Origin of the sequence: Aliiroseovarius sp. S2029 (assembly GCF_023195575.1) — a bacterium.
Taxonomy (GTDB): Bacteria; Pseudomonadota; Alphaproteobacteria; order Rhodobacterales; family Rhodobacteraceae; genus Aliiroseovarius; species Aliiroseovarius zhejiangensis.
Genome location: NZ_JALPQE010000002.1, coordinates 55253 through 282254, shown reverse-complemented (window position 1 = coordinate 282254; position 227002 = coordinate 55253). Strand labels below are relative to the sequence as shown.

The window sequence follows — 227002 nt, the reverse complement described above, 5'->3', positions numbered from 1 at the left end:
CTTGGATGCGGGCGCCTTTTCGAAGGCAGTGCTGTACAGATGTGGGACAGCCTGTCGCGCCTTGCGGCACTGCCGCCCGACACGCTGGTATGTTCCGGTCATGAATACACCGCCGCAAATGCTGCATTCGCAGCCACGATCGAACCCGAAAACAAGGTGCTGCAACAGCGGACCGAGACCATCGCCGCCTTGCGAAAGAAGAACCAGCCCACGGTGCCCTCACGCCTGTCCGACGAGTTGGAAACCAACCCGTTTTTGCGTGCCCACTTGTCAGAGGTCAAAGCCGCCCTACATATGGATGCCGCCCCAGACGCCGAGGTCTTCGCCGAAATCCGGCGCCGCAAAGACAGTTTCTGACCCCCAAAAACAGCCAATCACGCCTGCGAGAGCGAAAATTGACAAGAAAAGGCTTGAAGAGGCGGTCGGAAAACCGAACCTTAAACATATGAGGCGACAGTCAAGGCGGACGAACCGCCGCGCGGCAGAAGCCGCACCAGATACGAGGAGTGTTCAACGTGCCATCCTTTTCAAAACCGCTCGAAGAAGCCATTCACCACGCGCTGGCGCTGGCGAATGAGCGAAAGCATGAGCTGGCGACGCTGGAACACTTGCTTCTTGCGCTGCTGGACGAACCCGATGCCGCCCGCGTGATGCAGGCCTGTTCGGTCGATCTGGACGTTCTGCGCAAGGTTCTGATCGAATTTGTTGACGAAGAGCTGACGACGCTGATCACTGATGTCGAAGGCAGCGAAGCGGTGCCGACCGCCGCTTTCCAGCGGGTGATCCAGCGTGCCGCGATCCATGTGCAAAGTTCGGGCCGCACCGAAGTGACCGGCGCCAATGTGCTGGTGGCCATTTTTGCCGAACGCGAATCGAATGCCGCATTCTTTCTGCAAGAACAGGACATGACCCGCTATGACGCGGTGAACTATATCGCGCATGGGGTGGCTAAGGATGCCAGTTTCGGCGAAGCGCGGCCCGTGTCCGGCACGCCCGACTTCGAAGAAGACGTGCAAGACGCCCAACCTGCCGAAGAAAGCGACAGCGCGCTGGCCAAGTATTGCGTCGATCTGAACGCCAAAGCCCGCGAAGGCGACATCGACCCGCTGATCGGGCGCGAACACGAGGTTGAACGCTGCATCCAGGTTCTGTGCCGCCGCCGCAAGAACAACCCGCTTCTGGTGGGTGATCCCGGCGTGGGCAAGACGGCCATCGCCGAAGGGCTGGCCGCCAAGATCGTCGGCGGCGACACGCCCGAGATCCTGTCTGAAACCACGATCTATTCGCTCGACATGGGCGCGCTTCTGGCGGGCACCCGCTATCGCGGTGATTTCGAGGAACGGCTGAAAGCGGTGATGAAAGAGCTGGAAGATCACCCTGATGCCGTCCTGTTCATCGACGAGATTCACACGGTGATCGGTGCGGGTGCCACGTCTGGCGGGGCGATGGATGCCTCGAACCTGCTGAAGCCCGCGCTTCAGGGTGGCAAGCTGCGCTGCATGGGCTCGACCACATATAAAGAGTTCCGTCAGCATTTCGAAAAAGACCGCGCCCTGTCGCGCCGGTTTCAGAAAATCGACGTGAACGAACCGACGGTCGAAGATGCGGTGAAGATCCTGAAAGGCCTGAAACCCTATTTCGAGGAACATCACGGCGTCAAATACACCGCCGATGCCATCAAATCCGCGGTCGAGCTGTCGGATCGGTATGTCAACGACCGCAAACTGCCGGACAAGGCGATCGACGTGATCGACGAAGCCGGTGCTGCCCAGCACCTGCTGGTTCAAAGCAAGCGCAAAAAGACCATTGGTGTGAAGGAAATCGAAGCCGTCGTGGCCAAGATCGCCCGCATTCCGCCGAAAAGTGTCTCGAAGGACGACGCAGAAACGCTGCGCGACCTTGAAAAGGCTTTGAAACGCGTCGTGTTCGGGCAGGATCAGGCAATCGAATCTCTGGCCTCTGCCATCAAACTAGCCCGCGCGGGTCTGCGCGAGCCCGAAAAACCCATCGGCAACTATCTGTTCGCCGGTCCCACGGGTGTCGGCAAAACCGAAGTTGCCAAGCAACTGGCCGACAATCTGGGAGTCGAGCTACTGCGCTTTGACATGTCCGAGTACATGGAAAAACACGCCGTCAGCCGCCTGATCGGCGCGCCTCCGGGCTATGTCGGTTTTGATCAGGGTGGCTTGCTGACCGATGGCGTCGATCAGCACCCGCATTGCGTGCTGCTGCTGGACGAGATCGAGAAGGCGCACCCGGATGTCTATAACATCCTGCTGCAGGTGATGGATAATGGCGAGTTGACCGACCATAACGGGCGCACCGTCAGCTTCCGCAACGTGGTCTTGATCATGACCTCGAACGCGGGTGCGGCCGAACTGGCCAAATCCGCTATTGGCTTCGGGCGTGATCGCCGCGAGGGCGAAGACACCGCCGCCATTGAACGCACCTTTACGCCGGAGTTCCGCAACCGTCTGGACGCGGTGATCAGCTTCGCGCCGTTGGGCAAAGAAGTGATCCTGCAGGTGGTCGAGAAATTCGTGCTGCAACTGGAAGCGCAGCTTCTGGACCGGGGTGTCAGCATCGAACTGACCCGCGCCGCCGCTGAATGGATCGCCGACAAAGGGTATGACGACCGTATGGGCGCGCGCCCGCTGGGCCGTGTCATTCAGGAGCACATCAAGAAACCCCTGGCCGAAGAGCTTCTGTTTGGCAAACTGGCCAAAGGCGGACTGGTTCAGGTCGGCGTCAAGAACGGTGCGTTGGAACTGCGATACGAGAAGCCGAAGAACCGGCAGCTTGGGTCACGCAAGCGTCCGCCGCTTCTGACCGCGGACTGATCCACGCCCACTGGAAAATGACAAAGGCCGCACATCGTTGCGGCCTTTGTTCGTTTCTGGATGTATGAAACCGGCTTACCGTTCGGTCAGCTTCAACTCGATCCGCCGGTTTTGTGCCCGAGCTTCGGGCGTGTTGGCCGTGTTCACCGGGCGATATTCGCCAAATCCCGTGGCGGCCAGCCGGTCCGGCGGGAAGCCCAGATCGTTGATCATGTATTCCACCACGGACAAGGCGCGCGCCTGACTTAGTTCCCAGTTGTTGCGGTAACGTCCGTTGCCGGACAGGGGCACATTGTCGGTATGGCCGTCGACCCGGATGATCCAGTCGACCTCGTCCGGGATCTCATCCGCCACGTCAGACAGAAGCGCGGCCACATTGGCCACCTGCGCCTTGCCTTGGGGCTGCAAGGTGGCCTCGGCGCTGGTGAACAACACTTCGGATGAAAACACGAACCGGTCGCCGACGATCTGCACCCCTTCACGATCGGCCAGAACCTGTTTCAACTTGCCAAAGAACTCCGACCGATAGGCGGCAAGCTCTTTGGCTTCTTCTTCCAGCCGTTTGCGTTCGGCTTCCTCAAGCGCCGCCCGCTTGCGTTCTTCTGCGGCAACCCGCGCCAGCGCCGCGTTCAATTCGGAGCCCAGCTTCTGGATCTGCACCTGTGCCTCGTCATCCCGCGCATTGCCTTCGTCAAGAATGGCCTGAAGGCTACTCAGTTGCGTGCGCAGGGCGGCAACCTGTTCGTTCAACAGTGCAATTTTGCGTTGGCTTTCGGCGCTTTCAGCCTCTTTTTCAGCCAGTTCGAGATTTGCGGCCGCCAGCAGGCGCGCGCGCTCCTCGGCGGTACTCAGAGTTTCGTCAACTTCGCTTTCGGCCGCCAGACGCGCAGCCAACGCGGCCTGCAACTGCGCGCGCAGCTCAGGCAGCTCTGCCAGATCCTCATTTTGCTCGTCCAGTTCGGTCAGAGCCGTCGCCAGGCGCGTTTCCAGATCAACACCCGCTGCCCTGGCCGCCGCCAGAAGGGTCAGAGTTTCTTCCGCCCTTTTGCGTTCGGCCTCAAGCGCCAGCGTCATGGCGGTGAGCTCTTCATCCGCCGTTTTCAACCGTTCACGCAAGGCCGCCGCAGCCGCCGCTTCGGCCAGTCGACTGGCCTCTTCCTCGTTCAATGCGGCAGCCTGTTCATCAGCTTTGGCTTCCAGATCCGCAACCAAAGCCTCCAGCGCCTCGCGCTTTGCCGCAGCAAGGCGGGCAGCTTCCGCGCTCGCGTCGACTTCGTCCCGCGCCTTGGCCAAGGCCAGTGTCAACGCCTCCTGTTCGGACAAGATGCGAGCCTGTGCGGCTTCCAACTCCTCCACCGTCGCGCTCAACGCCGCGCCTTCGGACAGTGCCTGATCCCGCTCGGCCAGCAAAGTCGCGACCTGCGCTTCAAAACTGGTGATCCTGGCGGCCTGTGCAGCCAACTCACCAGCCTGCGCCTCGGTCTGTGCCGTCAATCGCGCAATCAGGGCTGCCTGCGCCTCGGATTCAGACCGGGCTTCGGCCAGGGTGGCATTCAAACTGCCCAGTTCGCCTTCCAACTCTGCGGTGCGCGTCCGTTCCAAACCCAGTGCATCTGCCAGCCCGGCCACCTGACTGGACAGTTCATCCAGCTCATCCGCCTGTCCGGAGATGGTTTCACGAAGTATAAACTGCACGATCATGAAGATCGTCAGAACAAACATCAGCACCAGCAAAAGCGCCGTCATCGCGTCAACGAAACCCGGCCAGATCGAGCCGCTCATCCGTTGCACAGATCGACGCGTCAGAGCCATGTGCTAGGCCTCGTCCTGGCCCGAAGCGACGCGGATGGCATGGATCAGCGTTGCCATGTCACCGCGCAGATCAGACAGGCTTTCTTGCCGCCCCGCCTGCATTTCTTCCAGAATGCGCAGCAATTGCACGTCGATCGACCGAAGCCGCATCCGGCTTTCGGCGTCTGTCCGCGCTTCGGCTTCCTCGTGCTGGGCCTGCAAGGTGACGATCAACCGTTCCTGCCCCTCGGCCAACCGGGTCAGGGCTTCGGCCTGACCATTGTCCTGCCTCAGATGCGTCGACAAACCCTCCAGTTTCTCGGCCAATTGTCCCAACCGCTCGTCCAGCAGGGTGCGCTGCACATCGCTATGGGTGAACAGGGATTGCATCGCCTCGATCTGTTCGGCGAGAACACCCAGATAGGCGCCTGCATCCGTGTCGTCTGCTTCACCTTCTCCGGGGGCAAAACTGATCCTTGTGATGGTGGACAGCCATTCCTCAAGCTCACGGTAAAAGCGGTTCTGACCGTGACCTGCAAACAGTTCCAATAGCCCTACCACCAAAGACCCGGCCAGCCCCAGAAGCGAGGACGAGAACGCCGTGCCCATGCCGCCCAACTGCTCTTCCAGCCCGGTCATCAGGCGGTTGAACACCTCGACCCCGCCTTCCCCTTCACCGGGCGCGAGCGAACGGATGGTTTCGACAACGGCGGGCACCGTCGTCGCCAGCCCGTAAAATGTGCCCAGAAGGCCAAGGAAAATCAGCAGGTTGACGATATAGCGCGTGATATCGCGCGCCTCGTCGATCCGCGTTGCAATGCTATCAAGGATCGACCGGGCCGACGAGGCGCCGATCTGCAACTGCGATCCGCGGTTCGATCGCAACAGGGCGGCCAGCGAGGCCAACAGGCGCGGCGCACGGTCCGGGTCATGCCCATCACGTTCCCGCACATAGCTTTCGATCCACCCGACAGATGAAAACACCTGCCAGACCTGCCAGAAACAGGCCAGCAACCCGATGATGAACACGAACAGGATAAAGCCGTTCAGATACAGGTTTGCCTGAAACACGGGCAGCACGCGCGGCAGCGCGATGAATACGCCAAATCCAACCAGCCCAAGCACCACCAGCATCACAAGAATCTGGCGGATCGGTTGGGTGAAAGACGGCTCGGCCCCTCGTTTTTTGGGCGCAGTCAGCGTCCCGCGATCCAGCTGATCCATGCGGGATATTCCTTGTCGCCATTGTTGTTGCGCTCAGGATAGGCGCAACGGTTGCAGGTGCCAAGCCTTGTCTGTGCGCTAGGGGTCCGCCAGGGTGCGCACGGTTCGCGACAGCCAACTCAGGTCGTGATCCTCGATGCCCAGATCGGCCAGATGTGCCGCCGTGTTATAAAGGTATTCCGTGTTCGGACCCCGCCCCCCAACGGCGCGCGCAATGATCTGCGCCTGTTCGTCAAGCGCGATCTGGCAGTACTGCACATGGTCGGGGTCGATCACATAGGTGACGGCGTCGACCTCACGCCCGTCTTGCAGATGGATCGTTAGTCGTTTTTCCAGATAAGCGGACGAGACAAGCTCGCGCGCGCGCAGTTCCGCCAGTGTTTTGTCATGGCTTTCGGGACAGGCCCGAAAGGCCAAACCCTGACAATGCGCCCCGTCCATCTCGTCCAGAGCCAGAACAAGCCCCGGTGCATCCTCGGTGCCACGATGATGGATCGACCGCATGCAAAAACTGCGGTGATATCCCGGAAGCGTGGCGACGACAGCCTCGGTATGGTCGAAACCGGGGTTCCACATCAACGAGCCATATCCAAAAACCCAAAGATCCTGTGTGCTCATTTCACTCGCTCTTTACCACCTGTGGCTTTACATACGCCAATATGCACGCAGAGCGGCAAGAGGAAAGAGTGATGCGGAAATTGATCGTGATTGCCCTGGTGTTGGCAGGACTGTGGGCGGGATACTGGTATATTGGCGCCCGCGCCACGGAACGTGCCTTTTCGACATGGGTGGCCGACCGGCAGACCGACGGATGGGTCGCCGAGGCAGGCGACATCTCGACCCGTGGTTTTCCCAACCGGTTCGATACGATCTTCACGGATCTGGAGCTGTCCGACCCCAAAACGGGCCTGTCCTGGGTCGCACCGGAGTTTCAGATCCTCGCTCTGTCTTACAAACCCCATCACGTGATCGCCGTCTGGCCCGGTATCCATACAATCGCCACCCCCGAGCAACGGATCGAAATCTCAGGCAGCGACCTGAAAGGGTCGATCATGGTGGCCCCGACACCCGACCTGACGCTGGAGCGCAGTTCCATCGTATTGGCGGACGTCACGATGAACTCGACCGCTGGCTGGACTTCGGCGCTTGAACGGGGGCAACTGGCGACACGGCAGTTGGACAGCGGCACTCATCGGCACGAAATTCACTTCGAAGCGGTCAACCTGATCCCGGCCTCGTCCTTTGTGCAATCGCTGGATGCCGATGACCTTCTGCCCCCCGTCTTTGAGGGCGTCACCCTGAAAGCCAATCTGGACTTCTCTGCCCCGTGGGACCGCACCGCGATTGAAAAGGAACGTCCGCAAATCACTCATATCAACCTGAACGAGCTAAAAGCGAAATGGGGCGAGTTGGAGCTTTGGCTGGCGGGCGAGGTCGAGGTGGACACCGAAGGCACCCCGACTGGCACCGTGACCGTCAAGGCTCGCAACTGGCGTCAGATGATCGAGATTGCCCAAACCTCCGGCGCGTTGGCACCCGAACTCGCCTCGACCGTGACCGGCGCCTTGCAATTCGTGGCGGGATTGTCAGGCGACGACACCACACTGGACGTGCCCCTGCGCCTCTCTGGTGGACGGATGTTCCTGGGCCCGATCACGATCGGCACCACGCCAGTGATCCGCATCCGTTGAGCATATGTCGCTTCCCCACGCTTCTTCTGGCAAGAAATATCCTGGGGTGAATGCACGACTGCGCAGGGAGGCAACGCCCCCTGAAATCAAAGGCGGGAGCGCCCTGATCAGGCCACCGTCACCGGCAATACGACCCGCTGCGATAGCGCGCCGTATCCAGATGCAAATGGTCCTTGTGGAACCGGTCCGAATTGGGGCCAAGCACTGTGCCGAACGGACCGCAAGCCGCCTTGTGCATGCGCTTCAACACCTTGCCTTTCACCGGATCGCGCCAACCTTTCAGGACCGTAATCGTCGCCCCGTTCTTCAGCGTGACACCCGATATGTCGATGGCCCGTCCGCGCCCATGTTCGCTGACCTTTGCGCCCGGTTGGTTGTTGCGCGTCCGACAGGCGTAATGGGCCGCGACCCGCAAAGTGGCTGGCCCACCGCCCAGCCGCCCCACTGACGGAAACACCCCGTCCCGCACCCATTTGTTCAGGGCTTTCGCCGTGGTGCAGTCCATCACCGCCGGCTGGCTCAGCTTCACGCCCGACACCTCGGTCACGCGCACAGGGTCTGACACGCCACAGCCGCGAATCCTGCCGGGGATCGCTGATATGGCCTGCCCCTTGATCTCGTTCACACCGCATATCCGCCCGCGTCGCCCTGAATTGACAGGTTTGGGGGTCAAGGCTGCGATTTTCCGGGCAAGACCCTTGGGGCGCAGATTGGGGCGCAACGAGCGACGCACGGCGAAAGCGGTCGGCTCGGCCACAGCTCGCGTGGCCGACGCGTGTGTCTGGACCCGGCGGCGAACCTGTGGCCGCTCAATCTTATCTGACGCTGCGCTGCCCGAGGAGCGGATCACCGTCACGGTCACGGTATCCGGACGCGGCTCGGGTCGTTGAGATGTCTCTGGCGCAGACGCGATGGCGGGCATTCCGAAGCTGCATCCCAGCAACATCCCCATAAGCCATCCGCGCCACAGTCCCTGCCCCGGCCATCCTTTGGTCATTCCCGCTCCTTCCCCCGCCCCGCGCCACACGACTCGCGGGTTCAATCGTGCTTGCCTATCCGGCCGAAATCGGGCGCATCCGTGTCCTGCCCGGCTTCGATAATACCACGACGGATCGCCCGGGTTCGAGTGAAATAGTCGAACAAGACCTCTCCGTCCCCGGTTCGGATGGCGCGCTGCAAGGCAAACAGCTCTTCCGTGAACCGGCCAAGGATCTCCAACGTCGCGTCTTTATTGGCCAAAAACACGTCGCGCCACATGGTCGGGTCCGACGCCGCAATCCGCGTAAAGTCGCGAAAACCCGCCGCAGAATACTTGATGACTTCGCTATCAGTGACGCGGGACAGATCGTCGGCCACCCCTACCATCGTATAGGCGATCAAGTGCGGCGTGTGGCTGGTGACGGACAGCACAAGATCGTGGTGATCCGCGTCCATCACCTCGACATTTGATCCCATCCCCTTCCAAAGCGCGATCAGCCGCTCGGTTGCTGGCGTGTCGGTGCCGTTCGGGACAAGAATGCACCACCGATTGTCAAACAGTTCGGCAAAGCCGGACCGCGGACCACTATGTTCGGTCCCGGCCAAGGGATGGCCCGGGATGAAATGCACATGATCCGGCAGATGCGGGGCCACCGCCTCGATCACCGCGCGCTTCACCGACCCCACATCCGTCACCGTCGCGCCGGGTTGCAAATGCGGTCCGATTTCCGACGCGACCGCGCCCATGGCGCCTACGGGCACGGCCAGAACGACCAGATCAGCACCGTCGATTGCGTCTCTGGCGGTGTCAACGATCCGGTCACAGAACCCCAGGTCGCGGGCAATCTCGCGTGTCTCGGCGGATCTGGCGGTGCCGACGATTTCACCCGCCAGCCCGGCCCGTCGCATCGCATGCGCCATGGACGAAGCGATCAGCCCAAGCCCGATCAGGGCCACGCGGTTGTAAAGCACGGTCATGCGGCACCTCCGTCGTCAAAACGATCCTCTTCCAGCAGCATCAGCTTGGATCCCGGCACGCCACCTTTGAACCGCCCGATCATGTGCGCCACCCGGCGGCAGGATGCTTCGTCGCCAATGGTGATGCGCAGACAATGCGGCAGGCCGTAGCCTGCGACCATGCGCACGATGATCCCCTGGTCCTGCAGGAAAGCGTAGCAGTCGGCGGCCTCGTCCGCGCTGGCAAGCCGGGCAAGGATGAAATTGGTGCAAGAGGTATCCGACGGCACCCCGAGTTCAGCGAGGGCTTCGGCAAGCCAGGCGCGCAGGCGGGTGTTTTCCGCAAGACAGCGTGCCACGTGCTCACGGTCCTGCAAGGCGGCCTCGGCGGCGGCTTGCTGCGCCATGGACAGGTTGAACGGGCCGCGCACCCGGTTTAAGACGTCGATCACTTCGGCCGCGCCATAACCCCAGCCGATCCGCAACCCGCCCAGCCCGTACATCTTCGAAAACGTCCGGGTCATGAAGACATTGTCATATTTGTCGACCAGCCGCGCCCCGCCATCGAACCCGTCGACATATTCGGCATAGGCTCCGTCAAGCACCAACAGGACCGTGTCGGGCAATTCACGTGCCAACCGCGCCAGTTCGGCCTGGCTGACCATGGTGCCCGTCGGATTGCCGGGATTGGTGACGAAAACAAGGCTGGTGCGCTCTGTGACCGCCTTCAGAATCTCGTCGACATCGACCATCCGTTCACGTTCCGGCACCATCACCGGGTCGGCGCCCGCGGCAAGCGCCGATATCTTGTACATCGAGAACCCGTGTTCGGTGTAAATCACTTCCGTACCGGGCCCAGAGTAACACTGGCACAGAAAGGTTATCACCTCGTCCGAACCGACACCGCAGATGATCCGGTCCGGGTCAAGTTTGTGCAGCGACCCGATCGCCGCCCGCAGCGACGCATGATCGGTGTTGGGATAGCGGTGCAGCTCGCGCCCGGCCCTCTGGAACGCCTCGATGGCAAGCGGGCTCGGGCCGAACGGGTTTTCGTTCGAGCTGAGCTTGATCACGTTGGCCACGCCATCGACGCTGGACGCGCCACCCACATAGGGCTTGATCTGCATGATCCCCGGTTGCGGTTCGATCTTGGTCATGGTCGCCCCCCCTTACGAGGTGATTTACAGGGGTCGGCGCATCCACGAAAGAGCGAAAGCGCCGGGTTTGGAAATGTGCCGCGGGCTGCGGCTTCGCTGCATCTGCAGCACAGACGAAAAAACCCGCCCAAAAACCTGGGCGGGTTCCAAAACTTGGCGAGACTGCAAGCGGTGCTTAGTTCTTCGCGTAGAATTCGACGACCAGGTTCGGTTCCATCACGACCGGATACGGCACGTCCGACAGGCCGGGTGTCCGGGTGAAGGTGGCGGTCAGTTTCGAATGGTCAACGTCCAGGTAATCCGGCACGTCACGCTCGGGCAGCTGGATGGCTTCCAGAACGGCTGCCATTTGCTTCGAACGGTCACGCACTTCGATCACGTCGCCCTCTTGCACGCGATAGGACGGAATGTTCACTTTCTTGCCGTTCACGCGCACGTGGCCGTGGTTCACGAACTGACGTGCAGCAAACACGGTGGGCACGAACTTGGCGCGGTAAACAACGGCGTCCAGGCGGCGTTCCAGAAGACCGATCAGGTTTTCACCGGTGTCGCCTTTGACACGCTCGGCTTCACCATAGATGCGGCGGAATTGTTTCTCGGTCAGGTCGCCATAGTAGCCTTTCAGCTTCTGCTTGGCGCGCAGTTGCAGACCGAAATCCGACAGCTTGCCCTTGCGGCGCTGGCCGTGCTGGCCGGGGCCGTATTCACGGCGGTTCACCGGCGATTTCGGGCGACCCCAGATGTTTTCGCCCATGCGGCGATCAATTTTGTACTTGGCAGCGGTGCGTTTGGTCACGGCTGATCTCCTTCATAAAACTATCGAAGGGCGTTGTCCTTTGGCCGAAGCCCGACAGGCATCCCCTTGCGGGGGCCACCAACACCAATGAAAACCGGCCCCTTGCGGGACCGGATTTGGGGCTTATAGCGCCGTGAGTGGTGGTGTCAACGCCCCGAACGCCGTGTCAGGCGATTTCTCCGCGCATTATCGCCGCCTCACCCCGGTTCAGGCTGCGACGGGCAAATCCGCCATAGGCCATGGGGTCGAAGTTCAGTTGCGGGAACATTTCGAACAGGCGGCGGCGCTGCATCGAATCCAGCGTGTCCAGATCGGCATTCGCGGGATGGAAGCTTTCTGCCGGAACGCCGTTGGCCCATACGACCTCGTGATGTTCCAGAAGCACGTGGTAATAGGTGATCTCGCGGATGGTGTAATCGACGACCACGCGCCGCTCATCCACCAGATCCCGCGCCGAGATCAGAACCTCGTCTTCGTTGAACAGCTCTTGCGCCCGTTTTCCGTTCAGCAGGATTTGGTGCTGCCCTGAAACAATCAGGTCGGCATCTGGCTGCCCCGACCGGATGGCCCCGGCCCTGAGCCGGATTGGCCGCAGTTCAGGCATCGCGAACATGCGCGCCCCGGTGATGCGTTTTGTGCCGATCCACAGCACCTTCTGGGTGCCATTGTCGCGGGTTTGAAGCTCGTCGCCCTCGCGCAGATCCTCGACGCAAATCTCGCCGTCATGGGTGCGCAGCCTTGTGCTGGGGGCAAAACAGATCACCCCTGCCGGCTGTTGGGTCAACTGGTTCTGCCGCGTCGGCGTCATACTGGCCCGCACCACCCAGAAGTCCGTGTTTGCCGGAGGCGTTTCGCCAACAAACATCAACAACACCTGGTCGTCGGCACCGTTGATCAAGGTCGCGACATAGCTGGCATGCCCGTCCGTGACCTCGAAACCCATATTCAGATGATGACTGTCGACCGAATGTGACCCAAGGGGTCGTGAGGGGTCGATCGCTGCCCCGACCAGTTTGTACACTCCGTGCGCCGCACGCCGACGCTGGTCCTGCTCTCCGCTTGCGCTCTCAAGATCGCGAAGTTCACGCGGCCCGTCGACGCGCAACGGGCTTCCCGTCCAGCGCCAATTCGACCCAACGCCAAGTGACGTCACCGGTGCCCCCGGCATTCCGTCCACTTCCGTCTGCGACCATGAGATGACAAACGTGCCATTAAAGCCCGTTTTCATGCCCGATAACCTGCCATTCTTATTTTTTATTGCCGTCAGGCTAGCATGGGTGATTCGCTTTGTTAAGAAGTTTGTCCATGCATTTCTGCGACGTTCCGGGGCGCGGTGAAATCGCAACAGTTGGGGACTGGCCGGGCGGAGCCGTGCGTGATCCCAGCATCGGGCGATTGCAATGATCCACGACAACTGGTAATAAAATCTTACCAATTTTACCGGAGCGCGCCATGCCAGTCATCACCGAGATCGAAGACCTTCGCCGCATCTATGCCCGAAGGGTGCCAAAGATGTTCTATGACTATGCCGAAAGCGGCAGCTGGTCGGAACAGACCTTTCGCGAAAACAGCTCGGATTTCGACAAGCTCTATTTCCGCCAACGTGTGGCGGTGGACATGGACAACCGCTCCACCCGCACCAAGATGATTGGCCAGGACGTGGCGATGCCGGTGGCACTGGCGCCGGTCGGGCTGACCGGGATGCAATGTGCCGACGGCGAAATCAAGGCGGCCCGCGCCGCCGAGGCATTCGGGGTGCCGTTTACTCTGTCGACCATGTCCATCTGCTCGATCGAGGATGTGGCGGAACACACCAGCGCGCCCTTCTGGTTTCAGGTCTATACCTTGAAAGATGATGATTACATGCAGCGCCTGTTCGACCGCGCCCGCGCAGCCAACTGCCCGGCCATCGTCATCACGGTGGATTTGCAGGTTCTGGGGCAGCGCCACAAGGATCTGAAAAACGGCTTGTCGGCCCCGCCCAAACTGACCGCCGCATCCATCGCCAACATGATGACCAAAGTGCAGTGGGGGCTGGGTATGCTGGGCACCAAGCGGCGGTTCTTCGGCAACATCGTGGGACATGCCAAGGGTGTCACGGATCCGTCCTCGCTCAGCACGTGGACTGCCGAAGCCTTCGACCCTTCACTGAATTGGGACCGTATCCGACAGTTCAAGAAGATGTGGGGCGGCCCAATGATCATCAAGGGCATCATCGAACCTGAAGACGCGCTGCAGGCTCTGAATGTCGGTGCCGATGCGATCATCGTGTCCAACCACGGCGGGCGGCAGTTGGATGGAGCCCTGAGCTCGATCCGCGCGCTGCCTGCGGTGCTGGACGCCGTTGGGGACAAGATCGAGGTGCATCTGGACAGCGGCATCCGCTCGGGCCAGGACGCGCTCAAGGCCATCGCGATGGGGGCGAAAGGCACCTATATCGGCAGGGCGTTCACCTATGGTTTGGGCGCGATGGGCGAACAGGGCGTAACCAAGGCGCTTGAAGTGATCCACAAGGAAATGGACATCTCGATGGCGTTCTGCGGGCATACCGATATCAACACGGTCGACCGGTCGATTTTGCATATCCCGAAAGGGTTTTCCGGCGACTGGGAAACCTGAACCGAAAGGGTCGGCGTCAGAAATAGCTGCGCACCAACGCGCCGGAAACCAGCGTCCAGCCATCCGCGACCACGAAGAACGCCAGCTTGAACGGCAGGGATACGATCGCGGGCGGCACCATCATCATGCCCATCGACATCAGGATGGCGGCGACCACCAGATCGATCACCAGAAACGGCAGAAACACAAGGAAGCCGATCTGGAACGCCCGCTCGATCTCGGACAGCAGGAATGACGGCACCAGAAGGGACAGCGGGGCATCCCTGCCGATGGCAATCTCCGCCGTTTGCGCACGCAGATCGGCCAGATGCGCGAAGGTTTCCGGGTCGATCCGGGCCGCCATGAACACGCGAAACGGGTCAATCGCGGCCAGAAAGGCCGGCTCAAGCTCCAGCGCACCGTCCGAAAACGGCTTGCCACCTTGCGCCCAGGCCTCGACGAAAACCGGCTCCATGATGAAATAGGTCAGAAACAGCGCAAGGCTGACGATCAGCATGTTCGGGGGCGATTGCTGCAAGCCGATGGCCTGACGTAAAATGGACAGCACCGTCACGATGAACGGAAAGCAGGTTACCATGATGGCAAGCCCCGGCACCAGGCTCAACAATGTGACAAGTACGAACACCTGAATGGTGCGGGTCGCCAGCGAGCCGTCTTCGCCAAACGACAGGGTGATGTCCTGCGCCATGGCCGTACCGGTCGTGCCGATCCACAAGATCGCCACCGTTACAAGGATGGCGAAACCTCCTCTGAGGATGTTGACACCAGTTCGTGACATTTCCGGGGTCACAGGCCGGATTTCAGATCGGCGACTTCGGTCAGGCGGACGGCCAGACGCCCTTGCGGGTCGCCTTCCATCTCTTCCAGCTCACCGCGCGCGATCAGCTTGTCGCCGACATACAGCTCGACCGGGTCTTCGATGCGCTTGTCCAGCGGCAAGACGGTGTCCTGCGTCAGTTGCAAAAGCTCTTTCACGGTGGGACGTGCGCGTCCGACCGAGATCGTGATCTCGATCGGAACCTGCACGAACGGGTTGGCAGGGGCGTCGGTGTCGGTCGGGGTCGGAGCGTCAGCCATGTTCAAATGCCTTCTCGTTGATGTCATACAGCGCGGTCACCGCATTTTTGATCCGTGCCAGCGCCGAGGTCAGGTCAATGCACCGCTCGGAGGAAGACGATCGCAGGAACACCTGACCTTCGGGCAGAGTGTCGTCTTCAAACACCTGCAACGGGGTCGTGTTTACGCGGTCCATCAGTTGATCCAGCACCTTGCGGCTGCCTGAAGAAACGCGCAGTTCGATCGGGGTGTCCGCGGCCTGCGCGGCCAGCGGCATGATTTCATCGTTGATCACCTGCCCCAACGCATCCCGCATCACTTCGGGCAACAAGGTGTCGACCATGGCGTGCAACAGGGGCTCAAGCGACCCCAGAACATGGCTGCGCGCCTCGTGAAACGTGAAACCAAGATCTTCCAGATTGCGCGCAAATTCTGCTTCGATGCGATCCTTGTCGCCATCGGCTTCCTTGACGGCATCGTCCCAACCTGCGCTGTACCCGGCCTCATAGGCGGTCAGGCGGATCCGTTCCAACTCTTCGTCGGCAACGGGGCGTGGACCCGCGTGGTTGGCGGAATTGGCGGGTTGCGTGAAATCCTCAAGGGCAAGTGGCTTGTTCATCGCACCACCTCTTCATCGTCTTCCATCCATCCGCGCAGGATTTCGACGGTGTCGGACTGCCGCTCTGCAATCAGGTTGCGAAGCCGTTGGACCGGGTCAGGCTCTGCCCCATCCGCGGAGTCCGACAACATGATCTCGCCCGCCGCGGGGGGGTCGACCACCGCAGGCAGGGCGGGCGCATCAGCGGCCACCTGTGTCGAGGCCTGCGGCGGCACAAGGGCGGTGGCACCCGATGTTTCGGTCGCCTCTGCCGCAGAATCATCGCCGCGAGCCGCCAGGATCGGACGCAGCACAAACAACCCGAGTACCAGTGTCACGACCGCAAGCACCGCAATCTTCACCAGCGACATCACATCGACGGCCAGGCCGGACAAAAACCCGCCCGACGGCGCACTGCCCACCGGCAGGACGGGTTCAAACTCCAGCGACTTGATGGTGATCTGATCGCCGCGCGCTTCGTTGAAGCCGACAGCGCCTGCAACCAGTTCGCGCAAGCTGCTTATCTCCTCGTCGCTCCGGGCGGTCCAGACCTCGTTCCCGGCATCGTCTGTTGTCCGAATCCCGTCGATCAGGACCGCGACCGTCAGCCGCTTGACAGCACCCGGGGCAGTGACGATTTCCCGTGTGGTTTCTGACACTTCATAGTTGACACGTTCGCGTGTCTCGGACGTGTTGGAAGACGAGTTACCCCCTGCCGCCGCATCCCCATCGGGCAGGTTCGACGCCACGGTCACACCAGCGCCTTCGCTATCCTTGGCCGTGTTGGATGTTTCAAGCGTATCGGTTGAAACGGCAACCCGCGCCTCGGGATCAAACCGTCGTTCACGCAGCATTTCCTGTTCCGTCACCGTCTCGAGGTTCAGCTCGACCACCGCATTGCCGAAGCCCACACGCGCCTCAAGCAGCCGTTCCACATTCTGTTTCAGGGTCAGCGCGCGATCTGACGCATGACCGGGCATATCCCGCAACTCGTCCCCGCCGGCGATCAATCCGCCCCGGCTGTCGATGATCGACACACGTTCCGGCAGCAGACCCGGCACCGCCGAAGCCACCAGGAACTTCAGCGCCTTTGCCTGCGCGCCGGGAAGTGCGCCACTGGCGGTCGTCACCGTGACCGAAGCCGACGGCTCGTTGCGTTGACGAAACATCTGGGTCGAGGTGTTGGCGATATGAACGCGGGCGTTCTGAATCAGCGGACTGGCCACGATCGTGCGCGCCAGTTCGCCCTCTTTCGCACGCCAATAGGCCGCATCGAACATTTGCGATGTGGTGCCAAATCCGCTCAGACCATCCAGAAGCTCATACCCCTTGCCGCCGTTGGCGGGCAGCCCTTCGCTGGCCAGCGTCATGCGCAAACTGTCACGCTGCGTGGTGTCGACAAAAATCGAACCTCCACGGATTTCATAAGCCACGCCGCGCGCCTCAAGCGCCTTGACGACATCCCCTGCCGCGCCGCTTTCCAGTCCGGCATAAAGCAGCGTCATCTGGGTCGACGTTGCCATCCGCGACAAACCGATGACCGCAATGAACATCGCAAGGGTCGACGCCACCACAATGATGCGTTTCCGCATATCCAGGCTGGCCCATATCGAGGCGATCTGCTGCAAGACGCAACTCCTATTACCGAGCGGGCTTCTGCCCCGTCACGTTCTGCAGTCTTCCCCGATCGCCCTTAACAATTGGTTAGTGCGCAACGGCTTATAACGAATCGAACAGAATTTTTTGGATGGCCAGATGACGGACACAGACATGACATCCGGGGCGCCTGATGCACCGGCAGAACAGAAATCCAGAAAAGGCTTGTTGTTTGGCGTTGTTCTGGCAGCGACACTGGGGGGCGGTGGCTTTTTCGCCACCTATTCCGGTTTGATTGGCGGGACGGTCCCCAAAACCCCGCCGGAAGAGCCGGCCGCCGTCATAGCCGACCTGCCCGCAGTGGCCTTTGTCGAACTGGACCCCTTGGTCATTTCGCTGGGCGGTTCGGGCAATAGCCGCCACCTACGGTTTCGCGGCTCGCTTGAAGTGGTGCCAGGTCATGAAACGGATGTCAGCCATCTGGTGCCCCGCGTGATTGACGTGCTGAACGGGTATCTTCGCGCGGTCGACGTCAAGGTGCTCGAAGATCCCACTGCGTTGATTGAACTTCGGGCACAAATGCTGCGGCGCATTCAACTGGTCACTGGCGAAGGTCGGGTGCGTGACCTTCTGATTCTCGAATTCGTCCTCAACTGACAAGGAGGCATGAGCATGGACTTTCTGGCTGACATCATGCTGGGCATCGGTGCCATTGGCGCTGCAATCTATTGCATGGTGCTCTCGCGGCGGCTGCGTCGTTTCAACAATCTGCAAAACGGAATGGGCGGCGCAGTTGCGGTGCTGTCGGCGCAAGTCGACGACATGACCACCATGCTGAACAGCGCGCGCGATGCCGCAGGCTCAAGCGCCGAAGTGCTGACGGATCTGACCGAACGGGCCGAAGCATCCGCGCAAAAACTGGAACTGATGATGGCTAGCCTGCATGATCTTCCGGATCATCCCCACCCGGATATGCCGGACCGGGTTGAACGAGCGGACACCGGGTCGCTGCATTTGGATGAGGACGCACATCCCCCGGCAGCGCAAACCCGCGACGCGGCCCCTGTCTTTGTAAGCCATCGCATGATGAGGGCAGCAGAATGAAGCGGGCTCAGGCTAACCGAAAATCTCGCCGCCGTGCAACCAGCCGGCATATCCTGTTGACGCTGGCGCTTCTACTGGGCGTATCAGGGTTAATGCGGCTGGGGGGGTTCGGCATGGCGATTGCCGATGATGTGACGAAGCTGTTGCGCGGCACATCGGCCAGCCCGGGCGACCGTGCTGCCTGCACAACAGAAGCAGATATCGAAGCGGTGCTGACGGCCTTGCGAACCCGCGAAGCTACACTTGTCGAAAACGAAAACGCATTGGAAGAACGGTTGAGAACCCTCGCTGATGCCGAAGGCAAGCTCGACGCGCAAATGCAGGCTTTGGTGGCGGCGGAAACCGCGCTGGCGTCAACCATGTCCGCGGCCCGGACCGCCGCTTCGGATGATCTGGCGCGCCTCACCGCTCTGTATGAAAACATGAAGCCCAAACAGGCAATCCCCCTGTTCGAAACGATGGATCCGGAATTTGCCGCTGGTCTCCTGTCACGCATGAAACCACCCATCGCCGCGCAGATCATGGCGGGTCTCGATCCGCAAACGGCCTATGCCATCAGTGTCGTTTTTGCGGGCCGCAATTCGGACGCGCCGACAAATTAGGGAATGTCGGTGGTTTGTTAACCCATGTCTGCGATGAAGACATGACCCGCAATGTGACCAGTGCAAGAGGCTCAGGATGATCGGATTTGTTGGTATCGCGTTGATCTTCGTGATGGTGTTCGGCGGCTATCTGGCCGCCGGCGGCAAGATGGGCATCATCCTGAAATCCCTGCCCTTCGAATTTACCATGATCGGCGGCGCGGCTGCGGGTGCGTTCGTGATCTCGAACGACATGGCGGCGATCAAGCATACGATGAAGGACATCGGCAAGGTCTTCAAAGGGCCGAAATGGCAGCCAGGCGATTACCGCGACTTGCTTTGCCTTCTGTTCGAACTGATCCGCCAGGCCCGGCAAAACGCCGTCGCTCTGGAAGAGCATGTGGAAAACCCGCAAGACAGCCCCATCTTCGGGCGCTACCCCAAAATCCTCGCAGATCGCGAGGCGGTTGACCTGATTTGCGACACTTTGCGATCGGCCAGCATGAACTATGACGACCCCCACCAGGTCGAAGAGGTTCTGGAAAAACGGATGGAGGCCAACCTGCACCATGCGCTCCATTCCAGCCACGCGCTGCAAACGGTGGCCGACGGCTTGCCTGCATTGGGCATTGTGGCTGCGGTTCTGGGTGTGATCAAGACTATGGGCTCAATTGATCAACCCCCAGAAATTCTTGGCAAAATGATTGGCGGCGCCTTGGTCGGTACATTTCTGGGCGTGTTTCTGGCCTATGGTTTGGTGGGCCCTTTTTCGGCCAAGGTCAAAACCGTGGTGGAAGAAGATGCCCATTTCTATCAGCTGATCCGCGAGGTGCTGGTGGCCAATCTCTACAATCACTCGGTTAACATTTGCATTGAGGTCGGCCGTCAGAATACACCCGGACACCATCGTCCCACTTTTACCGAGCTTGAAGAGGCCTTGAAAGAGGTCAAGCAGGTGGCCTGATGCGGTTATGGACGGTCATATGTTTCCTGCTGATCTGTTGCCCCGCCAGCTTGTCCGCACGTGACATCACCGTCAAAGCCGGAGAGCACGACCGGTTCTCGCGACTTGTGGTCTATACAACCCCGGCCGACCGTCCGGTTTTAACGCGTCATGCGGACGGGTTTCGGTTTACATCGGGAGACAGGGCAGACCGGTTTGCGACGCAGGGCGTGTTCGACATGATCCCGCGCGATCGCATCCAGAATTTGACGTCGCCCGGGGAAGGTGTTCTGAACATCGTCGTCGCCTGTCCTTGCGATGTCGTCACCCAAACCCTGCCCACCGGGCAGTTTGTGATTGATATTGTTGATGCGCCCGCGCGTCCTGAAACGCGCTCTGCCCAGACCGGAAAATCGGATGCGGAACGCCCCTATCCGGGCAGTGTCACCACCGCACGTGACGCCAGGCGCGGGCTTCCGATTGCGGTCCGAACCGGGGCAGACAATCCTCTGCTCCTACCCGAGCCCGAGACACAAGAGGCTACCAAAGCTACCGTTAGCCTCACTGTGTCCGAGACCACCAGCCCCCTTCCGCTGAACGAAAAAGACTTGCTGACGCAGCTTGCCCGCGCGGCCTCGCAAGGGCTTGTCGATGCCACGTCGCCGCTTTCGCCGGCCGAGGTTGAGGCGGCATCACAGACGCACAAGACAGAGCCCGACACACCCCCCCCGCCGACAGCGCGGACCAAACCGCCCACCCCAGCCGACCACATCCGCGTTCAGACATCCGTCGACCGCGACCGCGTGCATGCAGCCACTTCACCCGAGACTTTCGGCAATGGCGCGGCGTGCATGGCGTCCTCCACGTTTGCCATCGGCGACTGGGGCCGCGGCGACGAAGGACCGCTCGATTTCGCTGTCTATCGCGCCAGTTTGATGACAGAGCTGGATAGGTTGGACCCGGACCGGTTCCGCGCCTATATCCAGCATCAGCTCCACCTGACGTTGGGAGCCGAAGTCTTGTCCTATCTGGATCGGTACCGAGGCATTCTGACCGATGATGCCGATTTCCGGTTGATGGCCGAGATCATTGAAACCGGCGTCACGGCAGATCACGCGCGCATGTCGACGCAACTGGCCTGCGATGGTTCGGTGGCCCTCTGGGCCGTCCTGGCTCAGCCTCGCCTGCCCCGCGACCACCCCATCAACACCGCCGCAGTGATCGCCGCCTTCTCGTCACTGCCGCGTCACCTGCGCCTTCATCTGGGTCCGATGGTGATGCGCAAATTTCTGGCCATCGGGGACACTGATACGTCAATGGAGCTAAATCGCATCACGCAGCGCGGATCGGACCAAACGGCCAACGCGGTTACGCTGGCCGATGCCCAGTTGAAGCTCGAAACCGGGCAAGACCCGCAGGGCCGCAACCAGCTGGCAGAGATCGTCGAAGCCGACAATCACGATGCCATCGACGCCATCCTTTTGTTGATTGACAACCACATCGCAACGCAATCCGGCATACCAGAGCGGACGCTGGAACTGCTTAGCTCTCTTGCCCACGAACACGGGGCCGCAGGCCGGGGCCGCGACCTGGCCATCGCCGAGGTGCGGGCGCTGATCCATATGTCCCGCTTCACCGACGCCCGCGTGAAACTGCGCAATTTCGACCCGTTTCCGGATCGTGGCGACGACCGACATGTGCTGATCGTGAACGAGTTTGGCAGGGCTTTGGCCAAATCCGCCGCCGACGGCACATTTTTACGTCATGTCATGGGGCAACCGTTTTGGCCGGATGCCAGCGAAGACACCCGGATCCTGATCGCGACTCGCTTGCTTGATCTGGGTTTTGCGTCGGCAGCCAAAGACATGCTGACCAACCAGCCCGCCCCTCCCGGCCGGGCAGCCCGCGTTCTGATTGCGCGCGCGGCCCTGCAAAACGGGCAGGCGAAGGTCGCGCTGGGTTATCTGAGCGGCCTGAACGATGAAACCTCGCAAAGCCTGCGAAACGCTGCCTTGCGGACGACGGGGCAGATGACCGAACCAGATGCTGCGACAGCCCCCCCGGCACCTGTTCTTTCCGATGGTTCAGGGAATGAAATCTCGCTTGAGGCTTATGACAAACTGATCGAGGGCAGCAAGGCGATCCGTGCAAACATCGACCTCGTCCTGAACCCCGCGCCGACCTCCTAAAAGACCAGATGGTTACGGCTTGTTAAGCATGGCCCGATAGGTTGAGGGGCAGAGCAATCCAGGATCTGCCCCCCAATGCGCACGTCGAATCTACCTTTGCCAAAGCCACAGATCAGCCCGTGCGGTTCGTTGTGCCAATGGTCGCCAGATGGCGCACCTGCCATGAATAAGCACACCTGTGTCGTATTTCATCAAGTGGACTGCACGCTGCGATTCCACAGTAATCCAACCCCGAAGAACAGAGGCGCACGATCCTTGTCAACGCGACGCCACATGCACTCCACTATCGTTGATAGCCACATCCAATGCCGCCGATAAAAGACATCTTTCGCCCCACCATCCTGTTGGCGCTGGCCCTGATGGCGATCATCGTCATGATGATCCTGCCAATGCCCGCCTGGGTGCTGGACGTCGGACTTGCCGCCTCATTCGCACTGGCGATCCTGATGTTCACGGTCACCCTGTTCATCGAACGACCGTTGGATTTTTCGGCCTTCCCGACGGTGCTTCTGGCGTCGCTGATGTTGCGCTTGTCGCTGAATGTTTCCTCCACCAAGCTGATCATCGGGCAGGGGCACACTGGCACCTCGGCAGCGGGCAGCGTGATCGAAGGGTTTGCCAGTTTCGTGATGGGCGGCAGCATCCTGCTGGGCCTGGTGGTGTTCTGCGTGTTGTTGATCGTCAATTTCATCGTCATCACCAAGGGCGCGGCACGTATGGCCGAGGTCGGCGCGCGTTTTGCGCTGGACGGGATGCCGGGCAAGCAATTGGCCATCGACAGCGATATGTCGGCAGGCGCCATCGACCACGCCGAAGCCAAGGCCCGGCGCGAACGGGAACAGGCCGAAACCACGTTCTTCGGCTCGCTCGATGGCGCATCGAAATTCGTGAAAGGTGACGCGGTCGCCGGGCTGCTGATCACATTCTTGAACCTGGTCATGGGGCTGGTGATCGGCGTGGTGGTGCATGATATGCAGATTTCCCACGCCTTTCAGACCTATGCAATCCTGACCGTTGGCGACGGGTTGGTCACGCAAATTCCAGCCGTGGTCATCTCGATCGCATCTGCGCTGCTTCTGGCGCGTGGCGGGACATCAGGTTCGACGGATCTTGCCCTGTTCTCGCAACTGGGGAAATACCCATCCGCCCTGATCACGGTGGCGGTTCTGATGGCGCTGTTCGGACTTGTGCCGGGTCTGCCCTTCGTGCCGTTCATCCTGGGTTCGATTGCCCTTGGTGCGGCGGGTTGGAAAGGACATCAAATACAGCTTGAGAACGCGCGCAAAGCCACATCCCCTGCCCCCGAAGCTGACACCCCCGCGCAGACCGAAAGCCTGGGCGACATCCTTGACCTTGATGACATTCATGTCGAATTTGCGCCCGACCTGGTTTCGATGGTTCTGGACCCGGCGACGGGGCTGGACGCGCGCATCGCGAGCATACGAAACCATATTGCCAGCAGCTTCGGATTGATCCTGCCGGAGATCCGGCTGACCGACAACAGCGCCCTTGCCCCGGGCACCTACGCGATCCGCATTCAGGGCGTCGAGCAGGCGCGCAACAAGGTGCAACCGCACCGCGCTCTGGTCATCCTGTCGGGTCCGGATGACCAACTGCCCGAAGGCGAAGACGTGAAAGAGCCTGTTTATGGCGCCCCCGCCCGCTGGATCAGCACTGATGACCAAGAGGACGCCGCCTTGTCGGGTTGCGCGGTCATCGCACCGACCGAGGTTCTGGCCACCCATCTTCTTGAGGTGATGAAACGCAACTTCCCGCGGCTTCTTGGGTTCAAGGCTTTGCGACGGCTGCTGGACGAGTTTGTCAATCTGTCGGATGCGACCCGCGCAGACGCCAATCGCCGTTTGCTGGAAGAAATGGTCCCGGAAAAGGTGCCGCTTGACCTGCTTCACGCGGTGTTGCGTCTGCTTCTGGAAGAGCGGGTTTCCATCCGCAACCTGCCCTTGATCATCGAGAGCATTGCCGAAGCTCGCCCGGTCTTCGGCACGCCGGACGCCATCTGTGAATATGTGCGCCAGCGTTTGGGGTTTCAGTTGATTGCGGATCTGAAGCGTGATGACGGAACGGTGCCTCTGGTTCAACTTGCGCCGGAATGGGAAAGCACATTTCAGTCGCACCAGCTTGACGGAGAAACCGGGGGCGACGTGGCCTTGCCTCCGGAAGAGTTCAACCGGCTTGCCAACTCGGTTGCCGACAAGATCGCGCGGGCGGGCGAAAACGGCATCTATCCTGCGGTTGTAACCTCGTCCCGGCGGCGGCGGTTCCTGAAAACCGTGTTGTCGGCCAAGGGCATCGCCAACCCCGTCCTCTCATTTGAAGAGATCGGCACCGACGCCAAGCCGTCGCTGGTCGGGATGATCCCGGCATGATTGCGGCGCTGGACCAGATATCGGCCCTGGCCGTTTTGGCATTGCAGGGCGGCCTTGTGGTTTTTCTGAGGGTCGGTGCGGCGATGGCCGTTCTGCCCGCCTTCGGCGAAAAATCTGTGCCCGCGCGGGTGCGTCTGTTCCTGGCTTTCGCGTTCACCTTGATCGTCGCGCCCGGTGTCAGCGCAGATCTGGGGGCCACGACACCGCTGACCTATGTGTCCGAGCCGGTGATCGGGCTGGGCTTCGGCATCGCCATTCGCCTGATGATCATGGCGCTTCAGATCGCCGGCAGCATCGCGGCGCAGTCGACCTCTCTGGCCCAGTTGATGGGCGGGGCAAATGCCGATCCGCAACCGGCCATCGGACATGTCCTGGTGGTGGCGGGTCTTGCGCTTGCGGTGATGCTGGGGCTGCATGTCAAACTGGCGGCCGGCCTGATCATGACCTATCGCGTCTTTCCGGTCGGACAGCTTCCTGATCCGCAGCTGTTTGCGGATTGGGGCATCACGCAGATCGCGCAGGCGTTTTCGCTGGCGTTTTCGCTGGCCGCGCCCTTTGTCATTGCGTCCTTGCTCTATAATGTGGCGCTGGGGGTCATCAACCGCGCGATGCCACAACTGATGGTGGCCTTTGTCGGCGCCCCGGCCATCACCGCAGGCGGTCTGATCCTGTTGCTTCTGACCGCGCCACTTCTGTTGCCAGTCTGGCAAGCGGCGCTTGAGGCAACCCTTGCCAACCCGTTCGGAGGCCGGTGATGTCAGGAACGGAGGACGACGACAGCAAACAACACGAACCAACGCAAAAAAAGCTGGACGATGCGCGCAAGCGGGGCGAGGTCGCGCGATCTGCGGATCTGAACACCGCCACCTCTTATCTTGCACTTCTGCTGATCGCTGTCTCGCTGGGGGCGGCCAGCCTAAAGGGGGTCGGTGCGCTTCTGTCTGGGCTGCTGGCGCGGCCCGATCAGATTGCCGAGCAGGTCTTTCGTGGCGGCGCCCCGTTTTCCGCGTCGCTGCTGGTCGGGCTGGGCCAATATCTTGCCCCCTGGTTCGTCGCGCCGGCCGCGGCGGTCCTGTTGCTTGTCATTGCGACACGCAGTTTCGTCGTCGCGCCGGAAAAGCTCCAGCCAAAGCTGAGCCGCTTGTCGCTTGTGTCGAATGCGAAGAACAAGTTCGGACGCTCCGGCTTGTTCGAATTTGCCAAGAGCTTCGCAAAACTGACAATCTATGCCCTTGTTCTGGGCATCTTCCTTTGGGTGAAGCTGCCCGAGATCTTGTCCACCCTGACGCTGAGTGCAGGGATGGCCACCGTTGTCCTGCTGGAGCTCAGCGTCACGTTTTTCGCGCTCGTCCTGCTGATCGCCTTCATTATCGGCGGCATTGATTATGTCTGGCAGTATCATGAACATTTGCGAAAGAACCGCATGTCCCACAAGGATCTGATGGACGAAATCAAGCAGAATGAAGGCGATCCTCACATGAAAGGGCAGAGGCGGCAAAAAGGATATGCCATCGCGATGAACCAGATGCTGGCGGATGTGCCCGACGCAGATGTCGTCGTCGTCAACCCCACCCACTATGCCGTGGCGCTGAAATGGTCGCGCATGCCCGGGGCCGCGCCGATCTGCGTGGCCAAAGGGGTCGACGAGGTCGCAGCGCGCATCCGCGAACTGGCCAGTGAGAACGGGGTTCCCATTCACAGCGACCCTCCAACAGCGCGGGCGCTTCATGCGACCGTCGAGATCGGCGAAGAAATCCCGCCGGATCATTACAAGGCCGTGGCCGCCGCGATCCGCTTTGCCGAAAAGATGCGCAGCCGGGCGCGCGGCGCGTTCAGGACGGGCGCATGACCAGCCCACTGAACCAACTGGGGGCGTTGGCCGCGCTTCAACACGACGCCGCGATGGCCGAGCTTGCCCGCCACAATCGCGCCCTTCAGATATTGGAACACCGCATTTCCGACTTGCGCCAGCGGCGGCATACATGCCCACCCGCCGGGTCAGAAGACGCGGTGCTCTTGACTCTGACCAGCGGGCATTATGACAGATGGCAACGGTGGGTTGACCAGGAGCTGACGAAGCTGAACGCCGAGCTTGCCCGCGCCCGCGCCAAGCGCGATCCACTGGTGCAGGCTGCGCGTCTGGCCTTCGGGCGCAAGTCCGCGACCGAGACCCTGATCCGGCAGGAAAAGCAGGAAATGCGTGAAAAGGCGCAAAAACGCCTCGAACAGTCCATTTTGCAAGACCAAATGGCCAAGAATCCTCTTTCCTTTTGACCTTCGCCGTTCTATAGGCACGGCTTCAACCGCGGGACTTACACCCTTGGAGGAATCCCGCTTCAACAAACTGGAGAATTTCCATGGCAAAACAGATTCCTGATCTTGAGGCCACGGTACGGACGGGGACAGGCAAGGGGGCCGCTCGTCAAGCTCGCCGCGAAGGCTTGGTACCGGGTATCGTGTATGGTGGCAGTGAAGACCCGCTGCCGATCAACATTCCCTTCAACGAGCTGCTGAAAAAGCTGAAAGCCGGCCGTTTCCTTTCGACACTTTGGAACCTGAAGGTCGATGGACATGATGACGTGCGCGTCATCTGCCGCAACGTGCAGCGCGACGTTGTGAAAGACCTGCCGACCCATCTTGACCTGATGCGTCTGCACCGCAACACCCGAATCAGCCTGTTCATTCACGTTGAGTTCACAAACGAAGAAGAGGCCCCTGGCCTGAAAAAAGGCGGCGTTCTGACCGTTGTGCGCCCGGAAGTCGAGCTGAACGTTCTGGCGGGTGAAATCCCTGAGCAGATCGTTGTCGATCTGACCGGCCGCGAAGTTGGCGACGTGATCCACATTTCGGACGTTGATCTGCCCAAAGGCGCAAAGGTCACCGTTGACCGTGACTTCGTGATCGCCAACATCTCGGCACCCAGCTCGCTGCGCTCGGCTGACGAGGAAGAAGAAACCGAAGAGGTTGCAGCCGACGAAGTCGAAGCAACCGAAATGAAGTCGGAAGAATAAGACAGTCCCTGTGGACAACGAAAAAGCGGGTCCGTGTGGCCCGCTTTTTTTGTTCTGGCGCTTGCGGCCGTCAGTCGGGCAGGCGCTGAAACACCACAAGATTGCCGCGTGACCCCCAAGGCATATAGGCAAAATCCGCAATCGACATTGCATCGAAGATCTCTCGAATGCCCGTTGGCGGATAAAGCTGCGGATGAATTTCCATGATTACGGTCTTCACCATCTCGGGCCAGTCTTGCCGGGCCATATCCCGTTCAGCCCCTTCCACATCCATGATCACCAGGTTGGGCTCAAACGCCTGCATCAGATCGCTGAGCCTGAGCGCGGGCACCTGCATTCGCCGGACAGCCCCTTGTCGCGGCCCGGACGCAATCGCCGAGGACCAGAAGGCGGGCTTGACGTCAAATGTAACCGTGTCGCCAGAGAACGCATCCGCCACCACGGCCCCGTGCAATACGCGCACCTGATCGACATGGTTCAGTACCAGGTTCTGCTCGATAACCTTCACCATGTCGGCATTGGCTTCGACGGTGGCGACATTTGCAGCCCCCGCGATGCGCGCGGCCTGAATGGCGATATACCCAGCCCCGCCACCCAGATCGAGCACCCGATCCCCCTGTTTCAGGTGCCGCTTCAGCCCGTTCACCTCTTTCCATTCGTAAACGCCCTGCTGCAACTGTTGGTCCAGACCGTCATTCAGGCAATGACGGGGGATCCGAAGGTCGATGTCATCTATCGAATACCGGGGCAAGGATATCTCCGATCGCGATGCGTTGCGGTGATTGCAACCCCGTTTGGGGGGCTTTAGTTTGACAGGGCCACACCATGTCAAAGGCGCAGGCGACATGTCCAGCAGGAAAGGTTCAGAATGAAAATGTTCGTGGGGTTGGGAAACCCCGGCCCCAAATACGCAGGCAACCGACACAACATCGGCTTCATGGCGCTGGATCACATCGCCGCGGATCACGGGTTCGCTCCGTGGCGTGGCAAGTTTCAGGGTGCCGTATCCGAGGGTCGGTTGGGTCGCGAGAAGGTGCTGCTCTTGAAGCCCGAAACCTTCATGAACCTGTCGGGCCAATCCGTGGGCGAGGCGATGCGGTTCTACAAGCTGACGACGGATGATATCATCGTGTTCCATGACGAACTGGATCTGGCCCCCGGCAAGGTGCGCGTGAAAAAAGGAGGCGGTCATGCCGGGCATAATGGCTTGCGGTCAATCCACGCTCATATCGGCCCGGACTATACCCGCGTGCGCATGGGCATCGGGCATCCGGGGAACAAGAACGCTGTGTCGTCTTATGTGCTGCGCGATTTCGCCAAGGCGGATGAGGGCTGGCTGGACGATGTGCTGCGCGGCTGCGCTGACGGGGCGGTTGATCTGGCGGAAGGCGACAGCGGCAAGTTCATGAATGCCATCGGGCGGCGGATCAATCCACCGCGATCGTCCTCGTCGCAAGCGAAATCCGAAGGGGTCAAGATTGACCCCGCACCCAGCCAGAAACCCAAACCTGAACCCAAGGACAGCCGAAGCCCTCTGCAACGGCTGATGGACAAGTTTTCATGAGCCTGCGCGACGCGCTGCGTCATCAGGCCGGCAGCAACAGGCAACTCGGATCCCCCTTCACCGCGCGTGTTCTGGACCTGCTTGCCGAGAACATCCAGCCCGGCACGTCATTGACGGACCGGATGTTCGACTGGCCGGGTGACATTGGACCGCGCGGGCATTCGGTGCCTCTGCGCCTTTTGGCGGGGCTGCACGCGCTGGTCCTGACCGGCGCCTGCCCTGCATTGCAGGCGGTGTATCCGCCCAACCCAGCGCCGGACGATTCCCGCCTGTGGGCTGCGATCCAAGCGGCGCTGACCGATCACGCCGCGCTTCTGAACCAATGGCTCGACAACCCGCCGCAAACCAATGAAGTGCGCCGGGCCGCCGTGCTGATCGCTGCCGGACATTGGCTGGCCGCGCAGTATGACCTGCCGATCCGCATGTATGAACTGGGCGCGAGTGCCGGGCTGAACCTGATGTGGGACCGATTTGCGCTGGCGTTACCGGGTGGCCAGATTGGCCCGCCCGAACCCGTGATCACCCTGACACCCGACTGGCGGGGCGATCTGCCAACCGGCAAGGTGCCAACGATCCTGTCGCGCCGGGGCGTCGACCTGATGCCAATGAACGCCCGCGACCCGGAAGATGCCTTGCGCCTGATCTCGTATCTTTGGGCGGACCAGCCCGAGCGATTGCAGCGCACCCGTGCGGTCATTGATACGCTCGACGCACGGGTGGATGCCGGCGACGCCGCCGACTGGTTGGAGCCGCAGCTGAAGGGCGCAGCCCCCGATCACCTGACGCTGGTCTATCACACCATCGCGTGGCAATACTTCCCGCGCGAGACACAGACGCGATGTCGTGACGCCATCAAAACCGCCGCGCAACGTGGCCCCATCGCGCATTTTTCGATGGAAGCAGACCAGCATCTGGACAGGGGCGCGCTCCTGACCCTGACGCTGTGGCCCGAGGGTCGGAAGTTGACGTTTGGTCGTGTCGATTTCCATGGACGCTGGGTCGATTGGACGGCACCCTGATCAAAAATTTCGGGGGACACATGCACACCGTCTTCAAACGCCTGTTGCAGACCTTTCTTGTCGTTGCTGTTCTGGCCGCCGCGATGGCGATCTGGAAGCGGGAAGAAATAAGCCGACTTCTTGCCGTTAACTCATTGTTTTCCGTAGAGAAAATCGTTCACAACTTTTCCAACATGGATCAGGCGTTTCTGACCCGCACCATGTCGCGCGGCGATGGTGAACCTGTGGCTCTTCCTGAAGGCACGCCGATGACCCTTCCAGACGGGGCCGAGGCATGGATCAAGGATCGGTCCGTGACCGCCCTTGTCGTTCTGAAAGATGGCGACGTGCGGCATGAAAGCTATCACCTTGGCACCGGGCCGGAGGATCGCCGGATCAGTTGGTCGGTCGCCAAAAGCTTTCTGTCCGCACTGACCGGGATCATCGCCGCCGAAGGCGCGATTGCCTCAATTGACGACCCCGTCGATCTTAATGCGCCCGAACTGAAGGGCAGCGCTTATGAAGGCGCGACGATCCGCAATGTGCTGAACATGGCCTCGGGCGTCGTCTTCAACGAGGATTATCAGGACTTCAATTCAGACATCAACCGGATGGGTCGTGTGCTGGCATTGGGGCAGTCCATGGACGATTTCGCCGCCGGTCTGACCGAAACCTTCGCACCGCCGGGTGAGACCTGGCAATATGTCTCGATCGACACGCATGTGATTGGGATGGTGATCCGGGGGGCGACCGGGCAATCCATTCCTGAGTTGCTTGAGCGTCACATCGTGCAGAAAATGGGGTTCGAGGCCGATCCATACTATATCACCGATGGCTACGGAGTGGCCTTCGTGCTGGGCGGTCTGAACCTGCGCACACGCGACTATGCGCGGTTCGGGCAGATGTTCTTGCAGGGCGGGCGCTGGAACGGGCAGCAGATCGTGCCGGCGGACTGGGTGGTGGCGTCGACCGTCCCCTCTGCCCCGACGGCGGCAGGTGAACGGGGGTACGGGTTTCAGTGGTGGGTGGCCCCCGACGCGCCCGGGGGCGAATACTACGCGCGGGGGGTTTACGGTCAGTACATCTTCATCGACACAACACGCAATGTGGTGATCACGCTGAGCAGCGCCGATCGCGGATTTCGTGGCGACGGGGTAAACGATGCCAACATCGCCATGTTCCGTAAGATTGCCGCGGCGCTGGACTGACCGGGGTCAGTTGGCGTCGCGGCCTTCCGTGTCGGACATGTCGAAGCCCAGATACTTGGCGACGGTATAGATATCCTTGTCGCCCCGGCCGCACATGTTCATGCAGATGATGTGATCGTCCGGCAGATCCGGCGCGATCTTCATCACATGGGCCAGCGCGTGGCAGGGTTCCAGCGCGGGGATGATCCCTTCGGTCTGGCAGCACAGCTGGAACGCGTCCAACGCTTCCTTGTCGGTGATCGCCACATATTCGGCACGGCCGATGTCGTGCAGCCAACTGTGTTCCGGCCCGATGCCCGGGTAATCCAGCCCCGCCGAGATTGAGTAGCCGTCAAGAATCTGCCCATCCTCGTCCTGCAACAGGAAAGTGCGGTTGCCGTGCAGCACGCCGGGTCGCCCGCCGGTCAGCGAGGCACAGTGCTGCATCTCGTCATTGACGCCTTTGCCGCCCGCTTCGACCCCGATAATCCGCACGCTGTCATCATCAAGGAACGGATAGAACAGGCCGATGGCGTTCGATCCGCCCCCAATGGCGGCGATCACCGTGTCGGGCAGGCGCCCCTCGGCGGCTTGCATCTGCTCCTTGGCTTCCTTGCCGATGATCGACTGAAAATCGCGCACCATGGCGGGATAGGGATGCGGCCCTGCGGCGGTGCCGATGCAGTAAAACGTGTCAGCCACATTTGTCACCCAGTCGCGCAGTGCATCGTTCATCGCGTCTTTCAGCGTGCCGCGACCCGAACTGACGGGAATGACCTCGGCCCCCAACAGGCGCATACGGAACACGTTCGGCGCCTGTCGCTGCACGTCATGCGCGCCCATGTATACAATGCATTTCAAGCCAAACTTGGCGCAGACCGTGGCCGTCGCGACACCATGCTGCCCGGCCCCGGTTTCGGCAATAATGCGGGTCTTGCCCATGCGACGCGCCAGAAGGATCTGCCCCAGCACGTTGTTGATCTTGTGCGCGCCGGTGTGGTTCAGCTCGTCCCGCTTCATGTAAACCTTGGCGCCGCCCAGATGCTGGGTCAGCCCTTCGGCAAAGTAAAGCGGGCTGGGGCGACCGACATAGTGGGTCCAGAGGTGCTGCATCTCGGCCCAGAAACTGTCATCGGTCTTTGCGTTCTCATATTCGGCCTCGAGATCAAGGATCAGGGGCATCAGCGTTTCAGACACAAAGCGCCCGCCGAAATCGCCGAACCGACCCTTTTCGTCAGGACCGTTCATGAAGCTGTTGAATAGGTCGTTGGGCATGGGTGTGGTTCCCTCAGTTCGCAGCGTGGGCAGCGGCGCAGAAGGCCGCGATCAGCCTGTCATCCTTGATCCCCGGCGCAGATTCAACCCCTGACGAGACATCGACTTGCTTCGCCCCGGTCAGCCGGATCGCCTCGGCGACATTGTCGGGCGTCAGACCGCCTGCCAGCATCCATGGACAGGGCCAGTATTTGCGCTGCACCAGCCGCCAGTCGAAGGCGATGCCGTTGCCGCCCGGAAGATCGGCCCCTTTGGGCGCTTTTGCGTCGATCAACAACTGGTCCGCCACCCCGGCGTAACGTTCGATCTGCGCGACATCCTCCGGCCCGGCAATGCCGATGGCCTTCATCACCGGCAGACCATAGCGCGCCTTGACCTGAGCCACCCGTTCGGGGTTTTCCGACCCGTGCAGTTGTAACATATCGACGAGTGTCTCGGACGTGATCCGATCCAGCAACGCATCATTGGCGTTCACGACCAGCGCCACCTTGGCAACGCCGACCGGCACATCTGTCATCAGCTTTGCCGCGCGTTCTATCGACACGTTGCGCGGACTTTTCGGGAAGAAAACAAACCCCAGATTCCGCGCCCCTGCCGACACAGCAGCCTTGACATGCTGCGCGTCCGACAGGCCGCAGATTTTGACAGTGGCACCCATGGTCGTCAGATCACTTGGCGTCGTCAATCAGGGCCAGCACATCATCGCCCGTGCGGGCCTTGGGTTCGCGCAGGGTCTTCACCTCGCGGGCCAGACGATCACGTTCTTTCCGGTGGCGCGCGCCTTCCGCGCGGATCTTGTGTTCGCGAAGCCATTCCCACACGAAGCCGATCAGGACACCGGCGATCACGCTGGCAAAAATGACCACGAACAGCGGCAAGGTCATCGACCAACTGTACCCCAGGAACCCCGCAAGCTCCTGCGGCAACAGGTTCAGGGTCACAGTCTCACGATTGGCCAGTGCAACTGTAATCAGGACGACCGCAAGGGTCGCCAGAAATAGGTAACGGATGTATCGCATAGATACCTCTTATTTGCCGTTCAAACGATCCCTGAGCAGCTTGCCGGTTTTGAAGAACGGGACGTGTTTTTCCTCGACCTCGACCGACTCGCCCGTCCGGGGATTGCGCCCGATACGAGCATCCCGTTTCTTGACGGAAAATGCGCCAAAGCCGCGCAGTTCAACCCGGTCTCCTTTCGCCATCGCTTCGATAATCTCTTCAAAGATCGTGTTGACGATACGTTCGACATCGCGCTGATAAAGGTGCGGGTTTTCATCCGCGATCTTCTGGATCAATTCCGACCGGATCATTCTGGTCCCCCCAACTGGCTATGTAATGGATTTTGCATCCTTATTCTGTCACGGATTATAGGAGCAAACCACCGCGCGTGATACAAGCATTGCCTCGTCGAACCGGCAATTTTGGCGGGAAACAGGCAGTTTTTTCGGGATTTTCGGGCCGATGCCGCAGCGGCAAATCACCATCGGCCGTTTGGTGCCGAATTGTTGCAGCGCAGCATAACCCTTTGATTCGACGCGAAACAGCCCCGCGCGCGGCACGGGGCTGTTCAAGGTTCTTTCAGGCTGGACTTAGTTGTCCTGCTTCAGGGCTGCGCCCAGGATGTCGCCCAGCGATGCACCCGAATCCGACGATCCGTATTGTGCGACGGCCTCTTTTTCTTCGGCGATTTCGCGGGCCTTGATCGACAGACCCAGACGGCGCGATTTCGAGTCCACGTTGGTCACGCGAACGTCGATCTTGTCACCGACCTGGAACCGCTCGGGGCGCTGTTCGGCACGGTCACGCGACAGGTCCGAGCGGCGGATGAAGGATTTCATGCCTTCATATTCCACTTCGATACCGCCATCCTCGATCGAGGTTACTTCAACGGTGATGATCGACCCACGCTTCACGCCGCCAATGGCGTCTGCGAAGGGATCGCCGTCCAGGGCTTTGATCGACAGCGAGATACGCTCTTTGTCCGTGTCCACTTCGGACACGACCGCTTTGACAACATCGCCCTTCTTGAAGTTCTGGATCGCGTCTTCGCCACGTTCGTCCCACGAAATGTCGGACAGGTGAACCATGCCGTCGATTTCGCCGTCGAGGCCGATGAACAGACCAAACTCGGTGATGTTCTTGACTTCGCCTTCGACCTCGGTGCCCTCGGGGTGGGTTTCTGCAAACACTTCCCACGGGTTGCGCATGGTCTGCTTCAGGCCAAGCGACACACGGCGTTTCGCCTGGTCGATTTCCAGCACCATGACTTCGACTTCCTGGCTGGTCGACACGATCTTGCCGGGGTGGACGTTCTTCTTGGTCCACGACATTTCCGACACGTGCACCAGACCTTCGACGCCCGGCTCCAGCTCAACAAACGCACCGTAATCGGTGATGTTGGTCACGCGGCCCGTGTGCACCGATTCCAGCGGGTATTTGCCGGCAACCAGATCCCACGGATCGTCTTGCAGCTGCTTCATGCCCAGCGAGATGCGGTGGGTTTCCTTGTTGATCTTGATGACCTGAACCTTGATGGTCTCGCCGATCGACAGGATTTCCGACGGGTGGTTCACACGACGCCATGCCATGTCGGTGACGTGCAGCAGGCCGTCTACGCCGCCCAGATCAACGAACGCACCGTATTCGGTGATGTTCTTGACCACGCCGTCAACAGCCTGACCTTCGGTCAGGTTGCCGATGACTTCAGCACGCTGTTCGGCACGCGATTCTTCCAGAATGGCACGACGCGACACAACGATGTTGCCACGGCGGCGGTCCATTTTCAGGATCTGGAAAGGCTGCTTCAGACCCATCAGAGGGCCTGCGTCGCGCACGGGGCGCACGTCAACCTGGCTGCCGGGCAGGAAGGCCACGGCGCCGCCCAGATCGACGGTGAAGCCGCCTTTGACACGACCGAAGATTGCACCTTCGACGCGTGCGTCGTCGGCATATGCTTTTTCCAGGCGGTCCCATGCTTCTTCGCGGCGGGCCATCTCGCGCGAGATGACGGCTTCGCCGCGGGCGTTCTCAGCCGCGCGCAGGTAAACTTCGACCTCGTCGCCGACGGCGATTTCGGGGGCTTCACCGGGGTTTGCGAATTCTTTGACGTCGACGCGGCCTTCCATCTTGTAGCCTACGTCGATGATGGCCTGGCCTGCCTCGATGGCGATGACCTTGCCTTTGACAACCGACCCTTCTTCGGGCGTGTCCATTTCGAAGCTTTCGTTCAGGAGGGCTTCGAATTCCTCCATGGTTGCTTTAGCGCACATATGCGTTTTGTTCCTTTACAAGTGCTATTCGGGCCGTGCGGTTGGCTCCGCAGGTCTTGGATTGTCCAATTTGGTCAACAGGTTAGCTACAAAACAAAGAGGGCCGGTAGCTCCGACCCTGCTCGTATCCCTGCTATCGCGGCGTTTTCACCTTGTCGACAGGGGCGGGGAATACGGGGATTCTGCCAATAAAGCAAGGGGAAAGCTGGATTGACAGGGAATGCCTGCGCCTTGTTACTGATGCACAGTTTACAACCAAACACGACGTCCGAACTGAAAGTCAACGGCATCACATGAACGACCGATCAGCACATACCCATCCATGGAAGATCAGCGATTTGGTTATGTTCCCTGCCCTCGCGATCGCCATTCTGGCGGAATATCTGATCCCGAACCGTATCGTGCCGCTGACCTTTTGGTTGCTGATCCCGGTTGGACTGGCCGTTGTCATCGCGGGGTTGAAACTGATCTCGGCCTCGAAAACTGCGCTGGAGGCGCAGGATCAACCGTCATTGCCGGGTGAACCGACGACACAGCTTGTCACGGACGGACCATACCGCTTTTCGCGCAATCCGAACTATCTTGGGGCGATCCTGATGGCCTTCGGGATGGCGATAGCCGCGAATAGTCTGTGGTTCCTGCTTGTCGCTTCCTGCGCGATGCTGGTACTTGATCGCTGGATGATCCGACCAGAAGAACGGTATTTGCACGAGACGTTCGGCCAGGAATATCGTGACTATACACAGCGGACGCGCCGCTGGTTATAGACCTTCCTCAAAACAGCGGGGTTCGGGGTCAGGTCTGGCCAAACGCCTTCTGCACCTGCGCGACGGCGGCGGCTACGGCATCCTCGATGCTCATGTCACTGGTGTCGATCGTCACCGCATCGTCGGCAGGCTTCAAGGGCGCTTCGGCGCGTTCCCGGTCGCGTTTGTCGCGGGCGATGACATCGGCAAGTACCGTGTCGCGGCTGGTTGCCGGGTGTTGTTCGACCAGTTCCAGATACCGCCGCTCGGCGCGCACTTCGGCAGAGGCTGTGACAAACAACTTCACTTGCGCGTCCGGGCAGATCACCGTGCCGATGTCGCGCCCGTCCAGCACCGCCCCACCATCGCGGGCGGCGAAGTCGCGTTGAAAATCGACCAGTGCCGCGCGCACATCCGGCAGAACCGCAACGCGGCTGGCGGCCTGTGCCACCTCGGGCGTGCGCAGATCACCGTCCAGATCCTGTGGTGTCAGCGCCTTCGCAGCCTGAACCGGATCCCCCCCGGCCAACACCTTCGCCCCCACCGCGCGGTAAAGGAGCCCGGTATCAAGATGGGCAAAACCGAAATGCGCCGCCACGGCCTTCGAGATCGTGCCTTTGCCGGCGGCGGCCGGACCGTCAATCGCGACCGTAAACCGGGTCATGTGTTCGTCCTGACGAGTTGCGCTCCCAGAGCCGCCATAAGCGGTTCGAACACCGGGAAGCTGGTGGCGATGGGGCTTCCATCGTCCAGATGAATGGGCTTCTGCGACGCCATGCCAAGACAGGCAAAGCTCATCGCGATGCGGTGATCGAGCACGGTGGCAACGGTCGCCCCACCCCGCACGCCCTCTGGCCCCAACCCACCGACCGCCCACCAATCATCGCCTTCGACGACCACGACACCAGCCGCGCGCAGGCCCGAGGCCATGGCGTCGATCCGGTCGCTTTCCTTGACGCGCAATTCATGCACGCCGGGCATGTTGGTGGTGCCTGTGGCGAAGGCCGCGACAACGGACAGGATCGGGTATTCGTCGATCATGCTGGCCGCCCGCTCTGGTGGCACCACGATGCCTTTCATATCGGGCGAATAACGCGCGCGCAGGTCGGCCACGGGTTCGCCCCCTTCGGTCCGTTCGTTTTCAAACGTCAGGTCTGCGCCCATCTCTTGCAGTGTATAGAACAGCCCCGCACGGGTCGGGTTCAGGCCGATATTCGGCACCAGCACATCCGATCCCGGCACGATCAGCGCCGCGCAGACCGGAAAGGCGGCCGAGCTTGGATCGCGCGGCACCACGATGGTTTGTGGTTGCAGCTCAGGTTGTCCGGTCAGGGTGATCACGCGGCCCTCCTCGGTCTGTTCAACCGAGATTTCGGCGCCGAAGCCGGTCAGCATACGCTCGGTATGATCGCGGGTGGCTTCCTTTTCGATCACCACGGTCTTGCCGGGCACGTTGAGACCGGCCAGCAGCACGGCCGATTTCACCTGAGCAGACGCCATGGGGGTGGTGTAACGCACCGCAACCGGTTCGCGCGCGCCGACGATGGTCATCGGCAAGCGACCCCCATCGCGCCCATAGCTTTGCGCCCCGAACAGGGCGAGCGGATCGGTGACGCGCCCCATCGGGCGCGCACGCAAGGAGGCATCGCCGGTAAAGGTCGCCGTGATCGGCTGGGTCGCCATGGCCCCCATGATCAGGCGCACGCCGGTGCCGGCGTTGCCGCAGTCGATCACGTCTTCGGGTTCGGCAAAGCCGCCGACACCCACGCCGTTCACCCGCCATTCGCCGTCGCCCAGCCGCTCCACCTCGGCCCCGAACGCCCGCATCGCGTCTGCGGTGCCCAGCACGTCCTCGCCTTCCAGCAACCCTGTGATGTGGGTTTCGCCCACCGCCATGGCGCCCAGGATCAGCGATCGGTGGCTGATCGACTTGTCACCAGGCACACGGGCCTCGCCTTTCAGCGGGCCACATTTGCGCGAAGTCATGGGGATGGCGGGGCCGTGTGCGGACATGCGTCTTCTCCTGTCGTCTTGAAAAGCTGATAGCGCAGACATCTGGGTGAGGCCAGAGCGAAAGGGGCGTTGCCCCTCGGCCTGCGGCCTCACCCCAGGATATTTTTGGCCAGAAGAAACCGGCGGGGCGCGTCAGAGGCGCCGGAAGGTCAGGTAATGGGGGATGCGGCCTTCGCGCAGGGCTTTCTGTTCATAACGGGTCGAGATCCAGTCGTCCCATGCTGTGCGCCAATCGGCGGGACGTTCCCCCAACCACTCAAAGCCCGCGCGCGGGACTTCTTCGAGGGTCTGGCGCACGTAGTCGGGTATGTCGGTGGCGACGCGAAACTCGGCCCCCGGCTTCAGGACGCGGTGGAACGGGGTCAGATATTCGGGCGTGACGAAGCGGCGTCTGTGATGTCGTTTCTTGGGCCAGGGATCGGGGTAGAGCAGGAAAGCCTTGTCGATGCTTTCATCCGGCAGCACGTCAAACAAATCGCGCACATCGCCGGGATGCACCGCGATGTTCTGGCATCCTGCCTTGCGGATCTTGCCCAGGAGCATGGCGACGCCGTTGATGTAAGGTTCGCATCCCATGATACCGACTTGCGGGTTCTGTGCGGCTTGGTGGACCATGTGTTCGCCGCCACCAAAGCCGGTTTCCAGCCAGACCGGTTTGCCACCGAACAGGGCGTTCAGGTCAAGCGGAATGCGGTCGGGATTCGCGTCCCAATCGATCGCACCGGGGCTGAGTGCCTTGAGGTCTTCATCCAGGTATTCCTGCTGGCTACTGCGCAGTCCCTTGCCCTTCAGCCGGCCATAAAAATTGCGCCACGGTGCGCCTGATTGGTGCTTGGATTTGGTTGGATCATCTTGTGTCATGGCCGCGCCTATGCCTTGCAAAGGGCGGCCGCGTCAAGTGACAGGCCGCCCTTTGTTGGTCATAACCTTTTGTCACCGCGTCAGAGCGCGTTCTGCAGCGCGTCGACCAGATCGGTTTTTTCCCAGCTGAACCCGCCATCTGCATCCGGGGCGCGGCCGAAATGGCCATAGGCGGCGGTGCGTTCATAGATGGGTTTGTTCAGCCCCAGATGTTCGCGGATGCCGCGCGGCGTCAGGTCCATCACCTTGCCGATGGCGGTTTCGATTGCTGTTTCGTCGACCTCTCCGGTGCGGTGGGTGTCGACGAGGATGGACAACGGGTGCGCCACACCGATGGCATAAGACAGTTGCAGCGTGCAGCGTTTCGCCATACCGGCGGCGACGATGTTCTTGGCCAGGTAGCGCGCGGCATAGGCGGCCGAGCGGTCCACCTTGGTCGGATCCTTGCCGGAAAACGCGCCACCGCCATGCGGAGCCGCCCCGCCATAAGTGTCGACGATGATCTTGCGCCCGGTCAGGCCGGCATCGCCATCGGGTCCGCCGATCACGAATTTGCCCGTCGGATTCACGTGCCAGACGGTTTCATCGGTCAGCCAGCCATCGGGCAGCACGTCGCGGATATAGGGTGCCACACGTTCGCGCACGTCATCCGGCGTCATCGAGGCATCCAGATGCTGGGTTGACAGAACCAGCGACGTCACCTCGACCGGCAGGTCGTTTTCATAACGCACGGACAGTTGGGATTTGGCATCCGGGCCCATCCAGCCTTCGGTGCCGTCCTTGCGCAGTTCGGCCAGGCGCCGCAGGATTGCGTGGCTGTATTGCAGGGGCGCGGGCATCAGCGCCTCGGTCTCGATGGTGGCATAGCCGAACATGATCCCCTGGTCGCCAGCCCCTTCGTCCTTGTTCTGGGCCGCATCGACGCCCTGGGCGATGTCGGCTGATTGCGCGTGCAGGAAGCTGTCGACATTCAGATTGGCCCAGTGGAACCCTTCCTGTTCATAGCCGATATCGCGCACACATTCGCGGGCGATGTCTTCGACACGCTGGATGACGGTGGCCGGGCCGCGCACCTCGCCGCCGATCACAACACGGTCGGTTGTGGCGAAGGTTTCGCAGGCGACGCGGGCCTGCGGGTCTTCGGCCAGGAATGCGTCGAGGATGGCGTCCGAGATACGGTCGCAGACCTTGTCAGGATGCCCTTCGGAAACGGATTCCGAGGTGAATACGTGGGTCTCGCGTGTCATTCGTGTCATGAAAAGTGCTCCGATGGTTAAGCCCACGCCACGTCAGGAAGCCGTTGTGGCGGGATTTGTCTTGGCGTTACATGGCAATCCGACCGTGGTCAACGCGCTTTTGTGACGCGTCGGGCCAACAGGCCGAACAGGGCAACAGTGATCAGCACGGCCAATGGCAGGTCTCCGTGGCGGGAATAAGGCGTGGGCGGGGCTGCACCGGGCAAGGGCGCATCCAGAAAGCCCGCGTGGCCCAGCGCCAGAGCATCGCGCAGTTGGCCACTTACATCAATCACCGCCGAAATGCCCGTATTGGCGACCCGGATCACGGGCAAGCCGAACTCGATCGCGCGAAACCGCGCCTGGGCGAGGTGCTGATAGGGCATCGAATAATCGCCGAACCACGCATCGTTTGTAGCATGCAGGATCCAGTCCGCACGGCGGGGTGCGGCGCGAATGTCGCGCGGAAAGATCGCCTCGTAACAGATCAGGGGAAGGACGTTGCCCGCCACCCCTGTGTCCATGAGCCGCGCACCCGGACCGGCGGAATAGCCATTTCCGGCGCGCGCGGCGAAGGCACTGATCCCGAACTCGTCCAGCCAATCGCCGAGCGGTATGTACTCGCCGAAGGGCACCAGATGGTGCTTGTCATAGCTCGCTTGCACCGCTCCGTCGGGGCCAATCAGGGCAAGACTGTTATAATACTGCATCGCGTCGCCGCGCTGCACGCCGAACAGAACCGGGGCGCCCTGTGCGGCCTCGGCCATGGTAGGGCGCAGGTCATCGGTCCAGTCCAGCAAGGTTGGCACGGCGGTTTCCGGCCAGATCACAAGGTCCGGGCGGGGCTGACCGGGGTTTGGGGCGGCAGCGGTCAGGTCGATCTGGCGGCGCACGAAATCATAGGCGTGGTCGGGATGCCATTTCAGGTGCTGCGGCGCGTTGGGTTGCACGAGGCGCAATGTGACGTCCCGATCATCCGGCAGGGGTGCGTTTTCCAATGCCTGCCCCGCAACGAACCCGCCAACCGCGCTGACCACGCCCAGCGCCACAAGCGACAGGCGCACGCGCGCGAACTGCCCCGGCACTGCGATCTGCGCCATCAGAGCGGCCATCAGGAAGGTCAACGCCCCCAATCCGCTGGCGCCAATGTAGGCGGCAAGCTGTGCATAGGGTGTGTCGATCCAGACATGCCCCGGATTGCCCCACGGAAACCCGGTGAAAACCCAGCCGCGGATCGCCTCGGCCCCGGTCAGGGCGAAGGCCACGGATAGCCAGCGAAGCGAGGGGGCGGATATGCGATGCGTCAGGGCCACCGCTGCTCCCCACAGCAGCGCAAGGCCGGCTGCCATGAAGAACAGCGCAAAGGGCGCCATCCAGCCATGCCGCGCGGCATCAATGAAGAACGGCTCGACCAACCAGGACAGCGTGACGCCAAAATAACCGGCCGCTAGCCCCCAGGCACGCCAACCCGCTTGCAACGGGGACAAGCTGCGCAGGATCAGGAATATCCCTGCCGCCAGTCCGATCAGAGTGAAGACAGGCCAGCCGAGGGGCGCGTGACCAAGGGACGCCACAGCCCCAAGGACTGCCGAAGCCAGCACCGCCCGAACACCTGCCAGACGGGGGCGATCAGTCATCAGGTTTTGACGGCACCCGCACCCGCAGACGTTTGATCCGGCGCGGATCGGCGTCGACGACTTCGATCTCGGGCCCGGCGGGATGGGCGATCACTTCGCCACGCGCGGGCACATGCCCGGACAACACAAAGACCAGACCACCCAGCGTGTCGACTTCTTCGTCGTCGATGTCGTCGCCACACAGGCCTATGCCGATCTCGGCCTCGAACTCGTCCAGCGGCGTCTTGGCTTCCGCCAGATAACAGCCGGGCTTTTCCTCGATCCACAAGGCGCCCTCTTCAAGGTCGTGTTCGTCCTCGATCTCGCCCAGCACCTGTTCGATCAGGTCTTCGATGGTCACAAGTCCGTCCACACCGCCATATTCATCAATGACCAGCGCCATGTGGATACGGTCGGTCTGCATCTTCTGCAAAAGCACCCCGATGGGCATCGACGGCGGCGCGTACAGCAGCGGGCGCAACAGCTTGTGCAGCGAAAAGGCGGGCATCTTGACGCCCGTCTGCCCGTTGAAGCCGTAATTCAGCGCAAGGTCTTTCAGGTGTACCAGTCCGATGGGCGTGTCCAGCGTGCCGTCAAACACCGGCACCCGGGTCAGGCCGCTTTCGCGAAACAACGCGACCAGTTCGTCCTTTTCGATATCGACAGGGGCCGACACGATTTCGGCCTTGGGCACCATGACATCTTCGACCCGCATACGGCGCAGGTTCATCATGCCCGGCGTGACAAACGGGGTCACGCCGTTGGTGACGGTCTGAGTGTTCTGAGGGGGTTCGCTTTCTGTATCCGTCGGGCTGAGTGCCCCGACGATACGACCGAAAAACCCGGTCTTGCTGCTTTCGGTTTCACTTGGCGCGCCTTGCGCTGCGTCAGAAGAACCGTCTTCGGTGTCGCCCATCTTTCCTTTTCCACAATCGCGCTCAATTGCGCCGCTTAGACTTTATATGGGTCTGAAATGCTCATCTTGCCAAGAATTTCAACCTCCAGCCCCTCCATCAGGGCTGCATCTTTGTCGTCTATGTGATCATAACCCAACAGATGCAATATGCCATGTACCAATAAATGGGTCACATGGGCGGGGAATTGCTTGCTCTGCGCGGCCGCTTCCTGCGTGCAGGTTTCATAGGCGATAGCAATATCGCCCAGTTCCGGATCCACGGGCGGATGGGGCACGGCGCCCGGTTGTCCGGCGGCGCGATCTTCGGACGGCCATGACAGCACGTTGGTCGGCATCGGCTTGTCACGAAAATCTCCGTTCAGCGCCGCGATCCGTGCATCATCGCACGCCAGCAGGCTGACCTCGAACGGGGTCTCATCGGGCGGGGTCAGGGACAGGTGATCTGCCACAGCCTGCGCCGCCTGTTCTGCCAGAGCTTCAAGCCCCACGGCCTCCCAGCGGTCATCTTCGACGATCACCTCCACAATCATGTCACGGGTCGCGCCGGTCGCGCTCTGCCTTTCGAACCATCGCCTTTTGTGCCGCGTCGTCATACGCCTCGATGATCCTGGCCACCAGCGGGTGGCGCACCACGTCTTTCGAGGTGAAATAGTTGAATGCGATCTGGTCGATCCCCTTCAGCAACCCTTCGGCATCGCGCAATCCGCTGTCCACGCCACGCGGCAGGTCGACCTGTGACCGGTCGCCCGTGACCACCATGCGCGAGCCTTCGCCCAGGCGTGTCAGGAACATCTTCATCTGCATTGTGGTGGCGTTCTGGGCTTCGTCCAGCACGACAAATGCATTGGCCAGGGTACGCCCGCGCATGAAGGCCAGAGGCGCGATCTCGATCCGCTTTTCCTCGATCAGCTTGGCGACCTGCTTGCCGGGCAGAAAATCATTCAGCGCGTCGTAAAGCGGCTGCATGTAGGGATCGACCTTGTCCTTCATGTCGCCGGGCAGATAGCCCAGCTTCTCGCCCGCCTCGACCGCCGGGCGGCTGAGGATCAGGCGATCCACATGCCCGCCCAGAAACATGTTCACACCCACCGCGACCGCCAGATAGGTCTTGCCGGTGCCCGCCGGGCCAATGCCGAAGGCCAGTTCGTTCTGAAACAGGTTCTGCACATAGCTCTTCTGCGCTTCGGTGCGGGGTTCGATGGTTTTTTTACGGGTCTTGATCTCGACCGCGCCGCCCTTGAACATCTCCATCTGGTCGCCGTCGCGGGTGCCGGTCCCTTCGTCGGTTCCGCCCATGCGAATCTCGGCGTCGATATCGCCCGCTTCGATTCCCTTGCCGCTTTCCAGACGCTGATACAGGGCCTGCAAGACTTCGACCGCCTTGGTGCGTGCGCTCGCCTCGCCGAACACCGCAAGCTGGTTGCCGCGCCGCACGATCTGCACGCCCAGATGGCTTTCGATATGGGTCAGGTTCTTGTCAAACTCACCGCACAGGTCGATCAACAGGCGGTTGTCGGGAAATTCAAGCAGCGCCTCTTCTGCGGATGACGCGTCGGGCGCAGCGGTCAGGTTTTCAAATCCCAATACGGGGTCTCCTGGTCAGATCCTATGATGTGATGGTGCCAAGTGCAGAGGGCGGGCGCAAGCCCCCATCGGAAATCTTCACAAATTCGACATGACGGGGCCGCGCCCTACCCGACCAACTCGCCCGCCAGCGAGTTCGGGGCACTGTCCACAATGCGCACCCGCCGCAGATCGCCCACCTGACCGTCCGGGGCATGGACGTGCACGGCATGCAGATGATCGGATTTGCCAACCATCTGCCCCTCAAGCCGACCCGTCTTTTCAAATAGGACGCCGACCTCTTTTCCGACCATGCTTTGCTGGATCGCACGCTGCTGTTCGGTGATCAGGGCTTGCAGGCGATGCAGACGGTCGGTCGCGACCGCGTCATCCACCAGCGCGCGTTCGGCGGCTGGCGTGCCGGGACGGGTCGAATACTTGAAGCTGTAGGCCTGCCCATACTTCACCTCACGGATCAGGGCCATCGTGTCTTCGAAATCCTGATCGTCCTCTTCCGGGAAGCCCACGATAAAGTCGCCTGACAACAGGATATCGGGACGCGCTTCGCGGATGCGTTCGATCAGGCGCAGATAGCTGTCCGCCGTGTGGCTGCGGTTCATCCGCTTCAGGATCTTGTCCGACCCGGATTGCACCGGCAGATGCAGATACGGCATCAGCTTCGCGCAGGTCCCGTGCGCCTCGATCAGATCGTCGGTCATGTCGTTGGGGTGCGAGGTGGTGAAGCGGATACGCTCCAACCCGTCGATCTTGTCCAGCGCCCAGATCAGTCGCGCAAGTGACCAATCGCCCCCTTCGCCCGCGCCGTGATAGGCATTGACGTTCTGGCCCAAGAGCGTGATTTCCCGCACGCCCCGTTCCACAAGATCACGGGCCTCATTCAGGATGCGGTCGACCGGGCGGCTGACCTCGGCCCCGCGGGTATAGGGCACGACGCAGAAGGCGCAGAACTTGTCGCAGCCTTCCTGCACGGTCAGAAACGCCGACGGGTTGCGCGCCGCCTTTTTCGCCCCATGCCGCACGGGCAGGTGTTCAAACTTGTCTTCTTCCGGGAAATCGGTGTCCAGCGCCTTTTCACCCTTCGCCACCTGCTCCATCATCTGCGGCAGACGGTGATAGGTCTGCGGGCCGACCACCAGATCGACCAGCGGTTGGCGGCGCATGATTTCCTCGCCCTCGGCCTGCGCGACACAGCCTGCCACACCGATTTTCAGATCGGGGTTGCCCGCCTTCAGACCTTTGAAGCGCCCAAGCTCGGAATACACTTTCTCGGCGGCTTTCTCGCGAATATGGCAGGTGTTCAGCAGGATCATGTCCGCATCATCAGGCGTGTCCGTTGCCACGTAACCGTCCGCGCCCAGCGCCTCGGCCATGCGTTCGCTGTCATAGACATTCATCTGGCAACCATATGTGCGAATGAAGAGCTTTTTCGGGTCGGACATGACGCGCAGTTCCTGCTGGATAGGGCGGTGGATCAGGCCCCGTTTCCTATAGCAAAGCCACGCCCCCCGCAACGCTTGCAAAACACCTTGATTTCATAGCATTTTAACCCGGATGCCACAGAATCCTGCGGCAAGAGAAAGGGACCGATGCGGTATCAAGGGCTGACAGATTTCCTGCGCACCGGGGACAAGGCGCTGGCCAAAGGGCCGGTGGCGATGATCTTTGCCGAAGATCTGGTCGAGGTGGAAAGCACCATCGCCCACCACCAGAAGGCCGGCTTTGCCGAGGTTCTGGTGTTTGCGCCCGACATGCTGGATCTGCCCGAAGCCGTCGAAGATACGATCCATCGGATTCCTTATGCCGTCGCCCGTGATGGGGCGGTGGAACATGCGGTCAACAAGATCATCGACGCCGCGCCCGGCACCTGGCTTTATTACTGCTTCAACGCCGAATACCTGTTCCATCCGTTCTGCGAAACCCGGTCGATCGGAGAGTTGCTGGCCTTTCACACCGAAGAACGGCGCGACGCGGTGCTGAGCTACGTCGTGGACCTGTATGCGGATGATTTATCGCAGCACCCAAACGCCGTGGCGTTGGATCATGCGTTTCTGGACAAGTCGGGCTATTACGCGCTGGGCCGACCGGACGACGACGGAAACCCAAGCGAGCGGCAATTGGATTTCTTCGGCGGGCTGCGGTGGCGGTTCGAAGAGCACATTCCCCCGGCCCGGCGCAAAATCGACCGAATCTCGATCTTCCGCGCGAAGAAGGGGTTGAAGCTGCGCCCTGACCACACATTCAGCGATGAAGAATACAATACCTATGCCTGTCCCTGGCACAACAACATCACGGTTGCGATTGCCAGTTTCCGCATCGCCAAGGCATTGAAATCAAACGCCGGGTCCACCTTCGACATCCCGACGTTCAAGTGGCATAACTCGACCCGCTTCGACTGGAACTCGCAACAATTGCTGGACCTTGGCCTGATGGAGCCCGGGCAGTGGTTCTAGGCCATCCGGGGCCGTCCCTTTACATTCCGACATGAACCTTTAGGGTCGGGGCATCATACAAGCACCCGCTGAGCCAGCGGCCTTGTCCATCAATCCCCTTACATCACGAGGCATTCATGACCGAAGTCACATCCGGCGCAACCGTGCGCATTCATTACACCGGCACCCTGGAGGACGGCACCGTGTTCGACAGCTCGCAAGGGCGCGATCCGTTGGAGTTCACTGTGGGGTCCGGCATGATTATTCCGGGTCTGGACAAAGCCCTGCCCGGTATGAGCGTCGGCGAAAAGAAACAAGTCACCATCGCCCCGGAAGAAGCCTATGGCCCGCGTCAGGACGAGGCGCTTCTGGAGGTGCCACGGGGCGACATTCCGGCCGAGATCCCTCTTGAAGTGGGTCTGCAGCTTCAGATGACCGGCCAGCAGGGCCAGCCCATCCCGGTGACGGTGACCGAACTGACCGACGACAGTGTGACACTGGACGCCAACCACGCGCTGGCGGGCAAGACGTTGATCTTTGATTTTGAAGTGGTCAGCGTTGCTTAAGCTGTTTTGAACGATGCGGGCGCGCGGGCTGCGCGCGTCCAGGGGGGCGTTGCCCCCGTGCGAAAGCCGGGCGGCTTTCGCCCTCCCCCAGGATATTTTTGGCCAGAAGAAACGAGGGGGCGTTATTTGCGGCGCAGCCGGATCACCACGTCGACTTTTGCGATTTCAGTGCCTGCAGGGGCTTTGGGAAGCTGTGCAATTTTCAGGTCTTCGTCCGGAGCGTCCATCAGCTCTTCGGTGTCTTCCCAGAAGAAATGCGGGTGGTTGGTGACGTTGGTGTCAAAATAGCTGCGCGCGCCGTTGACGGTGATTTCTCGCAGAAGCCCCGCGTCTGAAAACACCCGCAGCGTGTTGTAGACGGTGGCCAGCGACACCCGTTCATCGCTGTCGCGCGATGCTTCGTACAGGCTTTCTGCCGTCACATGGCGGTGCTGGCCATCGCCGATCAGAAGATGTGCCAGGGCGAGCCGTTGGCGCGTCGGACGCAACCCCGCGCTTGCCAGCCATGTTGCTTCTGTCGTGTCGCTGTCGTGGTCCATCGGTCGGGTGTCTTGTCCGCTGTGATCGTAGGTCGTTATCAAATATAAGGGCTGATATGCCAAAGTGCCAATAATTTCTGGTCGGAACCGTGAGGGGGCCGTTGGCCCGGACTGTTGCCCTGCGGTCGCGCATCAGCATGTGCGGGTGTGTACCCGCCCTTGCGTCCGGCTTGGGCCGGGTGATAGAGGGTGAAGGGAAGGCATACACAAGATATGGGGCGCGGGGAATGGCGGATTATCCGACGAGTTTCGACAAGGACGATCTTTTGAAATGTGCGCGGGGCGAGTTGTTCGGCCCCGGCAACGCGCAGCTTCCCGCCCCGCCCATGCTGATGATGGACCGCATCACGGATATTTCCGGCGATGGCGGGGCGCATGGCAAGGGTCATGTTCTGGCCGAGTTCGACATCACCCCCGATCTTTGGTTCTTTGACTGCCATTTTCCCGGCAACCCGATCATGCCCGGCTGTCTGGGTCTGGACGGTTTGTGGCAGTTGACCGGGTTCAATCTGGGCTGGCGCGGCTGGCAAGGGCGCGGGTATGCGTTGGGTGTGGGCGAGGTCAAGCTGACCGGCATGGTGCGCCCGGATCGCAAGATGCTGACCTACAAGATCGACTTCACCAAGGCGATCCAGACCCGGCGGCTGACCATGGGGGTTGCCGACGGGATTGTGGAAGCGGATGGCGAAGTGATCTATCAGGTCAAGGACATGAAGGTGGCCCTGTCCGAAAGCTGACAGGACAAAAGGATTTCCGGTGTCGGGCGCGACCCGTCACCGACACGTGAAGGAGTGCGCATATGCGTCGTGTGGTCGTTACCGGTCTGGGCATTGTCTCGGCCATCGGGAACAACAAGAACGAGGTTCTGGCCTCGCTCAAGGCTGGCAGATCCGGCATCACCGCGAACGCGGACATGGTCGAGCATGGCTTCCGCAGTCAGATCGCCGGCATGCCCGATATCGACATCACCGAACATGTGGACAAGCGCACGCTGCGTTTCATGGGGCCAGGTGCGGCCTATGCCCATATCGCGATGACCCAGGCGATTGCCGATGCCGGGTTATGCGAAGATGATGTGGTGAACCCGCGCACCGGGTTGGTGGCCGGCTCCGGCGGGCCGTCGACCAGCGCGATGTTTGCCGCCCACCAGACCGCGCTGAAAACCGGCGGGACCAAGCGGATTGGCCCGTTTGCGGTGCCGAAATGCATGGGATCGACGATTTCCGCGAACCTTGCGACCGCGTTCAAGATCAAGGGCATCAACTATTCGATCACGTCAGCCTGTTCGACCAGCTTGCATTGCATCGGCAACGCGGCCGAGCAGATCATGATGGGCAAGCAGGACGTGATGTTTGCCGGTGGTGGTGAAGAGCTGGACTGGACGTTGTCCTGCCTGTTCGACGCGATGGGCGCGATGTCGTCGAAATACAATGACACGCCCGAAAAAGCCTCGCGTGCGTTTGACGCGGATCGAGACGGGTTCGTGATCGGCGGCGGCGGAGCCATTCTGGTGCTTGAGGACCTCGACCACGCCAAGGCGCGCGGGGCGAAAATCTATGCCGAAGTCACCGGTTATGGCGCGACCTCGGACGGTCACGACATGGTGGCCCCGTCGGGTGAAGGTGGCGAGCGTGCGATGCGACTGGCGCTGGATACGCTGCCAGATGTTCGAAAAGTGGGGTATATCAACGCGCATGGCACCTCGACGCCCGTTGGCGATGTCGGAGAAGTGGAAGCCGTGCGCCGTGTGTTTGGCGAAGGCTCGACCCCGCCGATCAGTTCGACCAAGTCGATGACGGGGCACAGCCAGGGCGCGACCGGCGCGCAGGAGGCTGTCTATTGCCTCTTGATGCTGGAGCACGACTTCATCACCCCCTCGATCAACATCGAGACGCTGGACCCGGCCATCAATCCCGGCGAGATCGCCACCGAACTGGTTGAAAACGCGGGGCTTGATACGGTGATGACCAACAGTTTCGGGTTCGGCGGGACCAATGGCTCGATGCTTCTGAGCAAATACCGCGACTGATGTTTGAAACAAGACCGAGGAACTGACATGGCAGGGCTGATGCAAGGAAAACGTGGCCTCATCATGGGGGTTGCCAACAACCGGTCCATCGCATGGGGCATTGCGCAGGCAATGGCGAACGAAGGGGCGGAGCTCGCGTTTTCCTATCAGGGCGAAGCCTTTGGGCAACGGGTGCAACCGCTTGCCGCGTCGGTCGGGTCGGACCTTCTGGTGGATATGGACGTGACGAACGATGATGCGCTGGACAAGGGCTTTGACGCGCTTTGGTCCAACTGGGACAGCATCGACTTTCTGGTCCACGCCATTGCCTATTCCGACAAGAACGAACTGACGGGTCGGTTTGTCGACACCAGTCGCGCGAACTTCAAAAACTCGATGGATATCAGTTGCTATTCGCTGATCGAGGTGGCCCGCCGCGTCGCGCCCAAGATGACGGATGGTGGCACGATCCTGACCATGACCTATGGCGGGTCGAACCGGGTGACGCCGTTTTACAACGTGATGGGCGTGGCCAAGGCGGCGCTTGAGGCGTCGGTGCGGTATCTGGCGAACGACCTTGGTCCCGATGGTATCCGCGTGAACGCGATTTCGCCCGGCCCGATGAAAACGCTGGCAGGCGCGGCGATTGGCGGGGCGCGCAAGACTTTCCGCCATACCGAGGCAAACGCCCCCCTGCGCCAGAACGCGACACTGGAAAGCATCGGCGGCACAGCGGTCTATCTGGCGTCGGAATATGGCGCCTGCACCACGGGCGAGATCATCACCGTCGATTGCGGCTTCCACGTGCTTGGGATGCCGCAACCGGAAAACCTCTGACAAAGACGCTGATTACCGGTCTGCAGAACACCCGCCATCTTCGGCGGGTGTTCTGGATTGATGGCCCCCATGCCTTCTGCTTGCACCCCTTCCCCAACCGGTGCTTACTGGCAAAAACAGGTAGCGACGGGGAACGGGAATGGAGAACTTTATCGCGCGCGATGGCCTGACGCTGGCCTATCGGGATGAAGGCGAAGGCCTGCCGGTTCTGGCTCTGGCCGGACTGACCCGCAATTCGGACGATTTCAACTTCGTGGCGCCGCATTTGTCGGGGGTGCGCCTGATCCGCATGGATTATCGCGGGCGCGGCGCATCGGATTGGGGGCCGCATCAGACCTATACCGTACCGCAAGAGGCTGATGACGCGCTTATGCTGCTGGATCATCTGGGAATCGATCAGGCCGCGATCCTTGGCACCTCGCGCGGCGGATTGATTGCGATGGGGATCGCCGCCACCGCGAAAGACCGGCTGCTGGGCGCATGTCTGAACGATATCGGCCCCGTGATCGACCCGCGGGGGCTGGACTACATAAAGGGGTTCGTGGGACGCAAGCCATCGGCAAGGTTCTACAAGGATGCTGCCGCGATCCGGGCCGAGATCATGGCAGAGTTGGGTTTTCGCAATGTCACCATGGAGCGGTGGGAGGCCGAAGTGCGCCATCTGTATTCGCAAACGGAAACCGGGTTGAAGAACCGCTATGACCCGGCCCTGCGCGACGCTTTGCTGGAGGCTGGGGCGCAACCTGCACCGGACTTGTGGCCGTTTTTTGATGCGTTGCAGGGCCTGCCCGTGGCGCTGATCCACGGTGAGAACTCGGATATTCTGACCGATGACACGGTCGCCGAGATGCGGCGCCGTATTCCCGACATGCGCTATGCCCGCGTGACAGATCGTGGGCATGTTCCGTTTCTGGACGAACCCGAAGCACTTGAGACGATCCACGATTGGTTGGAGGATCTTCGTTGAATATCGACGACATCCGCGCGGCAGACTCCTGCCTTGACGGCCATGTGCGTCGCACACCTTTGCTTTCTTCGTCATTTTTGGACGAGATCGCCGGCAAGCGGGTCATCGTGAAACCCGAATGTCTGCAGCACACCGGGAGTTTCAAGTTTCGTGGCGCTTGGAATGCAGTCTCGAAACTGAGCGCAGCGCAGCGCAAACAGGGTGTCATTGCTTTTTCATCCGGGAACCATGCTCAAGGGGTTGCGATGGCGGCCAAGGCAATCGGTGCGCCGTCGGTGATTGTCATGCCCTCAGACGCCCCGCGCCAGAAAATCGACAACACCCGCGCGCTGGGGGGTGAGGTGATCCTCTATGATCGCGCGACCGAGGATCGGGACAAGATCGGCGCGCGGCTGGCCAATGATCGTAAGCTGACCCTGATCAAACCGTTCGACAATCCCGACGTGATCGCCGGGCAAGGCACGGTTGGGCTTGAGATTGCCGAACAAGCCCGCGCAATGGGGATCGCGGACGCTAGGGTTCTGGTTCCCTGCGGCGGAGGCGGGTTGACTTCGGGCATCGCGCTGGCGCTGGAGGCTGACGCACCCGACTTTCACGTGCACCCGGTCGAGCCGGAGGGGTTTGACGATGTGGCCCGCTCTCTCGTCTCGGGGCAGATTGAACGCAACCCGCGCTTGTCGGGGTCGATTTGCGATGCCATCATCACCCCATCACCGGGTGAACTGACCTTTCCCATTCTGAAGCGCCTTTGCGGGCCGGGTTTGTCGGTGCCAGACGACGATTGCCTGCGCGCCATGACCGCTGCCTTCAACCACCTGAAAATCGTCGTTGAACCCGGTGGTGCGGTGGCGCTGGCCGCTGCCCTGTATCACGCTGACCAGATCGACGGTGACAGTGTGATTGTCGTCGTGTCCGGCGGCAATGTCGACTCGCCGGTCTTTGCCGACGCCCTGACCCGCTTCCCCTGACCGGAGGACCATATGACAGATTTCACGATCGCCTCGTTCAACGTAAAGAACCTGATCGGACCCAATCAGGAATATTACGAGTTTCAAAGCTACACACCCGAGGAATATGCGTGGAAACGCGACTGGATGGCTGATCAACTGATGGCGCTGGACGCCGACATCATCGGGTTTCAGGAGATCTTTGAAGAAGACGCCCTTCGCGATGTGATCGGCGAGGCGAACAAGCGCGTCGCGGCCCTGAATGCCGCGACCATCCCTGACAAGTCCAAGGGCTATCACCGCAAGGCGATCTTCCGCAAACTGGCCGTTCGGCCATGGGACATGGACCATCTGGCCTTTGCGCCCAACGCCGCAGACGAAGGCCCCGGTCAGCGCCGTCCGGGTGTCGCGATCCTGTCGCGCTTCGGCTTCACCGAGCCCCCACAGGTCATTCAGGATATGCCCGAACCGCTGACCATCCCCTTTACCGCGCTGCGGGGGCTGGATGATGACGCGGGGCATTATACGCTGCGACGTCTGTCGCGCCCGATCCTGCGCGCCCGCATTCCTGTCGGCGATCAGGTCATCACCGTATTCAACTGCCACCTGAAATCGAAACTGGGCGAATACATCCGCCCCCCCGGCGCGGAGTTCGCCCCTGAAGAGGATTTGACCAACTATGACCCGGTCGGGCGTGCGCTCGGGTCAGCCCGCGCCGCCATGCGCCGGATGGCCGAAGCCTGGGTCTTGCGCAGTTTCATCATCGAGGAGTTGCGCCAGAACAATCCGGTCGTCGTGATGGGCGATTTCAACGATGGTGAACATGCGGTCAGTTCGGAAATCATCTCAGGCGAAGTGCCGTTCAAAAATTATGCGTGGATGCTGCGCCATGATGCCAAGTCAGACCGCGACCGTTATTCGAAAGAGGAAAGCATCCAGATCACGCGCGCAGTCGAAGCCGTGCGCCTGCACTCTGCCGAAAAGCTCTTTGTGCGGAAATCCTTGCGCGACATGGTCTATACTTCGGCCTTTGCAGGGGTGTTTGAAAGCATCGACCAGATCTATCTCAGCCGTCATTTCCACCCGGAGAACGCCAACCGCATCGCCGACATGACCTATTTCAGCGTGCTGAATGACCATATCACCGATGGCTCGCACCCCGAAGCGCCCTATAACAAGCTGGCGTCGGATCACGGGCAGATCATGGCCTATCTGACCATGCTTGGTGACAAGGACGAGCCGCGCCGGTGATCATCATTCCCGATCAGGGCGGCGTGGTGCTGCATGTGGCCGAAAGCGGCGCGCCGGACGGCCCGGCCGTGGCGTTCGCCCATGCGCTGGGGTCTGATCTGACGATGTGGGACGCTGTGGTGGCGCGATTGCCGCAAAGCCTGCGTCTGATCCGCATGGATATGCGCGGTCATGGCAACAGCCCCTGCCCCGATGGCCCCTATCCGATGGGTGACTTGGTGGGCGATGCGGCGCGCAGCCTGGATCGGCTCGGCGTGAGGGACTGCGTCTTTGTCGGCCTGTCCATCGGCGGCATCATTGCGCAAGGATTGGCGGCGGAACGGCTGGACCTTGTGCGGGGGCTGGTGATTGCCAACACCGCCGCCAAGATCGGCACACCGGCCATCTGGGCCGACCGCATCAAGGCCGTGCGCGAAGGCGGGATCGAGGCAGAGCTTGACGCCACCATGCACCGCTGGTTTTCCCGCGCAACCCAACGCGACCATCCCGATATCGTCAACGCCGCCCGCACCCGGATGCGCACCACGCCTTTGACGGGCTATCTGGGCTGCATTGAGGCGATTGCAGACACCGATCTTTACGAAAGCACCGCAAGGCTGCGCCTGCCCACACTGGCCGTCGCAGGGTCCGAGGATGGCTCGACCCCCGCCGATCTTGTGCGCGAAACCGCCGGGCTGATCCCCGGCGCCCGGTTCGAGCTGATCCGGGGCGTAGGCCACATGCCCCCGGTCGAAAAGCCGGATATGTTTGCAACCCTGTTGACCGATTTCCTGACCAGCATCGGGCATCTCTGACCGCTGCCCCGGCCCGCCACATGTTGCATTCGCGCTTGGCATTTGCCCCTCACCTGCGCCACCATGCCTGAAATTATGCCGAGGGGACACTGATGGACACTATCAAAGCCGCCGTTTGCCACAGCTTTGGCGCACCTCTGGTCATCGAGGACATAGCGATCCGGGCGCCCGAAGGACGCGAGGTCGAAGTCACGCTGGATGCGGTCGCGATATGTCACAGCGACATCTCGTATCTGGATGGCGATTGGGGCGGCTCTCTGCCCGCTGTTTATGGCCACGAGGCCGCAGGGCGCGTCACAGGACTGGGCGATCAGGTGCGGGGGCTGTCGGTTGGCGATCCGGTGGTGGTCACCCTGATCCGCGCCTGCCAGACCTGTCCAAGCTGCGCGTCGGGGTCGCCCGTCACCTGCGAAACGCCCTATGACGGCGATCAGGGGCCGATCAGGACGGCAGAGGGTGGCAGGCTGCACCAGGCCATGGCGACAGGCGGGTTTGCGGAACGGGTGGTGGTGGACCACAGCCAGGTGGTGCGCATCCCCGATGACATGGCGATGGATGTTGCCTCGCTTTTGGCCTGTGGCGTGATCACCGGGGTCGGGGCGGCGGTCAATGCCGCCCATATCCGCCCCGGTCAGGTCGTTGTGGTGATCGGCGCAGGTGGTGTCGGGCTGAACGCCATCCAAGGCGCGCGCATCGCCGGGGCGTCCCGCATCATCGCCATCGACATGAACGAAGGCAAACTGGACACTGCCATCGAATTTGGCGCCACACACGGGGTGCTGGCCACCGACGATGCCCCCTGGAAAGCCGCACGCCGCGCGGCCGGGCGTGGCGCCGATGCCGTGCTTGTCACTGTCGGGGCGTTGCCCGCCTATGACGCCGCCCCGCGCTACCTTGCCCCCGGCGGCAAGGTTGTGATGGTGGGCATGCCCCACTCTGGCGGGATGTCACGATACGAACCGGTGATCCTCGCCGCACTGGGTCAGGGCATGGTCGGCAGCAAGATGGGCGATGTGGTGATCCAGCGCGACATTCCCTGGATGATCGACCTGTACCAGCAGGGGCGGCTGAAACTGGACGAGTTGATCTCGGGCCGCTGGCGACTGGACCAGATCAACGAGGCGATTGCCGATACACGCGCAGGCGCGGCTCGTCGCAACGTTATCCTGTTCGACCGTAACTAGGAGGCTTTGATGCGCCTGCAGGATCTGGAAATTTTCGTGGTCGCGCCGCCTGCCCCCGGCTGGGGTGGACGCTATTGGATCTTTGTAAAACTGACAACGGATGATGGCATCACCGGCTGGGGCGAAGTCTATGCCGCCGCCGTTGGACCCGATGCCATGCGCGCCGTGATCGAAGACGTGTTCGCCCGCCACATGCAGGGCGAAAATCCCGAGAATGTCGAACTGATGTTCCGCCGCGCCTATTCCGCCGGGTTCACCCAACGACCGGACCCCACGGTCATGGGCGCGTTTTCGGGCCTTGAAATCGCGTGCTGGGACATTCTGGGCAAGGCGCGCGGGCGGCCTGTCTGGGCTTTGCTGGGTGGCAAGATGAACGACCGTTTGCGTAGTTACACCTATCTCTATCCCGATCCCGGCCATCCGCTGCCCGCGTTCTGGACCTCGCCCGAGATGGCCGCCGAAGCCGCGGCGACCCGCGTGGCGCAGGGCTTCACCGCGCTGAAATTCGACCCTGCAGGGCCCTATACGATCCGTTCAGGCCATATGCCCGCGATGCGTGACATATCGCGGTCGGTCGCGTTTTGCGCCGCCATCCGCGAAGCCGTAGGTGACAAGGCCGACCTGTTGTTCGGCACACATGGCCAGTTCACCACCGGGGGCGCGATCCGCCTTGCCCAGGCCATCGCGCCCTATGACCCGCTGTGGTACGAGGAACCGATCCCGCCGGACAACATTGCCGAAATGGCGAAAGTCGCCCGCGCCAGCCCCGTCCCGGTGGCGACCGGAGAGCGTCTGACCACAAAGACCGAATTTGCCGAAGTTCTGCGGCAAGGCGCGGCGTCCATCCTGCAACCTGCCCTTGGGCGCGTCGGTGGTATATGGGAAGCCAGGAAAATCGCCGCCATCGCCGAAGTGCACAATGCCCTGATCGCCCCACATCTTTACGCAGGCCCCATCGAATGGGCTGCCAACATCCATCTGGGCGCGTCCATCCCGAACCTTCTGATGGTTGAAACCATCGAGCGGGGAGGCGACTTCCACCTTGCCCTGATCGGCCAGACACTACGCTGGGACGCGGGTTATATCCTGCCACCCGACACACCTGGGTTGGGCATTACCCCGGATGAAGCCCTGATGCGCGCCCATCCCTACACCGGCGCCGGCCTGCATCTGGAACCGCAGGAAGCGCCGTGTCGTTATACCGACGAAAACTGTTTCGAGGGCGGGGCACCGGGGCAAAAGGTGTGAGCGTCTAGCGCCATACAAGCAGTTTGAGTCTAGTAGAGTTTTATGTCTGGCGATCCCTGAAGGACTCGAACCCTCAACCTGCTGATTAGAAGTCAGCTGCTCTATCCAGTTGAGCTAAGGGACCGCACGACGAAGCCTTACCCCCGCCGCGCGTCCCGTTTCAACCGAAAACCGGCGGATCAGCCCTTGATTTGCTTGGCAACCACCCACGAGACGGGCAGCGCCACGACAAAGCCGGCCACGGCGGCATAGATGATGGGCTGTGCTGTATCCATGCCGACGGTCAGGGCGGCGATGATGAAGATCCCGGCCAGCGTTGCGCCAAGCAGGATATAGATGACAGCGGCGAGACGGAACATGGCATACTCCTTGCAGATATTCGCGAATACGCACGTGTTGTGGACCCGGCGCGACTGCATCTCTTTGATCTGGATCAGTCGCCGATCATTGCCTTTGCGACAAAGTAGCTCACCGGCAGACCGATGACGAACCCGACCGACGCCGCGCCCAGCAAAGGCCACAGGCCAGAGACACCGTTGACCAGCGCGACCACCACAAGCACCGATGCCAGCGTGGACCCGATGATCCCGTAAAATGTCATGACGATCTTAAAAAGCGGTGAACGCATGTGGGGCCTCCTGTCCGGCGGCATATCCGACCGGCACCGCCCTGCCTACTTCTTCTTCACAAACTGCGTCAGTATGACAATGCGCTGCCCTTCCACGCGGCCCTCGATATGCTCGGGATTGTCCGCCACAAGGCTGATCCCGCGCACCGCCGTGCCGCGCTTCGCGGTGAACCCCGCGCCCTTCACGGGCAGGTCCTTGATCAACACCACATTGTCGCCCTGCTCAAGCGTCGCCCCATTGGCATCCTTGTGCTGGGACGCGGCGGCCTGATTGTCGACCCACGCCTGCGTGTCCTCGTCCAGATACAACTGGTCCAGCAAATCCTGCGCCCACGGCGTGCCCAGTCGCTTCAACATCCGCGCTGACAACACCTGAACCGCCCGATCCTCGGACCACATCGAGGACGCAAGCCCCCGCCAATGGGTCTCTTCCGGCGTGCCGTCGATCTGGGCGGCACAGGTGGTGCAGATTTCAACCGAGGCGTCAGCGGGTCCGCCGGGGACGGGGAAACTGGATAGAGGCGCGTCTGAGGCGCAGAGGGGGCAGGTCATGAGGGTGGCTCCGGGGTTGGGTGGTGTCCGTATACGGAGCTATGGGGAAGAGGGGAAGGGGAGTGGGCTTCACATTGGAGCATCAAAGACGCGCTGCAACTGAAAGACATCAGCCTTAGTCAGCATTTTGATCAACATTGGAACGGAGCCAGTCGGGAAGGTCGTCTCTTGGACCGGGAAGCGCACTGTTGAAATCCTTATGCGCAAGAAAACGCTGTTTGAACTCTTCAAGTCGAGCCGCCTGTGATTGCTTTCCCAAGTATAGCAATTCCAAAAAACCCCTTTCATCTGGCAATGGCCGTACAACATCGCGACATATGTGAGTGTCTAAAACATCCGCGTGGAATGAGAACAAGAACGCCCAGATCCCATCAATCGCATCGGTGGTTTGACCTCTTGTAATCGTCACCGTCGTCGGATCTAGTTTGGTTCTCAAATCAAAATGCGCGATGTGCTTTGACGCGAATCTGCGCGATCCTTCACAATTTCTTTGAAGCATCTCGAACTTACTTTGATACGCCTTTCGGTCATTGGGTTCACAAAAATCAACAAGACATCCAACTGAGAGATTAGTGTTCCCGCGCCGCTTGGGTTGGTCAGTAAGCGCGCGAATTCTCGTGAGCGTGGCGTCCCAAAGCAAATTGCCAAGCAATACAGAAACAGCAGGTGATGTTTCACTAAGAAACCTCGCCCTTTCCTGTGATGAGCCGAAAAAGTACAAAAAAGAACGCCAAGCGATGTCCATTGTGTAAACGGCTTCGCAGACATTCTTCAGGATTTCACTTTGTTCTTCACTCAAACTAATCTTGCTCATCAAGCAACTCAACCCAACCAAACTATTTTTGGGTAGAATATGCGTTCCGAGTGTTCATGCAAGGACATCGCCTGACCCTGGGTGGGCGGAACGCCCTCCCGTGGGGAGGGTCGGGCGTTGTCCGGTCTATCGACCGGACGTGCGGCTAGCGTTGGGGAGGCCCGACGGGTTAGCGGTCCTGATGAGAGTATAGGATGTTTGGGAACTGGGCAACGGCAGCGAAAGAGCCGCCACGGGGTGCGCACGCGATTTGCTTCGCAATTCGCTGCCGCGCACTGAACGAAAAGGCCGCTTGCGCGACCTTTTCATTCTCAATCATCCATCTTAAGCGCTGAAATAAACGCCTCTTGAGGAATATCCACTTTCCCGAACTGGCGCATTTTCTTTTTCCCGGCCTTCTGCTTCTCCAGCAGTTTTTTCTTCCGGGTGGCGTCGCCGCCATAGCATTTCGCGGTCACGTCTTTGCGTAGGGCGGAAAGAGTCTCGCGCGCAATCACCTTGCCGCCAATCGCCGCTTGGATCGGGATTTTGAACATGTGGCGGGGGATCAGGTCTTTCAGCTTTTCGCACATCGCCCGGCCACGCAGTTGCGCGCGGTCGCGGTGGACCATGGTGGACAGCGCGTCAACCGGTTCGTCGTTTACCAGGATCTGCATTTTCACAAGGAAATCCTCGCGATAGCCCAGCATCTGGTAATCAAACGACGCGTAACCTTTTGTTACGGATTTCAGGCGATCATAGAAGTCGAACACAACTTCATTCAGAGGGAGGTCATAGACAACCATCGCCCGCGACCCGGCATAGGTCAGGTCCATCTGGATGCCACGCCGATCCTGGCACAGTTTCAGCACGTCGCCCAGATAATCGTCGGGCACAAGGATCGTCGCTTTGATGCGCGGCTCCTCGATATGGTCGACGGTCGATGGGTCGGGCATGTCGGCAGGGTTGTGCAGCTCGATCATCGAGCCGTCTTTCAGAAAGACGTGATAGATCACGCTGGGCGCGGTGGTGATCAGTTCGATGTCATATTCACGTTCGATCCGGTCGCGGATCACTTCAAGGTGCAGAAGACCAAGGAAGCCGCAGCGGAAGCCAAAGCCCAGCGCGGCTGAGGTCTCCATCTCATAGCTGAACGACGCGTCGTTCAGCGCCAGTTTCTCAATCGATTCGCGCAGGTCTTCGAACTCGGCGGTATCAACGGGGAACAGACCACAGAACACCACGGGCTGCGACGGCTTGAAGCCCGGCAGCGCCTCTGTCGTGCCCTTCTTCTCGTGCGTAATGGTGTCCCCCACGCGCGTGTCACGCACCTGTTTGATGGACGCGGTCAGGAACCCGATTTCGCCCGGGCCCAACTCGTCCACGGGCTTCATTGCAGGGGTAAAGACGCCAACCCGATCCACGGGGTAAACCGCGTTGGTCGACATCATCCGGATGCGCTCGCCCTTTTTCAGCTTGCCGTCGATCACGCGGATCAGGACGATCACACCCAGATAGGCGTCATACCAGCTGTCCACCAGCATCGCCTTCAAAGGCGCGTCAGCGTCACCTGTCGGCGCGGGCAGATGGGCGACGATGGCCTCAAGAGTCTCGTGGATGCCCTGCCCGGTCTTCGCCGACACCTGAATGGCGCCCGAGGCGTCGATGCCGATCACGTCCTCGATCTGCTCGGCCACGCGATCACAGTCGGACGCGGGCAGGTCGATCTTGTTCAGAATCGGCACGATCTCGTGATCCGCGTCGATGGCCTGATAGACATTGGCCAGCGTCTGCGCCTCGACCCCTTGGGTCGAATCCACCACCAACAGCGAGCCCTCGACCGCACGCATCGAGCGGCTGACCTCATATGCGAAATCGACGTGGCCCGGGGTGTCGATCAGGTTCAGCACATAGGTCTCGCCGTCATCCGCCCTGTATTCGATGCGAACGGTGTTCGCCTTGATGGTGATCCCGCGCTCGCGCTCGATATCCATACTGTCAAGCATCTGTTCCTTCATGTCCCGCAAGGACACGGTGTTCGTCTCTTGAATCAGACGGTCGGCAAGCGTGGATTTCCCATGGTCGATATGGGCCACGATCGAGAAATTGCGGATGTGTTTCAGGTCGGTCATAGTGCAGCGTATTATAGGGATTTTGGGGGCGGTCAAGCACCGTTGATCTGATTGGGGTCTGACCATAGGCTCACTGACATTGAATCGAAGAAACTGCGGGCAGGTTTTAACGATGGAAAGCTTTGAAGAGTTTGAAGAATGGTTCCAGCGTCAAGGCAAAGACGTCCGTAACTTGATTTCTGTTCGCGCCCTGATACGTGAATTTCCGTTGTTGGACGCAGCCGAGATCAAACTGGCATTCGACCAGAAAACTAAGACCAGATTTGTATTGGCCGCTCTGCGGTGCCTCACGGCTGCGGGGTCCGTGATAGTGTATCCGTCTTCCGAGACCCGACAAGCCGCGCGGGCCGCAGCGCAAGCCGCCGACCACATAGTTGCGGACACCCTCGCGGCGGGCGACACCGGCGATGAACACGCGAACCTAAACCATGATGCGATCTATCCGTATGCTGAGATTGTGCGGCGCGCGATGAGGCTTGCGATGGATGTGATGTCGGAGATGGGCGTGAAGAAAGCGATCCGCCTCAAGTTAGAAATGCAAAACGCAATGATAGCGGACAGTGAAATAGAGTTCGACAAGCTGATGGCAACGCCTTTGTGGGGGATCGCTGGGGAGCCTTAATGGTTGTCGACTGACGCGCCGCACGCTCATCGATTGACCGCATCTAGCGATCAGTGGCGATTCTGGCGCGACTGGCTTCAAGGCTTTCTCGATGGCAAGCCGCTCGATTGGGAACTTCAGCGCCGCGTGGCAGAAATCCCTGATGCCGATTGGGAAAAGGGGCCGGAGCATATCGCAGAGAAGATCGAGGAAATTCGCAATGAGTTTGGCGCCCCAAATCTCGACCCAGGTCAGGTATTGGGACAAGCGAAACGGCTCGCCGCCACGCCCAAGACTACCTATTTGATAGCAAGCCAAACCGCATCAGCTATTGAAGTATCAATCCACGATTTTCTGAACACGCAAGAAATAAACCAACTCCCGGACTGCCTCACTCCATTACACAATCTGCCCCCGCTGTTGCGATCCATGGCGCAGCACGCGCAAGATGCGGAGCGGATCAAGGTGCTGGAAACAGAAATCGAAAACCTAGTGAGTGAAGTCGCGCGACTAACCAAAGCACTAGAAGAAGCTAAATCAAAGCCATTGAGGCAACGAGCCGCAGAGACTGCGGTTCTTACTACAGTTGCAATTGCGACTACCGGGTTCTGGTCATCGGTTATCGCTGGGATTAGCTATATGACCGGCGTCGAAGACATTGCAACTCTCCTCGAACGGTTCAGCGCCATTGGACAGGAGCCTCCTAGTATTGAGCAACTGGCTCCACAACAATTCCCGAAAACCACTGACATATAACCGCGCCTGAGCCTGGGTGGACGTAACGCCCTCCCGTGGGTAGGGTCGGGCGATGTCCGGCCTAACGACCGGACGGAACTTCGCAAGTGCCCCCTACCCCACCGGCAGCACATTCCTTCGCACCATCGTCCTCAGCGTAAAACTCGACCGCATCCGCCTTATCCCCTCGACCCGCATCAGGCGGTGTTCCATGAACTCATCGAAGGCGGTCAGGTTGGCGACGACGACGCGCAGGATGATGTCGCGGTTGCCGCTCATCAGATGACATTCCATCACCTCTTCCATGCGTGACACGGCGCGCTCGAACTGGGTCAGGGCGTCGCGGTTCTGACTTTCCAACTCGACCGAGATAAAGACCGATACCGGCAGCCCCAGCTTCGCCTGATCGACCCGTGCGCCATAGCCGGTGATCACGCCCGCCTCTTCCAAAGCCGCGATGCGGCGGGCACAGGGGGTTGGGGACAGGCCGACGGAATCGGCAAGCTCGCCCAGCTTCTGGCGGCCGTTTTCCTGCAAGGCGGCGATAATGCGGCGGTCGATGGCGTCCATCAGAAAAATCCCGTCTTTCTGCGTCATTTCAGATGATATCACCAAAATTCAAATCCCACACGCCGATTTTTAGTGATTTTCACCGGCTGACTTTGGGTAAATTCACGACAAATGCGGGAGGATCTCATGAACATTACACAAGTGGCCTCGGCCACCCATGAAGAAGTTTATCGTGTCGAAGACGCAAGCTGCGGTCTTGTCGGGTTCATTGCCATTCATTCAACGGTTCTGGGGCCGGCGGCGGGTGGGCTGCGGATGCGCCCCTATGCCAGCGAGGACGCCGCGCTGACCGATGTGCTGCGCCTGTCGGAAGGCATGACCTACAAGAATGCGGCGGCTGGATTGCGGTTGGGCGGCGGCAAGGCCGTGATCATTGGCGACCCCGCGACGCTGAAGACACCCGAGTTGCTGCACGCCTTCGGGCGCGCGGTCGAAGCCTGCGAAGGTCGTTACTGGACGGCCGAGGACATGGGTATGAGCCCCGCGGACATGGCCGAACTGGCCAAGGAAACCGGTTTTGTCGCCGGTCTGTCGGATGGGGCGTTTGCGTCGGGCGATCCGTCGCCGATCACCGCGCGCGGAATCTTCAACGCCGTGCGCCGCGTGGCGTTGCACCAGTTTGGTGATGCCGATCTGACCGGGCGGACCGTGTCCGTGCAGGGTCTGGGCAATGTCGGCTGGAACCTGTGCGAATTGCTGACCGATGCGGGCGCCAAGCTGATCGTCACCGATATTGATACCGGGCGCGTTGACGAAGCCACCAAGGCGTTCGGTGCGCAACCGGTGGGTCTGGATGACATCTATGCGGTTGAAGCGGACATTTTCGCACCCTGCGCCATCGGGGGCATCCTGAACGCCGACACGATTCCGCAGTTGAAGGTCAGGGCCGTGGCTGGTGGCGCCAACAACCAGTTGGCCACGCCTGAGGATGCGGAACGGCTGGTAGAGCGCGGCATCCTTTATGCCCCGGATTTCGTTGCCAATGGCGGCGGCATCATCAACGTTGCGACCGAGGTTCTGAAAATCGAAGGCCGGGTCGACTGGGTGGCCAGGAAACTGGACGCGCTGGACGACACGATGGAGGCGATCCTGTCGGAAGCCGCCAAGCAGGGCGTCAGCCCCGCCGCCGTCGCACAGGACGTGGTGGCCAAGACCATCAAGGCCCGCGCGGCCTGACCCCTTGCGGGGAAGGCGTTGCCGCGCCTTCCCCGACCGCTTAGGCTGGCGTCGATGCTTGTTGTGAATCGGACGCCATGGCCCACCCTCCTTCCGACATTCTGACGATTACACTGAATCCGGCCATGGATATGTCCACCGGCGTGGATGCGGTCCGCGCTGATGAAAAGCTGCGATGCGATGCACCGGTGCTGGACCCGGGCGGCGGCGGGATCAATGTGGCCCGCGTGATCTGCCGCATGGGCGGGCGGGCCACCGCGCTCGTGGCGCTGGCCGGGTATCGCGGGCAGGAACTGGCCGCGCTTCTGACGCGCGAGGGTGTGCCGACCGAAGTGTTTGAATTGAACGGTGAAACCCGGCTCTCGCTTGCCGTCACTGACCGGCAGGCGGGCAATCAATACCGTTTCGTCATGCCCGGCCCGGTCTGGACCCAGACCGACGTCGACGCCCTGTGCGACCGACTGCAAACCGCCATCCAGCCCAGCATGCAGGTCGTTCTGTCCGGCTCGCAACCGCCGGGCGTGCCGGATGGCTTTCCCCGGATGCTGGCCGGGATCACCCGCGCCCAGGGCGCCATTCTGACACTGGACACCTCGGGGGCGGCGCTGGCCGTGCAGGCCTCGGACCTGGGCGCGGCCCCCGACATCCTGCGACTGGACGGCGCGGAAAGCGAGGCGCTGGCCGGGCGACGCCTTGGGTCGCTGCACGATGTGGCCGGGTTCGCCCGCGAACTGGTCGGCAAAGGTTACGCACGCGCGGTGGTTCTGGCGTTGGGGGCCGAGGGATCGGTGCTGGCCACGGCCGGGACGCTGCTGCATGCCGTCACCCCACCCGTGCCGGTGGCAAGCAAGGTCGGCGCGGGAGACAGCTTCGTCGGGGCCTTCACCCTGACCCGCGCACAGGGGGGCGATTGGTCCGACGCCCTGCGCCACGGCACCGCCGCCGCCAGCGCCGCGGTGATGAGCCCGGCGACCGAATTGTGCCGGGATCACGACCTGCGCGCCTTACTGCCGCAGGTGAAAATCACGCAGCTGTGATGCGCGTGTCAAATTGCATCGAACCCTTTTAACGTGTATGATCTGTCCCATCAGTCAGGCATCCAAGACCTGAAACAGGAAGCAGATTTCGACGAGGGCAGCCATGAAACGGGTTCTTCTTTCCATCGCGTTACTTTCCGTCATCCTTCCCAGCCAGGCGGCATTCGCCGGCGGGTCGATCGAACGGGCATGTCTCAACGCCAATCGCGCCGCCGCATCGCGCACGCTGTGCGGCTGTATCCAGAAGGTCGCCAATTCCATGCTCACCAATACCGAGCGTGCCAAGGTGGCAAAATTTTTCAAGGATCCGCACCGCAGTCAGGCGCTCCGCCAATCCGATCGCAGCTCGGATGAGCGGTTCTGGAAGAAATACAAGCAATTCGGTCAAACGGTGACATCTTACTGCCGCTAACCGCGACTTAGGTCAAAGCCGCAATCAAACCCCGTGCGGCGGCCTCGACGATGTCCAGAGTCTGATCGAAATCCCGTGTGTAATAGGGGTCCGGCACGTGGTCCTGTCCCAATTCCGGTGCGAAATCGGTGAACAGAACCACCCGGGCGTGTTCTCCGTCTGGCCGCATCTGCTCCAGAGCGGCCTTGTTGTTGTCATCCATCGCCACAATCAGATCGAACCGGGTGAAATCCGCACCACACACCTGACGGGCGCGCAAAGCTGACAGGTCATAGCCGCGCTTTTGCGCAGCCTTCTGCATCGGACCATAGGGTGGATCACCCACATGCCAATCAGACGTGCCTGCGCTGTCAATCTGCAACACCAATGACGGATGATCACCCGCCAATTCACGCAACACGGCCTCTGCGGTGGGCGACCGGCAGATATTGCCCAGACAGACGAACAGAATGCGATGGGTCACGGCATCGACCTTGAGGCGCGGTCGCGGTCCGTCACGCTTGCCCTTTCCGCCACTGCATTTTCATGTAAAGCCGCCCACCCGCCAGTTCCTCAAGCATTTGCGCCACCCGCTTTTCACGGGTTTCGGGCCGTTTCGCACGGGCAATCCACGCCAGGTAGTCGTTGCGCTGGTAAGGCGGGCGCGCCTCGTAAGCATCGCGCAGCCCACCTGCGCGCAATCGCGCGTCAATATCAGACGGCATGGGTTGGATCGGTCGCTGTAATGCCATGCCATATCGTTTCATCTGCACGGGGATCACGTCAAGCCCACCCGGCCCCGCGCATACGGGCATGGCTTTGCCCATTCGCCGCACGGCCCCTTGCAAACACCTGACAAGGTCGTCACAAGCGCGCCATGTCGCGTGTAAAACCCTATTCCATGTCCTGCCCGATCTCGCGGTCCCTTGACTTGTTGGGCAATCGCTGGGCGGTTCACGTGCTGCGCGAACTTCACGCGGGCCCGGCCAGCTTCGCACAGATCAGGGCAGGCCTGCCCGGCATCGCTTCCAACATGCTGTCCGTGCGCCTGTCCGAACTCTGCGCCGCCGGGTTGATTGCCAAATCCCACCGACTTTACACGCTGACCGAACGCGGCCTGTCCACCCGAGCCATCCTGTTCGAACTGGCCCGCTTTGGCCGCCACCAGCCGGTTCCGGACGCTCCGGCGGACCCGGAAAACGGCGCACATCGCGCGGTCATTCTGGCCGGTGCCATTGAACGCGCCGCCGGACCACTTGACGACATCCGCGCGGAGATCCTGCTGGACGGCGAGCCATTTTCGCTGACCGTCACCGGTGGGCGCGCCGCGCTTCAGTCCGGCACCATGCCACTGGCCCCGGTGCAGATCGCCTTTGACTGGGCAGATGTCGAAGCCGTGGCCCGTGGCGACCTGCGCGTCGCCAATTTCGCCGCCGAACGCGAGATCACCGCCGAAGACCCGCTCCAGGTCGCCGCATTGCTGGATCTGCTGCAAAAGGCAATGGACATCTATGGGGGCTTCAAGTGAGCCATATCGTCATCCTGACCGGTGCTGGCATTTCAGCCGAAAGCGGGCTGGGGACGTTTCGCGACAAGGATGGGCTGTGGACGAAATACGACCTGAACGAGGTCGCCACACCAGAAGGCTTTGTCCGCAATCCCGATCTTGTCCACGCGTTCTATAACGCGCGCCGGGCGAACTGCCGAAATGCACAGCCGAACGCGGCACATGCGGCCTTGGCCCAACTTCAAAATGAACACGGCGGTCGCGTGACCATCGTAACGCAAAATGTCGACGATCTGCACGAGCGCGCCGGCGCCACCGATGTGATCCATATGCATGGCACGCTGTCCGGTGCGCTTTGTGCGGACTGCGATCATCGTTGGGCTGCGCCACTGGCCATGTCCACCGATGACCCCTGCCCCACTTGCAAGGAAACGGCCACCCGACCCGACATCGTCTGGTTTGGCGAAATGCCGTATCACATGGACGAGATCTACCATCATCTGACAGGCGCTGATTTGTTTGTCGCCATCGGCACTTCCGGCAATGTCTATCCGGCCGCGGGCTTCGCCGCCGAGGCCCAGTCGGCCGGTGTCGAAACGATCGAGCTTAATCTGGAGCCGTCTGCCACCGCCAACAGCTTCGACACCGCGCGGTTCGGACCAGCCACCAGGATCGTGCCGCTCTGGGTTGCCGAGATTCTCGGCAGAACATAGAAAAGGGCCGCACCCGGAAAGGTGCGGCCCTTCAGGCGCAAAAAAACTGCTGCCCGATCAGTTCGTGGACGTGGTGTCCTGCTTCATCTGGCCACCCTTCATCTTGCCCTGACCCATTTTTCCATGCTGCATCCCGCCCCCCATGGGGTTGCGTTTCAGGTCAACGGGGATCTCGACCGTCATTTCACCGGCTTTTTCAAACACGAGCGTGACGCTGATGGTCGATCCATCCTCGAAGGGTTGGTTCAACCCCATGAACATCACGTGGTCACCGCCGCGTTGAAGCGCGTGCATGCCACCTGCGGCAACAGGAAAGCCCTCTTCGACCTCCATCATCTGCATCACGCCCTCGGCGGTTTCCTTGTGGGTGTGCAGCTCGACCCGTTTTGCCACGTCTGACTTTGCGGCAATCAGGCGGTCATCCTGGTCGCCATGGTTCATGATCTGAAAAAACGCCGCGCCCGCCATCGCGTTCATACCCGAGGCACGGGCATAGGCATCTTCGATCTTGATGTCGCCTTCGGCAAACGCAGGCAGGGCAAGCAGCGCAGCCGTGGTGGCGGCAAGAATGGTTTTCATAGGGGACATGGTTTCGTTCCTTTGGTCCGTCATTGCATAAATCTGAGGTATAAAGTCAGATCTGCGCCGGAGGGCCACGGGCAGACGGGGTCAGCGTGGCGCGCCCCTGATACGAGGCGCTGCGCAAGGGCGTTATACGGGCGACAATCCGCGCTTCGGGGCTGTGAACAACCGGAACAGCGAAAGCGGCTGCGAAAATCTGCGCCCCATCCGGGCAAAGATGCACCGATTCGATGGGTTCACCATCCGGGCCGACCACGACGGTCACCATGCCGACACCGGTGCAAATCACCATGTCCATGGCCTTGCCCAAATCCGGACTGCTGCCGCGCGCATGGGCCAGCATGAAACTGGCCGCGACCAGCATCAGAACCAGGACATATGCAGAAACGGCACGGATCATGGGAACAGAGCTAAGCCGTCTTTTCCCCGGGCACAAGCGACAAAAGGTATCAGTCCCGAACATGGAAAAACCGCCCAAAGCGGCAAGGCCAGGGCGGTTCAGGTCCGGTTGTTCCGGGTCGCACGCGGGCTTAGGCGGATGCCAGCGCCTTGGCGACTTCTTTCTTGATCTTCAGCGCGTTGGCCGACAGCTCATCATCCTTAGCTTTCGCCAGATACGCATCCAGACCACCACGATGATCGACCGAACGCAGCGCGGCGGCCGAAATGCGCAACTTGACCCCACGGCCCAGCGCTTCGGACTGCAACGTCACATCGTTCAGGTTTGGCAGAAACCGGCGGCGGGTTCTGTTCTTGGCGTGGCTGACATTGTTGCCAGTCATCGGGCCTTTTCCGGTCAATTCGCAAACGCGCGACATGGCTCTTTCCTTGCTTTCTCGGGCCAGATTGGTGATCTTTCCGGTGCGCCCTCGCGCCGTTCACGTCCAGCCGGTCAATACAAACGGGCGCCGCACTGGCAGCGCCCCAAATTCCGTTCGCGGTAATTAGACGCCTTCCATAGGCGCGTCAAGTGAGTCTTGCCCCTTCGGACATGATTTTCCCCTGCTCGCCCATACCCGGCTAGATGGCTTCTTCTGGCCAGAAATATCCTGGGGTGAATGCGCGCACGCGCAGAGGGGCAAGGCCCCTTCCAGGCTCACATCGTGAGCTACCGAATGCCATGGCGTCATTCCTCTCCCAGAAAGCCACCCGATTGCCGATCCCAAAGCCCGGCATAGGTGCCGCCCCGGGCCAGCAACGCGTCGTGGCTGCCGCTTTCGATGATCCGGCCCTGGTCCAGGACGACGATCCGGTCCATCTGGGCAATGGTTGACAGACGGTGCGCGATGGCAATCACGGTCTTGCCCTCCATCATTCCGTAAAGCGTCTTCTGAATGGCGGCCTCGACCTCGCTGTCCAGCGCCGATGTCGCCTCGTCCAGCACAAGGATCGGGGCATCTTTCAGCATCACCCGCGCTATCGCAATCCGCTGGCGCTGCCCGCCCGAAAGTTTCACACCGCGCTCGCCCACATGGGCGTCATAGCCGCGCCGCCCTTGCGGGTCCTCCAGCGACTGGATGAACTCATGCGCTTCGGCCCGTTCGGCCGCGGCAATCATCTGCGCTTCGGAGGCCTCCGGACGCCCATAAAGGATGTTGGCCCGCACCGAGCGGTGCAACAGGCTGCTGTCCTGCGTGACCATACCGATTTGCGCGCGCAGGCTGTCCTGTGTCACGGCGGACACGTCCTGCCCGTCAATCAGGATCCGCCCACCTTCGGGGTCGCGAAAGCGCATCAGAAGGTTCACAAGGCTGGACTTGCCCGCGCCCGACCGACCCACAAGCCCGACCTTTTCCCCCGGCTGCACGGTCAGGGACACATTGTCCAATCCGCCCGATCCCTTGCCATAGTGATGCGTCAGCTTGTCGAACGTAATCTCGCCCCGGTCGATAACCAGATCCCGCGCGTCCTTGGCGTCCTGCAACTCGTGCGCCACGGCGATAGACCGCAGGCCCTCACGGATCACGCCCATATGCTCGAACAGGCGGATCGTCACCCACATGATCCAGCCCGACATCCCGTTCAGCCGCACCACCAGCGCCGAGGCGGCGGCAACCTCGCCCACCGACACCTCGCCCTGCGTCCACAGCCAGACCGCCGCGCCCAACACGCCCACGATCAGCAGGCCGTTCAACAGGTTCAGCCCAAAGCTGAGCTCGGTCATCAGGCGCAGGAACCGCTGGAACCTGAGCCGCAACCGTTTGAGCGACGACAACGCATAGCGTTCTTCACCCGCCCCTTGCGAGAACAGTTTGACGCTTTCGATATTGGCATAAGCGTCGACGATCCGCCCCGTCACCAGCGACCTTGCATCGGACCATTTCTCGGACGCCACCGACACGCGCTTGGCGATATAGCGCACGTAAAGCACATAGAAGACCAGCCAGACGCCCAGCGGCAGCGCAAGTCGGATGTCGACCTGCCCCAGAATGACCATCGCGCTCAGCACATATGTGGTGGCATAGAAGATGCCTTCGAAGAACATATAGGTGCTGTCCTCGACCGCCGGGCCAAGCTGCATCACGCGGTTCGACAGGCGCCCGGCAAAGTCGTTCTGGAAAAAGCTCAAGGACTGCCCCAGAAGGTGCCGGTGTGCCCGCCAGCGCACCTGTTCCTGCATGTTGCCGGCCAGGGTTTGTTCAAGAAAGAAACGGTTCAGCGTGATCGCCAGCGGTCTGAGGAAGATGATGAACACCGCCGCGATCAGAAGTTCGACCCCGTGTTCCCCCCAGAAACCTTGCGGCGTCGACAAGTTCATCAGATCGACCACCCGACCGGTATAGAAGATCAACCCGGTTTCAATCAGGGCGACCAGTACGCCGGTCAGCGCCATCCAGATCATCCATTTTCGAAACGGGCCAAAGTGCGATTTGAAGAACGCCCACAGGGTCTTGGGCGGCGTGCCTGTGTCATGCGGGGCAAACGGGTCGACAAGATTTTCGAAAAAACGGTACATGAAGGCGCTCCGTGCGCTTGGTGTAAAGATGTTTGGATGGGGCTGGCAACAGCCCATCAGGACCGCAGCTTACGCTTGATATGGGGTCCTGAAATTTCGCATCCGGCATCTCTCCTTCATGTTATTCTGGGACGCTACCCCAGTTGTTAGCGCCGATCAAGTCCGGCCAGGGGCTGTGGCAATGTAGATGAAAGGGGCGTTGCCCCTCGCGGCAGGGCCGCTCACCCCAGGATATTTGTTGGCCAGAAGAAACGGGCAGCGGTCAGGTGTCGGTGGGCAGGCGAAGCTGGGCAAGTATGTCCTCGGCGGCGCGACTGGCCGAGATTTCGCCGGCCGCCACCTGAGTGCCCAACGCGTCGATCCGGGCGCGCGTGTCTTTCTGGTTGAGCACGGACAGCAGCCCCAGGCGCACATCTTCTTCAAACCAGTGCCGTGCTTGCTGGGCGCGCCGTTTGGCCCAATGGCCGTGTTCGCGTCGCCAGTCGATCAGTGTTTGCATCTCCTCCCATGCGTCCGCCAAACCGTCTTGCGTGACCGCAGAGACCGTCATCGCCTTGGGAAACCCGTCCGGATCATAGGCCCGTTTGCGCAGCAGCCGCAGCGCGCCCGCGTAATCGGCGCAGGTGCGCATCGCGGTTTTTTTCAGGTCACCATCGGCCTTGTTGACCAGGATCAGGTCCGCGATCTCCATGATGCCGCGCTTGACGCCCTGCAACTCGTCGCCCCCCGCCGGCGCGAGCAGCAGAAGGAACAGATCGGACATTTCCGCGACCATGGTTTCCGATTGTCCCACGCCCACGGTTTCGACCAGCACGACGTCAAAGCCTGCCGCCTCACACAGCGCCACGGCCTCGCGGGTGCGGCGTGCCACACCGCCCAGTTGCGATTGCGACGGCGAAGGGCGGATAAAGGCGTTTTTCTCGCGGCTCAGTTGCTCCATCCGCGTCTTGTCACCCAGGATGGACCCGCCCGACCGGGCCGAACTGGGATCGACCGCCAGCACGGCCACTTTAAGCCCCTGCTCGATCAGGAACATGCCGAACGCCTCGATAAACGTCGACTTTCCCACGCCTGGTGTGCCCGACAGGCCGATGCGCAGGGCCTGGCGGCCCAGGGGTGCCAGTTGGTCCAGCAGCGCCCCGGCCTGCGCGCGGTGGTCGGCACGACCGCTTTCAACCAGGGTGATGGCCCGGGCCAGCGCCCGCCGTTCACCCGATTGCACCCGCCGTGCCAGATCTTGAATGTCCATGCTGCCTCCGACTTTCCGACTTCATGCCGCGTGGGACGCGGACTGTCCAGAGGGTGCAGCCCGCATCTGGACGATCAGGGCGCGAGGCCCGATAAGGGGGCATGACCCAGACCCTGCCGATCCACGACGTTTTGCCCGATCTGATACGGGCCATTGGGGATGCGGGGCGTGCCGTGCTGATGGCACCGCCGGGCGCCGGGAAAACCACCGTGGTGCCGCTGGCATTGCTGGACGCCGGCTGCTTCGACGGCAAGCTGGTGATGCTGGAGCCACGCCGACTGGCCGCCCGCGCCGCTGCCGAACGCATGGCGCAAACGTTGGGCGAGCCGGTGGGCGGCACCGTCGGCTATCGCATCCGGGGCGAAGCAAAGGTCAGCACCGCCACCCGGATCGAGGTCGTGACCGAAGGCATCCTGACAAGGATGCTGCAGTCGGACCCTTCGCTCGCCGGGATCGGCGCGGTGATCTTTGACGAATTTCACGAACGCTCCTTGAATGCCGATCTGGGTCTGGCGCTGACCTGGGAGGCGATGCAGGCCTTGCGCGACGACCTGAAACTGGTCGTGATGTCGGCGACGCTGGATGCCGAACCGGTTGCCCGGCTGCTGGATGATGCCCCCATCCTGCGCTCGGATGGGCGCGCCTTTCCGGTCGAAACCCGCCACCTGTCCGCCCCTTTGCCCAAAACCGCGCGCCTGCCCGACGCCACCGCCACCCTGGTGCGCGAGGCGCTGGCCCGAACCGAGGGCGGCGTTTTGGTGTTTCTGCCCGGCGAGGGCGAGATCCGTCGCACCGAAGCCGCGCTGCGCCCGCATTTGCGTGACGACTGTCATCTGCACCCGTTGTTCGGCGCGATGCCGTTTGCCGCCCAGCGCGCCGCGATCGCTCCTGCCGCATCGGGCCGCAAGGTCGTGCTGGCCACCGCGATCGCCGAGACATCCCTGACCATTCAGGATATCCGCGTGGTGGTCGATGCAGGCTGGTCCCGCCGCGCGCGCTTCGATGCCGGGTCCGGCATGTCACGGCTGGTGACAGAGCGCGTATCGAAAGCCGAAGCCGAACAGCGGCGCGGGCGTGCGGGTCGCGTCGCGCCGGGCGTCTGCTATCGGCTTTGGACCAGGGGGGAAGAAGGCGCGTTGCCCCCCTTTCCACCGGCCGAGATCGAAACCGCCGACCTGGCGCCCTTGGCGTTGGAGCTTGCGGCATGGGGGGCGCCGGACGGCGCGGGGCTTGCCTTTCTGACACCGCCGAACGCAGGCGTGTTGACCGAGGCGCAGGCGTTGCTGCGGTCTCTGGGTGCGCTGGATGCGACGGCGCGGATCACCACGCATGGGCGCAGACTGGTCCGCTTGCCCCTGCATCCGCGTCTGGGACATATGCTCGCCACTGCCGGACCTGACGCCGCCCCCTTGGCTGCGCTGTGGGGCGACCGCGATCCCCTGCCCCGCTCTGCCCCGGTCGATCTGTCACTCCGGCTGGAGGCGATCCGCGACCCGAAAGGATTTACCGCAAACCGGGGAATGACACCCAATCGCGGCACCATCGAACGAATTCGCACCGAGGCCAAACGCTTGCGTCGGTTGATTGACCCCACCTCGGGCGACCTGAGCGACGCCCAGATGGCCGCGCTGGCCTATCCCGATCGCATCGGGTTGCGTCGACCGGGTGATGCGCCGCGCTTCGTTCTGTCCGGCGGAAAAGGGGCGGTGATCGAAGACAGTGACCCCTTGGCCGCGGCGCGACTGATCGTCGTCACCGACACCGATGGCAACCCGCGCGAGGCCCGAATCCGTCAGGCGATCCAGATCAGCGAGGGTGAGTTGCGTGCGACTTTCGGGGACGAGATCATCTGGGTTGATCACGTCGCCTGGTCCAAACGCGAAGGCCGCGTGGTGGCGCGGCGTCAGGAACGGCTGGGTGCCCTTGTCTTGGATGACCGTCAGTGGAAGGACGCCCCAGCCGATGCCATGGCCCGCGCCATGCTGGACGGGGTGCGGGATCTGGGCTTGCGCCCCACGGATGCGGCGCGCCGGTTCATCGCACGGGTCGAGCTTCTGCGTTTGGGCGGGGCGGATCTGCCTGACATGACCGACGACGCCCTGATGAACCACCTCGACGAATGGTTGCTGCCACATCTTGAGGGCGTGCGGTCTGCCGCCGACTGGAAGCGGTTCGATCCGCTGGACGCGTTGCGCGCCCGGCTTGACTGGGCACAGATATCCCTTGTCGACCGCGAGGCGCCTGCCCATTTCACCACGCCGATGGGACGCCGGATCCCCATCGATTATGGCGGCGAGGTCCCGGAAATTAGCCTGCGCCTGCAAGAAATGTTCGGCACCACCCGCCACCCGATGATCGGCACGACGCCGCTGCGTGTGACCCTTCTGTCACCCGCCGGACGCCCGGTGCAAACCACCACGGACATCCCGAACTTCTGGGCGAACAGCTATCAGGATGTGCGCAAGGACATGCGCGGGCGCTATCCCAAACACCCCTGGCCCGAAGACCCGACCCAGGCCGATCCGACCCTGCGCGCCAAGCCCCGCAAGGGTTGAAACCGGTCAGATTGCGCCCAAAATCAGTGGTTCTGGCGGTCAAACTTGCAATTTAACTTACAATTACCATATCTTAACATCTACGATAAAAACTGAGCAAAGCTCCGAGAGCGCAGGTACGAAAATGTCATCATTGCTGAAACAGGCCTGGGAAGAGGTCGTCGCCCCCATGTTCCAACGCCCCAACCGGGTGCAGGTCGCCGCATTGTGCTATCGCGGGACAGGCGACGACAAAGAAGTGTTGTTGGTGACGTCGCGCGGCACTGGCCGCTGGATCCTGCCCAAAGGCTGGCCGATGGATGGCAAAAACGCCGCAGAAGCCGCCCGGCAGGAAGCATGGGAAGAAGCCGGCGTCGCCAAGGGCCAGCTGGATCATGCCCCGATCGGCGCATTCGAATCTGAAAAAGAAATGGATTTTGGTGGGATCGCCCGTTGCACGACCACCGTCTTCCCGCTGAAGGTGGAAAAACTGGCCGATGATTTTCCCGAAGCCGACGAACGCACCCGCACCTGGGTTCCGGCGGATCAGGCGGCCGATATGGTCAAGGAAAGGGAACTGCAAAAGATCTTGCAGAAATTCTGACCGCTCCCTTTGCATCGCTACCCCTGCCCCTGCGGGCATGGCCTGACCACCGGGTCAGCTGGCCGGAGCGGTCGGATCACACTACCCCGTTTCGCACCACGCAACGGCCCGAATCTGTTGCAATCGTGGTCCTGACAGTCTAGCGCAGGCGCTGAACTGCAACGGTTGTAATCCGGCCGTGTCAGAACACAGAGCCAGGGGGCCAAGGATGGGCGCAGAAAAACGCGGCAGCCAGTGGAAGACGCTGGACAAGGATCTGAACCGGATCAGCCAGGTTGAATACGCCACACAATATGTTTCGCGCCCGCTGGTCGGCATGGGGATCGCCCTTGCATTTATTGTTATTGCCGCACTGGGCGCTGCCGTGTTTTTCGGCCAATCCCCAACCTCTCTGGTCGTCGTGACCGCCGCTGCTTTCGGTGCCTATATGGCGCTGAACATCGGGGCCAATGACGTGGCCAACAACATGGGGCCGGCAGTCGGTGCGAATGCGCTGACCATGGGGGGCGCCATCATCATCGCAATCATCTGTGAAAGCGCGGGCGCGCTTCTGGCAGGGGGGGACGTGGTCTCGACCATCTCGAAAGGGATCATCGACCCCACGGGCTTTGACCAAAACCGTGTCTTTGTCTGGGCCATGATGGCGGCGCTGATCTCGTCGGCGCTGTGGGTGAACCTTGCCACATGGATCGGCGCGCCAGTGTCCACCACCCATTCGGTCGTGGGTGGCGTGATGGGGGCAGGCATTGCCGCTGCGGGGTTTTCGGCGGTCAGTTGGGGCACGATGGGCAAAATCGCCGCCTCCTGGGTCATCTCGCCCGTGTTGGGCGGGGTCATTGCCGCGCTGTTCCTGGCGTTGATCAAGCACAAGATCATCTATCGGGAAGACAAGATCGCCGCCGCCAAACGATGGGTGCCAGTGCTGATCGGGATCATGGCCGCCGCCTTCGGGGCCTATCTGTCGATCAAGGGCCTTAAGAAAATCGTTGATATCGACCTGGGAACAGCCCTGTTGATCGGCGCCGCCATTGGGGTTGTCTGCTACTTCATCACCGTCCCCCTGATCGCCCGCCAAGCCCGGGGGCTCGAGAACCGAACCAAGTCCCTGAAGGCGCTGTTTGCCCTGCCGCTGATCTTCTCGGCGGCTCTGCTTTCCTTTGCCCATGGCGCCAATGACGTGGCCAACGCGGTCGGCCCGCTCGCCGCCATCGTGCATGTGGAAAGCGTGGGCGACTTTGCCGACAAGGTCTCGATCCCGACCTGGGTCATGGTGATCGGAGCGTTCGGCATCAGCTTCGGCCTGATGCTGTTTGGCCCGAAACTGATCCGCATGGTGGGCAGCCAGATCACCAAGCTGAACCCGATGCGCGCCTATTGCGTAGCCCTGTCGGCGGCCATCACCGTGATCGTGGCAAGCTGGCTGGGCCTGCCTGTCAGCTCGACCCATATCGCGGTGGGCGGCGTCTTCGGCGTCGGCTTTTATCGCGAATACCACATGGAGCGCCGCCTGCGCCGCTCATCCGCCGCCCGCCCCCAGGTCAAACGCATCGCGCCCGAGGAACGCCGCCGCCGCAAACTGGTACGCCGCTCGCATTTCATGACCATCGTGGCGGCCTGGGTAATTACCGTCCCCGCTGCAGCTCTGATGTCGGGGGTGATCTTCTACGTGCTGAACGCCATCGTCTCCTGAGACGGTCCCACGCCGCCCGGCTTCTTCTGGCCCCAAAATATCCTGGGGTAGGTGCCACGCGCCCCCGCGTGGCACCGCAGGGGCAACGCCCCTGATCACGCCCCCAGACACCAGCGCATGATTGCCTTCTGCGCGTGAAGCCGGTTTTCAGCCTCGTCAAAGATCACCGATTGCGGACCGTCCATCACGGTGTTCGTGACTTCCTCGTCCCGGTGGGCAGGCAGGCAATGCATGAACAAGGCGTCCGGCTTGGCATGGGCCATCAATTCGTCATTGATCTGATAGGGGCGCAACAGGTTGTGCCGCCGCTCGCGCGCCGAGGGCGCATCATGCATCGACACCCACGTATCGGCCACGATCAGGTCGGCGCCCTCGACCGCCTGCACCGGATCGCGCACAATCTCGATCTTCGCCCCCTTGGCACGCGCCTCGTCGACGAATTTCTGCTCCGGGTCCAGCACTTCCGGCCCGGTGAAGGTCACGTCAAAACCAAACTGCCCGGCCGCGTGCAGGAAGGACGCACAGACATTATTGCCATCCCCCGCCCAGACCACCTTCCTGCCGGCAATCGACCCGCGATGCTCTTCAAAGGTCAGGATATCGGCCATGATCTGGCAGGGGTGCGAGCGGTTGGTCAGCCCGTTGATCACCGGCACATCGGCATATTCCGCCATCTCAAGCAGCGTCGCTTCCTCGAACGTCCGGATCATGATCATGTCGACATAGCGGCTCAGCACGCGGGCCGTATCGGCCACCGTCTCGCCATGGCCCAACTGCATCTCGGAGCCGGACAGAACCATCGTCTGCCCGCCCATCTGGCGCACGCCTACATCAAAGCTGACGCGCGTCCGGGTCGACGGCTTCTCGAAGATCAGCGCAACCATATGGTCCTTGAGGGGCTGTTCTTCGTCCAGCGCACCTTTCGGTTTGCCCGCGCGGGCCTGTTTGATCCGGGTGGCCTCTGCGATCATGCCGGTCAGATCGGCGGTGTCGGTCGTGTTGATATCCAGGAAATGTCTCATTGGCTCTGGCCCTCCACAGCCTTTGCAGCGGTTTCAAGGCGCGTGACGGCCTCGGAAATGTCTTCGTCTTCGATGGTCAGGGCGGGCAGGATGCGCAACACGTTGTCGCCCGCCGGCACGCATAACAGCCCGGCGTCATAGCATTTGGCCAACACGTCCGTGTTCAGCGCCCTGCATTTCAGGCCCAGCATCAGCCCCGATCCACGCACCGCTTCGAACACGTCCGGGTGGGCGGCAACCAACCCTTCCAGCTTTTGGCGCAGACGTCCGGCCTTGCGGCTGACCGCGTCCAGGAACGCGGGGTCGGATACAACCTCGACAACCTTGGCCCCGATGGCACAGGCCAGCGGGTTGCCGCCATAGGTCGAGCCATGCGTGCCCGCCCCCATGCCGGAGGCCGCGTCTTCCGTCGCCAGAACCGCGCCCAGCGGGAACCCCCCGCCGATCCCTTTGGCGACCATCATGATGTCGGGGGTGACGCCGGAATACTCATGCGCAAACAGCTTGCCCGTCCGGCCCATGCCGCATTGAACTTCATCAAAGATCAGAAGGGCGCCGGCTTCGTCACAGGCTGCGCGGATCGCTTTCAACTCGTCATCCGGCACAGGGCGGATGCCACCCTCGCCTTGTACGGGTTCGATGATCACGGCCGCCACGTCGCCTTCGGACAGGGCATCCGTAAGCCCGTCCAGATCACCAAACGGCAGATGCGTGAAACCGGGCAGAAGCGGGCCGAACCCCTTGGTCAGTTTCTCGCCCCCAGCCGCCGCGATCCCGGCGGACGAGCGGCCATGAAACGACCCATCGAAGCCGATGATGCGCGTCCGCTCCGGCTGGCCTTTGTCGTGCCAGTACTTGCGTGCCATCTTTACCGCCAGCTCGCAGGCCTCGGTCCCCGAATTGGTGAAGAATGCAGTGTCGGCAAAGGTCAGATCGACCAGCATATCCGCCAGCTTCTGTTGTTCGGGAATGGTATAGAGGTTGGACACATGCCAGAGCTTTTGCGCCTGCCGCGTCAGCACATCAACCAGCGCCGGGTGCGCATGGCCCAAAGCGTTCACTGCAATTCCCGCGCCCAGGTCCAGATATCGCTCTCCCCTGTCGGTCACAAGCCAGCTGCCCTGGCCGTGCTCGAACGCAAGATCAACACGGTTATAGGTCGGAAGAAGCGACGGGATCATGTCGGTATCCTTTATAAAAGAAGCCCTTGGGTGCCGTATGGCGGGCCTCGAGTCAACATTTTCGGAACGGGTGCGCGTCAGGGCGCAGGATCAAACGAAACAGGGACGTCAGGCGCGGATGCGTCGGCGTCGGGTGTCAGCGATATGCGTGCGTTTGATCATGGGGCGGGCTTACGCGAAGGAAACCCGCCTGTCCACCCTTTTCAGAGTGCGGACAAACCCTTAAGCGGAAGAGATGGAAACGCGTCTTGCCCCTGCCCCGCACCCCCCGTTGGCCGCCGCAGGTTTCATGCTGCTGGCCGCCGCGCTGATTGCCGGCACCACGCTAATGGCCAAGCTGGTCGGGCGCTCGGCACTGGGCGAACCGCTGCACCCCTTGCAGATCAGCCACGGGCGGTTTCTGTTTGCGTTTCTGTCGATAAGCCTTGTGGTGGCGTTCAAACGCCCCATGCTGCACAGCCGCAACCTGCCCCTGCATATTGCGCGGTCGGTGTCCGGCTGGGCCGGCATTTCGCTGATGTTCGCGGCGGTGGCCTTTATTCCGCTGGCCGATGCAACAGCGATCAGCTTTCTGAACCCGGTCTTTGCAATGCTTCTGGCGATCCCGCTCCTGGGCGAGCGGGTCGGGCCATGGCGTTGGATCGCAGCGGCGATCGCACTGGTCGGTGCGGTGGTGCTGATCCGCCCCGGCGCGGGCAGCTTCCACCCCGCCGCGCTTCTGGCGCTGGCGGCGGCAATGGTCATGGGGTTCGAGATCACACTGATCAAACGCCTGACCGGACGCGAGGCGCCGCTGCAGATCCTGTGGATCAACAACGGCATCGGGCTGGCGGTGGCAACTTTGGCCGTGGTCTGGGTCTGGGCGCCTCCGACCGCTGCACAATGGGCTGCCCTGGCGGCATTGGGTGGCATGATGGCGCTGGCGCAAACCTGCTTCATTCAGGCCATGAAGCGCGCGGATGCAAGTTTCGCCGTTCCCTTTTCCTATGCCACGCTGGTCTTTGCGGGGTTCTATGATTTCGGCGCATTCGGGGTCATCCCGGCCCCCACAAGCCTTGCCGGTGCGGCGATCATCATTGCAGGCGGTGTGCTTCTGATCTGGCGCGAAGGGCGTCAGGCCCGATGAAACCGCTTCTGCGCTTGTATCCCCCGGCACTATGACTAAAATAGCCGCTTGTGAATTTACGGGCCGCCCAGTCGATATCGGGCGCCCACCCCAAACACGGGAAGAACTATGTCCTGGACCGACGAGCGCGTTGAAATCCTGAAAAAGATGTGGGGCGAGGGGCAATCAGCCTCGGTCATCGCAAAAGAACTGGGTGGCGTCACCCGAAATGCGGTGATCGGCAAGGTGCATCGCCTTGGATTGTCGAACCGGTCCGGCGGCGGGTCGAAAGCCCCGGCCAAAGACAAAGCCGCGCCGAAAGCGGCGGCCAAGCCCAAGCCCGCACCGAAAAAAGCGGCCCCGAAGAAAGAGCCGGAGCCAGCCGCCAAACCCGCTGCCGAAGCCAAGCCGATCCCGGCACGCAAGCAGATCATCCCGGCGGGCCAGCCCCTGCCCCCGCAGCCCTCGGCCAACGAAATCAGCCCCGAGGCGCTGGCCTCGGTGCGCGAGGTTGAAAAGGGCGCGAAGAAACTGAACCTGATGGAACTGACCGAGCGGACCTGCAAATGGCCCATCGGCGACCCGGCCACGGATGATTTCTGGTTCTGCGGCTTGCCTGTTCAACAAGGCAAACCCTATTGCGAGGCCCATGTGGGCGTGGCGTTCCAGCCGATGTCCTCGCGGCGTGACCGGAAGCGGTAAGGCAACTCGGATCAAGCCTCTGAAAGCGCGCCTTGATCGGCGCGCTTTTTCTTTACAGCTCGCCTGCCCTTCCCATGGTGGCGACAGCAAGCTATATGCCCGCCATGACAAATCCAGTGAACCCGCCCAACCTGCGGCCTGACCTTGCCCCGAAAGCCCGGTTTTCCGAACCAAAGCGCGATGGCCAGCCGACCATCGGCATGGTTAGCCTTGGCTGCCCCAAGGCCCTGGTCGACAGCGAACGCATCCTGACGCGGCTGCGCGCCGAAGGCTATGCGATCAGCCCGGATTACACCGGCGCAGACGCAGTGATCGTGAACACCTGCGGGTTTCTGGACAGTGCCAAAGCCGAAAGCCTTGAAGCCATTGGCGAGGCGTTGACTGAAAACGGTCGCGTGATCGTCACCGGCTGTCTGGGCGCGGAAGAGGATTATATCCGTGGCACCCATCCCAGCGTTCTGGCCGTCACCGGGCCGCATCAATATGAACAGGTGCTGGACGCGGTGCACGGTGCCGTGCCGCCCAGCCCCGATCCGTTCGTGGACCTGCTGCCGGCCTCGGGCGTGAAACTGACCCCGCGCCATTACAGCTATCTGAAAATTTCCGAGGGCTGCAACCACAAGTGCAAATTCTGCATCATCCCTGACATGCGCGGAAAACTCGCCAGCCGCCCGGCCCATGCGGTGATCCGCGAGGCGGAAAAACTGGTCGAGGCGGGCGTGAAAGAGCTTCTGGTGATTTCGCAGGACACGTCGGCCTATGGTGTCGACATCAAACATGCCGAAGACTGGGGCCACCGCGCCCATATCACCGACCTTGCCCGTGACCTTGGATCCTTGGGGGCGTGGGTGCGGCTGCACTATGTCTATCCCTATCCGCATGTGCGCCAGTTGATCCCGTTGATGGCCGAAGGCCTGATCCTGCCCTATCTGGACATTCCGTTCCAACACGCCCACCCGAACACTTTGAAACGCATGGCCCGCCCGGCAGCGGCATCGAAAACCCTGGACGAGATCGCGGCGTGGCGCACCGACTGCCCCGACATCACCCTGCGATCGACCTTCATCGTGGGCTATCCCGGCGAAACCGAGGCCGAGTTCCAAACCCTGCTGGACTGGATGGACGAGGCACAATTGGATCGCGTCGGCTGCTTCCAATACGAAAATGTCGAGGGCGCGCGATCAAACGACCTGCCCGATCACGTCCCCGCCGAGGTCAAACAAGAGCGCTGGGAGCGGTTCATGGAGAAAGCTCAGGCGATCTCGGAAGCCAAACTGGCGGCAAAGGTGGGTCAGGTGATGGACGTGATCGTGGACGACATCGACGCAGACGGCATCGCCACCTGCCGCACGATGGCCGACGCGCCCGAAATCGACGGGAACCTGTTTATCGACGAGGGGACTGAGGGGCTGGCCGTCGGGCAGATCGTGTCCGTCGAGGTTGATGAAGCAGGGGAGTATGATTTGTGGGGGCGGTTGCGGTAAGTCGTGATCGACCTCACGCATCGGCCAGTTCGTCATAGAAATGTCTTACTTGAGCCTACAGGCTGCTTTAAACAGAAACTTAATATCCGCCGAGATACACTTCCCCAATTGGTTGAAATCACGAGGATATGATGAGATTTCTGAAAATTGCGAGCGTGGCCTTGATTCTGACCGCGTGTGCTGAATCGACCACCATCGACTTGGCTAAAAACCAGTTCATCTTGCAGACTTCGGCTGAAGCGGCCTGCGGACGGATCGCGACGACAAAGGTGGCCAACAAAATGGCAGCAGTCGAGACTCTGCGCAGAGGCTACGACCGCTTTGTGATTCTGGGGGCGGCATCTGCCAACAATACGCAGACGGTGGTCACTGGGCCAACCTATGCCACCACCTACGCCAATGCGTCCGCTTACGGCAATCGCGCCTATGGAACATCCAACACCTATTATGGTGGCCAGAGTGTTCTGTTCACTGGCACACATGATCAAGACTTGAATGTGCTGATGCTCAGAAAAGGCGAACGTGGCTACAATTCCGCCATTCAGGCTAAGCAGGTCTTGGGCGAGAATTGGAAAGAGATCTCTGAGAAGGGCATCAACACTTGCACCTAGCGGACGGCACTCTACCCCTCCCTACTCACACTGAACAACACCCAACCCTCAATCCGGGCGACCTCAACCCCTCCGGTATCAGCCTGGAACACGCCGAGCCCTTCGTAGTCTTCCGGGCAGGCCACGAGGTCAGCGGTGTGGTCAAGATATTCCACCGTGGCCGCGCTTTCGCCGACGCGGCGGCATTGGTCGCCATCGGCGCGGTAGCCATCGCCAAAAAGGGGCAGCGTGGTTGTGGTTTGGGTGGTGGTCGTCTTGGTGTCGCAGGCCGTCAGCAGGCCAAGGGCGATCAGGGGCAGAATCTGTTTCATCGGGGGCTCCTTCTGGATTTCCCCGATTATATCACAGGCTGAGCCAAGGGGCGGCGATTCCTTACCGCCCCTGGCTTTGACGACTCACGCGCTTTGCAGCGGCCTGACCTCTATCTCGCGTTCGGTGCGAGCCTGCATGGCGCGAACGGCGACATGGCTGGCAGCCAGCGTGGTGAAATACGGGATCTTGTCCATCAGCGCGACTTTGCGCATTTCACGGGAGTCGTTCACCGACTGGGTGCCCTCGGTCGTGTTCAGAACCAGTTGAACCTCGCCATCCTTCATCCGGTCGATGATGTTGCGGCCCGGTTCATAGTTCTTGTTGACGGTCTCGGTCTCGACCCCGTTTTCTGACAGGAACGCCGCCGTGCCACGGGTGGCAAGGATATTAAAGCCCTGTTCTATCAACAGCTTGGCTGTTTCGACCAACTGATTGCCCTTGTCGCCATTCTTGATCGACAAAAACACATTGCCTTCGGTGGGCAACATGGTGCCTGCCCCAAGCTGGGCTTTCAGAAACGCCATGGCAAAGCTCTTGTCCGCTCCCATCACCTCGCCCGTCGATCGCATTTCCGGGCCAAGGATCGTGTCGACACCGGGGAAGCGGGCGAAAGGCAGCACGGCTTCCTTGACGGCGAAGCTGTCGATTGCGGGATCGACCAGATCGAAAGCATCCAGCTTTTCGCCCGCCATGACACGTGCCGCGATCGAGGCGATCGGCGACAGGACAGCCTTGGCGACGAAGGGCACGGTGCGGGAGGCGCGGGGGTTCACCTCGATCAGGTAAATCTCGTCCTCCTTCACGGCGAACTGCACGTTCATCAGGCCCACCACGTTCAGCGCCAATGCCAGTTCGCGCGATTGGCGACGCAGTTCGGCAATGATTGCGTCAGACAACGAATAGGGCGGCAGAGAACAGGCGCTGTCGCCCGAATGAACGCCGGCCTCTTCGATATGCTGCATGATGCCGGCGACATGGACGTTTTCTCCGTCTGACAGCGCGTCCACATCCACTTCGACCGCGCCGGACAGGTAACTGTCGAGCAGAACCGGGCTGTCGCCCGACACAACCACGGCCTCGGCGATATAGCGTTCCAACTGCGCCATATCACGCACGATTTCCATTGCACGGCCGCCTAAAACATAAGACGGACGGATCACGAGGGGGAATCCGATTTCTTCCGCAATTGCAAGGGCTTCCGCGTCAGTTGAAGCAATGCCGTTCTTCGGCTGCTTCAGCCCCAACTGGTTGACCAGCGCCTGGAACCGCTCGCGATCTTCTGCAAGGTCGATGGCGTCGGGCGTGGTGCCAAGGATTGGAATGCCCTCGGCTTCAAGCGCATTGGCGAGTTTCAGGGGCGTCTGACCGCCGAATTGGACGATCACCCCGTGCAGCGTGCCGTTTTCCTGTTCCTTGGTCAGGATTTCCATCACATGCTCGAACGTCAGCGGTTCGAAATACAACCGGTCCGACGTGTCATAATCGGTTGAGACCGTTTCCGGGTTGCAGTTGATCATGATGGTTTCATAGCCCGCATCGGTCAGCGCGAAACAGGCGTGGCAACAGCAGTAATCAAACTCGATCCCCTGCCCGATCCGGTTCGGGCCACCGCCCAGAATGACGACCTTCTTGCGGTCGCTGGGCCGCGCTTCGCATTCAACCTCGCCCATCATCGGGGCTTCATAAGTGGAATACATATAGGGCGTTTGGGCTTCAAACTCGGCGGCACACGTGTCGATGCGTTTGAACACGGCGTCCACACCCACCTTGCGGCGCGCGCCCCGCACATCGCTTTCCTTGAATCCGGTCAGCTTGGCCAGCCGCGCATCGGTAAAGCCCATCATCTTGAGCTTGCGCAGACCAGCCTCGTCCGACGGCAGGCCGTTTTCGCGGACATTGGTTTCAGCATCGATGATTTCGCGGATGCGGGCCAGGAACCACGGATCATAGGCGGTGCAGGCCTGAATATCCGCGTCCGACATGCCAAAGCGCATCGCCTGCGCGATTTTCAGGATGCGATCTGGGCGCTGCTCGGAAATCGCCTTGATGATCGCGGCCTGATCGGGCGCACCGGGGATGTCGATCTCGTCAAAACCGGTCAGCCCGGTTTCCATCGACGCCAGCGCCTTTTGCAGGCTTTCGTGAATGGTGCGACCGATCGACATGATCTCGCCCACCGATTTCATTGCAGTGGTCAGTTCAGGCTTGGCGCCGGGAAATTTCTCGAACGCAAAGCGCGGGATCTTGGTCACGACATAGTCGATGGTCGGCTCGAACGAGGCGGGCGTCACCTTGGTGATGTCGTTGTCCAACTCGTCCAGCGTATAGCCAACGGCCAGTTTCGCAGCGATCTTGGCAATCGGGAAGCCGGTCGCCTTGGACGCCAACGCGGACGAGCGGCTGACGCGCGGGTTCATCTCGATCACCACCATGCGACCATCTTCGGGGTTTACCGCCCATTGCACGTTCGACCCGCCGGTTTCCACGCCAATCTCGCGCAGCACGTTGATCGAATGGGTGCGCATCAGCTGGTACTCTTTGTCCGTCAATGTCAGCGCAGGCGCTACGGTGATGCTGTCGCCCGTATGCACCCCCATCGGGTCTACGTTTTCAATCGAACAGACGATGATCGCATTGTCGGCGGTGTCGCGCACCACCTCCATCTCGAACTCTTTCCAGCCCAACAGGCTTTCGTCGATCAGGATCTGGCTGACCGGCGAGGCATCCAGCCCGGTGCGGCAGTAATGTTCGTATTCTTCGCGGTTATAGGCGACGCCACCGCCGGTGCCGCCCAAGGTGAAGGCGGGGCGAATGATCGCTGGCAGGCCAATTTCCGGCAGCGCCTTCATGCATTCTTCCATCGTATTGGCGATGGTAGCCTTGGGGTTCTCGATCCCCAGCCGGTCCATCGCTTCGCGGAATAGCTTGCGGTCCTCGGCCATCTCGATGGCGTCGCGTTTGGCGCCGATCAGCTCGACATTGAACTTGTCCAGCACGCCCATGTCATCCAGCTTCAGCGCCGTGTTTAACCCGGTCTGCCCGCCCATGGTGGGCAAAAGCGCGTCAGGACGCTCTTTCTCGATGATCTTGGCGACAACATCTGCGGTGATCGGCTCGATATAGGTGGCGTCGGCCATGTCCGGGTCGGTCATGATCGTGGCGGGGTTCGAGTTGACCAGGATCACCCGATACCCTTCTTCGCGCAGCGCCTTGCAGGCTTGCGCGCCGGAATAGTCAAATTCGCATGCCTGCCCGATAATGATCGGCCCTGCCCCGATAATCATGATTGAGTTGATATCGGTTCTTTTCGGCATGATGACCCCCATCGGCAGACTGGACCACGTTCGGGATTCTCACCCGCGCGCAAATTGTCGTGGGTTATAGAGATAGAACGGGAAGGCGCAAGTGCCACATCGGTACACTGGCCAAGAAAATGGACCATATCCGGGCTGAACGGGCATTTCCCGTTTGCCAAAAAAACGGGTAGGCGATAGAAATTCCATTCCTGAAAGCCCTGTTGTCGCGTGAATGAACCAGTTTCTGAAAATCAGTTTAAGCTATTTCGCGATTGCAAGCCTGGTTGCCTTCATTTTTCGCGACAATGCGGCCCAGGCGGTCAGCGGAGCGATGGAGCTGATGGGGGGCGCCTCGGCCCTGCTGTTCTTCATGACATTCACATTTGTCTGTCTTGGATTGATCGGCAATGCGATCCTGCAAACCAAGGCCCCGCGCGACACGGTCGTTGACGCATTCAAAGCCACCATTGCCACAGCGTTCTTTCAGGCGGCTTTCATGATCTCGAAGACCACGATGCCGTATATCATCCCGTTCTATGCCGATCCGTTCTTTGCACGCATTGACGAATTTCTGCATCTGGGAACAGCGCCGTGGGTCATCGCCCATGATTGGGGCAGGTTCCTGCCGACCGACAAACTGGCCGGAGTCTATCTTTATGGGTGGATGTGGCCAGCGATTTTGCTGCCCATCACACTTGCCACCCTGGACAGCAACCCGGATCGTGTCCGCCGTATGATGTTGCTTTACGTCTCGGCCTGGATCGTCGTGGGCAACATTATGGCGCTGTCGGGTATGTCCGCCGGCCCGATCTTCTATGATCGCCTGTACGGGGGCGATCAATTCGCGCTGCTTCCCGCGTCTTTCGCACCCATCGGCCCCAACATGGAGGCCATCCGGTCGACCCAGGAAAGCCTCTGGATCACATATGTCGACCTGGATCAGGTGAACGGCACCGGCATTTCCGCGTTCCCAAGCGTGCACCTGTCCGTTGCCACGCTGACGGCGATCTATGTGTATGAACGCTGGCGATACACCCTGCCCATCGTTTTGGTCGGGGTCGCTGCGATCCTGTATATGTCCGTTTACACCGGCTATCACTATGCGGTGGATGGCTATGTCTCGATCGCGTTCATATTGGGTTTGTGGCTGTATTTGCGCCGCCGGGACCAGTCGGCGGTGCAATACGCGTGAAACTGCCTGCGCGCCCTTGACTTTAGCCGCCAAGGCAGGTGTATCGGCGCGATACATATGAACCGCTCGACGGGGGCACCCATGCACGCTTTTCGCAGCCACACCTGCGCTGAACTGAAAAAATCGAATGTAGGCGACACGGTTCGCCTGTCTGGTTGGGTCCATCGGGTCCGTGACCACGGCGGCATCCTGTTCATCGACCTGCGCGACCATTATGGCATCACGCAAGTGCTGTGCGACCCCGACAGCCCCGTCTTTGCCGAGATGGAGAAGGTGCGGTCCGAATGGTGCATCCGCATCGACGGGAATGTGAAAGCCCGCGACGCCGATCTGGTGAACGACAAGATCCCCACCGGCGAAATCGAGGTGTTCGTGCGCGATCTTGAGGTTCTGGGCGCCTCGGACGAACTGCCGTTGATGGTGTTCGGCGATCAGGAATACCCGGAAGAAACGCGTCTGAAGTATCGGTTCCTGGATCTGCGACGCGAGGTGATGCAGGAGAACATGAAACTGCGCTCAGACGTTGTCGCGTCAATGCGCAAGCGGATGTGGGATCAGGGGTTCCGCGAATATCAGACGCCGATCATCACGGCCTCCAGCCCTGAAGGTGCGCGGGATTTTTTGGTGCCGTCGCGTCTGCATCCGGGCAAGTTCTATGCGCTGCCCCAAGCCCCGCAGCAGTTCAAACAGCTGATGATGGTGGCGGGCTTTGACAAGTATTTTCAGATCGCGCCGTGCTTCCGCGACGAAGACCCGCGCGCAGATCGGTCGCCCACCGACTTCTATCAGTTGGATATGGAGATGTCCTTCGTCACCCAGCAAGACGTGTTCGACACGATTGAACCGGTGCTGAAAGGCGTGTTCGAAGAGTTTGGCGGCGGGCGCAAGGTCGATCAGGACTGGCCGCATATCTCCTACAAAGACGCGGCGCTGTGGTATGGCACCGACAAGCCGGACCTGCGCAACCCGATCAAGATGCAGGTGGTTTCGGATCATTTCCGCGGCTCGGGCTTTGCGATCTTTGCGAAGCTGTTGGAACAGGACGGCACCGAAATCCGCGCTATTCCTGCCCCCACCGGCGGCAGCCGCAAGTTCTGCGACCGGATGAACAAGTTTGCGCAGCAAGAAGGCCTGCCCGGCATGGGCTATATCTTCTGGCGCGAGAAGACGGCGGACTCGGTCGCGCAGGAACTGGGGATCAGCGTCAAGGAGGCTCAGGCCAAGCTGAAAGCCGGCGAAGTCGAAGGCGGCATGGAAGCGGCCGGCCCGCTGGCCAAGAACATCGGCCCGGAACGGACAGAGGCGATCCGCCAGCAACTGGGTTTGGACGTCGGTGATGCCGCTTTCTTCCTGGGCGGTAAGCCCAAGGCGTTTGAGGCCGTCGCAGGACGTGCCCGCACCGTCATCGGCGACGAGTTGGGCCTGACCGACAAAGACCGGTTCGCCTTTGCCTGGATCGTGGACTTCCCGATCTTCCAGATGGACGACGAAACCGGCAAGCTGGATTTCGACCACAACCCGTTTTCCATGCCGCAAGGCGGGATGGCGGCGCTGGAGGGCGACCCCTTGGCTGTGCGTGGCTTCCAGTATGACCTGGCCTGCAACGGCTATGAACTGGTGTCGGGCGCAATCCGGAACCACAAGCCCGAAATCATGTTCAAGGCCTTTGAGCTGGCGGGCTATGGCGAGGATGAGGTGCGCAAGCGGTTCGGCGGCATGGTCAACGCCTTCCAATACGGCGCGCCCCCGCACGGCGGCTGTGCAGCCGGTGTGGACCGTATCGTGATGTTGCTGGCAGACGAGGAAAACATCCGCGAAGTGATGATGTTCCCGATGAACCAGCGCGCCGAAGACCTGATGATGAACGCGCCCAGCGAACCGCAGAACGAGCAATTGCGCGAGCTGCACCTGCGCGTAATCCCACAGGAATAAGCGCGCGGGCACCCGGTGCCGGTCACGTCAGGGGCCGTAATGCGCGCCCGGAATTTGCCAATGAAAACAAGAAAGGGTGCGTGTAGTTCTACACGCACCCTTGTTTTCAGCAGCAGCTCGCTGAAACAGCACTCTTCTCAAATCACCCTTTACCGGACGGGTCTTGATCATATCACCTGCCGTGTCGACCCATGACCGGAAAAGTCAGGCGACGGTCATCACCAACGCTGTGACCAACATGGCCGCGCCGGAAATCAGAACCGTCCAGTCGATCACGGCATTGCCGAACTCTTCATCCGCGAAACGTTTAATCAGGCTTTTCATAATACAACCCTCGTCTTAACACTTCGTTCACCCCGTCTGATGCTTTTCTGTCATCAGATTTGGGCGGAAATGAGGTCTTGCCCGGCCCATTTCATGGACGAGCGGGGTATTTTCGCGGCAGGGTCAGGGAATGTCGCATCCCCCGCCGGGTCGATTACATAAGCCCCGGACCGGTGATCACAGAACGTGACGGTCGGACAGCCGGTCTTGCAGCAGCCCCTGCACACGGGCCAGATCAGCCCCGGTACCGCGCCCGGCGGCACGGGCTTGCGCCAGGTCTGTTGCAGCAGCCTCCAGCGGATTGTCATGCGCGCTGCGCGCCACGCCCCCCAGAAACTGGGCAAGATAATCCTGCATCGGCCCGTCCACCCCGTCGCGCATCAGGGCGGCGGCGTGGCACAGATCATCCTGAAATGCGATCGCGTCAGGTTCGATGACCTCTTGCGGCAGGGCGCGCGGGGCAACGGGGCCTTCGGCGGGGGGCAGAACGGACAGAATGCTTTGTTGGAACACCGCAAGGCTTTCAACGGGTTTTGCCAGAAATCCATCCGCCCCGGCCTGCATGGCCTGATCCCTGTTCGTCGCGTCCCCGCTCATCCCCAGAAGCACCGGAACGCGCAGCGGATCTGCGGCCAGCTGTGCGATCAGATCGGCACCGCAGCCATCTGGCAGCCCCATATCCACAATCACGATCGAGGGGCGATAGACCCGCAGGTGCCGATGTGCGGCCCCCAGGCTGTCGGCCCGCCGGATACGCGCGCCCGATCGCAGGCTCAGAAGCCGGATCGCTTCGGATGCGAAACGGCTGTCCTCGACCACAAGAACGGTCAGCCCCTGCAACGGACGGTCGGCGGTTGGGGGTTGGCCCATCATCAGTTTTTCCAGATCATCGCTCATCGGCGTTCTCCTTTCATCGTGAGCCTGCGCGAAAATTGCCTAACATCCGGTTAAACTCGCAAACGCGGCGTCGCTATCGCGCGATGCGGCACCGCAGCACTTGCCCGACGGCCGCAACCCCGGCATAACCAAGCCATGATTTCCGAGGGAGACAAGACATGATCGGACGCCTGAACCACGTGGCCATCGCCGTGCCGGACCTTGAGGCCGCCGCGGCACAGTATCGCGACACGCTGGGGGCCGATGTGGGCGCCCCGCAGGACGAACCGGATCATGGCGTCACGGTCGTGTTCATCACCCTGCCCAACACCAAGATCGAGCTTCTGTATCCGCTGGGGGACAATTCGCCCATCGCGGGCTTTCTGGAAAAGAACCCGGCAGGCGGCATCCACCACATCTGTTACGAGGTCGACGACATCATCGCTGCACGTGACAAGCTGCAAGCCGCGGGCGCCCGCGTGCTGGGCACGGGCGAACCGAAGATCGGCGCCCATGGCAAACCCGTCCTGTTCCTGCATCCAAAGGACTTCAACGGCACGCTGGTCGAGCTGGAACAAGTCTGATGTCGATCACCGCCGCCATTGTCCTGTATGTCGTGATCTGGTTTGTGACCATGTTCGTGGTCCTGCCCATCGGCCTGCGCACCCAAGGCGATGAAGGCGAGGTGGTGCGCGGCACCCATGCCGGTGCGCCTGCGAATTTCAAGCTGGCGCGCACCATGATCATCGTCACAATAATCGGCACTGTGGTCTGGGCCATCGTGGCCGGGATCATCGTATCGGGCTGGATCACCATCGAGGATATTGACTGGTTCGACCGGCTGGACGACGCCGGCTAGCGCGCTCAGCCGCGCGACACGGGCTGGCGCCCCTCGGGGGTCAGCAACCAGACATCACGCCCCTCGATCACCACGGCGGACAATGCTTTGCCGTGCCCGGCGCCGGTGTCGATATTCACCCGGTTGCCGTAATGCGTCACTTTATCCACCGGCGTGTGACCGTGGATGATCAGCGCCCCGTGATCGGCGGTCGAGGCATGAAACTCGCCGCGAATCCAGCACAGGTCATCCTCGGACTGGGCGTCGAGTGGCACGCCGGGGCGGATGCCCGCATGGACAAAGCACAGATCGCCAAGGCGGAACATCGCAGGCAGGTCAGCCAGAAAACGGCGATGCGCCTTTGGAACGGCGGCGCGCGCCTTCGGGTGAAGCTGATAGGTGCGAATGCCGTCCGGCACCTCGACCCCATAGCTGCCCAGCGTCCTGACCCCGCCGATGCCCGGATGCAGCCAGTTATACCCGACCAGCAGTTGCATATCGACCATCGGATAGGGGCGCAGGAACATCTCCATCATCCGGTCATGATTGCCCTTGAGCACCACCCAGTTGCGCCCCTGCGCCACGCCGTCCAGCAGATGGGCGATGACACCCGCACTGTCGGGACCACGATCCACAAGGTCCCCGATATGGACGACGGGGGCGTCGCCGTCCCCCACCTGCGCGCGGTCCGCTTCGATCAAGGCGTGCGCGTTGTGCAGCAGATCAAGCTGGCCGTGAATGTCTCCGATCGCATAGGCGCGCATGGGTCCCTCCTGTCAGCGCCGACAGTAACGGGCAGGTCGGAAATGAAAAGCCCCGGCACATGGTCGGGGCTTTCATTGTTCACCGCTTTCAGATGTCGAATGCCAGCGGCTTGACCGATTGGAACATGCCAGTTTCCAACAGGCTTTTCAGCGCCGGTTGCGGGATGGCTTCGTCCAGATACAGAAGCGCAATCGCATCGCCTCCCGTGTCTTTCCGGCCCAGGGTGAAGTTGGCAATATTCACCCCCTGCTCGCCCATCGTGTTGCCCAACGTCCCGATGATGCCCGGCTGGTCGTTGTTGGTGGTGTAGAGCATATGCGCCCCAATCTCGGCGTCGATGTTGATGCCCTTGATCTGGATGAAACGCGGCTTGCCATCCGAAAACACCGTCCCCGCAATGGATCGTTCGCGTTTTTCCGTCACGACCGTCAGCTTGATATAGCCGTCAAACGACCCGCCCTTGGCCTGCGTGGTGGTCGAGGTCTTGATACCCCGATCCGCCGCCACGACCGGCGCGGATACCATGTTTACATCCGGCAGGATCGGCTTCATCAGCCCCGACAGAACCGCGCAATCCAGTGCCTTCAGGTTCATTTCGGCCGCCACACCGTCATACAGGATGTTCACTGCCTTGATCGGCCCCTCGGTCAACTGCCCGACGAAGGCGCCCAGATGCTCGGCCAGCTTGATCCACGGCCCCATGACCTTGGCTTCTTCGGCGGTGACGGACGGCATGTTCAGCGCGTTCTGAACCGCCCCGGTCAACAGATAATCCGACATCTGTTCCGCCACCTGAAGCGCCACATTTTCCTGCGCTTCGGTTGTCGCAGCGCCCAGATGCGGGGTGCAGACCACGTTGGGCAGCCCGAACAAAGGGTTCTCGGTCGCGGGTTCCTCGGCAAACACGTCGAACGCCGCCCCGGCGACATGGCCGGACTTCAGCAGGTCGGCCAACGCTTTTTCATCCACCAGACCCCCACGGGCGCAGTTGATGATGCGAACGCCTTTCTTGGTCTTCTCAAGGTTTTCGCGGCTCAGGATATTGCGGGTCTGATCGATCAAGGGCACGTGCAGGGTGATGAAATCCGAGCGTTTCAGAAGCTCGTCCAACTCAACCTTTTCCACACCCATATGATCCGCCTTGTCTTCCGACAGGAAGGGGTCATAAGCGATGACCTTCATCTTCAAGCCCAGCGCACGATCGCAGACGATGCCGCCGATATTGCCAGCCCCGATCACGCCCAGCGTCTTGTTGGTCAGTTCGACCCCCATAAACTTGGATTTCTCCCACTTGCCCGCATGGGTCGAGGCGGAGGCTTCAGGGATCTGGCGGGCCACGGCGAACATCATCGCGATTGCGTGTTCAGCGGTGGTGATCATGTTGCCGAACGGCGTGTTCATCACGATCACGCCCTTCTTGGACGCCGCGATCTTGTCGACATTGTCGGTCCCAATCCCGGCGCGACCGACGACTTTCAGGTTGGTTGCGGCCTCAAGGATCTTGTCTGTCACCTTGGTGGCCGAGCGGATGGCAAGGCCGTCATAATCGCCAATGCGTGCCAGCAGAGCATCCTTGTCCTTGCCAAGGTTGGGTTCGAAATCAACGTCAATGCCGCGATCACGGAAAATCTGAACGGCGGTTTCCGACAGTTTATCGGATACGAGGACTTTGGGGGCCATGTGTCTGGTCCTTTTCACAAAGATTTGGGGGGAAGCCCCGCGCAAAATCGCACAGGGCGCAAACTTATTGCGCTGCTATCTCGGCGTTGAACGCCCAATCAAGCCACGGCATCAGGGCCTCGACATCAGACGTCTCGACCGTGCCGCCACACCAGATCCGCAGACCCGCAGGGGCATCGCGATAGGCACCGATATCCAGCGCCACACCCTCGGCTTCCAACCGCTTGGCCACCGCTTTCGCAAAGGCCGCGCCGTCCTTGATCCGATCATCGGTGAATTTCAGACAGACCGAGGTGTTCGACAGCGTCGCCGGGTCGTGCGCCAGAAAGTCGATCCAGTCGCGCATCTCGACAAAATCGGCGATGACCTTGGTGTTTGCATCCGCGCGGTGGATGAGTCCTTCAAGCCCGCCCACAGAGCGCGCCCAATCGAGCGCAAACAGGTAATCCTCGACCGCCAGCATGGACGGCGTGTTGATCGTTGCGCCGGTGAAGATGCCTTCGATCAGCTTGCCACCTTTGGTCAGGCGGAAGATTTTCGGCAATGGCCAAGCGGGGGTGTAGCTTTCCAGACGCTCAACTGCGCGCGGCGACAGGATCAGGACGCCATGCGCCGCTTCTCCGCCCAGCACCTTCTGCCAGCTGAATGTGGTCACATCCAGCTTGTCCCAGGGCAGGTCCATCGCAAACGCCGCGGACGTGGCGTCGCAAATCGTAAGCCCCTCGCGGTCGTCAGCGATCCAATCGCCATTCGGAACCCGCACACCCGAGGTGGTGCCGTTCCATGTGAACACAACGTCATTGGTGAAATCGACCGAGGCGAGATCAGGCAATTCGCCATAGTCTGCAGTCTTGGCCACTGCATCCAGCTTCAACTGTTTGGTCACATCCGTGACCCAACCCGCACCGAAGCTTTCCCAGGCCAGCACCTGAACTCCGCGCGCACCCAACAGCGACCACATCGCCATTTCAACCGCACCGGTGTCCGAGGCGGGCACAATGCCAATCTTGTAATCCGCCGGGATGCCCAGCACCTCGCGGGTGCCTTCAATGGCGGCCTTCAGTTTGTCTTTGCCGACAGCGGCCCGATGCGAACGGCCAAGGGCGGCGTCCGACAAAACATCCAATGTCCATGTGGGGGGTTTGGCACAGGGGCCAGAAGAAAAGCGCGGATTGGCCGGCCGCGTCGCCGGTTGAGCAATATCAGTCATGATACCCTTCCAGATATAAGCCCCTCGTTGGGGAGGGGTGTCCCACGGACCGAAGTAAGGAGCAGATGCGTCTGGCACAAGATCAAAAATGTCGCTATAGCCGCGCCGAGCGTCGGAATGTGGCGCCGAATGTCTACGATCGGAAACTTTCGCATGTTCATTGCCACCCTGCTGACCAACCCCTCGACCCCCAAACTTGACGCGGCTCTTGTGGAAAGCCTGCGCAACGCCTGGGGTGGTGGCGAAGCCGTCTGGCTGTCGCCGGACGAAGCCGCCGAGTTTCCCGTGCGCCAGATGCCCCCAAACCTCTGGGACGTCTGGGAGGATCTGCAAGCCCTGGGCGTCGATCTTGTCGTTCAACCGATGGAGGGGCGGCGCAAGCGCATGCTTTTGGCGGACATGGATTCAACCATGATCCAGCAGGAATGCATCGACGAACTGGCAGACGAGGCCGGTGTCGGCGATCGAGTGAAGGACATCACCGCCCGCGCCATGAACGGCGAATTGGACTTCGAAGGTGCCCTGACCGAGCGGGTCGGGCTGCTGAAGGGATTGCCCGAAACGGTCATCGGCAAAGTGCTGGACACGCGCATCACCCTGATGCCCGGCGGGCGTGAGCTTCTGGCCACGATGAAGGCTGCCGGGGCCTATGCCGCGCTGGTGTCGGGTGGCTTCACCGCGTTCACAAAACACGTCGCCGAAACGCTGGGGTTTGACGAGAACCGCGCCAACACGTTGATGGTCGAGGATGGAAAACTGACCGGCAAGGTCGCCCACCCGATCCTGGGGCGCGACGCCAAGGTTGCGGCCCTGCAAGAAATCTCAACCCGCTTGCATCTGGACCATGACGAGGTGATGGCGGTAGGCGACGGCGCCAATGACCTTGGGATGCTGGAACTGGCAGGCGCTGGTGTGGCCCTGCACGCCAAACCCTCGGTCGCCGCGCAATGTGAAATCCGGATCAATCACGGCGACCTGACCGCGCTGTTGTATATTCAGGGCTACACCAAGGCCGAATTCGAAGGTGTTTGACCTTACAACGGAAATCTTGCTGCTCTTGCTGGCCGCCGCTTTCGTTGCGGGCTTCATAGACAGCATCGCGGGCGGAGGCGGGCTGATCACGGTGCCGGCCTTGCTGCTGGCGGGCGTTCCGCCGGTCACGGCGCTGGCCACCAACAAGGTGCAAGGGCTTTTCGGCGCCGGGATGGCCGCCGTCACCTATGCGCGTGCAGGACATGTGAACCTGCGGCGGCAGATCAAACCCGCCTTGATCTCGTTCCTCGCAGCGGTTCTTGGGGCGGTATCGGTCAATGCGATGCCCACCGACCTGATCCGCTGGATCCTGCCCGTACTTCTGGTCGCCATTGCATTGTTCTTTGCCTTGAAACCGGGTCTTGATGACCTCGATCGTCACCAACGGCTCTCTCCTGCCCTGTTTTCGCTGACGTTTGTGCCGGTGATCGGTTTTTACGACGGGCTGCTTGGTCCCGGCACCGGGGCTTTCTTCATGCTCGCCTTTGTCACCATGGCTGGCCAGGGGATCTTGAAGGCCACCGCCCACACGAAGCTTTTGAACTTCGCCTCGAATGTCGGAGGGCTGGCCGGTTTCGTGATCGTGGTTTCGCCCCTCTGGGCACTGGGCCTTGCCATGGGAGCTGCCCAGATCGCCGGGGCTTATCTCGGCTCCAGCCTTGCCGCCCGGATCGGCGCGAAACTCATCAAACCGCTGCTGGTCATCGCCTCGACCGCCATGGCGCTGAAACTGATCACCGACCTGCTCTAGGCGGCTTCTTCTGGCTAAAAATATCCTGGGGTGAATGCGCGGATGCGCAGAGGGGCAACGCCCCTTACCCCCACCCCCGCATGAGCGCGGCACTCGGCCGAATCTCACCTGTATCCAGCCCCGCGAAGTTTTTCACTACCGGGTTCATCCGCTTCTTCACCATCGGATCATCCGCCGTCAGAACACCCAGTTTCACCAGGATCGTCGCAATCGCGCATTCCGATGCGCGCGTTGCCCCATCGGTGATCTTCAGCGCAACGCCAAGTTCCTGCTCTGGCAGGATGGCGACAAAAAACGCTTCTGCGCCGGTTTTCAGGGCAACCTTGCCCGTTGCGGCACGCATCAACTCGGTGCAGGCGCGGGTTTCACCGGCCACCAGTTCCGGGTGCAGCATCATCGCCTCGCGCAGACGCACGGCGGCGTCCTGACGTTTGTCCGCTGCCGGTTTGGCCCCGGCAAACGCCCCCATCGCGCGACCCATGCCAGAGAGGGTCGAGGCGAAATTCGGCGCCGAACAGCCATCAATTCCGAAACCGGCGCTGGTCTCATCCGTGATCTCTTCAAAAGCGGTCTTAACCGCCTTCTGCACAGGATGGTCCAGATCGACATAATCCGCACCGGCCCCAAGATGGCGGCTGAGTGTCAGGAACCCTGCATGTTTGCCCGAGCAATTGTTGTGAATCCGGCAAGGGCTTTGGTCCGTCTTGATCAGCCCGGTCTTGGCCTCGCGATCATCGGGCATCTGTGGCCCGCACAACAGATCGTCATTGCCCAACCCCATCTCCGCAAGCCAGCGGGTCACGCGGGTGGTGTGAATCGCAGCCCCCTGATGACTGGCGCAAGCCAGCGCCAGTTGCTCGGTGGTCAGCCCTGCAGCATCGGCCGCCCCGCTTTCCACCAGCGGCAACGCCTGCAACATCTTCGCCGACGAACGCGGCAGGATCACTTGATCGGGATCGCCCCAGCCGTCAACGATTTCACCCCTGGCGTTGCATATGACCGCATGGCCATGGTGTTGGCTTTCAAGGATATCTCCGCGCCAAACCTCGACAAGACGCTCTGACTGGCCCATTGGTTGATCCTTTCCAAATGAAACATGCGAAAAACCGCCACGGGGGCTTTTATTACGCCCACATTTCGCGCTAAACTCCCTGCACAGACTTGGAAACGACCCAAGCGCAACAGTCAAGGGCCGCGTCAGACGGTGGGGACGCGCATGGGCTTGAGGCAGAGGCAGCTGGAGGCTGTGTTAGACATGAAACGAACGATTTCAGGCGCGATTTGCGCACTGGGCCTGTCGCTGGCAGCGACGGGCGTTTTCGCTCAGGAAAGCTCGAACCGGGTCGCCGCAAACACCGATTGGAGCGTGTTTGTCGAGGACAACCCGAAAGAATGCTGGAGCGTTTCCAGCCCGAAAGAGACCGTGAACACCAGAAACGGGCGTTCCGTGGCGGTGAAGCGCGGCGATATCCTGCTGTTTGTCAGCTATCGCCCCGGCGCCGATGTGAAAGGCGAGGTCTCGTTTACCGGCGGCTATCCGTTTGCTGATGGCTCGACCGTCGAGCTGAAAATCGGCGACAGCACCTTCCAGTTGTTCACCGACGGTGAATGGGCCTGGTCGGCTTCGAAAGACGACGATGCCAAGATCATCGCGGCCATGAAACGCGGCGCAAGTGCGATCGCCACGGCAAGCAGCTCTCGCGGCACCAAGACGCAGGACACATTCAGCCTTCTGGGCTTCACCGCGGCTGTGGACGAGGCCGGCAAACGCTGCGGCGGCTGATCCGGTATCACATCACGACATTCTGAAACGTCACGGTGCAATCCGTGGCGTGACAAGCTGTGTTTGGTGGTTTATAGACTGCGGCCTTGCACAGACAGGAACGCACCATGGAACCGACCGCCCCGATCACTCAGGATGTCATGACCATCCCCCGCAAGACCGACGACGGTGGCAAACGCAACCTCGTGGGTCTGACACGTGATCAGTTGCGCGAGGCGCTGATCTCGGTCGGCACGCCCGAGAAGCAGGCCAAGATGCGCACCGGGCAGGTCTGGCAGTGGATTTACCAATGGGGCGTGCGTGATTTCGACACCATGACGAACCTGGCCAAGACCTATCGTGCGTTGTTGGCCGAGCATTTCGTGATCGAGATCCCCGAAGTGGTCAGCCGCCTTGTGTCCGAGGACGGCACCCGTAAATACCTGGTTCGTATCGCTGGCGGTCACGAGGTCGAAGTTGTCTATATCCCCGAGGAGGATCGCGGCACGCTCTGCGTGTCGTCGCAGGTGGGCTGCACGCTGACTTGTTCCTTCTGCCACACCGGCACCCAGAAACTGGTCCGCAACCTGTCCGCCGCCGAGATTGTCGGACAGATCATGATGGCGCGCGACGATCTTGAGGAATGGCCCGAACCCGGTGCACCCAAGGACGAAACCCGCCTTCTGTCCAACATCGTGCTGATGGGCATGGGCGAACCCTTGTACAATTTCGACAATGTGCGCGACGCGATGAAAATCGCCATGGACCCGGAAGGGATCAGCCTCAGCCGCCGCCGGATCACCTTGTCGACCTCGGGCGTGGTGCCGGAAATTGCCCGCACGGCGCAGGAAATCGGCTGCCTTCTTGCAATCAGTTTCCACGCCACCACGGACGACGTGCGCGACAAGCTGGTGCCGATCAACAAGCGCTGGAATATCGAAGAGCTGCTGGGGGCGCTTGCCGCCTATCCCAAGGCATCAAACAGCGAACGCATCACCTTTGAATACGTGATGCTGGACGGCGTGAATGACTCGGACGAAGATGCGCACCGGCTGATCGAACATATCAAGCGCCACAACATTCCAGCCAAGATCAACCTGATCCCGTTCAACGAATGGCCCGGCGCGCCCTATAAGCGGTCGTCCAACAACCGTATCCGGGCGTTCGCAAACATCATCTATCAGGCCGGGTACGCCAGCCCGATCCGCAAGACGCGGGGCGAAGACATCATGGCCGCCTGCGGGCAGCTCAAGTCCGCCACCGAACGCGCGCGCAAATCCAAACGGCAGATCGAAGCCGAGGCCGGGCTGGGTCAATAGACCGCCCTGCCATTTCGCGCTATGCTTCCGGTTCGGGCAGGCGCTCGGAAACGTGGTGCCTGCCTCTGGATGGGAGGCCACACAATGAGCTATGTTCAAGGGTTCCTGATCCCGGTGCCGGTCAAGAACAAGGACGCCTATCGCGACCTTGCCGCCAAATCTGCACCGCTGTTTCAGGAATATGGCGCGACACGCATCGTCGAGACGTGGAGCGAAACCACACCGGACGGCAAGGTCACGGATTTCAAACGCGCGGTAAAGGCCGAGGACGGCGAGGCCGTGGTGTTTTCGTGGATCGAATGGCCGGACAAACAGACCTGCGATGCTGCCGCAAAAAGCATGGAGACAGACCCACGCTGGAAAGAGATGGGTGAGATGCCGTTTGACGGCAAGCGGATGATCTGGGCCGGGTTCGACCCGATCTTTGACGACAAAGGGTGACAGGGCTGACCTTGCGCGCGCGGACCGGGCGGCAGGTCACCGCCCCGGAATGTCCTTGCGCTTGCCGGGCTGGCCCCAGTTGTCGATCACGTCAATCGCCTCCTGCGCCGTTTCGACAAAACGGAACAGGTCCAGATCCTCGGGGCTGATTGTGCCAGCGTCGGCCAGAGCCTCCCAATTCACGATGCGGGTCCAGAAATCGCGGCCGAACAGCAGGAACGGCACGCGTTTCATCCGTCCGGTCTGTATAAGCGTCAGGCTTTCAAACATCTCGTCCAGCGTGCCGAAACCGCCGGGGAAAATCGCGATGGCCTCGGCGCGCATCAGGAAGTGCATTTTGCGGATCGCGAAATAGTGGAAATTGAAGCACAGGTCGGGCGTCACATATTCGTTGGGCGCCTGTTCATGTGGCAAGACGATGTTCAACCCGACGGACACGCCGCCGGCATCCACGGCTCCGCGGTTTCCGGCCTCCATCACGCCCGGTCCGCCGCCGGTGACGATCACGTTCTCGCGGTGCCCGTTGGCGTTGGATCGCAAGGTCATCAGGCGGGCAAACTCGCGTGCTTCGTCATAGAAACGGGACAGGTCTGCCAGCGTTTCAGTGCGCGCCGTGTCCTTTTTCGCAGGCTCCGGGATCCGGGCGCCACCAAACAGGACGACGGTGCTGTCCACCCCGTATTCCTGCATCAGAAGCTCGGGTTTCATCAGTTCCAACTGCCAGCGCACCGGTCGCAACTCGTCCCGGCACAGAAACTCCTGATCGTCATAGGCCAGCTTGTAGGCCTGCGCGCGCGTCTGGGGCGTATCGGGCGTATGTTTTGCGGCTTTGCGGTCTTGCGCGCTGTCGCGGAACGGATGGTTGCGTTCGTCTTTCATGCTCACTGATCCTGTCACTTGTGCGTTCCGTTCATGGCTAACGCCTTTGAGGGTGAAGAACCAGTGCCACGTTCCATTGCACAAATACGGGATGCAGCTTAAAGACCAATGCAACAAAACCTTGCCCAATCCCGTTGAAGGAGCCATTTGCATGTCGAACGCCCAACTCGAAGCCGCCATTGAAGCCGCCTGGGAGGCGCGCGACACCATCACCCCCGCCACGACCGGCGAAACCCGCGAGGCGATCGAGGATACGCTGAATGCGCTGGATGGCGGCGGGCTGCGCGTGGCCGAACGTCAGGAAAATGGCGACTGGCATGTGAACCAATGGGCGAAAAAGGCCGTGCTGCTGGGCTTTCGCCTGAAGGACATGGAACAACAGGATGGCGGTCCGCAAGGCGGCGGCTGGTGGGATAAGGTTGACTCGAAGTTCAAGGGTTGGGGCGACAACCAGTGGAAAGCGGCCGGGTTCCGCGCCGTGCCGAACTGCATTGTCCGCAAATCCGCCTTCATCGCCCCTGGCGTCGTGTTGATGCCCAGCTTCGTGAACCTTGGTGCCTATGTGGACGAAGGCACGATGGTCGACACTTGGGCCACCGTCGGATCCTGCGCGCAGATCGGCAAGAACGTGCATCTGTCGGGCGGCGTGGGCATTGGTGGGGTGCTGGAACCCATGCAGGCCGGCCCCACGATCATCGAAGACAACTGCTTCATCGGTGCCCGCTCGGAAGTCGTGGAAGGCTGTATCGTGCGTGAAGGCTCGGTGCTGGGCATGGGCGTGTTCATCGGCCAGTCGACCAAGATCGTTGACCGCGAAACCGGCGAGGTCATGTATGGCGAAGTGCCCCCCTATTCGGTCGTGGTCGCAGGCTCGATGCCGTCGAAAAATGGCGTCAACCTGTACTGCGCGGTGATCGTGAAACGGGTGGATGCCAAGACCCGCTCGAAAACCGGGATCAACGAGCTTTTGCGCGACTGAACGCCAACGCTGTAGGGAAAGACAAGGCGCGCCGCATCCGACCGGCGCGCTTTTTTTGCGTTTTCACAGGAAAAAGTGACGTAAAAGCCGGGCTGGTCCGTATCACCCTCATACCAAGGGAGGTCATAATGATACGTCTTGTTCTGCTCAGCAGCCTGATCGCCATCGGTTTTGCCGCCGAGGCCGCACAATCGCGCGACGCACAGCATCCTGCCGCGTGCACATACACGGTCTGAACCGGCAAGGCTTGATCCCGGCCCGGAAGCGGCCTAAGCCCGGCGCATGAGCAAAGAGAAAAAACCGAAGAAACCGCATCAGGTTTATACGCTACTGGTCGAGGTCGGTCGCAAGGACGGCGATGGCCTGCCTGACGGAGCAACGGGTGCCGCGCTGGTGTGCTATGCCTCGGGCGTGGACGAGTCCGAAGCGGTGCGTGAAACCGTTGCAATCCTGAAACAGGCCGACCTGGCACCGCTTGACGTGAACGGCTATGGCAGTCTGGATGAACGGCTGGCCGAGGGGCATGAGATTCCCGGTGAAGAACGCAAGCTGATGGGCCGCGCGCTTAAGGAAAACAGCGTGATCGTCGCCCAGATGACCCCCTTCTTTGACGAGGATACCTGATGGGCACCGTTTTTTGGGACCTTGATGGTACACTGACCGACCCGAAGCCCGGCATCACCGGCAGCGTCGTGAAGGCCTTGCAGGATCTGGGGCTGGACGCTCCCGCGCCGGACGATCTGGAATGGGTAATCGGCCCCGCGCTTCTGTGGAGCTTCGAAAAGCTGGGCACCCCGGACCCGGCGCAGGCTCTGGCCCTGTATCGCAGGTATTACGAGGACCACGGCGGCATGTATGACTGCACCGTCTTCGACGGCATTCCCGCCGCGCTGACCGCCATCGGTGCGCGGCATGTCATGCACCTTGCCACTGCCAAGCCGCATGTCTATGCGCGCAAGATCACCGCGCATTTCGGATTGGCGAAACACATGACCCACGAGTTTGGCCCCGAACTTGATGGCACCCGCAATGATAAGGGCGAATTGCTGGCCCATGCGCTGACCCGGACCGGCGATGATCCGGCGCGTTGCGTCATGGTTGGGGATCGCCACCACGATCTTGATGCCGCGCGCGCGGTGGGCATGCGCTTCATCGCTGTTGGCTGGGGTTATGGCGGCGGTGATGATCTGTCGGGGGCAGACGCACAGGTGAAAACACCCGACGAATTGCCGGGTGTCGTGGATCGTTTCCTGCCATAGCCGGCTTGCCTATTCGGTCCGCACCACGGTGACGAACTGGTCCGGCAGGCTGGGATCCGGTTCGATCAGCGCCCGAAGCGGTATCGTGATCTCGGCGGTGCGGCCATCCGCGGACAACAGGCCGTTGGTTTCGACGATGTCCTTGCCGGTGATGGTCATGTGGATGCGATGCCCCTGAAAGGCTTGTTGCAGCATCCCCATCATCGACGGGTCCGCGCCGCTTTCAGCCGCCACCCTTTTCAGCTCGGCCAGGTCAAACACCAGCCGGACAAAGGGACCTTCCATCCGTTCAAGGCTGACACCCTGGTTGGGGTTCACGCCACCTTGCGCGGCGTTTTTCTGGCCGTTCTCGATTTCGGCGATCAGGTTGTCGATCGTGTCGGTTTCTTCGACGCGGCAACTGAAGGTGCCATCGGCATTCGTGGTGCCGACCCCCTCTTCACAAGGATCCTGCCCGCTTTGCGCGATCATCCCGTACATTTCCGGCCCCAGCAGCATATGCGCCGACATGGTGGCCGTTTCATCGTCATGCACGACGAAATCCAGATCGGCATCAAAACAGGCTGACAGCGGCATGAGCAGCAGAAGATACAGAAGTTTTTTCATGAAGGGCTCCGAAGCGGGCAGTCTGGGTTCGCGCGCAGGTTAGACACCCCCCGGCGCAAGGTCCAGCCTGCGCATCGGCCATGGGCGGAGGACCTCCACCGATTGCCCTGCCCCCGTCAACCGACTACAGATATCAGAAAGGAGCGCACGAACATGTCCGACACCCCTCACACACCGGTTGATCCGGTGGCTTTGACGCAACAACTGGTGCGATGCCCGTCGGTCACGCCAGAGGAAGGTGGTGCGCTGGTCCTGCTGGAAAGCCTGCTTACAGATGCGGGCTTTGCCTGCACCCGGATCGACCGGGGGGGCGTGTCGAACCTGTTTGCCCGCTGGGGGTCGCGGAATGCACGCACGCTGGGGTTCAACGGCCATACCGACGTGGTGCCGGTGGGCGACGCGGATGCCTGGACGGTGGATCCGTTCGGGGCCGAGATACGTGACGGTTATCTTTATGGCCGGGGTGCCACCGATATGAAGTCCGGCGTGGCCGCCTGGGTCGCTGCCGCGATTGATTTCGTGGCGGACGCGCCTGCGGATGCCTCGCTTGTCATCACCATAACCGGCGACGAAGAAGGCGATGCCACCGACGGCACCACCGCCATTCTGGACTGGATGGCCGAGGCGGGTGAAACCATGGATGATTGCATCGTTGGCGAACCCACCAGCCCGAACGAAATGGGCGAGATGATGAAGATCGGACGGCGTGGGTCCATGACGGCCTATTTCACCGCGCGCGGGGTGCAGGGCCATTCCGCCTATCCCCACCGCGCGCTGAACCCCGTGCCCGCACTGGTCCGGCTGATTGCCGACCTTGCGGTGCACGATCTGGACAAGGGCACCGACCATTTCGACGCTTCGACCCTTGCCGTAACGACCTTTGACACGGGCAACCCCGCCACCAACGTGATCCCCGCCGAATGCCGCGCCACGGTCAACATCCGCTTCAACGACGCGCACAGTTCGTCTGACCTGATCCGATGGCTGAACACCGAAGCCGCCCGCGTCGGCAAAGCCACCGGTGTGGATATCGAGATGACGGCGACCGTGTCGGGGGAAAGTTTCGTGACCCCCCCCGGCCCGCTGTCTGATCTTGTTGCCACGGCGGTCGAGGCCGAAACCGGCCGCCGCCCCGAGGCGTCGACCTCGGGCGGGACATCGGATGCGCGTTTCGTCAAGGCCATCTGCCCCGTGGTTGAGTTCGGTCTTGTGGGCAAAACCATGCATCAGGTGGATGAACGGGTGAAAGTCGATCAAATCGTCCAGTTGAAAACCATTTATTCACGCCTTATCCGGGATTATTTCGCATGAGCCAAATTCCCAGCAAGCAAGAGATTCTGGACTGGATCTCGGAAAACCCGACCCAGACGGGCAAGCGCGACATCGCGCGGGCCTTCGGGATCAAGGGCGCGGCGCGGATCGACCTGAAGCGCCTGTTGAAAGAGCTTGAGGCCGACGGGCACCTTGCCAAACGCGGCAAGACCTATCGCGACCCGGACAAGCTGCCGCCGGTCGCCGTGCTGCGGATCGACGCCCCCGATGCCGATGGCGATCTGTATGCCAGCCCGATGGAATGGGCAGGCGAAGCTGCTGCGCCGCGTGCGCTTGTCGTCCTCAAAGCCTCGGACCCGGCGCTTGAACCGGGCGAGCGCATTCTGGCCCGCATGACTGAGGTGAAAGATGAGCCTTATGCCTATGAGGCACGGTTGATCCGCCGCATCGGCACCAATCCGATCCGTATTCTGGGAATCTATCGCAAGGGGTCCGAAGGCGGGCGGATCGTGCCTGTCGACAAGGGGGCAGACAAGGAATGGCGGGTTGATCCCGGAGCGGACGAAGGCGCGAAAGACGGCGAGTTGGTCGAGGCGCAGCAATCCGGGCCGAAATCCCGCATGGGGCTGCCGCGCGCGCGGATCGTGGCCCGGCTGGGCGACCCGACCGCGCCCAAGGCCGTCAGCCTGATCGCCATCCATCAGCACGGCATTCCGGATGCCTTTCCGGACAGCGTGATCGAAGAAGCCGACGCGATGAAACCCGCGGGCCTGAAGGGGCGCGAGGATCTGCGCCACCTGCCCCTTGTCACCATCGACCCGGCGGATGCGCGCGATCATGACGATGCGTGCTATGCTCATGCGGACGACAACCTGAAGAACCCCGGCGGCCATGTGGTATGGGTCGCCATCGCCGATGTGGCCCATTACGTGACACCCGGTTCGGATCTGGATCACGAGGCGCGGCGGCGGGGTAATTCGACCTATTTTCCCGACCGTGTGGTGCCGATGCTGCCCGACCGGTTGTCGGGCGATTTGTGCAGCCTGCACGAAGGTGTGCCGCGCGCCTGTATCGCCGTGCGCATGGTGCTGGACGTGCAGGGCCGCAAACTCAGCCACAGTTTCATTCGCGGGTTGATGAAATCCCATGCCTCGCTGAACTACGCCGAGGTGCAGGCGGCGCAGGACGGTCAACCCAACGAAAAATGTGCGCCCCTTATGGACGAGGTGATCGCGCCGCTGTTTGCCGCCTATCACGCGACGAAACAGGCCCGCGCCTCGCGCCAGCCGCTGGATCTGGACCTGCCGGAACGCAAGATCATCCTGGACGACGATGGAAAGGTCGCCTCGGTCGCCTTTGCCGAACGCTTCGACGCGCATCGGCTGATCGAAGAATTCATGATTCTCGCCAATGTCGCTGCCGCCGAGGAACTGACCCGCCTCAGACGCCCGCTTTTGTTTCGGGTCCACGAAGAACCCAGCCCCGAGAAGCTGGAAGCCTTGCGTGAGGTCGCGCAGGCGTCTGGTTTCACGCTGGCCAAGGGGCAGGTGCTGAAAACCCGGCACCTGAACAATCTGCTGGCCCAGTCCGAGGACACGGAGTTTGACGAACTGATCAACCTGACGACGCTCAGGTCAATGTCGCAGGCCTACTATTTCCCGGAAAACTTCGGACATTTCGGACTGGCATTGCAATCCTATGCGCATTTCACCTCGCCCATCCGGCGCTATTCAGACCTGATCGTGCACCGGGCGCTGATCTCGGGGCATGGATGGGGCAAGGACGGGCTCAGCCCGGAAGACATCGAAAAGCTGGAAGCGACGGCGCAACATATCTCGGAAACCGAACGGCGGTCGATGGCGGCTGAGCGGGACACGACAGACCGGTATCTGGCCGCGTTTCTGGCCGAACGTGTCGGCAACGAGTTCACAGGGCGGGTATCGGGCATCGCGCGGTTCGGCCTGTTCGTGAAACTGGACGAAACCGGCGCCGACGGGCTTGTGCCCATCAGTTCGCTGGGCAACGAGTATTTTCGCCACGACCGAGACGAACAGGTGCTGGTCGGCGAACGATCCGGGCTGGTGATCGGTCTTGGGCAACGTGTCACCGTGCGACTTGCCGAAGCCATCCCCACCACCGGCGGGCTGACGCTTGAGCTTCTGAACATCGAAGGGCGCAAACTGGCGCCAGCAAAAACGCGAAAGACGGGGAAATCTTCGCCCCGGAAACCCATGAGGTCAAAGCGGAAAACCGCAAAGACAAAAAAGAAAGTGAAGCGTTCCCGAAAGTAGTTGGTAATGTCCAATCGGGACAATAGGTATGAGTTGGTGTTGAACAGTATGATGTTGGAAGACGATTTTCAGGCATGGTGTGATGCCTTTCGCAAACGTGCCGGTCAGGCGGGCGTCTCGGCCCAAACGCTTGAGCTGTGCGCGAGCCATCTGCGCCCCGATCCCAGGGTGTTGGAAAAGCAATCGAACCAGGCTGAATTTACCCTGACCATCTCGCAATACCTGGAACGCGCGGTGACGGACAAACGCATCCGCAAGGGGCGGGCACGGTTTCGGGATAATCGCGCCCTTCTGAATGGCATATCCGAGAAATTTGGCGTCGATCCGCAGATCATCCTGGCGATTTGGGGGTTGGAGACCGATTACGGCGCCACACGTGGCGACTGGCCGGTTCTGACGGCGCTGGCGACACTGGCGCAATCGGGACATCGCGCCAGTTTTTTTGAAGACGAACTGATCGCTGCGCTGACGATCATCGACGCAGGCGACATCGCGCCCGCCGCGATGCTGGGATCCTGGGCCGGGGCGATGGGGCATGGACAGTTCATGCCGACCAGCGTTCTGCGGTTTGCAGTCGACCATGACGGGGATGGGCGGCGCGATATCTGGGGCAACGATCCGCAGGACGGGTTGGCCTCGATCGCAAATTACCTGTCCGCGCATGGCTGGCGGATGAGCCGCCCCTGCCGGGTCGAGGTCGTCTTGCCACAGGAGTTCGACCATGCGCTGGCGGGACGCCAGGTCAAACGCGCGGTTGCCGATTGGGCGGGCATGGGGGTGCAACTGGCCGATGGCAGCCCGGTCCCGGATTATGGGGAAGCCTCGATCGTGCTGCCGTCAGGCGCCAGCGGCCCGGCCTTCATGACCTTTGGAAATTTCGACGCGTTGCTGACCTATAACCGGGCCGATGCCTATGCGATCGCAGTCGGGCTTCTGGCCGACCGGGTGCAGGGCGGGCGTCCGATCAGAACGCGCTGCCCCGATGACCTGATCGTGCTGTCCCGCGACCAGATGCGCGAATTACAGGAACGCCTGACGGCGGCGGGCTATGACACATTGGGCGCGGATGGGTTCCCCGGCCCGAACACCGCCGCCGCGCTGCGCAACTATCAGCGCGACAACGGATTGGTGGCAGACGGGTTCGGGTCCGGTGCAATGCTGGATCATCTGCGCAACCGGGACTGAGGGTGTCGGTTACTCAAACTCCATCTCGGTGAAGACCTGACCGGCATTCTTGGTGGCCAGTTCCTCGAACGTGTCGTGGTGGGCATAGGGGGATTGGTCAACGTAATAGGCGTCCTCCAGCGTGCCGCCTTCGTCAAGCAGCTTGCCCACTTCGCCGCGCAGATGTTTGAGGTAGCCGATGGTGTGATCCTCAACCTGTGCCATGTTGGTCGGGTATCCGTGACCGGGGATCACATAGGTTGCGCCGATGGGGGCAAAGACGGTTTCCCAGGTCTCGATCCAGCAGCTGGTGCAGGTGTCCTCAAAAATCGGCGGGATGCGATTATGAAAGGCCATGTCGCCCGCAATCATCAGCCCCTCTTCCGGCAGCCAGACCTGGATGTCGCCGGGGCTGTGGGCCGGGCCGGAATAGAGCACTTCGATGGTTTTGCCCCCCATGGTGATAACCTCCTTGTCCTCGAAGGTGCGGGTCGGCCCCATCGGCACGGTGCCCTCGGCGTTCTCGCGCGCGTATCGCGTCATGCCGTCATAGATCTGGGCCGAGTATTCCTCGAATTCATGGGCGGCATCGACATGGGCCAGCACCTCGACCCCCTGGTCGATCCAGTAACTGTTGCCCAGCATCGCGTGGCCCTGGCCGTTTTCGTTGATGACGAGTTTCACGGGCTGGTCGGTGATGGCCTTGATCTCGTCATGCAGGGCCTGCGCCAGCTTGGCGTTGGCACCCGCGTTGACCACGATCACGCCATCGCCCGTGACGATGAAGCTGAGATTGTTGTTGTGGCCTGCGTTTTCATAGGTCGGCGGGGCGGTGGCGCCGATGGCGGACCAGACATCCGGGATCACCTCGACCGGTTTTTCATAAAGCACCGAGCCGGGATACTGGTCGGCGATGTCTTCATCCGCAAAGGCAGGCATGGTGGCAAAGGCGACAAGGGTGGCAAAGGCTGTGGTGATGCGAAACATGGTGTCCTCCGGCGATTTGTTCGCATCAGATTGTCACATTCGAATGTGACAATCCAGCCTTGTGTCAGGGGCGCTGCCCCTACGGTCCAATCGGTCGATTGGACCTACCCCGGGATATTTCGGGCCAGAAGAAACCCTAGCTGCGCGCGGCTTCAGCGGCGGCGCGGATGGCGCGGATGTTGTCTCCATAGAAGTCTGGATTGTCGACCGAACCGCCTTTGAAGACGGCGGATCCGGCCACCAGCACATCGGCACCAGCTTCGGCCACCAGTGGCGCGGTTTCGGTTGTGACACCGCCGTCGATCTGGATGTGGATCGGGCGGTCGCCGATCATCCGGCGCAGGCGGCGGGTTTTGTCGACGCCTGAGTGGATGAACTTCTGCCCGCCGAAGCCCGGGTTCACGGTCATGATCAACACCATGTCCACGAGGTCGAGCACATGTTCGATGCTGTCCAGTGGTGTGCCCGGGTTCAGGCTGACGCCGGCTTTTACGCCCTGCGCCTTGATGGCCTGCAACGTGCGGTGGATATGGGGTCCGGCTTCGACATGGGCGGTGATCATATCGGCGCCGGCTTCGGCATAGGCTTCGATATAGGGATCGACCGGCGCGATCATCAGATGCACGTCCATGAAGGTCTTCACATGGGGGCGAAAGGCTTTCACCGCGGGCGGGCCGAAGGTCAGGTTGGGCACGAAATGGCCGTCCATGACATCGACATGCACCCAGTCGGCGCCCTGCGCTTCGATGGCCTGGATTTCCTGACCGAAATTGGCGAAATCGGCGGACAGGATGGAGGGGGCGATCTTGATCGAACGGTCAAAGGACATGGGCGTGGCTCCGGCAGCGATGTTTGCCGCCCTTATAGCGGGATTGTGGCGATTGCGAAGGGTGAAATGCCTCAGCGGCGCGGCAATTCGGGATCGCAGGCCTGACCGCGCATGCAGGACCGGACCTTGTCCAGGGTGGCCGGATCGGGCGTGGCGAACGCGTATCCGCCACAGGGATCGGCCACGAGAAGGTAGCGCCCGTCTGTCCGTTCCAGATACACCAGATGTTCCTGCCCGCTGCGAAGCCGGGCACACCACGGCCCCATGCATTTCAGATTGATGTCAATTGCGCGGTCAAACGGCGCGTCAAAGCCTGACTGGGTCAGGCTGTGCCCGCTGATCCGACCGCTGAGGAAATTGTCGGGTTTGGGCAATCGTTGGCGGGACTGGTCTGGTTTGGGGATTTTGCTGGCATCAAAGCTGAGCCGGCCCAACACGGCAATATAGGAATTGTTGGATCGGGCGGTGTCCAGGAAGGCCGAGATCGCGTTGTGGGGCAAGCACGAAAGTGCCATGGCGGACTGAGGCATCACGAGCCAGATGACAAGCAGCAGGCCGCGCATCACAGATACCTCCGAAATCCCTTGAGCACAGCGGCATAGATGTCGCGTTTGAAGGGCACGATATGGGCCACGACCTCGTCCGGGTCCATCCAGGCCCATTGGCTGAATTCCGGGTGGTCCGTTTCGATATTCACCGCGCTGTCGTCGCCCTTGAACCGCATCAGGAACCACCGCTGTTGTTGTCCCTTGAAGCGGCCTTTCCAGATCCGTGGCACGATGTCGTGGGGCAGGTCATAGGGCAGCCAGTCAGGCAGTTCCGCTTCGATCGTCACTAGATCGCTTGTCACGCCGGTTTCTTCCCACAGCTCGCGCAGTGCTGCCTCGCGCGGGTCTTCGCCGTCATCCACCCCGCCCTGAGGCATCTGCCAGGCGGTTTCGGTGCCCAGTTTCGGCGCGTCCAGCCTTTGGCCCACGAACACCTTGCCATCGTCATTCACCAGCATGATCCCGACGCAGGGTCGATAGGGCAGTTTTTCGATATCGGCAGGTGTCATCATGACCTCATCAGCTTGGCGGTGTGACAGCGTGTTACAGGCATCTGTGACAGGAATGCAAAAGGGCCATCCCTGAGAATGGCCCCTTGATCGTCTTGCAACCTGCTCACTGCGCCAGGGCGATGGTCGACAGACCCTTGATCAGGTCGACCGCGTAAGACAGTTGGAAATCATCGTCGCGCAGTTTGGCGGCTTCTTCCGCGGCTTCGCGTTCTTCTTCGATCTGGCGCTGTTCATCCTCGCTCAGGCTGTCATTGTTCAGGCTGCCGCGCAGGTCGGCTTCGGTGCGTTGCGGGCGGCCTTCGTCCTCGTTCTCGGCCGTGGGGACGCGAGGGGGCTGCTCGACCACGATGTCGGGCGACACGCCCAGCGCCTGAATCGAACGGCCCGACGGTGTATAATACCGTGCGGTGGTCAGGCGCATGGCCCCGTCCGAGGCCAGCGGCATCACCGTCTGGACCGAGCCTTTGCCGAAGCTCTTGGTGCCAACGACAATGGCGCGATGGTGGTCCTGAAGCGCGCCTGCGACGATTTCCGACGCAGAGGCCGAGCCGCCATTGATCAGAACGACCATCGGTTTGCCTTCGGCCAAGTCGCCTGCTTCGGCGTTGACCCGTTCGCTTTCACCGGGGTTGCGGCCTCGGGTCGATACGATTTCGCCGCTTTCAAGGAAGGCGTCGGACACTTCGATCGCCTGGTTCAGAAGCCCGCCGGGGTTGTTGCGCAGATCCAGAACAATGCCTGCGACATTCTCCATCCCGCCCAGGGCCTTAACCTCGCGGGTCAAGCCTTCGGTCATGTTGGCATAGGTCTGGTCGTTGAAGGTCGTCACCCTGAGAACGATGGTATTGCCGACCGAGCGCGCGGTGGCGGCGGTCAGCTTGATCGTGTCGCGGATGATCGACACATCGAAGGGTTCATCCACGCCTTCGCGCACAACGGTGATGATGATCTCGGACCCCACCGGGCCGCGTAGCATGTTCACCGCCTCGTCCAATGTCAGCCCCATCAGGGCTTCGCCATCCACGTGGGTGATATAGTCGCCCGATTCCATGCCTGCATCTGCTGCGGGTGTTCCGTCCATCGGAGACACGACACGCACGAAGCCTTCTTCCTGCGTCACTTCGATGCCCAGCCCCCCGAACGACCCGCGCGTCTGCACCCGCATGTCGGCGGCGTCCTTGGGCGACAGGTAACTGGAATGCGGGTCGAGCGAGGTCAGCATCCCGTCAATGGCCGCCTCGATCAGGTCGGCAGCGTCGACCTCTTCCACATATTGCGCGCGGATACGTTCAAAAATGTCGCCAAACAGGTCAAGTTGCTCATAGACGCTTGCGTTGCGGGCGGCATCCTGTGCAAGAAGCGGCCCGGCCACCTGCGTGGTCAGCACCGCGCCTGCCAATGTGCCCCCAAGGGCGGCCATCACGAATTTCCTCATCAGTTCATTCCTTGCCTGCCGCGAACCAGTCGCCGGGGTCCACGGGTGTTCCGTTCTCTCTTAGCTCTATATAAAGCGTTTCCGACGCGTCTGCGCCAGTTCCTTCCTCCGCTGCGATCAAAAACGCTTGATCACCGCTGGCCGACGCCCCGCCCATCAGGCCGATCGGGGCGTCTTTTGGCAGCACCTCGCCCACTTCGCCGAACAGCTGGCCCAACCCGGCAAGCACCATCAGATAACCATCGCCCGGCTCGATGATGGCGACGTTGCCATAGTCCAGAAGCGGCCCCAGGTATCGGATCGTCGCAGGCCAGGGTGTGGTGACGATGGCCAAGGGCCGCGTGGCGATGACATAACCGGGGCGGCGCACCCCGGCGGCGTCCACCTCATCAAAGCGGCGCAACACCTTGCCCAGCGCGGGCATGGGCAGCCGCCCTTTCACGCTTGAAAAGTCCCGTGTATCGGCAGCGTTGCCCTGCGGCACGGGTTCCGACATCAGCCCGTCGGCAAAGCTGGTCAAAGTATCCGCGCTTTCAAGCAGCGTTTTCATCCGGGCCTCATCAGCGACGAAACGGCGGGGCAGTTCGGTGCGCCGCGCGATGGCCAGGCTAAGCTCGAACCGCGCGTCCTGTGCGCCTTCGAGCCCTGATTTCAGCGTCTCGACCGCGTTTTCCTGCAAGGTCTGCAGGGTTTGCAACTCTTCAAGGTCGCGGCGCAGCGCGTCGGCTTTCAATTGCAGGGCGGGGGCCACATCGGACAGGATCATCCCGGACCGGGCGGTGCCAATCGGTCCGGCAGGATGGACCAGCAAGGCCGGTTCCGGCGCGCGTTGGATGGTTTGCAGGACGCCCAGAAGTTGGGACAACTGGTCGCTTTCCGCCTGCAAGGCACCCTTTAGGGTTGCCTCGCGCAGGCTGGCCCGGCGCAACCCATCGCGCAACGCGGCCAGCCCTTCTTCATAGGCCTGCACGGTTTGCGTCAGGGCGGAAATCCGGTCGGTGGACTTCTCTGCCTCGGCCAGTGCAAGCGTCGCCTTGTCCAGCGCCAGCATCGCGGCACGGGCGGCGTCGGTCGGGTCGGTCTGCGCACGGGCCGCAAGTGTCGGCGCGAGCACCAACAGGACCGCCCCCGTCAAACGGGGCAAGAGACGCCCGACCCTTCTCACCGGCGGATCAGACTTTCGCCGGTCATCTCGGCGGGTTGCGCCAGCCCCATAAGCTCCAGCACGGTCGGGGCCAGATCGGCCAGTCGTCCGTCTGCCAGTTGGGCGCCCTCGGGTCCGCCAAACAGAATGACCGGCACAAGGTTGGTCGTATGCGCCGTGTGGGGGCCGTTGGTTTCGTCGTCCCACATGGTTTCGCAGTTGCCATGATCGGCGGTCACGATCATCGCGCCGCCCACCTCTTTCAGCGCCGCCAGCACCTGTCCAAGTCCGGCGTCCACGGCTTCACAGGCCGCGATGGCCGCATCCAGATCGCCGGTATGCCCCACCATGTCGGGATTGGCATAGTTTGTGACAATCAGGTCAAAGCGGTCACGGATGGCCCCGACGAAATGTTCGGTGACTTCAGCGGCGGACATTTCCGGTTGCAGGTCATAGGTGGCGACTTTGGGGCTGTCGGCCATATATCGCACCTCGCCTTCGACCGGGGCTTCCTTGCCGCCGTTCAGGAAAAACGTGACATGGGGATATTTCTCGGTCTCGGCGGTGTGAAACTGGCTTTTGCCGTGTTTCGCGACCCATTCGGCCAGCGTGTTCACGATGTCGCGCTTGGGAAAACAGGTGGTCATATAGGCGTTGTGATCATCGGAATATTCCACCATGCCCAGAAGCGCCGACAAGGTTGGGCGCGGGCCGGTGTTAAACTCGGCAAAGCCCGGTTCGCCGATGGCGCACAGGATTTCGCGGGCGCGGTCGGCGCGGAAGTTGATGAAGAACAGGCCGTCCCCGTCTTTCATGCCCGCAAAACCGTCGATCACCGCAGGTTGGATGAACTCGTCTGTTTCGCCCTTGTCATAGGCGGCCGCGATGGCGGAACCGGCGCTGGATGTCGCGTCGCCCTGCCCCTTGACCATGGCGTCGAAGGCGCGGCTGACCCGGTCCCAGCGGTTATCGCGATCCATCGCGAAATAGCGGCCCATCACGGTGACCACGCGCGCGCCGTTTGGAAGTGCCGCCTCAAACGCTGCCACCTGATCGCGCGCGGATTGCGGGGGAACGTCGCGCCCATCGGTGATTGCATGAATGGCCACGCTCAGCCCCGCATCGGTCAGCGCCTTGGCCGCGGCGACAAGGTGATCCTGATGGCTGTGAACGCCACCGGGGCTGACCAATCCGGCGATATGGGCGATGCCGCCTGCCGCCTTGACCTTGGTCGCGAACGCGCGCAGAGCTTCGTTCTCGAAAAACGAACCATCCTCGATCGCCAGATCAATCTGACCAAGGTCCATCGCCACCACGCGACCTGCGCCGATATTGGTGTGCCCCACTTCTGAATTGCCCATCTGTCCCGTCGGCAGCCCCACATCCGGGCCATGGGTAATCAGTGTGCCGTGCGGGCAGTTTTCCATCAACCAATCGAAATTGGGAGTGTTGGCCAACGCGGGGGCGTTGTAGTCGCGTTGCGCGCGCAACCCCCAGCCATCGAGAATACACAGAACGACGGGCTTGGGCGTGGTCATATGATCGGATCCTCTGGCTGCTTAAGGACTGTCTATTGCGCGAACAGACCGGGTGCAAGGCAGGCAGGCACTGCGGCGCCGGTCAGACCCGATGATACGGGCTGCCCGCCAGGATCGAGGCCGCACGGTAAAGCTGTTCGGACAGCATCACCCGCACCAGCATATGCGGCCAGACCATCTTGCCAAATGACAGACTGGCATCGGCTTGGGTGCGCAAGCCGGGGTCAAGCCCGTCCGCCCCGCCGATCGCGAAAGCCACATCGCTGCGTCCGTCATCACGCCAACGGGCCAGCACGTTGGCAAAATCGGGCGAGGACATGACCTTGCCACGTTCGTCCAGCGTGCACAGCAGCGCGCCCTGCGGAATGGCTCGTTCCAGCAAGGCGGCTTCGGCGGACATGCCGCCGCCCTTCTTGTCTTCAACTTCGTGGATATTGGCAGGCCCAAGCCCCAACGCACGGCCCGTGCGATCAAACCGGGTCAGATAATCGTCGATCAGGTCACGCTCGGCCCCGCCGCGCAGGCGGCCAACGGCGCAGATATGCACCTTCATGACGTCGTGCCCTTGAAGATCAGGTGGCCGCGCCGGCCGTGCCCGGCTCCAACCACATCTTCTCAAGCTGATAGAACTCGCGCACTTCGGGGCGGAAGACATGGACGATCACGTCGCCCGCGTCGATCAGAACCCAATCGCCCTGATCCTTGCCTTCGATCTTCGAAAAGACCCCCATATCCTGTTTGAGCTTCTCGGTCAGCTTTTCCGAGATCGCGGCGACCTGTCGGGTCGAACGACCGGAGCACACGACCATATGATCGGCCATCTCGGATTTACCGCGCAAATCGATGATCACCACATCTTCGGCTTTGTCATCTTCAAGTGAGCTAAGTACGAGCGACAGGATTGTGTCGCTGACATTGGTTTGAGGGGCCGCCGTCATTGCGGATTTCCCTGCAGTCGCATCTTCTGCGACCTCTGTTTGACGATACAGGACATTGTCCTCCTATCAATACACGCCGATCCGCCCCGACGCTGGGCATATTGGAATCGTAGCATCACATGGGGGCGATCTCAACGCTCGTCAAGCAACCAGGCTGAATCAGACGTGTAAATGGGTCACGCTGGCGGTTTTTGGCCGGACGCGTCACCGACTTCATCTTCGTCAAGCAGCCGCACTTCGCGTTGCGGGAAGGGGTGGGTGATCCCGTTTTCCTTGAACGCATCCCACAAGGCCAGATAGACATTGCCGCGGATATTGGTCAGCCCGCCGGTCGGATCGTCGATCCAGAAGCGCAGAATGTAATCGACCGAACTGTCGCCAAATCCGACGATGTGGCAGACGGGGGGACGAAAGCTCAGAACCCGCGTCACTTCGCTGGCGGCTGCGATTGCAACCTTGCGCACCTTGTGCGGATCGTCGCCATAGGCGGTGCCGAAATAGATATCCAGCCGCACGAACGAGTTCGTATGCGACCAGTTCACCACCTGCCCGGTGATCAGGTCTTCGTTCGGGATCAGGTATTCGCGCCCGTCGCGGGTGACGACGGACACGTAGCGCGCGCCAAGCTGCTGGATCCAGCCGAATGTCTCGCCCAGACTGATCACATCGCCGGGTTTGATCGACTTGTCCAAAAGGATGATCACGCCCGATACAAGGTTCGACACGACCTTTTGCAGACCGAAACCAAGACCAACACCGATGGCACCGGACAGGACCGCCAGACCGGTCAAGTCGACACCAATGACTTTCAGGCCCAGAAAGAACGCCGCGCCATACAGAAGAAGCTGGATGAACTTGACCGCCAACACCTGCATGGACGGCGAAATGTCATCGTTGTTCTTGATCTTTTCTGCCGATCCCCGGCTGAACATGCGCGCCAGCGCAAACAATGCAGCTGTAACCACCACGGCCCGCAAAACGTCCAAAAGCGAGATATGGAAATCCCCTGCCGAGATCGCCAGATTGTCCAGCACCTCGCCGATTTCGTCGGTGACACCCAGGTAATACAGGGTGACATAGATCCACAGCCCCCATTTCGTCGTGCGCCGCAGAACGCGGTTCTCAACGATCACCGAGGCAAAGCCCACCAGCACCCAGGCCAGCGCCAGCGTGCCAATCGCCGCGATCAGATAGGACCGTGACGGCCACGTCACCTCGCGCATCACCGACACAACCATCCATGACAACACCACGAACATCATCATGGGCACACGGCGCTTTGTGTGGATGGCAAAGCGCAACCGGCGTTTCGACCACCCCTCGCGCGACCGCAGCCATTCATCGATCCGGGGGGCCAGCACCTTGCCGACCGCCCAGGAAATCACCGCCAGCAGAACCACGATGGCCACCTGGTACAAACGCCAGGTCTGTCCAAGGCTGGTCACGAAGTTGGTGCCTTCGATCCACAGCGGCATCAGTTCGTCCCGCAGCGTGTCGAATGTGCTGGTTGCAAGCTCTGGCAGGTCGTCCGCGCCGCTGCTTTCTCTGGGTGATGTGCCGGGGTGCGGCGTTGCTTCTGGCTCCATAGCGATGAGTTTTACACGCGGCATTCCCGGCGTCCAGTGGGCGGACACACCATCACCACCAACCGCTCTTGCGACATGGACGGCAAAAGAGTATCCCAGCAGCATGACTCGGGTTTTCGATATGGATGATCGCGCGCGCCTGCCCTGGCGGTTTTTCGGTGCGACGCGGACGGTGCAGGCCTACCTGTAAGGTGGCGCCCCCGACCTATTGCAACCTGACACACATCCACGCCCATCCACGGAGAGCGATATGACCGCCCCGAAGACACTCTATGACAAAATCTGGGACGCCCATGTGGCCCATGAAGCCGAAGACGGCACCTGCCTTCTGTATATCGACCGCCATCTGGTGCACGAAGTGACCAGCCCGCAGGCCTTCGAAGGGCTGCGCATGGCGGGACGCAAGGTCCACGCGCCCGACAAGACCATCGCGGTGCCGGATCACAACGTCCCCACCACGCTGGACCGCGCCAAGGGGATCGAAAACGAAGAAAGCCGCATTCAGGTCGAGGCGCTGGACAAGAACGCCAAGGATTTCGGCATTCACTATTACCCCGTGGATGATGTGCGCCAGGGGATCGTGCACATCGTCGGCCCTGAACAGGGCTGGACCCTGCCCGGCATGACGGTCGTGTGCGGCGACAGCCACACCGCGACGCACGGTGCGTTCGGCGCGCTGGCGCACGGCATCGGCACCTCGGAAGTTGAACACGTTCTGGCGACGCAAACGCTGATCCAGAAGAAGTCGAAAAACATGAAGGTCGAAATCACCGGCAAGCTGAAACCGGGTGTGACCGCCAAGGACATCACGCTGGCCGTGATCGGCAAGACCGGCACCGCCGGCGGCACCGGCTATGTCATCGAATATTGCGGCGAAGCGATCCGCGATCTGTCGATGGAAGGGCGCATGACCGTCTGTAACATGGCCATCGAAGGCGGCGCCCGCGCGGGTCTGATCGCGCCGGACGAGACCACCTTTGAATATGTCAAAGGCCGCCCCCACGCACCGAAAGCCGGGCAATGGGAACAGGCGCTGGAATACTGGAAAACGCTTTACACCGACGAAGGCGCGCATTTCGACAAAGTGATCACGCTCAAGGGTGAAGAGATCGAGCCGGTCGTGACCTGGGGCACCTCGCCCGAGGACGTTCTGCCTATATCCGCCACTGTGCCCAGCCCCGAGGATTTCACCGGCGGCAAGGTCGAGGCAGCCAAGCGCGCCCTTGAATATATGGGCCTGACCCCCGGCCAGAAGCTGACCGACATTGAAATTGATACTGTGTTCATCGGTTCTTGCACCAACGGGCGCATCGAAGATCTGCGCGCCGTGGCCGACGTGGTGAAAGGCAAGAAGATCAAGGACGGTCTGCGGGCCATGATCGTGCCGGGATCCGGCCTTGTGCGCGCGCAGGCGGAAGAAGAAGGTCTGGCCGAGATCTTTCAGGAGGCCGGGTTCGAATGGCGGCTGGCGGGCTGCTCCATGTGCCTTGCCATGAACCCTGACCAACTGTCCGAGAAAGAGCGCTGCGCCTCGACCTCGAACCGGAACTTCGAGGGGCGTCAGGGCTACAAAGGACGCACCCATCTGGTGTCGCCCGCCATGGCGGCAGCCGCCGCACTGACCGGAAAACTGACCGATGTTCGCGATCTGATGTGATTCGTGTGCCAGGGGCGGCACACCGAAACAACTGGAAACGATGCGATTGTGCGCAACTGGGAAACAGTTGCGCATTTTTTTACACTCCCCCCGCGCACCACACACCACTTAAAATTGATACGGTCACAATTCTGACGAATTTCTTTGAGCCGGACACGATGCACCGCTAGAATCACGTCTATTCCAGCACCGTTCCGGGGATGCGGTGGAAATATATTACTGGGTTACAAGTATCGAAGGGGTGAAAATGAAAAAACTACTATCAGCGGCCATCATTGCCGCGGGTTTCGCAACCACATCCGACGCCGCCGTCTTACGGCTGGATGGCTATACGTCCACGGTTCAGTCCGTATCGGTCAATTCTTCTCCGGTGGCGAACACGCCCGGAACCGTTGGCGCCACGGGCTTCAACCTGACCGACACATCGGGGGACATGGGCAGTTTCGTCGGCTGGTGTCTGGACATCGCGCATTATCTGATGAGCACGGGGTCCAGTCAGAACTATACGCCGACCAACGATCCGTTCTCGAACAGCTTTGGCCTGTCCAACGTAGCGCGCGACCGGGTTCAGTCGGTGTTTGATGCCAACTACGCCTCGCTTGACGCGTCGAACGGCGATCAGGCCGCCGCCTTCCAGATGGCGCTGTGGGAAGCCGCATACGAAGATGACAACACCGCGCTCAGCGTGTCGAACGGCCTGTTCCAGGCCAGCAGCACCGGCAGCACGACGCTTGCCAACCAGTTCCTTCTGGCGGCGACGAACTACACCGGCGCGGGTCTGTGGAACCTGTCGTTCCTGCAAGTGGACGGCGACGCAAATCGTGGCCGCTATACCGGGCAGAACCTTGTCACGGTGTCGCCGGTTCCGGTGCCCGCCGCGGGGCTGCTTCTGATCACCGGGCTGTTTGGCATGGGCGCACTCACGCGCCGCCGCCGCAAAGCCTGATCCGGATCAATCTGAACACCAACCCGGCGCTTTGCCCAAAGTGCCGGGTTTTTCATGCGCGGTTGACTTGGATTCGCCGCCAAAACCTGCATAAAGCAAGGGACTGAACGACGCAGCCACGGCCCATCCGGCGTGGCGGATGCAGAAAGGTGCGTGCAATGGACAAGTTCCAAAAACTTCATGGGATCGCGGCACCAATGCCGCTGGTGAATATCGACACCGATATGATCATCCCCAAGGTCTTTCTGAAGACCATCAAGCGGTCGGGCCTTGGCGTGAACCTGTTTGACGAAATGCGCTATGATCGCCAGGGCAACGAGATCCCGGATTTCGTCCTGAACAAGCCGCAATACCGCAACGCCGAGATCTTGGTGGCCGGCGACAATTTCGGTTGCGGGTCGTCGCGCGAACACGCACCCTGGGCGATTGCCGATTTCGGCATCAAATGCGTGATCTCGACCAGCTTTGCCGATATCTTCTTCAACAACTGCTTCAAGAACGGGATTCTGCCGATTGTGCTTCCGCAGGAACAGGTCGACATTCTGATGGCCGACGCCGAGAAAGGCGCCAATGCCCGGATGACCGTCGACCTCGAATCACAGGAGATCACGACCTCGGATGGCGTGGTGATTCCCTTCGAAGTTGACGCCTTCAAGAAGCATTGCTTGCTGAATGGACTGGATGACATCGGCCTGACTCTGGAAAAACAAGCATCAATTGAGTCTTTTGAGGCCAAGGCCACCACCCAACGTCCGTGGGTCTAAACATCTGAAAAACTGCATGAATCATGGGGTCATTCGTCGGAATGGCCCCATTTTCTCCTTATTTTGGTGCAAAGTCGCACCAGTTTCCCCTTAAAACGACCACATTTGGCAACGCATTTTAGGCTCAACTTGCAGTGGGACTAAGATGCGACGCAGTATGTTGCAATAAGAAGCAGTGACCCGCTGAGTGAGGAAACGCTGACATGGATTAAGGGTGCGGCAGGTAACAGCACCCGTCCTGGTGGAAGGAAAAGGTAGTGGTTAGTCGAATGATTGGCGCAATTGCGCGAGCATTCCTGATGGTGATCTTGATTGCAACGCCGTCCATTCTGGTGCCGGGGGTCAGTCAGGAATCCGGCCAGATCGTGACCATCGTCGCGCTGTTCGCCGCCGCGTTGACGATTTTTGAATATGCCTCGACCTATCCCGGCCTTGTCGAATTTCGCGATGCCCCGCCCTTCAACCGGATCCGCTTTGCCGCCCTGTTTGCAACCGTGTTCTGCCTGTCGGTGATCGTGCGCGGTCAGACCGACCATTCCACGGCGACCCAGTTCATGACCTCGGTCGGGATGCTGATAGGTCAGGCCATCGACTTCCCCTACAGCCCGGTGCGCTTCGTGGTGTCAATGCTGCCTGATACCGCCAGCTTCAACGACATGGTGCTGCTGCGCGCGGCCGCTGGCATGAGCTATCTGATCTCGCTTTTGTCGATGGCCGTGTTCCTGATGGCGCTGCGCTTTACCGAATGGCCGTCGAAATCGTCGGGTGCGTTCAACGTCTGGGTCAATCTGCCGACATTCGACCCGACCACAGGCGGCGATGTTGTCCGTCGCCTGGTGCGCGACGCCCGGTTCAACATTGCGCTTGGCTTCCTGTTGCCGTTTGCCACGCCCATCATCATCTCTGCCGCCGTATCGCTGTTCGGTTCGGTGTCGGTGGAAAACCATCAAACCATGATCTGGACAGTTGCCGCATGGGCCTTTCTTCCCGCCAGCCTATTCATGCGCGGCATCGCCATGCTGCGTGTCGCCGTGATGATCAGCAGCGAACGCAAGCGCAACAAACGCCGGGCGACCAAGTCCGGTCTGGCAACGGCCTGACCGACGCCGCGCGCAGTCTTGCCCATCCCCTGAAGCAATTCGCCATCCTGGCGCTGGCTATGGTGGTCAGCGCCATGCCTGTCACCTCGACCGCGATGGATGTGCGGGTTGCAACGTTCAATGCTGAATTGGATCGCAAGGGCCCCGGCCTTTTGTTGCGCGACATCCTGTCCGGGACGGATCCGCAGATTGCTGCGGTTCTAACGGTAATTGCCACAACCAAACCTGACATCCTGACGCTTCAGGGCTTTGACCACGACGTCGAACGCCACGCCCTGACGGCCTTTCAAGCCGCACTGGCAGATCGGGGGCATGCCCTGCCCCACGCCTTTGCGGCGATGCCCAATGCGGGCCTGTTCACCGGGCTGGACATGGATGGCAACGGCCGCACAGGCGAGCCGCGCGACGCCCAGGGCTATGGCCGCTTCACCGGGCAAGGCGGCATGGCCGTCCTGTCGCGCTTTCCGCTGGGCAAGGTGCGCGACTTCACGGGCTTTCTGTGGGCCGACCTGCCGGGCGCCATTCCACCAACCCGAAACGGCGCGCCCTTCCCATCGGCCGAGGCGTTTGCGATCCAACGGCTCAGCAGCGTCGCTCATTGGGATGTGCCGGTGCGCCTGCCGAACGGGCCGGTTCTGCACCTGTTGACCTTTCATGCCACAACTCCTGTGTTTGACGGGGACGAAGACCGAAACGGGCGGCGCAACCATGATGAGATCGCGTTCTGGCAACGCTATCTGGACGGCACGCTTTTCCCCCCTGCCCCAGACGGACCGGTGATCATTGCCGGGGTTGCGAACCTTGATCCGACAAAGGGCGATGGTCGCCGGGACGCGATCACCCGGTTGCTGGCTGATCCCAGATTCAACGACCCCGAACCGCGCCGCACCGGCACAACTGCAACAGGGAATGCATCCTTGCACACGGTGGATTGGCCCGAGCCTGCGCCGGGGGATATGCGCGTCAGCTATGTCTTGCCCGCGCGCACGCTTGAGGTGACGGGCGCAGGGGTGTTCTGGCCCGCCGAAGGCGACCCGATGCTGGACACGGTCAACACCGCGTCGCGGCACCGCCCTGTCTGGGTGGATCTGCGCTTCTGACCCTTCATTTCTTGACGCTACGCCCCCGACAGGCTAGGCCATCGGCGACGTATTTCTTATGAAGGACAAGCCGATGACCAACCCCTCCCTCCTTATCCTGCCCGGTGATGGCATCGGCCCCGAAGTCATGGCCGAAGTGCGCAAGATCATCGACTGGATCGGCGACAAGCGCGGCGTGACCTTCGACGTGAGCGAGGATCTGGTGGGTGGTGCCGCCTATGACAAGCACGGCGTTCCGCTGGCCGATGAAACCATGGCAAAAGCGCAAGAGGTTGACGCCGTTCTTCTGGGTGCCGTTGGTGGGCCGAAATACGACGATCTGGATTTCTCGGTCAAACCCGAACGCGGCCTTCTGCGGCTGCGCAAGGAAATGGACCTGTATTCAAACCTGCGCCCGGCACAATGTTTCGACGCACTGGCCGATTTCTCGTCCCTGAAACGCGACATCGTGTCGGGGCTGGATATCATGATCGTGCGCGAGCTGACCTCGGGCGTCTATTTCGGCGAACCGCGTGGTATTTTCGAAGAGAACGGAGAACGCGTGGGGATCAACACCCAACGCTACACCGAGACCGAGATCGAGCGCGGCGCCCGGTCGGCGTTTGAACTGGCGATGAAGCGCAACAAGCGCCTGTGCTCGATGGAAAAGGCCAACGTGATGGAATCGGGTATCCTGTGGCGCGAGGTCGTGACCCGTGTCGGCAAGGACTATCCCGAGGTCGAGCTGTCGCATATGTATGCCGACAATGGGGCCATGCAGCTGGTGCGTGCGCCCAAGCAGTTTGATGTGATCTATACCGACAACCTGTTTGGCGACATCCTGTCCGATTGCGCCGCGATGCTGACCGGATCTTTGGGGATGCTGCCGTCGGCCTCACTGGGTGCCCCGATGGCCAATGGTCGGCCCAAGGCACTTTACGAACCCGTGCACGGCTCGGCCCCCGACATTGCAGGCGAAAGCAAGGCCAACCCCTGCGCCTGTATCCTCAGCTTCGCCATGGCACTGCGCTACAGCTTCGACATGGGCGACGAGGCAGATCGGCTGGAGGCCGCCGTCGAAAAGGTGCTGGCGGATGGTGTGCGCACTGGCGATCTGTTGAACGAAGAAGGGGTGAAACCGGTCAGCACATCGGAAATGGGCGACGCGGTGATCGCCGCTCTGAACGCGAGCCACTGATCGGACGCTGCATTGAAACAGGCGGCCCGGCTTCTGCGCGGGCCGCTTTTCATTTGCTCGCACCACCCCCATATCCCTTGTATGTCAGACTTGGTTTTACACAATCAATTGCCGCGCGGACTCGAAGCAGATGCTGCCGCGCTTTACTGGGAGGCCTTTGGCGGCAAACTTGGGAAGCTGCTTGGACCAGATAACAAGGGACGCCGGTTCTTTGCCAAGACGGTCAACCCCAAGGCCGTTATCGCGGCCACGGACAACGCCGGTCAACTTTTGGGTATCGCGGCGCACAAAGCCGGGACCAAAGGATTCTCAACAGCAACAACAGCCGACCTGTTTCGCCACTATGGCGTAGGCGCGATTTGGCGGCTCATCCCCCTTGCGATGCTGGAACGGGACGCCCCGAAAGGGACATTGCAGATGGATGGCATCTGCGTCGCCGAAACCGCCCGTGGCCAGGGAGTTGGATCGGCGCTGTTTGATGCCCTTTTTGAATACGCGCGTAGCAACGGGTTCACACATGTCACTCTTGACGTAATCGACACCAACCCTCGCGCCAAAGCGCTGTATGAGCGTCTTGGTTTCACCGCAACAGGCGAGGAAACGACCGGACCGCTGAAACCACTTCTGGGCTTCTCCAGCGCCACCAAAATGGTGCTGACCCTTTAGATACGGCATTTCTGGGCTTGCCTCTGGCCGCAACTCGGTTTATCCCGCCCGTCACGGTCGGGCTGTAGCGCAGCCTGGTAGCGCACCTGCTTCGGGAGCAGGGGGTCGGAGGTTCGAATCCTCTCAGCCCGACCAGTTTCCTTCACCATGGTTTTCTGTAACCGGCTGGATCAGACCGGCCCCCGCCGCCGTTCTGCAGGTTCTTTCCACTGAGAAGCGCAAATGTTGGAATAGGCTAAATCATCCTGCGATCTCCGCTGAAACCCTTCACCTGTATTTGTGTTTTCGCGCAACAGTCCACCGCTAGAACAGGCTGCAACGACGGCCGGTAACGCGCCAATATTGACAAGCCATGCGACCGGGCGCTTGATCGTGAAGGCCAGATTTCATCAGAACGCAGGTTGGAATTATGAAAGGAACAAGATCGTATCGACTGGCATTGTCCGTTCTATCGGTCCTGTTCATCGTTGGCGGGCTGTTCCTGTCCGTCGCCATCTATGCCGCGAAACGGGTTTGGCCAGATCCCTATGCGATCACCCGCGACATCGCGCCGGACGAGGTGTTGACGGTGCCCATCGAGACCGCGCAAGGTCCCGAGAAAACGGCACCAACAGCGCATTTGCCCGAACTTGCCACCCATCTCGACCAACCCCGGACGCCACAATCCGAGGCCGGTCACCTGGCGATCCTAACGGCGGGTCATGTTCTGGCCGCGCCCCCCGCGCCACTCGCCTTGGTCGATCCGGATGGTCTTGGCCCCTCGCTGAAACCTGCCAATGACATGACCGACCTGCCCCCCGCACCTGTTCTTCACGCAACCGCGCGCGCCGACGGGCTTGGTGCCGGCGACACGGCTCTGATCTATTCGCTCGGATCGCCGGTGCAGGACATAGCAGCCCCGGACCAGTCCATCCGGTCGGACGACGACGCGCAGTATCAGTTGGACATGCTGGTCGCCGCGCTGGCCGAACCGGTTGATATATCCGTTCCGCCGCCGCCCCCGGCCGATGTGTTCGCACTCGCCAGTGACATTCCCCGCCCTTCACCCGATACCGTGTTTGCCATGGCCGAGCCGGACACTTGGCCGCAACGGGTGGATCATGCGGTTGTGCTTGATGTGTCTCAATCACTCGCCGCGCTGGATTTCGTCGCAGCGCCAGCCGCCTCACCCGCTCCTCTTTCTGTTGATACGCAGCGCCTGGAACCGCCGACACCGATCACGGCCCTTGCCCTGCATCTGGCGGACGGCTCCGAAAACCTGCGCCAGCCACCACCTGCCCCAGTCATCGCTAACAAAAGCGACGACGACCTGATCCACCAGATCGCGAAGGTCTTGGCCGCCACCCCGCTGCCCTTGCCCCAGCCCAAGGCGGAAGATGATGTCCTGAAACCCGATTTGGCGTCTGCGCCCACCGCCTCCCCACGTCCGCTAAAACGGCGCAGTCCCGAACCCAGGTTGCCACCTGAGCCCGAGCGGATCGCCGAGCCGTCCCCCCGCCCCCCCGAACCGGCTGCGGGCGTGGACAATCTGGCAACCGCTCCAACCCCCGTGGCTGCTTCCATCCAACCAAATGACGGTCGAAACCGAATGTCGGTGATCGGTATCTATCAAACCAACGCCGCTGCCTGGGCGCTGCTTGAGTTCAGCGACGGGCGGATCATCAAGGCCACCAAAGGCACAAGTTTCAACGGCCTGCGCGTGGCCCGCATCGGCGGCGACCGGGTCTGGCTACGCGACGGCGGCTCCGAAAAGGGTATCGCAACCGGACAGGTTGTCGTGCTGGACTAGGTCGGTCCGGATGTCATTCGCCAGTGTTTCGAAGATAGTATTCAAACCAGTCGGTTGTTTTGACCAGAGTATAATTAGCCATCGCTTCTTCGAACCGCGGGTCGCCTTGCAGGACAGTTATCCAGCCGGACGGCCCTGACATCTGGACCGGGACAGACCGGGCCGACACGATCAGGTCTGGTTCGTGGTTGATGATGTCATCCACATTGTCGGTTCGGTTGCGGTGAATGATCGCCTGCAGCGTGGCGCAAAGATCGGGCTCTTTGGAGCAATCGGTCCGTCCCAGCTTCTCTATCGCGCCCGGATACAGCCAGTTGGCCGGATAGCGGCTGGCCCAGTCTATTCCCAGACGCAGCGCAACAGGGGCGCCCGGATCCAGAAGGACGGATCCGGTCATCATGCTTTCAATCGCGCCGAATTCTTGCGAGCGATAGAAGACCTCGTCAGTGATCTGGCTGTGATATCGGCCACGATCGTACAAGCCGAACAACAGCACCGCCCCGGCCAGCGATGTCAGCACGTGCCCCAGTGTCGGTTTGCGGCAGGTCGCGAGCCACCACGCCCCCGCCAGCAGAGCATAAATCAAAAACGGAACGAGCTGATAGTTGAACCCCGTGCTTTGAACGACAAAGCCAATCAGGCCCGCGACCGCGGCAACGGCAAAGGTCGTATCCGCGCCATTCCTATTGTGCCTGCGCACAAGGGGCAGCATGACGACCAAGCCCAGAATGATCGGCAGGGCCGATCCCATAAGGGCGTCCCACATACGGGTTTTGTATGCTCCATAGACATGGCTGGCCATCGGGACGATCTCGCTCAGGTATTCCGGGTGCCAGGCCATGACAAGCATGACATAGGCCACGCCGATGGCGAGCATCAGCAGATAGCGGGCATAAAATACGGGTGCGAAGGATCGCCGCCGCCAGATATCGCGGACCAGAAACGCAACCGGGAACGCAAGAAAGAACGGTTTGATGCATATCCCGATGGCCGCGAAGGCGCTGCTGGCCAGGGACGGTCCCTGCACGGGGCGCACAAGATACCATGTCAGCCAAGGTGACAGAAACAACACCAAAAGATGTTCCCGCTGGGCAATGTTGTAAAGCGCGCCCAGCACATAGATCAGCGCCATGAAGGCGAAAAACGCAAGGCGACGCAGCGGACCGAGGGCAACGGCGCGGCGCAGGATTGCCCCGGTCCACAGCAGGCTCGCGCCATAAAGAAGCACCAGAAACAGGTATTGACCATTCGTGTCACTGATATGGACGGCATCCGCAATCAGGATGGCCGGGATGGTCAGATAGAAATTCAGGGGGGGATTGACTTCGACCAGATCGACGTAAAGCCGTGCACCATCCAGCATCTTGCGCGTGGCCACCAGATACCATGCGGTGTCGTGATTGATCGGCCAGCTCCAAAAAGTCCACATGAACAGCACCATCGCTCCCATCACGATCAGAACCATCGGCCAGGTCGGCAAAAATGGGGTACCGCGATGTGAAAACACCCAGAACCTGAGCGCCAGAAAAGTCGCCAGTGGCACGATCATCGCCACAAGCGCCATTGCCAGATAGAAACCTCCGTCCGTGAAGGTGCTGATCAGCCAGACGATGAAACTGCTGGCGGCCAATCCCGTCAGCGATACGAAGACAAATCGCGGCAGGTGCTGCTTGTGGTTCCGCTCAGTGGCAAAGGTGAAACGGGAATGGCCCAGATACGAGATCAAGACCGAGGCACAGAAGCCGCTGAAATTCGACCACAGATCCGGCGCGGCAAACAGCGCGTGGACGATGCTGGCCACCAGCACATGGGTGAGTGTTGCCAGACCCCCGACCCCAGTGAAACGAAGCAGTTGCGCGATCACAGGTCAGGCCTTTTCCAGCACGGCGCCAAGCGATAGGCCAACCGGCAGCGGAATCCGCCCCAAGACAAACCGCTCGGCCCCGAATATGTGCCGCATCGCACTGTTCAGCCACCCCGGCGGCATGGTGTCATCGGGGGCGTCACTTCCGGTCAGCGTCTTGACTGCACGCGCGGTGATCGCCAGAGGAAACAGCAAGGTGTTGAAATAGGTGCCATAGGTCATTTTCAACCCGGCCTCTGCGGCCACACGGGACAGGCTGGCGCGGGTGTAACGCCGGAAATGATGGTGTGCTTCGTCATGCTTGGACCACAGGAATGGAAAAGCAGGAACCGTCACCAACAGTTTGCCGCCGGGGCGCAGCCGTGCGGCAAGCGCGCGCAGCGATGCGGCGTCCGGCTCGACATGTTCCAGCACATCGAACAGGCCGATCAGATCATACGTCTGCCCCTCGAACGGAACCTGATCCGGCAGCGCGCCAAAGGCGATATCCAGCCCGGATTTCCGGATCGCGTCGGCGCGGGCTGTGTCATCGTATTCGAACCCATCGACCTGGCCGAACATTTGCAGAAGTGCCAGGTTGCCACCGCTGCCACATCCGGCTTCAAGGATCCTTGCATCGGCAGGCAATTGGACGCGCCGGCGGATCAGAGCCTCGATCATGTCGCGGCGGGCAACGAACCACCAATGGCGCGCCTCAAGCGTGTTCATCCGGTCATAAACATCACGATCCATGCTATGACCTTTCGCTGCTGCCGCGCGAAAGGTACGACCGCACGATATACAGCGGGCGCTGGCGCACTTCGGTATAGATCCGGCCAACATATTCCCCGATAATGCCCAGCGCGAACATGTTCATGCCGCCAAAGGTCAGGATCAGGATCGCGGTCGAGGCATAGCCGGGCGTGTCGACCCCCAAGAGGAGGGTTCGAAAAAACAGGAAGGCAGAGTAAAACAGGGACGCGACCGCCATGGACAGGCCAACATAGGTCCAGATTCTGAGCGGTGTGGTGGACGAGGCGAAGATACCGTCCAGCGCCAGTTTCCACAGCTTCCAGTATGACCATTGGCTGTCGCCCTCGGCGCGGGCTGGGCGGTCATATTCGACCTCGGTGGTTTCGAACCCCACCCAACTGAAGATCGCCTTGTTGAAACGCGATCGTTCGCCCATTGCACAGATGGCGTCCACGACCTCGCGATCCAGCAGACGAAAATCGCCGACACCGGTGGGAATGGGGTGATCGGCCAGCACGTTGAACAATCGATAAAACAACCCGGCACTGGCCCGCTTGGCCCATGTGTCGGCGTCGCGTCGCGCGCGGCGGGCGTTGACCACCTTGGCGCCGTCCTGCCATTTCCGGACCATTTGCAAGATCACCTCGGGCGGGTCTTGCAGGTCCACGTCGATGGGAATGGCGGCGTCGCCGCGTGCATGGGTCAATCCGGCGGACAGGGCGGCCTCTTTCCCGAAATTGCGCGACAGGTTCACCAGCGAGATTTCGGGCCGATCCTCGCGGCAGGCCAGAATGGCCCGCTCGGTCGCATCACGGCTGCCGTCATTCACGAACAGGTATTCGACGTCAAATCGCCCGCGCAACGGTTCCAATGCCGCGGTGGTGCGGTCCAGAAAGACAGGAATGCTTTGTTCTTCGTTGAACACGGGAATGATCAACGTGATCAAGGGCCGGTCCCGGTGCACCGGGCTGCTGTCATCCAGCAGCGTGTCGCGGCTTGATCCTGCCATTTGCTCTGTGCCCCAAATCCTGTTCCGCCGCCGCGAGGGGGCAGATCTGTTCTGTTTCGGGCAGATTATGATGTGGCAAAGACACGAGGCAAGCAGCGACCCGGAAGTTCCGGAAATAACTGGGCAAGCGCGGCGCGGACGCTACGATTGCCGGAAGGTGCGCATACGCGATGAACTGCCGTTAACCCAACGCCGCGCGCCCATGCGGTTCGTCAAGGTCAAGATCCGGCCCGGTCGGCACCACCCCGCTGGGGTTGATGGTGTCATGACTGCCGTAATAGTGGTGCTTGATATGGGTCATGTTGACGGTCGCTGCCACGCCCGGTTGTTGATACAGGTCGCGCAGATACCCCCACAGGTTCGGATAATCGACGATCCGGCGCAAGTTGCATTTGAAATGCCCCACATAGACGGGATCAAAGCGCACAAGAGTGGTGAACAGGCGCCAGTCAGCCTCGGTGATCGATGATCCGGTCAGATATCGCTGCGTGGCCAGTCGTTGTTCCAGAAAGCCCAGCGTATCGAACAATGGCACGACCGCTTCTTCATAGGCGTCTTGCGACGTGGCAAAGCCCGCTTTGTAAACCCCATTGTTCACGGTGTCATATATCCGGTTATTCAGTGCGTCGATCTCATCACGCAGTGGCGCGGGATAGTAATCCCCGTCCTTCGCCCCGATGCCGTCGAAAGCCGTGTTGAGCATGCGGATGATTTCCGAGCTTTCATTGGACACGATGGTCTTGTTCTTCTTGTCCCACAGAACCGGCACCGTCACCCGGCCCGAGTAGTGGGGGTCTGCGGTGGTATAGATCTGATGCATGAACTCGGCCCCGTTCACCGTGTCAGGCACACCGCCCTCGACCGGGTGGAAGGTCCAGCCATTCTCGGCCATATGCCAATGCACGACCGAGATCGGGATCATCTGCTCCAGCCCTTTCAGCGTGCGAAAGATCAATGTGCGATGCGCCCACGGGCATGCCAGCGAGACATAAAGATGGTAACGATCCGGTTCCGCCTTGAACCCGGCTTCCCCGCTGGGGCCTGCCGATCCATCCGCAGTGATCCAGTTGCGAAACTGTGCGTCCTTGCGCTTGAACCGTCCGCCAGTGGACTTCGTGTCATACCATCTGTCGACCCATTTGCCGTCTTGCAGCAATCCCATGATCTGCTCCTTCGTCTTGCGGGACGTTTGGACCTTAATACGGGAAAGGCGCGCGGGTTGGATCAAAAACCGACGCGCATTACAACACAAGACCGTGTGGATCAGCCTGCCAACACCCGCCCAAGCGCGGCATCCGCGATAGGTTTCTGCATTGCCACCGCATCGCGCTTGACCGGCCCATAGCCACGCATCTCAAGCGGGGCGAACAGAAAGGTCATCGCGTCGTCATGATTGTCCTTGGTGATCTTTCCGGTGAGCTGCGCAAGGCCATCCTCGTACCAACCGATCAACGCCACTTCTTCACGCCGCTCGGCAGTATAGCCGAACGGGTCGAACATCGTGCCACGCAGGGTTTTGAGACGTGCAAGCCGGGTCAGAACCGGCGTCATCCATGGGCCGAAGGCGCGTTTGCGCGGTCGTCCCCGCGCGTCCTTGCCCAAGGGCAGAAGCGGCGGCGCGAAATGGTATTTGACTGAAAAACCGGGTTCAAATTCTTGCTTCAACCGCGCGTCGAACCCTGTTTGCGTGTGCAGCCGCGCGACTTCGTATTCATCCTTATAGGACATGAGCTTGAACAGGCTTTTCGCCGCAACGGTCAACACCTCGTCCCGCATCTCTTCGGGCAAACCCGCCCCGAACCGGTTCAGTGTGTCACGGTAACGGTCGGCATAGGCGGCGTCCTGATAATCCGTCAGGAAGGCGGCGCGTTTCTCGATCAGATCGGCAGGTGTCTCGGGTGTGTCGGGTTTCGGGTCGGTCAGTGGCACGCGGTCGGGCGCGGCGGCCAGCACACGACCCAGATCGAAGGCGCGGGCATTCTCGGCAATCTTCACGCCGTTCAGCTCAATGGCCTGTTTCAGCGCGGTTTCGGACACCGGCACCAGCCCCTTTTGCCACGCATAGCCCAGCATGATCACGTTGGCATAGACGGCATCGCCCAACAGCGTTTCCGCCGCAAGGTTCGCATCAAGACCCGACACGTTGTCCGTCCCCACCACCGCGCGGATCGAGGCTTCGCGCGTGTCCATCCGCAGGCTCGCGTCACGCGACAGGACAAGGTCGCCGGTCGGCATCTCGGCCCGGTTCAGCACCACCTTACTGCCGGGGCGATAGTGCATCGATGCTTTGGGCGAGGACGACACGACCATATCGCAGCCAATCACGGCATCCGCCGATCCGGTGTCGATCCGCACCTGATGTACCTTGTCTGGGGCCGCACCCAGCCGGATATAGCTGAGCACCGTGCCGAATTTTTGCGCAAACCCGGTGAAGTCCAGCACGCTGGAGCCTTTGCCTTCCAGATGAGCTGCCATGGTGATCAGGGCGCCCACCGTGACGACACCCGTGCCGCCAACGCCCGTGACCAACAGGTCATAGGGCTCGGCGATGGTCGGCAAATCAGGTTGCCCCACATCCTCCAGCATCGCCGCCACATCCAGTCTGGATGTATCCCGCTTGCGCCGCGTCGCCCCTTCAATGGTCACGAAACTGGGGCAGAACCCGTTCAGGCAGGACATATCCTTGTTGCAACTGGACTGGTTGATCTTGCGCTTGCGCCCAAACTCGGTTTCCAACGGCTCAACACTCAGACAGTTGCTTTCAACCGAACAGTCGCCACAGCCTTCGCAGACCAGCGGGTTGATGTAGGGCATGGTTTTCGGGTCATCCATCGTGCCGCGCTTGCGGCGGCGGCGTTTTTCCGTGGCGCAGGTCTGTTCATAAACCAGCACCGTGACGCCGGGGATCTCGCGCAGTTCGCGCTGCACCTGATCCATTTCGGACCGGTCATGGAAGGTGACGCCACTGGGAAACTCGGACCGGGTGAACTTGCCAATATTGTCGGACACAAGCGCGATCCGCTGCACCCCTTCGGCGCGGCAGGTCTGTATGATCCCCGCCACGCTGACCGGTCCATCCACCGGCTGTCCACCGGTCATCGCCACCGCGTCATTATAGAGGATCTTGTAGGTGATGTTGGTGCCAGCAGCAATCGCTTGCCGGATCGCCAGGGACCCCGAATGATACCACGTGCCCTCGCCCAGGTTCTGGAAGATGTGTTTGCCGCCATTGAAGCGCGATCGCGCAACCCACGGCACACCCTCGCCCCCCATCTGCGCATAGCCGGTGGTGTTGCGGTCCATCCAACTTGCCATCACATGACAGCCGATGCCAGACGCCGCGACGCTGCCCTCGGGCACCTTGGTCGAGGTGTTGTGCGGGCAACCTGAACAGAAATAGGGGGTGCGCGTGGCCCCATCGGTTTTCAGGATGCAGGGCGGTTCAGCCGTCAACGCCTTGGCCCTTGCTGTGAAGGCTTCACCGGGAAAGACCTTGTCCAGACGGGCCGCCACGATGGGCACCAGCAACAGCGGGCTCAACTCGCCCGTCCAAGGGATCAAGGGTTCACCTTGGCTGTCATACTTCCCGACCATCCGGTTCGGTTTCTCGCCGGGCCAGTCATAGAAGTACTCCTTGAACTGGCTTTCGATGATGCCGCGTTTTTCTTCAACCACCAGCACCTCGGTCTTGCCGCGCACGAAGTCCAGCGCGTCGCGGCGATCCAACGGCCAGACCATGCCGATCTTGTAGATGTCGATGCCCAGCGCGCGGCATTTGGCCTCGTCCACGCCCAGCAGGCGCAAGGCCTCCATCAGATCCAGATGCCCCTTGCCGGTGGTGACGAAGCCGAAGGTCGCGTCGGTGATGCTGTAGACTGCCTTGTCAATCGGGTTGGCTTCGACAAAGGCGCGTACGGCGGCCAGCTTGTGACCGATCCGTGTCTCGATTTCAGGGCTGGGCAGGTCGGCCAAGCGCACATGCAACCCACCGGGGGGCACCTCGATCTCGGGATAGATGAACTGGCGATCTGGCAGCAACTCAACCGATTGACCGGACTCGACCGTTTCCGAAATGGCCTTGAACCCGACCCAGGTGCCGCTGAACCGCGACAGCGCAATGCCGTATTCACCAAAGGCCAGATACTCTGCCACTGATGCCGGGTTCAGCGTTGGCATAAACCACGACATGAAGGCCACGTCCGACTGGTGCGGCATGGAGGACGACACACAGCCGTGGTCATCGCCCGCCACCACCAGCACCCCGCCTTTCGGGGCCGAGCCATAGGCGTTGCCGTGCTTCAGCGCGTCGCCCGACCGGTCCACTCCCGGCCCTTTGCCATACCACATGGAAAATACGCCTTCGACCTCGCAATCGGGGTCAAGGCTGGCCTGTTGGGCGCCCAGAACCGCGGTGGCGCCAAGGTCTTCGTTCACGGCTGGCAGGAATGTGATGTTGTGCTCGGCCACGCGCTGCTTCTCGCGCCACAACTCAAGGTCCAGCCCACCCAATGGCGACCCGCGATAGCCGGATATGAACCCCGCCGTGTTCAGCCCCGCCGCCCGGTCGCGTCGCGCCTGATCCAGCATGATACGCACCAGCGCCTGCGTGCCGGTCAGAAAGACGCGGCCCGATTGGCGCGCGTATCGGTCAGAAAGCTGATAGGTCGAAAATTCAGGGTCTTGGCGTGTCATGGCTTGCTCCACAGATTCCCTGCAAGGATATTTCAAGTGACTTGGTTGATCATACCTTTCGGGGCCGTGTAGGATGCTGATTGTGAGAGATCATACCACTTTTTGAATTGTACCAGGATATTTCTACCATGAACCTTGACGCCAAGGATCGCCGTATTCTGGAGCTTTTGCAACGCGACAGCACGATCTCGAACGCCGATCTGGCGCAGGCGGTGGGGATGTCGACCTCGGCCTGCTGGCGCAAGGTGCGTGCGCTGGAGGATGCGAAGATCATCGAGCGATACGGGGCCTATCTGAACCCCGCCCGCGCCGGGCTGAGTTTTCAGGCCATTGTGCATGTGCAACTGACCCGCCACGACCCCGACAAGGTCGAGGAGTTCATTCAGGCCGTGAACCGCCGCCCGGATGTGGTGGAATGTTTCGCCACCACCGGACAGGCCGATTACCACCTGCGGGTGCTGTGTCGCGACCTTGCCGCTTACAACGCGTTTCTGGAAGGGTTCCTGTTCCAACAAACCGCCGTTGAAAGCGCGCAGACCAACGTGGTGCTGCGCGACATCAAGAAACACTCGCCCATTCCGGTGTGACCCAGGTGTCAGGCTGCCTTGGCGCCAGACACCGCACGCCAGCCCAACAGGAAAATGCCAAGGGCCGCAATCCCGATCACTGGCCAATTCTGCGATGGCCAGTTGGCAGCAATCACGCCCGACAAGGCCCAGATGATCGCGGCGGGATAGGCCCATACACCCGGTCGCAGTGCCTGCACGGAAAGCGAGGCGATCAGCACCACGACCAGCATCACCAAGGCAGCGGCCTGATGGGACAGAACCTCATACCCGCCCAGCACGACCCCGGTGCCCACACCCGTTGCCGCCGTCAGCCACCCGGCATAAAGCGCCACCGGACGCAACTGCCACCACGGATCCTGATCGCCCGCGCGCAGCATCGCCATGATGGCCGTCACAGCCATGACAAGGATCATCACCGTTGCCCAAACCGGCGAGGCATTGGCCGCTGCGATCCAGAAACAACCCAGAAACAGGCTGATCGCCAGAGGGCGGCGCATCTTTTGCCAATGCGGGTCATGCGGTGCCTTCCACAGCCCCCAAGCAGCCCCTACAATCAGCCACAGATAGATCAGCCCCCATATGCCAAAGGCCCAACCGGCGGGTTGCACGGGCCAGAACGTCTCTGTGCTGGGGAACTGGTCAGGAGAGTAGCCGGCGAAATTGCTGCTGAACCACGGGGACACCGCGAAGATGATCGACAGAAGCAAAACGGCGACGGCCAGATAGGGGACGGGACGGGACATGGGATTCTTTCTGTTAAGACTGTTCTTCTACGTACTTCAACGCCCCTGTCAGGGCTTTGTTCCTTCGACGGGACGCATCGTGGCGATCAGTTCGGCCACTTTCAGACCGTATTTACGCATCTCGGATTTGTTCATGATGACGCCGTCTTCGGTCAGATAAAGCCAGTCCGTCGCGGAAAGCGTGTGGCCACCTGCCTCGGGCGGCAAAACGATCTGATAGCGGATCGAAACGGTCGACCCGGACACAATGCCCTTCGCCTCGCCCACGATATCATCAGCGGTGGCGGTAAAGGCATTGCCCTCGCCCAGTTTCAGGAACCATTTACGGTTCTGGGTGCGACCGTTGGAATAGGTGAAATGCTCGGTCAGGGTGCCGGTGTCACCATCCCATTTGCCCTCCATCTCGGCGACGAAGCTGTTGGCAAGTTTGCCGGTGGGTCCAAAGATTAGACCTTCCGAGGCGAACTTGCCGGAAAGGTGATCTTTCAACGAAAACGCGGGTCCGGTATCGGCATAGTCATCCGGGCTTTGCGAGCGGAAACTGAACAGGACGGTCTTGGCAAAGGTTGCCGCCAGAACCAGAAGAAGGAATGCAGTCAGAAGTTTCATGGGGAAGCCTTCTCGGATGGAAGCGCCAGCACAAGGGCGAAGGCACCAAGTTTCAGGATGCAGGGCACGATGGCATAGGCGATGTTCAGGGTGGTCAGCGCGCCCTTGCTGTTCACCTGTCCGGGCTGGAAACCCTGGCTTTCCAGAAGCGGCAGGACGGCGAAAGCGGCCAATGCCAAGCCCAGCTTGCCCGCGAACGACCAGATGCCAAACGCGGCGGACGCGTTCAGGCCGGCCTGCGTCAGCACGACCGAGAACATCGCGGGCAAAACCACCATATCCGCCCCCAGCGCCGCCCCGGACGCAACACAGATGATCGCAAAGCCGACAAGATTGCCGGGGGCAAGTATAGCGGCCCCGACAAAGCCAAGAATCGCCAGCGGCATCGAGATGACAAGCGTCATTTTCGTGCCGATATGGCGGCTGAGCCGGGTCCAGAGCGGCACGCTCATCCCCGCGCTGAGGAAGAACAGGATCAGAAGCGGACCCGCTTTGCCGGGCAATTGCAGGCGGTCTTCGACAAAGAACAGAAACAGGGTTGATGTGACCGCGACAGGCAGGCTGTTGACCAGCGCCAACACCAGCAAGCGCAAGGCCCCGGCGCTTGCCAACCCCTGCAGGCTCAGGCCGTCGCCGCAGATTGGCGTGCGTTTCCAGATCGGGTGGCTGACCAGAGCGACCGTGACGGCCACGGTGCCCAGAAACCACCCGAATGCCGGATAGCCCTGCCCACTGGCGCCAAGCCCCATGAACAGCGCAGGGGCGATGGCGGCCAGAATGACCCCGGCCAACATCCCGCTTTCGCGAAAGGCGGCAAGTGTCATCAGGTCGTGCGCATCGGTTGACCGCGCCAGCGTCGCACTGCGCCCGTACAGCAGGATCATCCCCAAACTGTATGACGAAAACAAAAGAACCAGAACCGCCACCAGCCTGAGCGTCACAGCCCCGCCCGGCTCGAGCGAAAACAGGATGGGAAACCCGATGGCCAACCCGGCGGCGGCGATCATGGCAAAAGGCAGTTGCGCGCTTGGCCAGCGGTCGATTGCCCAGCCCAACAGCGGATCCTGCACAAGATCGACCAGCCGGATGATCAAGAGGATCACCCCGATCACCCCCAGCCCGATCCCAAGGTTGATCGAGGCAAACCGCGGCAGGTGGATATACAAGGGGATGCCCGCCGCAGCCAGCATCAAGGCATAGAGGCTGACGCGCGGATAAACCATTCATGACCCCGTAAGCTGTCGGGTGAAGGATTTCGACCTTGTGTTCTTGCCCACGAAAATGCCCATGAAGCGGCGTTTGATCTGAGGATGGCTCAGGGTGCAGCTGCGCGCACCATTGCGCCAGAAGCCGATCTTGTCATCGCCATCCGTGATCGCAAGATACCGGTCGCCCTTAGCCACTGCCTTGAAACAGGCGTTCAACTGCGCCTCAAGCGGCAGGGCATCCCCGGTGCGCTTGAACTCGCGCAGGGTGGCCTCGACCAGATCATATTGCGTGAGGGTCCGCAGATAGGTCAGCTCGATCCCGAAATCCTGACCCCAGTCCAGCGGGGCAGCCCCCGGCGTGAACAGTCGCGCCTGATACAGCGGCAGGCCAAGGAAACGCAACGTCGCCGTGCCGCGCAGCTCGGCCCCCGGCAGGACGGACGCCACCACCTTGCTTTGCGCCGCGATGGGCGTCGCCGCAGCGATCCACAGGGCCAGAGCCGTGATGATGTCACGCGCGCGCATGGGCCAGTTCCACTTGCACCACATTGGTGTGTCCAATCGCGAAGGATGCGGCACAGATCTCAAGATAATACTGCCAGTTGCGCTGGAAAGCCTCGCCATAGCCCATCTCGAATATCCTGCGCTTCTGTGCGGCGAATCGTTCGGCCCAGATTCGACAGGTCTTGGCGTAATCCTGACCAAAGTGGAAATTGTCTTGAACCTGCAACCCAGCCTTCTGGGCCTGATCGGAAATCACATTGTCTGACAGCAGCATCCCGCCGGGAAAGACATATTGGCGAATGTAATCCGACGAGGTCTTGTAGGTGTCAAAGAAACTGTCCTTGACGGTGATCGCCTGCAACAGCACCCGCCCGCCTTCGGCCAGCGTGTTCTTGAGCACCCCGAAATAACTGGGCCAGTAGCGCGCGCCGACCGCCTCGATCATCTCGATCGAGACGATGTTGTCATATTTGCCATCAATGTCGCGATAATCGCGCAGTTGGATGTCCGCCCGCCCATCCAGACGGCAATCCGCATAGCTGTGCTGGTTGCGCGAGATGGTGACGCCGGTCACATCGCGCCCCTGGCGCGTGGCATGTTCGGCAAACCCGCCCCACCCGCACCCGATTTCCAGCACCCGATCGCCCGCCCCAAGGCGAGACAGGGCGCGGGCGTTCTTGCGGGTCTGTGCTTCGCCCAGATCTTCGCTGCCGTCAGCAAAAAGACCCGAGGAGTAGGTCATCCCCTCGTCCAGCCATAGCTGATAGAACTCATTGCCCACGTCATAATGCGACCGGATGTTCTTGCGCGACCCGCGACGGGAATTGGCGCGCAACATGGTGTCGACCAACCGAAACTTGGCCCGGTTGAATACGCTTGCCTGATCATAGCTGCCAAGGTGGTCACGGTTCTGCATGGCGACGGTCATCAGGTCCTCGATCGACGGGGTGTCCCACATGCCCTGCACATATGTCTCGCCCAACCCGACCTGCCCATGCGCGGCCATCGCCGACACGGCGGCCCAGTCGTTGATCTGCATTTCCGCGGCACGCCCGCCGGTCCCGAAATGATGGGTCTCGCCCTCGGGTGTGCGCAGGGTCAGTTGCCCGTTCCGCAACCGTTCACAGGTGGACAGGAATTCCGACTTCAGGGCTTTGTTCGTCAAACGCAATGTCCGTTCCTTTCGGTGAATGTTGGTCGTTGATCATCTGCACAACGCGCAGCGCGCTGGCGATGCCGTCCTCGTGAAAACCGTGGCGGTGATAGGCACCGGCGAACCATGTCCGGTTCATCCCCTGCATCGCGCGCAATTCCTCCTGCGCGCGCAAGGCGCCCCTGTCGAAGACCGGATGGGAAAATTCCACCTCGTCGTAAATCTTATCCGCCGCGATCGGGCGCGAGGGGTTCAAGGTCACAAACAGCGGATCATCTTCGGGGATATCTTGCAGCTTGTTCATCCAATAGGTGACGCCAATGGCCCCATCCTGCGAACGATAAGCCCAGCTGGACCATGCCGCGCGGCGCCGGGGCATCTGACCGGGGTCGCAATGAAGGACCGCCTTGTTGGGTTGATAGCGAATGCGCGCCAGCGCCGCAGCCTCGGGCTCGGTCGCCCCATCGCCCAGCATGGCCAAGGCCTGATCGGAATGGCAGGCCAGGATGATGTCGTCATACCCCTTGTCCTCGCCATGCGCGGTTTGAACGGTGACGCCATAGGGCATCCGGGCCACACGTGTAACCGGTGCGCCCAGCCGGATCGACACCCCGCGCGCGCGCAACGCGGCCTTAAGCCGGGTTACATATTCGATGCTGCCACCCTTGACGGTCCACCACTGGTGTTCGCCCAGACCCGCCAGCAGGGCATGATTGCGAAAGAAACGCACCAGCGACCGGGCCGGGAACTGGTCGATCTCGGCCACAGGGGTCGACCAGATCGCGCCGCACATCGGCATCAGGTAATTGTTGCGAAACCACTGCCCCAGGCGCAGCTCGTCCACCAGATCGGCGATGGTCTTGTCGTCATCGACCGCTGCAGCTTCGGCATGTTTTCCGAAACGCAGGATGTCGGCGATCATCTTGTAGAACTGCGGCCTGAGCAGGTTGCGCTTCTGCGCCGCGATACATTTCAGGTTGCTCAAGCCGTATTCCAGCCAGCCGTCGTCGATACTGGCCCCGAAGCTCATTTCACTTTTCGTAACCGGCACGTCCAGGTCGCGGAACAGACGGGTCAGATAGGGGTAGGTGACGTAGTTGAACACGATGAACCCGGTATCCACCGGCTGATCGCCGTTTTTGCCCGCCATCACGGTGCGGGCATGGCCTCCCAGCCGGGTCGCAGCTTCGTAGATCGTGACATCATGGCGTTGCGAAAGGTAATAGGCCGCCGACAGGCCGGATATCCCCCCTCCGACGATTGCAATCTTCCTACGCGGGCCGAGCTGTTGATCGAGCATTGACGCCTCTTTTTTGCAATTCACATGAAGGGATTACGGCGTGCAGAACGTCTTGGATCAGTCAAACCACCAGAAAATCGCGTTTTTTCCGAAAGGTCCGGCATAATTCGTGATCCAGAACCCAAAATGGTGCGTAATCAGTCCAAATGGTTGACCATGTCCAAGCCCACACGCTGCACGCACGGCGCGGCAAGCTGAAAAACGCCTTCACCTATGGCGTCGATTTTGTGCTGAGCGATCTTGAGGAGGACCGGCTCCCTGCGTTGCTGTCGCGCAATCGGTTCAATCTGTGGTCCCTGTGGGACAAGCACCATGGTGGCCCGTGCGGCGACGGGCGCGGCATGGCGTGGTTTCGTGAAGAACTCGCGGCACGCGGCCTGCCGACAGACGATCTGCAGCTTTGGCTGCTGACCCAACCCAGCTTTCTGGGATTCCACTTCAATCCCGTGAGCTTCTGGATCGCCACCAAAGACGGCACACCGCGCGCATTCATCGCCGAGGTGAACAACACATTTGGACACCGACATTGCTATTTCTGCGCCCACGACGACCTGCGCCCGATTGAAAAGCGCGATGTGATCGTGGCCGAAAAGCTGATGCATGTCTCGCCGTTCCAGAAAGTCGAGGGGCAGTATCGGTTCTACTTCGGCATGACCGATGAAAAATTCGACATCCGCATCCTCTATGAAAACGGGGATCAGGGTGTGCTGGCCACGCTGGTCGGCGACCGGTTCCCCGCCACCAACCGCTCGCTGGCATGGGCCGCGCTGCGCCGTCCGTTCGGGGCGCTGCGCGTCGTGGCGCTGATCTATTGGCAGGCTCTGATCCTGTATCTGAAACGCGCACCCTTCCTGCGCAAGCCGCCCCCGCCCGAGCCACTGATATCGGACAGCGAAACGTTTCGGGGGATGGACGGATGATTGACTTCAATGGCAAAACCTATTGGCTGATTGGCGCGAGCGAAGGTCTGGGCCGCGCCATGGCGCATGATCTGGACAAGGCCGGCGCAAGGTTGATCCTGTCGGCCCGCAGCCAGGATCGCCTGCAAGAACTGGCCGATGAGCTTTCCGACGCCCGTGTCGTTCCGGTCGATGTGACCGACCCCGACATTGTGCAGGACGCGGCCTCGCAAGCCGGCGATGTTGATGGCATCGTCTATATCGCTGGGGCCTATGACCCGATGCAGGCGGCAGACTGGGACCAGGATGCGGCCATGCTGATGTGCAACGTCAACTTCATTGGCGCGATGCATGTGATGGGTCATGTCGTGCCAGCCATGGTCGCCAAAGGCCTGGGGGACATCACCCTGATCGGGTCTCTTGCAGGCTATCGCGGCTTGCCCAAATCCATCGGATACAGCGCCAGCAAAGCCGCCATCGTCAGCCTGGCCGAGACCTTGCGGTTCGACCTGAAAGACACAGGCGTGGTGGTCAGGATTGTCAATCCGGGCTTCATCAAGACCCGGCTGACCCAGAAAAACTCGTTCAAGATGCCGATGCTGATGTCGCCGGAAGACGCGGCGAAACACGTTGTGAAGGCGATGCGCAAAACACGGTTCCGCACCGACTTTCCCGCCCCGTTTTCGTGGGGCATTCGCCTGTTGGACTATCTGCCCGACCTGCTGGTCTATCGCGGAAAATAGGGATCTGTCCTGCCGCTGTTGCAACAAAAAATGCCGCCCGGCAGGGGCGGCAATTTCGTTGGCTTGGAGACCCCGAGAGGTATCAGTGGCAGGCGGGACGCGCGCCCGGCAAAAGCACCTTGTCGATCACGTGAATCACACCGTTATCCGCCATGATGTCGGCAATGATGACATTGGCCATGTCCCCGGTGCTGTCGGCGATCTTCACCCCATCTGCACCAGCCGTGAGGCACAGGCGCGCACTGGTCAGCGCGGGTTTGAAATAGTTTGACCCTTTCGGGATCATCCCGGCGGTCAGCTTGCGATCATCCACATGATACAGAAGCACATCGGTCAGTTTTCCCTTGTTCTCGGGCTTCAGAAGGGTCTCGACCGTGCCATCGGGCAAAGCGTCGAACGCATCGTTCACCGGCGCGTAAACAGTGAACGGGCCGGGGCCGGACAGCGTTTCGACCAAACCGGCAGCCGTCACGGCCGCAACCAGGGTCGAGAAACGATCATCGGCAGCCGCGATCTCGACGATATTGTCGGCTTGCGCGGCATTCGCGGCGACGGTCAGGGCAAGCGCGGCAGCGGTGGTCTTGAACAACGATTTCATAAGGTCTTCTCCTTGTTGGCGGGCTAAATGCCTCTTGGTCAACTCGTACTTATGAAAGGGATACGGGCGCAATTTGCCTGCGGTTCACCGTGTTTCAAAAGGTCACGCGAACGTGAGTCTTGATACAATCAAGCATTTGATAAAAATGGGAAAACCGACGCCGCAGCGCCGGTTTTCACTATCTCTGTACGGGGATTTTCAGGGGTACCTAGATCCGGAACAGCGGCTGCAACAGACGCGGCACGAGCGCATTGAACCGCAACGGTGCATCGGTGGCGGCCAGGCAGATACAGGGATCACCCGGGTCGGCAATGGGTGTATGTTCAAGATCCTCATTCGCGATCTCGATGTCACCGACACCGAAGCGCCCGGTTTCATCGCTGAAACTGCCCTGAAGGACCAGGGTCATTTCAAGCCCGTTATGCCCATGATCGGGCACGGCCTGACCGCCCGGAATATACAGCAACCGCACTGAGCCGTGCTTGTCCTGCGACAGGATCGACTGGCGCACACCCATGCCCAACGATTTCCACGTCGGATCCTGCCCTTTCAGCGCCGCGACCACCGGACCGGGATAGATGCCCCGGCGGGAATAGACAGGCTCGGGTTTCGCCGGCGCATCAAGCTGGGCCAGCAGGTCGGCTTTCATGTTGCCTGACACAGCCACGGCTTCGGCTGTCTCCAGCAATGCACCGCCCATCGTCTGGTGGGCTTCCAGCGACGCGCGGCACTGAATGCACAGCGATACGTGGCTGGCCACCGCAACGGCATAGTGATGTGGAAGACTGCCCGCAGCATAGGCCGCCAGAATGTCGTCCGGGATATGATGGGTGATTGCGGTCATTCTCGCAGTCCCTTCAACTCGTGTCTCAACCGCTCCAACCCAAGTCGGATGCGGGATTTGATGGTTCCAAGTGGCAGGCCGGTCTGGTCGCTGATCTCCTGATGGGTCAATTCGCCCAGATAGGCCTTTTCAATCATGTCTCGTTGCTCAGGCCGCAAGGACGAGAGCGCGGCTTTCAGTTTTCCGGCTTCCTGCTCGACAGCAAGAATTTGGCTGGCATCTGGCTCGGCTCCCGGATCCTCGGCCAGTTCCTCGGGCACCGGGCGGTTTTCCTTGCGCACAATGTCGATGTGCCGGTTGCGGGCGATCTGATATATCCAGGCCGACACCTGCGCACGGTGCGGATCGAACATCGACGCCTTGCGCCACACGGTCAGCATCACGTCCTGCACGATTTCTTCGGCTTGCGGGGCCGAACAGCCCGTGCGCATGATGAACCCCTTCAACCGTGGCGCGAAGTGATCGAACAGCGCACCAAATGCCTCCCGATCCTGTCTGTCCCGAACAGCGATCATCCAGACCGTCTGTTCAGAAATCTCGGACTTGTTATGCGACACCGGTTTTCCTTCAAGACAACGCACAGGTGGCGCAGCAGGCCGGGTGCTCGGGTGATCAAGGGTCAGGGTCAACATAACCTCAATACGAGGCACTTTGTAAACCGGATCACTTCAGCAGCAAAAAATGTCGCTGCGCCGCCACCCCTATCGCGCGGACACCCGATGGAACAGGTGAGTGAATGTCGCCGCGCCCAGAATGGGGATCAGCAAATTGACCAAGGGAACGGACAGCGGGATCGCCATCAGTGTGCCTGCCAGCCAGATTTGCAGGTTGTTGCGCGTCCGAAGGCGACCCGCTTCCACCCGACCCACGCGGCGCATGGCGGCCAACTGGAAGTACTCGCGCCCCAGAAGATAGCCGTTGACCACCCAGAACAGGATCGGTGCCAGCGGGCCGACAAAGAAGAACAGGATCAACGCGATCAGGTTGACCCCGACAATGACGCCCAGAAACCCAAGGCTGTCGCGCACAGTCTCGATCATCGGCACATCCGGCGCCGGGGGCAGGTTCGGATAATGCCGCGCCTCGACCGCATCGGCCACGTCGTCCAGGAATATTCCGGTGAAGGCTCCCGCCACCGGCACCATCAGCACCACCGACAGGACGATCATTACCAGAAACGCGGCCCACCAGGCCAGCCCGTCCACCCACGACACCTCGCCTATGAACGGCAGTGACAGTGTGTCAGGGACCAGAAAGCCCACCAGCCAGGTCATGGCAACCGTCACCGCAATCAGAAGCCCGACAGTCAGCGCCAGCCCTTTCAACAGCACGCTGCGAAAACGCGGGTCGGCCATTTGCGCGACCGATCGGAAGAAATCATCAAGGATCATGTGTCCATCCATGTGGTCAGGGCCGCCAGGTCGGGGCGGGGGCGTTCGGGCGGGGCGCTTGTTTCGGTGCCGATATGGATGATCCCGGCCACGGTTTCGTGATCCGCCAGCCCCAATCCGTCGCGCAAGAAATCGCGGTCATAGGTGGCCCATCCGGTCAACCAGTTCGCCCCCCAGCCCGAGGCAAGTGCGGCGTTCAGAAGCGCAAGGCATACCGCGCCCGCGGAATAGAGTTGTTCGACCTGCGGCACCTTGGGCGAATCCACGGGGGCCGAGACCACGACAACCGCAAGCGGGCTATCGGCAAAGGCGGACCGCATCTTGGCAACCTGCTCGGGTGCTTCGCCCAGATCCGCCCCACGCACATCGACCAAATCCGCCAACCGGTCCAGCGCGCCGCGCTCCAACACGATAAACCGCCACGGTTCCAGCTTGCCGTGGTCGGGGCTGCGGGCCGCGGCGGTCAGGATCGGTTCAAGCGCCGCACGATCCGGGGCGGGTCCGGTCAGGGTCTTGGCCGGGCGCGAACGGCGGGTCAGCAGAAAATCAAGCGCAGCTTGGTTGCGGTCAGGCATGGTTTTGTCCCTTGTCTGGCAAAATTCAGGCTTGGCCGCTCAATGCGGCTGGCTTGGTGCACATGTCGGGTGTCAGGGGACCCGCGTCAAGATGTTACATCACTTAACATCGAAAAAACCCTGCATTTCCGTGATCAGATCGGAAAAAGCACCAACCATCCGCGCGTTCGGCTGACGCGCGGCGAAGGTTTCGGCCAGAGGGTCAGGGGCATGGATTTCCACGCCCGACATTTCCTCAAGCACCGCATGGCCGCAGAAGGGCACATAGACTTCGGAATAGCCGCCTTCATGCGTCATCATCAGGCGTCCGTCGCACAGATCGGCGGCCAGCCCCATCACCATGCGGGTCATCTGTCGGAATGTGTCGGCAGTCGCGAGCATACAGGAAAGTGGGTCAATCAGCGCCGCGTCATAGCCACAGGCGATCACGATGACCTCCGGCTCATGGGCGCGTATGGTGGGCAGCACCAGACGCTCCATCGCTTCAAGATATGTGGCATGACCTGCCCCCGGTGGCAGCGGGACGTTCATGTTCGCCCCCTGCCCTGCACCTTCGCCGCGCACATCCGTATCGCCCGTATCGGTCGGATAGTTGCGTTCCTGATGCAAAGAAATCGTCAGGACATCGGGGTCTTCGATAAAAATCGCCTCGGTCCCGTTGCCGTGATGCACGTCCCAATCCAGCACGACAAACCGCTTGGCCAACCCGTTGGCTTGCGCATTGCGGATCGCGATGGCGAGGTTGGCCAGCAGGCAGAACCCATTGGGAAAGTCAGGCAAGCAATGATGGCCGGGCGGGCGCGACAGGGCATAGGCGTTGTCGACCGTGCCACGCAAAACGGCCTCCAGCGCGGCAACGGACAGACCCGCCGACAGGGCCGCAATCTCATATCCCCCCTGACCAAACGGCGTGCGCAAACCCAGCTCACCCCCACCCGCGTCGGATACGCGCTGGAACTCGTCCAGAAAGCTGGCCGGATGCACCCGTGCCAGCATCTCGCGCGTCGCTTCAGGGGCGGATTGGGCGTGAAGCGCGCCGGTCAACCCGGTCACATCCATGAGGTTTTTCAACCGCCGCTTGGTTTCGGGATTTTCGGGCAGTCCACCCGCCGCCAAGGGCTGCACCAGCCCACCCACCGGCAGGTTGCCCGCATAATTGCCGCCGGAATGCCAAAAGCACTTCTCGTCCCAGAAGAAACCCGTTTTCGTCATGTCCGCCTCCGTTCTCCCGTGCAGAGTGGCCCACAGGGCTTGCACCGTCCACCCCCGCCCGACAGGATGGCGCCATGAAGAAAGGCGAACTTTCCCATTTGGCCAGATCGGGCGCGCTTCTATCGGTGCGTGTCACGCCCAAGGCGGCGCGCAATCAGGTTGAAGAACGGGATGGCCAGTTGCGCGTCTCAGTGACAACGGTGCCGGAAGATGGCAAGGCGACGAAGGCCGTGATCAAGCTTTTGGCGCAGGCGCTGGGGATCGCGAAATCGCGCCTTGTGCTGACACAGGGCGCGACATCGCGGGACAAGGTGTTTCGGGTGGATTAACCCTGATCGCCCGTGCGCGGGATCGAGGAGGCGGCATAGGTTCCGTCGTTCGGATCAAAATAATCGCCACCACCGCCAAGCGGGTCAGGCCCATACTGGTTGGGTCCATCCGTGCCTTTGCTGGCATACCAGACAATCAGGATGATGATCCCGATCAGCGGGATCAACGCCAGCCAATACCACCAGCCGCTGCGGCCCGTGTCGTGCAGACGGCGCACCGTGACCGATATTCCCGGAAGCAAGGTCGCTAGGCTGAACAGGCCGGACAGGACGGGCGTGTTCGTCTGCGCTTCGAACCCGCCCCCGCCTTCGATGGTCGTCACTGTGCCGAACAGGGCGCTGTCGATCATGCCAAGAACAAACTGCCCGGCAAGAATGAACAGCACAAACCACCAGAATTCCGACCGCTGCGCGCGGCCCTGAAAGGTCACGTATTTCGAAAAACACGTTCTGATCGATTCCATGAAACTCATATTCTGTCCCCTGCTGAGGTTATTTTTTGCGGCCGATGCGGGGTTCCTGCCCGGCGATCAGCCGTTCAATGTTCGCGCGGTGACGCAGGAAAATCAACAATGCAAGCGCGATGGACAGAATCACATAGGCAGGCAACCCCAGTAAGAGAGCCCATAGCGGCGACAATGCCGCTGCCGCCAATGCCGCCAGCGAAGAAACGCGGAAGACCACCGCCACCACAAGCCACGTGACACAGGCGGCCAGCCCGATCGGCCAGGCCAAGGCGAGCATGGTGCCCAGCCATGTGGCAACCCCTTTGCCACCCTTAAAGCCCAGAAACACCGGGAAGCAGTGACCCAGAAACGCCGCGAACCCCGCGACTTGCGCGGCGTCTTCCCCGACCAGCGCCCGCGCAAGCAGGACCGCCGCGCCCCCCTTGCCAGCGTCGCCCAGCAGGGTCAGAAGTGCTGCGGGTTTGTTCCCAGTGCGCAAAACGTTGGTGGCGCCGATATTTCCCGACCCGATCTGGCGCAGATCGCCCAGCCCGAACAGGCGCGCCATGACGATACCGAATGGCACGGACCCAAGCAGATAGCCAGCCACGGCGACCAGAGCCAGCACGGGCAGCGCGGTGATCAGCTCAGGCATCGTCACCCCCGAAGACACGTTCGCCACCGACCCAGGTGCCCAGCACGCGCCCCTCCATCCGTGCCCCGTCGAAGGGCGTGTTCTTGGATTTCGAGTTCAGCTTGAACCGATCCAACACGAAGGGTGCGTTGGGGTCGAACAGAACCAGATCGGCGGGGGCCCCCTGCACCAACTCCCCCCCCGGCAGGCCAAACCGCCGGGCGGGGTTCAGCGACAGCGCGCGCCACAGAGTCGGCAGGTCGATCAACCCGGCATGGACCAGCCGCATCGCCGCAGGCAGCAGCGTTTCCAACGCAACCGCGCCGGACGCGGCTTCCTCAAACGGCAGGCGTTTGCTTTCTTCGTCCTGCGGCGTGTGCATCGAGGAAATGATATCAATCACCCCACGCGCCACCGCATCGGCCATCGCAAGCCGATCATCCTCGGACCGAAGCGGCGGTTTCAGCTTGAAGAAAGTGCGATAGTCGCCCACGTCCAGTTCGTTTAGCGTCAGGTGGTGGATATTCACACCGGCGGTCACGTCAAGCCCGGCGGTCTTGGCACGCTCCAGCGCGGGCAGAGCGTGGGCGGTGGACAGATTGTCGGCGTGATAGGCGACACCTGTCATCTCGACCAAGGCCAGATCGCGTTCCAGCCCCATCCGCTCAGCCATTGGGCTGACGGCAGGCAATCCGCGCAGGCTGGCAAACTTGCCCGAGGTCACAGCGGCCCCTTTGGACATGTTCGGGTCTTGCGGGTGGCCGATGATCAACGCGCCAAGGCTGCGCGCATAGGTCATGGCTCGGGAATACACTTTGTTATTGGTGACAACATGGTCGCAATCGGTGAACGCCACCGCGCCTGCGTCCAGCAGGAACCCCATCTCGACCATTTCGCGCCCTTCGCGACCTTTGGTCAGCGCGGCCATGGAATGCACATTGACGGGGGCAGCCTGGCTTGCCCGGCGTGCGACAAAAGCCAGCGTTTCCGGCGTATCGACCGAAGGCGTCGTGTCGGGGCGAATGATCATCGTGGTGACGCCACCCGCCGCCGCAGCCAACCCTGCGCTGCGGAAACTTTCCTTGTGACGTTCACCGGGTTCACCGATCTTCACGCCAATATCAACGATGCCGGGTGCCAGGCATTTGCCACCGCAGTCGATGATATCGCCCTGCTCGTCCGCATTGACGCCGATGATCACCCCGTCTTCGATGGTCAGGCTGCCGGTCTCGTCCGTCCCGGCCTCGGGGTCGATCAGGCGGGCATTGGTGAAAGTCGTTGTCATGCAGTGTCCCCCGTCACCCCGCGCGCGCGATCAATCGCGGCCTGTGTGGCCTTGGTGTCGGCCTGATATTTCATCATGTATTTGTCACCCGTCCGCGACACCACCTGCGCGGCGGAAAAGATCACGTTCACCTTCTCGATGTTTTCCAGAAGGATGGTCCGACCCCCCGGCCCGATCAGGCGGCGATTGGTCAGATACCAAGTGAAGCCCAACTGCTCGCGCGCAACATAGACGCCCCGCACGGCAATGGCCGCCACCGACCCCACGACACCCGCCCAGGCATGGGGATTGCCCATATAGATCAGGATGCCGGACATCAGCACGGACCCAAGAGCTGCCAGCAGGACGTGTTCTTTCACATAGGTGGTCAGATTGCCCGAGAAGCTGTCAATCAGCCGCTCGCCCGGCTCAAGATCGGGGTCGGTCTGGCTTTCCAAACGGGGTTCCAGTTCGAACTCTTGCTCAGACATAGACACCCTCGGGCTCAGCGGCACGGGTGGCGCGCAGGTTGCGGGCCAGAAGGTCCATCGCGGCCATGCGCACGGCGACGCCCATTTCCACCTGCTCCTGAATGACCGATCGGTTGATGTCGTCAGCGATGGTGCCATCAATTTCGACCCCCCGGTTCATCGGGCCGGGGTGCATGACAATGGCGTCGGGCTTGGCATGGGCCAGCTTTTCGGCATCCAGCCCGAAGCGGTGGTAATATTCGCGTTCCGAGGGGATAAAGCCGCCATCCATCCGCTCGCGTTGAAGGCGCAGCATCATGACCACATCGGCGTCTTTCAGACCTTCCTCCATGTCGTCGTAGACCTCGACCCCGAACTGGTCGATCTGGCTGGGCATCAGGGTCGGCGGGCCAACAAGGCGCACGCGATTTTCCATCTTGCCCAACAGGATCAGGTTCGACCGCGCCACGCGACTGTGCGCGATATCGCCGCAGATCGCCACGGTCAAACGGTGCAGCCGCCCTTTCTCGCGCCGGATGGTCAACGCATCCAGCAATGCCTGCGTGGGGTGTTCGTGCTTGCCATCGCCCGCGTTCAGAACCGCGCAATTCACCTTCTCGGCCAGAAGGTTCACCGCCCCCGAATGCGGATGACGCACCACCAGCAAATCCGGGTGCATGGCATTCAACGTCAACGCCGTGTCGATCAGCGTTTCGCCCTTTTTGATCGACGACGCCTGCATCGCCATATTCATCACATCCGCGCCCAGACGCTTGCCCGCGATCTCGAACGACGCCTGTGTGCGGGTCGAGTTTTCGAAGAACATATTGACCTGGGTCAGCCCCGCGAGGACATCCGACCGTTTTTGCGCGGAACGGTTCAGATCAACATAGCTGTCGGCAAGGTCCAGAACGGTTTTGATCTCTTCCGGGTGAAGCTGTTCGATCCCCAGAAGATGGCGCTGGCGGAATGTCATACGGGCCTCCGTCCTGTTTGATCCGCTTATAGGATCGGGCGTGGGGTTCGTCCATCCCCACCGCGCCTGAAAACCCAACAGATCGTTTACCTTCCCTGCCCGCGCAACTAGGCTGTGCGGCATGGAATCGGCACAAGACTGGCATGGCGCGAAGGCGCTTCTGGAATGGTATATCGAACTCGGCGCGGTGGACGCGATCGGGGACGCGCCCGTTGACCGTTACGCGCTGGAACCGACCCCGCCGAAATCCGCGAAATCGCCACCGGCGTCAACGCTCGCGCCTGCTGCGAAAGCGCCTGTCACTGCAGCGCCGCAGCAGGATTTTGTCGCACTGGCCAAACAGGCCGCAGCCGCCGCCAAGGATCTGGACGCGTTGCGCGCAGCCATTGAGGCCTTCGAAGGCTGCGAAATGAAGCGCGGCGCGCGCAACACGGTGATCGCCGATGGCAACCCCGCCGCCCGTGTGATGATCATCGGCGAGGCACCGGGCCGGGACGAGGACATTGCCGGCAAACCTTTCGTCGGGCGCGCCGGGCAGCTGCTGGACAAGATGTTCGCAGCCATCGGCATGGGGCGCGGCGCGCCGCTGTCGAAGGACGCGATCTATATCACCAATGTTATGCCATGGCGCCCGCCCAACAACCGAGATCCCAGCGCCGATGAGATCGCGATGATGGTGCCGTTTCTGGAACGCCACGTGCAACTTGTTGCCCCTGATCTGATCGTCCTGATGGGAAACACGCCATGTCAGGCGGTGTTGGGGCGCAAAGGCATCATGCGGATGCGTGGCAATTGGGACGAGGCATGGGGCAAACCCGTCCTGCCCATGACTCACCCTGCCTATCTTCTGCGCACGCCCGCCGCCAAACGCGAGGCTTGGGCAGACCTTTTGTCGATACAGGAAAAACTGCGGGATCTGACATGAAAATTCTGGCCTTTTCCGACCTGCATCTCAGCAAGGTCGCAGCGCGAAAGCTGCTTGATGCGGCGCGACACGCGGACCTGATTCTGGGCGTGGGCGACTACGCGCATCGCCGTGAAGGGCTTGCAGACTTTCTGGCCCCTTTCACGACGCTGGGCGTGCCGACCGTTATGGTGCCCGGCAACAACGAGACCGAAGGCGAGCTGCGCGCGGCCGTCGCGGGAACAGATGTCATCGTGTTACATGGCGAAACCATCGTGATCGACGGCCTGACCATCGCCGGGATCGGCGCCGCCATCCCGCCACCGCCCGCCATTCCGTGGACCTCTTTCGACCTGACCGAGGGTGAAGCACAGGCGATGCTGGCGGACATCGACCGGGCCGACATCCTGATTTCGCATTCGCCGCCCAAGGGGATCGCAGATCAGCATGGCGAGCTGGGGTCGCTTGGGTCGCAGGCCGTGCTGGATGCGGCGCGACGTCTGTCGCCCCAATGGCTGCTATGCGGTCATATCCACGATGCGTGGGGCGAAACCGGGCTCATCGGCGACACGCAGGTTCTGAACCTCGGCCCGACCCCCAACTGGATCACGCTTACCTAGGAACGGAACATGTCCCACATCACCGCACAAGACGCCGCCAAACGAGAGTTCATTCCGGTGCGTATCGCCATCCTGACAGTCTCGGACACGCGCAGGATGGACGACGACCGGTCCGGCGACGCCCTGGTGACCCGACTGGAACAGGCCGGGCACATCCTGGCCGACCGCACCATCTGCCCGGATGAGCGTGACCAGATTGCCGATCAGTTGCGGGCATGGTCGCTGGATCCTGAGATTGATGTGGTCATATCGACCGGCGGCACTGGCCTGACGGGGCGTGACGTGACGGTCGAGGCACATCGCGATGTCTATGAGAAAGAGATCGAAGCCTTCGGCACCGTCTTTACCATCATCTCGATGAACAAGATCGGCACTTCAGCGGTGCAAAGCCGCGCCACGGGCGGCGTGGCAAATGGCACCTATCTGTTCGCCCTGCCCGGCAGCCCCGGTGCGTGCAAGGATGCGTGGGACGACATTCTGGTGCATCAGCTTGATTATCGCCACATGCCCTGCAACTTCGTCGAGATCTTTCCGCGTCTGGATGAACACAAGCGACGGAAATGATCTGCCCGCGCGTGTGAAGCGTAACAGGTATACCAACCGTCGACATGCCGAAGCTGTGACCATGCGCCGCTTGCCTGCACCGGCTAAGCAATACAGGATGTTACGGCATAAAGTGGAGTTGTGACATGCGCTTTCTGGGCCGCAGCCTGACCGGGCTTTTCCTTCTGGCGGCAACGCTTGGCTTGCTGGCGATGGCAGGCAGCATGATCAATTCGGCCATAAAGGCGCGGGCCGAACGCGACAGCGCGGCCCCCGGCGCAAGCGAGCGCATCTTTTCAGCCAACGTGATGACGGTCACGGCCGGGACCCTGACCCCGGTCATGACCGCCTATGGCGAGCTGTCATCGCGGCGCGCGCTGGACGTGCGGGCGCTGACCGGCGGCACCGTGACCGAAATGGCCGAAAATTTCCAAACCGGCGGTGTGGTGCAGCAGGGCGACAAGCTTTTGCGCATCGACCCGACGGATTTCGAATTCTCACTGGAACTCGCCAAGACCGACCTGTCGCAAGCCAAGGCCGAGCTGCGGGACGCACGCGCCGCGCTGGAACTGGCACGGGATGATCTGAACAACGCCACAAGGCAAGCAGACCTGCGCGAAGCGGCCCTGACCCGACAACGCGATCTGGTCACTCGTGGCGTCGGCACCGAAGCGGCGGTGGAAACAGCCGCCCTTGCAGCCTCGGCGGCGCAACAGGCGGTGCTGGGCAAACGGCAGTCCGTGATCACCGCGCAGGCGCGCGTCTCGACCGCCGAAGCAGCCTTGCGTCGCAGCCAGATTCAACTGGACGAAGCGCAGCGCAGGCTGGACGAAACGCTGATTCATGCCGAAATCGGGGGCATTCTGACCGATGTGTCCGTGTTGCGCGGTGGCGTGGTTGCGGCGAATGAAAAGATTGGCCGGATCATCGACCCATCGGCGCTTGAGGTGCGGTTCCGGGTGTCCGCCGCGCAATATGCGCGTCTCTTGGACGATCAGGGCCGACTGTCGAACACGGATATCACCGTCCGGCTGGACGCTGCGGGACTTGACCTGATCGCGACCGGGCGGATCGACCGCGAAAGCGCGGATGTGGGCGAAGGGCAGACCGGGCGGCAGATCTTTGCCACGCTCGACCCGTCGCCGGGAATGCGTCCTGGTGATTTTGTGACCGTTACAGTCGATGAACCGCAACTGGACGGTACCGTCCTTTTGCCCGCCTCGGCGCTGAACGCGCAGAACGAGGTGCTGGTGCTTGGCCCCGAAGACCGCCTGAGCAGCGCACGGGTCGAGCTTCTGCGCCGTCAGGGCAATGACGTGATCGTGCGCGCCACCGCGCTTGAGGGGCGGGAAATCGTGACCGAACGCACCCCGGCCCTGGGCGCGGGCATCCGCATCCGCCCGGTGCGCACCGGACAGCCCCCCGCACCCGAGCCACAGGCAGAAATGGTCACGTTGGAACCCGAACGCCTGGCCCGTCTGCGCAGTTTCGTGGAAGGCAATGACCGTATGCCGGAGGCCGCGCGCGAACGCATTCTGGCCCAGTTGGATACCGGCGCCCTGCCCGCCGATACTCTGGCACGGCTGGAACAGCGGATGGGGAACTAGCGCATGGGACGCGGCTTGAACCTTCTGTCCTATTTCACCCGCCATGCCACGTTGGCGAACCTTCTGCTGGTGGTGCTGATCGCCCTGGGTCTGTTTGCCTATCCCAAGATGCGGGCGCAGTTCTTTCCAGATGTGGTGATCGAAAGCGTCTCGGTCCAGACCACATGGCAAGGCGCCGGCGCCGAGGACGTGGACGAGGCCATCGTGCAGGTCATGGAACCCGCCCTGTTGGCCGTCGAGGGTGTGGAAAGCGTCAGCTCCCGGTCGTTTGAAGGCAGCGCCAGCATCACGCTGGAATTTGAACCGGGCTGGGATGTCGCCCGCGCCGCCGACGATGTGCAAACTGCCGTGGACGAGATGTCGGACTTGCCCGAAGACGCCGACACACCGCAGGTCAGGCGCGGGGCCTGGCGCGACAGCGTGACCGACGTCGTGATCTCGGGCCCGGTCGGGATCGAACAGCTTGGCCGCTTCGCGGATGAAATGATCATTCGCCTGTTTGAACGCGGCGTGACACGCACCGGCATCCGGGGCTTTGAGGCACCACGCACGGTGGTCGAGGTCACATCGCTGTCGCTGATCGAACATGACGTCACCATGGCCCAGATCGCCGAGGCCATCGCCGGCGAAGTGGCCGCGGACCCGGCGGGCGAGGTCGCATCGGGTGCCACCCGCGTACGCACAGGGGTGGCCAAACGCAGCGCCGACCAGATCGAAGCGATTGTCCTGCGCTCGAACCCGGACGGGTCGAAGCTGACCGTGGGCGATGTGGCACAGGTGAGTGTCGAAGGGGTCGATCGCAACCGCTCCTATTTCGTCGGCGACGATGCAGCGATTGCACTGAATGTGTCACGTTCGGCGCAAGGGGATGCGATCCGGATGCAGGAAATCGTCGAAGAGGTGCGCGCCGAATTGCTGCCGACACTGCCAGACGGGGTCAAGATCTCGCTCGTACGCACCCGGTCCGACCTGATCACCGCGCGGATCAACATGCTGATGGAAAACGGATTGCAGGGCCTGACGCTGGTGCTGTTGCTGCTGTTTCTGTTTCTGAACGCCCGCACAGCCCTGTGGGTCGCGGCGGGTATTCCGGTGGCGATGACCACCGCCATCTTCCTGATGTATATGTCGGGGCTGACCCTGAACATGATCTCGCTCTTTGCGCTGATCATCACGCTCGGGATCGTGGTCGATGACGCCATCGTGGTGGGCGAACACGCCGATTTTCGCGCCCGCAGGTTGGGGGAATCCCCGGTCGAAGCCGCCGAGAACGCCGCCAAACGCATGTTCCCCCCGGTGTTTTCCGCCACTCTGACCACGGTGATCGCCTTCTTTGGCCTAACCGCCATCGGCGGACGGTTTGGCGATATGATCGCGGATATACCCTTTACCGTGATTGTGGTTTTGGCGGCATCGCTAGTCGAATGCTTCCTGATCTTGCCGCACCACATGGCGCACGCGTTGACCCATACGGCGAAAGAACACTGGTATGACTGGCCGTCGCGGCAGGTCAACCGTGGGTTTCGTTGGGTGCGCGACCACGCGTTTCGCCCGGCGATGGGCTGGGTGATCAAGGCCCGGTATCCGGTGATCGCCCTGACCGTGCTGATTCTGGCCAGCCAGGCGTCCATTTTCATTCGCGGCGATCTGGCCTTTCGGTTTTTCAACGCGCCAGAACGATCCTCGGTCACAGGAAATTTCGCCATGGTCTCGGGCGCCACCCGCGACGATACCCTTGAAATGATGCGTCTTGTGCAGCAAGCGGTGGAACAAACCGCCGCCGAGTTCGAGCAGAAGCACGGCCGCAATCCGGTCGTGCACGCCTTGTCGCAGATCGGGGGCAACGCGGGTCGCGGGCTGTCGGGTGTCGACGGCAAAGACAACGACCTGCTTGGGTCGGTGTCGGTCGAACTGATCGACGCGGACCTGCGCCCCTACAGCGCCTTTGCCTTTGTCGGCGCGCTTCAGGACGCAGTCGACAGCCACCCGCTGCTAGAGGTGCTGTCGTTCCGCGGCAACAGGTATGGCCCCGGCGGCGACAGTCTGGATGTGGACCTGTACGGGGCCACCTCGGAACAGTTGAAAGCGGCTTCGGAAGCCTTCAAAGGCCGCCTGTCGGCGTATCCCGAAGTCTCGGCGCTTGAGGACAGCCTGTCCTATGACAAAGAGGAGCTGATCCTTGACCTGACCGCCCAGGGCAAGGCTCTTGGTTTCACCATCGACGGGCTGGGGCGCGTGCTGCGCAACCGCCTGAACGGGATCGAAGCCGCGAGCTATCCCGATGGCACGCGCTCGGCCGAAATCCGGGTACAACTGCCCGAGGCTGAACAGACCTCGGATTTTCTGGAACGCACGCAGTTGCGCACCGAAACCGGCACCTATGTCAATCTTGCCGATCTGGTCTCGGTCCGGTCCCGCACCGGGTTTGCCAGTGTGCAGCGTGAAAACGGTATCCGCCTGGTCAATGTCTCCGGTGACATCGACGAAAACAACGCCGCCCGCGCCGAGGAAATCCAGCGCACCATCGCCACAGAAATCCTGCCCGACCTGGCCGAGGAGTTCGGCATCGCCTTCCGGCTTGGCGGATTGGCTGAACAGCAAAGCGAGTTTCTGGAAGACGCCCGAACCGGTCTGATCCTTGTGCTGCTCGGAATCTTCCTGACTTTGGCCTGGATCTTTTCAAGCTGGACGCGCCCGTTGGTGGTGATGGCGATCATCCCCTTCGGACTGGTTGGCGCGATCTTCGGCCATGTGCAATGGGGGGTGCCCTTGTCGATGTTTTCGGTTGTCGGGCTGATCGGCATGACCGGGATCATCATTAACGATTCAATCGTTCTGGTCACAACCATCGACGAATACGCCCGCGAACGCGGGTTGGTGCCCGCGATCATCGACGGGTCGGCGGACCGTCTGCGCCCGGTGATGCTGACCACGATGACGACGGTGCTGGGGCTTGGGCCGCTCTTGTATGAAACATCGCGTCAGGCACAATTCCTGAAACCCACGGTGATCACGCTGACCTATGGGCTGGGCTTCGGCATGGTGCTGGTGCTGCTGGTCGTGCCCGCTTTGGTGGCCATTCAGGCGGATATGGGTCGCATGGTGCATGCCCTGAAACGGGTCTGGCGCGGGCGTGGGCGCGCGGGGCTGAAACCCGCGACGCTGCTGGTCACCGGTGCGGCCATGGCGATGTTGGCCGCCTTCGGCCTTTCGCTTGGTCTTTGGGGTCTGACCCCGCAGGCGGTGGCCCGTTTCGTGCTGATCAGCGCCGCAATATCCTTACTCGTCTATCTGGCCGGAGCCATCGCCTTGCATCGGAGCAAGGCTTAATCAAACGTCCCGGTCACGCGCCCCAGCAGCATGAAAGCCCGCGCCGTCCGGGTGTCGGCCAGCGCCGCAATATCGGCGTCCGAGGCGTTCTTTTCAAACCCCGCAAAGGTCTGATCGAACCGACGCAGGAAATGGTGGGCAGCATCGCGAAAGATCGGGTCCTGCTTCATCCGCCCCGCCGTCAGGGCCAGCGACGAACGATCCCGCACCCCACCCAGGGCAGCCACTCCGCGCCCGCGCTCACCCGCGGCAAACTTGCGCCAGATTTCCGGGCGCGCCCGGTCGGGGCGCAGATCGTCCATATAGATGCCATCCTGCGACAGCAGCGTCAGGACATCTTGCGAGGCTTGCACCAGACCCGCGACCTGACGGTCATCCAGTGCCCGGCGCAGCGCGCGGAACCCGTCGGCATCATCGGCGGTTTCCGGAAAATGCAGAGCGCGGATGAAATCCTCGATCGACAGGGGCGGGTTCAGGTCTTCGACCGGGGTGCCCAGCGCAAGGCTTGTCTGATCGGCAGTGGTCTGTTCCGCGCTATCGGACACGATCGCAGGGCTGGGGTTGGTAGGCGTTGGGTTGGCCAGCGTCGGCATGCCCGGCCGGATCGAGGTGAAGGTCGCCAGCGCGCTTTCGGTCTTGCGGCTGACCTGCGCGATCTCTTCCAGCTTCTGTTCCACCTTCGACGCCTGAGCGGGCGTGCCGGTGAACCCCTGCTGCTGCTGGATATAAGCCGACCGCATCGCATCAATCGCAGCACTGAGCCGCACGCTTTCCTCGCGCATGATGCGCGCTGATCGCAGCGCGGCCACCGCCACCCAGATCACGGCCACCGGCATGATCACCGCCACAAGTGTCATCAGGAATTGCAACGGTTGGGACAAGCCTTCGCCATCGCTGCTGCCAAAGCCCAGAACCAGAAAAAAGAGGATGCAGCCCGCCAGCCAGAGACCAGAGAGAAGAAGCCCGATGACCTCGCCCCCGCTCAGTGACGGCACCTGTGCGTTCAGACCGCTCATGCGCCCTGTGCCCAGGCTTGCAGATCCGCTTTTCGTCTTGTCGTTCATCCTGTTCCTCGTGTCCGCTGCGCGCGGCGTCAGATCCATTCGATCTTCAGGATCTCGTAAGCCTTTTCACCGCCCGGTGTGCGCACTTCAACGCTGTCGCCTTCTTCCTTGCCGATCAGCCCGCGCGCCAGCGGGGATTTGATGTTCAGCTTGCCGTTTTCAATATCGGCCTCGGGCTCGCCCACGATCTGATAGGTCTTTTCCTCGTCCGTATCTTCATCGACAATCGTCACCGTCGCGGAAAACTTCACCGCACCCGACAGGGTGGCTGGGTCGATCACCTCGGCCAGCGACAACACGCCTTCCAACTCCTTGATCCGGCCTTCGATGAAGCTCTGCTTTTCGCGGGCCGAGTGGTATTCCGCATTCTCGGACAAATCGCCATGCTCGCGCGCTTCTGCAATCGCGCGGATAATGGCCGGACGTTCTTCGGTCTTCAGCAGTTTCAGTTCGTCGTTCAACGCAGTGTGTCCCGCGCGCGTCAGAGGTATCTTATCCATGAGACCTATTCGTTCTTCCGTGGCCCATGCGCAACCGGCGCATCGGCGAAGTTGTTACCGTTTTATTGTGATCATGTCATGGGGCAAACGCCCCGGTTACCAAGAACGTCTAACAATCCCACACGATTTGCAACGGCAATGTTGGGTCGGGGGGGGCATGTACGGCACGACATCGCCGAATGGCCATGTCAGCGCAAACACCCGAAAAAACCAGCCAATTCCCCGGTGGATCGCCGTTGTAACGCAGTGTCCCGATTGACCCGCCGGGTGGGTCAAGCTAACGATCTTGCGAAACGGACCATCCGGGGAAAAGAAAATGAGCGACATTGAACGCGAAAGCATGGAATACGATGTGGTCATCGTGGGCGCTGGCCCGGCTGGCCTGTCGGCCGCCATCCGACTGAAGCAACAGAACGCCGATCTGAATGTCGTCGTGCTGGAAAAAGGGTCCGAGGTGGGCGCGCATATCCTGTCCGGCGCCGTGTTGGACACCTGCGGTCTGGACAAGCTGATCCCTGACTGGAAAGACAAGGGCGCACCGATCAACGTCCCGGTCAAGAAAGACAACTTCCTTGTGCTTGGCCCGGCGGGCCATCTGCGGGTGCCGAACTGGCCGATGCCGCCCCTGATGAACAACCACGGCAAATACATCGTCTCGATGGCGAATGTGTGCCGCTGGATGGCCGAACAGGCAGAAGCACTGGGCGTCGAAATCTTCCCCGGCATGGCGTGTTCGGAACTGGTCTATGGCGACAAAGGTGAAGTCAAAGGCGTGGTGGCTGGCGTCTTCGGGCTTGAGGAAGACGGAAGCATCGGCCCCAACACCGAACCGGGGATGGAGCTGCACGGCAAATACGTCTTCATCTCGGAAGGCGTGCGCGGGTCGCTGGCCAAGGAAATCATCGCGAAATACGATCTGCAAGCCGGGCGCGACGTCCAGAAATTCGGCCTTGGTATGAAAGAGATCTGGGAAATCGACCCGGAAAAGCACAGCGAAGGCACCGTGACCCACACGATGGGCTGGCCCTTGGGCAAGAACGCGGGCGGCGGTTCGTTCATCTATCACCTTGAAAACAATCAGGTGTTTGTCGGCTTCGTGGTTCACTTGAACTACAAGAACCCGCATCTGTATCCGTACATGGAGTTCCAGCGGTTCAAGCATCACCCCGAGATCGCATCGCTGCTGGAAGGCGGCAAACGCGTGGCCTATGGCGCGCGGGCGATTTCAGAGGGCGGGTATCAGTCGATGCCGAAAGCCTCGTTCCCCGGTGGGGCACTGTTGGGCTGCTCGGTCGGATTGGTGAACGTGCCGCGCATCAAGGGCAATCACAATGCCATGCTGTCGGGCATTGCCGCCGCGGATGCGGCGGTCAAAGCCATCGCTGCCGATCGCTCGGGCGATGAGCTTGCCGATTACGAGGAAGAACTGCGCACCGGCGACGTTGCCAAGGATCTGAAAAAGGTGCGCAATGTGAAACCGCTCTGGTCGAAGTTTGGCCTGACCGCATCGCTGATGCTGGGTGGCTTCGACATGTGGGTGCAATCGCTTCTGGGCTTTTCGCCGTTCGGCACGGTCAAACACGGCAAGACTGATGCGCAGGCTACGGGCAAGGCGGCGGACTTCCCGGTCATCGACTATCCGAAACCCGATGGCAAACTGTCCTTTGACCGTCTGACCAACGTGTCCTTTTCGGCCACCAACCACGAGGAAAGTCAGCCCTGCCACCTGAAGCTGATCGACCCGACCGTGCCGATCAATGTGAACCTGCCGGAATATGCCGAACCCGCGCAGCGATATTGCCCGGCTGGCGTCTACGAAGTGGTCGAGGAAGACGGCAAAGACCCGCGATTTGTCATCAACTTCCAGAACTGCGTGCACTGCAAAACCTGCGACATCAAGGACCCCAGCCAGAACATCACCTGGACCGTGCCGCAAGGCGGTGACGGGCCAAACTATCCCAATATGTGACGCCGGTTCGAAAAAACGCAAATGTGAGGGGTGGCCACGTGCCGCCCCTCATTGTTTTCACCGGACGAGCCGATTAGGTTCCTGTTCAACGCTTCGGCAGTCGAAGCCATCCAACAAGAAAGCCGTCCGTGGTGCCCCTTAGATTCTCAACCCCTCGCCAACTTGCCCTGGCCTTTGCGACAGCAGCCAGTCTTGCCGCTGTCACCCCCCTCCAGGCGCAGGCCAATGCAGCTGGCCCCTATCTGGCCGCGCGACAGGCTGATTTGTCCGGCGATTTCGCAAGTGTGGTCGAATACGGCACGCGGGCCTTGGTCGACAACCCGGACCGTGCAGACATTCTGGAAGGACTGGTCGTCGCACACACCGCTTTGGGCGAGGTCGACAAAGCCCTGCCATTTGCACAGCGCCTGACCTCCATCAGCCCCGACAACCAACTGGCGGGCCTTGTCCTGCTGGGCGATGCGCTGGTCAGCAATGACTGGGATGGGGCCATTGCGCTGCTTGAAGGGGGTGTTTCGGTGGCCGGGATGGTCGATCAGATGATCACCGCATGGGCCAGCCTTGGTCAGGGCCGCATGTCGCAGGCGCTTGAGATTTTCGATGCCCTGTCGGCCGATGAAAACACCCGCGCCTTCGCCCAGTTCCAAAAGGCACTGGCGCTGGCGCATGTGGGCGATTTCGAAGGCGCGGCCAGTATTCTGAGCGGCGACGAGGGCGAGATGCAGCTGAACCGCGGCGGCATTCTGGCCTATGCGCAGGTGCTCAGCCAGCTTGATCGCCACGCCGACGCGCTGGAATTGATGAACGCAAATGCCTCGCCCCGTGTCGATCCAGAGGTCGATGATATCATCGCGCGGCTGGAAGCGGGTGAGGTGTTGCCCTTTACCGGCATCACCTCTCCGAATGATGGCGTGGCCGAGCTGTTCTATGCCGTGGCTGAAAGCCGCAGCGTCGACACGGACCCGACAATTGCATTGATCTTCAGCCGTCTCGCCGAATATCTGAACCCGAAAAGTGCCACCGCAATCCTGCTGTCCGCCCGGCTGCTGGAGCGGTTGAAGCAACACGATCTGGCGGTTGAGGCCTATGGCCGTGTGCCAGATGACAGCCTGTTGTATCAGGACGCTGCGCTGGGTCGCACCGATGTGCTGCGCCGGTCCGACAGGTTCGATGACGCCATCGCGGAACTGACCGCGCTGGCCGACGCCTATCCCGACACGTTGCGGTTCCGGGTCGCGCTGGGGGATACGTTGATGCAGGTCGACCGCTTCAAGGAAGCGCGCGCGGCCTATGATCAGGCCATCGCAGGTTTTACCGAAGACCTGCCCGGCCAGTGGGCCACCTATTTCCAGCGTGCGATTGCACTGACCAAGCTGGACGAATGGCCTGCTGCCGAAGCCGATTTCCGCAAGGCACTGGAACTGAGCCCGGATGAACCGAATGTCCTGAACTATCTGGGCTATACCTATGTCGAGCGGCAGGAAAATCTGGACGAGGCGCTGGACATGATCGAACGCGCGGTCGCCGTTCGCCCTGACAGCGGCTATATCGTTGACAGCCTTGGTTGGGTGTTTTTCCGCCTGGGGCGCTATGACGAAGCCGTCGAAACCATGGAACGTGCCGTCGAGCTTGTTCCGGTGGACCCGATCCTGAACGATCACCTGGGTGACACCTATTGGGCCGTGGGACGAAAGCGCGAAGCCAGGTTCCAGTGGAGCCGCGCCCTGAGCTTCATTTCGGACGAGACCGACCTGACCGAAATCGACCCGGATCGCATTCGGCGCAAGATTGAGGTCGGGCTGGATGTGGTGCTGGAAGAAGAAGGGGACCCGCCCCTGCACCCGGCCGAATGAGCATCATCAAGGTCTTCGCCCCTGCAAAGGTGAACCTGACGCTGCATGTCACCGGGCAGCGCAAGGACGGGTATCACCTGCTGGACAGCCTTGTAGCCTTTGCCGATGTCGGTGATCGGGTGACAGTCATGCCCGCGCCAGCCCCCCGGTTCGAGGTCACGGGGCCGCGCGCCGACGGCGTGCCGACCGATGACGCGAACCTTGTTGCACGCGCCGCCGCACTGTTCGACATTCCGGTTCACATCCTGCTGTCCAAACACCTGCCCGCCTCGGCCGGGATTGGCGGGGGCAGTTCAGATGCCGCCGCCACGCTTTTGGCGCTATCGGATCTGACGGGCGATACAAAACTGCCCGAAGGCGCAACCGAGCTGGGGGCTGACGTGCGGGTCTGCCTGATGCGACAGGCCGCCCGGATGCGTGGTATTGGCGAGGATGTGACCCCCTATCATGACCTTCCGCCGCTGTTTGCGGTTCTGGCCAATCCTGGCATTGCCGTCTCGACCCCCGCTGTCTTTGCGGCGCTTGCAACGAAAACCAATCCAACCATGCCCAAGAAGCTGCCGAAGGGGTTGAAAACACGGGGCTTTATCGACTGGCTGGCGACTCAGCGCAACGATCTGGAAGCCCCGGCCATCGACGCCGCGCCGGTGATCGCATCGGTGCTGCAGGCATTGTCATCCCTGCCGGGTGCCCGGTTGGCCCGTATGTCGGGGTCCGGCGCCACGTGTTTTGCCCTGTTTGACACGGAAAAGGCGGCGCAGGATGCGGCGCGGGGGCTTTCAGCCCGACAGCCGGATTGGTGGGTTGAACCCGTCCGCCTCAGCTGATCCGCGCCACCACATAATCCGCGATGTCGTGCAGCATGTCGCGAATGGGATCATCCGGCAGCGCCTCCAGCGCCGCCTTTGCCTTCCCGGCCCAGACCAAGGCATCAGCGCGCGTGTCTTCCAACGCGCCGTGGCGGTGCATCAACGCCAGCGCGTGATCCAGATCGCCATCCTGCTGGCGGCCTTTTTCGATGGTGCGGGTCCAGAATGCGCGCTCTTCGGCATCTGCCTTGGCAACGGCCTTGATCAAGGGCAGCGTCAGCTTGCGCTCGCGAAAATCATCGCCGATGTTCTTGCCAATCGCGTCCCCGCCGGTGAAATCCAACAGATCATCGACAATCTGGAACGACACACCCAGCGCATCGCCATAGTCGAACAGCGCCCTGACCTGCGCCTCGGAAGCGCCGGCAATCACGCCACCCACTTCGGTGGCCGCTGAAAACAGCGCGGCGGTCTTGCCGCGCACGACTTGCAGATACACGGCCTCGTCCGTTGCCAGATCCTGCGCGGCGGTCAGTTGCAACACTTCGCCCTCGGCAATCGTGGCCGAAGCGTTGGCCAGAATGTCCAGCACCCGCAGGTTGCCGGTTTCGACCATCAACTGGAAACTGCGCGAAAACAGGTAATCGCCGACCAGAACGCTGGATTTGTTGTCCCACAACAGGTTGGCGGTGGGTCGCCCGCGCCGCTGCGCGCTTTCGTCCACCACATCATCATGCAACAGGGTGGCGGTGTGAATGAACTCGACCGTTGCGGCCAGATGAATGTGATACGGACCCGAATAGCCACACAGCCGCGCCACCGCAAGCGTCAGCATCGGGCGCAGGCGCTTGCCACCGGCCTCGACCAGATGCGCTGTCACCTCGGGGATGCGCGGGGCGTTCTTCGATGCCATCCGCTCGGCAATCAGCGCGTTCACCGCCGCCATCTCGTCCTTGAGGTGTGCGCCCAAACGTTCGTGCGGTTTATGTGCAGCTTCGATCAGCATGATCACCTTCCCGTCAACTTGCCCGACATCCGGCTCGACAAAGCCGCGGCCCTGCCCTTAAGTCCATATCTATGAGAGAGCTTCTTCGGACAACAGACCCAACCCTGATCCCATTTGTCACAGCCCTGCTTGATGGCGAGGATATAGACTGCTTTGCGATGGACGTCCATATGAGTGCGCTGGAAGGTTCGATCGGAATCCTGCCGCGCCGCCTGATGGTTCTTGAACGCGATCTGTTTCGTGCGCGCGCCATCCTGCGCGACAACGGCGTCGAATACGAAGGCTGACGGATGCACACCACGGACCCCGCACCTGACTTGACGAATGACGCGTTTCTGGGCGGTCAACTGACCTTGACGCAGCCTGCATCCGGCTATCGCGCCGGGGTCGATCCGGTGTTTCTGGCCGCCGCCGTTCCAGCACAATCAGGGCAAGCGGTGCTGGATCTGGGGTGCGGGGCGGGCGCCGCCATCCTGTGCCTTGGTCGGCGCGTTCGCGGTTTGCGCCTGGTGGGGCTGGAGCGTCAGAGCTTTTATGCCGATCTGGCCCGCCAAAACGCCCGCAAGAATGCCTTGGCCGTGACGGTTCACCATGGCGATCTGGAACAGATGCCTGCCGCGCTAAGACAGGATCGGTTCGATCACGTCATCATGAACCCCCCTTACTATCGGCGTGATCGCGGCACCCCGTCGCCCGACACCATCCGCGAGGGCGCCTTGGGCGAGGACACGCCCCTGACCGCGTGGCTGGACCAGGCCACAAGGCGGCTAATGCCCGGTGGCCACATGACCATGATCCAGAACGCCGAACGCCTGCCCGAAGTGCTGCGTGCGATGGATGCGCGGCTGGGATCGGTTGTGGTCAAACCCCTTTGCCCTCGGGTTGGACGGGCCGCTTCCCTGGTGATCGTTCAGGCACGCAAAGGGGGGCGTGGGGCGTTCCGGCTGGCTGCCCCGCTGGTGCTGCACGAAGGGGATACGCACCGGACCGATTGCGACCATTACCGGCCCGAAATCACCGCGATCTTGCGCGACGCTGCGGCCTTGGCGATCGCGTGAGCCAGTCTGTCGCTGTACGGAAGTGAAGCTTTTTTCGCACCGCCCCTTCACACTTAGTGACAAGCCCCCAAATATATGATGCACTAAACCAGTCCATAACATCAGAGGAGGAACGCCATGAGCATGAGTTCGCATCTTGAAGAGCTGCGGAGAAAACACGAGGTTCTCTCTGAAAAAGTCGAGGCGATCCAACGGGCGCCCAGCAGCAGCGACCACGAAATTTCGGAACTGAAGAAGCAGAAACTCCTGCTCAAGGAAGAGATCGAACGCCTCGCAAGCGCCTGAGACCCGTCAAGGCGGGTCAGCGCGCTGCACTGGCCCGCGCTGCCATCACAGCGCCCAAGGTGATCAGCAATCCCGCAAGGATCAGCGACGGGCGCGGGGCAGCCACATCGGCCAGGATCAGGATGATCGTCGACAACAAGGGGGCGCCATAGCTGGCGACCCCTAGAAGCTGTATGTCGCCCTGCTTGACTCCGATATCCCAGACGTAAAACGCCAAGCCGACCGGTCCCAGGCCAAGCCCCAGCACGGCTGCCCAGCCCAGCGCGTCCATCGGCCAGACGGTCGTTTCCCACAGCAAATGCGCCCCTGCCGACAAGATCGCCGTCAGCAGGCAGAATACCGCGACCGATGCGGTCGGCGTGCTGCCAAGGCGGCGTGACAGGACGGAATAGCCCGACCAGGTCAGCGCGCACAGAAAGGCCAGCCCGAAGCCCGGAAGCGCCTCGGCCCCAAAGCCGGTTGCACCCCCCATCACGATGATCGCCGCCCCGGCAAACGACACCAATGCGCCGATGATATGCAGCGGCCGGAGCCGTTCGCCCGGCAGCAGACCCGAGAACAGCACGATCATCAAAGGCCAAAGATAGGCGATCAGTCCCGCCTCGGCCGCAGGCGCCATGCGCAATGCCGAGAAATAAAGCGCATGATACCCGAACAAGCCCAGTGTCCCGAACAGATAGACGCGCCACCCAACCTGCATCAGCACGCCAAAACTTCGGGCAAAGCCGATCCAGACCAGCCCGACCGCTCCGCCCACCGTGAAAGCCATTGCTGCCAGTTGAAAGGGTGGCACCGGGGCCGTGCCAACCGTGAACAACGCCAGAAGCGACCAAAGCAGAACGGCCCCGAACCCCACCGCCGTGGCTTTGCCCCGTGTCACGCCAAACCCCCGGCCGGAACCACTTTCATATCCGTGGGACAGGACGCGGTTTTGACCATTTCGGCGGAAATCCAATCGCGAAACGCGGCGATGTCGGGTCGGTCTTCCTGCCCCAATCGGCACAGAAACCGAAACTTGGCGGCTGTCCCCAAGGCAATCTTGAATGGTGCGACCAGACGACCATCAGAAAGGTATTTCACCACAAATGTGCGCCGCCCCAACGCCACACCCGCACCGGACAGCGCGGCATCAAGCGCATGATCGGACTGCGAGAAGCTGGCGGACACACGCGGTGCGCCGTCGACGCCTGCCGCCCGGAACCACGCTGCCCAGTCGCAAGGCGGGTCCAGAAAATCGTCGGAACTGTTGTGGATCAGCGGTGCATTCACCAGATCCTGCGGCGTGGAAAAGCGGCGGGCCATCTCAGGCAGCATAACCGGGGTCAGCCATTCCGGTTCAAGCGGCTGGGAATACAACCCCTCGTCATCGCCATACCCAAAGCGGATGGCGACGTCGACCTCGTCCCTGTTCAGGTCCATCATCCGCAAACCGGCGGTGACGCGCAGTTCGATGTCGGGATGGGCCTGCGAAAAGGCAAACATGCGCGGCGCCAGCCATTTGGCCGTGAAGGCGGGGCCAGCCGTCACCGTCAGAACATTGGTGTCAACGCTGCGCCGTGCCGCGCGCCAGGCCGCGGTCAGCGCCTCGAACCCTTCAGCCGCGCCGGGGGCCAGTATGCGACCAGCCTCGGTCAGTTCGACCGCACGATTCAGACGATTGAACAATGGTGCGCCGAAATGCTCCTCCAACGACTTGATCTGAAAAGACAGGGCGGCGGGGGTCACGTTCAACTCGGCCGCAGCGCGTTGGAACGACATATGGCGTGCAGCAGCATCAAAGGCGCGCAAGGCTGTCAGCGGAGGTAAGCGGTCTGTCATGCCAGTTAAATATCACTTGCATGAAAGCGCCAAAAGCCTCGTTTATCCTGTTTTTTTCAAATACTGAATATGTGGACGCACCAGAATTACTAACGAGGGGTCGCACCATGTCAGAAACCGCAACCCCTGATGCAAACCTGCGGTGTGCCTCTGCCCGCCCGCATGCATTGCGGGCCGTGTTCGTGCAAACCATGCTGCGACGGATGACCGGTTTCCTGCGGGCGTCCACGCCAAAAAGGAACGGGGCCAGCCTGTCAGGCCAGCCCCGTGACTGTGATTGCCCGGCGTGATCAGACGAAGAACTGTGCGCCGTTGGCCGAAATGGTGGAACCATTGATGAACTGCGCGTCATCCGATGCCAGGAAGGTCACGCAGCGCGCGATTTCTTCGGGTTCGCCAAGCCGACCGGCCGGGATGCCTGCGATGATAGATTCACGCACCTTTTCCGGCACCGCCATCACCATCTCGGTCGCGATATAGCCGGGGCAGATGGCGTTGGCCGTGATCCCGGCGCGCGCGCCTTCCTGCGCCAGCGACTTGACGATCCCAAGATCGCCTGCCTTGGTCGCGGCATAGTTTACCTGGCCGAACTGGCCCTTCTGACCGTTGATCGAGCTGATCACGATGATCCGGCCGAACTTGCGTTCGCGCATGCCGGGCCAGATGGGATGAACCGTGTTGAACACACCGGTCAGGTTGGTGTCGATCACTTCTTGCCACTGTTCGGGCGTCATCTTGTGGAACGGCGCGTCGCGGGTGATGCCCGCATTGGCCACCACAACGTCGATCGGTCCGACCTCGGCCTCGACCTTCGCCAGCCCTTCCTTCGAAGCCTCGTAGTCGCCGACATTCCACTTGTATGTCTTGATGCCGGTTTCTTCCGTAAAGGCCGCAGCCTTTTCATCATTGCCCGCATAAGTGGCAGCCACGTCGTAGCCTTCTGCTTTCAGGGCCTTGGAAATTGCCGCGCCAATGCCGCGCGACCCACCGGTGACCAATGCAACTCGAGCCATGTCGTCCTCCGTTATAGAATCTAGGTATGGAAACACTGTTACCTTTTACGCGAGAGCTGCGCAATATTATTGCGCAAACATTTTGCCGCAACGCAGATATATTTTTCTGCACGTCCACCATGGCATAGAAAAGGCGCCACGCGGGCGCCTTTTCCATCGTCTGGCAGAGTTTTACGGACGCTCAAGGCACATGGCCACACCCATGCCGCCGCCGATGCACAGGGTCGCCAGACCTTTCTTGGCATCGCGGCGCTTCATCTCGAACAACAGCGTGTTCAGGATACGGCAGCCAGAGGCGCCAATCGGGTGGCCGATGGCGATCGCGCCACCGTTCACGTTCACGATGGATGTATCCCAATCCATATCCTTGTTCACGGCGCAGGCCTGCGCGGCAAAGGCCTCGTTGGCTTCGACAAGATCAAGATCCTGCGCTTTCCAGCCGGCCTTCTCCAGCGCCTTGTTCGAGGCATGGATCGGCCCGACCCCCATGATCGACGGGTCCAGCCCGGCAGTGGCATACGAGGCGATACGCGCCAGCGGCTCCAGCCCGCGCTTTTCGGCTTCGTCCGCCGTCATCAACAGAACGGCAGCCGCCCCATCGTTGATGCCTGACGCGTTTGCTGCCGTGACCGACCCGTCTTTGGTGAAGGCGGGACGCAGTTTCTGCATCGCTTCCATCGTCGCGCCGTGGCGGATATATTCATCCTGATCAACGACATTTTCACCTTTGCGGGTCTTGACCGTGAAGGGGATGATTTCATCGGCGAACTTGCCCGCTTTCTGGGCCGCTTCCGCCTTGTTCTGCGACGCGACGGCAAACTCATCCTGCATGTCGCGGGTGATCTGCCATTGTTGGGCGACGTTCTCGGCGGTCTGTCCCATGTGGTACCCGTTGAAAGCATCCCACAGGCCGTCCTTGATCATCGAATCGATGAATTTCATGTCCCCCATTTTGTGCCCAGCGCGCAGATGCGCCACATGGGGGCTGAGCGACATGTTTTCCTGACCACCCGCAGCAACGATCGCGGCGTCGCCCAGCATCACGTGCTGCGCACCCAATGCAACGGTGCGCAAGCCCGATCCACAGACCTGGTTGATCCCCCAGGCCGACGCCTCCTTGGGGAGACCGGCGTTGATATGCGCCTGGCGTGCAGGGTTCTGCCCCTGGCCTGCCTGTAACACCTGCCCCAGGATGGTTTCACTGACCTCGGATTTGTCGATTCCGGCGCGGGCAACGATGGCCTCAAGCACCGCCGCGCCAAGATCATGGGCGGGCGTGTTGGCGAATGAGCCCGAGAAGCTGCCGACGGCAGTCCGCGCGGCGGATACGATTACTACGTTGGTCATGATGGGTCCTTTTCCTCCGAACTGACGGGTCTGGTCTGTTCGCCGCGGAGTAACCACGGTTTTCAAACCAAAAGCCGATGTTGGGCATATCCTGTGCTGCATTGCAGAGGAAATCAAGTCGCACTCACCGGTTGCGACAGTGACGGCCGGGATCACACCGCCGTCAGGCCAGCTTTTGCCAATAGGGATTAATGGTCGGCGCCCCGAAATAATACCCCTGCATGCAATCGACACCGATCGCGGCAAGATAGGCGGCGTCCAGATGGTTTTCGACGCTTTCCGCGACCGTGAACATATCGAAATGCCGGGCCAGCGACAGCATGGCTTCCGTCAGGATCTGGTTATCCGCATCCTGATGAATGCCGCGGATGAACTCACCGTCAATCTTCAGGATGTCGAAGTAGAAGTCCTTGAGATACCGGAAAGAAGTGAAGCCCGCGCCAAAATCATCCAGCGCGAAACTGATCCCTTTCTGTTGCAGTTCCGCCATGAACACCTGCACCAGATCGGGCATGGTGATCGCGGTGCGTTCCGTGATCTCAAGGATCAGGCGTTCGCCCACTGTCGGATTATCCTGCAATCCGCGATCCAGAACCTGTTTCCAGCCCGGATAGGCGATGGAACGGGCTGACATGTTGATCGCCAGCCGCAAACCGGGTTCTGCCGCCAGAACCTCAAGCCCTTTTTCCAGCGCCAGCGCGTCCAGAATGCGCCCGTTTTCGGTGTCTTCCACCGCGTCGATGAAACTTTTGGCGGGAATCACCCGCCCCGCGCTGTCATGCACCCGCAGCAAACCTTCGTAGAATGCCATCCGGTCGGGATTGGCGGTCTGCACCACCGGTTGATAGGCCAGCTTGACCTGCTTGTGGCGCAGCGCGTGATGCACAAGCTCCAACGCTTCGCTATCACGCAGTTCGACGGCGACAGAGAGCGGGTCGCTCGTCACCGCTGGCATCGGCGTATCGTCCCGTTTCAGGTTGTGCATCATTGAATCTCCGTCGCAGCGATGGGACAGTGATGCGGCACATATGCTAACAAGCTGTAAAATCTCGAACTTGCAGAAAATTTTAAGGAAAGATCGGACAGGAACCGCCATGACCCAACGCTGCACGTGGTGCGGAGACGATCCGCTGTATGTCGCTTATCATGACACGGAATGGGGCGTGCCGGAATATGATGGTCGCGCGCTGTGGGAAAAGCTGATCCTTGACGGGTTCCAGGCCGGGTTGAGCTGGATCACCATCCTGCGCAAGCGAGACGCTTTTCGCGAGGCATTTCAGGGGTTTGACCCTGCGGTGATCGCAGAATGGGGTGAAGACGATGTTGCCCGTTTGCTGGGCAATTCCGGCATCATTCGCCATCGCGGCAAGATCGAGGCGACCATTAGCAATGCCCGCGCCTATCTTGATCTTGGCGGCGCACGACCCTTCGCGGACTGGATTTGGGGATATGTGGATGGCAAGCCGCTGGTCAGCCAGCGGGCCAGTCTGCCGGACATTCCCGCCGCAACACCGTTGTCCACGCAGATCTCGAAAGACCTGAAAAAGGCCGGGTTCAAGTTCTGTGGCCCCACCATCGTTTATGCGTGGATGCAGGCCTGTGGGTTGGTCAACGACCACGTCACCGGGTGTTTCCGATTTGAACAGGTCGCTAGCGCAGTGCCACCAACAAGTCCCGGCTGGGAACGCCGGTAACCGGGACGCCACGCGCGGATTCATACGACCGGATCGCCGCGCGTCCCATTTCGCCGATCACACCATCGGGGCGACCGGCCTTGAAACCCAGCGCGTTCAGCCGTTTTTGCAGCTCCTGTCGTTCGGCGGTGGTCATGCCCCATGGCTCTCCGGGAAACCTGGCGCGAATCGGGGCGCCGCCTGCCAGCCGGTCTGACAGATGGCCGACACCGATCGCGTAGCTGTCGGCATAGTTATAGCTTTTCAGCACGTGGAAATTGTCGAAGATCATGAAGACGGGACCGGTGGGACCGGCCGGCAGGATCAGCGCGCCTGTCTCTGCCCCGCTCAGTTTTTGGCCCGAGGCATGGGTCACGCCAAGCTGCGCCCAATCGCGCAGCCGCTGGGTATAGACCCGCCCTGTGCGGGCCAGGTCAAACCCCTTTGGCAGTTGCACCTCATACGCCCATGGCTGGCCGTGTTGCCACCCTTTGGCGCGCAGATATGCCGCGGTCGAGGCCAGCGCATCCGTCGGATCGTCAGCCCAGATGTCGCGCCGCCCATCGCGGTTGAAATCGACCGCATATCGCAGATACGAGGTCGGCATGAACTGCGTATGCCCCATGGCACCAGCATAAGAGCCGGTCATCCGGCCAGGCGTTGTGTCGCCCGCGGCCAGGATCTGCAACGCGGCCAGAAGCTCGTTTTCAAACAGCGCACGGCGTCGGCCTTCGAATGCCAGGGACGCCAGCGTCGACAACACGGGGGCCGACCCGCGCACCGCGCCAAAGCTGCTTTCCATCCCCCAGATCGCGACGATCACTTCGCGCGCCACGCCGTATTCCTGTTCAATGCGGCCCAGTAGCGTCGGATAGCGCGCCATCACGACCTGCCCGGCCTTGATCCGCTGCGGGGACGCCGCCGAGGCGATGTAGTCGCCCAGCGATCGCGATGTTTCAGCCGGAGCCTGATCCGAGGCGACGACTTTGGGCAGGAAACGCGCATCATCGAGTGCCCGCAGCACGTCGGCGGGAAGTCCGGTCGCCGCCGCGCGTGCCCGAAAATCCGCGCGCCACGCATCGAACCCCGCATTTGCCAGCGCGGCCTTGGGCATAATGCTGGCAGCCAGAAGCAGCCCCGCTGCTTGCCGCCGAGAATACAAACCTGTGTGCATGTCTTTCGACACCCCTGTCATCGCAGCCTCATCCGCGCGGCCTCGCACCGCGTCGGAGGCGCACAATACGCCTGTTTCAGCGCCAAACAAAGCGCGCCGATCCGGATCGGCAATCCTGTGCTGACCCTGCGGAAGCCGCACCCGCCCAGAGCCGGGCCGCCCGTCAATCTGCGCTGCCCAATTGCGCCTTTGGCCCGCGCCGCGTATAGCAAGCAAAACAAGACCCAAGTCCTGAAAGGCCGACCATGAGTGACGACAGCAAATCCGCCAATGCCATGTGGGGTGGCCGCTTTTCCGCAGGCCCCGACGCGATCATGGAGGCGATCAATGCCTCGATCGGGTATGACCAGCGCATGGCACGGCAGGATATTGACGGCTCGCGCGCCCACGCCGCCATGTTGGCGGCGGTCGGGGTCATCACCGATCAGGATGCCGAAGCGATCCACGAAGGTCTGTCGCAGGTTCTGGCCGAGATCGAAGGCGGGACGTTCGCCTTCTCGACCGCGCTGGAAGACATCCACATGAATGTCGAGGCCCGGTTGAAAGAAATCGTTGGTGAACCGGCGGGGCGTCTGCACACGGCCCGGTCACGCAACGATCAGGTGGCTACCGATTTCAAGCTTTGGGTGCGGGACCAGATGGACGCGGCGATCGACGGGCTTGAAGCGTTGATCCGCGCCCTTCTGGAACAGGCCGAAGCGGGGGCTGACTGGGTCATGCCCGGCTTCACTCACCTGCAAACTGCGCAGCCGGTCACATGGGGCCACCACATGATGGCCTATGTCGAGATGTTTGGCCGCGACATGTCCCGTTTCCGTGACGCGCGCGCGCGGATGAACGAATGCCCCCTGGGGTCGGCGGCCCTTGCTGGGACATCCTTTCCCATCGACCGCCACATGACAGCCGAAGCTCTTGGATTTGACCGCCCCACCGCCAATTCGCTGGACGCCGTGGCCGACCGCGATTTTGCGCTAGAGTTCCTGTCCTCGGCCACAATCTGCGCCATGCACCTGTCGCGCTTTGCCGAAGAACTGGTGATCTGGTCCTCGGCCCAGTTCCGGTTCGTCCGTATGTCGGACAGATGGTCGACGGGATCGTCCATCATGCCGCAGAAACGCAACCCTGACGCCGCCGAACTGATCCGCGCCAAGATCGGCCGGATCATGGGGGCGAATATCGGCCTGATGACCGTGATGAAGGGGCTGCCTCTGGCCTATTCCAAGGACATGCAGGAAGACAAGGAACAGGTTTTCGACGCCGCCGACAACCTGATGCTGGCGCTGGCCGCAATGACCGGGATGGTGTCGGACATGGTGGCGAATACCGAGGCGCTGGAAGTCGCCGCATCATCGGGTTTCTCGACCGCGACCGACCTGGCCGATTGGCTGGTGCGTGCGCTGAACATGCCGTTCCGCGATGCCCACCACGTGACCGGATCGCTTGTTGCCATGGCCGAGGATCGCGGCTGCGACCTGCCCGACCTGACGCTGGCCGACATGCAGTCGGTCCATGCGGCGATCACGGACGAGGTGTTCGGCGTGCTTGGCGTGCACAACTCGGTCGCCAGCCGCACCTCTTACGGCGGCACCGCCCCGTCCGAGGTGCGAAAGCAAGTGGCTCGCTGGAAGGAGCAACTGTCATGATCCGTCTCACCCTGATGCTTGCCCTTCTGGGCCTTGCCGCCTGCGGCGCCGATGGCGAACCCATCCGCCCCGGCAGCCCGGAAGACATCGCAGAACAACAAGCCCGCCAATAGGCGCACCTGCCCGAAAGGCCCGCCCATGGATCATTTCCTTTACCGCGACGGCATTCTGCACGCCGAAGACGTGGCCATCCCCGAGATCGCCGCGAAGGTCGGCACGCCCTTCTATGTCTATTCCGCCGCCACCCTGAAACGGCATATCGGCCTGTTCACCGAAGCACTGGACTGGGCCGATCACCTTGTCTGTTTCGCGGTGAAATCCAATTCGAACCTTGCCGTTCTGAAACTGCTGGGGGATCTGGGCGCGGGGATGGACGTGGTGTCGGGCGGGGAATACCGCCGTGCGCGTGCCGCCGGGGTGCCGGGCGACCGGATCGTCTTTTCCGGCGTCGGCAAGACACGCGATGAAATGCGGTTGGCGCTGTCGGAAGGCATCCGACAGTTCAATCTGGAAAGCGAACCCGAGATGCGGGTACTGTCCGAAGTCGCGACCGAGATGGGTACCGTGGCCCCCGTCACTGTGCGCGTGAACCCGGATGTGGATGCGAAAACACACGCCAAGATCTCGACCGGAAAGTCCGAAAACAAGTTCGGCATCCCCATCGCCCGCGCCCGCGACGTTTACGCCGAAATTGCCACCCTGCCCGGCCTGAAAGCGGTCGGCATCGACGTGCATATCGGCAGCCAATTGACCGAGTTGGAACCGTTCCGTCAGGCCTATCAAAAGGTCGCGGAGCTGACCGAGATCCTGCGCGCCGACGGGCATGACATCACCCGTCTTGATCTGGGCGGCGGGCTGGGCATTCCCTATGAACGGTCAAACTCCGCCCCGCCCCTGCCCATCGAATACGGGCAGATGGTACGCGAAACAGTCGGGCATCTGGGTTGCCAGATCGAGATCGAGCCGGGGCGGCTGGTCTCGGGCAATGCAGGTTTGATGGTTACCTCGGTCATCTATGTGAAAGAGGGCGACGGGCAGGATTTCCTGATCGTGGATGCCGCAATGAACGACCTCGTGCGCCCGGCCATGTATGAAGCCCATCACGACATCGTGCCGGTGGTCGAACCCTCGCCGGGGCAGGACAAGGCACAATACGATATTGTCGGCCCGATCTGCGAAACGGGCGACACATTTGCCAAGCGCCGTGATCTGGACCGATTGCAAGCCGACGACCTGATTGCCTTCCGCTCGGCCGGGGCCTATGGCGCGGTGATGGCGTCGGAATACAATTCCCGCCCCCTGATCCCCGAAGTTCTGGTGATGGGCGATCAATATGCCGTCATCCGCGCCCGTCCCACCTATGAAGAGATGCTGGGACGCGATACCATCCCTGCATGGTTGTGAACCTCACGCGGGTCCGATGACCCGCCCGATCCTTCCACACGAGGTGCAGACGCACCTGAAATGGCCCTTGCGTTTGACTGGGGCGGGGATGGTTTTGGAACGCCTCTGGCGCGCGTTCTGGCCACTGGCGACCATAGTTCTGACGGCCTTCGCGGTCTGGAGCTTCTGGACCATCGGTCCGTCACCCATCGCGACGGGTCTGTTGGCACTGGGCGTCTTTGCCGCTTTGGCTGCGCTGATCTGGGGCGCGCGCAATTTCGCCTGGCCCAGCCGCGCCGAACAACTGGCGCAACTGGACAACAGCCTGCCCGGCCACCCGATTGCCGCCCTGATGGATGATCAGGCCACGGGGCGCGACGACATGGCGTCGCGCAGCTTGTGGCAGGCGCATCTGACAAGAATGGCCCAACGCCTGAAGGGCGTTCGCCCTGTATCTCCCGACCTGCGCGTGGCCCGCAGCGACCCCTATGCGCTGCGCCTGATCGCCGCGACCGGCGCGACGCTGGCCATCGGCTTCACCCCTTGGCTGGACCGCCTCAGCAGCCCCGGTGCAACCGGCGCGGACGCTGGCGCCCCACCTGTTGCCAGCGCCAGTTGGGAAGGCTGGATCGAGCCGCCCGGCTATACCGGACGCCCCAGCCTCTATCTGGCCGACCAGCCGCCCGGCCCGCTGGCCGTGCCGCAAGGCAGTCGCCTGACGCTGCGGCTTTATGGTGATCTGGATACGTTGGGTGTGACAGCGGACCTGTCCGACACGCCGATCACCGGGCCTGCGCAGCAAAGCTACCTGCTCGTAATTACCAAAAGCGGGCCGCTGGACATCGAAGGTCCGGGTGCCGCGCGCTGGCAAATCACCGCGATTGGCGACACGCCGCCGACCGTGACCACCGAGGGCGAGTTGACCCGCCGCCTTGCCGGCGATTTCTCGCTGCCCTTCACAGCGACGGACGACTATGCCGTCACCCGCGGCCACGCCGCCGCTACGCTGGGACTGGATCGCATCGACCGTCGCCATGGCCTTGCCACCGCGCCCGAGGACCGCCCGCCGCTGGTCGTCGACCTGCCCCTTCCCTATCGTGGTTCGCGGACCCAGATCGACGGGGTGCTAGAGGAAAACCTGATCGAACATCCATGGGCCGGGCTGCCCGTCGACCTGACCCTGAAGGTCGAAGACGGGGCCGAGCAAACCGGCACCACGCCGCCCATGAACATCATCCTTCCCGCCCGCCGTTTCCTGCATCCGGTCGCCAAGGCGCTGATCGAACAGCGCCGCGACCTTCTCTGGTCCCGCGACAATGGCCGACGGGTGGCGCAGATCACCCGCGCCGTCTTGAACCGGCCTGACGATCTGGACTTGCCCGAAGGGATATACCTGCGCCTGCGCAGCGCGATCCGGCGGCTTGAGGCAGGTCTGGCCTTTTCGGACACGCAAGCGGGCCTGCCGGAAGACCTGCGTAACGAAGTGGCCGCTGTGTTCTGGGAAGTCGCCGTTGAATTGGACGATGGCCGTCTGGCCGATGCCCTGGCCCGGATGCAGCAGGCACAGGACCGGCTGGAACAGGCCATGCGCGACGGCGCCAGCGAAGAGGAACTGGCCGAACTGATGGACGAAATGCGCGAGGCGATGCGCGATTATCTGGAACAACTGGCCGAGAACCAGCAAAACGGCCCGCAATCCGATCAGCCCCCGCCCGAAAACGGCGTCGAGATGAGCATGGCCGATCTTGAGGACATGATGGAACGCATCGAGGAATTGATGCGCCAGGGGCGCGAGGATGAAGCGATGCAGATGCTCGACCAGTTGCGCCAGATGATGGAAAACATGCAGATGGCCCAGACCGGCCCGTCGAACCAGCCCGGCCAAAGTGCCCGCGAAGGGTTGCAGGAAACATTGCGCGAGCAACAGGGCTTGTCGGATCAGGCGTTCCGTGACCTGCAGGAACAAGGTCAGGGATCACAGGCGGGCGAGTCGGAAGGAAATGAAGGCCGCGATGGCGGGCAAGGGCGCGGTCAAAGTCACAATGGCGCAGATGGACAGCAGGGGCAGGACGGCCAGGGCGCCGGCCCCGAACAGGGCGGCGGTCGCGAAGGCAGCGATCTGGCGAAACGGCAAAGCGACTTGCAGCGGCAGTTGGAGGCCCAGCGCCGCAACCTGCCCGGTGCCGGTGACGAGGCCGGACAAGCCGCCCGGGACGCGCTGGATGACGCTGGACGCGCGATGGGCGACGCCGCCGAGGCATTGGAACAGGGCGATCTGCCCGAGGCGCTGGACCGACAAGCCGACGCCATGGAGGCCTTGCGTGAAGGGATGCGCCAGTTCGACGAAGCGATGGCGAATCAGCAGGCCCAGCGTCAGGGTGAACAAGGCAGCAATCCCGGCGAAGGCCGCCGGTCCAGCCAGCGTGACCCGCTGGGCCGCAGCCCGGACGGCAACAACGGGGCCACCGCCACCGACAGCCCACTTGAGGACGGGGAAGACGTCTATCGCCGCGCACAGGAGTTGATGGAGGAATTGCGCCGCCGGTCAGGCGAAGGCGACCGCCCGGATCTGGAGCGCGACTATCTGAAACGTCTTTTGGATCAGTTCTGATCCGCGCAGCCTACAACCGCTTGCGCGCCGCAAGAGCGGCCGAAATCGTGCCTTCGTCCAGATAGTCCAACTCGCCCCCGATGGGCACACCTTGCGCCAGCGATGACACGTCGCAGCGGCCTTCCAGCTCTTCAGCGATATAATGCGCTGTGGTCTGACCATCGACGGTGGCGTTCAAGGCAAGGATCACCTCAGTGATGCCCTCGTCCCGCACGCGCTGCACCAGGCGGGGAATGCCAAGGTCATCCGGGCCAACAGCGTCCAGCGCCGACAAGGTGCCGCCCAATACGTGGTATCGCCCCTTGAACCGGCCCGCGCGTTCCATCGCCCACAGGTCGGCCACATCCTCGACCACGCAAATCTCGCCAATCGCGCGTTTCTCGGACATGCAGATGTCGCAGCGATCCGCGGTCGAGACATTGCCGCAAACCACGCATTCCCGCGCCGTTTCCGCCACCGCCTGCATCGCGTCCGCCAAAGGCGTCAGCACAAGCGCCCGCTTGCGGATCAGATACAGCACCGCGCGCCGGGCCGACCGTGGCCCCAACCCCGGCAGCTTCGCCATCAGGTCAATCAGGGCCTCGATATCACGCGGGGCTTCCGACATGCGCCTGCCTGCCCTAGAAGGGCAGGTTCATGTCCTTGGGCAGACCAAGCTCTTCAGTCAGTCGCGACATCTCGCTTTCGCTACGTTCCTGCGCCTTGGATTGTGCGTCCTTGATCGCGGCCAGGATCAGATCCTCGACCACTTCCTTTTCGTCCGGATTGAAGATCGAGGGGTCGATATCCAGCCCCGTCAGCACACCCTTGGCGGTGGCCGTCGCCCTGACCAGACCCGCGCCGCTTTCCCCCACAACGGTCATTGTGGACAGACTTTCCTGCAGATCCGCCATCTTGGTCTGCATCTCTTGCGCGGCTTTCATCATCTTGGCCATGTCGCCAAGACCACCCAATCCCTTCAGCATCTCATGCTCCTTAAAAATCTCGTGGTTCCGTCTTAAATACGGTCCGCAGGTGGGGCTTACAAGGCACGGCTGAACCAGACAAGCTCCGCGATCGACTTGAACTGCGAAACCCCCATCGACCTGCGTTGGTTGCGCGCTTTGGACCCAGGCGCATCAAGCCGCTTGACGACATCGTCGCGAGAGGCTTCCCAGATCTCAAAGACATCATAGTTTCCATGCATTAGCACAAGCCGGACGGCGTCAAACTCCTGATCCGTGTTTATTTTCGACACCCTGCCCCAGGACGTCCCGTCCTTCTTCCATCGTCCCTTGATCTGGATTTTCTCTTTTCTGTCTTTTCTTGTGCGATACGCGTCGAAACCGGCGGTGCGCGCCTCGGCAAGATCCAGACCAAGCAGCCTCGCTGCTTCCATTTCGGCAATCTCGCCCGTGACACCCAGCGGCTTGCCGGTCAGGTGATAATACTCAACGGCAAGGGATTTGACCTCTTCCAGTATCGCAATCTCGGAACGTGTCGGTGTCTGCATTATTCTTCTTCGAACGGATCCCATTCATCCTCGACCTCGGGCAACGCCTCGGCTGCGGCCACATCCGCGATGTCGTCGGCGGTGCGAATCTCAGTGATCCGTGCTTTCGGAAACTGCGCGATCACCGCCTGCACCAGCGGGTGCGCTGCGGCTTCCTCTTCCAGTGCGCGCTTTTCACCATCCCGGGTTTCTGTGATGGTCGCAGCCTCGCACCCGTTGACCAGTGTCACGCCCCAGCGCACCCCGGTCCAAACCTGCAACCGCTGGGCCAGGCGGGCGGCCAGATCGGATCGCGCCTCTTCGCTTGGCGTGAACTCGATCCGCCCCGGCGCATAGGCCGCCAGACGCACACCGCCTTCCACCTCGACCAACAACTGCACGTCGCGGTTGGCCCGGATCAACTCGATCACATCCTCAAACCTTGCATACCGCGCCAAGGCGTTTTCGGGCTGCTGCGACACGGCCAAAGCGGTCGCGCCTGATCCGGACGACCCCGCACCCGTCCCTCCCGGACTGCCCGACAACCGGGGGGCAGCAGAGCCCTGCCCCATCGGCGCCCCGTCGCCTGATGGCGCAGGCGCACCCCCCGACGGCCCCGCTGGCGGCACAGGCTGATCTTTCAGCTTGCGCACCAGTTCTTCCGGCGTCGGCAGATCGGCCACATGAGTCAGCCGAATGATCGCCATTTCGGCCGCCATCATCGCGTTGGGCGCGGCAGAGACCTCTTCGATCGCTTTCAGAAGCATCTGCCACATCCGCGACAGAACCCGCATCGGCAAGGCGTCGGCCATGGTCTGGCCCCGACGACGTTCGTCCAGGGATATGGTGGGATCTTCCACCGCCTCAGGGGTGATCTTGATCACACTGACCCAATGCGACACCTCGGCCAGATCACGCAGGACGGCCATCGGGTCGGCCCCGTCAGCATATTGCCCGCCAAGTTCGACCAGCGCACCCGCTGCATCCCCCTTCACGATGAAATCCATCAGGTCCAGAACCCGGCCCCGATCCGCCAGACCCAGCATGGCGCGCACTTGATCGGCGGTGGTTTCTCCGGCGCCATGGCTGATCGCCTGATCCAACAGAGACTGCGCATCGCGCGCCGATCCCTCAGCCGCCCGCGTGATCAGGGCCAGCGCATCATCGGCAATGGCCGCCCCCTCGGCATCGGCAATCCGGCGCAACATGGCCAGCATGTCCTCGGGCTCGATCCGGCGCAGGTCAAACCGCTGACACCGGCTCAGCACCGTCACCGGTACCTTGCGGATTTCGGTCGTGGCAAAGATGAATTTCACATGCGCCGGGGGTTCTTCCAGCGTCTTCAGAAGCGCGTTGAACGCGTTCTTCGACAGCATGTGAACCTCGTCGATGATATAGATCTTATACCGCGCCGACGCCGCCCGGTAATGCACGCTGTCGATGATTTCGCGGATATCATCCACCCCGGTGCGCGAGGCCGCATCCATCTCCATCACGTCGACATGGCGTCCTTCGGCAATCGCCACGCAATGTTCGCACTGGCCGCAAGGCTCGACCGTCGGGCCACCCTGCCCGTCCGGCCCAACACAGTTCATCCCCTTGGCGATGATCCGGGCCGTGGTCGTCTTGCCCACGCCACGAATGCCCGTCATCACGAAAGCCTGAGCGATCCGGTCCGCCTCGAACGCATTTTTCAGCGTGCGCACCATTGCCTCTTGCCCAACAAGATCGGCGAAGGTTTCAGGGCGGTATTTGCGGGCCAGAACCTGATAGGGCTTTGCCTTTGGCGTATCTGAGGAAGCTGCGTCTGACATATGACCCTTCGGTGCCGGATTCGGTTCCGGGCCAGATTAGGCCGGGCATCACACGGCGTCCACCGAACTCTGATTGGATCGACCCTGCCCACATGATAAACGCCAATTATGCCGAACAATTTCACCATCTCAGACCTCGCCCTGGGACACGGGTATCTGGGCGTTTGTCCACTTCCAGGACGTTGGGGCAGCTATTCAGAAGACCTCGGGGTGATCCGGGACTGGCACCCATCGCTCGTCCTGTCCCTGACAACCGCTGCAGAAATGGCTGCATATGGCGCATCCAGCCTGCCGGCTGATCTGACCAAGGCCAGCATCGCGTGGCACCACCTGCCCATCCCCGATTTCGGCACCCCGAAGGCGGAAACCCGCGAGACATGGACCAATGCCTCACGCTTCGCTCATGCCAGCCTGGCCTCGGGCGGCAAAGTGCTGGCCCATTGCAAGGGCGGATGCGGACGATCAGGCATGATCCTTCTGCGCCTGATGGTCGAGCATGGCGAACCACCGGACACCGCCCTGTCACGCCTGCGCCGCACGCGCCCCTGCGCCGTCGAAACGGACGCGCAAATGCTCTGGGCCACCCGGGCAGGGCGCTGATCCCACCCATATCCGGGCTTCTTCTGGCCAAAAATATCCTGGGGTGAATGCGCGCACGCGCAGAGGGGCAAGGCCCCTCCGCCCAAGACCCGCTACCGCCCCTTGCGTTTGCCAGACCCTTTCACAACGCCTTTCACCATTTTCGAGAATTTCCGCTCCCGCGCCCGGCTTTCCGCGATGGTCTCGGTGTTCTTGGCCTCGCCTGACCGCAGCTTTCGCCAGCGTTGCAACCGCTCCGGGTCCAACTCTCCATCCTCGATGGCCGCGCGCACGGCGCATCCCGGCTCGGTGTCGTGGGCACAATCAGAGAATTTGCACCGGGCTTCCAGCTCGGCCAGGTCATCGAACACACTGTCGATCCCTTCACGCGTATCCAGCAAACGCAGGGCGCGCATCCCCGGCATGTCGATGATCCAGCCACCGTTCCGCATGGGATGCATACTGCGCGCGGTGGTCACGTGCCGGCCTTTGGCGTCGTCTTCGCGGATGCCACCGGTGGCGGCATCCCCCCCGGTCAACGCGTTGGTCAGCGTGGTTTTCCCTACACCGGATGACCCGATGAAGGCCGCGGTCTGCGGCGGTTTGCACCAGGCCGCGACGGCCTCGGCGGCTGACGCCTCACGGGCATTCACCGTCAGGATGGTCAGCATCGGGTCCAGCGCCTGTGCCTCGGCCTCGAACGCGCGGGCATCGTCGCACAGATCGGCCTTGGTCAGGACCAACACGGGATAGCACCCGGCCTCATGAGCCAGCGCCAGAAACCGTTCGATCCGGGCAATGTTGAAATCCTCGTTGCACGAGGTCACGATGAATAACGTGTCGACATTCGACGCGATCAACTGCGTCTGTGCATCGGTCCCCGCCGCGCGCCGTTGCAGCAGAGATTTCCGCTCCAGCACCTGCTGGATCCGCATTTCTGGGTCAACCAGCACCCAGTCTCCCACCGCCAGCTCTCCTGCCGCCAGTCTGGGCGAGGTCAGCGTCGCCTCGCCCGCCTCGCCCAGTGCGGTCATGCGGCTGCGGTGAATTTCGGTAATCCGGTAAGGGGTCAGCTCCGGCGCGGCCTCGCGCTGGGTCTGAAAGAAGGACGACCATCCAAGGTCCGTCAATTGATATGTCATTGGTTTGCCTGTTTCAGCATGGCGTTTCACCCCGCGCGCAAAAGCGGCTTGGGATGTGCGTGCTCAGGCAGAAAGGGGATATACCCGCTTAGCAAATTCCTGCCCGAAGGGGGGTGGTGGCAATCATGATATCCCTCCGTTCATTCGCCCGCGCCTTCGATGGTCGGGACCGGGTGTTTCGCTTTGGCAAAACTTCGTTTCGCCAGTCGGAGTTTCAATTGCGTTGTAATTGAAACTGGGTGAGAGGCTGAACACGACCCAAGCGGGGCTCGTTGTGGCTGCTTCCTTCCGGACCTGACCAGATTGGCGAGGCGCCTGCCCGCGCCAACCTCTCGCCCTTCATATATGAGGCCGCCTTGTCCGATGCAAGCCTCAGAGTTCCATCTCGTAATGTGCAAAGCCACCTGCATCGTGGGTTTGCACATTGCGGATCGGCAACCACGGGTATCGCACGGTTGCATGGCGGGCATCGGGCGACGACTTGAACCGGACGCTGGCGCCCGCAACCTCGCAAAACCGCCAGATCGGATCCTGCGGAATACGGACCAGCCCGACCCGCTGCACATGTGCTTTCAGCACATCCCGGATCGGCAAGGGCGGCATGGGCACGCGGCGATCTTCCGGCGCTTCGGGAAATCCGCCACCACCGCAGGCGCGAAAATCGCTGGTGGCCAGCAGAAACTCATCTTTGTCGCGCACCCGGCGTCCCTGGTGGCGCAGATCGACGATCCGACCGCCGCTCAGCCCCAAGGGTGCCCCCTCTGGCGTGAAGCGCGCCGGTTGGCGCAGGTCGATCCGATAGGTCAGACCAAGCACGCTTTCCAGCAGATAGCCGGGTGTTCCGTCATCTTTCAGCCACACGGCCCGTTCCCCCGGCAACACCTGGTTGAACAGGCTGGCCGACCGCTCCAGCCAATGCCGCAGATACGCGCCGGTCGCCCGGACCAGCATCAGTTCGTTCGGAAACACATAGAGGTCGGACAAGCTTCGCAGGGTCATCCGCCCCGCGCGCACGCACGAATAGTATTGCGGCCCCGCCAGCCCGCCGGATTTGAAGGGCGCGCTTGATGCCAGAACGGGCAAATCGCTGCCCAACCTGTCGGCTTGCAGCTGTCGCGCATGGGCCAGCATCGCCTCTTGCACAAGCCGTGTGGCGCAATCGCCGCCGACAAGCGCGAAATAATTGTCCAGATCCGTGGTGCAGCGGGCAATCGGGGTGCGCATATGGTTTAACGTGCTTTCATGCAGGTGCTGAACCCAGTTTGGAAACGGCCGCACTGTGCCAGACGCGGTGCCAGCGGCCTTTGCCCCCGCAACCTTGCGCAACGCGGCGTGTCCCGCGGCCACTGTCCAACCACGGACATCCCGCGTCAGATCAAGGTCGATCACCCCAAGATGCGACCCCCAGAACCCCGGCACGATGGTCGGCACATGGTTCAACCGGTCACACAGCCCGTCTGGCCGCAAATCTGGCGCATCGGGGTCTGGAAACACCTGATGGGAATGCCCCCCGACGATGGCGTCGATCCCGGCAACACGCGACAGGGGGCGCAAGGCGTTCTCCATCCCGTCGCGATGAACGTCATCCCCTAGCCCGGAATGCGCCAGCGCCACGATAATATCCGCCCCCCGCGCTTTCAGATAAGGCACGAAACAGCGCGCTGTCTGGATGATGTCACGGGTCTGCGGCGCGGTTCCCGAGTTGTGACCAAGCTTCAACGATCCGGGTGGCAGGAACCCAATCACACCGATGCGGATATCACGCATGACGCCATCTGCGTCGGAAATCCGGCGGTTCAGCAGGGCGAAAGGCGGGACCAGCGTGGCATCCTGCAAGGGCGTTGCGGCCCGGCGCAGGATGGTATTGGCCGAGACAATGGGAAACCCGGCCTGTTCGATGGCATCGAACAACACCGCCACGCCCCGGTCAAAATCATGGTTGCCCAAGGTCGCCGCATCATATCCAAGATGTTCCATCGCCGCGATCATCGGATGCACCACGGGGGCATCCGCCCCGCTCGCGGCGCGATATTGCTCGACCACCAGATCGCCCATTGCCGTGCCGTGCAGAAAATCCCCGTTGTCCAACAGAATGGTGTTCGGTTCTTCCGCCCGCGCCTGTGCAATCAGATCTGCGGTGTTGGTCAGCCCCCAGCCCTCCACGGGTCGGTCTGCCAGATAGTCATAGGGTAGAATGTGCATGTGCAGGTCCGTGGTTGCGAGAATACGCAACCGGGCGCGCACCGGAACGACCCGTTCGACGCACTGTTCGACACGCGTCAATGCCAATGTTCCTTTTGCCTGCTCAAGTTCGGCCCTTCTGGATTCTCGCTTCAAGCATTGAAAAACATTCTTGGGTGTTTTGAAAGATGCTTTACGCAACTTTAACGTGCCTTTCTGTCTGCCAGCGAAACCGCTTGGTCGGATCGCCCTGTTTTGCCCATGTTATATGCGACTACGTCCTGCTAGCTTGTCCGAAACGCAACGGGACCGCATCAGAGGTGAGCATGAAAATTGCCGAACAAGTGACCTTCGGCACCGGGCGTCTGGACCGCGCCACCGAGCTGCGCAATGACGCCGCAGAGCTTGCGCGGATGGCCCGCAACGCGCGTGTCCTACCGCTCTGGCGCGGCAAGCCGCTGATCGACCAGGGACCGGATCACAGGTTTGCGCTGGCCTTCCTGACCTTGGATCACCCTATACTGGCGGCACGCCAGAAGGGGCTGGTCTTTCTGGGTCGCGATCCGCAGGGCCCGCTGTTCGCGCTGGATGTCTCGGACTGGGAGGCCGAGGGCGACGCCCTCGATCCCACCGTTTTTTTCGATCAGACTTGGCAGCGGTTTCCAGACACCGCCGACACAAGCGGATTTGGCGAATTGCGCGGCGTCATGGCGCACCTGACCCCGCTTGAGGCCGAGATCGCCGCCACCGCCCGCAGCATCCTGGAATGGCACCGCATTCATGGATTCTGCGCCAATTGCGGGGCGAAAAGCACCCCCGTGCAAGCAGGCTGGCAACGCGATTGCCCGGACTGCGCGCGGCCCCATTTTCCGCGCACCGATCCGGTTGTCATCATGCTGATCACCCATGGCAACACCGTCCTGATCGGGCGCAATGCCTTGTGGCCCAGGGGAATGTTCTCGCTGCTGGCCGGGTTCATGGAGCCGGGCGAGACGATCGAAGCCGCCACCCGCCGCGAGGTGTTTGAAGAAACCGGCGTGCGTGTCGGTGCGGTCGACTATCTGGCCTCGCAGCCCTGGCCCTATCCGTCATCGCTGATGATCGGCACCCGGGGGATGGCCACCACCACGCAGATCTCGATCGACCCTGACGAGCTGGAACAGGCACGCTGGGTCACGCGCGAGGATATGCTTGAGGTGTTCGCCGGCCAAAACCCTGATATGATGCCGGCCAGAAAAGGCTCCATTGCCCATTTTCTGCTGACAAACTGGCTTGCAGACCGGCTGGATTAAGACCAAAACCGATGCAGGATCGTCCGAAACCAATGAGACCCGCATGAAGTTCAAGACCCGCGAAGACATCGAGGCCACGTTGGAGCAGGTGTTCGAAGCCGTGTCGGATTTCGACAGTATGGAACGTGCCGCCCTGCGCCGCGGGGCCGAGGTGACGCGCACCGACACCCTGACGGCACCGAGGCAGGGTATGACCTGGCACGCCGCTTTTCCGTATCGCAACCGCATTCGAACGGCGGATATGCTGCTGAAAACATATGAGGCACCGCACCAGATCGAGCTGTTCTCGAAAATCTCGGGGATCGAGGCCACGGTCGAGGTCGAACTTTTGTCGCTGTCACGCAACCGCACCCGTATGATCATGAGCATCGACATGCGGCCCAGAACCATTCCGGCGCGGCTGCTGTTGCAGTCCATGAAACTGGCGCGTGCCTCGCTGGTAAAACGCTATCGCAAGCGGGTGGCAAAATACGCCATGTCGATCGAAAACCGGTACCGGACCACTGCCCACCCTATTCGCTGACCCGCGACCCGGGGTCAGACAGGCTCGGAATCAGTCCCGGGCAGGATCGCGGGGATAGACGCCCAGAATGTCCAGCGACGAGGTGAAATAGGCCAACTCCTCCAGCGCAAGCTGCACCGGGCGGTCGTCCGGGTGGCCCTCGATATCGGCGTAAAAGCGTGTCGCGGTGAAGGATCCGTCCACCATATAGCTTTCCAGCTTGGTCATGTTCACGCCATTGGTCGCAAACCCGCCCATCGCCTTATAAAGCGCCGCAGGGATGTTGCGCACTTCGAACACAAAGGTTGTCATCATGCCATGGTCGCCACGCCGCCTGTGATCGGCTTCACGCCCCATGATCACAAAGCGTGTCGTGTTGTGGCCATGGTCTTCCACATCTTCGGCCAGCACATCCAGCCCGTAGATTTCGGCAGCCAGGGCCGAGGCAAGAACGCCCTCGCCTTCAGCCTTTGTCCGGGCGAGCTTCGCCGCCGCCCCCGCGCTGTCAGCCGCAGAAACCCCGCGTATGCCGTGGCTTTTCAGGAACGCCGCCGATTGTGGGATCAGCACCAAATGGGCGCGCACGGTCTTGATGTCGTCCACCTTCGCCCCGGGCAAACCAAGCAAGCTGATGCGCACGCGCACGAAAGCCTCGTCCAGGATGTGCAACCCGCTTTCGGGCAGCAGGCGGTGAATGTCGGCAACCCGGCCATAGGTGGTGTTTTCAATCGGCAGCATCGCCTGATCGGCTGTCCCGCCGCGCACCGCTGCGATCACCTCTTCAAAGGATTCGCAGGGCATCGGGTCCAGGTCAGGGCGAGCGGCCAGGCAGGCCTCGTGCGAATAAGCGCCGGGTTCCCCCTGAAAGGCGATACGGCTGGTCATTTCGCGGCCCCCTTCTGCCGGTTAGCGTTAAAGTGCAACACATCGCGCCTCATATCGCTTGAAACATGGCAATGGAAGCGGCTAGAAGGCTTTTGACTTTGGATGAGACGGAACGCGACATGTTCGACACAATGACAATGACGAAAGCCGGGGCCGCTGTAATCGGTGCCCTCCTGTTCTTCCTGCTGGGCTCCTGGGCGGCAGACAGTCTGTATTCGACCGAGGCCGGTGGCCACGGTGGCGAAGACGGTCACACCCAGACCGGCTATGTGATCGCAACCGAAACGGATGGCGGCGAAGCCGAGGAAGAGGAAGAGGCCGTGCCCTTTGCCGATCTGCTGGCCGCTGCCGATCCGGCCAAGGGTGAAAAGGTCTGGGGCAAATGCCGCGCCTGTCACAAGCTGGAAGATGGCGCCAACGGCACCGGACCGCACCTGTATGGCATCGTTGATCGTGAGATCGCGAATGTCGCCGACTTCAACTATTCCGACGCTTTGGCCGGTCTTGACGGAAGCTGGACGGCTGACGAGCTGAACGAATGGCTGGCCAACCCGAAAGCCTATGCACCGGGCAACAAGATGACCTATGCCGGTTTGAAGAAAGAAGAAGATCGCGCAAATCTGATCGCCTATCTGCAAACCATTGGCGGCTAACCGCTGAGATACAAGTGTTTATGGGCCGCCCTGAACCGGGGCGGCCTTTTTTCTTTGCAACGCGCCACAGATTTCGCCCGATCACCAAATCGCGCCTTGCAGTTTATCGGGCACCCCCTTTAGCTTATTCAAAACGATTTTCGTCGATCCGCTGAAGGAGATCCCGATGAAGCCAGCCCGGCCCCGCACCATCGCCACTGTTTTCCCAACGCGCAGGCAGGCTTTGCAAGGCGTCCTTACGGGGCTGGTGCTTTTGTTTCTGCCTTTGGGTGCCGGGGCCGAGACGACCATCAAATCACATGCCTATTCCTATTTCGGCGTTCCGAAATACGGCCCGGATTTCACTCATCTTGACTATGTGAACCCCGATGCGCCGAAGGGCGGCGAGATCGTCATAGCCTCGGAAAGCGGCACCTTTGACAGCTTCAATCCCTATGCCCGCAAGGGGGTTCCGGGGGCGCTGGCGTCCAGCAATGTCGAACGGCTGATGACCGGCACCGCGGACGAGATCGGCACATCCTATGGCCTGCTGGCCGAAAGTCTGGAATACCCGGAAGATCAAAGCTGGGTCATCTTCACCCTGCGCCCAGAAGCCCGCTTTGCCGATGGCACGCCAGTCACGGCCGAAGACGTGGTCTTTACCCACGACCTGTTCATGGAACAGGGGCTGATCAGCTTCCGCGAAGGCGTCAGCCGGATCATCTCGGGCGTCGAGGCGCTGGATGCGCAGCGTGTCAAATTCACCTTCAATCCGGACTCGTCCGTCCGCGACCGTATCGGGCAGGCAGGTGCCACCCCGGTGTTGTCGAAAGCGTGGTTCGAGGAAACCGGCGCGCGGTTGGATGAAAGCCGCCTGGAACAGGCGATGGCCACCGGCCCCTATGCGCTGGACAGCTATCAGATCAATCAGCGCATCGTCTACAAACGCAACCCCGATTACTGGGGGGCGGACCTGCCGATCAACAAGGGGCGCTGGAACTTTGATACGATCCGGGTTGAATACTTCGCCGACAGCAACGCCGCGATGGAGGGGTTTTCATCCGGCAGCTATACATTCCGCATCGAAAACAGCTCGAAGGAATGGGCGACCTCGTATGATTTTCCGGCGGTGAAGTCCGGCCATGTGATCAAGGCCGAACTGGATGACGGCAACCAGGCCTCGGGTCAGGGCTTCGTCTTCAACCTGCGCCGCGAGAAATTTCAGGACATTCGCGTGCGCCAGGCCATCGGGTTGATGTTCAACTTCACCTGGTCGAACGAGGCGCTGTTCTATGGCCTATACGAGCGGGTAAACAGCTTTGCCGAAAACTCCTATCTCGAAGCGACGGGACTGCCATCGCCAGAAGAACTGGCCTTGCTGGACCCCTTGGCCGACAAATTGCCAGACGGTGCGTTGGGCGAAGCCATCATGGCCCCCACATCCGGCAACAAGCAGTTTGACCGGCGCAACGCCCGCGAAGCCTCGCGCCTGCTGGAGGACGCAGGCTGGACTGTCGGCAATGACGGGATGCGCCGAAACTCGGCAGGCAATACGCTGAAGGTCGAGTTTCTGACCTTCTCGCCCACCTTCGACCGGGTGATTACGCCTTACGTGGAAAACCTGCGGAAGATCGGGGTTGATGCAGTGTTGAACCGGGTGGATACCTCGCAGTTCGTCGATCGTCGCTATGCGTTCGATTACGACATCATCACCGACCAACTGGCCTTCGGCAATGAACCCGGCAGCAATCTGGCGCAGGCTTTCGGCTCCGAGGATGCGGCTGTTTCCGTCTTCAACTCCCCCGGGGTGGCGGATCCGGCAGTGGATGCGCTGATCGAAGTCGTGCGCAACGCCGATACCAAGGAAGAGCTGGTCACCGCGACCAAGGCGCTGGACCGGGTGATGCGCGCGATGCGGATCGTTGTGCCGCAGTGGTACAAGAACAAGCACACGGTCGCCTATTACGACCAGTTCGAACACCCCGACCCCATTCCGCCCTATGATCTGGGCTATCTGGACTTTTGGTGGTTTAACGCAGAAAAAGCAGAAAAACTGAAGGCAGACGGCGTGCTGCGCTAGGCCGCGCACGACCACGGCACGAATAAGAGAGCGAGACCCAAATGGGCGCATATATTCTGCGCAGGCTTCTTCTGATCATCCCGACCCTTTTCGGGATCATGGTGATCAACTTCACGCTGACCCAGTTTGTTCCCGGTGGCCCCATCGAACAGATCATCGCCCAGATGGAGGGCGAAGGCGACGTGTTCGCCACCATCGCCGGAGGCGGTGCAGATGCAGGTGCAGGCGGCGGCGGGGATGAACGTTATCTGGGCGCGCGGGGTTTACCGCCAGAGTTTATTGCCGATCTGGAAAAGGAATTCGGCTTCGACAAACCCCCGGTCGAGCGTTTCTTTTCGATGCTGTGGAACTATGTGCGGTTCGATTTCGGGGAAAGTTATTTCCGGTCCATCGGCGTGTTCGAGCTTGTGGCCGAAAAATTGCCCGTTTCGATCACGCTGGGGCTGTGGTCCACGGTCATCGCTTATCTCATCTCGATCCCGCTGGGTGTGCGCAAGGCCGTGCGTGACGGGTCAAAATTCGACACCTGGACATCGGGCGTGATCATCGTGGCCTATGCCATCCCCGGCTTTTTGTTCGCGATCCTTCTGCTCGTCGTCTTCGCAGGCGGGTCATACCTGCAATGGTTCCCGCTGCGCGGCCTGACCTCGGACAATTGGAGCGAGCTGAGCCTTTGGGGCAAGATCGTGGATTACTTCTGGCACATCACGCTGCCGGTGCTCGCATCGACCATCGCAAGTTTCGCAACCCTGACGCTGCTGACCAAGAACAGCTTTCTGGACGAGATCAAGAAGCAATACGTTGTGACAGCCCGCGCCAAGGGGCTGACCGAACACCGTGTTCTGTATGGTCACGTCTTCCGCAACGCGATGTTGATCGTAATCGCGGGCTTCCCGGCAGTATTCCTTGGCGTCTTTTTCGGCGGCTCGGTCATTATCGAAACGCTGTTCTCGCTGGACGGACTTGGCCGACTGGGGTTCGAGGCGGCGTTGCAGCGCGATTACCCCGTCATCTTCGGCACACTGTTCGTCTTTGGCCTGATCGGCCTTCTGGTCGGTATCCTGTCGGACCTCATGTATGTCTTCGTCGATCCGCGCATCGACTTTGAAGGGCGCGAGGTCTGACGATGGCGCTTTCCCCCCTCAATCAACGCCGCTGGCGCAATTTCCGCCGAAATGGCCGTGCCTTCTGGTCGCTGATCCTGTTCTGCATCCTGTTTGGCCTGTCGCTGCTGGCCGAGTTTCTTGCCAACGACAAACCCATCCTCGTCAGCTATCAGGGCGAACTTTATGCGCCGATTTTCAAGTTCTACCCCGAAACGACCTTTGGCGGCGATTTCCGGACCGAGGCGAACTACGACGATATCGAGGTGCAATGCCTGATCAAATCTGGCGGGCTGGAAGATTGCTGGGACGACCCCGAGGACGTGATCGCGCAGGCAGAGACAGGCGTGGTGAACGGGACCGAGATCGACAAGGGTTGGCTGATCTGGCCTCCCATTCCCTACAGCTATACGACCATCGTGGACACGGGCGGCGCGGTGCCATCGCCCCCCACCAGTCAGAACATCCTGGGCACAGATGACACGTCGCGCGATGTGGCGGCGCGGGTGATCTATGGTTTCCGGCTGTCGGTGTTTTTCACCATCATTGTTACGGTCCTGACCTCGATCATCGGCATCGCGGCGGGCGCGGTTCAGGGGTATTTTGGCGGCTGGGTGGATCTTGTCTTTCAGCGTATTCTAGAAATCTGGAGCTCGACGCCATCGCTTTACGTGATCATCATCCTGTTCGCGATCCTGGGGCGAAGTTTCTGGCTGCTGGTCTTTGTGACCGTGCTGTTCGGCTGGCCCGCTTTGGTGGGCGTCGTCCGCGCCGAGTTCCTGCGCGCGCGCAACTTCGAATATGTCCGCGCCGCGCGCGCCCTTGGCGTGGCAAACCGCGTCATCATGTTTCGCCACGTGCTGCCCAATGCCATGGTGGCCACGCTGACCATGCTGCCCTTCATCATCACCGGCACGATCTCGACCCTGGCCACACTGGATTTTCTGGGGTTCGGCCTGCCCTCGTCCGCCCCGTCTCTGGGCGAGTTGACACGCCAAGCCAAGGCCAATCTGCAAGCACCTTGGCTGGGCTTCACCGCATTCCTGACCTTCTCAATCCTGCTGTCGCTGCTTGTCTTCATCTTCGAAGGCGTGCGCGACGCGTTTGACCCGCGAAAGACCTTTCAATGAGCGTTCTGAACGTCAAAGACCTGCATGTCGGCTTCCGTCAGGACGGAGAGCTTCACCCCGCCGTGCGTGGTGTCAGCTTCCAGGTGAACAAAGGCGAAACCGTCGCCATCGTGGGCGAAAGCGGCTCGGGCAAATCCGTCACCGCCCTGTCGACCGTGTCGCTTCTGCCCGACAGCGCGCAGATCAGCGGGTCGATCACCTATGACGGGCGCGAGATGATCGGCGCCTCGCCCGCGACCCTGCGTGACGTGCGCGGCAACGATATCAGCTTCATTTTTCAGGAACCGATGACATCGTTGAACCCGCTGCACACAATCGAAAAGCAGTTGACCGAGTCGATTGAACTGCATCAGGGGTTGAAAGGCGACGCGGTGCGCGCGCGGATTCTGGAACTCTTGAACAAGGTCGGCATTCGTGACGCGGAAACGCGGCTGGCGCATTATCCGCATCAATTGTCAGGTGGGCAGCGCCAGCGGGTGATGATCGCGATGGCGCTGGCCAACGGGCCGGAGCTTCTGATCGCGGACGAACCGACCACCGCGCTGGACGTGACCATTCAGGCGCAGATCCTCGATCTTCTGGCGGACCTCAAGGAAAGCGAGGGGATGGGCCTTCTGTTCATCACCCACGACCTTGGCATCGTGCGCAAGATCGCGGATCGGGTTTGCGTGATGAAGGATGGCGTGATTGTCGAAGAAGGGCCGACGGCAGACTTGTTCGCCAACCCGCAACATGACTACACCCGCACCCTGATCAACGCCGAGGCACAGGGCCGCCCCGACCCCGTCCCCGAAAATGCACCCGAGATTGCGACGACAAAAGACCTGCGCATCTGGTTTCCGATCCAGCGCGGGCTTCTGCGCCGCACGGTGGGGCATGTGAAGGCGGTGAACGCCGCCAGCTTCTCGGTCCGCGCGGGGGAAACCGTGGGGATCGTGGGCGAAAGCGGGTCGGGCAAGACGACGCTGGCCTTAGCGGTGATGCGGCTGATCAGCTCGGACGGGCCAGTGGTGTTTCTGGGCGAGGACATTCAGGGCCGCAAGTCACGCCAGTTGCAACCCCTGCGCCGTGATATGCAGATTGTGTTCCAAGACCCCTATGGCTCACTTTCCCCACGCATGACGGCGGAAGAAATCATCGCCGAAGGGCTGTCGGTTCACGGGCTGGAGCCGGGCCGCGACCGGCGCGCGATGGTGTCCGAAATCATGCGCGAAGTCGGGTTGGACCCCGCCACGATGGACCGCTATCCGCACGAGTTCTCTGGCGGTCAGCGGCAGCGGATCGCCATTGCACGCGCCATGATTCTGCGACCCAAACTTCTGGTTCTGGACGAGCCGACCTCGGCGCTGGACATGACCGTGCAGGTGCAGATCGTGGACTTGCTGCGCGAGTTGCAGAAGAAGCACGGGCTGGCCTATCTGTTCATCTCGCACGACCTGCGCGTGGTGCGTGCGCTGTCGCACAAGGTTCTGGTGATGCGTGCGGGCGACGTCGTGGAAAGCGGTCCGGCGGACCAGATCTTTGACAATCCACAAACCGATTACACTCGCGCCCTTATGGCGGCGGCCTTCGACATCAAGGCCGTAGAAGGCGTTTCAGAGTAACGAAGGCGCCAGTTCAGGACGGCCCAAGCACCTTGCAGCGCGTGTTGCGGGCGTTCAGGCGACGGCAAGCCAGATCGGCCTGTGCTTCGGTCATTCCGACGAAATTCGCGTGCCAGCCGTTCGAGCGGCGCACAACCTTGCGCAGCGCCTCGTCCAGCGTGTCGATCTCTTTCAACGCGGTTTTCAACAGCGTCCGTTCCGCCTGATAGCGTGACCCAAGCACCCCGACATTGATCGCCCAGTGACGCCCGCCCGAGGTCGACATGCGCGTCACCACTTCGGGTTCGGCGGGTGTTTCGGCCTGCGGCTGAAGCGAAGTCAGCACGATGGCTTCGGGGCGCGCTGGCGGGGTGGGTACGGTCACGGGGGCTGCAACGGCAACCGGCGCTGCACTTGCCGGTGCGGCGGTCCCGGTGAAAAGTGGCTGCGCCTTGGGCATTGCGGGCCGCGCCGGCGCGGCCGAAGCGACGACTTCGGCCAAAGGCTCTTCAGCCTCGATAGCAGTTTCGGTCACCGGAGGCGCAGCGGGTGCGGGTGCGGCTTCGGCCACCACGACCGGTTCGGGCTCGGCAATGGCCGTCACGACCGCATCCTTGATGCTTTCGGTCAGCGCCGCAAGCTGCGCCTGCGCCGCCGGATCCTGAGTGACAGGGCGCGGGGTCGGGCGCGGGCTGACCTTGACCGCCGTGATCAGGCGGATGGTCTTGCCGGCGCCGCCGGGTTTGTCCAGATCCGTGTCCACGGCGGCATAGACCGGAAGCGCGGGCTTGCGCACTGGGGCCCGGCTGGGCGCGCGGCGGAAGCCAAGGTCCATCAGTTCGGCCACCTTGGCATTGCGCGTCGCGGTCGATCGACCCCCGAACACGGTTGTGATGATCCGCTCGGACCCGCGTTCGGCCGAGGCGACAAGGTTGAACCCGGCTGCGCGGGTGTATCCGGTCTTGATCCCGTCCGCCCCCTTATAGCTGCTCAGGAAACGGCGATTCGTGTTCGACACCGCCCGCATCCCCGCATCCGTGGTGATGCGCGAAAACAGGTTGTAGTATTGCGGGTGGTCATAAAACAGGTGCCGGCCCAGCGTGGTCATGTCACGCGCGGTTGACAGGTGCCCGTTTTCGGTCAGACCATGGGCGTTCTTGAAATGCGTCCGCGTCATGCCCAGCGCCTTTGCGGTCCGGTTCATGCGCCGGGCAAAGGCTGCTTCTGAGCCGGAAATCGCGATGCCGATGGCGGTGGCGGCGTCATTTGCGGACTTCACGGCCGCGGCCCGGATCAGGTATCGGAACTTGATCTTCTGGCCCTTGCGCAGACCCAGTTTTGACGGCGGCTCGGCGGCGGCCTTGCCGGTGATCGTCACCACTGTATCAGGTGAAATCTCGCCGCGCTTGATGGCCTCGAACGCGATGTAAAGCGTCATCATCTTGGTCAGGGATGCCGGGTGAAGCTGCGTGTCGGCGTTGCGCGAATGAAGCACCTCGCCGGTGCGGGCATCAATCACCATCGCCGCATAGGGCGCGGCATGCGCCTGTTTCGGCACAACCTGAACGGTACAGAGAATTACTGCAAGAACCAGCCCAAAACGGGCCCACTGCCACGGACGTAAATGCACGTCGTCCACCTTTTCTGCCTCAATCGCCTGGATCTTTGCGTCCGGCTGATTTGTTTTTTCAGCGTAACACGAAGATTGCGCGCGAGAAAACACCTTATTTTCAATGCGCTAATTCGTGGCCTGTGGGACACGGGCGGCATATGTGGTGGCGGCGCGTGATCCTGGGCCTATATCTTGGTTCCTACCCGTCCTTTTCGGGTCGAGACTTGGGTAAATTTTTTTGTGAAAACCAGTCTCGGACCCCGGCCCGTTTTGCCGTTTGAAACCAAGTGTTGAGACTTTGCGATCCATTTTGTATGTGGCTTACCCAAGACACCGCGCCTTGCCCCTTTTCTTTGGCGGCAGCGACAATATATTCTGAGTGCATAGCGGCCCAATCACATCAATCGGAGCAACGCCCACATGGCCAAACAGCCCTTCATCATGTCACAAGGCGACGGTGCCGATGACGGAGATGCAGGCCTTGCGGTGGTCACGAAGCCGAAGACCAGACGGCCACCGATGTACAAGGTTTTGATTCTGAACGACGACTTCACCCCGATGGAATTCGTTGTCATGGTGCTTGAACGCTTTTTCGGAATGAACCACGCACAGGCGTTTGAACTTATGCTGACCGTGCACAAGAAGGGGCTGGCGGTGGTCGGTGTCTTCTCGCACGAAGTGGCCGAAACCAAGGTCACGCAGGTGATGCATCTGGCGCGTGAACACCAGCACCCGCTGCAATGCACCATGGAAAAGGAGTAGCCGCGCCAGCGGCCCCCGCCATGCTTCACACTCGACTGTCCCTTGCCCTGCGCGATGGCGCCTTATCATTTCCGCAGCACGGGCGTCTGTTGGTGATCGGTCCCGGCCCGCAGCATGATCTGTCCGCGCTGCCCAAGGATCGCGTGACCGTCTATTGCCGGCTCTTCCCCGATCATGCCCGCTGGACGGCACGCGGGTTTGACACCGTGTCCGCCCTGCCCGATCACGGATATGCCGCCGCATTGGTTTGTGCCCCACGGTCCAAATCGCAGGCACAGGCGTGGGTGGCTGCTGCCACGACGGCGACCGGAGGCGGGCTGGTGTTGCTGGACGGACAAAAGACCGACGGCATTGACAGCCTGCTGAAAGCGATCAGGAAAAAAGCAAACCTGCTTGGCACGCTGTCCAAGGCGCATGGCAAGCTGATCTGGTTTGATACCGCCGATGTATCCGAGTGGAGTGCGGCCGACACGCGGCTTGAAGACGGTTTCATCACTCGCCCCGGCGTCTTTTCCGCCGACGGTATCGACAAGGGATCGGCTGTTCTGGCCGCCGCCATGCCTGATGATATCACCGGTCGGGTGGCCGATCTGGGCGCAGGGTGGGGATATCTGTCACACCACATTCTGTTGCGACCCGGTGTCACCGCGCTGGACCTGATCGAAGCCGACCTAGTCGCTCTGGACTGCGCCCGGCTGAACGTGGACGACCCCCGTGCCCAATTCATCTGGTCGGATGCGACACAGTATCGCCCGGCACAGCCCTATGACGTTGTGATCTCGAACCCGCCGTTTCACACCGGGCGCGCGGGCGATCCCGAGCTTGGGCGCGCTTTCATTCGCGCCGCCGCTGCGATGCTGACCCCGTCAGGGCGGTTCGTGATGGTCGCCAACCGCCATTTGCCATACGAGGACACGTTGGCAGAACAATTCGGCACCGTCGAAGACTTGGGCGGCACGCCCGGGTTCAAGCTGCTCAGCGGCATAAAGCCCCGTCGCACACGGCGCTAGGATCAGCTAGGCTCACCGGGAATCAGGAGGCACGCATGTCCTTTTCCATCGCTGGCAAGACCGCCATCATCACTGGTGCCGCCAATGGTGTCGGCCTGTCCATCGCCCGCCATTTCGTCGACAACGGTGCCAATGTCATTTGCGCCGATATGGACGAGGCGCGACTGCTGGATGAATGGGGTCCGAATCCCGACAGTGACGCCGACGAACCGTCCAACACGCGCATCTTCGCAGGCGACCTGCGCGAAAAGCTGACCATCGCGAACCTGCTGTCGGCCACGATCGATGCATTCGAACGGGTCGATATATTGGTGAATGCCTCGCGGCAGGTGATGCTGACCGATCCGTTGGATGCCGACAACAAGGCGGTGCAGATCCTGTTGGATCAGAACCTGATGACCAGCCTGCGGCTCAGCCAGTTGGTCGCGAAACGGATGATCCAACAGGGCGAAGACCTTGACGACGACGATCAAAGCACACCGCTGGGTGCCATTGTGAATCTGTCCTCGATCGCGGCCAGCCGCACCCAGCCGGGGCTGATGGCTTATTCGATTGCCAGCGCCGCGCTGGATCAGATGACCCGTTCGCTTGCTGTCGCGCTGGCCTCCAATCGCATACGCGTAAACGCGGTCGCCTTCGGTTCCGTGATGAGCGCCAGCCTGCGCGACACGATCCGCGAGGCCGGTGAAACCCGCGAGGATATTCTGGAAGGCACGCCGCTGGGCCGGATTGCATCCGCCAAGGAAGTGGCCGAGGCCGTTCAGTTCCTGTCATCGGAAGGCGCCGGGTTCATGACCGGGCACATTCTGACCGTCGATGGCGGGCGCAGTTTGCTGGACGCGGTGGGCAACCCGGCCCACTGATCCTGGCCTACGTGGCACAGGCGGCCAGAGCCGCCTTGCGCGCCGTCAACCGGTCCAGCTCTTTTCGCATGGCCTGATGATCCTGATAGCTCGGAAGGGTTGATTTTGGCCTGGGCGTCGGCAGGCAGACCGCGACCAGCGGCACCACCCCTGTGCACAGCTTCAGCGGGTTGGCGACCCGAACGACCGTGTTGCTGGTGCGATACCCGCGCGCTGTCTGTTTTTCCAAGATGGCAATCTTCTGGTCGATCCGCTCGTATTCCCTTGCCGCGTTGGCGGAGCACCCCTTTTGCGCTGCCTTCACTGGCGGCGGTGCTTCGGTCGCGCGCGGTTTTGTTGACTGACACGCTGCGACGATCAACAGGGTGGCGGCAGCAATGGTCAACGGGCGCATGGTTCCTCCGGGCTTGCGGCAGGGGGCGGGATGGTGCCAATCATACAAAAAACGCGCCTTTGCGGCAGGGGGAAATCCTGATAGCCCCTCCCCAAAAGGACGACCACCACAGCGAAAGGCCCGTGACATGACCGACACAATGGCAGATCCGAAATCCCGCGCGAGCACATGGTTTCGCGATCTGCGCGACCAGATCGTTGCCGCCTTTGAAGGGCTTGAGGATACGCAAACCACCGGCCCCTTCGCCACCCAACCCGCCGGACGGTTCGAGGTCAGCGAAACGACCCGCCGTTCTGATGACGGCACGGATGCCGGTGGCGGGCTGATGAGCGTGATGCGCGGCGGTCGCGTCTTTGAAAAGGTTGGCGTCAACATCTCGACGGTGCACGGTACCCTGGGAAAATCTGCACAAAACGCCATGGCCGCCCGCGGTGTGCCGGGGATCGGGGATGATCCGCGTTTCTGGGCCTCGGGCATCAGCCTTGTGGCGCATATGCAAAACCCGCACACGCCGGCGGTGCACATGAACACCCGCATGTTCTGGACACCAAACGCCTGGTGGTTCGGCGGCGGTGCCGACCTGAACCCCTGCATCGAGTATGCCGAAGACACGGCGCATTTCCACAGCCAGCTTGACGCCGCCTGCCAGCGCCATGACCTGAGCTATTATGACAAGTTCAAGGCTTGGGCTGACGAATACTTTTTCGTGCCACACCGGGGACGGGCACGCGGGGTGGGTGGCATTTTCTATGACGACCTGAACACTGGCGACTGGGAAGCCGATTTCGCCTTCACCCAGGATGTGGGCCGCGCCTTTCTGCCCGCCTTCGTGCCGGTCACCGAAAAACGCTGCGACACGCCCTGGACGGACGAGGACAAGGACAAGCAATTGATCCACCGCGGGCTCTATGCGGAATACAACCTTGTCTATGACCGCGGCACCAAGTTCGGCCTGGCCACCGGGCATGACGCCAATGCGGTCCTGATGAGCCTTCCGCCGATGGCCAAATGGGTCTGACCTGCAACCGCCGCGCATCACTTGCCTTGTCGTGGAGTTAAGGGCAACCTGTTGGGAACGAAACGAAAGGTGCGCGCGTGACCTCATTCAAGCTTGATGATTTCCTGCCCTATCAGTTGGCGGTGCTGTCCAGTCGTGTCAGCGACGGCTTTTCGCGGCATTACCGGAACGCCTATGGCATTTCGGTGTCGGAATGGCGTGTCGTGGCGCATCTGAGCCAGGCAGACAGCGTCAGCGTGCGGGAGATTCATCAGCGCGTCGACATGGACAAGCCCAAGGTCAGCCGCGCCGCCTCGCGACTTGAAGCGGCAGGTTATGTCACCAAAACGGTCAATCCGCAGGACCGTCGCCTTGTCGAACTGAGCCTGACGCCCAAGGGGCGCGAGATGATCGAGGCTCTGACGCCCATCGCCCACCGCTACGAAGAACACCTGTCCCAACTTCTGGGTGCCGAAGACGCGCAGTTTCGCAGCCGGGTGTCACAGCTTATCGCCGCGCTCGGCCCTGAAATCCGGAACGAGGACTGACCCGTCACCATTCTGACGGAGCGTTCAGGGCGACAAGCCCCCCGGAACGTGCAATTCTTTCCCCCGAACCAAACAAACGGGGGATTCTCATGTCCGATATCGTAATTCTTGGCGGCGCGCGCACCGCCATCGGCACGTTTGGCGGCAGTCTGGCCGCCGTCCCGCCCAGCACCCTGGGCGCGCATGTCACGCGCGAAGCGATGGTGCGGGCAGGCGTTGAACCCGGCCAGATCGGCCATGTGGTCTTTGGTCATGTCATCAACACAGAACCGCGCGATATGTATCTGTCACGGGTCGCGATGATCGAAGCCGGTATTCCCGATACGACCCCCGCGATGAACGTGAACCGCCTGTGCGGGTCCGGGCTTCAGGCTGTGGTGTCTGTTGCGCAATCGCTGATGCTGGGGGACGCCGATTACGGTGTGGCCGGTGGTGCAGAAAGCATGAGCCGCGCGCCCTATATCCTGCCGCAGGCCCGATGGGGCCAGAAAATGGGCGACACCGGCGCGCAGGACATGATGCTGGGCGCGCTGAACTGCCCCTTCGGCACCGGGCATATGGGCGTGACAGCCGAAAATGTCGCCGCCGTGAACGGAGTCAGCCGTGAAGATCAGGATGCCTTTGCGCTGGAAAGCCAGAACCGCGCCGCCGCCGCCATCGAAGCCGGGCATTTCGACAGCCAGATCGTGCCCGTCGGGGTCAAGCATCGCCGCGAGACGGTCGAGTTTGCCCGCGACGAACATCCCAAACCCACCACCGCCGAGGCGCTGGCAGGTCTGCGCACCGTGTTCCAGAAAGATGGCACCGTCACGGCTGGCAACGCCTCGGGCATCAATGACGGCGCGGCGGCGCTGGTGCTGGCGCGCGCCGACGCGGCAGAAAGCGTGGGGTTGAAACCCATGGCGCGCATCATCGGCTATGGCCATGCCGGCGTGCGACCCGAGGTGATGGGCATCGGCCCCGTGCCTGCGGTTGAAAACCTGCTGGCGAAAACCGGACTGAGTGTCGCCGATTTCGACGTGATTGAATCAAACGAAGCCTTCGCCGCCCAGGCCATTGCGGTGAACAAGGGCTTGGGTCTGGACCCGGCCCGCGTGAACCCCAATGGCGGCGCGATTGCTCTTGGACACCCGGTGGGCGCGACCGGCGCGATCATCACGATCAAAGCGCTGTATGAGCTGGAACGGATCGGCGGTTCAAAAGCCCTGATCACCATGTGCATCGGCGGCGGTCAGGGAATCGCGCTGGCGATTGAACGGATCTAACAAGCCCCGCGAAACAGAAAGGCCCGGTCGATGTGCCGGGCCTGTTCTTACTTCCAGTCGAAAAAATCGTCACCGACGCGGGACAGAAGCTCGCGCGCCAATGCCCGCCCCATCTCGGGCCCATCCGCAATGGGGCCAGAGACCTGCCCGGCTTCCGATTGTGACCCATCGGTACGCAGAATCTCTCCGCGCAGGGTCAGCGTGCCGCCGTCCAGTGTCGCAAGGGCCGCGATGGGCGTTTCACACGACCCGTCAAGTGCCGCAAGAAAGGCGCGTTCGGCCGCCAGACGCTGCCCGGTCGGGGTGTCGTGGATCGCATCCAGCATCTCTTTTGCGCGCATGTCGTCGGCGCGCCGTTCGATCCCGATGGCGCCCTGCGCGACGGCGTTCAACATATCCTCGGTCGGGATGGGGGTCTTGGGCACGTCGTCCATGCCCAGCCGGTTCAAGCCCGCCATGGCAAGGAATGTGGCTTCGGCCACGCCATCATGCAGCTTCTTCAAACGGGTCTGAACGTTGCCCCGAAACTCGACCACTTCAAGGTCGGGGCGGCGGTTCAGAAGTTGCGATTTGCGCCGCAGCGACGAGGTGCCGACCACCGCGCCCATGGGCAGTTCTGCAATCGAAGAGTATTTGACCGACACGAACGCGTCGCGTGTATCTTCTCGCGGCAAGTTGCAGTCCAGCACAAGCCCGTCAGGCTGTGCAGTCGGCATGTCCTTCATTGAATGCACCGCGATGTCGATGCGACCGTCCAGCATCGCCTCTTCAATTTCCTTGGTGAACAGGCCCTTGTTGCCGATTTCCTTCAACGCGCGGTCGGCGGCGATCATCGCGCGGTCGTCGCCCGTGGTGTGGATGACCACCACCTCGAACGCCGCTTCGGGCAGATCGAAGGCCGCCATCAGGCGGCGGCGCGTTTCGTGCGCCTGCGCCAGCGCCAGCGGGCTGCCACGGGTGCCGATTTTCAAGGGGGCGTCGGGGGTCGGATATGCATGTGTCATGTCACTCGTTTACGATGGAAGATCGGGGCTGTCCATGCCTGCGGCACCCCGCGCGCTTGACATCCTGTCGCGTGTGAGGGACGACGCTTGAAACGCCGACAGGAAAGGCCCGCCATCATGACCCAGCAAAAGACAATCCTACGCGCACTTGCGGGCGAAACGCTGCCCACCCCTCCGATCTGGATGATGCGGCAGGCGGGGCGCTACCTGCCAGAATATCGCGCCACGCGGGCCGAGGCCGGCGATTTTCTGAAGCTGTGCTATAACCCCGAACTGGCCGCCGAAGTGACGTTGCAGCCCATCCGCCGTTATGGGTTTGATGCGGCGATCCTGTTTGCTGACATTCTGCTTGTGCCGCAGGCATTGGGGGCTGATCTGTGGTTCGTCACCGGGGAAGGCCCGCGTCTGTCGACGATCACAAGCCAGTCAGACTTTGACAAGCTGTCGGGCAAGGATGACATTCACGAAACGCTGAACCCGATCTATGAAACGGTCCGTATCCTGCGCCGCGAACTGCCGGACGAGACCACGCTGATCGGATTTGCAGGGATGCCGTGGACCGTCGCGACCTATATGATCGCGGGACAGGGCACCAAGGATCAGGGACCGGCCCATGCGTTGAAGGCCGAGAACCGGCCGCTATTCGAGGCCGTGATGGATCGCCTGACCGAGGCGACCATCGAATACCTGTCCAAACAGATCGAGGCCGGCGCCGAGGTGGTCAAGCTGTTCGACAGTTGGGCCGGGTCGCTGAACGGCGAGGATTTCCAGAAATACGCGGTGGAACCGGCCCGTGTGATTACGCAAGCCTTGAAAAAGCGCCATCCCGGCATCCCGGTGATCGGGTTCCCACGTGAGGCAGGCGACGGTTACATCGGTTTTGCCAAGGCTACCGGGGTCGATTGCGTGGCACTGGACAATTCGGTCAGTCCCAACTGGGCCGCCAAGCATGTGCAGGTTGATGGCTGTGTGCAGGGCAATCTGGCCTCCAGTCACATGGTGACGGGCGGTCAGGCGCTGGTGGACGAGACACGCAAGGTTGTCGAGGCGTTTAAGAGCGGCCCGCATATCTTCAACCTGGGTCACGGGATCACACCGGATGCGGACCCCGACAATGTGCAGTTGATGATCGACACGGTGCGGGGCGGCTGACGCCGATGGGGGCGTTGCCCCCGTGAGAAAGCCTTGCGGCTTTCCCCCTCCCCCAGGATATTTTGGGCCAGAAGAAACCGGCGCGCTTGTCAAGTTGGGCAGGCCCGTGTCTTCTGCGCGGGTTGTTGAAAGGAGCCGGGAATGCGGGTGGGGATTGCCACGCTGATCATCGCATATGTGTTGAGCCAGTTTTATCGCGCCTTCCTGGCGGTGATGACGCCTGCGTTGAAGGCTGACTTGGGCGCAACGCCGGAGGATTTGGCGCAAGCATCCGGGGCGTGGTTTCTGGTGTTTGCGCTGATGCAGATCCCGGTGGGTTGGGGGTTGGACAATATCGGGCCACGCAAGGTCGCCGCGGCGCTTTTGGCGCTTGGCGGGGCGGGCGGGGCAGCGGTGTTTGCCATGGCCTCGACCCCGGATCACGTTCTTTATGCGATGGTGCTGATTGGCATCGGCTGTTCGCCGGTCTTGATGGCCAGCTATTTCATCTTTGCGCGCATGTATTCGCCTGTGGTGTTCGGCACGCTGGCGGGTATGGTGATTGGCATCGGCTCGCTTGGCAACTTGGCGGGGGCGTTGCCGCTGGCGCTGGCGGTCGAGCAATTCGGCTGGCGGGCGTGTCTTTGGGTGCTGTCGGTGGTGACGCTGGTGGTGGCAGCCCTGATCATCTTGGCGGTGGACAATCCCCCCCGGCTGGAAGGCCAGGCCGGTGCGCCCAAAGGGTCGGTTCTGGACCTTCTTAAAATCCCCGCATTATGGGCGATCTTTCCCATCATGTTTGCGAACTACGCCGCTGCGGCAGGGCTGCGCGGCAGTTGGGCCGGCCCTTATCTGCGCGATGTCTATGGGTTGGACACCACTGGCATTGGCTGGGCCACGATGGCGATTGCGCTGGCGATGGTGATTGGCAGCTTTGCCTATGGCCCGATGGACCGGATCTTTGGCACCCGCAAATGGGTGGTGTTTTCCGGCAACCTTCTGGCGACCGGACTGGTGTTTCTGCTTTGGGCAGCCCCTGATGCGGGCGTCTGGCAGGTGTCGCTGACGATGGCCGCGATCGGGTTGCTGGGGGCGAGCTATCCCTTGATCATGGCGCACGCGCGCAGTTTCTTCCCGCCGCATTTGATCGGGCGAGGCGTCACATTGATGAATATGTTCGGGATCGGCGGGGTCGGGTTGTTTCAATACGCTTCGGCCAGCGTGTTTCGCACCGCGCAAGGGTCGAATGTGGCGGTCACGGCCCCGTATCAGGCCGTGTTCCTGTTTTTCGCGATACCGGGATTGGTCGGCTGCCTGCTGTATTTGCTGAGCACAGACCGCACGGATTAGGCGCTTTTGCGGCGACGGCGGCGTCTGGCCGGGGCTGCATCTGCACGCGGTTTCGGCGCAGCCGCCCCGCCTGCGCGCGGCTTGCGCCCTGCTCCACCACGACGACCACCGCCGCCGCCCTGATTGCGGGTGGGACGCTTTTCTTCCGCAGGACGGGTGCCGCCAAGGATCGGGATCTCGATCTTCATGACTTTTTCAATGTCGCGCAGAAGGCCAAGCTCCACCCCCGAGACGAAGGAAATCGCATCGCCGTCAGCGCCTGCCCGTGCCGTGCGGCCGATACGGTGCACGTAGTTGTCTGCCACTTCCGGCAGGTCGAAATTATAGACGTGGCTGACACCCGGAATATCGATGCCGCGCGCGGCCACATCGGTCGCGACCAGCACACGGGCTTCGCCCGACCGGAAAGCGGCAAGGGCGCGGTCCCGTTGGCCTTGGCTCTTGTTGCCATGGATGGAAACCGCCTTGAACCCTTCGGCCACCAGTTGCTTCATCAGCTTTTCGGCCCCGTGCTTGGTGCGTGAAAACACCAATGACAGTGCATCTTTGTCATGCCCGAGAAGATCAATCAGCAGCGCAATTTTCTCGTTCCGGCCGGGAGCATAGTAAAGCCCCTGCGTCACCTTGTCGGCGGCCTTGCCCGGAGGGGAGACCTGCACCTTGGCCGGGTTGGTCAGATAGGCGCGAGACAACTCCTCCATCTGCTTCGGCATGGTGGCCGAAAACAGCATGGTCTGGCGCGGTGTGCCCAGTTCGGGGGCGATTCGGCGCAGCGCATGGATGAACCCCATGTCGAGCATCTGATCCGCCTCGTCCAGCACAAGGAAGGTCGCGGTATCAAGGCGGATGGCCCTGCGGTCCAACAGGTCAATCAGACGGCCCGGCGTGGCAACAAGAATGTCGATGCCCGGCGCCAGCATGCTGATCTGCTTGTTGATCGACATGCCACCAACCACGGTACGCACTTTCAGATGCGTGCCCTGCACATAGGCGCGCAGGTTTTCGGCGATCTGGTTCACCAGCTCACGGGTCGGCGCTAGGATCAGCGCCTTCACCGATTTCGGCTGACGTTTGTCATGGTTGCGCAAAAGTTGGTGGATCAGGGGCAGGCCAAAGGCGGCCGTCTTGCCCGTGCCGGTCTGGGCCAGACCCATCACGTCGCGGCCTTCCAGCACCAGCGGGATGGCTTTGATCTGGATCGGGGTCGGCGTTTCATATCCGGCTTCGGTCACGGTCGTGACCAGCTTCGGGTCAAGCCCGAGCTCTGCAAATTGTGTCATAGTCGTCTTTCTGGCATGCACATCGGCACGCCGCTGTCACACGGGTGGGGCTTTATGCCCATCGCATCGGTTGCGGCCAATACTCGCGCCGGGCCGATTGCCCTATGCGCCGAATGGCCGTCAGAACCCCGCGTGATTTGGGAACTTGTTGAAAAGGGCGTGTTGCCCGACCTCTGTCTGCCTCGTGTATTTGGGCGGGTCGCTCACGCGTCGACCGGACAGGTTGCGCCCGTATCACAGCGAAAAGCACACAAGTCAACGACAAAACATGGCAGATCGCGCGTATGACGCTTTCGCAGGCGCGGCAATTGCGCTATGGACGCCCTCGGTCTGACCAGATTCACAAGGGGTCTGGCGAGACTGAGAGACATATAGGAGGCCGTGATGGGCTATAAAATCGCTGTCGTTGGCGCCACGGGGAACGTGGGCCGCGAGATGCTGAACATTCTGGCAGAACGCCAGTTTCCTGTGGACGAGATTGTCGCGCTTGCGTCGCGCCGTTCCCTCGGCACCGAGGTCAGCTTTGGCGATACCACCCTGACCACCAAGGATCTGGATGCGTTTGACTTTACCGGTTGGGACATGGCGCTGTTCGCCGTCGGGTCCGAGGCTACCAAGCAATACGCGCCCAAAGCGGCCGCGGCTGGCTGTGTCGTGATCGACAACTCGTCGCTTTATCGATACGACGCGGATATTCCGCTGATCGTGCCCGAGGTGAACCCGCAGGCAATCCACGATTACGCAAAGAAGAACATCATCGCCAACCCCAACTGTTCAACCGCGCAAATGGTTGTGGCGTTGAAGCCTTTGCATGACCGCGCGAAAATCAAGCGCGTCGTGGTGTCGACCTATCAGTCGGTGTCGGGCTCGGGCAAAGACGCGATTGATGAGCTGTGGAATCAGACCAAAGGCATGTATGTGCCGGGTCAGGAAGTCGACCCGAAGGTCTATACCAAGCAGATCGCCTTCAACGTCATTCCGCATATCGACGTGTTCATGGACAGTGGCGACACGAAAGAAGAGTGGAAGATGATCGCCGAGACGAAAAAGATCGTCGATCCGTCGATCAAGGTCACGGCAACCTGCGTGCGCGTGCCGGTGTTCGTGGGTCACTCGGAATCGGTGAACATCGAGACCGAAGAGTTTCTGGACGAGGACGAAGCCCGCGACATTCTGCGTCAAGCCCCCGGCATTCTGGTCGTCGACAAGCGCGAGGATGGCGGATACGTCACCCCGGTGGAATGTGTGGGTGATTTCGCCACCTTCATCAGTCGGATCCGTCAGGACGTAACTGTCGACAACGGCCTGAACTTCTGGTGCGTGTCCGACAACCTGCGCAAGGGGGCGGCCCTGAACGCGGTTCAGATCGCGGAGTTGCTGGGTCGTGAGGTTCTGAAAAAGGGCTGATCCCGTATCACCCGAATGCAAAGCCCCCGCATTGCCGGGGGCTTTGTCGTTTACCGGGGCAGTCAGCCCGAAAGCGCGGCCAGCCAGCTGTCCACCTCGGCACCCAGGGCGGTCCAGTCCGTATATTCGTGGTCGAAGCTCAGATCCTTGTCGGGATCCTTCTGCGCAATGACCCGCCGCATGACAAAGCGTTGAAACATATCGTATTTCGATGGTTTATACGCCCCGGCCACATGCACCAGCCGGTCGGGGGACCAGCCGGTCGCCGCCTGAAACACTTCGGTGGTCCGGTCCAGTCCGCCCCAGTCTTCGGCGTCATGACCCGCCGCGGCCAGCGACACGGACAGAAACAACGTTGGCTGTTTCGACAACCGCTTTGCCGACCGGTGCGCGAATTCGGTAAATTCCGACTGGTAATTACCCAGATGGATCGAAGCGGCCAGAATGACCCCATCAAATCGCGCCAGCTTGATGCCCTCCAGGTCCGACAGTGGTGCAAGTTCTACGGTATGGCCCTGATCAAAGATGCGATCCGCGACCCATCGGGCGATCTTTCTGGTTTGGCCTTCCGTGGTTGCATAAGCGATCAGGATTTTCATAGCGCCCTCCGTATTCCAGCATCAGCACAAGGCAGGTGGCATCTGTCAACATGAGACATTGGCACCTATCTGCCCGTTTTGCACAAGCAAGCCATGCAAAATGTTGCCGCGCCATGATGCGCGTCAAATCCCGGTCCATTTCGCAAGAGGTCGGACGCTAACCGCCTTCGACCAGCGCCTTCAAATTCGCCAAACCCGTTTCGTAATCCGCACCGATCCAACCATCGAACATCAGCCCCATCCAGCGGGCGATGGGGTTCATGCCCAGATCGGTTTCAAACCCCCAGGTCACCAATGTACCACCGTCCGCCGGGGCAAGATCGAAATAGGCATTGGCAAGCCCCTGCGGCCCGAAATCCAGCGCGGTGTCCACCCGTTCGTTTGGCGTGCTGGCGATGATCACCTGAATGCCGGTGCCCACACTTGGGTCGTCCGACGTCCAGCGCAATGTGTTGCCGACACCTGCCTCGGGCCCTTCATAGGTCATGACCACATCAGGGTCACGCGCCAGCCAGGGCGACCACGCTTCGGTCGCCTGCATCGAATTCACATATGGAAAGATCTCTTCGGTCGGAGCGGCAATCAGCGTGGATCGGCTGACAGACACGTTGGATGGCAAAAGGAAAGCAATGGCGATCATGGCAACCACCACGATCGCAAACCCTTTCAGCAAGCCAAAAATCAATTTCATGCAAAAACCCTTCGTTCAATGAACGCAGGATAGCACAAATCAGAACCAAACGCGATTTCAGCCGCGCGATGGCGCAAAAGCCCAACGGAACCGATCAGACAGGCCGGAATGCTTTGCTCTTTGCGTCGTAATATTCCAATCCACCTTCGCCGATGTCGTTCCAGACGCCGTGCAGGGTCAGCTTGTCCTGATCTACCGCTTCCTGAACGAAGGGAAAGGTCAACAGATTTTCAAGCGAGACCTTCACCGCCTCTTTCTCAAGCGTGGCGCTGTCGATATCGGCGTCATTGCCGCCAAGGCGCTCATATCCCGGTTTCAAGAGGTCGATCCAGCGCCCGACAAACGAGGTTTTTTCAGCCAGCTCTGGCGCGCGACCGAGGCAGCGTTCGTGAAACCCTTTCACGCCGCCGCAACTGGAATGGCCCAGCACGATCAGATGCGCAACCTTCAGGGCGGTCACCGCATATTCGATCGCTGCCGAGGTGCCGTGATAATCGCCATCCGGTGCGAAGGGGGGAACAAGGTTTGCAATGTTGCGGTGGATGAAGAACTCGCCCTGATCCGCACCGAAAATCGAGGTGACATGCACACGCGAATCGCAACAGGAAATCACCATGGCTCGCGGATGCTGGCCCAATTCGGCCAAACGCCGATACCACGATTGATTGTCCGCATATCCGGTGGCTTTCCAGCCCTGATAGCGATGCACCAGATAAGATGGCAGCGGTTGCGCTCGTTCCATGGAATCCTCCTGTTCAGCTTCCTTCGTATGTAGGTCGCAATCGCATGAAATTCGAGGAAATTTTGCCGTATCGATATACGATTTCTTGAGGTCGTTACGTCACGATCACCACGAGAGGGAAAATATCTAGGGGTGAACAGGTGACTGTCGTTGTTAAGTTGAGCCACAGGGAAACCGTGCGGCTGGATCGCGCACAGCTGGAACGCATGTATGTCCAATGGGGGCCGGTGCGCGCCGATAAAGAGGTCAATCAGGCGCTGGAGGATCTGGCGATCGGAATGGCCGAGGTTCAGAAATCTCACCGTCAGCGGCGGACCGGCGATCTGCGCGAGCAGGTGCGAAACCTGATCGCGATTGCCAACAAGATCGGCATGACCAGCCTGGGGCGGGTAGCCCGAGATGTGCTGGATTTGTCTGACGGCACCGACGAACCGGCCTTCCACGCGACCGTCGCGCGGCTGGGGCGGATTGGTGAACGCAGCCTGATCGCGGTGTGGGATATTCAGGATATGTCGATCTGAACAGGTGGAAGGCGGGCTTCGGCGAAACCTGGCCGGCCCGCGCCTTTGCCTTGCGGCGCGGCGCTGTGGCGTTAAGTTGTGATCGACTCACTATAACCGAGGCCAAGATGACCCTGACATTCGCCACCGAAACCCCAGACGCCATCCCGCTGATAGTCATCGAAAAAGGGGATGACACTGTGTTGGATTCCCTGCCGGAGCCAGCACGTGCCTGGGCGCGCGCCAATGATTTTCAAGGCACGCTTGGCGAGGTTCTGGTTGTCCCGGACGAAGGCGGAGTGCCTGCGTTGGCTTTGGTCGGCAATGGCGACGATACCGCCCGCGCGCGCAACCGCTTTGGCATGGCGGCGGCGCGCGCGAAGCTGCCCAAGGGCACCTATCGCCTGCAACACGCGCTGGAGCCGCCCGCATTGGAAGAAGCGGCGCTTGGCTGGTTGCTGGAAGGGTATCGGTTCGACCGCTACGCCGATCAGAAGCGTCCTGAAGCGATGATCGTCGCGCCTGACGGCATTGATGCGGGGCGTCTTGAGGTCATTGCGGCAGGCGAAGCCCTGACCCGCGACCTGATCAACACCCCGACCGAGGATATGGGGCCGGATCAACTGGAACAGGCGATTGCCAAGCTGGTCGAAGATCACGGTGCCAAAAGCTCGGTTACCAAAGGCGATGCGCTGCTCACGGACAACTTTCCGATGATCCACGCCGTCGGCCGCGCGGCGGACCGCGCACCCCGGCTGATCGACCTGCGTTGGGGGGATGCCGGTCCAAAACTGACGCTGGTTGGCAAGGGCGTGTGTTTTGACACCGGCGGGCTGAACCTGAAACCGGGCGCTTCGATGGGCCTGATGAAAAAGGACATGGGCGGGGCGGCCACCGTGCTTGGGCTTGCCCAGATGATCATGGCGCTTGGGGTGAAGGTGCAACTGCGGGTTCTGATCCCGGCGGTGGAAAATGCCGTGTCTGGCAATGCCTTTCGCCCCGGCGACATCCTGACCTCGCGCAAGGGGCTGACGGTCGAGGTGAACAACACAGACGCAGAAGGACGCCTTGTGCTGGCCGATGCGCTGGCTTTGGCGGACGAGGATACGCCTGACCTGATTGTCTCGATGGCCACGTTGACCGGGGCGGCGCGGGTGGCGGTCGGCCCGGACCTGTCGCCGTTCTATGCGACCACGCCCAGCGATGCTGACGCCCTGCGCAAGGGGGCGATATCCGCCGCTGATCCGGTTTGGGAACTGCCGCTATGGGCGCCCTATGAAACCATGATCGAACCGGGCATTGCCGATCTGGACAACGCGCCCAAGGGGGGCTTTGCAGGCTCGATCACGGCGGCGCTGTTCCTGAAGCGGTTTGTCACCAACACGCCGCGATATATGCATTTCGACATTTATGGCTGGAATCCCAACGCCGCTCCGGCCCGTCCGAAAGGCGGCGTCGGCATGGGTGCGCGGGCGCTGCTGGCCGCCCTGCCCGAGATGCTGGACCTGTGATGGACCCGCGCCTGACCCCCGCCAACACCCGCATCGCGCATGACGGCCTGCGCGGCAAGGTCGATGCGCCTGCCTTCACGCGCGGCACATGGCGTCGCGTCGCCACTGGCGTTGTCGACATCCTCAAATCCGCCGATGGTCCCCGCAACCGACAAGCCCTGATGGGCGAACGCGTGCTGCAACTTGAGGATCACGAGGGTTTCGCCTTTGTGCAGGCGGAAAAGGATGGCTATGTGGGCTATGTCGCCTCGGCACAGCTGACCGACGATGCGCAGGCGACACATTGGGTTTGCACACCGGGCACCCATCTTTACCCTGCCCCCGACATGAAACAACGTGAACTTGCCGCATTGTCCTTCGGCGCGCGCGTGACGGTTGTGGGCACGGTCAATCAGTATTCGGAAACCGACACCGGGTGTTTCGTGCCGACCGTTCATCTTGCCCCCGTCGGGGCGACAAAAGACGATGTGGTTGCCAATGCCGCGCTGTTTCTGGGCACGCCGTACCTGTGGGGTGGCAATTCACGCGCGGGCATCGACTGTTCAGGGCTGGTGCAGGCGGCGCTTCTGGCTGCTGGCCACGAATGCCCCGGCGACAGCGACATGCAGGAAGCCCTGGGACACGCTCTTGATGACACAGCACCGCTGGAGCGTGGCGACCTTCTGTTCTGGAAGGGGCATGTGGCGCTGGTGGTAGACCCGACGCGGATGATCCACGCCAACGCCTTTCACATGGCGGTCGCCTATGAAGGGATCAATGAAGCGATCACCCGAATCGAGGCCCAGGGCGATGGGCCTGTTGTCGCGCGCCGTCGGCTTTAAGGCCTATTCGACCGCGCGGATCAGCTTGCGTTCCAGCACACGCAGCACCGCGCGCAGGTCACTGCCGCGCTTCAAAATGCGTCCGTCCATGCCGATCACTGCGTATTGCCCCTGCCGATTGCGCAGCTTGGGGCGCTTTTCGATCCGGTACAGCGGCGTTTCCGCAGTGCGCCGAAAAACCGAAAAAACCGCAACCTCGCGCAGGAAACTCATACCGTAGTCGCGCCATTCACCGGCGGCAACCATGCGACCGTAAAGACCCATGATGGTGCCTAACTCTCTGCGATCAAAGACAACTTGATCGACGGGCTGGCCTTGCCCCGGAAAGGGCGTCAGGTTTGGCATGTTCATGACCTCAGCTTGCCGTTCAATGGCAAACAAATCAATCCCTGCCCAGATTTGGTCGCGCTTTCGTGCAGAAGTTACCACACCGCTTCCTTCTTGACGCCGCGTTACCCCGGCATTTCTGAATACGTAGAGAGAGCGTCAGCTCAGCCCGGTGTCGCAGTAACAGCCCCCACCCAGTTTGCGGCACCGGGTCTACCTTTGGGGCAGCAAACATCCGAACGCATCACCGCAACTGGCCGACCTGTGCAGTGTGTCATGCCGTCAGGTGTTGAACACTATTGACCGAACGGTCGGCTTTGTGCATCCTCTGAAAGACTGGCCGGGGGGAACACATGACGCCACAAGATCGTGCAGAACGCGCCGCCAAGCTGATGTGGGATGACGACCCCGCATCGCAGGGATTGGGTATGTCACTGGACAGCATCGCGCCGGGTCGGTCGGTGATCTCGATGCGCGTGCGCGAAGACATGGCCAATGGGCACGGGATCTGCCATGGCGGTTTTATCTTTACGCTGGCGGACAGTGCGTTCGCCTTCGCCTGCAACAGCTATAACCACCGTGTCGTCGCGCAGCACAATTCGATCACCTATCTGGCGCCCGGAAAGCTGGGTGAGCGATTGGTGGCCACAGCGACGGAAACAAGCCGCAACGGGCGCTCGGGCATCTATGACGTGACCGTCACCGGGGAAGATGGGCGCGCCGTGGCCCTGTTTCGTGGGCATTCACGCCAGATTTCCGGCACGCATTTCGACGAAACCGACTGAACCCGACTGACATGGGGCGGGCTTACCCCCGCCGGAGGAGAGACATGAAAGACCTGACGCCTCGCAAGGAAGATCTGGACCCGATCGAAATTGCATCCCGCGACGAGATTGCCGCCACCCAGCTTGAGCGCATGAAATGGTCGCTGAAACACGCCTATGACAACGTGCCGTTCTATCGCAAAAGTTTCGATGACGCGGGCGTTCACCCGGATGATCTGCACAGCCTGTCCGATCTGGCAAAGTTTCCGTTTACCGTAAAGCAGGATCTGCGCGACAATTATCCGTTCGGCCTGTTTGCCGTCCCGCGCGACCAGATCGCCCGTGTCCATGCAAGCTCGGGCACGACCGGACAGCCGACCGTGGTCGGATACACGAAGAACGATCTGAAAATGTGGTCGACCGTGGTGGCGCGCTGCATGCGCGCATCCGGCTTGCGGCGCGGGGACGTGCTGCATAACGCCTATGGCTATGGGCTGTTTACCGGCGGGCTCGGTGTGCATGGCGGGGCCGAGGAACTGGGCTTGACCGTGGTCCCCGTGTCAGGTGGCATGACCCAGCGCCAGGTGCGGTTGATCGAAGATTTCCGCGCCGATGGCATCACCGTGACGCCCTCCTATGCGCTGTCCATTCTGGATGAATACGCCAAACAGGGCCGCGACCCGCGCAAAAGCCCCCTGAAGGTCGGCATTTTCGGGGCCGAGCCATGGACCAACAACATGCGCCGTGAGATCGAAGAGGCGTTCGACATGCATGCGGTCGACATCTATGGCCTGTCCGAAGTGATCGGGCCCGGGGTCGCCAATGAATGCGTTGAAACCAAGGACGGTCTGCATATCTGGGAGGATCACTTCTATCCCGAGATCATCAACCCCGACACCGGCGAGGTGGTTGAAGATGGCGAACTGGGCGAGCTGGTCTTTACCTCGCTGACCAAGGAAGGGTTCCCGATCATCCGCTATCGCACCCGCGACCTGACCCGCCTTTTGCCCGGCACCGCCCGATCCATGCGACGAATGGAAAAGATCACCGGGCGGTCGGATGACATGATCATCCTGCGCGGCGTGAATGTGTTTCCCACCCAAATCGAGGAACAGTTGATGGATGTCCCCGCGCTGTCCCCGCATTTCCAGATCGAATTGACCCGCCCCGCCCGGATGGACGAGATGCATGTGCACGTGGAAATGGCCGAAGGCATGCCACAGGACGGTGCCGAAGCCGCCGCCCGCACCCTGTCGGCCAAGATCAAGTCGAATGTCGGCGTCAGTGCCAAGGTGCATGTGGTCCCGACCGGCAAGGTTGCGCGCAGCGAGGGGAAAGCGGTAAGGGTCGTCGACAACCGCCCGAAGGAGTGACCCATGCCGCGAGGGATCGCCCGAGACCACGAAGAAAAACGTGCCGCCATCCGCAAGGGGGCAGCCAGCTATTTCGCTGAACACGGCTTCGATCGTGCCTCGATGACGGCAGCGGCAAAGCATTGCGGCGTGTCCAAGGCGCTGATCTATCACTATTACGACAGCAAAGAGGCGCTGCTGTTCGACATTCTGGACACCCATCTTTCGGGTCTGGTGGCCAAAGTCGAATCCGCGCCGCGCACCGATGGGTTGCGCGGCTTGGTGCGCGCCATTCTTCAGGCCTATCGCGGGGCCGATGCCGAACACAAGCTGCAACTGGACAGCCTGGGCGTGCTGGAGGCCGAGCAGCAAGCGCCGTTGATCGACCTTCAGCGCCGCCTGATCGACATGATGGGAAAGGCTTTGCAGAACGAGGCGCCCGAAGCCTTCGCAGGCAACCGCAACCTGCGTGCGGTGACCATGTCGGTCTTCGGCATCCTGAACTGGTATTACATGTGGAACCGCCCCGGTAAGGGGCTGGATCGCGATGAATACGCAGATCTTGTCACCGATCTGATTCTGGGCGGGCTTCGCGCCCTTTGACTCGCGATCTGTAGTCCGGCGCCCTCACCATCCTGTCATTTTCCTTTTGCGCGTCTGTGGCTAAAATCACGCCACCATTGTTCAAAAGGATGACCCATGTCAGTATTCAAACCCGCCCTGTTTGTCTTGCCGCTGAGCGTATTGATTGCCGCTCCGGCCCTTGCCCATTCCGATGTGAAGAACCCCGTTGTGATGGACCGCATGATGACCATGAAGGCGATCCAGGGCAGCATGAAAACGCTTGGGGACATGGCAAAGGGAAAAATCCCGTTTGACGCGGGAAAAGCAACTGCTGCCGCTGCGGCCATGGCTCATGACGGCAAGAAGGTTCCTGAAAAGTTCAGAGCCAACGAAACAGACCCGAAATCCGAGGCATTGCCCGCCATCTGGGACAATTTCGACGATTTCGTGCAGAAATCCGAAGCAATGGTCGCTGCCGCCGCCAGTGTCGGAACGATTGGCGATGAGTCTGCCCTTGGCGCGGCGTTGGGAAAGATTGGCGGGACGTGCAAGGCCTGCCACCGCGACTATCGCGAATAGGCCCGGCGCGGGAGGTTTTCATCCGTTCGGTGATCGTCAGGAACACCAGACCCGGTTGATCAGGCCATCCTCGTCAATCGAGATGTTCAGCCGGTCCGGGCGGTAATCCTGCGTCAGCGCCATACCGGGTTTCACCACGCGCGTCGTCCCGGGCAGGTCAAGTTCACGCAGGATTGCCGCGTCCTGCCCCACCAGCCCGCGAAACCTGTCCTGCCCGCAATTGGGTACAAAGGTGTCGGGCGCAGGCACAGGGGGGCTGGCCGCAAGACATCCGGTCAGGGCGACGGTGATGATCAGGGTCGTGACAGCTCTCATGCAGTCAATTTGCGCTGCAATGTCGTCTCGTGGCAAGAGGGGGGGTGCAGCAAGGTTGAAAAAGGCGCGTCGATCCCGCAACCTGACACCATCACAGAACAGGAGAAAGCCGATGCGCACCCGTGCCGCCGTTGCCCTTGAAGCCGGCAAACCGCTTGAGATCATGGAGGTGAACCTGGAAGGCCCGAAAGCGGGCGAGGTTCTGGTTGAAATCAAGGCCACCGGCATTTGCCATACGGACGAGTTCACCCTGTCGGGTGCCGATCCCGAGGGTTTGTTCCCGGCGATTCTGGGCCATGAAGGCGCAGGCGTGGTGGTCGAGGTTGGGCCGGGTGTCACCTCGCTTGAGGTTGGCGATCACGTGATCCCGCTTTACACGCCGGAATGTCGGGAATGCGAATACTGCCTGAACCCCAAGACGAACCTGTGCCAGTCAATCCGTGCCACGCAGGGTCAGGGCCTGATGCCCGATGGCACCAGCCGCTTTTCGATGCTCGATGGTACGCCGATCCTGCATTACATGGGGTGTTCGACATTCGCCAATCACACGGTCCTGCCGGAAATCGCGCTGGCAAAGGTCCGCAAGGACGCACCGTTTGAGAAGATCTGCTATATCGGCTGCGGCGTGACCACCGGCGTCGGCGCCGTGATCAACACCGCCAAGGTCGAAATCGGATCAACGGCGATCGTCTTTGGTCTGGGCGGTATTGGCCTGAATGTTCTGCAAGGGCTGCGCCTTGCGGGTGCGGATCAGATTGTCGGCGTGGACCTGAATGATTCCAAGGTCGAGATGGCCAAGCGGTTCGGCATGACCCATTTTGTGAACCCGTCAAAGGTTGACGGCGACCTGGTCGCCCATCTGGTCGACCTGACCGGCGGCGGCGCGGATTACACATTTGATGCCACCGGCAATGTCGGCGTGATGCGCACCGCGCTGGAAAGCGCGCATAAGGGCTGGGGCGAAAGCGTCATCATCGGCGTGGCGCCGGCTGGCGCCGAGATTTCGACCCGCCCGTTCCAACTTGTCACAGGCCGCGTCTGGCGCGGCACCGCGTTCGGCGGCGCGCGCGGGCGCACAGATGTGCCGCAGATCGTCGACTGGTACATGGATGGCAAGATCGAGATCGACCCGATGATCACCCACACGATGGGGCTGGACGACATCAACAAGGGGTTCGATCTGATGCATGAAGGCAAAAGCATCCGCAGCGTGGTGATCTACTGACCCGCAGAGTGCACGAATGAACCGGACACGGGGCGGGCGAAAACTCCCCTGCCCCGCGTCAAATTGCAGACTTGTGCTGCGTCGGAAAATCCATAAATTAGAACCATTCTAAGTTAGGAGCCTTCCATGCTGTCCGGCACTCTCAATCGTCGTCGTTTCTCGGATCTGTCAGAGCAGGAAATCCTGGCCCTTGCGATTTCCAACGAAGAAGACGACGCCCGCATCTATCGCCAATATGCCGAACTTTTGCGCGCCGATTTTCCGGCCTCGGCCAAGGTGTTCGATGGCATGGCCGAAGAAGAGGACGAACACCGCCGCCTGCTGATCGACGCGCACAAGGCGCGGTTCGGTGACATGATCCCACTGATCCGCCGCGAACACGTGGCCGGGTTCTATGCCCGCCGCCCGGTCTGGCTGGTCGAGAATCTGGGGCTGGAGACGATCCGTGGCGAGGCCCGCGAAATGGAGCGTCAGGCGGAACAGTTCTATCGCAAGGCCGCAGACCGCACATCGGACGCGAATATCCGCAAGCTCCTGGGTGATTTGGCCGCCGCCGAGGCGGATCACGGCAACGTGGCCGGACAACTGGAAGCCGACCACCTTGGGGGCGAGGCCCGCACGGAAGAAGATGCCGACGCGCATCGTCAATTCATCCTGACCTGGGTGCAGCCGGGGCTTGCCGGGCTGATGGATGGCTCGGTCTCGACCCTTGCACCGATCTTTGCCACGGCTTTTGCCACCCACGATACACACACGACTTTCCTTGTCGGTTTGGCGGCCAGTGTCGGGGCGGGGATTTCGATGGGGTTCACAGAAGCGGCGTCCGATGATGGCGAATTGTCGGGACGTGGCAGCCCGGTGAAACGTGGTTTTGCCTCGGGCATCATGACGATGTTGGGCGGGCTGGGGCACGCCCTGCCCTATCTGATCACCGATTTCTGGACCGCCACGACCATTGCCATTCTGGTCGTCTTCGTCGAGTTGTGGGCCATCGTCTGGATCCAGAACCGCTTCATGCAAACGCCCTTCATGCGCGCCACGTTGCAGGTGGTGGTGGGGGGCGCGCTGGTCTTTGCCGCAGGCGCGTTGATCGGGGGCGGTTGATGCCTGCGCAACCCACGCCTGTCGCACGCTGAACTCGCATCTCGTCAATCCCCATTCCCCATGCTAGGGCTGGGAAATGATCGACATCCTGTTGCAAACACTTCCCTTCTTTGCCGTCATCGGATTGGGATACGGCGCCGCGGCGCGCGGGTTTTTCCCACCCGAGGCCACGGCCTATCTGACAAGATTCGTGTTCTACTTCGCCCTGTCAGCGATGCTTTTTCGGTTTTCCGCCAATCTGGGTCTGGACGAGGTGATCAGCTGGCCGTTCATCTGGGCCTATGCGCTGGGGGCGGGCGCGGTTTACATTCTGGCAACCGTGGTCGCATTGATCCGCAAACGCGGGGTCGAAGAGGCGGCGGTCGAGGCGCAATGCGCCGTGGTCGGCAATGTGGGTTTCCTCGGGGTGCCCATGCTGGCGCTTTTGATGGGAGAGGCGGCGGTCGGGCCGGTCATGATGGTGCTGGCGGTTGACCTTTTTCTGTTCAGCAGTCTCATCGTGATCCTGATCACCGGGTCACGCGACGGACGGGTCAGCCCGGTGGTCCTGCGCACGGTCGGCAAGGGCTTGTTGAACAATCCGATGATCGTCTCGATGGCGCTTGGTTTTGCATGGGCCGCGACCGGCTGGCCATTGCCCGAAGCAGTTGACCGTTTCATGGACTTGCTGGGCGGCGCATCAACCCCGGGGGCCTTGTTCGCCATCGGCGCTTCGCTGGCTGCCAAATCCGCAGAACGGCTGAGCGTCGCCGTCTGGCTTTCCTTCGCCAAACTCGTCCTGCATCCGCTGGCCGTTGCGGTCACCGCCCTTCTGATCTTTGACGTGGAGCCATTCGCCGCCAGCGTGATGATAGCAACCGCCGCCCTGCCTGTCGCTGGAAACGTCTATATTCTGGCCCAGCATTACGGCGTTGCGCCGCAGCGCGCATCGGCGGCAATTCTGGTATCGACATGCGCGTCGATTCTGACGATCTCTGCCATACTTGCCTGGGTTACTCCATGATTGTTCTGTCCGGCGCCTATCGCCTGTTCTTTTCCTTCGCAGCCCTGTTTGCGGGAACCGCGATTCCGATCTGGCTGATCTATCACGCCGGGCTGGTCGAGCGTATGAACGACCCCCTGCTGTGGCACCAGCACGAGATGCTGTGGGGCTATGTTCCCGCCGCCATCGCTGGATTTCTGTTCACCGCCATCCCGAACTGGACAGGCCGCCCGGCCCTGGGGCCGAAGATGGTGGCCGCGTTGTTTGGTCTGTGGCTGACCGCCCGGATTGCCATGTTTGCGGCGCCCGAAGGGGCGTTGTCGCACACCGTGACCTTGGCATTTCTGCCCATCGTTGCCCTTCTGGCGCTGCGCGAGTTGGTCACCGCAGGCAATCGGCGCAACTATGTGGTTGCTGGCGTGGTGCTGGCCCTTGGGCTGGCACAGGCCGTGTTTTTGTTGTCAGACGCCCTGTTGGGGCTGACCTTGGGTTTTTCGCTGGTGTTTGTGCTGATGATGCATATCGGCGGACGCATCACCCCTGCCTTCAGCCGGAACTGGCTGAAAAAGCGTGATGAAACAAACCTGCCCGCTGCGTTTGGTCTGGTCGACCAGGCTGCCATCGGGCTGAGTGTGGCCAGCGTGGCAAGCTGGATCGTGTTCGACACCAGTGCGGTCACCGGCCTCTTGGCCTCATCCGCCGCCATCGCCTTGGTCCTGCGCCTGTCGCGCTGGCGCGGCTTTGCCGTCACGCAAGAGCCGCTGCTGTTTGCGCAACACGCCGGTTATGCCTGGCTGCCTCTGTCCATGGCGCTTCTGGCGCTGGCATCGCTGACGGATGTTGCCAATATCGGGCAGGTCCATCATGCCATCGGCGCGGGGGCGATCGGCTCGATCACCATGATCACCATGCTGCGCGCCCTTCTGGGCCATTCCGGCCGCCCGATCGAAGGCACACGGTTCGACCGCATCTATCTGAATTTCGTGCATATCGGCGCCGTGCTGCGCGTCACCGCCGACTGGACGGGCGATCCCACACATTTCTATCATCTGGGCGGGGTTTTCTGGTCGGTCGCGATGATCTGCTTTTTCATTCGCGTCTTCCCCATTGCACTGTCACCTCGGGTCTAGTTAGCTCGGTCCAGTCAACATGAAGGAGCCGCAGATGGAAACGCTATCGGAAAACGCTTGTTTCGGGGGCACCCAAGGTGTCTATAAACACGCTTCGCGTGCAACCGGCACCGACATGACCTTTGGGTTGTTCACCCCGATCGAGGCGCAGGACGGCCCCGTTCCCGTGCTGTGGTATCTGTCGGGTCTGACCTGCACCCATGAAAACGCGATGACCAAAGCAGGCGCGCAATGTTGGGCGGCGGAACACGGGATCGCGCTGATTTTCCCCGACACCAGCCCGCGCGGCGATGGGGTGGCGGACGATGACGCCTATGACCTGGGGCAAGGCGCGGGCTTCTATGTGAACGCCACGCAGGATCCGTGGGCTGCGAATTTCCAGATGTGGGATTACATCACCGAGGACCTGCCGGGTCTGGTGTTCGATCACTTCGCGCTGGACCCGGAACGGCAAGGAATTACCGGGCATTCGATGGGGGGGCATGGGGCTTTGACCATCGCGATGACCCTGCCCGAACAGTTCCGGTCCGTGTCCGCCTTTTCGCCGATCTGCAACCCGACCGCCTCCGATTGGGGCCGCAAACAGCTAGAGGCCTATCTGGGCGATGAAGAGGACGCCGATTGGCAGGCCTATGATGCAAGTCACTTGATGAGCCAACGCGGCTTTGACGGGCCGATGCTGATCGACACTGGGACGAAGGACCAGTTCATCGACCTTCTGCGCCCTGAAACTCTGGCCCAGGCGATCGCCGCGCGTCGCCAACAGGCGTCGTTCCGCATGCAGCCGGGCTATGATCACAGCTATTTTTTCGTATCCTCGTTCATGGAAGAGCATATCGGCTTCCACGCCGAGGCCCTGTGGGCCTGAACGGTCATGGTCGTCTATGTCGACGCCGATGCCTGCCCGGTCAAGGCCGAGGCCGAAGCGGTCGCAACCCGGCACAAGACGCGCATCCTGTTTGTGTCCAATGGCGGGCTGCGACCATCGCAAAACCCGTTGGTCGAGATGATCTATGTCCCGGACGGCCCCGACGTGGCCGACATGTGGATCGCCGATCGCGCCGGGCCGTCAGACGTGGTGATCACGGGAGACATCCCGTTGGCGGCCAAATGCGTCGAGACCGGGGCACAGGTTCTGCGCCATACCGGCGAGCGCTTCACTCAGGCCAATGTGCGTGAACAACTTGCGATGCGCGATCTGATGACCGACCTGCGCGCCGCCGATCCGTTTCGGCAGGGTGGCGGCAAGGCGTTCTCAAAATCAGACCGCGCACGGTTTCGCGAAGCACTGGATCTGGCGTTGCGACGCGCGCCCGCCTCCACCTGAGCAAGAATGGGGCCGCAGTCGCTTCACCTGACAGGTTGGGGAGCCGCCCTCAACCATTCCCCTTTCGACACCCTGCCCTGTCTGGCAGTCTGAAACCAGATTGGCAGCAAGTGATTTGATAACCAGTGAAAGGGAAGGCTTCGGCCTTCCCTTTTTTCCACCGCCCATCCGATGTTTGCGCGCGCAGTCTTGCGTAATTGCGCCCTGCACACTAGGCAGTTATGCAAACTGACCGGAGGGAAAGTCATGCCGCATAGCGACCCGAGAACGCTGGTTTCAACCGACTGGCTTGCCAAGCATCTGAAAGACCCGGACCTGCGCATCATCGACGCCAGTTGGTATATGCCGGACATGGATCGCGATGCGCGGGCTGAATACGATGCAGCCCATATTCCCGGTGCGCGGTATTTTGACATTGACGAGATTGCGGACCTGCGGTCGGACCTTCCCCATATGATGCCCCCGGTTGAAAAGT

225 protein-coding genes, 2 tRNA genes, 1 other RNA gene and 1 riboswitch (2 of these 229 cut by a window edge) are annotated in these 227002 nt (G+C 61.3%); of the genes, 117 read left to right on the top strand and 111 right to left on the bottom strand.

Annotated elements, in window-relative coordinates:
* A protein-coding gene (gloB, locus tag MUY21_RS06025) for a hydroxyacylglutathione hydrolase (RefSeq protein ID WP_248409438.1) crosses the window boundary here: on the top strand, window positions 1-357 show its end. It extends 408 nt beyond the left edge of the window; only the last 357 of its 765 coding nucleotides appear in the window; its start codon lies beyond the left edge, outside the window; the stop codon is at window positions 355-357.
* Between the two features lie 158 nt (window positions 358-515).
* Complete coding sequence (clpA, locus tag MUY21_RS06020) at window positions 516-2840, top strand: ATP-dependent Clp protease ATP-binding subunit ClpA (protein WP_191286166.1); 2325 nt, start codon at window positions 516-518, stop codon at window positions 2838-2840.
* A 75-nt stretch (window positions 2841-2915) separates the two neighbouring features.
* On the opposite strand, the gene MUY21_RS06015 is transcribed toward clpA, so the two are convergent.
* The 3 genes from MUY21_RS06015 to MUY21_RS06005 all read right to left on the bottom strand — a co-directional run bounded on the left by MUY21_RS06015 (window position 2916) and on the right by MUY21_RS06005 (window position 6473).
* On the bottom strand, window positions 2916-4652 hold the full coding sequence (locus tag MUY21_RS06015; RefSeq protein WP_248409437.1) for a peptidoglycan -binding protein: 1737 nt from the start codon (window positions 4650-4652) through the stop codon (window positions 2916-2918).
* 3 nt (window positions 4653-4655) lie between these two features.
* The gene (locus MUY21_RS06010; RefSeq protein WP_248409436.1) at window positions 4656-5855 is read right to left on the bottom strand and encodes a biopolymer transporter ExbB; all 1200 of its coding nucleotides are present in this window, start codon (window positions 5853-5855) and stop codon (window positions 4656-4658) included.
* A gap of 78 nt (window positions 5856-5933) precedes the next feature.
* Window positions 5934-6473, bottom strand: coding sequence for a gamma-glutamylcyclotransferase (locus tag MUY21_RS06005; RefSeq protein WP_248409435.1), 540 nt, complete (start codon window positions 6471-6473; stop codon window positions 5934-5936).
* A gap of 71 nt (window positions 6474-6544) precedes the next feature.
* Between MUY21_RS06005 and MUY21_RS06000 the strand changes: the two genes are divergently transcribed.
* Window positions 6545-7546 (top strand): DUF2125 domain-containing protein, encoded by a 1002-nt coding sequence (locus tag MUY21_RS06000; RefSeq protein WP_248409434.1) that lies wholly within the window; start codon window positions 6545-6547, stop codon window positions 7544-7546.
* Between the two features lie 118 nt (window positions 7547-7664).
* Here the strand turns inward: MUY21_RS06000 and MUY21_RS05995 are convergent, their stop codons facing one another.
* From MUY21_RS05995 to MUY21_RS05975, 5 genes are all read right to left on the bottom strand, one after another.
* Window positions 7665-8543 (bottom strand): extensin family protein, encoded by an 879-nt coding sequence (locus MUY21_RS05995; RefSeq protein WP_248409433.1) that lies wholly within the window; start codon window positions 8541-8543, stop codon window positions 7665-7667.
* Window positions 8544-8584: 41 nt separating this feature from the next.
* Entirely contained in the window at window positions 8585-9502 is a 918-nt protein-coding gene (locus MUY21_RS05990; protein WP_248409432.1) for a prephenate/arogenate dehydrogenase family protein, read from the bottom strand.
* Window positions 9499-10638 carry a histidinol-phosphate transaminase gene (gene hisC, locus MUY21_RS05985; RefSeq protein WP_248409431.1) on the bottom strand — a complete coding sequence of 380 codons (1140 nt, stop codon included), beginning with the start codon at window positions 10636-10638 and terminating at the stop codon, window positions 9499-9501. Before hisC ends, MUY21_RS05990 begins: the two co-directional genes overlap by 4 nt.
* 175 nt (window positions 10639-10813) lie before the next feature.
* Window positions 10814-11434 (bottom strand): 30S ribosomal protein S4, encoded by a 621-nt coding sequence (gene rpsD, locus MUY21_RS05980; RefSeq protein WP_191286159.1) that lies wholly within the window; start codon window positions 11432-11434, stop codon window positions 10814-10816.
* Between the two features lie 166 nt (window positions 11435-11600).
* Window positions 11601-12662, bottom strand: coding sequence for a Hint domain-containing protein (locus tag MUY21_RS05975; protein ID WP_248409430.1), 1062 nt, complete (start codon window positions 12660-12662; stop codon window positions 11601-11603).
* Window positions 12663-12886: 224 nt separating this feature from the next.
* Here MUY21_RS05975 and MUY21_RS05970 point away from each other — a divergent pair, with 224 nt between their 5' ends.
* A complete protein-coding gene (locus MUY21_RS05970) occupies window positions 12887-14053 on the top strand; it encodes an alpha-hydroxy acid oxidase (RefSeq protein WP_248409429.1) in 1167 nt (388 codons plus the stop codon).
* Between the two features lie 16 nt (window positions 14054-14069).
* On the opposite strand, the gene fliP is transcribed toward MUY21_RS05970, so the two are convergent.
* The 4 genes from fliP to fliF all read right to left on the bottom strand — a co-directional run bounded on the left by fliP (window position 14070) and on the right by fliF (window position 17335).
* Window positions 14070-14741 carry a flagellar type III secretion system pore protein FliP gene (fliP, locus tag MUY21_RS05965; RefSeq protein ID WP_248409590.1) on the bottom strand — a complete coding sequence of 224 codons (672 nt, stop codon included), beginning with the start codon at window positions 14739-14741 and terminating at the stop codon, window positions 14070-14072.
* A 98-nt stretch (window positions 14742-14839) separates the two neighbouring features.
* On the bottom strand, window positions 14840-15130 hold the full coding sequence (locus MUY21_RS05960) for a FliM/FliN family flagellar motor C-terminal domain-containing protein (protein WP_248409428.1): 291 nt from the start codon (window positions 15128-15130) through the stop codon (window positions 14840-14842).
* Complete coding sequence (locus MUY21_RS05955) at window positions 15123-15728, bottom strand: flagellar biosynthesis protein (protein WP_248409427.1); 606 nt, start codon at window positions 15726-15728, stop codon at window positions 15123-15125. Before MUY21_RS05955 ends, MUY21_RS05960 begins: the two co-directional genes overlap by 8 nt.
* A complete protein-coding gene (fliF, locus tag MUY21_RS05950; RefSeq protein ID WP_248409426.1) occupies window positions 15725-17335 on the bottom strand; it encodes a flagellar basal-body MS-ring/collar protein FliF in 1611 nt (536 codons plus the stop codon). Before fliF ends, MUY21_RS05955 begins: the two co-directional genes overlap by 4 nt.
* 142 nt (window positions 17336-17477) lie before the next feature.
* On the opposite strand from fliF, the gene MUY21_RS05945 reads away from it, so the two are divergent.
* From MUY21_RS05945 to MUY21_RS05900, 10 genes are all read left to right on the top strand, one after another.
* On the top strand, window positions 17478-17960 hold the full coding sequence (locus MUY21_RS05945; protein ID WP_248409589.1) for a flagellar basal body-associated FliL family protein: 483 nt from the start codon (window positions 17478-17480) through the stop codon (window positions 17958-17960).
* A 15-nt stretch (window positions 17961-17975) separates the two neighbouring features.
* Window positions 17976-18407 (top strand): hypothetical protein, encoded by a 432-nt coding sequence (locus MUY21_RS05940; protein ID WP_248409425.1) that lies wholly within the window; start codon window positions 17976-17978, stop codon window positions 18405-18407.
* A complete protein-coding gene (locus MUY21_RS05935; RefSeq protein ID WP_248409424.1) occupies window positions 18404-19009 on the top strand; it encodes a hypothetical protein in 606 nt (201 codons plus the stop codon). Before MUY21_RS05940 ends, MUY21_RS05935 begins: the two co-directional genes overlap by 4 nt.
* Window positions 19010-19085: 76 nt before the next feature.
* A complete protein-coding gene (gene motA, locus MUY21_RS05930; protein WP_248409423.1) occupies window positions 19086-19952 on the top strand; it encodes a flagellar motor stator protein MotA in 867 nt (288 codons plus the stop codon).
* A complete protein-coding gene (locus tag MUY21_RS05925) occupies window positions 19952-22120 on the top strand; it encodes a hypothetical protein (RefSeq protein ID WP_248409422.1) in 2169 nt (722 codons plus the stop codon). The genes motA and MUY21_RS05925 overlap by 1 nt, the downstream gene beginning before the upstream one ends.
* A gap of 305 nt (window positions 22121-22425) precedes the next feature.
* Window positions 22426-24507 (top strand): flagellar biosynthesis protein FlhA, encoded by a 2082-nt coding sequence (flhA, locus tag MUY21_RS05920; protein ID WP_248409421.1) that lies wholly within the window; start codon window positions 22426-22428, stop codon window positions 24505-24507.
* Window positions 24504-25262 carry a flagellar biosynthetic protein FliR gene (locus MUY21_RS05915; RefSeq protein WP_248409420.1) on the top strand — a complete coding sequence of 253 codons (759 nt, stop codon included), beginning with the start codon at window positions 24504-24506 and terminating at the stop codon, window positions 25260-25262. Before flhA ends, MUY21_RS05915 begins: the two co-directional genes overlap by 4 nt.
* Window positions 25262-26356, top strand: coding sequence for a flagellar type III secretion system protein FlhB (locus tag MUY21_RS05910; RefSeq protein WP_248409419.1), 1095 nt, complete (start codon window positions 25262-25264; stop codon window positions 26354-26356). The genes MUY21_RS05915 and MUY21_RS05910 overlap by 1 nt, the downstream gene beginning before the upstream one ends.
* The gene (locus MUY21_RS05905) at window positions 26353-26781 is read left to right on the top strand and encodes a hypothetical protein (protein WP_248409418.1); all 429 of its coding nucleotides are present in this window, start codon (window positions 26353-26355) and stop codon (window positions 26779-26781) included. The genes MUY21_RS05910 and MUY21_RS05905 overlap by 4 nt, the downstream gene beginning before the upstream one ends.
* Before the next feature lie 83 nt (window positions 26782-26864).
* Window positions 26865-27518, top strand: a complete 654-nt coding sequence (locus MUY21_RS05900; protein WP_248409417.1) for a 50S ribosomal protein L25/general stress protein Ctc — start codon at window positions 26865-26867, stop codon at window positions 27516-27518.
* A gap of 70 nt (window positions 27519-27588) precedes the next feature.
* Here the strand turns inward: MUY21_RS05900 and MUY21_RS05895 are convergent, their stop codons facing one another.
* On the bottom strand, window positions 27589-28269 hold the full coding sequence (locus MUY21_RS05895) for an FkbM family methyltransferase (RefSeq protein WP_248409416.1): 681 nt from the start codon (window positions 28267-28269) through the stop codon (window positions 27589-27591).
* Between the two features lie 117 nt (window positions 28270-28386).
* Between MUY21_RS05895 and pth the strand changes: the two genes are divergently transcribed.
* The 3 genes from pth to MUY21_RS05880 are packed head-to-tail and all read left to right on the top strand — an operon-like array spanning window position 28387 to window position 31288.
* Window positions 28387-29082 carry an aminoacyl-tRNA hydrolase gene (pth, locus tag MUY21_RS05890; RefSeq protein ID WP_248409415.1) on the top strand — a complete coding sequence of 232 codons (696 nt, stop codon included), beginning with the start codon at window positions 28387-28389 and terminating at the stop codon, window positions 29080-29082.
* A complete protein-coding gene (locus tag MUY21_RS05885; RefSeq protein ID WP_248409414.1) occupies window positions 29079-30101 on the top strand; it encodes a DUF2332 domain-containing protein in 1023 nt (340 codons plus the stop codon). Before pth ends, MUY21_RS05885 begins: the two co-directional genes overlap by 4 nt.
* Before the next feature lie 20 nt (window positions 30102-30121).
* Complete coding sequence (locus tag MUY21_RS05880) at window positions 30122-31288, top strand: serine hydrolase (RefSeq protein WP_248409413.1); 1167 nt, start codon at window positions 30122-30124, stop codon at window positions 31286-31288.
* A 6-nt stretch (window positions 31289-31294) separates the two neighbouring features.
* Here MUY21_RS05880 and trpB read toward each other — a convergent pair whose 3' ends face one another.
* The 5 genes from trpB to rpsA all read right to left on the bottom strand — a co-directional run bounded on the left by trpB (window position 31295) and on the right by rpsA (window position 35811).
* On the bottom strand, window positions 31295-32542 hold the full coding sequence (gene trpB, locus MUY21_RS05875) for a tryptophan synthase subunit beta (RefSeq protein ID WP_248409412.1): 1248 nt from the start codon (window positions 32540-32542) through the stop codon (window positions 31295-31297).
* 13 nt (window positions 32543-32555) lie between these two features.
* The gene (locus MUY21_RS05870; protein ID WP_248409411.1) at window positions 32556-33200 is read right to left on the bottom strand and encodes a phosphoribosylanthranilate isomerase; all 645 of its coding nucleotides are present in this window, start codon (window positions 33198-33200) and stop codon (window positions 32556-32558) included.
* Window positions 33201-33210: 10 nt separating this feature from the next.
* On the bottom strand, window positions 33211-33561 hold the full coding sequence (locus MUY21_RS05865) for a LapA family protein (protein WP_248409410.1): 351 nt from the start codon (window positions 33559-33561) through the stop codon (window positions 33211-33213).
* Between the two features lie 9 nt (window positions 33562-33570).
* Window positions 33571-33852, bottom strand: a complete 282-nt coding sequence (gene ihfB / locus MUY21_RS05860) for an integration host factor subunit beta (protein ID WP_091428481.1) — start codon at window positions 33850-33852, stop codon at window positions 33571-33573.
* Between the two features lie 279 nt (window positions 33853-34131).
* Entirely contained in the window at window positions 34132-35811 is a 1680-nt protein-coding gene (gene rpsA / locus MUY21_RS05855; RefSeq protein ID WP_191286136.1) for a 30S ribosomal protein S1, read from the bottom strand.
* A 152-nt stretch (window positions 35812-35963) separates the two neighbouring features.
* Between rpsA and MUY21_RS05850 the strand changes: the two genes are divergently transcribed.
* Window positions 35964-36578, top strand: coding sequence for an isoprenylcysteine carboxylmethyltransferase family protein (locus MUY21_RS05850; RefSeq protein ID WP_282568961.1), 615 nt, complete (start codon window positions 35964-35966; stop codon window positions 36576-36578).
* A 28-nt stretch (window positions 36579-36606) separates the two neighbouring features.
* Here MUY21_RS05850 and cmk read toward each other — a convergent pair whose 3' ends face one another.
* The 9 genes from cmk to miaB form a co-directional block, all read right to left on the bottom strand.
* Window positions 36607-37221 (bottom strand): (d)CMP kinase, encoded by a 615-nt coding sequence (gene cmk, locus MUY21_RS05845; RefSeq protein ID WP_248409408.1) that lies wholly within the window; start codon window positions 37219-37221, stop codon window positions 36607-36609.
* The gene (gene aroA, locus MUY21_RS05840) at window positions 37218-38570 is read right to left on the bottom strand and encodes a 3-phosphoshikimate 1-carboxyvinyltransferase (RefSeq protein WP_248409407.1); all 1353 of its coding nucleotides are present in this window, start codon (window positions 38568-38570) and stop codon (window positions 37218-37220) included. Before aroA ends, cmk begins: the two co-directional genes overlap by 4 nt.
* A gap of 132 nt (window positions 38571-38702) precedes the next feature.
* Window positions 38703-39431 (bottom strand): tRNA (guanine(46)-N(7))-methyltransferase TrmB, encoded by a 729-nt coding sequence (locus MUY21_RS05835; protein WP_248409406.1) that lies wholly within the window; start codon window positions 39429-39431, stop codon window positions 38703-38705.
* Between the two features lie 80 nt (window positions 39432-39511).
* The gene (gene metK, locus MUY21_RS05830) at window positions 39512-40678 is read right to left on the bottom strand and encodes a methionine adenosyltransferase (protein WP_248409588.1); all 1167 of its coding nucleotides are present in this window, start codon (window positions 40676-40678) and stop codon (window positions 39512-39514) included.
* Window positions 40679-40693: 15 nt separating this feature from the next.
* Window positions 40694-40743: riboswitch (SAM-SAH riboswitch) on the bottom strand.
* 33 nt (window positions 40744-40776) lie between these two features.
* On the bottom strand, window positions 40777-42303 hold the full coding sequence (lnt, locus tag MUY21_RS05825; RefSeq protein WP_248409405.1) for an apolipoprotein N-acyltransferase: 1527 nt from the start codon (window positions 42301-42303) through the stop codon (window positions 40777-40779).
* Window positions 42296-43198, bottom strand: coding sequence for a hemolysin family protein (locus tag MUY21_RS05820; protein ID WP_248409404.1), 903 nt, complete (start codon window positions 43196-43198; stop codon window positions 42296-42298). The genes lnt and MUY21_RS05820 overlap by 8 nt, the downstream gene beginning before the upstream one ends.
* Window positions 43199-43233: 35 nt before the next feature.
* Entirely contained in the window at window positions 43234-43728 is a 495-nt protein-coding gene (gene ybeY, locus MUY21_RS05815) for an rRNA maturation RNase YbeY (protein WP_248409403.1), read from the bottom strand.
* A 1-nt stretch (window position 43729) separates the two neighbouring features.
* A complete protein-coding gene (locus tag MUY21_RS05810) occupies window positions 43730-44782 on the bottom strand; it encodes a PhoH family protein (protein ID WP_248409402.1) in 1053 nt (350 codons plus the stop codon).
* Window positions 44783-44889: 107 nt separating this feature from the next.
* A complete protein-coding gene (gene miaB / locus MUY21_RS05805) occupies window positions 44890-46221 on the bottom strand; it encodes a tRNA (N6-isopentenyl adenosine(37)-C2)-methylthiotransferase MiaB (protein WP_248409401.1) in 1332 nt (443 codons plus the stop codon).
* Window positions 46222-46368: 147 nt separating this feature from the next.
* On the opposite strand from miaB, the gene MUY21_RS05800 reads away from it, so the two are divergent.
* Window positions 46369-47232, top strand: coding sequence for a hypothetical protein (locus MUY21_RS05800; RefSeq protein WP_248409400.1), 864 nt, complete (start codon window positions 46369-46371; stop codon window positions 47230-47232).
* Between the two features lie 116 nt (window positions 47233-47348).
* A complete protein-coding gene (locus MUY21_RS05795) occupies window positions 47349-47777 on the top strand; it encodes a peptidylprolyl isomerase (RefSeq protein WP_191286125.1) in 429 nt (142 codons plus the stop codon).
* A 122-nt stretch (window positions 47778-47899) separates the two neighbouring features.
* Here MUY21_RS05795 and irrA read toward each other — a convergent pair whose 3' ends face one another.
* A complete protein-coding gene (gene irrA / locus MUY21_RS05790; protein WP_248409399.1) occupies window positions 47900-48316 on the bottom strand; it encodes an iron response transcriptional regulator IrrA in 417 nt (138 codons plus the stop codon).
* A gap of 227 nt (window positions 48317-48543) precedes the next feature.
* Here irrA and fabA point away from each other — a divergent pair, with 227 nt between their 5' ends.
* The 9 genes from fabA (at window position 48544) to MUY21_RS05745 (ending at window position 57552) form a co-directional block, all read left to right on the top strand.
* Window positions 48544-49053, top strand: a complete 510-nt coding sequence (gene fabA / locus MUY21_RS05785) for a bifunctional 3-hydroxydecanoyl-ACP dehydratase/trans-2-decenoyl-ACP isomerase (RefSeq protein WP_191286123.1) — start codon at window positions 48544-48546, stop codon at window positions 49051-49053.
* A 62-nt stretch (window positions 49054-49115) separates the two neighbouring features.
* A complete protein-coding gene (gene fabB / locus MUY21_RS05780; RefSeq protein ID WP_248409398.1) occupies window positions 49116-50345 on the top strand; it encodes a beta-ketoacyl-ACP synthase I in 1230 nt (409 codons plus the stop codon).
* Window positions 50346-50372: 27 nt separating this feature from the next.
* Window positions 50373-51161 carry an enoyl-ACP reductase gene (locus tag MUY21_RS05775; protein ID WP_248409397.1) on the top strand — a complete coding sequence of 263 codons (789 nt, stop codon included), beginning with the start codon at window positions 50373-50375 and terminating at the stop codon, window positions 51159-51161.
* A 139-nt stretch (window positions 51162-51300) separates the two neighbouring features.
* Window positions 51301-52128, top strand: coding sequence for an alpha/beta hydrolase (locus MUY21_RS05770; protein ID WP_248409396.1), 828 nt, complete (start codon window positions 51301-51303; stop codon window positions 52126-52128).
* Window positions 52125-53096, top strand: coding sequence for a threonine/serine dehydratase (locus tag MUY21_RS05765; protein WP_248409395.1), 972 nt, complete (start codon window positions 52125-52127; stop codon window positions 53094-53096). Before MUY21_RS05770 ends, MUY21_RS05765 begins: the two co-directional genes overlap by 4 nt.
* A gap of 12 nt (window positions 53097-53108) precedes the next feature.
* A complete protein-coding gene (locus MUY21_RS05760; protein WP_248409394.1) occupies window positions 53109-54326 on the top strand; it encodes an endonuclease/exonuclease/phosphatase family protein in 1218 nt (405 codons plus the stop codon).
* Entirely contained in the window at window positions 54326-55120 is a 795-nt protein-coding gene (gene pcaD, locus MUY21_RS05755; RefSeq protein ID WP_248409587.1) for a 3-oxoadipate enol-lactonase, read from the top strand. Before MUY21_RS05760 ends, pcaD begins: the two co-directional genes overlap by 1 nt.
* A 92-nt stretch (window positions 55121-55212) precedes the next feature.
* The gene (locus MUY21_RS05750; protein WP_248409393.1) at window positions 55213-56304 is read left to right on the top strand and encodes a zinc-binding dehydrogenase; all 1092 of its coding nucleotides are present in this window, start codon (window positions 55213-55215) and stop codon (window positions 56302-56304) included.
* Window positions 56305-56313: 9 nt separating this feature from the next.
* On the top strand, window positions 56314-57552 hold the full coding sequence (locus MUY21_RS05745; RefSeq protein ID WP_248409392.1) for a mandelate racemase/muconate lactonizing enzyme family protein: 1239 nt from the start codon (window positions 56314-56316) through the stop codon (window positions 57550-57552).
* A gap of 47 nt (window positions 57553-57599) precedes the next feature.
* Here the strand turns inward: MUY21_RS05745 and MUY21_RS05740 are convergent.
* The 6 genes from MUY21_RS05740 to lepA all read right to left on the bottom strand — a co-directional run bounded on the left by MUY21_RS05740 (window position 57600) and on the right by lepA (window position 61657).
* Window positions 57600-57676, bottom strand: a tRNA-Arg gene (locus tag MUY21_RS05740).
* Window positions 57677-57731: 55 nt separating this feature from the next.
* The gene (locus MUY21_RS05735) at window positions 57732-57911 is read right to left on the bottom strand and encodes a CTP synthetase (protein WP_191286115.1); all 180 of its coding nucleotides are present in this window, start codon (window positions 57909-57911) and stop codon (window positions 57732-57734) included.
* Window positions 57912-57985: 74 nt separating this feature from the next.
* On the bottom strand, window positions 57986-58180 hold the full coding sequence (locus MUY21_RS05730) for a CTP synthetase (RefSeq protein WP_248409391.1): 195 nt from the start codon (window positions 58178-58180) through the stop codon (window positions 57986-57988).
* Window positions 58181-58225: 45 nt separating this feature from the next.
* Window positions 58226-58732, bottom strand: coding sequence for an alkylphosphonate utilization protein (locus MUY21_RS05725; protein WP_248409390.1), 507 nt, complete (start codon window positions 58730-58732; stop codon window positions 58226-58228).
* A 115-nt stretch (window positions 58733-58847) separates the two neighbouring features.
* Window positions 58848-59546, bottom strand: coding sequence for a hypothetical protein (locus MUY21_RS05720; RefSeq protein ID WP_248409389.1), 699 nt, complete (start codon window positions 59544-59546; stop codon window positions 58848-58850).
* Between the two features lie 311 nt (window positions 59547-59857).
* A complete protein-coding gene (gene lepA, locus MUY21_RS05715; RefSeq protein ID WP_248409388.1) occupies window positions 59858-61657 on the bottom strand; it encodes a translation elongation factor 4 in 1800 nt (599 codons plus the stop codon).
* Window positions 61658-61769: 112 nt separating this feature from the next.
* Here lepA and MUY21_RS05710 point away from each other — a divergent pair, with 112 nt between their 5' ends.
* Window positions 61770-62279 (top strand): hypothetical protein, encoded by a 510-nt coding sequence (locus MUY21_RS05710; protein ID WP_248409387.1) that lies wholly within the window; start codon window positions 61770-61772, stop codon window positions 62277-62279.
* 3 nt (window positions 62280-62282) lie between these two features.
* Window positions 62283-63014 (top strand): hypothetical protein, encoded by a 732-nt coding sequence (locus MUY21_RS05705; RefSeq protein ID WP_248409386.1) that lies wholly within the window; start codon window positions 62283-62285, stop codon window positions 63012-63014.
* A 93-nt stretch (window positions 63015-63107) separates the two neighbouring features.
* On the opposite strand, the gene MUY21_RS05700 is transcribed toward MUY21_RS05705, so the two are convergent.
* Entirely contained in the window at window positions 63108-63563 is a 456-nt protein-coding gene (locus tag MUY21_RS05700; protein ID WP_248409586.1) for an Lrp/AsnC family transcriptional regulator, read from the bottom strand.
* A 126-nt stretch (window positions 63564-63689) separates the two neighbouring features.
* Here MUY21_RS05700 and MUY21_RS05695 point away from each other — a divergent pair, with 126 nt between their 5' ends.
* The 3 genes from MUY21_RS05695 to MUY21_RS05685 all read left to right on the top strand — a co-directional run bounded on the left by MUY21_RS05695 (window position 63690) and on the right by MUY21_RS05685 (window position 66188).
* Window positions 63690-64739, top strand: a complete 1050-nt coding sequence (locus tag MUY21_RS05695) for a Glu/Leu/Phe/Val dehydrogenase dimerization domain-containing protein (protein WP_248409385.1) — start codon at window positions 63690-63692, stop codon at window positions 64737-64739.
* A gap of 77 nt (window positions 64740-64816) precedes the next feature.
* Window positions 64817-65776: a 1-phosphofructokinase family hexose kinase gene (locus tag MUY21_RS05690; protein WP_248409384.1), complete on the top strand. Its 960-nt coding sequence runs from the start codon at window positions 64817-64819 to the stop codon at window positions 65774-65776.
* A gap of 103 nt (window positions 65777-65879) precedes the next feature.
* On the top strand, window positions 65880-66188 hold the full coding sequence (locus MUY21_RS05685; RefSeq protein WP_248409383.1) for a hypothetical protein: 309 nt from the start codon (window positions 65880-65882) through the stop codon (window positions 66186-66188).
* 7 nt (window positions 66189-66195) lie between these two features.
* Here MUY21_RS05685 and MUY21_RS05680 read toward each other — a convergent pair whose 3' ends face one another.
* Window positions 66196-66651, bottom strand: a complete 456-nt coding sequence (locus MUY21_RS05680; protein ID WP_248409382.1) for a low molecular weight protein-tyrosine-phosphatase — start codon at window positions 66649-66651, stop codon at window positions 66196-66198.
* Window positions 66652-66682: 31 nt separating this feature from the next.
* Window positions 66683-66994, bottom strand: coding sequence for a YdeI/OmpD-associated family protein (locus MUY21_RS05675; protein ID WP_248409381.1), 312 nt, complete (start codon window positions 66992-66994; stop codon window positions 66683-66685).
* A gap of 50 nt (window positions 66995-67044) precedes the next feature.
* On the opposite strand from MUY21_RS05675, the gene MUY21_RS05670 reads away from it, so the two are divergent.
* Window positions 67045-67695, top strand: a complete 651-nt coding sequence (locus tag MUY21_RS05670; protein WP_248409380.1) for a helix-turn-helix domain-containing protein — start codon at window positions 67045-67047, stop codon at window positions 67693-67695.
* Window positions 67692-68387: an NAD-dependent deacylase gene (locus MUY21_RS05665; RefSeq protein ID WP_248409379.1), complete on the top strand. Its 696-nt coding sequence runs from the start codon at window positions 67692-67694 to the stop codon at window positions 68385-68387. The genes MUY21_RS05670 and MUY21_RS05665 overlap by 4 nt, the downstream gene beginning before the upstream one ends.
* A 57-nt stretch (window positions 68388-68444) precedes the next feature.
* Here the strand turns inward: MUY21_RS05665 and MUY21_RS05660 are convergent, their stop codons facing one another.
* From MUY21_RS05660 to meaB, 5 genes are all read right to left on the bottom strand, one after another.
* Window positions 68445-68975 carry a copper chaperone PCu(A)C gene (locus tag MUY21_RS05660; protein WP_248409378.1) on the bottom strand — a complete coding sequence of 177 codons (531 nt, stop codon included), beginning with the start codon at window positions 68973-68975 and terminating at the stop codon, window positions 68445-68447.
* A 46-nt stretch (window positions 68976-69021) separates the two neighbouring features.
* Entirely contained in the window at window positions 69022-69369 is a 348-nt protein-coding gene (locus tag MUY21_RS05655) for a hypothetical protein (protein WP_248409377.1), read from the bottom strand.
* Between the two features lie 130 nt (window positions 69370-69499).
* Window positions 69500-69787, bottom strand: coding sequence for a 50S ribosomal protein L28 (gene rpmB / locus MUY21_RS05650; protein ID WP_191286102.1), 288 nt, complete (start codon window positions 69785-69787; stop codon window positions 69500-69502).
* Window positions 69788-70095: 308 nt separating this feature from the next.
* Entirely contained in the window at window positions 70096-71925 is a 1830-nt protein-coding gene (locus MUY21_RS05645) for an ABC transporter ATP-binding protein (protein ID WP_248409376.1), read from the bottom strand.
* Between the two features lie 262 nt (window positions 71926-72187).
* Window positions 72188-73174 (bottom strand): methylmalonyl Co-A mutase-associated GTPase MeaB, encoded by a 987-nt coding sequence (gene meaB / locus MUY21_RS05640; RefSeq protein WP_248409375.1) that lies wholly within the window; start codon window positions 73172-73174, stop codon window positions 72188-72190.
* A gap of 101 nt (window positions 73175-73275) precedes the next feature.
* On the opposite strand from meaB, the gene hrpB reads away from it, so the two are divergent.
* From hrpB to MUY21_RS05625, 3 genes are all read left to right on the top strand, one after another.
* Window positions 73276-75729: an ATP-dependent helicase HrpB gene (gene hrpB, locus MUY21_RS05635; RefSeq protein WP_248409374.1), complete on the top strand. Its 2454-nt coding sequence runs from the start codon at window positions 73276-73278 to the stop codon at window positions 75727-75729.
* A gap of 124 nt (window positions 75730-75853) precedes the next feature.
* The gene (locus tag MUY21_RS05630) at window positions 75854-76312 is read left to right on the top strand and encodes an NUDIX hydrolase (RefSeq protein WP_248409373.1); all 459 of its coding nucleotides are present in this window, start codon (window positions 75854-75856) and stop codon (window positions 76310-76312) included.
* Between the two features lie 208 nt (window positions 76313-76520).
* On the top strand, window positions 76521-78002 hold the full coding sequence (locus MUY21_RS05625) for an inorganic phosphate transporter (RefSeq protein WP_248409372.1): 1482 nt from the start codon (window positions 76521-76523) through the stop codon (window positions 78000-78002).
* Between the two features lie 95 nt (window positions 78003-78097).
* Here MUY21_RS05625 and argF read toward each other — a convergent pair whose 3' ends face one another.
* Window positions 78098-79024, bottom strand: coding sequence for an ornithine carbamoyltransferase (argF, locus tag MUY21_RS05620; protein WP_248409371.1), 927 nt, complete (start codon window positions 79022-79024; stop codon window positions 78098-78100).
* A complete protein-coding gene (locus MUY21_RS05615; RefSeq protein WP_248409370.1) occupies window positions 79021-80205 on the bottom strand; it encodes an aspartate aminotransferase family protein in 1185 nt (394 codons plus the stop codon). The genes argF and MUY21_RS05615 overlap by 4 nt, the downstream gene beginning before the upstream one ends.
* Before the next feature lie 235 nt (window positions 80206-80440).
* Here MUY21_RS05615 and MUY21_RS05610 point away from each other — a divergent pair, with 235 nt between their 5' ends.
* The 4 genes from MUY21_RS05610 to MUY21_RS05595 all read left to right on the top strand — a co-directional run bounded on the left by MUY21_RS05610 (window position 80441) and on the right by MUY21_RS05595 (window position 84107).
* The gene (locus MUY21_RS05610; RefSeq protein WP_248409369.1) at window positions 80441-81331 is read left to right on the top strand and encodes a DMT family transporter; all 891 of its coding nucleotides are present in this window, start codon (window positions 80441-80443) and stop codon (window positions 81329-81331) included.
* A 108-nt stretch (window positions 81332-81439) separates the two neighbouring features.
* Window positions 81440-82012, top strand: a complete 573-nt coding sequence (locus MUY21_RS05605; protein WP_248409368.1) for a GcrA family cell cycle regulator — start codon at window positions 81440-81442, stop codon at window positions 82010-82012.
* A gap of 104 nt (window positions 82013-82116) precedes the next feature.
* Window positions 82117-83496: a 30S ribosomal protein S12 methylthiotransferase RimO gene (gene rimO / locus MUY21_RS05600; protein WP_248409585.1), complete on the top strand. Its 1380-nt coding sequence runs from the start codon at window positions 82117-82119 to the stop codon at window positions 83494-83496.
* Window positions 83497-83627: 131 nt separating this feature from the next.
* Window positions 83628-84107, top strand: coding sequence for a hypothetical protein (locus MUY21_RS05595; protein ID WP_248409367.1), 480 nt, complete (start codon window positions 83628-83630; stop codon window positions 84105-84107).
* Window positions 84108-84118: 11 nt separating this feature from the next.
* On the opposite strand, the gene MUY21_RS05590 is transcribed toward MUY21_RS05595, so the two are convergent.
* Together MUY21_RS05590 and carB are read right to left on the bottom strand one after the other, a co-directional pair.
* Window positions 84119-84418, bottom strand: coding sequence for a hypothetical protein (locus MUY21_RS05590; protein WP_248409366.1), 300 nt, complete (start codon window positions 84416-84418; stop codon window positions 84119-84121).
* An 84-nt stretch (window positions 84419-84502) separates the two neighbouring features.
* Window positions 84503-87733: a carbamoyl-phosphate synthase large subunit gene (gene carB / locus MUY21_RS05585; protein WP_248409365.1), complete on the bottom strand. Its 3231-nt coding sequence runs from the start codon at window positions 87731-87733 to the stop codon at window positions 84503-84505.
* Between the two features lie 214 nt (window positions 87734-87947).
* Between carB and MUY21_RS05580 the strand changes: the two genes are divergently transcribed.
* Both MUY21_RS05580 and aspS read left to right on the top strand, forming a co-directional pair.
* Window positions 87948-88907, top strand: coding sequence for a phosphatase PAP2 family protein (locus tag MUY21_RS05580; RefSeq protein WP_248409364.1), 960 nt, complete (start codon window positions 87948-87950; stop codon window positions 88905-88907).
* A gap of 81 nt (window positions 88908-88988) precedes the next feature.
* Window positions 88989-90839 carry an aspartate--tRNA ligase gene (aspS, locus tag MUY21_RS05575; RefSeq protein WP_248409363.1) on the top strand — a complete coding sequence of 617 codons (1851 nt, stop codon included), beginning with the start codon at window positions 88989-88991 and terminating at the stop codon, window positions 90837-90839.
* Between the two features lie 501 nt (window positions 90840-91340).
* Here aspS and MUY21_RS05570 read toward each other — a convergent pair.
* The gene (locus MUY21_RS05570) at window positions 91341-92060 is read right to left on the bottom strand and encodes a response regulator (RefSeq protein WP_248409362.1); all 720 of its coding nucleotides are present in this window, start codon (window positions 92058-92060) and stop codon (window positions 91341-91343) included.
* A 158-nt stretch (window positions 92061-92218) separates the two neighbouring features.
* On the opposite strand from MUY21_RS05570, the gene mce reads away from it, so the two are divergent.
* On the top strand, window positions 92219-92623 hold the full coding sequence (gene mce, locus MUY21_RS05565) for a methylmalonyl-CoA epimerase (protein ID WP_191286086.1): 405 nt from the start codon (window positions 92219-92221) through the stop codon (window positions 92621-92623).
* Complete coding sequence (locus tag MUY21_RS05560) at window positions 92623-92898, top strand: DUF1467 family protein (RefSeq protein WP_248409361.1); 276 nt, start codon at window positions 92623-92625, stop codon at window positions 92896-92898. The genes mce and MUY21_RS05560 overlap by 1 nt, the downstream gene beginning before the upstream one ends.
* 5 nt (window positions 92899-92903) lie before the next feature.
* Here MUY21_RS05560 and MUY21_RS05555 read toward each other — a convergent pair whose 3' ends face one another.
* From MUY21_RS05555 to MUY21_RS05545, 3 genes are all read right to left on the bottom strand, one after another.
* Window positions 92904-93641 (bottom strand): metallophosphoesterase, encoded by a 738-nt coding sequence (locus tag MUY21_RS05555; protein WP_248409360.1) that lies wholly within the window; start codon window positions 93639-93641, stop codon window positions 92904-92906.
* An 88-nt stretch (window positions 93642-93729) separates the two neighbouring features.
* Window positions 93730-95322 carry a phosphoglycerate dehydrogenase gene (gene serA / locus MUY21_RS05550; protein WP_248409359.1) on the bottom strand — a complete coding sequence of 531 codons (1593 nt, stop codon included), beginning with the start codon at window positions 95320-95322 and terminating at the stop codon, window positions 93730-93732.
* Window positions 95323-95386: 64 nt separating this feature from the next.
* Window positions 95387-96532 carry a phosphoserine transaminase gene (locus tag MUY21_RS05545; RefSeq protein WP_248409358.1) on the bottom strand — a complete coding sequence of 382 codons (1146 nt, stop codon included), beginning with the start codon at window positions 96530-96532 and terminating at the stop codon, window positions 95387-95389.
* 153 nt (window positions 96533-96685) lie between these two features.
* Here MUY21_RS05545 and serB point away from each other — a divergent pair, with 153 nt between their 5' ends.
* Together serB and MUY21_RS05535 are read left to right on the top strand one after the other, a co-directional pair.
* A complete protein-coding gene (serB, locus tag MUY21_RS05540) occupies window positions 96686-97564 on the top strand; it encodes a phosphoserine phosphatase SerB (RefSeq protein WP_248409584.1) in 879 nt (292 codons plus the stop codon).
* A complete protein-coding gene (locus tag MUY21_RS05535) occupies window positions 97557-98315 on the top strand; it encodes a TSUP family transporter (protein WP_248409357.1) in 759 nt (252 codons plus the stop codon). Before serB ends, MUY21_RS05535 begins: the two co-directional genes overlap by 8 nt.
* A 64-nt stretch (window positions 98316-98379) precedes the next feature.
* Here MUY21_RS05535 and MUY21_RS05530 read toward each other — a convergent pair whose 3' ends face one another.
* Window positions 98380-99387 (bottom strand): asparaginase, encoded by a 1008-nt coding sequence (locus MUY21_RS05530; protein WP_248409356.1) that lies wholly within the window; start codon window positions 99385-99387, stop codon window positions 98380-98382.
* A 183-nt stretch (window positions 99388-99570) separates the two neighbouring features.
* On the opposite strand from MUY21_RS05530, the gene MUY21_RS05525 reads away from it, so the two are divergent.
* The 3 genes from MUY21_RS05525 (at window position 99571) to MUY21_RS05515 (ending at window position 101837) form a co-directional block, all read left to right on the top strand.
* A complete protein-coding gene (locus MUY21_RS05525) occupies window positions 99571-100098 on the top strand; it encodes an invasion associated locus B family protein (protein ID WP_191286079.1) in 528 nt (175 codons plus the stop codon).
* A 107-nt stretch (window positions 100099-100205) separates the two neighbouring features.
* Window positions 100206-101396 carry a 23S rRNA (adenine(2503)-C(2))-methyltransferase RlmN gene (rlmN, locus tag MUY21_RS05520; protein ID WP_248409355.1) on the top strand — a complete coding sequence of 397 codons (1191 nt, stop codon included), beginning with the start codon at window positions 100206-100208 and terminating at the stop codon, window positions 101394-101396.
* Between the two features lie 84 nt (window positions 101397-101480).
* Window positions 101481-101837: a DUF1428 domain-containing protein gene (locus MUY21_RS05515; RefSeq protein ID WP_191286077.1), complete on the top strand. Its 357-nt coding sequence runs from the start codon at window positions 101481-101483 to the stop codon at window positions 101835-101837.
* 36 nt (window positions 101838-101873) lie between these two features.
* Here the strand turns inward: MUY21_RS05515 and MUY21_RS05510 are convergent, their stop codons facing one another.
* On the bottom strand, window positions 101874-102716 hold the full coding sequence (locus MUY21_RS05510) for a TIGR00730 family Rossman fold protein (RefSeq protein WP_248409354.1): 843 nt from the start codon (window positions 102714-102716) through the stop codon (window positions 101874-101876).
* A gap of 151 nt (window positions 102717-102867) precedes the next feature.
* Between MUY21_RS05510 and dapD the strand changes: the two genes are divergently transcribed.
* The 3 genes from dapD to MUY21_RS05495 all read left to right on the top strand — a co-directional run bounded on the left by dapD (window position 102868) and on the right by MUY21_RS05495 (window position 104954).
* A complete protein-coding gene (dapD, locus tag MUY21_RS05505; protein ID WP_248409353.1) occupies window positions 102868-103695 on the top strand; it encodes a 2,3,4,5-tetrahydropyridine-2,6-dicarboxylate N-succinyltransferase in 828 nt (275 codons plus the stop codon).
* Between the two features lie 282 nt (window positions 103696-103977).
* Window positions 103978-104319 carry a hypothetical protein gene (locus tag MUY21_RS05500; protein WP_248409352.1) on the top strand — a complete coding sequence of 114 codons (342 nt, stop codon included), beginning with the start codon at window positions 103978-103980 and terminating at the stop codon, window positions 104317-104319.
* Complete coding sequence (locus MUY21_RS05495; protein ID WP_248409351.1) at window positions 104319-104954, top strand: HAD hydrolase-like protein; 636 nt, start codon at window positions 104319-104321, stop codon at window positions 104952-104954. The genes MUY21_RS05500 and MUY21_RS05495 overlap by 1 nt, the downstream gene beginning before the upstream one ends.
* A gap of 9 nt (window positions 104955-104963) precedes the next feature.
* Here MUY21_RS05495 and MUY21_RS05490 read toward each other — a convergent pair whose 3' ends face one another.
* Window positions 104964-105560, bottom strand: a complete 597-nt coding sequence (locus MUY21_RS05490; RefSeq protein WP_248409350.1) for a hypothetical protein — start codon at window positions 105558-105560, stop codon at window positions 104964-104966.
* Window positions 105561-105713: 153 nt separating this feature from the next.
* Between MUY21_RS05490 and dapE the strand changes: the two genes are divergently transcribed.
* From dapE to MUY21_RS05475, 3 genes are read left to right on the top strand one after another with little or no spacing between them, the layout of a single operon-like run.
* The gene (gene dapE, locus MUY21_RS05485; RefSeq protein ID WP_248409349.1) at window positions 105714-106871 is read left to right on the top strand and encodes a succinyl-diaminopimelate desuccinylase; all 1158 of its coding nucleotides are present in this window, start codon (window positions 105714-105716) and stop codon (window positions 106869-106871) included.
* The gene (rnr, locus tag MUY21_RS05480) at window positions 106868-109123 is read left to right on the top strand and encodes a ribonuclease R (RefSeq protein ID WP_248409348.1); all 2256 of its coding nucleotides are present in this window, start codon (window positions 106868-106870) and stop codon (window positions 109121-109123) included. The genes dapE and rnr overlap by 4 nt, the downstream gene beginning before the upstream one ends.
* 48 nt (window positions 109124-109171) lie before the next feature.
* Complete coding sequence (locus MUY21_RS05475; RefSeq protein WP_248409583.1) at window positions 109172-110308, top strand: lytic murein transglycosylase; 1137 nt, start codon at window positions 109172-109174, stop codon at window positions 110306-110308.
* 9 nt (window positions 110309-110317) lie between these two features.
* On the opposite strand, the gene MUY21_RS05470 is transcribed toward MUY21_RS05475, so the two are convergent.
* From MUY21_RS05470 to MUY21_RS05425, 10 genes are all read right to left on the bottom strand, one after another.
* On the bottom strand, window positions 110318-111226 hold the full coding sequence (locus MUY21_RS05470) for an MBL fold metallo-hydrolase (protein ID WP_248409582.1): 909 nt from the start codon (window positions 111224-111226) through the stop codon (window positions 110318-110320).
* A gap of 184 nt (window positions 111227-111410) precedes the next feature.
* Window positions 111411-112103: a ribulose-phosphate 3-epimerase gene (gene rpe / locus MUY21_RS05465; protein ID WP_248409347.1), complete on the bottom strand. Its 693-nt coding sequence runs from the start codon at window positions 112101-112103 to the stop codon at window positions 111411-111413.
* A gap of 71 nt (window positions 112104-112174) precedes the next feature.
* Window positions 112175-112666, bottom strand: coding sequence for a hypothetical protein (locus MUY21_RS05460; RefSeq protein WP_248409346.1), 492 nt, complete (start codon window positions 112664-112666; stop codon window positions 112175-112177).
* Window positions 112666-113160 (bottom strand): RNA pyrophosphohydrolase, encoded by a 495-nt coding sequence (locus MUY21_RS05455; protein ID WP_248409345.1) that lies wholly within the window; start codon window positions 113158-113160, stop codon window positions 112666-112668. The genes MUY21_RS05460 and MUY21_RS05455 overlap by 1 nt, the downstream gene beginning before the upstream one ends.
* 106 nt (window positions 113161-113266) lie before the next feature.
* Window positions 113267-114598, bottom strand: coding sequence for a S41 family peptidase (locus MUY21_RS05450; RefSeq protein WP_248409344.1), 1332 nt, complete (start codon window positions 114596-114598; stop codon window positions 113267-113269).
* 4 nt (window positions 114599-114602) lie between these two features.
* The gene (locus tag MUY21_RS05445) at window positions 114603-115742 is read right to left on the bottom strand and encodes a peptidase M23 (protein ID WP_248409343.1); all 1140 of its coding nucleotides are present in this window, start codon (window positions 115740-115742) and stop codon (window positions 114603-114605) included.
* A gap of 17 nt (window positions 115743-115759) precedes the next feature.
* Window positions 115760-117280, bottom strand: a complete 1521-nt coding sequence (gene gpmI / locus MUY21_RS05440; RefSeq protein WP_248409342.1) for a 2,3-bisphosphoglycerate-independent phosphoglycerate mutase — start codon at window positions 117278-117280, stop codon at window positions 115760-115762.
* A gap of 82 nt (window positions 117281-117362) precedes the next feature.
* On the bottom strand, window positions 117363-117833 hold the full coding sequence (rlmH, locus tag MUY21_RS05435; RefSeq protein WP_248409341.1) for a 23S rRNA (pseudouridine(1915)-N(3))-methyltransferase RlmH: 471 nt from the start codon (window positions 117831-117833) through the stop codon (window positions 117363-117365).
* A 19-nt stretch (window positions 117834-117852) separates the two neighbouring features.
* A complete protein-coding gene (gene rsfS / locus MUY21_RS05430) occupies window positions 117853-118218 on the bottom strand; it encodes a ribosome silencing factor (RefSeq protein ID WP_248409340.1) in 366 nt (121 codons plus the stop codon).
* 176 nt (window positions 118219-118394) lie between these two features.
* Complete coding sequence (locus MUY21_RS05425; protein ID WP_248409581.1) at window positions 118395-119693, bottom strand: mechanosensitive ion channel domain-containing protein; 1299 nt, start codon at window positions 119691-119693, stop codon at window positions 118395-118397.
* Between the two features lie 361 nt (window positions 119694-120054).
* Between MUY21_RS05425 and leuC the strand changes: the two genes are divergently transcribed.
* From leuC to MUY21_RS05380, 9 genes are all read left to right on the top strand, one after another.
* Window positions 120055-121461 (top strand): 3-isopropylmalate dehydratase large subunit, encoded by a 1407-nt coding sequence (gene leuC, locus MUY21_RS05420; protein WP_248409339.1) that lies wholly within the window; start codon window positions 120055-120057, stop codon window positions 121459-121461.
* 247 nt (window positions 121462-121708) lie between these two features.
* Entirely contained in the window at window positions 121709-122407 is a 699-nt protein-coding gene (locus tag MUY21_RS05415; RefSeq protein WP_248409338.1) for a VPLPA-CTERM sorting domain-containing protein, read from the top strand.
* Between the two features lie 158 nt (window positions 122408-122565).
* Complete coding sequence (leuD, locus tag MUY21_RS05410; protein ID WP_248409337.1) at window positions 122566-123171, top strand: 3-isopropylmalate dehydratase small subunit; 606 nt, start codon at window positions 122566-122568, stop codon at window positions 123169-123171.
* Between the two features lie 257 nt (window positions 123172-123428).
* Window positions 123429-124271 carry a hypothetical protein gene (locus MUY21_RS05405; RefSeq protein WP_248409336.1) on the top strand — a complete coding sequence of 281 codons (843 nt, stop codon included), beginning with the start codon at window positions 123429-123431 and terminating at the stop codon, window positions 124269-124271.
* A gap of 59 nt (window positions 124272-124330) precedes the next feature.
* Window positions 124331-125371 (top strand): endonuclease/exonuclease/phosphatase family protein, encoded by a 1041-nt coding sequence (locus tag MUY21_RS05400; RefSeq protein WP_248409580.1) that lies wholly within the window; start codon window positions 124331-124333, stop codon window positions 125369-125371.
* 73 nt (window positions 125372-125444) lie between these two features.
* Window positions 125445-126548, top strand: a complete 1104-nt coding sequence (gene leuB, locus MUY21_RS05395; protein ID WP_248409335.1) for a 3-isopropylmalate dehydrogenase — start codon at window positions 125445-125447, stop codon at window positions 126546-126548.
* A gap of 108 nt (window positions 126549-126656) precedes the next feature.
* Window positions 126657-127214 carry a GNAT family N-acetyltransferase gene (locus MUY21_RS05390; protein ID WP_248409334.1) on the top strand — a complete coding sequence of 186 codons (558 nt, stop codon included), beginning with the start codon at window positions 126657-126659 and terminating at the stop codon, window positions 127212-127214.
* Between the two features lie 58 nt (window positions 127215-127272).
* A tRNA-Pro gene (locus tag MUY21_RS05385) sits at window positions 127273-127349 on the top strand.
* Window positions 127350-127623: 274 nt separating this feature from the next.
* Entirely contained in the window at window positions 127624-129003 is a 1380-nt protein-coding gene (locus tag MUY21_RS05380) for a hypothetical protein (RefSeq protein ID WP_248409333.1), read from the top strand.
* Window positions 129004-129016: 13 nt separating this feature from the next.
* On the opposite strand, the gene MUY21_RS05375 is transcribed toward MUY21_RS05380, so the two are convergent.
* The 5 genes from MUY21_RS05375 to MUY21_RS05355 all read right to left on the bottom strand — a co-directional run bounded on the left by MUY21_RS05375 (window position 129017) and on the right by MUY21_RS05355 (window position 137300).
* Complete coding sequence (locus tag MUY21_RS05375) at window positions 129017-130867, bottom strand: GtrA family protein (RefSeq protein ID WP_248409332.1); 1851 nt, start codon at window positions 130865-130867, stop codon at window positions 129017-129019.
* A gap of 3 nt (window positions 130868-130870) precedes the next feature.
* Window positions 130871-131599 carry a class I SAM-dependent methyltransferase gene (locus tag MUY21_RS05370; protein ID WP_248409331.1) on the bottom strand — a complete coding sequence of 243 codons (729 nt, stop codon included), beginning with the start codon at window positions 131597-131599 and terminating at the stop codon, window positions 130871-130873.
* A gap of 1 nt (window position 131600) precedes the next feature.
* Window positions 131601-132608, bottom strand: coding sequence for a glycosyltransferase family 2 protein (locus MUY21_RS05365; protein ID WP_248409330.1), 1008 nt, complete (start codon window positions 132606-132608; stop codon window positions 131601-131603).
* 181 nt (window positions 132609-132789) lie between these two features.
* A complete protein-coding gene (locus MUY21_RS05360) occupies window positions 132790-133770 on the bottom strand; it encodes a glutathione S-transferase family protein (protein WP_248409329.1) in 981 nt (326 codons plus the stop codon).
* A 101-nt stretch (window positions 133771-133871) separates the two neighbouring features.
* Window positions 133872-137300: an indolepyruvate ferredoxin oxidoreductase family protein gene (locus tag MUY21_RS05355; RefSeq protein WP_248409328.1), complete on the bottom strand. Its 3429-nt coding sequence runs from the start codon at window positions 137298-137300 to the stop codon at window positions 133872-133874.
* 128 nt (window positions 137301-137428) lie between these two features.
* Here MUY21_RS05355 and MUY21_RS05350 point away from each other — a divergent pair, with 128 nt between their 5' ends.
* Window positions 137429-137887: an Lrp/AsnC family transcriptional regulator gene (locus MUY21_RS05350; RefSeq protein ID WP_248409327.1), complete on the top strand. Its 459-nt coding sequence runs from the start codon at window positions 137429-137431 to the stop codon at window positions 137885-137887.
* Window positions 137888-137895: 8 nt separating this feature from the next.
* On the opposite strand, the gene MUY21_RS05345 is transcribed toward MUY21_RS05350, so the two are convergent.
* From MUY21_RS05345 to MUY21_RS05320, 6 genes are read right to left on the bottom strand one after another with little or no spacing between them, the layout of a single operon-like run.
* Complete coding sequence (locus MUY21_RS05345; RefSeq protein ID WP_248409326.1) at window positions 137896-138612, bottom strand: tryptophan-rich sensory protein; 717 nt, start codon at window positions 138610-138612, stop codon at window positions 137896-137898.
* Between the two features lie 48 nt (window positions 138613-138660).
* Window positions 138661-139221 (bottom strand): DUF3833 domain-containing protein, encoded by a 561-nt coding sequence (locus MUY21_RS05340; RefSeq protein WP_248409325.1) that lies wholly within the window; start codon window positions 139219-139221, stop codon window positions 138661-138663.
* On the bottom strand, window positions 139218-140444 hold the full coding sequence (locus MUY21_RS05335) for an MFS transporter (protein ID WP_248409324.1): 1227 nt from the start codon (window positions 140442-140444) through the stop codon (window positions 139218-139220). Before MUY21_RS05335 ends, MUY21_RS05340 begins: the two co-directional genes overlap by 4 nt.
* On the bottom strand, window positions 140445-140954 hold the full coding sequence (locus MUY21_RS05330) for a hypothetical protein (RefSeq protein ID WP_248409323.1): 510 nt from the start codon (window positions 140952-140954) through the stop codon (window positions 140445-140447).
* On the bottom strand, window positions 140941-142104 hold the full coding sequence (locus MUY21_RS05325) for a cyclopropane-fatty-acyl-phospholipid synthase family protein (RefSeq protein WP_248409322.1): 1164 nt from the start codon (window positions 142102-142104) through the stop codon (window positions 140941-140943). The genes MUY21_RS05330 and MUY21_RS05325 overlap by 14 nt, the downstream gene beginning before the upstream one ends.
* Window positions 142055-143386: an FAD-dependent oxidoreductase gene (locus MUY21_RS05320; protein WP_248409321.1), complete on the bottom strand. Its 1332-nt coding sequence runs from the start codon at window positions 143384-143386 to the stop codon at window positions 142055-142057. Before MUY21_RS05320 ends, MUY21_RS05325 begins: the two co-directional genes overlap by 50 nt.
* A 146-nt stretch (window positions 143387-143532) precedes the next feature.
* Between MUY21_RS05320 and MUY21_RS05315 the strand changes: the two genes are divergently transcribed.
* The gene (locus MUY21_RS05315; RefSeq protein ID WP_248409320.1) at window positions 143533-144306 is read left to right on the top strand and encodes a DUF1365 domain-containing protein; all 774 of its coding nucleotides are present in this window, start codon (window positions 143533-143535) and stop codon (window positions 144304-144306) included.
* Complete coding sequence (locus MUY21_RS05310; RefSeq protein WP_248409319.1) at window positions 144303-145028, top strand: SDR family NAD(P)-dependent oxidoreductase; 726 nt, start codon at window positions 144303-144305, stop codon at window positions 145026-145028. The genes MUY21_RS05315 and MUY21_RS05310 overlap by 4 nt, the downstream gene beginning before the upstream one ends.
* 82 nt (window positions 145029-145110) lie before the next feature.
* Here the strand turns inward: MUY21_RS05310 and MUY21_RS05305 are convergent, their stop codons facing one another.
* The 6 genes from MUY21_RS05305 to MUY21_RS05280 all read right to left on the bottom strand — a co-directional run bounded on the left by MUY21_RS05305 (window position 145111) and on the right by MUY21_RS05280 (window position 149648).
* Window positions 145111-145626, bottom strand: coding sequence for a fasciclin domain-containing protein (locus MUY21_RS05305; protein ID WP_248409318.1), 516 nt, complete (start codon window positions 145624-145626; stop codon window positions 145111-145113).
* 208 nt (window positions 145627-145834) lie between these two features.
* Window positions 145835-146470, bottom strand: a complete 636-nt coding sequence (locus MUY21_RS05300) for a ChrR family anti-sigma-E factor (protein WP_248409317.1) — start codon at window positions 146468-146470, stop codon at window positions 145835-145837.
* Complete coding sequence (locus tag MUY21_RS05295) at window positions 146467-146985, bottom strand: sigma-70 family RNA polymerase sigma factor (protein ID WP_248409579.1); 519 nt, start codon at window positions 146983-146985, stop codon at window positions 146467-146469. The genes MUY21_RS05300 and MUY21_RS05295 overlap by 4 nt, the downstream gene beginning before the upstream one ends.
* A gap of 186 nt (window positions 146986-147171) precedes the next feature.
* On the bottom strand, window positions 147172-147861 hold the full coding sequence (locus tag MUY21_RS05290) for an EI24 domain-containing protein (RefSeq protein ID WP_248409316.1): 690 nt from the start codon (window positions 147859-147861) through the stop codon (window positions 147172-147174).
* Window positions 147858-148436 (bottom strand): nitroreductase, encoded by a 579-nt coding sequence (locus MUY21_RS05285; protein WP_248409315.1) that lies wholly within the window; start codon window positions 148434-148436, stop codon window positions 147858-147860. Before MUY21_RS05285 ends, MUY21_RS05290 begins: the two co-directional genes overlap by 4 nt.
* A 99-nt stretch (window positions 148437-148535) precedes the next feature.
* Entirely contained in the window at window positions 148536-149648 is a 1113-nt protein-coding gene (locus tag MUY21_RS05280) for a class II histone deacetylase (RefSeq protein WP_248409314.1), read from the bottom strand.
* 74 nt (window positions 149649-149722) lie between these two features.
* Here MUY21_RS05280 and MUY21_RS05275 point away from each other — a divergent pair, with 74 nt between their 5' ends.
* Window positions 149723-149977, top strand: a complete 255-nt coding sequence (locus MUY21_RS05275; protein ID WP_248409313.1) for a DUF167 domain-containing protein — start codon at window positions 149723-149725, stop codon at window positions 149975-149977.
* On the opposite strand, the gene MUY21_RS05270 is transcribed toward MUY21_RS05275, so the two are convergent.
* The 5 genes from MUY21_RS05270 to MUY21_RS05250 are packed head-to-tail and all read right to left on the bottom strand — an operon-like array spanning window position 149974 to window position 153767.
* Window positions 149974-150450 (bottom strand): DUF805 domain-containing protein, encoded by a 477-nt coding sequence (locus MUY21_RS05270; protein ID WP_248409312.1) that lies wholly within the window; start codon window positions 150448-150450, stop codon window positions 149974-149976. The genes MUY21_RS05275 and MUY21_RS05270 overlap by 4 nt on opposite strands.
* A gap of 19 nt (window positions 150451-150469) precedes the next feature.
* On the bottom strand, window positions 150470-151078 hold the full coding sequence (gene plsY / locus MUY21_RS05265) for a glycerol-3-phosphate 1-O-acyltransferase PlsY (RefSeq protein ID WP_248409311.1): 609 nt from the start codon (window positions 151076-151078) through the stop codon (window positions 150470-150472).
* Entirely contained in the window at window positions 151071-152342 is a 1272-nt protein-coding gene (gene pyrC / locus MUY21_RS05260) for a dihydroorotase (RefSeq protein ID WP_248409310.1), read from the bottom strand. Before pyrC ends, plsY begins: the two co-directional genes overlap by 8 nt.
* The gene (locus MUY21_RS05255; RefSeq protein WP_248409309.1) at window positions 152339-152812 is read right to left on the bottom strand and encodes a hypothetical protein; all 474 of its coding nucleotides are present in this window, start codon (window positions 152810-152812) and stop codon (window positions 152339-152341) included. The genes pyrC and MUY21_RS05255 overlap by 4 nt, the downstream gene beginning before the upstream one ends.
* Window positions 152805-153767 carry an aspartate carbamoyltransferase catalytic subunit gene (locus MUY21_RS05250; protein WP_248409308.1) on the bottom strand — a complete coding sequence of 321 codons (963 nt, stop codon included), beginning with the start codon at window positions 153765-153767 and terminating at the stop codon, window positions 152805-152807. Before MUY21_RS05250 ends, MUY21_RS05255 begins: the two co-directional genes overlap by 8 nt.
* Window positions 153768-153888: 121 nt before the next feature.
* Between MUY21_RS05250 and MUY21_RS05245 the strand changes: the two genes are divergently transcribed.
* The 5 genes from MUY21_RS05245 (at window position 153889) to MUY21_RS05225 (ending at window position 160771) form a co-directional block, all read left to right on the top strand.
* Window positions 153889-154692: a uracil-DNA glycosylase gene (locus MUY21_RS05245; RefSeq protein WP_248409307.1), complete on the top strand. Its 804-nt coding sequence runs from the start codon at window positions 153889-153891 to the stop codon at window positions 154690-154692.
* Window positions 154689-155291, top strand: a complete 603-nt coding sequence (locus MUY21_RS05240) for a metallophosphoesterase (protein WP_248409306.1) — start codon at window positions 154689-154691, stop codon at window positions 155289-155291. Before MUY21_RS05245 ends, MUY21_RS05240 begins: the two co-directional genes overlap by 4 nt.
* Window positions 155292-155300: 9 nt before the next feature.
* Window positions 155301-155855, top strand: coding sequence for a molybdenum cofactor biosynthesis protein B (moaB, locus tag MUY21_RS05235; RefSeq protein WP_248409305.1), 555 nt, complete (start codon window positions 155301-155303; stop codon window positions 155853-155855).
* A gap of 125 nt (window positions 155856-155980) precedes the next feature.
* On the top strand, window positions 155981-157441 hold the full coding sequence (locus MUY21_RS05230) for an HlyD family efflux transporter periplasmic adaptor subunit (protein WP_248409304.1): 1461 nt from the start codon (window positions 155981-155983) through the stop codon (window positions 157439-157441).
* A gap of 3 nt (window positions 157442-157444) precedes the next feature.
* Complete coding sequence (locus MUY21_RS05225; RefSeq protein ID WP_248409303.1) at window positions 157445-160771, top strand: efflux RND transporter permease subunit; 3327 nt, start codon at window positions 157445-157447, stop codon at window positions 160769-160771.
* Here MUY21_RS05225 and MUY21_RS05220 read toward each other — a convergent pair.
* Both MUY21_RS05220 and greA read right to left on the bottom strand, forming a co-directional pair.
* Window positions 160768-161787: a hypothetical protein gene (locus MUY21_RS05220; RefSeq protein WP_248409578.1), complete on the bottom strand. Its 1020-nt coding sequence runs from the start codon at window positions 161785-161787 to the stop codon at window positions 160768-160770. The two genes, MUY21_RS05225 and MUY21_RS05220, sit on opposite strands and share 4 nt — an antisense overlap.
* Window positions 161788-161864: 77 nt before the next feature.
* Window positions 161865-162335 (bottom strand): transcription elongation factor GreA, encoded by a 471-nt coding sequence (gene greA / locus MUY21_RS05215; protein WP_191286023.1) that lies wholly within the window; start codon window positions 162333-162335, stop codon window positions 161865-161867.
* A 316-nt stretch (window positions 162336-162651) separates the two neighbouring features.
* Between greA and MUY21_RS05210 the strand changes: the two genes are divergently transcribed.
* The 3 genes from MUY21_RS05210 to MUY21_RS05200 all read left to right on the top strand — a co-directional run bounded on the left by MUY21_RS05210 (window position 162652) and on the right by MUY21_RS05200 (window position 166984).
* Window positions 162652-164304 (top strand): electron transfer flavoprotein-ubiquinone oxidoreductase, encoded by a 1653-nt coding sequence (locus MUY21_RS05210; RefSeq protein ID WP_248409302.1) that lies wholly within the window; start codon window positions 162652-162654, stop codon window positions 164302-164304.
* Window positions 164305-164432: 128 nt separating this feature from the next.
* Entirely contained in the window at window positions 164433-166157 is a 1725-nt protein-coding gene (locus MUY21_RS05205; protein WP_248409301.1) for a tetratricopeptide repeat protein, read from the top strand.
* Window positions 166154-166984, top strand: a complete 831-nt coding sequence (locus tag MUY21_RS05200) for a 4-(cytidine 5'-diphospho)-2-C-methyl-D-erythritol kinase (RefSeq protein ID WP_248409300.1) — start codon at window positions 166154-166156, stop codon at window positions 166982-166984. The genes MUY21_RS05205 and MUY21_RS05200 overlap by 4 nt, the downstream gene beginning before the upstream one ends.
* Here MUY21_RS05200 and MUY21_RS05195 read toward each other — a convergent pair.
* On the bottom strand, window positions 166977-167972 hold the full coding sequence (locus MUY21_RS05195; RefSeq protein WP_248409299.1) for a polyprenyl synthetase family protein: 996 nt from the start codon (window positions 167970-167972) through the stop codon (window positions 166977-166979). The two genes, MUY21_RS05200 and MUY21_RS05195, sit on opposite strands and share 8 nt — an antisense overlap.
* A gap of 71 nt (window positions 167973-168043) precedes the next feature.
* Between MUY21_RS05195 and MUY21_RS05190 the strand changes: the two genes are divergently transcribed.
* The 3 genes from MUY21_RS05190 (at window position 168044) to MUY21_RS05180 (ending at window position 169315) form a co-directional block, all read left to right on the top strand.
* Entirely contained in the window at window positions 168044-168259 is a 216-nt protein-coding gene (locus tag MUY21_RS05190) for a DUF2007 domain-containing protein (RefSeq protein WP_191286018.1), read from the top strand.
* 3 nt (window positions 168260-168262) lie between these two features.
* The gene (locus MUY21_RS05185; RefSeq protein ID WP_248409298.1) at window positions 168263-169030 is read left to right on the top strand and encodes a methyltransferase; all 768 of its coding nucleotides are present in this window, start codon (window positions 168263-168265) and stop codon (window positions 169028-169030) included.
* Window positions 169031-169147: 117 nt separating this feature from the next.
* Window positions 169148-169315, top strand: coding sequence for a DUF465 domain-containing protein (locus MUY21_RS05180; protein ID WP_191286016.1), 168 nt, complete (start codon window positions 169148-169150; stop codon window positions 169313-169315).
* Window positions 169316-169331: 16 nt separating this feature from the next.
* Here the strand turns inward: MUY21_RS05180 and MUY21_RS05175 are convergent, their stop codons facing one another.
* The 5 genes from MUY21_RS05175 to MUY21_RS05155 form a co-directional block, all read right to left on the bottom strand.
* Entirely contained in the window at window positions 169332-170195 is an 864-nt protein-coding gene (locus MUY21_RS05175; protein ID WP_248409297.1) for an EamA family transporter, read from the bottom strand.
* Window positions 170192-171133 (bottom strand): transcriptional regulator GcvA, encoded by a 942-nt coding sequence (locus tag MUY21_RS05170; RefSeq protein ID WP_248409296.1) that lies wholly within the window; start codon window positions 171131-171133, stop codon window positions 170192-170194. Before MUY21_RS05170 ends, MUY21_RS05175 begins: the two co-directional genes overlap by 4 nt.
* A gap of 290 nt (window positions 171134-171423) precedes the next feature.
* Window positions 171424-172146 (bottom strand): acetoacetyl-CoA reductase, encoded by a 723-nt coding sequence (gene phbB / locus MUY21_RS05165; protein ID WP_191286012.1) that lies wholly within the window; start codon window positions 172144-172146, stop codon window positions 171424-171426.
* A gap of 171 nt (window positions 172147-172317) precedes the next feature.
* Entirely contained in the window at window positions 172318-173493 is a 1176-nt protein-coding gene (locus tag MUY21_RS05160; protein ID WP_248409295.1) for an acetyl-CoA C-acetyltransferase, read from the bottom strand.
* A 163-nt stretch (window positions 173494-173656) separates the two neighbouring features.
* Window positions 173657-174478 (bottom strand): EAL domain-containing protein, encoded by an 822-nt coding sequence (locus tag MUY21_RS05155; RefSeq protein ID WP_248409294.1) that lies wholly within the window; start codon window positions 174476-174478, stop codon window positions 173657-173659.
* A 109-nt stretch (window positions 174479-174587) separates the two neighbouring features.
* On the opposite strand from MUY21_RS05155, the gene MUY21_RS05150 reads away from it, so the two are divergent.
* Window positions 174588-175187 (top strand): DNA-3-methyladenine glycosylase I, encoded by a 600-nt coding sequence (locus tag MUY21_RS05150; protein ID WP_248409293.1) that lies wholly within the window; start codon window positions 174588-174590, stop codon window positions 175185-175187.
* On the opposite strand, the gene MUY21_RS05145 is transcribed toward MUY21_RS05150, so the two are convergent.
* Window positions 175144-176361: a lytic murein transglycosylase gene (locus MUY21_RS05145; RefSeq protein WP_248409292.1), complete on the bottom strand. Its 1218-nt coding sequence runs from the start codon at window positions 176359-176361 to the stop codon at window positions 175144-175146. The two genes, MUY21_RS05150 and MUY21_RS05145, sit on opposite strands and share 44 nt — an antisense overlap.
* A gap of 224 nt (window positions 176362-176585) precedes the next feature.
* Between MUY21_RS05145 and argH the strand changes: the two genes are divergently transcribed.
* The 3 genes from argH (at window position 176586) to MUY21_RS05130 (ending at window position 181977) form a co-directional block, all read left to right on the top strand.
* Window positions 176586-177983, top strand: coding sequence for an argininosuccinate lyase (gene argH / locus MUY21_RS05140; protein WP_248409291.1), 1398 nt, complete (start codon window positions 176586-176588; stop codon window positions 177981-177983).
* A gap of 138 nt (window positions 177984-178121) precedes the next feature.
* Entirely contained in the window at window positions 178122-179387 is a 1266-nt protein-coding gene (lysA, locus tag MUY21_RS05135) for a diaminopimelate decarboxylase (protein ID WP_248409290.1), read from the top strand.
* A 16-nt stretch (window positions 179388-179403) separates the two neighbouring features.
* Window positions 179404-181977 (top strand): TIGR02302 family protein, encoded by a 2574-nt coding sequence (locus MUY21_RS05130; protein WP_248409289.1) that lies wholly within the window; start codon window positions 179404-179406, stop codon window positions 181975-181977.
* A 10-nt stretch (window positions 181978-181987) separates the two neighbouring features.
* Here the strand turns inward: MUY21_RS05130 and recR are convergent, their stop codons facing one another.
* The 4 genes from recR to MUY21_RS05110 are packed head-to-tail and all read right to left on the bottom strand — an operon-like array spanning window position 181988 to window position 185262.
* Window positions 181988-182584, bottom strand: a complete 597-nt coding sequence (gene recR, locus MUY21_RS05125; protein WP_248409288.1) for a recombination mediator RecR — start codon at window positions 182582-182584, stop codon at window positions 181988-181990.
* A gap of 13 nt (window positions 182585-182597) precedes the next feature.
* Window positions 182598-182942 (bottom strand): YbaB/EbfC family nucleoid-associated protein, encoded by a 345-nt coding sequence (locus MUY21_RS05120; protein ID WP_248409287.1) that lies wholly within the window; start codon window positions 182940-182942, stop codon window positions 182598-182600.
* A gap of 56 nt (window positions 182943-182998) precedes the next feature.
* Window positions 182999-183469, bottom strand: coding sequence for a hypothetical protein (locus MUY21_RS05115; protein ID WP_248409286.1), 471 nt, complete (start codon window positions 183467-183469; stop codon window positions 182999-183001).
* Window positions 183469-185262: a DNA polymerase III subunit gamma/tau gene (locus MUY21_RS05110; protein ID WP_248409285.1), complete on the bottom strand. Its 1794-nt coding sequence runs from the start codon at window positions 185260-185262 to the stop codon at window positions 183469-183471. The genes MUY21_RS05115 and MUY21_RS05110 overlap by 1 nt, the downstream gene beginning before the upstream one ends.
* Window positions 185263-185370: 108 nt before the next feature.
* On the opposite strand from MUY21_RS05110, the gene MUY21_RS05105 reads away from it, so the two are divergent.
* Window positions 185371-185862, top strand: a complete 492-nt coding sequence (locus tag MUY21_RS05105; protein WP_248409284.1) for a protein-tyrosine phosphatase family protein — start codon at window positions 185371-185373, stop codon at window positions 185860-185862.
* A 92-nt stretch (window positions 185863-185954) separates the two neighbouring features.
* Here MUY21_RS05105 and rsgA read toward each other — a convergent pair whose 3' ends face one another.
* The 3 genes from rsgA to MUY21_RS05090 all read right to left on the bottom strand — a co-directional run bounded on the left by rsgA (window position 185955) and on the right by MUY21_RS05090 (window position 189266).
* A complete protein-coding gene (rsgA, locus tag MUY21_RS05100; protein ID WP_248409283.1) occupies window positions 185955-186983 on the bottom strand; it encodes a ribosome small subunit-dependent GTPase A in 1029 nt (342 codons plus the stop codon).
* Between the two features lie 237 nt (window positions 186984-187220).
* Window positions 187221-187318: signal recognition particle sRNA small type (gene ffs, locus MUY21_RS05095), an RNA gene on the bottom strand.
* A gap of 37 nt (window positions 187319-187355) precedes the next feature.
* Entirely contained in the window at window positions 187356-189266 is a 1911-nt protein-coding gene (locus tag MUY21_RS05090; RefSeq protein WP_282568960.1) for a bifunctional 2',3'-cyclic-nucleotide 2'-phosphodiesterase/3'-nucleotidase, read from the bottom strand.
* A gap of 224 nt (window positions 189267-189490) precedes the next feature.
* Here MUY21_RS05090 and nudC point away from each other — a divergent pair, with 224 nt between their 5' ends.
* Window positions 189491-190456 (top strand): NAD(+) diphosphatase, encoded by a 966-nt coding sequence (gene nudC / locus MUY21_RS05085; protein ID WP_248409282.1) that lies wholly within the window; start codon window positions 189491-189493, stop codon window positions 190454-190456.
* A gap of 43 nt (window positions 190457-190499) precedes the next feature.
* Window positions 190500-190979 (top strand): SRPBCC family protein, encoded by a 480-nt coding sequence (locus tag MUY21_RS05080; protein ID WP_248409281.1) that lies wholly within the window; start codon window positions 190500-190502, stop codon window positions 190977-190979.
* A 30-nt stretch (window positions 190980-191009) separates the two neighbouring features.
* Here the strand turns inward: MUY21_RS05080 and MUY21_RS05075 are convergent, their stop codons facing one another.
* On the bottom strand, window positions 191010-191843 hold the full coding sequence (locus MUY21_RS05075) for a prephenate dehydratase (protein ID WP_248409280.1): 834 nt from the start codon (window positions 191841-191843) through the stop codon (window positions 191010-191012).
* A 119-nt stretch (window positions 191844-191962) separates the two neighbouring features.
* On the opposite strand from MUY21_RS05075, the gene MUY21_RS05070 reads away from it, so the two are divergent.
* The 5 genes from MUY21_RS05070 (at window position 191963) to MUY21_RS05050 (ending at window position 198392) form a co-directional block, all read left to right on the top strand.
* Window positions 191963-192496 carry a cytochrome c family protein gene (locus tag MUY21_RS05070; RefSeq protein ID WP_248409279.1) on the top strand — a complete coding sequence of 178 codons (534 nt, stop codon included), beginning with the start codon at window positions 191963-191965 and terminating at the stop codon, window positions 192494-192496.
* 166 nt (window positions 192497-192662) lie between these two features.
* The gene (locus tag MUY21_RS05065) at window positions 192663-194555 is read left to right on the top strand and encodes an extracellular solute-binding protein (protein WP_248409278.1); all 1893 of its coding nucleotides are present in this window, start codon (window positions 192663-192665) and stop codon (window positions 194553-194555) included.
* Between the two features lie 41 nt (window positions 194556-194596).
* On the top strand, window positions 194597-195679 hold the full coding sequence (locus MUY21_RS05060) for a microcin C ABC transporter permease YejB (protein ID WP_248409277.1): 1083 nt from the start codon (window positions 194597-194599) through the stop codon (window positions 195677-195679).
* 2 nt (window positions 195680-195681) lie between these two features.
* Entirely contained in the window at window positions 195682-196788 is a 1107-nt protein-coding gene (locus MUY21_RS05055; protein WP_248409276.1) for an ABC transporter permease, read from the top strand.
* Complete coding sequence (locus MUY21_RS05050; protein WP_248409275.1) at window positions 196785-198392, top strand: ABC transporter ATP-binding protein; 1608 nt, start codon at window positions 196785-196787, stop codon at window positions 198390-198392. Before MUY21_RS05055 ends, MUY21_RS05050 begins: the two co-directional genes overlap by 4 nt.
* 13 nt (window positions 198393-198405) lie before the next feature.
* Here the strand turns inward: MUY21_RS05050 and MUY21_RS05045 are convergent, their stop codons facing one another.
* Window positions 198406-199965, bottom strand: a complete 1560-nt coding sequence (locus MUY21_RS05045; protein ID WP_282568969.1) for a D-alanyl-D-alanine carboxypeptidase family protein — start codon at window positions 199963-199965, stop codon at window positions 198406-198408.
* 459 nt (window positions 199966-200424) lie between these two features.
* Between MUY21_RS05045 and clpS the strand changes: the two genes are divergently transcribed.
* The 3 genes from clpS to MUY21_RS05030 are packed head-to-tail and all read left to right on the top strand — an operon-like array spanning window position 200425 to window position 202618.
* The gene (gene clpS / locus MUY21_RS05040) at window positions 200425-200745 is read left to right on the top strand and encodes an ATP-dependent Clp protease adapter ClpS (RefSeq protein ID WP_191286329.1); all 321 of its coding nucleotides are present in this window, start codon (window positions 200425-200427) and stop codon (window positions 200743-200745) included.
* A 20-nt stretch (window positions 200746-200765) separates the two neighbouring features.
* Complete coding sequence (locus MUY21_RS05035; RefSeq protein WP_248409274.1) at window positions 200766-201755, top strand: methyltransferase; 990 nt, start codon at window positions 200766-200768, stop codon at window positions 201753-201755.
* A 35-nt stretch (window positions 201756-201790) separates the two neighbouring features.
* Window positions 201791-202618, top strand: a complete 828-nt coding sequence (locus MUY21_RS05030) for an SDR family oxidoreductase (protein ID WP_248409273.1) — start codon at window positions 201791-201793, stop codon at window positions 202616-202618.
* Between the two features lie 7 nt (window positions 202619-202625).
* Here the strand turns inward: MUY21_RS05030 and MUY21_RS05025 are convergent, their stop codons facing one another.
* Window positions 202626-203012, bottom strand: a complete 387-nt coding sequence (locus MUY21_RS05025) for a hypothetical protein (RefSeq protein ID WP_248409272.1) — start codon at window positions 203010-203012, stop codon at window positions 202626-202628.
* 127 nt (window positions 203013-203139) lie between these two features.
* On the opposite strand from MUY21_RS05025, the gene hemF reads away from it, so the two are divergent.
* The 3 genes from hemF to MUY21_RS05010 all read left to right on the top strand — a co-directional run bounded on the left by hemF (window position 203140) and on the right by MUY21_RS05010 (window position 205822).
* On the top strand, window positions 203140-204030 hold the full coding sequence (gene hemF / locus MUY21_RS05020) for an oxygen-dependent coproporphyrinogen oxidase (protein WP_248409271.1): 891 nt from the start codon (window positions 203140-203142) through the stop codon (window positions 204028-204030).
* A 77-nt stretch (window positions 204031-204107) separates the two neighbouring features.
* Window positions 204108-204557 carry a MarR family transcriptional regulator gene (locus MUY21_RS05015; RefSeq protein ID WP_248409270.1) on the top strand — a complete coding sequence of 150 codons (450 nt, stop codon included), beginning with the start codon at window positions 204108-204110 and terminating at the stop codon, window positions 204555-204557.
* 89 nt (window positions 204558-204646) lie between these two features.
* The gene (locus MUY21_RS05010) at window positions 204647-205822 is read left to right on the top strand and encodes an acetyl-CoA C-acyltransferase family protein (protein WP_248409269.1); all 1176 of its coding nucleotides are present in this window, start codon (window positions 204647-204649) and stop codon (window positions 205820-205822) included.
* A 47-nt stretch (window positions 205823-205869) separates the two neighbouring features.
* Here MUY21_RS05010 and hemC read toward each other — a convergent pair whose 3' ends face one another.
* Window positions 205870-206826, bottom strand: a complete 957-nt coding sequence (hemC, locus tag MUY21_RS05005; RefSeq protein WP_248409268.1) for a hydroxymethylbilane synthase — start codon at window positions 206824-206826, stop codon at window positions 205870-205872.
* Between the two features lie 117 nt (window positions 206827-206943).
* Between hemC and hemE the strand changes: the two genes are divergently transcribed.
* The gene (hemE, locus tag MUY21_RS05000) at window positions 206944-207978 is read left to right on the top strand and encodes a uroporphyrinogen decarboxylase (protein ID WP_248409267.1); all 1035 of its coding nucleotides are present in this window, start codon (window positions 206944-206946) and stop codon (window positions 207976-207978) included.
* Window positions 207979-208119: 141 nt separating this feature from the next.
* A complete protein-coding gene (locus tag MUY21_RS04995) occupies window positions 208120-209307 on the top strand; it encodes an MFS transporter (protein WP_248409266.1) in 1188 nt (395 codons plus the stop codon).
* On the opposite strand, the gene MUY21_RS04990 is transcribed toward MUY21_RS04995, so the two are convergent.
* Complete coding sequence (locus MUY21_RS04990; RefSeq protein ID WP_248409265.1) at window positions 209304-210587, bottom strand: DEAD/DEAH box helicase; 1284 nt, start codon at window positions 210585-210587, stop codon at window positions 209304-209306. The two genes, MUY21_RS04995 and MUY21_RS04990, sit on opposite strands and share 4 nt — an antisense overlap.
* A gap of 384 nt (window positions 210588-210971) precedes the next feature.
* On the opposite strand from MUY21_RS04990, the gene MUY21_RS04985 reads away from it, so the two are divergent.
* Window positions 210972-211994 carry an aspartate-semialdehyde dehydrogenase gene (locus MUY21_RS04985; protein ID WP_191285979.1) on the top strand — a complete coding sequence of 341 codons (1023 nt, stop codon included), beginning with the start codon at window positions 210972-210974 and terminating at the stop codon, window positions 211992-211994.
* A 62-nt stretch (window positions 211995-212056) separates the two neighbouring features.
* Here MUY21_RS04985 and MUY21_RS04980 read toward each other — a convergent pair whose 3' ends face one another.
* The 3 genes from MUY21_RS04980 to MUY21_RS04970 form a co-directional block, all read right to left on the bottom strand.
* A complete protein-coding gene (locus MUY21_RS04980; protein ID WP_248409264.1) occupies window positions 212057-212593 on the bottom strand; it encodes a flavodoxin domain-containing protein in 537 nt (178 codons plus the stop codon).
* A 157-nt stretch (window positions 212594-212750) separates the two neighbouring features.
* Window positions 212751-213284: an SRPBCC family protein gene (locus MUY21_RS04975; protein ID WP_248409263.1), complete on the bottom strand. Its 534-nt coding sequence runs from the start codon at window positions 213282-213284 to the stop codon at window positions 212751-212753.
* A 94-nt stretch (window positions 213285-213378) separates the two neighbouring features.
* Entirely contained in the window at window positions 213379-214026 is a 648-nt protein-coding gene (locus tag MUY21_RS04970) for a carbonic anhydrase (protein ID WP_191285976.1), read from the bottom strand.
* Between the two features lie 140 nt (window positions 214027-214166).
* Here MUY21_RS04970 and MUY21_RS04965 point away from each other — a divergent pair, with 140 nt between their 5' ends.
* The 3 genes from MUY21_RS04965 (at window position 214167) to MUY21_RS04955 (ending at window position 216858) form a co-directional block, all read left to right on the top strand.
* Window positions 214167-214547, top strand: a complete 381-nt coding sequence (locus MUY21_RS04965; RefSeq protein WP_248409262.1) for a hypothetical protein — start codon at window positions 214167-214169, stop codon at window positions 214545-214547.
* Between the two features lie 107 nt (window positions 214548-214654).
* On the top strand, window positions 214655-216037 hold the full coding sequence (locus MUY21_RS04960) for a leucyl aminopeptidase family protein (protein WP_248409261.1): 1383 nt from the start codon (window positions 214655-214657) through the stop codon (window positions 216035-216037).
* Complete coding sequence (locus MUY21_RS04955) at window positions 216037-216858, top strand: C40 family peptidase (protein WP_248409260.1); 822 nt, start codon at window positions 216037-216039, stop codon at window positions 216856-216858. Before MUY21_RS04960 ends, MUY21_RS04955 begins: the two co-directional genes overlap by 1 nt.
* A 3-nt stretch (window positions 216859-216861) precedes the next feature.
* Here MUY21_RS04955 and MUY21_RS04950 read toward each other — a convergent pair whose 3' ends face one another.
* The gene (locus tag MUY21_RS04950; RefSeq protein WP_191285972.1) at window positions 216862-217203 is read right to left on the bottom strand and encodes a DUF2794 domain-containing protein; all 342 of its coding nucleotides are present in this window, start codon (window positions 217201-217203) and stop codon (window positions 216862-216864) included.
* Between the two features lie 335 nt (window positions 217204-217538).
* Between MUY21_RS04950 and paaI the strand changes: the two genes are divergently transcribed.
* From paaI to MUY21_RS04930, 4 genes are all read left to right on the top strand, one after another.
* Window positions 217539-217970, top strand: coding sequence for a hydroxyphenylacetyl-CoA thioesterase PaaI (paaI, locus tag MUY21_RS04945; RefSeq protein ID WP_248409259.1), 432 nt, complete (start codon window positions 217539-217541; stop codon window positions 217968-217970).
* A 44-nt stretch (window positions 217971-218014) separates the two neighbouring features.
* The gene (paaK, locus tag MUY21_RS04940; protein WP_248409258.1) at window positions 218015-219322 is read left to right on the top strand and encodes a phenylacetate--CoA ligase PaaK; all 1308 of its coding nucleotides are present in this window, start codon (window positions 218015-218017) and stop codon (window positions 219320-219322) included.
* 3 nt (window positions 219323-219325) lie between these two features.
* Window positions 219326-219904 carry a TetR/AcrR family transcriptional regulator gene (locus tag MUY21_RS04935; RefSeq protein WP_248409257.1) on the top strand — a complete coding sequence of 193 codons (579 nt, stop codon included), beginning with the start codon at window positions 219326-219328 and terminating at the stop codon, window positions 219902-219904.
* Between the two features lie 96 nt (window positions 219905-220000).
* Complete coding sequence (locus tag MUY21_RS04930; protein ID WP_248409256.1) at window positions 220001-220444, top strand: cytochrome c; 444 nt, start codon at window positions 220001-220003, stop codon at window positions 220442-220444.
* 36 nt (window positions 220445-220480) lie between these two features.
* Here MUY21_RS04930 and MUY21_RS04925 read toward each other — a convergent pair whose 3' ends face one another.
* Entirely contained in the window at window positions 220481-220759 is a 279-nt protein-coding gene (locus MUY21_RS04925; RefSeq protein ID WP_248409255.1) for an I78 family peptidase inhibitor, read from the bottom strand.
* Between the two features lie 112 nt (window positions 220760-220871).
* Here MUY21_RS04925 and MUY21_RS04920 point away from each other — a divergent pair, with 112 nt between their 5' ends.
* The 7 genes from MUY21_RS04920 to sseA form a co-directional block, all read left to right on the top strand.
* The gene (locus MUY21_RS04920; RefSeq protein WP_248409254.1) at window positions 220872-221984 is read left to right on the top strand and encodes an S-(hydroxymethyl)glutathione dehydrogenase/class III alcohol dehydrogenase; all 1113 of its coding nucleotides are present in this window, start codon (window positions 220872-220874) and stop codon (window positions 221982-221984) included.
* Between the two features lie 126 nt (window positions 221985-222110).
* Window positions 222111-223088, top strand: a complete 978-nt coding sequence (gene mbfA / locus MUY21_RS04915; protein WP_248409253.1) for an iron exporter MbfA — start codon at window positions 222111-222113, stop codon at window positions 223086-223088.
* A gap of 76 nt (window positions 223089-223164) precedes the next feature.
* Window positions 223165-224091 (top strand): AEC family transporter, encoded by a 927-nt coding sequence (locus tag MUY21_RS04910; RefSeq protein ID WP_248409252.1) that lies wholly within the window; start codon window positions 223165-223167, stop codon window positions 224089-224091.
* On the top strand, window positions 224088-225200 hold the full coding sequence (locus tag MUY21_RS04905; protein WP_248409251.1) for an NnrS family protein: 1113 nt from the start codon (window positions 224088-224090) through the stop codon (window positions 225198-225200). The genes MUY21_RS04910 and MUY21_RS04905 overlap by 4 nt, the downstream gene beginning before the upstream one ends.
* A 34-nt stretch (window positions 225201-225234) precedes the next feature.
* Entirely contained in the window at window positions 225235-226068 is an 834-nt protein-coding gene (gene fghA / locus MUY21_RS04900) for an S-formylglutathione hydrolase (RefSeq protein ID WP_248409250.1), read from the top strand.
* A 6-nt stretch (window positions 226069-226074) separates the two neighbouring features.
* Window positions 226075-226527, top strand: a complete 453-nt coding sequence (locus MUY21_RS04895; protein ID WP_248409249.1) for a YaiI/YqxD family protein — start codon at window positions 226075-226077, stop codon at window positions 226525-226527.
* Between the two features lie 246 nt (window positions 226528-226773).
* Window positions 226774-227002, top strand: the beginning of a protein-coding gene (sseA, locus tag MUY21_RS04890; RefSeq protein WP_248409248.1) for a 3-mercaptopyruvate sulfurtransferase. The gene runs 626 nt beyond the window's last position; the window shows 229 of its 855 coding nt (coding positions 1-229); its start codon is at window positions 226774-226776; the stop codon falls past the right edge of the window.

Bases quoted from the DNA above. Each gene is read 5' to 3' on its own strand.
- MUY21_RS05270 (WP_248409312.1), bottom strand. From the start codon at position 150,450: ATGAGTTTCATGGAATCGATCAGAACGTGTTTTTCGAAATACGTGACC.
- MUY21_RS04950 (WP_191285972.1), bottom strand. From the start codon at position 217,203: ATGCCAAACCTGACGCCCTTTCCGGGGCAAGGCCAGCCCGTCGATCAA.
- MUY21_RS05995 (WP_248409433.1), bottom strand. From the start codon at position 8,543: ATGACCAAAGGATGGCCGGGGCAGGGACTGTGGCGCGGATGGCTTATG.
- MUY21_RS05335 (WP_248409324.1), bottom strand. From the start codon at position 140,444: ATGGTTTATCCGCGCGTCAGCCTCTATGCCTTGATGCTGGCTGCGGCG.
- MUY21_RS05795 (WP_191286125.1), top strand. From the start codon at position 47,349: ATGACCGAAGTCACATCCGGCGCAACCGTGCGCATTCATTACACCGGC.
- MUY21_RS05025 (WP_248409272.1), bottom strand. From the start codon at position 203,012: ATGCGCCCGTTGACCATTGCTGCCGCCACCCTGTTGATCGTCGCAGCG.
- MUY21_RS05285 (WP_248409315.1), bottom strand. From the start codon at position 148,436: ATGCCTGACCGCAACCAAGCTGCGCTTGATTTTCTGCTGACCCGCCGT.
- MUY21_RS05885 (WP_248409414.1), top strand. From the start codon at position 29,079: ATGAGCCTGCGCGACGCGCTGCGTCATCAGGCCGGCAGCAACAGGCAA.
- paaI (WP_248409259.1), top strand. From the start codon at position 217,539: ATGACGCCACAAGATCGTGCAGAACGCGCCGCCAAGCTGATGTGGGAT.
- MUY21_RS05515 (WP_191286077.1), top strand. From the start codon at position 101,481: ATGAGCTATGTTCAAGGGTTCCTGATCCCGGTGCCGGTCAAGAACAAG.
- MUY21_RS05775 (WP_248409397.1), top strand. From the start codon at position 50,373: ATGGCAGGGCTGATGCAAGGAAAACGTGGCCTCATCATGGGGGTTGCC.
- MUY21_RS05475 (WP_248409583.1), top strand. From the start codon at position 109,172: ATGATGTTGGAAGACGATTTTCAGGCATGGTGTGATGCCTTTCGCAAA.
- MUY21_RS05625 (WP_248409372.1), top strand. From the start codon at position 76,521: ATGGGCGCAGAAAAACGCGGCAGCCAGTGGAAGACGCTGGACAAGGAT.
- MUY21_RS04970 (WP_191285976.1), bottom strand. From the start codon at position 214,026: ATGGAACGAGCGCAACCGCTGCCATCTTATCTGGTGCATCGCTATCAG.
- MUY21_RS05555 (WP_248409360.1), bottom strand. From the start codon at position 93,641: ATGCGCGCCTATGCGATCGGAGACATTCACGGCCAGCTTGATCTGCTG.
- MUY21_RS05725 (WP_248409390.1), bottom strand. From the start codon at position 58,732: ATGACCTGCCCCCTCTGCGCCTCAGACGCGCCTCTATCCAGTTTCCCC.
- MUY21_RS05590 (WP_248409366.1), bottom strand. From the start codon at position 84,418: ATGAAACAGATTCTGCCCCTGATCGCCCTTGGCCTGCTGACGGCCTGC.
- MUY21_RS05380 (WP_248409333.1), top strand. From the start codon at position 127,624: ATGAAAGGAACAAGATCGTATCGACTGGCATTGTCCGTTCTATCGGTC.
- MUY21_RS05545 (WP_248409358.1), bottom strand. From the start codon at position 96,532: ATGACTGATATTGCTCAACCGGCGACGCGGCCGGCCAATCCGCGCTTT.
- MUY21_RS05110 (WP_248409285.1), bottom strand. From the start codon at position 185,262: ATGTCAGACGCAGCTTCCTCAGATACGCCAAAGGCAAAGCCCTATCAG.
- MUY21_RS05195 (WP_248409299.1), bottom strand. From the start codon at position 167,972: ATGCTGATCGAAGCTGCACATAAACCGCACGAACGTTTGGGCGCACAC.
- MUY21_RS05865 (WP_248409410.1), bottom strand. From the start codon at position 33,561: ATGCGATACATCCGTTACCTATTTCTGGCGACCCTTGCGGTCGTCCTG.
- MUY21_RS05990 (WP_248409432.1), bottom strand. From the start codon at position 9,502: ATGACCGTGCTTTACAACCGCGTGGCCCTGATCGGGCTTGGGCTGATC.
- MUY21_RS05570 (WP_248409362.1), bottom strand. From the start codon at position 92,060: ATGAGCGATGATCTGGAAAAACTGATGATGGGCCAACCCCCAACCGCC.
- rlmH (WP_248409341.1), bottom strand. From the start codon at position 117,833: ATGAAGGTGCATATCTGCGCCGTTGGCCGCCTGCGCGGCGGGGCCGAG.
- MUY21_RS04930 (WP_248409256.1), top strand. From the start codon at position 220,001: ATGTCAGTATTCAAACCCGCCCTGTTTGTCTTGCCGCTGAGCGTATTG.
- hrpB (WP_248409374.1), top strand. From the start codon at position 73,276: ATGACCCAGACCCTGCCGATCCACGACGTTTTGCCCGATCTGATACGG.
- recR (WP_248409288.1), bottom strand. From the start codon at position 182,584: ATGTCGGAAGCCCCGCGTGATATCGAGGCCCTGATTGACCTGATGGCG.
- MUY21_RS05425 (WP_248409581.1), bottom strand. From the start codon at position 119,693: ATGCCGCTGTGGATCGAAGGCACCAACTTCGTGACCAGCCTTGGACAG.
- MUY21_RS05130 (WP_248409289.1), top strand. From the start codon at position 179,404: ATGACCCGCCCGATCCTTCCACACGAGGTGCAGACGCACCTGAAATGG.
- argF (WP_248409371.1), bottom strand. From the start codon at position 79,024: ATGAGACATTTCCTGGATATCAACACGACCGACACCGCCGATCTGACC.
- MUY21_RS05080 (WP_248409281.1), top strand. From the start codon at position 190,500: ATGAAGTTCAAGACCCGCGAAGACATCGAGGCCACGTTGGAGCAGGTG.
- MUY21_RS05355 (WP_248409328.1), bottom strand. From the start codon at position 137,300: ATGACACGCCAAGACCCTGAATTTTCGACCTATCAGCTTTCTGACCGA.
- fabA (WP_191286123.1), top strand. From the start codon at position 48,544: ATGGCGGATTATCCGACGAGTTTCGACAAGGACGATCTTTTGAAATGT.
- rpe (WP_248409347.1), bottom strand. From the start codon at position 112,103: ATGTCCTTTGACCGTTCGATCAAGATCGCCCCCTCCATCCTGTCCGCC.
- MUY21_RS05660 (WP_248409378.1), bottom strand. From the start codon at position 68,975: ATGTCCCCTATGAAAACCATTCTTGCCGCCACCACGGCTGCGCTGCTT.
- MUY21_RS05935 (WP_248409424.1), top strand. From the start codon at position 18,404: ATGAAGCGGGCTCAGGCTAACCGAAAATCTCGCCGCCGTGCAACCAGC.
- MUY21_RS05370 (WP_248409331.1), bottom strand. From the start codon at position 131,599: ATGGATCGTGATGTTTATGACCGGATGAACACGCTTGAGGCGCGCCAT.
- MUY21_RS05050 (WP_248409275.1), top strand. From the start codon at position 196,785: ATGAGCGTTCTGAACGTCAAAGACCTGCATGTCGGCTTCCGTCAGGAC.
- MUY21_RS05745 (WP_248409392.1), top strand. From the start codon at position 56,314: ATGCGCCTGCAGGATCTGGAAATTTTCGTGGTCGCGCCGCCTGCCCCC.
- MUY21_RS05900 (WP_248409417.1), top strand. From the start codon at position 26,865: ATGGCAAAACAGATTCCTGATCTTGAGGCCACGGTACGGACGGGGACA.
- MUY21_RS05030 (WP_248409273.1), top strand. From the start codon at position 201,791: ATGTCCTTTTCCATCGCTGGCAAGACCGCCATCATCACTGGTGCCGCC.
- MUY21_RS05275 (WP_248409313.1), top strand. From the start codon at position 149,723: ATGAAGAAAGGCGAACTTTCCCATTTGGCCAGATCGGGCGCGCTTCTA.
- rpsA (WP_191286136.1), bottom strand. From the start codon at position 35,811: ATGTGCGCTAAAGCAACCATGGAGGAATTCGAAGCCCTCCTGAACGAA.
- MUY21_RS05255 (WP_248409309.1), bottom strand. From the start codon at position 152,812: ATGTCTGAGCAAGAGTTCGAACTGGAACCCCGTTTGGAAAGCCAGACC.
- MUY21_RS05400 (WP_248409580.1), top strand. From the start codon at position 124,331: ATGGTGGTCAGCGCCATGCCTGTCACCTCGACCGCGATGGATGTGCGG.
- MUY21_RS04995 (WP_248409266.1), top strand. From the start codon at position 208,120: ATGCGGGTGGGGATTGCCACGCTGATCATCGCATATGTGTTGAGCCAG.
- MUY21_RS05200 (WP_248409300.1), top strand. From the start codon at position 166,154: ATGAGCATCATCAAGGTCTTCGCCCCTGCAAAGGTGAACCTGACGCTG.
- MUY21_RS05595 (WP_248409367.1), top strand. From the start codon at position 83,628: ATGAGATTTCTGAAAATTGCGAGCGTGGCCTTGATTCTGACCGCGTGT.
- MUY21_RS05075 (WP_248409280.1), bottom strand. From the start codon at position 191,843: ATGACCAGCCGTATCGCCTTTCAGGGGGAACCCGGCGCTTATTCGCAC.
- MUY21_RS04990 (WP_248409265.1), bottom strand. From the start codon at position 210,587: ATGACACAATTTGCAGAGCTCGGGCTTGACCCGAAGCTGGTCACGACC.
- MUY21_RS05645 (WP_248409376.1), bottom strand. From the start codon at position 71,925: ATGTACCGTTTTTTCGAAAATCTTGTCGACCCGTTTGCCCCGCATGAC.
- dapE (WP_248409349.1), top strand. From the start codon at position 105,714: ATGTCCGACACCCCTCACACACCGGTTGATCCGGTGGCTTTGACGCAA.
- hemF (WP_248409271.1), top strand. From the start codon at position 203,140: ATGACCGACACAATGGCAGATCCGAAATCCCGCGCGAGCACATGGTTT.
- nudC (WP_248409282.1), top strand. From the start codon at position 189,491: ATGAAAATTGCCGAACAAGTGACCTTCGGCACCGGGCGTCTGGACCGC.
- MUY21_RS05820 (WP_248409404.1), bottom strand. From the start codon at position 43,198: ATGGGCGACACCGAAGACGGTTCTTCTGACGCAGCGCAAGGCGCGCCA.
- MUY21_RS05940 (WP_248409425.1), top strand. From the start codon at position 17,976: ATGGACTTTCTGGCTGACATCATGCTGGGCATCGGTGCCATTGGCGCT.
- MUY21_RS05530 (WP_248409356.1), bottom strand. From the start codon at position 99,387: ATGGGCCAGTCAGAGCGTCTTGTCGAGGTTTGGCGCGGAGATATCCTT.
- MUY21_RS05350 (WP_248409327.1), top strand. From the start codon at position 137,429: ATGAACCTTGACGCCAAGGATCGCCGTATTCTGGAGCTTTTGCAACGC.
- miaB (WP_248409401.1), bottom strand. From the start codon at position 46,221: ATGTCCGACCCGAAAAAGCTCTTCATTCGCACATATGGTTGCCAGATG.
- hemC (WP_248409268.1), bottom strand. From the start codon at position 206,826: ATGACACATGCATATCCGACCCCCGACGCCCCCTTGAAAATCGGCACC.
- plsY (WP_248409311.1), bottom strand. From the start codon at position 151,078: ATGCCTGAGCTGATCACCGCGCTGCCCGTGCTGGCTCTGGTCGCCGTG.
- MUY21_RS05710 (WP_248409387.1), top strand. From the start codon at position 61,770: ATGGAAAGCTTTGAAGAGTTTGAAGAATGGTTCCAGCGTCAAGGCAAA.
- lepA (WP_248409388.1), bottom strand. From the start codon at position 61,657: ATGACCGACCTGAAACACATCCGCAATTTCTCGATCGTGGCCCATATC.
- MUY21_RS05605 (WP_248409368.1), top strand. From the start codon at position 81,440: ATGTCCTGGACCGACGAGCGCGTTGAAATCCTGAAAAAGATGTGGGGC.
- leuB (WP_248409335.1), top strand. From the start codon at position 125,445: ATGACCAACCCCTCCCTCCTTATCCTGCCCGGTGATGGCATCGGCCCC.
- gpmI (WP_248409342.1), bottom strand. From the start codon at position 117,280: ATGACCACGCCCAAGCCCGTCGTTCTGTGTATTCTCGATGGCTGGGGG.
- MUY21_RS05415 (WP_248409338.1), top strand. From the start codon at position 121,709: ATGAAAAAACTACTATCAGCGGCCATCATTGCCGCGGGTTTCGCAACC.
- MUY21_RS05065 (WP_248409278.1), top strand. From the start codon at position 192,663: ATGAAGCCAGCCCGGCCCCGCACCATCGCCACTGTTTTCCCAACGCGC.
- metK (WP_248409588.1), bottom strand. From the start codon at position 40,678: ATGACACGCGAGACCCACGTATTCACCTCGGAATCCGTTTCCGAAGGG.
- MUY21_RS05180 (WP_191286016.1), top strand. From the start codon at position 169,148: ATGAGCATGAGTTCGCATCTTGAAGAGCTGCGGAGAAAACACGAGGTT.
- MUY21_RS05730 (WP_248409391.1), bottom strand. From the start codon at position 58,180: ATGCGTTCACCGCTTTTTAAGATCGTCATGACATTTTACGGGATCATC.
- MUY21_RS05185 (WP_248409298.1), top strand. From the start codon at position 168,263: ATGCACACCACGGACCCCGCACCTGACTTGACGAATGACGCGTTTCTG.
- MUY21_RS05760 (WP_248409394.1), top strand. From the start codon at position 53,109: ATGACAGATTTCACGATCGCCTCGTTCAACGTAAAGAACCTGATCGGA.
- MUY21_RS05055 (WP_248409276.1), top strand. From the start codon at position 195,682: ATGGCGCTTTCCCCCCTCAATCAACGCCGCTGGCGCAATTTCCGCCGA.
- MUY21_RS06010 (WP_248409436.1), bottom strand. From the start codon at position 5,855: ATGGATCAGCTGGATCGCGGGACGCTGACTGCGCCCAAAAAACGAGGG.
- MUY21_RS05500 (WP_248409352.1), top strand. From the start codon at position 103,978: ATGAGCAAAGAGAAAAAACCGAAGAAACCGCATCAGGTTTATACGCTA.
- mce (WP_191286086.1), top strand. From the start codon at position 92,219: ATGATCGGACGCCTGAACCACGTGGCCATCGCCGTGCCGGACCTTGAG.
- MUY21_RS05675 (WP_248409381.1), bottom strand. From the start codon at position 66,994: ATGGGCAAAGCCATGCCCGTATGCGCGGGGCCGGGTGGGCTTGACGTG.
- MUY21_RS05910 (WP_248409419.1), top strand. From the start codon at position 25,262: ATGTCAGGAACGGAGGACGACGACAGCAAACAACACGAACCAACGCAA.
- MUY21_RS05750 (WP_248409393.1), top strand. From the start codon at position 55,213: ATGGACACTATCAAAGCCGCCGTTTGCCACAGCTTTGGCGCACCTCTG.
- MUY21_RS05240 (WP_248409306.1), top strand. From the start codon at position 154,689: ATGAAAATTCTGGCCTTTTCCGACCTGCATCTCAGCAAGGTCGCAGCG.
- MUY21_RS05450 (WP_248409344.1), bottom strand. From the start codon at position 114,598: ATGAGGAAATTCGTGATGGCCGCCCTTGGGGGCACATTGGCAGGCGCG.
- MUY21_RS05315 (WP_248409320.1), top strand. From the start codon at position 143,533: ATGGTTGACCATGTCCAAGCCCACACGCTGCACGCACGGCGCGGCAAG.
- hisC (WP_248409431.1), bottom strand. From the start codon at position 10,638: ATGACCAAGATCGAACCGCAACCGGGGATCATGCAGATCAAGCCCTAT.
- MUY21_RS05945 (WP_248409589.1), top strand. From the start codon at position 17,478: ATGACATCCGGGGCGCCTGATGCACCGGCAGAACAGAAATCCAGAAAA.
- clpS (WP_191286329.1), top strand. From the start codon at position 200,425: ATGTCACAAGGCGACGGTGCCGATGACGGAGATGCAGGCCTTGCGGTG.
- MUY21_RS05470 (WP_248409582.1), bottom strand. From the start codon at position 111,226: ATGCCTGCCTTTGCGGATGAAGACATCGCCGACCAGTATCCCGGCTCG.
- phbB (WP_191286012.1), bottom strand. From the start codon at position 172,146: ATGGCTCGAGTTGCATTGGTCACCGGTGGGTCGCGCGGCATTGGCGCG.
- fliP (WP_248409590.1), bottom strand. From the start codon at position 14,741: ATGGCGCAGGACATCACCCTGTCGTTTGGCGAAGACGGCTCGCTGGCG.
- MUY21_RS05800 (WP_248409400.1), top strand. From the start codon at position 46,369: ATGCGGTATCAAGGGCTGACAGATTTCCTGCGCACCGGGGACAAGGCG.
- MUY21_RS05580 (WP_248409364.1), top strand. From the start codon at position 87,948: ATGAACCAGTTTCTGAAAATCAGTTTAAGCTATTTCGCGATTGCAAGC.
- MUY21_RS05010 (WP_248409269.1), top strand. From the start codon at position 204,647: ATGTCCGATATCGTAATTCTTGGCGGCGCGCGCACCGCCATCGGCACG.
- MUY21_RS04935 (WP_248409257.1), top strand. From the start codon at position 219,326: ATGCCGCGAGGGATCGCCCGAGACCACGAAGAAAAACGTGCCGCCATC.
- MUY21_RS05105 (WP_248409284.1), top strand. From the start codon at position 185,371: ATGCCGAACAATTTCACCATCTCAGACCTCGCCCTGGGACACGGGTAT.
- MUY21_RS05320 (WP_248409321.1), bottom strand. From the start codon at position 143,386: ATGCTCGATCAACAGCTCGGCCCGCGTAGGAAGATTGCAATCGTCGGA.
- rpmB (WP_191286102.1), bottom strand. From the start codon at position 69,787: ATGTCGCGCGTTTGCGAATTGACCGGAAAAGGCCCGATGACTGGCAAC.
- pth (WP_248409415.1), top strand. From the start codon at position 28,387: ATGAAAATGTTCGTGGGGTTGGGAAACCCCGGCCCCAAATACGCAGGC.
- rimO (WP_248409585.1), top strand. From the start codon at position 82,117: ATGACAAATCCAGTGAACCCGCCCAACCTGCGGCCTGACCTTGCCCCG.
- MUY21_RS05720 (WP_248409389.1), bottom strand. From the start codon at position 59,546: ATGAGCAAGATTAGTTTGAGTGAAGAACAAAGTGAAATCCTGAAGAAT.
- argH (WP_248409291.1), top strand. From the start codon at position 176,586: ATGAGTGACGACAGCAAATCCGCCAATGCCATGTGGGGTGGCCGCTTT.
- MUY21_RS05360 (WP_248409329.1), bottom strand. From the start codon at position 133,770: ATGGGATTGCTGCAAGACGGCAAATGGGTCGACAGATGGTATGACACG.
- MUY21_RS05155 (WP_248409294.1), bottom strand. From the start codon at position 174,478: ATGCACAACCTGAAACGGGACGATACGCCGATGCCAGCGGTGACGAGC.
- MUY21_RS05960 (WP_248409428.1), bottom strand. From the start codon at position 15,130: ATGGCTGACGCTCCGACCCCGACCGACACCGACGCCCCTGCCAACCCG.
- serA (WP_248409359.1), bottom strand. From the start codon at position 95,322: ATGGCCCCCAAAGTCCTCGTATCCGATAAACTGTCGGAAACCGCCGTT.
- hemE (WP_248409267.1), top strand. From the start codon at position 206,944: ATGACCCAGCAAAAGACAATCCTACGCGCACTTGCGGGCGAAACGCTG.
- fghA (WP_248409250.1), top strand. From the start codon at position 225,235: ATGGAAACGCTATCGGAAAACGCTTGTTTCGGGGGCACCCAAGGTGTC.
- MUY21_RS05160 (WP_248409295.1), bottom strand. From the start codon at position 173,493: ATGACCAACGTAGTAATCGTATCCGCCGCGCGGACTGCCGTCGGCAGC.
- aroA (WP_248409407.1), bottom strand. From the start codon at position 38,570: ATGTCCGCACACGGCCCCGCCATCCCCATGACTTCGCGCAAATGTGGC.
- MUY21_RS05735 (WP_191286115.1), bottom strand. From the start codon at position 57,911: ATGTTCCGTCTCGCCGCTGTCATCTATATCCTGCTTGGCGCAACGCTG.
- MUY21_RS05060 (WP_248409277.1), top strand. From the start codon at position 194,597: ATGGGCGCATATATTCTGCGCAGGCTTCTTCTGATCATCCCGACCCTT.
- serB (WP_248409584.1), top strand. From the start codon at position 96,686: ATGTTCATTGCCACCCTGCTGACCAACCCCTCGACCCCCAAACTTGAC.
- MUY21_RS05955 (WP_248409427.1), bottom strand. From the start codon at position 15,728: ATGAACAAGCCACTTGCCCTTGAGGATTTCACGCAACCCGCCAATTCC.
- fabB (WP_248409398.1), top strand. From the start codon at position 49,116: ATGCGTCGTGTGGTCGTTACCGGTCTGGGCATTGTCTCGGCCATCGGG.
- MUY21_RS05330 (WP_248409323.1), bottom strand. From the start codon at position 140,954: ATGCGCGCGCGTGACATCATCACGGCTCTGGCCCTGTGGATCGCTGCG.
- carB (WP_248409365.1), bottom strand. From the start codon at position 87,733: ATGCCGAAAAGAACCGATATCAACTCAATCATGATTATCGGGGCAGGG.
- MUY21_RS05455 (WP_248409345.1), bottom strand. From the start codon at position 113,160: ATGACACCTGCCGATATCGAAAAACTGCCCTATCGACCCTGCGTCGGG.
- MUY21_RS05210 (WP_248409302.1), top strand. From the start codon at position 162,652: ATGAGCGACATTGAACGCGAAAGCATGGAATACGATGTGGTCATCGTG.
- MUY21_RS05365 (WP_248409330.1), bottom strand. From the start codon at position 132,608: ATGGCAGGATCAAGCCGCGACACGCTGCTGGATGACAGCAGCCCGGTG.
- MUY21_RS04905 (WP_248409251.1), top strand. From the start codon at position 224,088: ATGATTGTTCTGTCCGGCGCCTATCGCCTGTTCTTTTCCTTCGCAGCC.
- MUY21_RS05115 (WP_248409286.1), bottom strand. From the start codon at position 183,469: ATGCAGACACCGACACGTTCCGAGATTGCGATACTGGAAGAGGTCAAA.
- MUY21_RS05835 (WP_248409406.1), bottom strand. From the start codon at position 39,431: ATGACACAAGATGATCCAACCAAATCCAAGCACCAATCAGGCGCACCG.
- moaB (WP_248409305.1), top strand. From the start codon at position 155,301: ATGTCCCACATCACCGCACAAGACGCCGCCAAACGAGAGTTCATTCCG.
- MUY21_RS05190 (WP_191286018.1), top strand. From the start codon at position 168,044: ATGAGAGAGCTTCTTCGGACAACAGACCCAACCCTGATCCCATTTGTC.
- MUY21_RS05610 (WP_248409369.1), top strand. From the start codon at position 80,441: ATGGAAACGCGTCTTGCCCCTGCCCCGCACCCCCCGTTGGCCGCCGCA.
- MUY21_RS05925 (WP_248409422.1), top strand. From the start codon at position 19,952: ATGCGGTTATGGACGGTCATATGTTTCCTGCTGATCTGTTGCCCCGCC.
- MUY21_RS05615 (WP_248409370.1), bottom strand. From the start codon at position 80,205: ATGATCCCGTCGCTTCTTCCGACCTATAACCGTGTTGATCTTGCGTTC.
- MUY21_RS05290 (WP_248409316.1), bottom strand. From the start codon at position 147,861: ATGATCCTTGATGATTTCTTCCGATCGGTCGCGCAAATGGCCGACCCG.
- MUY21_RS05490 (WP_248409350.1), bottom strand. From the start codon at position 105,560: ATGAAAAAACTTCTGTATCTTCTGCTGCTCATGCCGCTGTCAGCCTGT.
- MUY21_RS06005 (WP_248409435.1), bottom strand. From the start codon at position 6,473: ATGAGCACACAGGATCTTTGGGTTTTTGGATATGGCTCGTTGATGTGG.
- rsgA (WP_248409283.1), bottom strand. From the start codon at position 186,983: ATGACATATCAATTGACGGACCTTGGATGGTCGTCCTTCTTTCAGACC.
- rnr (WP_248409348.1), top strand. From the start codon at position 106,868: ATGAGCCAAATTCCCAGCAAGCAAGAGATTCTGGACTGGATCTCGGAA.
- MUY21_RS04975 (WP_248409263.1), bottom strand. From the start codon at position 213,284: ATGAAATTGATTTTTGGCTTGCTGAAAGGGTTTGCGATCGTGGTGGTT.
- MUY21_RS05345 (WP_248409326.1), bottom strand. From the start codon at position 138,612: ATGTCCCGTCCCGTCCCCTATCTGGCCGTCGCCGTTTTGCTTCTGTCG.
- MUY21_RS05150 (WP_248409293.1), top strand. From the start codon at position 174,588: ATGACCCAACGCTGCACGTGGTGCGGAGACGATCCGCTGTATGTCGCT.
- mbfA (WP_248409253.1), top strand. From the start codon at position 222,111: ATGCTGTCCGGCACTCTCAATCGTCGTCGTTTCTCGGATCTGTCAGAG.
- rlmN (WP_248409355.1), top strand. From the start codon at position 100,206: ATGGAACCGACCGCCCCGATCACTCAGGATGTCATGACCATCCCCCGC.
- MUY21_RS05120 (WP_248409287.1), bottom strand. From the start codon at position 182,942: ATGCTGAAGGGATTGGGTGGTCTTGGCGACATGGCCAAGATGATGAAA.
- MUY21_RS05915 (WP_248409420.1), top strand. From the start codon at position 24,504: ATGATTGCGGCGCTGGACCAGATATCGGCCCTGGCCGTTTTGGCATTG.
- MUY21_RS05495 (WP_248409351.1), top strand. From the start codon at position 104,319: ATGGGCACCGTTTTTTGGGACCTTGATGGTACACTGACCGACCCGAAG.
- MUY21_RS05250 (WP_248409308.1), bottom strand. From the start codon at position 153,767: ATGACATTCCGCCAGCGCCATCTTCTGGGGATCGAACAGCTTCACCCG.
- MUY21_RS05300 (WP_248409317.1), bottom strand. From the start codon at position 146,470: ATGACCGCAATCACCCATCATATCCCGGACGACATTCTGGCGGCCTAT.
- MUY21_RS05340 (WP_248409325.1), bottom strand. From the start codon at position 139,221: ATGAAACTTCTGACTGCATTCCTTCTTCTGGTTCTGGCGGCAACCTTT.
- MUY21_RS05695 (WP_248409385.1), top strand. From the start codon at position 63,690: ATGAACATTACACAAGTGGCCTCGGCCACCCATGAAGAAGTTTATCGT.
- MUY21_RS05525 (WP_191286079.1), top strand. From the start codon at position 99,571: ATGAAACGAACGATTTCAGGCGCGATTTGCGCACTGGGCCTGTCGCTG.
- MUY21_RS04960 (WP_248409261.1), top strand. From the start codon at position 214,655: ATGACCCTGACATTCGCCACCGAAACCCCAGACGCCATCCCGCTGATA.
- cmk (WP_248409408.1), bottom strand. From the start codon at position 37,221: ATGACCCGGTTTACGGTCGCGATTGACGGTCCGGCCGCCGCCGGCAAA.
- MUY21_RS05880 (WP_248409413.1), top strand. From the start codon at position 30,122: ATGCACACCGTCTTCAAACGCCTGTTGCAGACCTTTCTTGTCGTTGCT.
- MUY21_RS05905 (WP_248409418.1), top strand. From the start codon at position 26,353: ATGACCAGCCCACTGAACCAACTGGGGGCGTTGGCCGCGCTTCAACAC.
- MUY21_RS04925 (WP_248409255.1), bottom strand. From the start codon at position 220,759: ATGAGAGCTGTCACGACCCTGATCATCACCGTCGCCCTGACCGGATGT.
- MUY21_RS05220 (WP_248409578.1), bottom strand. From the start codon at position 161,787: ATGAGCGGTCTGAACGCACAGGTGCCGTCACTGAGCGGGGGCGAGGTC.
- MUY21_RS05655 (WP_248409377.1), bottom strand. From the start codon at position 69,369: ATGATCCGTGCCGTTTCTGCATATGTCCTGGTTCTGATGCTGGTCGCG.
- MUY21_RS04895 (WP_248409249.1), top strand. From the start codon at position 226,075: ATGGTCGTCTATGTCGACGCCGATGCCTGCCCGGTCAAGGCCGAGGCC.
- MUY21_RS05970 (WP_248409429.1), top strand. From the start codon at position 12,887: ATGCCAGTCATCACCGAGATCGAAGACCTTCGCCGCATCTATGCCCGA.
- MUY21_RS05670 (WP_248409380.1), top strand. From the start codon at position 67,045: ATGTCGCGTGTAAAACCCTATTCCATGTCCTGCCCGATCTCGCGGTCC.
- MUY21_RS04980 (WP_248409264.1), bottom strand. From the start codon at position 212,593: ATGAAAATCCTGATCGCTTATGCAACCACGGAAGGCCAAACCAGAAAG.
- MUY21_RS04910 (WP_248409252.1), top strand. From the start codon at position 223,165: ATGATCGACATCCTGTTGCAAACACTTCCCTTCTTTGCCGTCATCGGA.
- MUY21_RS05280 (WP_248409314.1), bottom strand. From the start codon at position 149,648: ATGACGAAAACGGGTTTCTTCTGGGACGAGAAGTGCTTTTGGCATTCC.
- MUY21_RS05770 (WP_248409396.1), top strand. From the start codon at position 51,301: ATGGAGAACTTTATCGCGCGCGATGGCCTGACGCTGGCCTATCGGGAT.
- MUY21_RS04985 (WP_191285979.1), top strand. From the start codon at position 210,972: ATGGGCTATAAAATCGCTGTCGTTGGCGCCACGGGGAACGTGGGCCGC.
- MUY21_RS05230 (WP_248409304.1), top strand. From the start codon at position 155,981: ATGCGCTTTCTGGGCCGCAGCCTGACCGGGCTTTTCCTTCTGGCGGCA.
- ihfB (WP_091428481.1), bottom strand. From the start codon at position 33,852: ATGATCCGGTCGGAATTGATCCAGAAGATCGCGGATGAAAACCCGCAC.
- MUY21_RS05225 (WP_248409303.1), top strand. From the start codon at position 157,445: ATGGGACGCGGCTTGAACCTTCTGTCCTATTTCACCCGCCATGCCACG.
- motA (WP_248409423.1), top strand. From the start codon at position 19,086: ATGATCGGATTTGTTGGTATCGCGTTGATCTTCGTGATGGTGTTCGGC.
- MUY21_RS05145 (WP_248409292.1), bottom strand. From the start codon at position 176,361: ATGACAGGGGTGTCGAAAGACATGCACACAGGTTTGTATTCTCGGCGG.
- lnt (WP_248409405.1), bottom strand. From the start codon at position 42,303: ATGACTGATCGCCCCCGTCTGGCAGGTGTTCGGGCGGTGCTGGCTTCG.
- MUY21_RS06000 (WP_248409434.1), top strand. From the start codon at position 6,545: ATGCGGAAATTGATCGTGATTGCCCTGGTGTTGGCAGGACTGTGGGCG.
- leuC (WP_248409339.1), top strand. From the start codon at position 120,055: ATGACCGCCCCGAAGACACTCTATGACAAAATCTGGGACGCCCATGTG.
- MUY21_RS05975 (WP_248409430.1), bottom strand. From the start codon at position 12,662: ATGAAAACGGGCTTTAATGGCACGTTTGTCATCTCATGGTCGCAGACG.
- MUY21_RS04955 (WP_248409260.1), top strand. From the start codon at position 216,037: ATGGACCCGCGCCTGACCCCCGCCAACACCCGCATCGCGCATGACGGC.
- flhA (WP_248409421.1), top strand. From the start codon at position 22,426: ATGCCGCCGATAAAAGACATCTTTCGCCCCACCATCCTGTTGGCGCTG.
- paaK (WP_248409258.1), top strand. From the start codon at position 218,015: ATGAAAGACCTGACGCCTCGCAAGGAAGATCTGGACCCGATCGAAATT.
- MUY21_RS04920 (WP_248409254.1), top strand. From the start codon at position 220,872: ATGCGCACCCGTGCCGCCGTTGCCCTTGAAGCCGGCAAACCGCTTGAG.
- MUY21_RS05070 (WP_248409279.1), top strand. From the start codon at position 191,963: ATGTTCGACACAATGACAATGACGAAAGCCGGGGCCGCTGTAATCGGT.
- irrA (WP_248409399.1), bottom strand. From the start codon at position 48,316: ATGGACCACGACAGCGACACGACAGAAGCAACATGGCTGGCAAGCGCG.
- trpB (WP_248409412.1), bottom strand. From the start codon at position 32,542: ATGCCCAACGACCTATTCAACAGCTTCATGAACGGTCCTGACGAAAAG.
- leuD (WP_248409337.1), top strand. From the start codon at position 122,566: ATGGACAAGTTCCAAAAACTTCATGGGATCGCGGCACCAATGCCGCTG.
- MUY21_RS05510 (WP_248409354.1), bottom strand. From the start codon at position 102,716: ATGAAAGACGAACGCAACCATCCGTTCCGCGACAGCGCGCAAGACCGC.
- MUY21_RS05700 (WP_248409586.1), bottom strand. From the start codon at position 63,563: ATGGACGCCATCGACCGCCGCATTATCGCCGCCTTGCAGGAAAACGGC.
- MUY21_RS05305 (WP_248409318.1), bottom strand. From the start codon at position 145,626: ATGAAATCGTTGTTCAAGACCACCGCTGCCGCGCTTGCCCTGACCGTC.
- MUY21_RS05245 (WP_248409307.1), top strand. From the start codon at position 153,889: ATGGAATCGGCACAAGACTGGCATGGCGCGAAGGCGCTTCTGGAATGG.
- MUY21_RS05685 (WP_248409383.1), top strand. From the start codon at position 65,880: ATGAAACGGGTTCTTCTTTCCATCGCGTTACTTTCCGTCATCCTTCCC.
- aspS (WP_248409363.1), top strand. From the start codon at position 88,989: ATGCACGCTTTTCGCAGCCACACCTGCGCTGAACTGAAAAAATCGAAT.
- MUY21_RS05295 (WP_248409579.1), bottom strand. From the start codon at position 146,985: ATGATCGCTGTTCGGGACAGACAGGATCGGGAGGCATTTGGTGCGCTG.
- MUY21_RS05170 (WP_248409296.1), bottom strand. From the start codon at position 171,133: ATGACAGACCGCTTACCTCCGCTGACAGCCTTGCGCGCCTTTGATGCT.
- MUY21_RS05870 (WP_248409411.1), bottom strand. From the start codon at position 33,200: ATGGGTGCCACTGTCAAAATCTGCGGCCTGTCGGACGCGCAGCATGTC.
- MUY21_RS05560 (WP_248409361.1), top strand. From the start codon at position 92,623: ATGTCGATCACCGCCGCCATTGTCCTGTATGTCGTGATCTGGTTTGTG.
- MUY21_RS05310 (WP_248409319.1), top strand. From the start codon at position 144,303: ATGATTGACTTCAATGGCAAAACCTATTGGCTGATTGGCGCGAGCGAA.
- MUY21_RS05035 (WP_248409274.1), top strand. From the start codon at position 200,766: ATGCTTCACACTCGACTGTCCCTTGCCCTGCGCGATGGCGCCTTATCA.
- dapD (WP_248409353.1), top strand. From the start codon at position 102,868: ATGTCGAACGCCCAACTCGAAGCCGCCATTGAAGCCGCCTGGGAGGCG.
- meaB (WP_248409375.1), bottom strand. From the start codon at position 73,174: ATGGACATTCAAGATCTGGCACGGCGGGTGCAATCGGGTGAACGGCGG.
- MUY21_RS05690 (WP_248409384.1), top strand. From the start codon at position 64,817: ATGGCCCACCCTCCTTCCGACATTCTGACGATTACACTGAATCCGGCC.
- MUY21_RS05630 (WP_248409373.1), top strand. From the start codon at position 75,854: ATGTCATCATTGCTGAAACAGGCCTGGGAAGAGGTCGTCGCCCCCATG.
- ybeY (WP_248409403.1), bottom strand. From the start codon at position 43,728: ATGATTGTGGAGGTGATCGTCGAAGATGACCGCTGGGAGGCCGTGGGG.
- MUY21_RS05460 (WP_248409346.1), bottom strand. From the start codon at position 112,666: ATGCGCGGCCTGCTGCTTGTCATCTGGCTCGTGATGCCTCAGTCCGCC.
- MUY21_RS06015 (WP_248409437.1), bottom strand. From the start codon at position 4,652: ATGGCTCTGACGCGTCGATCTGTGCAACGGATGAGCGGCTCGATCTGG.
- lysA (WP_248409290.1), top strand. From the start codon at position 178,122: ATGGATCATTTCCTTTACCGCGACGGCATTCTGCACGCCGAAGACGTG.
- rsfS (WP_248409340.1), bottom strand. From the start codon at position 118,218: ATGACGGCGGCCCCTCAAACCAATGTCAGCGACACAATCCTGTCGCTC.
- greA (WP_191286023.1), bottom strand. From the start codon at position 162,335: ATGGATAAGATACCTCTGACGCGCGCGGGACACACTGCGTTGAACGAC.
- pyrC (WP_248409310.1), bottom strand. From the start codon at position 152,342: ATGACAACGACTTTCACCAATGCCCGCCTGATCGACCCCGAGGCCGGG.